Annotated in this window: 210 protein-coding genes, 1 rRNA gene, 1 pseudogene and 4 riboswitches; of the genes and pseudogenes, 55 read left to right on the top strand and 157 right to left on the bottom strand. The window is 40.3% G+C overall.

Annotated elements, in window-relative coordinates; all coding sequences use genetic code 11:
• Positions 1–208 precede the first annotated feature (208 nt).
• Entirely contained in the window at positions 209–1864 is a 1656-nt protein-coding gene (locus BMX30_RS11890) for a M20/M25/M40 family metallo-hydrolase (protein WP_090745563.1), read from the top strand.
• A gap of 45 nt (positions 1865–1909) precedes the next feature.
• Here the strand turns inward: BMX30_RS11890 and BMX30_RS11885 are convergent, their stop codons facing one another.
• Entirely contained in the window at positions 1910–3055 is a 1146-nt protein-coding gene (locus tag BMX30_RS11885) for an acyl-CoA dehydrogenase family protein (RefSeq protein WP_090745648.1), read from the bottom strand.
• A gap of 247 nt (positions 3056–3302) precedes the next feature.
• Here BMX30_RS11885 and BMX30_RS11880 point away from each other — a divergent pair, with 247 nt between their 5' ends.
• Positions 3303–4961 carry a glutamine--tRNA ligase/YqeY domain fusion protein gene (locus BMX30_RS11880; RefSeq protein ID WP_090745561.1) on the top strand — a complete coding sequence of 553 codons (1659 nt, stop codon included), beginning with the start codon at positions 3303–3305 and terminating at the stop codon, positions 4959–4961.
• Between the two features lie 415 nt (positions 4962–5376).
• On the opposite strand, the gene BMX30_RS11875 is transcribed toward BMX30_RS11880, so the two are convergent.
• From BMX30_RS11875 to BMX30_RS11860, 4 genes are all read right to left on the bottom strand, one after another.
• Positions 5377–6198, bottom strand: coding sequence for a basic amino acid ABC transporter substrate-binding protein (locus BMX30_RS11875; RefSeq protein WP_090745558.1), 822 nt, complete (start codon positions 6196–6198; stop codon positions 5377–5379).
• Between the two features lie 301 nt (positions 6199–6499).
• Entirely contained in the window at positions 6500–7222 is a 723-nt protein-coding gene (locus BMX30_RS11870; RefSeq protein ID WP_090745555.1) for an amino acid ABC transporter ATP-binding protein, read from the bottom strand.
• Positions 7219–7875: an amino acid ABC transporter permease gene (locus BMX30_RS11865; protein WP_090745551.1), complete on the bottom strand. Its 657-nt coding sequence runs from the start codon at positions 7873–7875 to the stop codon at positions 7219–7221. The genes BMX30_RS11870 and BMX30_RS11865 overlap by 4 nt, the downstream gene beginning before the upstream one ends.
• A gap of 142 nt (positions 7876–8017) precedes the next feature.
• Positions 8018–8839, bottom strand: coding sequence for a basic amino acid ABC transporter substrate-binding protein (locus tag BMX30_RS11860; protein WP_090745548.1), 822 nt, complete (start codon positions 8837–8839; stop codon positions 8018–8020).
• A gap of 395 nt (positions 8840–9234) precedes the next feature.
• On the opposite strand from BMX30_RS11860, the gene BMX30_RS11855 reads away from it, so the two are divergent.
• Positions 9235–10893 carry a PAS domain-containing sensor histidine kinase gene (locus tag BMX30_RS11855; RefSeq protein ID WP_090745545.1) on the top strand — a complete coding sequence of 553 codons (1659 nt, stop codon included), beginning with the start codon at positions 9235–9237 and terminating at the stop codon, positions 10891–10893.
• Between the two features lie 58 nt (positions 10894–10951).
• Here the strand turns inward: BMX30_RS11855 and BMX30_RS11850 are convergent, their stop codons facing one another.
• The gene (locus tag BMX30_RS11850) at positions 10952–11182 is read right to left on the bottom strand and encodes an excisionase family DNA-binding protein (RefSeq protein WP_090745543.1); all 231 of its coding nucleotides are present in this window, start codon (positions 11180–11182) and stop codon (positions 10952–10954) included.
• Positions 11183–11243: 61 nt separating this feature from the next.
• Entirely contained in the window at positions 11244–11810 is a 567-nt protein-coding gene (locus BMX30_RS11845; protein WP_090745540.1) for a DUF1836 domain-containing protein, read from the bottom strand.
• A gap of 144 nt (positions 11811–11954) precedes the next feature.
• Between BMX30_RS11845 and trhA the strand changes: the two genes are divergently transcribed.
• On the top strand, positions 11955–12602 hold the full coding sequence (gene trhA, locus BMX30_RS11840) for a PAQR family membrane homeostasis protein TrhA (RefSeq protein ID WP_090745536.1): 648 nt from the start codon (positions 11955–11957) through the stop codon (positions 12600–12602).
• A 227-nt stretch (positions 12603–12829) separates the two neighbouring features.
• Here the strand turns inward: trhA and BMX30_RS11835 are convergent, their stop codons facing one another.
• Positions 12830–13138: a MerR family transcriptional regulator gene (locus tag BMX30_RS11835; protein WP_090745534.1), complete on the bottom strand. Its 309-nt coding sequence runs from the start codon at positions 13136–13138 to the stop codon at positions 12830–12832.
• Between the two features lie 241 nt (positions 13139–13379).
• Between BMX30_RS11835 and BMX30_RS11830 the strand changes: the two genes are divergently transcribed.
• The 4 genes from BMX30_RS11830 (at position 13380) to BMX30_RS11815 (ending at position 17016) form a co-directional block, all read left to right on the top strand.
• Complete coding sequence (locus BMX30_RS11830) at positions 13380–13700, top strand: MerR family transcriptional regulator (RefSeq protein ID WP_090745531.1); 321 nt, start codon at positions 13380–13382, stop codon at positions 13698–13700.
• A 190-nt stretch (positions 13701–13890) separates the two neighbouring features.
• Positions 13891–15201, top strand: coding sequence for an ammonium transporter (locus BMX30_RS11825; RefSeq protein ID WP_090745528.1), 1311 nt, complete (start codon positions 13891–13893; stop codon positions 15199–15201).
• 101 nt (positions 15202–15302) lie between these two features.
• Positions 15303–16295: a DUF294 nucleotidyltransferase-like domain-containing protein gene (locus BMX30_RS11820; RefSeq protein WP_090745524.1), complete on the top strand. Its 993-nt coding sequence runs from the start codon at positions 15303–15305 to the stop codon at positions 16293–16295.
• Positions 16282–17016: an exonuclease domain-containing protein gene (locus BMX30_RS11815; RefSeq protein ID WP_090745521.1), complete on the top strand. Its 735-nt coding sequence runs from the start codon at positions 16282–16284 to the stop codon at positions 17014–17016. The genes BMX30_RS11820 and BMX30_RS11815 overlap by 14 nt, the downstream gene beginning before the upstream one ends.
• 60 nt (positions 17017–17076) lie before the next feature.
• On the opposite strand, the gene BMX30_RS11810 is transcribed toward BMX30_RS11815, so the two are convergent.
• Positions 17077–17412, bottom strand: coding sequence for a metal-sensitive transcriptional regulator (locus BMX30_RS11810; protein ID WP_280139961.1), 336 nt, complete (start codon positions 17410–17412; stop codon positions 17077–17079).
• A gap of 604 nt (positions 17413–18016) precedes the next feature.
• Here BMX30_RS11810 and BMX30_RS11805 point away from each other — a divergent pair.
• The 6 genes from BMX30_RS11805 (at position 18017) to BMX30_RS11780 (ending at position 25145) form a co-directional block, all read left to right on the top strand.
• Positions 18017–19246 carry a DUF438 domain-containing protein gene (locus tag BMX30_RS11805; protein ID WP_090745518.1) on the top strand — a complete coding sequence of 410 codons (1230 nt, stop codon included), beginning with the start codon at positions 18017–18019 and terminating at the stop codon, positions 19244–19246.
• Positions 19247–19317: 71 nt separating this feature from the next.
• On the top strand, positions 19318–19632 hold the full coding sequence (locus BMX30_RS11800) for a metal-sulfur cluster assembly factor (protein WP_090745515.1): 315 nt from the start codon (positions 19318–19320) through the stop codon (positions 19630–19632).
• A 190-nt stretch (positions 19633–19822) separates the two neighbouring features.
• Complete coding sequence (locus BMX30_RS11795; RefSeq protein WP_090745512.1) at positions 19823–21562, top strand: sensor histidine kinase; 1740 nt, start codon at positions 19823–19825, stop codon at positions 21560–21562.
• Positions 21562–22293, top strand: a complete 732-nt coding sequence (locus BMX30_RS11790) for a LytR/AlgR family response regulator transcription factor (RefSeq protein WP_090745509.1) — start codon at positions 21562–21564, stop codon at positions 22291–22293. The genes BMX30_RS11795 and BMX30_RS11790 overlap by 1 nt, the downstream gene beginning before the upstream one ends.
• Positions 22294–22481: 188 nt before the next feature.
• Positions 22482–23933, top strand: a complete 1452-nt coding sequence (locus BMX30_RS11785) for a carbon starvation CstA family protein (RefSeq protein ID WP_090745506.1) — start codon at positions 22482–22484, stop codon at positions 23931–23933.
• Between the two features lie 300 nt (positions 23934–24233).
• Entirely contained in the window at positions 24234–25145 is a 912-nt protein-coding gene (locus BMX30_RS11780) for a ketopantoate reductase family protein (RefSeq protein WP_090745503.1), read from the top strand.
• 53 nt (positions 25146–25198) lie between these two features.
• On the opposite strand, the gene BMX30_RS11775 is transcribed toward BMX30_RS11780, so the two are convergent.
• The 4 genes from BMX30_RS11775 to BMX30_RS11760 all read right to left on the bottom strand — a co-directional run bounded on the left by BMX30_RS11775 (position 25199) and on the right by BMX30_RS11760 (position 28745).
• Positions 25199–26518 carry a DUF4179 domain-containing protein gene (locus BMX30_RS11775; RefSeq protein ID WP_090745500.1) on the bottom strand — a complete coding sequence of 440 codons (1320 nt, stop codon included), beginning with the start codon at positions 26516–26518 and terminating at the stop codon, positions 25199–25201.
• Positions 26519–26520: 2 nt separating this feature from the next.
• Positions 26521–27036: a sigma-70 family RNA polymerase sigma factor gene (locus BMX30_RS11770; RefSeq protein ID WP_244532580.1), complete on the bottom strand. Its 516-nt coding sequence runs from the start codon at positions 27034–27036 to the stop codon at positions 26521–26523.
• Between the two features lie 178 nt (positions 27037–27214).
• Positions 27215–28237, bottom strand: coding sequence for an alpha/beta fold hydrolase (locus BMX30_RS11765; RefSeq protein ID WP_244532579.1), 1023 nt, complete (start codon positions 28235–28237; stop codon positions 27215–27217).
• On the bottom strand, positions 28230–28745 hold the full coding sequence (locus BMX30_RS11760) for a hypothetical protein (RefSeq protein ID WP_090745494.1): 516 nt from the start codon (positions 28743–28745) through the stop codon (positions 28230–28232). Before BMX30_RS11760 ends, BMX30_RS11765 begins: the two co-directional genes overlap by 8 nt.
• A 291-nt stretch (positions 28746–29036) precedes the next feature.
• Between BMX30_RS11760 and BMX30_RS11755 the strand changes: the two genes are divergently transcribed.
• Entirely contained in the window at positions 29037–30404 is a 1368-nt protein-coding gene (locus BMX30_RS11755; protein ID WP_244532578.1) for a cytochrome P450, read from the top strand.
• Between the two features lie 258 nt (positions 30405–30662).
• Here the strand turns inward: BMX30_RS11755 and BMX30_RS24255 are convergent, their stop codons facing one another.
• The 4 genes from BMX30_RS24255 to BMX30_RS11735 all read right to left on the bottom strand — a co-directional run bounded on the left by BMX30_RS24255 (position 30663) and on the right by BMX30_RS11735 (position 36112).
• Positions 30663–30797 (bottom strand): DUF2568 domain-containing protein, encoded by a 135-nt coding sequence (locus BMX30_RS24255; RefSeq protein ID WP_090745491.1) that lies wholly within the window; start codon positions 30795–30797, stop codon positions 30663–30665.
• Between the two features lie 623 nt (positions 30798–31420).
• The gene (locus BMX30_RS11745; RefSeq protein WP_244532577.1) at positions 31421–32884 is read right to left on the bottom strand and encodes a transposase; all 1464 of its coding nucleotides are present in this window, start codon (positions 32882–32884) and stop codon (positions 31421–31423) included.
• A 358-nt stretch (positions 32885–33242) separates the two neighbouring features.
• The gene (locus BMX30_RS11740) at positions 33243–35453 is read right to left on the bottom strand and encodes a sensor domain-containing protein (protein WP_090745485.1); all 2211 of its coding nucleotides are present in this window, start codon (positions 35451–35453) and stop codon (positions 33243–33245) included.
• A 140-nt stretch (positions 35454–35593) separates the two neighbouring features.
• Positions 35594–36112, bottom strand: coding sequence for a GNAT family N-acetyltransferase (locus BMX30_RS11735; RefSeq protein ID WP_170843860.1), 519 nt, complete (start codon positions 36110–36112; stop codon positions 35594–35596).
• A 152-nt stretch (positions 36113–36264) separates the two neighbouring features.
• Here BMX30_RS11735 and BMX30_RS11730 point away from each other — a divergent pair, with 152 nt between their 5' ends.
• Complete coding sequence (locus BMX30_RS11730) at positions 36265–36387, top strand: DUF4023 domain-containing protein (protein ID WP_090745480.1); 123 nt, start codon at positions 36265–36267, stop codon at positions 36385–36387.
• A gap of 69 nt (positions 36388–36456) precedes the next feature.
• On the opposite strand, the gene BMX30_RS11725 is transcribed toward BMX30_RS11730, so the two are convergent.
• From BMX30_RS11725 to BMX30_RS11710, 4 genes are all read right to left on the bottom strand, one after another.
• Positions 36457–37635, bottom strand: coding sequence for a glycoside hydrolase domain-containing protein (locus BMX30_RS11725; protein WP_244532576.1), 1179 nt, complete (start codon positions 37633–37635; stop codon positions 36457–36459).
• 172 nt (positions 37636–37807) lie between these two features.
• Positions 37808–40237, bottom strand: a complete 2430-nt coding sequence (locus tag BMX30_RS11720; RefSeq protein WP_090745477.1) for a S8 family serine peptidase — start codon at positions 40235–40237, stop codon at positions 37808–37810.
• A 282-nt stretch (positions 40238–40519) separates the two neighbouring features.
• Positions 40520–41065 (bottom strand): GDYXXLXY domain-containing protein, encoded by a 546-nt coding sequence (locus tag BMX30_RS11715; protein ID WP_090745474.1) that lies wholly within the window; start codon positions 41063–41065, stop codon positions 40520–40522.
• Positions 41058–42125: a DUF2157 domain-containing protein gene (locus BMX30_RS11710; RefSeq protein ID WP_090745472.1), complete on the bottom strand. Its 1068-nt coding sequence runs from the start codon at positions 42123–42125 to the stop codon at positions 41058–41060. The genes BMX30_RS11715 and BMX30_RS11710 overlap by 8 nt, the downstream gene beginning before the upstream one ends.
• A 258-nt stretch (positions 42126–42383) precedes the next feature.
• Here BMX30_RS11710 and BMX30_RS11705 point away from each other — a divergent pair, with 258 nt between their 5' ends.
• Entirely contained in the window at positions 42384–42875 is a 492-nt protein-coding gene (locus BMX30_RS11705; RefSeq protein WP_244532575.1) for a GNAT family N-acetyltransferase, read from the top strand.
• 52 nt (positions 42876–42927) lie between these two features.
• Here BMX30_RS11705 and BMX30_RS11700 read toward each other — a convergent pair whose 3' ends face one another.
• The 4 genes from BMX30_RS11700 to BMX30_RS23215 form a co-directional block, all read right to left on the bottom strand.
• A complete protein-coding gene (locus BMX30_RS11700) occupies positions 42928–44253 on the bottom strand; it encodes a hemolysin family protein (protein WP_090745467.1) in 1326 nt (441 codons plus the stop codon).
• Between the two features lie 164 nt (positions 44254–44417).
• A complete protein-coding gene (locus tag BMX30_RS11695; RefSeq protein ID WP_090745464.1) occupies positions 44418–45191 on the bottom strand; it encodes a TerC family protein in 774 nt (257 codons plus the stop codon).
• Positions 45192–45305: 114 nt separating this feature from the next.
• Positions 45306–45581 carry a YkvA family protein gene (locus BMX30_RS11690; protein WP_425283760.1) on the bottom strand — a complete coding sequence of 92 codons (276 nt, stop codon included), beginning with the start codon at positions 45579–45581 and terminating at the stop codon, positions 45306–45308.
• 86 nt (positions 45582–45667) lie between these two features.
• Positions 45668–45802, bottom strand: a complete 135-nt coding sequence (locus BMX30_RS23215) for an FbpB family small basic protein (protein ID WP_244532574.1) — start codon at positions 45800–45802, stop codon at positions 45668–45670.
• A 757-nt stretch (positions 45803–46559) separates the two neighbouring features.
• A riboswitch (PreQ1 riboswitch) is annotated at positions 46560–46604 on the top strand.
• Positions 46605–46610: 6 nt separating this feature from the next.
• On the opposite strand from BMX30_RS23215, the gene BMX30_RS11685 reads away from it, so the two are divergent.
• Positions 46611–47096: a QueT transporter family protein gene (locus tag BMX30_RS11685; protein ID WP_090745461.1), complete on the top strand. Its 486-nt coding sequence runs from the start codon at positions 46611–46613 to the stop codon at positions 47094–47096.
• 82 nt (positions 47097–47178) lie between these two features.
• Here BMX30_RS11685 and BMX30_RS11680 read toward each other — a convergent pair whose 3' ends face one another.
• Both BMX30_RS11680 and phaQ read right to left on the bottom strand, forming a co-directional pair.
• The gene (locus BMX30_RS11680; RefSeq protein ID WP_170843859.1) at positions 47179–47775 is read right to left on the bottom strand and encodes a hypothetical protein; all 597 of its coding nucleotides are present in this window, start codon (positions 47773–47775) and stop codon (positions 47179–47181) included.
• The gene (gene phaQ, locus BMX30_RS11675) at positions 47759–48196 is read right to left on the bottom strand and encodes a poly-beta-hydroxybutyrate-responsive repressor (RefSeq protein ID WP_090745456.1); all 438 of its coding nucleotides are present in this window, start codon (positions 48194–48196) and stop codon (positions 47759–47761) included. The genes BMX30_RS11680 and phaQ overlap by 17 nt, the downstream gene beginning before the upstream one ends.
• 259 nt (positions 48197–48455) lie before the next feature.
• Here phaQ and BMX30_RS11670 point away from each other — a divergent pair, with 259 nt between their 5' ends.
• Positions 48456–49244: an alpha/beta fold hydrolase gene (locus BMX30_RS11670; RefSeq protein WP_090745453.1), complete on the top strand. Its 789-nt coding sequence runs from the start codon at positions 48456–48458 to the stop codon at positions 49242–49244.
• 56 nt (positions 49245–49300) lie between these two features.
• On the opposite strand, the gene BMX30_RS11665 is transcribed toward BMX30_RS11670, so the two are convergent.
• The 7 genes from BMX30_RS11665 to BMX30_RS11635 form a co-directional block, all read right to left on the bottom strand.
• On the bottom strand, positions 49301–50377 hold the full coding sequence (locus BMX30_RS11665) for an alpha/beta fold hydrolase (protein WP_244532573.1): 1077 nt from the start codon (positions 50375–50377) through the stop codon (positions 49301–49303).
• A gap of 17 nt (positions 50378–50394) precedes the next feature.
• Positions 50395–51027 (bottom strand): hypothetical protein, encoded by a 633-nt coding sequence (locus tag BMX30_RS11660; protein ID WP_090745447.1) that lies wholly within the window; start codon positions 51025–51027, stop codon positions 50395–50397.
• A 20-nt stretch (positions 51028–51047) separates the two neighbouring features.
• Positions 51048–51695, bottom strand: coding sequence for a hypothetical protein (locus BMX30_RS11655; RefSeq protein ID WP_090745444.1), 648 nt, complete (start codon positions 51693–51695; stop codon positions 51048–51050).
• A gap of 32 nt (positions 51696–51727) precedes the next feature.
• Positions 51728–52099, bottom strand: coding sequence for a hypothetical protein (locus tag BMX30_RS11650; protein ID WP_090745441.1), 372 nt, complete (start codon positions 52097–52099; stop codon positions 51728–51730).
• A 259-nt stretch (positions 52100–52358) separates the two neighbouring features.
• A complete protein-coding gene (locus BMX30_RS11645; RefSeq protein ID WP_090745438.1) occupies positions 52359–53135 on the bottom strand; it encodes an SDR family oxidoreductase in 777 nt (258 codons plus the stop codon).
• Positions 53136–53152: 17 nt separating this feature from the next.
• A complete protein-coding gene (locus tag BMX30_RS11640; RefSeq protein ID WP_090745435.1) occupies positions 53153–54790 on the bottom strand; it encodes a long-chain-fatty-acid--CoA ligase in 1638 nt (545 codons plus the stop codon).
• Positions 54791–55151: 361 nt separating this feature from the next.
• Positions 55152–56237 carry a GGDEF domain-containing protein gene (locus BMX30_RS11635; RefSeq protein ID WP_090745432.1) on the bottom strand — a complete coding sequence of 362 codons (1086 nt, stop codon included), beginning with the start codon at positions 56235–56237 and terminating at the stop codon, positions 55152–55154.
• Positions 56238–56589: 352 nt separating this feature from the next.
• Between BMX30_RS11635 and BMX30_RS11630 the strand changes: the two genes are divergently transcribed.
• From BMX30_RS11630 to adhE (BMX30_RS11620), 3 genes are all read left to right on the top strand, one after another.
• Entirely contained in the window at positions 56590–56817 is a 228-nt protein-coding gene (locus BMX30_RS11630) for a hypothetical protein (RefSeq protein ID WP_090745429.1), read from the top strand.
• A 53-nt stretch (positions 56818–56870) separates the two neighbouring features.
• Positions 56871–59477 (top strand): bifunctional acetaldehyde-CoA/alcohol dehydrogenase, encoded by a 2607-nt coding sequence (gene adhE, locus BMX30_RS11625; RefSeq protein ID WP_090745426.1) that lies wholly within the window; start codon positions 56871–56873, stop codon positions 59475–59477.
• A 246-nt stretch (positions 59478–59723) separates the two neighbouring features.
• Positions 59724–62324 carry a bifunctional acetaldehyde-CoA/alcohol dehydrogenase gene (gene adhE, locus BMX30_RS11620; protein WP_090745423.1) on the top strand — a complete coding sequence of 867 codons (2601 nt, stop codon included), beginning with the start codon at positions 59724–59726 and terminating at the stop codon, positions 62322–62324.
• 359 nt (positions 62325–62683) lie between these two features.
• Here the strand turns inward: adhE (BMX30_RS11620) and BMX30_RS11615 are convergent, their stop codons facing one another.
• Positions 62684–65284 carry a calcium-translocating P-type ATPase, PMCA-type gene (locus tag BMX30_RS11615; protein WP_090745419.1) on the bottom strand — a complete coding sequence of 867 codons (2601 nt, stop codon included), beginning with the start codon at positions 65282–65284 and terminating at the stop codon, positions 62684–62686.
• Positions 65285–65438: 154 nt separating this feature from the next.
• Here BMX30_RS11615 and BMX30_RS23550 point away from each other — a divergent pair, with 154 nt between their 5' ends.
• Complete coding sequence (locus tag BMX30_RS23550; RefSeq protein ID WP_170843858.1) at positions 65439–65585, top strand: hypothetical protein; 147 nt, start codon at positions 65439–65441, stop codon at positions 65583–65585.
• 53 nt (positions 65586–65638) lie between these two features.
• Here the strand turns inward: BMX30_RS23550 and sdaAA are convergent, their stop codons facing one another.
• Both sdaAA and sdaAB read right to left on the bottom strand, forming a co-directional pair.
• Positions 65639–66538: an L-serine ammonia-lyase, iron-sulfur-dependent, subunit alpha gene (gene sdaAA, locus BMX30_RS11610; protein ID WP_090745416.1), complete on the bottom strand. Its 900-nt coding sequence runs from the start codon at positions 66536–66538 to the stop codon at positions 65639–65641.
• Positions 66539–66624: 86 nt separating this feature from the next.
• On the bottom strand, positions 66625–67287 hold the full coding sequence (gene sdaAB / locus BMX30_RS11605) for an L-serine ammonia-lyase, iron-sulfur-dependent subunit beta (protein ID WP_090745413.1): 663 nt from the start codon (positions 67285–67287) through the stop codon (positions 66625–66627).
• 338 nt (positions 67288–67625) lie between these two features.
• Between sdaAB and BMX30_RS11600 the strand changes: the two genes are divergently transcribed.
• Entirely contained in the window at positions 67626–68501 is an 876-nt protein-coding gene (locus BMX30_RS11600) for a C39 family peptidase (RefSeq protein WP_244532572.1), read from the top strand.
• 130 nt (positions 68502–68631) lie between these two features.
• Positions 68632–68997: a hypothetical protein gene (locus BMX30_RS11595; RefSeq protein ID WP_090745410.1), complete on the top strand. Its 366-nt coding sequence runs from the start codon at positions 68632–68634 to the stop codon at positions 68995–68997.
• A gap of 19 nt (positions 68998–69016) precedes the next feature.
• Here BMX30_RS11595 and BMX30_RS11590 read toward each other — a convergent pair whose 3' ends face one another.
• Positions 69017–70609 carry an aspartate:alanine exchanger family transporter gene (locus BMX30_RS11590; protein WP_090745407.1) on the bottom strand — a complete coding sequence of 531 codons (1593 nt, stop codon included), beginning with the start codon at positions 70607–70609 and terminating at the stop codon, positions 69017–69019.
• Positions 70610–71277: 668 nt separating this feature from the next.
• On the opposite strand from BMX30_RS11590, the gene BMX30_RS11585 reads away from it, so the two are divergent.
• The 3 genes from BMX30_RS11585 to BMX30_RS11575 all read left to right on the top strand — a co-directional run bounded on the left by BMX30_RS11585 (position 71278) and on the right by BMX30_RS11575 (position 73901).
• Positions 71278–71910: an LbetaH domain-containing protein gene (locus BMX30_RS11585; RefSeq protein WP_090745403.1), complete on the top strand. Its 633-nt coding sequence runs from the start codon at positions 71278–71280 to the stop codon at positions 71908–71910.
• Between the two features lie 431 nt (positions 71911–72341).
• Positions 72342–73457, top strand: a complete 1116-nt coding sequence (locus BMX30_RS11580) for a cysteine desulfurase family protein (RefSeq protein ID WP_090745401.1) — start codon at positions 72342–72344, stop codon at positions 73455–73457.
• A 216-nt stretch (positions 73458–73673) separates the two neighbouring features.
• Positions 73674–73901 (top strand): hypothetical protein, encoded by a 228-nt coding sequence (locus tag BMX30_RS11575; protein ID WP_090745398.1) that lies wholly within the window; start codon positions 73674–73676, stop codon positions 73899–73901.
• 71 nt (positions 73902–73972) lie between these two features.
• Here the strand turns inward: BMX30_RS11575 and brnQ are convergent, their stop codons facing one another.
• Positions 73973–75328, bottom strand: a complete 1356-nt coding sequence (gene brnQ / locus BMX30_RS11570; RefSeq protein ID WP_090745395.1) for a branched-chain amino acid transport system II carrier protein — start codon at positions 75326–75328, stop codon at positions 73973–73975.
• A 248-nt stretch (positions 75329–75576) separates the two neighbouring features.
• Positions 75577–77379, bottom strand: a complete 1803-nt coding sequence (gene glmS, locus BMX30_RS11565; RefSeq protein ID WP_090745392.1) for a glutamine--fructose-6-phosphate transaminase (isomerizing) — start codon at positions 77377–77379, stop codon at positions 75577–75579.
• Positions 77380–78130: 751 nt separating this feature from the next.
• On the opposite strand from glmS, the gene BMX30_RS11555 reads away from it, so the two are divergent.
• Positions 78131–79300 (top strand): pyridoxal-phosphate-dependent aminotransferase family protein, encoded by a 1170-nt coding sequence (locus tag BMX30_RS11555; protein WP_090745386.1) that lies wholly within the window; start codon positions 78131–78133, stop codon positions 79298–79300.
• A 74-nt stretch (positions 79301–79374) separates the two neighbouring features.
• Here BMX30_RS11555 and BMX30_RS11550 read toward each other — a convergent pair whose 3' ends face one another.
• From BMX30_RS11550 to BMX30_RS11525, 6 genes are all read right to left on the bottom strand, one after another.
• Positions 79375–80859 carry a sodium:solute symporter family protein gene (locus BMX30_RS11550; protein WP_090745382.1) on the bottom strand — a complete coding sequence of 495 codons (1485 nt, stop codon included), beginning with the start codon at positions 80857–80859 and terminating at the stop codon, positions 79375–79377.
• A 1-nt stretch (position 80860) separates the two neighbouring features.
• Positions 80861–81043 carry a hypothetical protein gene (locus BMX30_RS11545; RefSeq protein WP_090745378.1) on the bottom strand — a complete coding sequence of 61 codons (183 nt, stop codon included), beginning with the start codon at positions 81041–81043 and terminating at the stop codon, positions 80861–80863.
• A 175-nt stretch (positions 81044–81218) separates the two neighbouring features.
• Complete coding sequence (locus BMX30_RS11540; protein WP_090745375.1) at positions 81219–81974, bottom strand: MerR family transcriptional regulator; 756 nt, start codon at positions 81972–81974, stop codon at positions 81219–81221.
• Between the two features lie 148 nt (positions 81975–82122).
• On the bottom strand, positions 82123–84249 hold the full coding sequence (locus BMX30_RS11535) for a carboxypeptidase-like regulatory domain-containing protein (RefSeq protein ID WP_139195394.1): 2127 nt from the start codon (positions 84247–84249) through the stop codon (positions 82123–82125).
• A 109-nt stretch (positions 84250–84358) separates the two neighbouring features.
• The gene (locus BMX30_RS11530) at positions 84359–84676 is read right to left on the bottom strand and encodes a hypothetical protein (RefSeq protein WP_090745370.1); all 318 of its coding nucleotides are present in this window, start codon (positions 84674–84676) and stop codon (positions 84359–84361) included.
• Positions 84636–85223 carry an RNA polymerase sigma factor gene (locus BMX30_RS11525; RefSeq protein WP_244532571.1) on the bottom strand — a complete coding sequence of 196 codons (588 nt, stop codon included), beginning with the start codon at positions 85221–85223 and terminating at the stop codon, positions 84636–84638. Before BMX30_RS11525 ends, BMX30_RS11530 begins: the two co-directional genes overlap by 41 nt.
• Positions 85224–85543: 320 nt before the next feature.
• A riboswitch (glycine riboswitch) is annotated at positions 85544–85620 on the top strand.
• Between the two features lie 87 nt (positions 85621–85707).
• On the opposite strand from BMX30_RS11525, the gene BMX30_RS11520 reads away from it, so the two are divergent.
• The 3 genes from BMX30_RS11520 to BMX30_RS11510 all read left to right on the top strand — a co-directional run bounded on the left by BMX30_RS11520 (position 85708) and on the right by BMX30_RS11510 (position 87814).
• Entirely contained in the window at positions 85708–85983 is a 276-nt protein-coding gene (locus tag BMX30_RS11520; RefSeq protein WP_090745367.1) for an ACT domain-containing protein, read from the top strand.
• A 16-nt stretch (positions 85984–85999) separates the two neighbouring features.
• Complete coding sequence (locus tag BMX30_RS11515; protein WP_090745364.1) at positions 86000–87361, top strand: PFL family protein; 1362 nt, start codon at positions 86000–86002, stop codon at positions 87359–87361.
• A gap of 159 nt (positions 87362–87520) precedes the next feature.
• Positions 87521–87814: a hypothetical protein gene (locus tag BMX30_RS11510; RefSeq protein ID WP_090745362.1), complete on the top strand. Its 294-nt coding sequence runs from the start codon at positions 87521–87523 to the stop codon at positions 87812–87814.
• Positions 87815–87883: 69 nt separating this feature from the next.
• On the opposite strand, the gene ilvD is transcribed toward BMX30_RS11510, so the two are convergent.
• Positions 87884–89515, bottom strand: coding sequence for a dihydroxy-acid dehydratase (gene ilvD, locus BMX30_RS11505; protein ID WP_090745359.1), 1632 nt, complete (start codon positions 89513–89515; stop codon positions 87884–87886).
• A gap of 276 nt (positions 89516–89791) precedes the next feature.
• Between ilvD and BMX30_RS11500 the strand changes: the two genes are divergently transcribed.
• A complete protein-coding gene (locus tag BMX30_RS11500) occupies positions 89792–90709 on the top strand; it encodes an aldo/keto reductase (protein WP_090745356.1) in 918 nt (305 codons plus the stop codon).
• A gap of 169 nt (positions 90710–90878) precedes the next feature.
• Here BMX30_RS11500 and BMX30_RS11495 read toward each other — a convergent pair whose 3' ends face one another.
• The 9 genes from BMX30_RS11495 to BMX30_RS11455 form a co-directional block, all read right to left on the bottom strand.
• Positions 90879–91733 carry a malate synthase gene (locus BMX30_RS11495; RefSeq protein WP_090745353.1) on the bottom strand — a complete coding sequence of 285 codons (855 nt, stop codon included), beginning with the start codon at positions 91731–91733 and terminating at the stop codon, positions 90879–90881.
• A 519-nt stretch (positions 91734–92252) separates the two neighbouring features.
• The gene (rlmD, locus tag BMX30_RS11490; protein ID WP_244532582.1) at positions 92253–93614 is read right to left on the bottom strand and encodes a 23S rRNA (uracil(1939)-C(5))-methyltransferase RlmD; all 1362 of its coding nucleotides are present in this window, start codon (positions 93612–93614) and stop codon (positions 92253–92255) included.
• Positions 93615–93726: 112 nt separating this feature from the next.
• Positions 93727–94584, bottom strand: a complete 858-nt coding sequence (locus BMX30_RS11485) for a DNA-3-methyladenine glycosylase family protein (RefSeq protein ID WP_090745350.1) — start codon at positions 94582–94584, stop codon at positions 93727–93729.
• Positions 94585–95083: 499 nt separating this feature from the next.
• Complete coding sequence (pdaA, locus tag BMX30_RS11480; protein WP_090745347.1) at positions 95084–95887, bottom strand: delta-lactam-biosynthetic de-N-acetylase; 804 nt, start codon at positions 95885–95887, stop codon at positions 95084–95086.
• A gap of 97 nt (positions 95888–95984) precedes the next feature.
• Complete coding sequence (locus BMX30_RS11475; protein ID WP_090745344.1) at positions 95985–97553, bottom strand: fumarate hydratase; 1569 nt, start codon at positions 97551–97553, stop codon at positions 95985–95987.
• A gap of 569 nt (positions 97554–98122) precedes the next feature.
• Positions 98123–98308, bottom strand: a complete 186-nt coding sequence (locus tag BMX30_RS11470; protein ID WP_090745341.1) for an SE1561 family protein — start codon at positions 98306–98308, stop codon at positions 98123–98125.
• Between the two features lie 203 nt (positions 98309–98511).
• Positions 98512–99351: a YfkD famly protein gene (locus BMX30_RS11465; protein ID WP_090745338.1), complete on the bottom strand. Its 840-nt coding sequence runs from the start codon at positions 99349–99351 to the stop codon at positions 98512–98514.
• An 87-nt stretch (positions 99352–99438) separates the two neighbouring features.
• Positions 99439–100056, bottom strand: a complete 618-nt coding sequence (locus BMX30_RS11460) for a YczE/YyaS/YitT family protein (RefSeq protein ID WP_090745336.1) — start codon at positions 100054–100056, stop codon at positions 99439–99441.
• 12 nt (positions 100057–100068) lie between these two features.
• Positions 100069–100461, bottom strand: coding sequence for an OsmC family protein (locus BMX30_RS11455; protein WP_090745333.1), 393 nt, complete (start codon positions 100459–100461; stop codon positions 100069–100071).
• A 157-nt stretch (positions 100462–100618) separates the two neighbouring features.
• Between BMX30_RS11455 and BMX30_RS11450 the strand changes: the two genes are divergently transcribed.
• A complete protein-coding gene (locus BMX30_RS11450; protein WP_090745330.1) occupies positions 100619–101800 on the top strand; it encodes an MFS transporter in 1182 nt (393 codons plus the stop codon).
• 146 nt (positions 101801–101946) lie between these two features.
• Here the strand turns inward: BMX30_RS11450 and BMX30_RS11445 are convergent, their stop codons facing one another.
• From BMX30_RS11445 to BMX30_RS11435, 3 genes are all read right to left on the bottom strand, one after another.
• Positions 101947–102759 (bottom strand): YihY/virulence factor BrkB family protein, encoded by an 813-nt coding sequence (locus BMX30_RS11445; RefSeq protein WP_090745327.1) that lies wholly within the window; start codon positions 102757–102759, stop codon positions 101947–101949.
• Positions 102760–102871: 112 nt separating this feature from the next.
• The gene (locus tag BMX30_RS11440) at positions 102872–103231 is read right to left on the bottom strand and encodes a YtxH domain-containing protein (protein WP_090745324.1); all 360 of its coding nucleotides are present in this window, start codon (positions 103229–103231) and stop codon (positions 102872–102874) included.
• 79 nt (positions 103232–103310) lie between these two features.
• Entirely contained in the window at positions 103311–103781 is a 471-nt protein-coding gene (locus tag BMX30_RS11435; protein ID WP_090745322.1) for a low molecular weight protein-tyrosine-phosphatase, read from the bottom strand.
• Between the two features lie 483 nt (positions 103782–104264).
• Here BMX30_RS11435 and BMX30_RS11430 point away from each other — a divergent pair, with 483 nt between their 5' ends.
• Positions 104265–104489, top strand: coding sequence for a DUF1128 domain-containing protein (locus BMX30_RS11430; RefSeq protein ID WP_090745320.1), 225 nt, complete (start codon positions 104265–104267; stop codon positions 104487–104489).
• A gap of 46 nt (positions 104490–104535) precedes the next feature.
• Here BMX30_RS11430 and map read toward each other — a convergent pair whose 3' ends face one another.
• Positions 104536–105285: a type I methionyl aminopeptidase gene (map, locus tag BMX30_RS11425; RefSeq protein ID WP_090745317.1), complete on the bottom strand. Its 750-nt coding sequence runs from the start codon at positions 105283–105285 to the stop codon at positions 104536–104538.
• Positions 105286–105556: 271 nt separating this feature from the next.
• On the opposite strand from map, the gene BMX30_RS11420 reads away from it, so the two are divergent.
• Positions 105557–105880: a helix-turn-helix domain-containing protein gene (locus tag BMX30_RS11420; RefSeq protein WP_090745314.1), complete on the top strand. Its 324-nt coding sequence runs from the start codon at positions 105557–105559 to the stop codon at positions 105878–105880.
• 97 nt (positions 105881–105977) lie between these two features.
• Here the strand turns inward: BMX30_RS11420 and BMX30_RS11415 are convergent, their stop codons facing one another.
• Entirely contained in the window at positions 105978–106118 is a 141-nt protein-coding gene (locus BMX30_RS11415; RefSeq protein ID WP_090745312.1) for an anti-repressor SinI family protein, read from the bottom strand.
• 35 nt (positions 106119–106153) lie between these two features.
• Positions 106154–106240: riboswitch (cyclic di-GMP riboswitch) on the bottom strand.
• Between the two features lie 453 nt (positions 106241–106693).
• On the opposite strand from BMX30_RS11415, the gene BMX30_RS11410 reads away from it, so the two are divergent.
• Positions 106694–106942 carry a helix-turn-helix domain-containing protein gene (locus BMX30_RS11410; RefSeq protein WP_244532570.1) on the top strand — a complete coding sequence of 83 codons (249 nt, stop codon included), beginning with the start codon at positions 106694–106696 and terminating at the stop codon, positions 106940–106942.
• 333 nt (positions 106943–107275) lie between these two features.
• Here the strand turns inward: BMX30_RS11410 and BMX30_RS11405 are convergent, their stop codons facing one another.
• Complete coding sequence (locus BMX30_RS11405; protein WP_090745309.1) at positions 107276–107656, bottom strand: DnaJ family domain-containing protein; 381 nt, start codon at positions 107654–107656, stop codon at positions 107276–107278.
• Between the two features lie 95 nt (positions 107657–107751).
• Positions 107752–108297 carry a peroxiredoxin gene (locus BMX30_RS11400; RefSeq protein ID WP_244532569.1) on the bottom strand — a complete coding sequence of 182 codons (546 nt, stop codon included), beginning with the start codon at positions 108295–108297 and terminating at the stop codon, positions 107752–107754.
• 140 nt (positions 108298–108437) lie between these two features.
• On the opposite strand from BMX30_RS11400, the gene BMX30_RS23545 reads away from it, so the two are divergent.
• Positions 108438–108602 carry a hypothetical protein gene (locus tag BMX30_RS23545; protein WP_170843856.1) on the top strand — a complete coding sequence of 55 codons (165 nt, stop codon included), beginning with the start codon at positions 108438–108440 and terminating at the stop codon, positions 108600–108602.
• A 53-nt stretch (positions 108603–108655) separates the two neighbouring features.
• Here BMX30_RS23545 and BMX30_RS11390 read toward each other — a convergent pair whose 3' ends face one another.
• Complete coding sequence (locus BMX30_RS11390; protein WP_090745298.1) at positions 108656–109135, bottom strand: GNAT family N-acetyltransferase; 480 nt, start codon at positions 109133–109135, stop codon at positions 108656–108658.
• A gap of 34 nt (positions 109136–109169) precedes the next feature.
• Positions 109170–109841, bottom strand: coding sequence for a DUF421 domain-containing protein (locus BMX30_RS11385; protein WP_244532568.1), 672 nt, complete (start codon positions 109839–109841; stop codon positions 109170–109172).
• Positions 109842–110229: 388 nt separating this feature from the next.
• Between BMX30_RS11385 and BMX30_RS11380 the strand changes: the two genes are divergently transcribed.
• The 6 genes from BMX30_RS11380 (at position 110230) to BMX30_RS11350 (ending at position 117629) form a co-directional block, all read left to right on the top strand.
• Positions 110230–111318 carry an ATP-binding protein gene (locus BMX30_RS11380; RefSeq protein ID WP_090745293.1) on the top strand — a complete coding sequence of 363 codons (1089 nt, stop codon included), beginning with the start codon at positions 110230–110232 and terminating at the stop codon, positions 111316–111318.
• Positions 111319–111442: 124 nt separating this feature from the next.
• Positions 111443–113545 (top strand): DNA topoisomerase III, encoded by a 2103-nt coding sequence (locus BMX30_RS11375; RefSeq protein WP_090745290.1) that lies wholly within the window; start codon positions 111443–111445, stop codon positions 113543–113545.
• A 224-nt stretch (positions 113546–113769) separates the two neighbouring features.
• A complete protein-coding gene (locus BMX30_RS11370) occupies positions 113770–115044 on the top strand; it encodes an MDR family MFS transporter (RefSeq protein ID WP_090745287.1) in 1275 nt (424 codons plus the stop codon).
• A gap of 371 nt (positions 115045–115415) precedes the next feature.
• Positions 115416–116648 carry an aminopeptidase gene (locus tag BMX30_RS11360; protein ID WP_090745281.1) on the top strand — a complete coding sequence of 411 codons (1233 nt, stop codon included), beginning with the start codon at positions 115416–115418 and terminating at the stop codon, positions 116646–116648.
• Between the two features lie 277 nt (positions 116649–116925).
• Positions 116926–117198, top strand: a complete 273-nt coding sequence (locus tag BMX30_RS11355; RefSeq protein WP_090745277.1) for an acylphosphatase — start codon at positions 116926–116928, stop codon at positions 117196–117198.
• Between the two features lie 167 nt (positions 117199–117365).
• Positions 117366–117629: a hypothetical protein gene (locus BMX30_RS11350; protein WP_090745274.1), complete on the top strand. Its 264-nt coding sequence runs from the start codon at positions 117366–117368 to the stop codon at positions 117627–117629.
• A gap of 57 nt (positions 117630–117686) precedes the next feature.
• Here BMX30_RS11350 and BMX30_RS11345 read toward each other — a convergent pair whose 3' ends face one another.
• The 29 genes and pseudogenes from BMX30_RS11345 to BMX30_RS11210 form a co-directional block, all read right to left on the bottom strand.
• Positions 117687–119027 carry an oligosaccharide flippase family protein gene (locus tag BMX30_RS11345; RefSeq protein WP_342028070.1) on the bottom strand — a complete coding sequence of 447 codons (1341 nt, stop codon included), beginning with the start codon at positions 119025–119027 and terminating at the stop codon, positions 117687–117689.
• A 121-nt stretch (positions 119028–119148) separates the two neighbouring features.
• Entirely contained in the window at positions 119149–119340 is a 192-nt protein-coding gene (locus BMX30_RS11340) for a hypothetical protein (RefSeq protein WP_090745268.1), read from the bottom strand.
• Positions 119341–119525: 185 nt separating this feature from the next.
• Positions 119526–120158: a response regulator transcription factor gene (locus BMX30_RS11335; RefSeq protein ID WP_090745263.1), complete on the bottom strand. Its 633-nt coding sequence runs from the start codon at positions 120156–120158 to the stop codon at positions 119526–119528.
• A complete protein-coding gene (locus tag BMX30_RS11330; RefSeq protein ID WP_090745260.1) occupies positions 120151–121257 on the bottom strand; it encodes a sensor histidine kinase in 1107 nt (368 codons plus the stop codon). Before BMX30_RS11330 ends, BMX30_RS11335 begins: the two co-directional genes overlap by 8 nt.
• Positions 121254–121988, bottom strand: coding sequence for a cell wall-active antibiotics response protein LiaF (gene liaF, locus BMX30_RS11325; protein ID WP_170843855.1), 735 nt, complete (start codon positions 121986–121988; stop codon positions 121254–121256). Before liaF ends, BMX30_RS11330 begins: the two co-directional genes overlap by 4 nt.
• Positions 121989–122091: 103 nt before the next feature.
• Positions 122092–122739 carry a PspA/IM30 family protein gene (locus tag BMX30_RS11320; RefSeq protein WP_090745257.1) on the bottom strand — a complete coding sequence of 216 codons (648 nt, stop codon included), beginning with the start codon at positions 122737–122739 and terminating at the stop codon, positions 122092–122094.
• Positions 122740–123068: 329 nt separating this feature from the next.
• Positions 123069–123416 (bottom strand): lmo0954 family membrane protein, encoded by a 348-nt coding sequence (locus BMX30_RS11315; protein ID WP_090745255.1) that lies wholly within the window; start codon positions 123414–123416, stop codon positions 123069–123071.
• Between the two features lie 503 nt (positions 123417–123919).
• Entirely contained in the window at positions 123920–124525 is a 606-nt protein-coding gene (safA, locus tag BMX30_RS11310; RefSeq protein ID WP_090745252.1) for a SafA/ExsA family spore coat assembly protein, read from the bottom strand.
• 69 nt (positions 124526–124594) lie between these two features.
• Complete coding sequence (gene rraA / locus BMX30_RS11305) at positions 124595–125074, bottom strand: ribonuclease E activity regulator RraA (RefSeq protein ID WP_090745248.1); 480 nt, start codon at positions 125072–125074, stop codon at positions 124595–124597.
• 377 nt (positions 125075–125451) lie between these two features.
• Positions 125452–126260 (bottom strand): annotated as a pseudogene (mutM, locus tag BMX30_RS11300) (bifunctional DNA-formamidopyrimidine glycosylase/DNA-(apurinic or apyrimidinic site) lyase).
• A 406-nt stretch (positions 126261–126666) separates the two neighbouring features.
• Positions 126667–127401, bottom strand: coding sequence for a CBS domain-containing protein (locus BMX30_RS11295; RefSeq protein WP_244532567.1), 735 nt, complete (start codon positions 127399–127401; stop codon positions 126667–126669).
• Positions 127402–127519: 118 nt separating this feature from the next.
• Positions 127520–127657, bottom strand: a complete 138-nt coding sequence (locus BMX30_RS23540; protein ID WP_170843854.1) for a hypothetical protein — start codon at positions 127655–127657, stop codon at positions 127520–127522.
• 58 nt (positions 127658–127715) lie between these two features.
• The gene (locus BMX30_RS11290) at positions 127716–129194 is read right to left on the bottom strand and encodes an amidase family protein (RefSeq protein ID WP_090745245.1); all 1479 of its coding nucleotides are present in this window, start codon (positions 129192–129194) and stop codon (positions 127716–127718) included.
• Between the two features lie 114 nt (positions 129195–129308).
• Positions 129309–130448, bottom strand: a complete 1140-nt coding sequence (locus BMX30_RS11285; protein ID WP_090745242.1) for a DEAD/DEAH box helicase — start codon at positions 130446–130448, stop codon at positions 129309–129311.
• Between the two features lie 163 nt (positions 130449–130611).
• On the bottom strand, positions 130612–132111 hold the full coding sequence (locus tag BMX30_RS11280) for an amidase (RefSeq protein WP_090745239.1): 1500 nt from the start codon (positions 132109–132111) through the stop codon (positions 130612–130614).
• A gap of 133 nt (positions 132112–132244) precedes the next feature.
• Positions 132245–133441, bottom strand: a complete 1197-nt coding sequence (locus BMX30_RS11275; protein WP_090745235.1) for a hypothetical protein — start codon at positions 133439–133441, stop codon at positions 132245–132247.
• Between the two features lie 151 nt (positions 133442–133592).
• Positions 133593–134768 carry an HD-GYP domain-containing protein gene (locus tag BMX30_RS11270; protein WP_090745231.1) on the bottom strand — a complete coding sequence of 392 codons (1176 nt, stop codon included), beginning with the start codon at positions 134766–134768 and terminating at the stop codon, positions 133593–133595.
• 166 nt (positions 134769–134934) lie between these two features.
• Complete coding sequence (locus BMX30_RS11265) at positions 134935–136179, bottom strand: ATP-binding protein (RefSeq protein WP_090745228.1); 1245 nt, start codon at positions 136177–136179, stop codon at positions 134935–134937.
• Positions 136180–136420: 241 nt separating this feature from the next.
• Positions 136421–136717 carry a DUF5658 family protein gene (locus BMX30_RS11260; protein ID WP_090745225.1) on the bottom strand — a complete coding sequence of 99 codons (297 nt, stop codon included), beginning with the start codon at positions 136715–136717 and terminating at the stop codon, positions 136421–136423.
• Between the two features lie 146 nt (positions 136718–136863).
• The gene (locus BMX30_RS11255) at positions 136864–137214 is read right to left on the bottom strand and encodes a helix-turn-helix domain-containing protein (RefSeq protein ID WP_090745222.1); all 351 of its coding nucleotides are present in this window, start codon (positions 137212–137214) and stop codon (positions 136864–136866) included.
• Positions 137215–137284: 70 nt separating this feature from the next.
• Positions 137285–138211: a type II secretion system F family protein gene (locus BMX30_RS11250; protein ID WP_090745219.1), complete on the bottom strand. Its 927-nt coding sequence runs from the start codon at positions 138209–138211 to the stop codon at positions 137285–137287.
• Between the two features lie 4 nt (positions 138212–138215).
• Positions 138216–139178 carry a type II secretion system F family protein gene (locus BMX30_RS11245; RefSeq protein ID WP_090745216.1) on the bottom strand — a complete coding sequence of 321 codons (963 nt, stop codon included), beginning with the start codon at positions 139176–139178 and terminating at the stop codon, positions 138216–138218.
• A 2-nt stretch (positions 139179–139180) separates the two neighbouring features.
• Complete coding sequence (locus BMX30_RS11240; RefSeq protein ID WP_090745213.1) at positions 139181–140518, bottom strand: TadA family conjugal transfer-associated ATPase; 1338 nt, start codon at positions 140516–140518, stop codon at positions 139181–139183.
• Positions 140519–140531: 13 nt separating this feature from the next.
• A complete protein-coding gene (locus tag BMX30_RS11235) occupies positions 140532–141716 on the bottom strand; it encodes a CpaE/TadZ family protein (RefSeq protein ID WP_090745210.1) in 1185 nt (394 codons plus the stop codon).
• A complete protein-coding gene (gene cpaB / locus BMX30_RS11230; protein ID WP_090745207.1) occupies positions 141713–142318 on the bottom strand; it encodes a Flp pilus assembly protein CpaB in 606 nt (201 codons plus the stop codon). The genes BMX30_RS11235 and cpaB overlap by 4 nt, the downstream gene beginning before the upstream one ends.
• A 25-nt stretch (positions 142319–142343) precedes the next feature.
• The gene (locus BMX30_RS11225) at positions 142344–143270 is read right to left on the bottom strand and encodes a TadE/TadG family type IV pilus assembly protein (protein WP_090745204.1); all 927 of its coding nucleotides are present in this window, start codon (positions 143268–143270) and stop codon (positions 142344–142346) included.
• The gene (locus tag BMX30_RS11220; RefSeq protein WP_090745201.1) at positions 143271–143639 is read right to left on the bottom strand and encodes a TadE/TadG family type IV pilus assembly protein; all 369 of its coding nucleotides are present in this window, start codon (positions 143637–143639) and stop codon (positions 143271–143273) included. It abuts the gene before it with no gap.
• On the bottom strand, positions 143639–144148 hold the full coding sequence (locus tag BMX30_RS11215) for an A24 family peptidase (RefSeq protein ID WP_090745198.1): 510 nt from the start codon (positions 144146–144148) through the stop codon (positions 143639–143641). The genes BMX30_RS11220 and BMX30_RS11215 overlap by 1 nt, the downstream gene beginning before the upstream one ends.
• Positions 144149–144225: 77 nt before the next feature.
• A complete protein-coding gene (locus BMX30_RS11210) occupies positions 144226–144396 on the bottom strand; it encodes a Flp family type IVb pilin (RefSeq protein WP_090745195.1) in 171 nt (56 codons plus the stop codon).
• Positions 144397–144676: 280 nt separating this feature from the next.
• Between BMX30_RS11210 and BMX30_RS11205 the strand changes: the two genes are divergently transcribed.
• From BMX30_RS11205 to BMX30_RS11190, 4 genes are all read left to right on the top strand, one after another.
• Positions 144677–145003, top strand: coding sequence for a DUF192 domain-containing protein (locus BMX30_RS11205; RefSeq protein WP_090745192.1), 327 nt, complete (start codon positions 144677–144679; stop codon positions 145001–145003).
• 264 nt (positions 145004–145267) lie between these two features.
• On the top strand, positions 145268–146161 hold the full coding sequence (locus tag BMX30_RS11200; protein WP_244532566.1) for a glycoside hydrolase family 16 protein: 894 nt from the start codon (positions 145268–145270) through the stop codon (positions 146159–146161).
• Between the two features lies 1 nt (position 146162).
• Positions 146163–147527: a glycosyltransferase family 2 protein gene (locus tag BMX30_RS11195; protein ID WP_090745189.1), complete on the top strand. Its 1365-nt coding sequence runs from the start codon at positions 146163–146165 to the stop codon at positions 147525–147527.
• Positions 147528–148463, top strand: a complete 936-nt coding sequence (locus tag BMX30_RS11190; protein ID WP_090745187.1) for a polysaccharide deacetylase family protein — start codon at positions 147528–147530, stop codon at positions 148461–148463.
• Positions 148464–148572: 109 nt separating this feature from the next.
• Here the strand turns inward: BMX30_RS11190 and BMX30_RS11185 are convergent, their stop codons facing one another.
• The 11 genes from BMX30_RS11185 to BMX30_RS11135 all read right to left on the bottom strand — a co-directional run bounded on the left by BMX30_RS11185 (position 148573) and on the right by BMX30_RS11135 (position 161219).
• The gene (locus tag BMX30_RS11185) at positions 148573–149289 is read right to left on the bottom strand and encodes a metallophosphoesterase family protein (RefSeq protein WP_090745184.1); all 717 of its coding nucleotides are present in this window, start codon (positions 149287–149289) and stop codon (positions 148573–148575) included.
• A gap of 187 nt (positions 149290–149476) precedes the next feature.
• Positions 149477–151342, bottom strand: a complete 1866-nt coding sequence (locus tag BMX30_RS11180) for a GDSL-type esterase/lipase family protein (protein ID WP_090745181.1) — start codon at positions 151340–151342, stop codon at positions 149477–149479.
• Positions 151343–151549: 207 nt separating this feature from the next.
• Positions 151550–151897, bottom strand: coding sequence for a DUF454 family protein (locus BMX30_RS11175; protein ID WP_280139960.1), 348 nt, complete (start codon positions 151895–151897; stop codon positions 151550–151552).
• 307 nt (positions 151898–152204) lie between these two features.
• Positions 152205–152825 carry a GntR family transcriptional regulator gene (locus BMX30_RS11170; protein WP_090745175.1) on the bottom strand — a complete coding sequence of 207 codons (621 nt, stop codon included), beginning with the start codon at positions 152823–152825 and terminating at the stop codon, positions 152205–152207.
• A gap of 171 nt (positions 152826–152996) precedes the next feature.
• Positions 152997–154526, bottom strand: a complete 1530-nt coding sequence (locus BMX30_RS11165; protein WP_090745172.1) for an AbgT family transporter — start codon at positions 154524–154526, stop codon at positions 152997–152999.
• A 196-nt stretch (positions 154527–154722) separates the two neighbouring features.
• The gene (locus tag BMX30_RS11160; RefSeq protein WP_090745167.1) at positions 154723–155679 is read right to left on the bottom strand and encodes a calcium/sodium antiporter; all 957 of its coding nucleotides are present in this window, start codon (positions 155677–155679) and stop codon (positions 154723–154725) included.
• Between the two features lie 541 nt (positions 155680–156220).
• Positions 156221–156766: a flavodoxin domain-containing protein gene (locus BMX30_RS11155; RefSeq protein ID WP_090745164.1), complete on the bottom strand. Its 546-nt coding sequence runs from the start codon at positions 156764–156766 to the stop codon at positions 156221–156223.
• A gap of 174 nt (positions 156767–156940) precedes the next feature.
• Positions 156941–158152 (bottom strand): benzoate/H(+) symporter BenE family transporter, encoded by a 1212-nt coding sequence (locus BMX30_RS11150; protein WP_090745162.1) that lies wholly within the window; start codon positions 158150–158152, stop codon positions 156941–156943.
• A gap of 75 nt (positions 158153–158227) precedes the next feature.
• Positions 158228–159742, bottom strand: coding sequence for a succinyl-CoA:acetate CoA-transferase ScpC (locus BMX30_RS11145; protein ID WP_090745159.1), 1515 nt, complete (start codon positions 159740–159742; stop codon positions 158228–158230).
• A gap of 153 nt (positions 159743–159895) precedes the next feature.
• A complete protein-coding gene (locus tag BMX30_RS11140) occupies positions 159896–160540 on the bottom strand; it encodes a LytTR family DNA-binding domain-containing protein (RefSeq protein WP_090745156.1) in 645 nt (214 codons plus the stop codon).
• 115 nt (positions 160541–160655) lie between these two features.
• A complete protein-coding gene (locus BMX30_RS11135; protein WP_090745153.1) occupies positions 160656–161219 on the bottom strand; it encodes a tyrosine-type recombinase/integrase in 564 nt (187 codons plus the stop codon).
• A 144-nt stretch (positions 161220–161363) separates the two neighbouring features.
• On the opposite strand from BMX30_RS11135, the gene proC reads away from it, so the two are divergent.
• Positions 161364–162170: a pyrroline-5-carboxylate reductase gene (gene proC / locus BMX30_RS11130; protein WP_090745150.1), complete on the top strand. Its 807-nt coding sequence runs from the start codon at positions 161364–161366 to the stop codon at positions 162168–162170.
• Between the two features lie 156 nt (positions 162171–162326).
• Here proC and BMX30_RS11125 read toward each other — a convergent pair whose 3' ends face one another.
• From BMX30_RS11125 to BMX30_RS11115, 3 genes are all read right to left on the bottom strand, one after another.
• Positions 162327–163607, bottom strand: a complete 1281-nt coding sequence (locus BMX30_RS11125) for a hemolysin family protein (protein ID WP_090745147.1) — start codon at positions 163605–163607, stop codon at positions 162327–162329.
• Between the two features lie 135 nt (positions 163608–163742).
• A complete protein-coding gene (locus tag BMX30_RS11120; protein ID WP_090745143.1) occupies positions 163743–163979 on the bottom strand; it encodes a hypothetical protein in 237 nt (78 codons plus the stop codon).
• 27 nt (positions 163980–164006) lie between these two features.
• A complete protein-coding gene (locus tag BMX30_RS11115) occupies positions 164007–165587 on the bottom strand; it encodes an NAD(P)H-hydrate dehydratase (protein WP_170843853.1) in 1581 nt (526 codons plus the stop codon).
• A gap of 241 nt (positions 165588–165828) precedes the next feature.
• Here BMX30_RS11115 and BMX30_RS23535 point away from each other — a divergent pair, with 241 nt between their 5' ends.
• Positions 165829–166005, top strand: coding sequence for an SE1832 family protein (locus BMX30_RS23535; protein WP_170843852.1), 177 nt, complete (start codon positions 165829–165831; stop codon positions 166003–166005).
• Positions 166006–166038: 33 nt separating this feature from the next.
• Here BMX30_RS23535 and BMX30_RS11110 read toward each other — a convergent pair whose 3' ends face one another.
• The 3 genes from BMX30_RS11110 to BMX30_RS11100 all read right to left on the bottom strand — a co-directional run bounded on the left by BMX30_RS11110 (position 166039) and on the right by BMX30_RS11100 (position 168225).
• Positions 166039–166647, bottom strand: a complete 609-nt coding sequence (locus BMX30_RS11110) for a methyltransferase (protein ID WP_090745134.1) — start codon at positions 166645–166647, stop codon at positions 166039–166041.
• A 263-nt stretch (positions 166648–166910) separates the two neighbouring features.
• Entirely contained in the window at positions 166911–167063 is a 153-nt protein-coding gene (locus tag BMX30_RS23530; RefSeq protein ID WP_170843851.1) for a hypothetical protein, read from the bottom strand.
• A 205-nt stretch (positions 167064–167268) separates the two neighbouring features.
• Positions 167269–168225 (bottom strand): ketopantoate reductase family protein, encoded by a 957-nt coding sequence (locus BMX30_RS11100; protein ID WP_090745128.1) that lies wholly within the window; start codon positions 168223–168225, stop codon positions 167269–167271.
• A gap of 207 nt (positions 168226–168432) precedes the next feature.
• Here BMX30_RS11100 and BMX30_RS11095 point away from each other — a divergent pair, with 207 nt between their 5' ends.
• The gene (locus tag BMX30_RS11095) at positions 168433–168735 is read left to right on the top strand and encodes a DUF5634 family protein (RefSeq protein WP_090745125.1); all 303 of its coding nucleotides are present in this window, start codon (positions 168433–168435) and stop codon (positions 168733–168735) included.
• 353 nt (positions 168736–169088) lie between these two features.
• Positions 169089–169583: a L,D-transpeptidase family protein gene (locus BMX30_RS11090; RefSeq protein ID WP_090745615.1), complete on the top strand. Its 495-nt coding sequence runs from the start codon at positions 169089–169091 to the stop codon at positions 169581–169583.
• 122 nt (positions 169584–169705) lie between these two features.
• On the opposite strand, the gene BMX30_RS11085 is transcribed toward BMX30_RS11090, so the two are convergent.
• Together BMX30_RS11085 and BMX30_RS11080 are read right to left on the bottom strand one after the other, a co-directional pair.
• The gene (locus BMX30_RS11085; RefSeq protein ID WP_090745122.1) at positions 169706–170389 is read right to left on the bottom strand and encodes a Na-translocating system protein MpsC family protein; all 684 of its coding nucleotides are present in this window, start codon (positions 170387–170389) and stop codon (positions 169706–169708) included.
• Positions 170390–170775: 386 nt separating this feature from the next.
• Complete coding sequence (locus BMX30_RS11080; RefSeq protein WP_090745119.1) at positions 170776–171162, bottom strand: PAS domain-containing protein; 387 nt, start codon at positions 171160–171162, stop codon at positions 170776–170778.
• Between the two features lie 629 nt (positions 171163–171791).
• Between BMX30_RS11080 and BMX30_RS11075 the strand changes: the two genes are divergently transcribed.
• Positions 171792–172148: a response regulator transcription factor gene (locus BMX30_RS11075; protein ID WP_090745116.1), complete on the top strand. Its 357-nt coding sequence runs from the start codon at positions 171792–171794 to the stop codon at positions 172146–172148.
• A 69-nt stretch (positions 172149–172217) separates the two neighbouring features.
• On the opposite strand, the gene BMX30_RS11070 is transcribed toward BMX30_RS11075, so the two are convergent.
• The 10 genes from BMX30_RS11070 to proV form a co-directional block, all read right to left on the bottom strand.
• Positions 172218–172934, bottom strand: coding sequence for a LutC/YkgG family protein (locus BMX30_RS11070; RefSeq protein ID WP_090745114.1), 717 nt, complete (start codon positions 172932–172934; stop codon positions 172218–172220).
• Complete coding sequence (locus BMX30_RS11065) at positions 172934–174361, bottom strand: LutB/LldF family L-lactate oxidation iron-sulfur protein (protein WP_090745112.1); 1428 nt, start codon at positions 174359–174361, stop codon at positions 172934–172936. Before BMX30_RS11065 ends, BMX30_RS11070 begins: the two co-directional genes overlap by 1 nt.
• 16 nt (positions 174362–174377) lie before the next feature.
• Positions 174378–175097 carry a (Fe-S)-binding protein gene (locus BMX30_RS11060; protein WP_090745108.1) on the bottom strand — a complete coding sequence of 240 codons (720 nt, stop codon included), beginning with the start codon at positions 175095–175097 and terminating at the stop codon, positions 174378–174380.
• 166 nt (positions 175098–175263) lie between these two features.
• On the bottom strand, positions 175264–177048 hold the full coding sequence (locus BMX30_RS11055; protein WP_090745105.1) for an L-lactate permease: 1785 nt from the start codon (positions 177046–177048) through the stop codon (positions 175264–175266).
• Between the two features lie 199 nt (positions 177049–177247).
• On the bottom strand, positions 177248–177967 hold the full coding sequence (locus tag BMX30_RS11050) for a FadR/GntR family transcriptional regulator (protein ID WP_090745103.1): 720 nt from the start codon (positions 177965–177967) through the stop codon (positions 177248–177250).
• Positions 177968–178397: 430 nt separating this feature from the next.
• Positions 178398–179873 carry a protein adenylyltransferase SelO gene (locus tag BMX30_RS11045; RefSeq protein WP_090745101.1) on the bottom strand — a complete coding sequence of 492 codons (1476 nt, stop codon included), beginning with the start codon at positions 179871–179873 and terminating at the stop codon, positions 178398–178400.
• A gap of 77 nt (positions 179874–179950) precedes the next feature.
• Complete coding sequence (locus BMX30_RS11040) at positions 179951–180460, bottom strand: YehS family protein (protein ID WP_090745098.1); 510 nt, start codon at positions 180458–180460, stop codon at positions 179951–179953.
• A 671-nt stretch (positions 180461–181131) separates the two neighbouring features.
• Positions 181132–182028, bottom strand: coding sequence for a glycine betaine ABC transporter substrate-binding protein (locus tag BMX30_RS11035; protein WP_090745095.1), 897 nt, complete (start codon positions 182026–182028; stop codon positions 181132–181134).
• A complete protein-coding gene (locus BMX30_RS11030) occupies positions 182028–182876 on the bottom strand; it encodes an ABC transporter permease (RefSeq protein WP_090745092.1) in 849 nt (282 codons plus the stop codon). The genes BMX30_RS11035 and BMX30_RS11030 overlap by 1 nt, the downstream gene beginning before the upstream one ends.
• 1 nt (position 182877) lies before the next feature.
• Positions 182878–184119, bottom strand: a complete 1242-nt coding sequence (gene proV, locus BMX30_RS11025; protein WP_090745089.1) for a glycine betaine/L-proline ABC transporter ATP-binding protein ProV — start codon at positions 184117–184119, stop codon at positions 182878–182880.
• 278 nt (positions 184120–184397) lie between these two features.
• On the opposite strand from proV, the gene BMX30_RS11020 reads away from it, so the two are divergent.
• A complete protein-coding gene (locus BMX30_RS11020; RefSeq protein ID WP_425283756.1) occupies positions 184398–184949 on the top strand; it encodes a GbsR/MarR family transcriptional regulator in 552 nt (183 codons plus the stop codon).
• A 176-nt stretch (positions 184950–185125) separates the two neighbouring features.
• Here BMX30_RS11020 and rlmD (BMX30_RS11015) read toward each other — a convergent pair whose 3' ends face one another.
• The 19 genes from rlmD (BMX30_RS11015) to BMX30_RS10925 form a co-directional block, all read right to left on the bottom strand.
• On the bottom strand, positions 185126–186499 hold the full coding sequence (rlmD, locus tag BMX30_RS11015) for a 23S rRNA (uracil(1939)-C(5))-methyltransferase RlmD (RefSeq protein WP_090745087.1): 1374 nt from the start codon (positions 186497–186499) through the stop codon (positions 185126–185128).
• 81 nt (positions 186500–186580) lie between these two features.
• Positions 186581–188728 carry a DNA helicase RecQ gene (gene recQ, locus BMX30_RS11010; protein WP_090745084.1) on the bottom strand — a complete coding sequence of 716 codons (2148 nt, stop codon included), beginning with the start codon at positions 188726–188728 and terminating at the stop codon, positions 186581–186583.
• A gap of 501 nt (positions 188729–189229) precedes the next feature.
• Positions 189230–190696, bottom strand: a complete 1467-nt coding sequence (locus tag BMX30_RS11005) for a nicotinate phosphoribosyltransferase (protein ID WP_090745082.1) — start codon at positions 190694–190696, stop codon at positions 189230–189232.
• 53 nt (positions 190697–190749) lie between these two features.
• Entirely contained in the window at positions 190750–191301 is a 552-nt protein-coding gene (locus tag BMX30_RS11000; protein ID WP_090745079.1) for a cysteine hydrolase family protein, read from the bottom strand.
• A 189-nt stretch (positions 191302–191490) separates the two neighbouring features.
• Positions 191491–192432, bottom strand: coding sequence for a diacylglycerol kinase (locus tag BMX30_RS10995; protein ID WP_090745076.1), 942 nt, complete (start codon positions 192430–192432; stop codon positions 191491–191493).
• Positions 192433–192723: 291 nt separating this feature from the next.
• Positions 192724–194640, bottom strand: coding sequence for a heavy metal translocating P-type ATPase (locus BMX30_RS10990; RefSeq protein ID WP_090745073.1), 1917 nt, complete (start codon positions 194638–194640; stop codon positions 192724–192726).
• Between the two features lie 422 nt (positions 194641–195062).
• The gene (gene gatB / locus BMX30_RS10985; RefSeq protein WP_090745070.1) at positions 195063–196490 is read right to left on the bottom strand and encodes an Asp-tRNA(Asn)/Glu-tRNA(Gln) amidotransferase subunit GatB; all 1428 of its coding nucleotides are present in this window, start codon (positions 196488–196490) and stop codon (positions 195063–195065) included.
• Positions 196491–196503: 13 nt separating this feature from the next.
• Complete coding sequence (gene gatA, locus BMX30_RS10980) at positions 196504–197961, bottom strand: Asp-tRNA(Asn)/Glu-tRNA(Gln) amidotransferase subunit GatA (protein ID WP_090745067.1); 1458 nt, start codon at positions 197959–197961, stop codon at positions 196504–196506.
• Between the two features lie 12 nt (positions 197962–197973).
• A complete protein-coding gene (gatC, locus tag BMX30_RS10975; protein WP_090745064.1) occupies positions 197974–198264 on the bottom strand; it encodes an Asp-tRNA(Asn)/Glu-tRNA(Gln) amidotransferase subunit GatC in 291 nt (96 codons plus the stop codon).
• A gap of 187 nt (positions 198265–198451) precedes the next feature.
• Positions 198452–198904 carry a YueI family protein gene (locus BMX30_RS10970; protein ID WP_090745061.1) on the bottom strand — a complete coding sequence of 151 codons (453 nt, stop codon included), beginning with the start codon at positions 198902–198904 and terminating at the stop codon, positions 198452–198454.
• A gap of 224 nt (positions 198905–199128) precedes the next feature.
• Entirely contained in the window at positions 199129–200412 is a 1284-nt protein-coding gene (gene aceA / locus BMX30_RS10965; RefSeq protein ID WP_090745058.1) for an isocitrate lyase, read from the bottom strand.
• Positions 200413–200718: 306 nt separating this feature from the next.
• Positions 200719–204210, bottom strand: coding sequence for a pyruvate carboxylase (pyc, locus tag BMX30_RS10960; protein WP_090745054.1), 3492 nt, complete (start codon positions 204208–204210; stop codon positions 200719–200721).
• 451 nt (positions 204211–204661) lie between these two features.
• Positions 204662–205846, bottom strand: coding sequence for a CamS family sex pheromone protein (locus BMX30_RS10955; RefSeq protein ID WP_090745051.1), 1185 nt, complete (start codon positions 205844–205846; stop codon positions 204662–204664).
• Positions 205847–205916: 70 nt separating this feature from the next.
• Positions 205917–207923: an NAD-dependent DNA ligase LigA gene (ligA, locus tag BMX30_RS10950; protein ID WP_090745048.1), complete on the bottom strand. Its 2007-nt coding sequence runs from the start codon at positions 207921–207923 to the stop codon at positions 205917–205919.
• 230 nt (positions 207924–208153) lie between these two features.
• Positions 208154–210478, bottom strand: coding sequence for a DNA helicase PcrA (pcrA, locus tag BMX30_RS10945; protein WP_090745045.1), 2325 nt, complete (start codon positions 210476–210478; stop codon positions 208154–208156).
• Between the two features lie 138 nt (positions 210479–210616).
• On the bottom strand, positions 210617–211300 hold the full coding sequence (gene pcrB / locus BMX30_RS10940) for a heptaprenylglyceryl phosphate synthase (protein ID WP_090745043.1): 684 nt from the start codon (positions 211298–211300) through the stop codon (positions 210617–210619).
• A 352-nt stretch (positions 211301–211652) separates the two neighbouring features.
• Entirely contained in the window at positions 211653–211985 is a 333-nt protein-coding gene (locus BMX30_RS10935) for a YerC/YecD family TrpR-related protein (protein WP_090745040.1), read from the bottom strand.
• A gap of 48 nt (positions 211986–212033) precedes the next feature.
• Positions 212034–213062 carry a DUF3048 domain-containing protein gene (locus BMX30_RS10930; protein ID WP_090745037.1) on the bottom strand — a complete coding sequence of 343 codons (1029 nt, stop codon included), beginning with the start codon at positions 213060–213062 and terminating at the stop codon, positions 212034–212036.
• A 57-nt stretch (positions 213063–213119) separates the two neighbouring features.
• The gene (locus BMX30_RS10925; protein ID WP_090745035.1) at positions 213120–214862 is read right to left on the bottom strand and encodes an adenine deaminase C-terminal domain-containing protein; all 1743 of its coding nucleotides are present in this window, start codon (positions 214860–214862) and stop codon (positions 213120–213122) included.
• A 257-nt stretch (positions 214863–215119) separates the two neighbouring features.
• Here BMX30_RS10925 and BMX30_RS10920 point away from each other — a divergent pair, with 257 nt between their 5' ends.
• A complete protein-coding gene (locus tag BMX30_RS10920) occupies positions 215120–215419 on the top strand; it encodes a YgaP family membrane protein (RefSeq protein WP_090745032.1) in 300 nt (99 codons plus the stop codon).
• A gap of 245 nt (positions 215420–215664) precedes the next feature.
• Here BMX30_RS10920 and purD read toward each other — a convergent pair whose 3' ends face one another.
• From purD to rrf, 15 genes are all read right to left on the bottom strand, one after another.
• Positions 215665–216936, bottom strand: a complete 1272-nt coding sequence (purD, locus tag BMX30_RS10915; protein ID WP_090745609.1) for a phosphoribosylamine--glycine ligase — start codon at positions 216934–216936, stop codon at positions 215665–215667.
• A gap of 33 nt (positions 216937–216969) precedes the next feature.
• Positions 216970–218508, bottom strand: coding sequence for a bifunctional phosphoribosylaminoimidazolecarboxamide formyltransferase/IMP cyclohydrolase (purH, locus tag BMX30_RS10910; RefSeq protein ID WP_090745029.1), 1539 nt, complete (start codon positions 218506–218508; stop codon positions 216970–216972).
• Positions 218505–219092 carry a phosphoribosylglycinamide formyltransferase gene (gene purN / locus BMX30_RS10905; RefSeq protein ID WP_090745026.1) on the bottom strand — a complete coding sequence of 196 codons (588 nt, stop codon included), beginning with the start codon at positions 219090–219092 and terminating at the stop codon, positions 218505–218507. Before purN ends, purH begins: the two co-directional genes overlap by 4 nt.
• A gap of 15 nt (positions 219093–219107) precedes the next feature.
• Positions 219108–220133: a phosphoribosylformylglycinamidine cyclo-ligase gene (gene purM / locus BMX30_RS10900; RefSeq protein ID WP_090745023.1), complete on the bottom strand. Its 1026-nt coding sequence runs from the start codon at positions 220131–220133 to the stop codon at positions 219108–219110.
• Between the two features lie 36 nt (positions 220134–220169).
• Entirely contained in the window at positions 220170–221579 is a 1410-nt protein-coding gene (gene purF / locus BMX30_RS10895) for an amidophosphoribosyltransferase (RefSeq protein WP_090745020.1), read from the bottom strand.
• Positions 221564–223783, bottom strand: coding sequence for a phosphoribosylformylglycinamidine synthase subunit PurL (gene purL, locus BMX30_RS10890; protein WP_090745017.1), 2220 nt, complete (start codon positions 223781–223783; stop codon positions 221564–221566). The genes purF and purL overlap by 16 nt, the downstream gene beginning before the upstream one ends.
• Positions 223767–224453, bottom strand: a complete 687-nt coding sequence (gene purQ / locus BMX30_RS10885; RefSeq protein ID WP_090745014.1) for a phosphoribosylformylglycinamidine synthase subunit PurQ — start codon at positions 224451–224453, stop codon at positions 223767–223769. Before purQ ends, purL begins: the two co-directional genes overlap by 17 nt.
• Positions 224450–224704, bottom strand: a complete 255-nt coding sequence (purS, locus tag BMX30_RS10880; protein ID WP_090745011.1) for a phosphoribosylformylglycinamidine synthase subunit PurS — start codon at positions 224702–224704, stop codon at positions 224450–224452. Before purS ends, purQ begins: the two co-directional genes overlap by 4 nt.
• A complete protein-coding gene (gene purC / locus BMX30_RS10875) occupies positions 224697–225416 on the bottom strand; it encodes a phosphoribosylaminoimidazolesuccinocarboxamide synthase (RefSeq protein ID WP_090745008.1) in 720 nt (239 codons plus the stop codon). The genes purS and purC overlap by 8 nt, the downstream gene beginning before the upstream one ends.
• A 272-nt stretch (positions 225417–225688) precedes the next feature.
• The gene (gene purB / locus BMX30_RS10870) at positions 225689–226981 is read right to left on the bottom strand and encodes an adenylosuccinate lyase (protein ID WP_090745005.1); all 1293 of its coding nucleotides are present in this window, start codon (positions 226979–226981) and stop codon (positions 225689–225691) included.
• Between the two features lie 36 nt (positions 226982–227017).
• A complete protein-coding gene (gene purK, locus BMX30_RS10865; RefSeq protein ID WP_170843850.1) occupies positions 227018–228175 on the bottom strand; it encodes a 5-(carboxyamino)imidazole ribonucleotide synthase in 1158 nt (385 codons plus the stop codon).
• Complete coding sequence (gene purE, locus BMX30_RS10860; RefSeq protein ID WP_090745002.1) at positions 228162–228650, bottom strand: 5-(carboxyamino)imidazole ribonucleotide mutase; 489 nt, start codon at positions 228648–228650, stop codon at positions 228162–228164. The genes purK and purE overlap by 14 nt, the downstream gene beginning before the upstream one ends.
• A gap of 259 nt (positions 228651–228909) precedes the next feature.
• A riboswitch (purine riboswitch) is annotated at positions 228910–229011 on the bottom strand.
• 101 nt (positions 229012–229112) lie between these two features.
• A complete protein-coding gene (locus BMX30_RS10855; RefSeq protein WP_090744999.1) occupies positions 229113–229319 on the bottom strand; it encodes an NETI motif-containing protein in 207 nt (68 codons plus the stop codon).
• Positions 229306–229860: a DUF2179 domain-containing protein gene (locus BMX30_RS10850; RefSeq protein WP_090744996.1), complete on the bottom strand. Its 555-nt coding sequence runs from the start codon at positions 229858–229860 to the stop codon at positions 229306–229308. Before BMX30_RS10850 ends, BMX30_RS10855 begins: the two co-directional genes overlap by 14 nt.
• 712 nt (positions 229861–230572) lie before the next feature.
• Positions 230573–230686 (bottom strand): 5S ribosomal RNA (rrf, locus tag BMX30_RS10845); the annotation flags it as partial.

Below are 230686 nucleotides of genomic sequence, written 5' to 3'. Positions count from 1 at the left end.
CAGGGCTATATCCCCTTGTTTTCCCAACCTACTCTCATTCTAATTACACCCACAAAAATATTCAATCAACTATCCTTCTAATTTCAAAACAAAGTAAAACCTCTTAATTGGAATGATCTGTTAAGAAGTCTTTATTTTTGAAACTTTCTTGTTTTTGCCCCATAATTGTATTAACTTTGAGCTAACTAGAATGGAAGGATTGAGAATCATGTTGGACTGCAGGGATGAGGTTTTATTTTACACAAAACAACTTATGAATATTGAAAGTATTGTTAATACAAATGGGGAAAAAGAAATTGCTCAAGTACTTTACTCAATGGTAGCTTCTCTGCCTTATTTTGTAGAAAATCCTAATAATGTAGTAATTTCTCAAACATCAGATGATGAACTTGAACGTTACAATGTCCTTGCATTCGTGAAAGGAACCAAAACCCATAGTAACAAAACAGTCCTATTAATGGGTCATGTGGATACTGTAGGCATCGATGATTTTAACCAACTATCAGATATCGCTTGTAATCCGGATGAACTAATCCAAGCGCTTCGTTCCGAAGAGCTCCCTCCTTCCCTCCGTGCCCATGTGGACAGTGAGGATTGGATGTTTGGTCGTGGTTCCCTCGATATGAAAAGTGGAGTCGCAAGTCATCTCTATTTATTAAAATATTACTCAGAACACCCCGAAGAGCTTGATGGAAATCTAGTTTTCCTAGCAGAATGTGACGAAGAAGACAGTTCCCATGGGATCTTATCAGCCCTAAAGGAACTTAAAGCGTGGCGCGAGGAACACGGGTTTCATTACGTCGCTGCGATTAACGCTGACTTCGTTGCACCCCGACATGAAGGAGATGAAAGCCGCTATATTTATAAAGGAACAGTAGGCAAACTACTACCTTCATTTTTTATTACCGGTGCTGAAACACATGTAGGGGCAGCGTTTGAAGGATTGGATCCAAATTTAATTGCAGCGGAATTAACTAGACAGATAGATTACAATCCTGACCTTTGCAATGAGGCACTTGGCGAGATTACGATACCACCTGTCTCTTTAAAGCAAATGGATTTAAAGCCAACCTACACAGTTCAAACAGCCTTATCCGCTTATGTTTACTATAATTTTTTTATTCACTCCTGGACGCCAAAGGATGTACTAGACAAACTTTCACATCAGGCGGAGATTGCCTTTGGAAATGCCTTAGACTTATTTGAGAACCGCTACCGTACATTTTGCCAACTTAGTGGTGAACCTTTCAAAGAAATTCCATGGAAACCACGTGTCTTGACTTATGCTGACATGGAAGCCGGTTTGGTTGAGGAATTTGGAACTGAATATTTGGAGCACATGAAAGAACATAAGGAGCAACTCCTTCTTGATCATAGCTTAGATGTAAGGATGTTCGCTGCTAGAGTGGTTGAAGAAGCGTGGAAATGGATGACCGATAAAAGTCCGGCTATCATTTTATTTTATTCATCGCTCTATTCACCACGAGTTGAATTATCCGGTAACACTCTTGACGAGCGAAACCTGGTTGAAGCATTAGACGAGGCGGTTGCTGCAATCCAACCTTCCTATGATAAACCAATTGTTGTTAGAAACTTTTTTCCTTACATCTCTGATATGAGCTTTATTGCAATAAGTGATGACGAGGTCGCACTCGATGCCGCCGCAAAGAACAATCCGAGCTGGGGTTCTAAGTTTTTTGTTAACTATCAGGATGTTCAGGATTTAAACGTTCCTGTCATTAATCTCGGCCCGTATGGATTGGATGCCCACAAGAAATATGAGCGGATGGAACTTAAATATTCGACTGAGATTGTTCCGAACCTAACGAATCTGGTCATTAAAAATGTCCTAAGAAAAGAGTAGACTATATGAAAGAAGGTACCAATACAAAATCAGTACCTTCTTTTCTTATTTCAAGCCAATAACCTTTTTAGCTAATATTTCAATTGTTATATCATCCATTGGCGGGTTATGAAGACCTGCACGGACATCGCGGTAGTACCTTTGGAGAGGGTTCTTTTCAGACAGACTTCTTGCTCCAACCACTCTCATTGCAAGGTCGACAACCTTGATTGCACTATTAGTAACAGCCATCTTCACGGCTCCTAGCTCCGCCCCCATCTGAGCTCTTTCTTCCTCGTCGAAAGCATCCCATTGCTTTGCAACAGAATAAAGGAAATGACGTGATTTCATCAATTCCAATTCCATCTCTCCAATCTTTTGGCGAACAGCTGGTATTTCACTAATCGTACCTTGAATGCTGTTTGGTGAATACTCTTTCGCAAACTGAATAGCATAGTTTTGTGCGGCCCCAGCGATTCCTAAGTAGCAGGCAGGAATATGTAATAACCAACCACTTGCTCCTTTTTTTCCCGGAATAATGGTTTCAACGTAGTCCTCTTCATTGACTACAACCTGTTCCAGGATAAGATCATGACTTCCTGTACCACGCATCGCCACACTATCCCATGTTTCCTCAATGCTAACGCCAGGGTTGGTTCGATGAATGAGAAAATTCCCTACCTCGTCTTTCCCCTCTATAGATGCACTAACAATGAAATAGTCGAGAACGGGAGACATGGTCGTAAAAATCTTACGTCCATTAATGATCCATGTATCCCCTTTTTTCCGAGCGCTTGTTTGTGGCTTTCCTCCTCGGGTTGGACTACCAGTCTGAGCCTCACTTGCAGCACTGTTAAGTAGCGCACCATTTTGAACCTCACGACAAACTTTATTAAAAACACCCTCTTTCCATGGCTGTTTTTCATGTAAGTTCTTAATAATCCCCATATGCCAGCCAATTGAAAGTGAAGTTGATCCGTCTCCTTGAGCCAACTTTTCCTGCATACGAACGAGTTCATATAAAGTTAATTCGCTACCTCCGTATTGTCTCGGAAGCGTCAAACTAGTGTATCCAGACCTTCTCAAAGCCTCTATATTATCAAATGGAAAACCACCCTCTTCTGTCTCGGAAGCTCGTTCTCGAAATTGTTCTGCAAGCTTGCCCATTAATTCCAGCCTTGCTGTGAGTGTATTAGCCTCATGAAAGTTCACCTTGTTTTCCTCCCTCATTTATAGCCTTCCAAAGTGGATAAGCAATCATTACATTCGCTATATTAAACATACCAAAGTTTGCTGCATTTGTTTAAAGAACTGTTTTACACTACAATAGCGATTGCAACTTTCCGTGCATCTGCGATAAAATTGTAATTCAAGTCATTTCTTATTAGTATATAATCTTGTAGAAATGTATAATGATGATAATACTTTACATAAAAAAAAACGGAAAGGCTGATATGGATTGGAAGAAAGTTCTAATTTTATCAAAACGATTATTAAAGAAGATTTAGAATCTGGTAAACGCAACAAGGTTGTCACACGGTTCCCACCTGAGCCAAATGGTTATCTCCATATTGGTCATGCTAAGTCCATTGTCATTAACTTCGGCCTCGCAGATGAGTTCAAAGGGACGACAAACCTAAGATTCGATGATACAAACCCCTTAAAAGAAGATCAAGAATTTGTTGACTCCATCAAGGAAGATGTCGCATGGCTTGGTTACGAGTGGGATAATTTATGCTATGCCTCTAATTACTTTGGGGAAATGTATGAGCGTGCCGTCCTTTTAATTAAAAAAGGAAAAGCCTATGTGGACGACCTTTCCGCAGAACAAATTCGCCAGTATCGCGGAACCCTTACTGAGCCAGGTAAGGAAAGCCCGCACCGTGACAGGTCAATTGAGGAAAATCTAGATTTGTTTGAACGGATGTTGAAAGGCGAATTTGCGAACGGTGAGAAGGTGCTCCGCGCTAAAATCGACATGTCTTCACCTAATGTGAATTTGCGTGACCCAGTGATTTACCGAATATCCCATTCAACTCACCATAACACTGGCGATAAATGGTGCATTTACCCGATGTATGCTTTTGCACACCCTCTTGAAGATGCGATTGAAGGCGTTACTCATTCTTTATGTACCACTGAGTTTGAGGACCAACGCCCATTTTACAATTGGGTTGTCGCTGAATGTGAAATGGAAAATATTCCTCAGCAAATCGAGTTCGGTCGTTTAAACCTTACGAACACGGTAATGAGCAAGCGAAAACTAAAACAGCTTGTTGAGGAAAACTATGTGGATGGCTGGGATGACCCACGTCTGCCGACTATTTCCGGTTTGAGAAGACGCGGATTTACTCCTGAGGCTATCCGTGAATTCGTTGCTGCCGCTGGTGTTTCCAAAGGATATTCAACAGTTGATGCGCAAATGCTAGAGCACTTTGTTCGCGAAGATCTTAAGTTAAAGGCTCCTAGAACAATGGGCGTACTTAAGCCATTAAAAGTTGTGATTACCAATTATCCAGAAGGTGAAGTTGAGTGGCTTGATGCCGAGATCAATCCTGAGAATCCTGAAATGGGAACGAGAAAGATTCCTTTTTCCCGTGAAATTTACGTCGAACAAGATGATTTCATGGAGGATCCACCAAAGAAATACTTCCGTTTGTTCCCTGGGAACGAAGTACGATTAAAGCATGCTTACTTTATTAAATGTGAAGAAGTCATTAAAGACGAAGATGGTAATGTGGTCGAACTTCGCTGTACTTATGATCCGGAAACAAAGAGTGGTACTGGATTTACTGGCCGGAAAGTTAAAGGAACTCTCCATTGGGTTGATGCAACACATGCATTACCAGCTGAATTCCGCCTGTATGAGCCCCTTATTCTAGATGCGGACAAAGATGCTGAGGAAGAAAATGATGGGAAGACTTTCTTGGATTATATGAATAAAAACTCCCTTGAAGTGCTTCAGGGCTTTATTGAACCAAATATGAAGGATGCCCAGGCGCAGGATAAATTCCAATTCTTCCGCCATGGTTATTTCAATGTAGATCCAAAGCATACGACGGAGGACAAGCTCGTTTTCAACCGTATCGTTTCGCTTAAGAGCTCTTTTAAATTATAAAAATTGAAGGGCGATCGGCCAACTCGTATACATTTGTTTGTATCCGAGGAGGCCGAATGCCTTTTTATTTTTATTTGGTGACCTTTCTCCCACTCACAACTCCCACTTAGGGCACCAATCGATCTCATTGGTGACCTTTCTCCTTCTTGCATCCTCCACTTAGGTCACCAATCACACTTATTGGTGACCTTTCTTCCGCTCGCAACTCCCACTTAGGGCACCAATCATACTCATTGGTGACCTTTCTTCTTCTTGCCTCCTCCACTTAGGGCACCAATCGATCTCTCGGAATCCTTCGTCATGGCAACATTCTCCTATCAAGCATTGTGAAATGAAACCCCATCCCGTCCCCTAGCAAAACCAACAAAAAAACCGCCTCCCAATAACTAGGGAAACGGTTTTACACTGTAGTTTATTATTGCTGCGCTTTTAATATTTCTATATTCGGCTCAATCCCAAACCATTCTTTGTAGATTGCTGTATACGTACCATTATCTAGTACAGTATTTAGGGCAGTATTAAATTCCTCTACCAACTCGCTGCCTTTTGGGAACAAGAGGCCATAGAATTCTGAATCAAAAGTTGCATCCTCCACTACTGTGAGGTTTTTATCCGGATTATTTTTTGCAAACTCCTCAACTACTACATTATCGGCAACAACAGCGGCTGCACCACCGCTTTCCATTTCCATGATGGCTAAGTTATTATCTTCAAACTTTTTGATATCTTTATGGTTTTTCCCTAGCAATGCATCCATTGCAGCCTGTCCAGTTGTTCCATTTTGTACCGCGACTGTTTTCCCCTTGAGATCCTCAGCTGATTGAATGTCGCTATCTTTTGGAACTAAAATTTTATTAGTAGATTGGAAGTATGGTACTGAGAAATCATAAGTCTGCTTTCGGTCATCATTAATCGTAATTGCTGCAACAGCCAAGTCTGCGCGCTTGCTCTCAGTTTCAACGAAGATTGGATCCCAGCCGAGATGCTCAACGGTAATTTCGTATCCAGCTTCTTTTGCGACAGCATTGATCAAATCAATATCAAAACCAACAACTTCTCCTTTATCAAGGAATTCCATTGGTGCATATGCTGCATTTGTCACCACACGTAAAGTTTTCTTTTCATCACTAGAACCTGCTTCACTAGTGTCACTGTTTGTTTCAGCCGTACCACAAGCAGTTAAAAACAAGGTAAATGCCAAAATAAGACTCCATAGTAAGACGAGATTTTTTTTCACAATGTTTCCCCCTAATTTTCACCTTAGAAGATACGAAACTCTAATCTTCCAATATTTTTATAATTATTCGATAGGATTATTATAACCCTGCATGTATTATTATGCAATATAGTAAATAAAAAAACTATAGCAAACTACTATTTCACCAAGTTAACCTCTACTTAAACCCTTTATTTACATAAGTTATCGGCAAAGTTTAATCTATCCACCTCAGTTTGAAACTCTTATAAAAATGCATATACATTAAAAAAGACACCTATCCCAAGTGTATTGCTCTCCTTGGAATAAGCACCTCTTTTCACTACAGAATCTTACTAAGGAACGCTTGTGTTCTTTCATGCTGCGGTGATTCGAATAATTGCTTTGGCTCGTTTTCCTCAACAATATATCCGCCATCCATGAAGATAACACGATCTCCTACTTCACGGGCAAACCCCATTTCATGCGTCACGACGACCATTGTCATCCCTTCTTTAGCAAGTTGCTTCATTACTTCAAGTACTTCGCCAACTACTTCGGGGTCAAGCGCTGAGGTTGGCTCATCAAAGAGCATGATTTTTGGTTCCATCGCTAATGCTCTTGCAATCGCCACTCGTTGCTTTTGTCCTCCTGATAATGAACTAGGGTAAGCATTTGCCTTTTCCTCAAGGCCCACCTTCTGAAGAAGCTCCATTCCTTTTTTACGTGCCTCTACCGAAGAAACCTTGCGTACTTTTGTTGGTGCAAGCATGAGATTCTCAATCACCGTTTTATGTGGAAATAAGTTAAAATGCTGGAACACCATTCCTACTTCCTCACGCATTTTATTAATGTCGTTTTTCTTATCGGTAATATCCTTGTCTTCTATTAAGATATGCCCTCCCGTAATCGACTCAAGTAGGTTAATGCATCTCAATAAGGTGGATTTCCCAGAACCAGAAGGTCCAATAACAACAACCACTTCTTGGGGCTCTATGGATAGGTTGATATCCTTCAGAACTTCATTATCGCCGAAGGATTTCTTTAAGTTTTGAACTTTTATCATTCAGTCTTCAACCTCCTTTCAAGTCGGTTTAATAGGAAGCTCAAGCTGATGGTTAGAATTAAGTAAATGACTGCCGCAGCTAAGTATGGCTCCCACACTTTATAATATTGACCTGCCATAGCTCGTCCCCAATACATAATCTCAGGTGCCGTTATAACTGCTGCTAAAGAGGATTCCTTGATAAGAACAATAAACTCATTACCAAGTGGCGGAATCATCCGTTTAAAAGCCTGTGGCAGAATAACATGCCACATCGCTTGAACATGATTCATCCCTAGTGAGCGAGCTGCCTCCATCTGCCCCTTATCAATGGACTCAATTCCTGCCCGGAAAATCTCCGCAATATAAGCTGCTGAATTCAATGATAAAGCGATGATGGCTGCATAAATGGCATTGGTCTCCCCAATAAGGAAAGGTACCACTCCAAAATGAACTAATAAAATTTGTACAAATAAAGGCGTTCCACGAAAAAAGGTAATATAGACCGTAAACGGAAAGGCTAATAGCTTATTTTGCAGCATTTTGCCTAATCCAATAAATAACCCAAACACTGTTCCGATTAGAATCCCTGCGATAGAGAGACCAATTGTTAATAATGTCCCCTTTAATAAGAAAGGAGCATATTCTACGATAATATCAAAACGAAAATCCATAGTTGATCCTTCCCTCTGGTTTTGATATTCGCATATTTGACCTTGTAGTTTTTACTCCGAGGCTTTGCGAATACCTCTTTCAGATAGTAATTTTAGATAAAAATTGCGTAACTATTGATCAGTTACGCAATCTAGTTCACCTTTATTGCTGTTCTTTTAATACTTCGATATTTGGTTCAATGCCAAACCATTTTTGATAAATTTCAGAATAAGTTCCATTATCAAGCACGGCATTTATGGCGGTATTGATTTCTTCAACTAACTCACTATCCTTAGGGAATAAAATACCATAATATTCAGAGTCAAAAGTGGCATCTTCAACGACCTTTAAATTTTTATCAGGGTTATTCTTTGCGTACTCCTCGACAATCATATTATCAGCAACAACAGCATCTGCTCCGCCGCTTTCCATTTCCATGATGGCAAGGTTATTATCTTCAAATTTCTTAATGTCTGAGTGATTTTTACCAAGGAGAGCGTCCATAGCCATCTGGCCAGTTGTTCCATTTTGAACCGCTACTTTTTTCCCTTTAAGGTCTTCTGCACTTTGAATGTCGCTTCCCTCTTGTACTAGAATTTTATTAGTAGATTGGAAGTATGGATTAGAAAAGTCATATGATTGTTTTCTTTCATCAGTAATAGTAATAGAAGAAACCGCTAAATCCGCACGTTTACTTTCAATCTCAACAAAGATTGGATCCCACCCAACATGCTCCACTTCAACCGCATAACCAGCCTCTTTTGCAACTGCCTTAATAAAATCAATATCGAAACCAACCACTTCACCTTTATCTTGATATTCCATTGGTGCATATGCAGCATCTGTTACGATACGTAGGGTCTTTGTTTCACCCTCATTATTTGCTTCGGTCTCGCTACCAGTCTCCTCAGACGTACCACAGGCTGTTAAAAATACAGCTAACATTAAAACAATGCCCAATATTAAACTTGAACTCTTTTTCATTTTATGTCCCCCTTATTTTATCTTTTAAAAATAATATGCAAGTAATCTAAAAAAATATTATTTAAATTCCGTTTTCGGGTTTATTATAACTTCTTTTGAATTTATATGCAATAAAATATATTGTAGTAGTTAACGAAAAACGCTTTACTAGTATAGTAATTTCAACCATTTAATCCATATAGTTATAAGCAGATAACATTTTATTATTATACAATGTCTAATCATTCGGCATAGTCGGTATTCCCCACCCTTTCATTCTTCCTATATCTACATCCTCTATTTTTTCCAAATTTGTGCTACTATTAGATTCGAATTAGAATGGTATATTAGAGAAAACTTGTTTAATAAATAGAAATAATGTTTGGATATACGTTGAAAGACAGGGGTTTAATTTCATGCAAAAAAAGAATATGTTTCTTTTATTTACAGGACTTAGTCTAATTTGGATTTTTGGAACAAATTACCTTGTAGAGGAATATGCTCCTGACCATCTTGCTCATTTGTATGAGCAAGGAAAAGAATTGTTCTACGTTATAGTAACGGGATGTTTTTTTTACTTTTATGTAATGAAGTCAGAAGAGTTGAGCGTTGCGAAGGAAGAGGAGCGACGATTATCCACACTGATTAATTCCATGGTCGACGTTGTCATCTTTAAAGATGGTGACGGTCGATGGATTGAAGCCAATCAGTTCGGACTTAAACTATTTCACCTTGAAGATGTTGACTACCGTGGAAAAAAGGACTCTGAACTCGCGGAACACACGATTCTTGGAGATGCTCTACGTTCATGTGAAATAACTGATGAGGAGACTTGGCAAAAAGGAGTCATCTCGCGTGTCGAAGAAGAGATCCCTACTCCGGATGGATCACTTAAAACCTTTGACACGATTAAAGTTCCACTCTTCTATTCTGATGGTAGCAGAAAAGGTTTTGTTGTCATTGGAAGGGATATTACCGAGAGAAAGCAGGTAAAAATGCTGCTTAAAGAGAGTGAACAACGCTATAAATCCTTGTTTGACTATAACCCGGATATTGTTTATATGATTGATATAAACGGAGTTATTACCAATTTAAATCCACAATTCCATTCCATAACTGGGTATAAACCTGAAGAGACAATAGGCTTACACATAGAGAAAATCATCCCAAAAAGGGATAAGGATGAGATTTTAAAGGCTATTTCATCCATTATTGTTGATCAAAAACCAGAGAGTTTCGAGTTACAGATTATGCATAAAGAAGGGCATAAAATCATTCTTGAGTGCGCTTCTGTGCCGATGATTATTAATGGTGAAGTTGCTGGGATCATTGGATATGGAAAGGACATTACGCAAATCAAAGAGACAGAAGAACGCTTGCGCAGAACCGAGAAACTATCTGTGGTCGGGGAACTCTCAGCCAGTGTCGCCCATGAAATTAGGAATCCACTTACATCACTCAAAGGATTCGTTCAGCTATTAAAGATGGAGGATGAAAAACACCATCTTTATTATAAAATCATGCTCGATGAACTCGATCGTATCAACCATATAGTCGGTGAACTTCTCCTGTTGGCGAAACCGCAACAAGTTAAATACAAAAAGGCTAATATCGGGAACATATTATCAGACGTCATTTCTCTACTTAAAACAGAGGCCAGTCTGCATAATGTCCAAATTAATTTTGATATGCCGAGCGAGAACCTAGACATCGAGTGCGAACCCAATCAGCTCAAACAACTATTCATTAATATTATTAAAAATGCGATAGAGGCATCCAAATACGGTGACTTAATCGCAATCACCCTAGAGCAAAGAGGGGAAAACATTTTAATCATCGTTAAGGATAACGGCTGCGGGATTACAAAGGAGCGATTAAATAAAATCGGCGAACCCTTCTACTCATCAAAAGAAAAAGGTACCGGTCTGGGGCTGACGGTCTCGTTTAAAATTGTTCAATCGCACAATGGGAAAATCCAATTTAACAGCGAGAAAGCAAAAGGAACTGAAGTTCAGATCGAACTACCTATAGAAAATAATAACAAATGTTCAGGTGATGAACCTGGGAGTGCATAGTACCTCAATACCAGGGGCTGTCTAAATAATAGACAGCCCCTTTTTACGTACAAAGAAGTCAATCCTCATCCTTCACATCAAAATCCTCTGGAATCGGTTCATTCAATAATTCTTCAGCTAGTTTCTTATATTTCTCTACCTGTCTTAAATGCGTTGCAAACTGATCTTTATAAATCAAGTACTGATCTCCATCATAAATCGCACGAATTCGTTTTAACCTAATCAGGCTTTCTATTTGTTGTTCTGGAATAGATAAATATCCGGCGGTCTCCTTTATGGTCATGTACAATTTTCATCATCCTTTCATACGCTTCTGTTCAATAAACTCGAACAATATACATTAACACAGACTAATCTTTAAGAGTGTCAACTAAGCTTTCTGCTGCTTTCCTATATAGATTACTCATATTTACCAACGAGGCAATAAGGAGGACCTTCTGTAGATAGTCGTCGGAATCAATCTCAGTTTTAGCTAGCTCGTCCTTTGCATCTTTGGCCTTGTCCTTTAAGTTTTCTTTATAGAATTCAGTATTTCTATCAAGAAGGTTCAGATAGCTTTGGTAAAAAGGATCAAGTTTAAAATCCTCCGTCACAACTTTTTCATTGACTCCATCAAGGACAAGCTTTATATCACCGATGGATAAAGCGCCCTTTAACTGGAAAATTAGCGAAATTAAAATGATATGTTCCTTAGAATATTTCTTATTTTTTACTGGGAAGAACAATTTTCCTTTGGCATAATTATTTATCATTGTTTTCGTTAAAATTTTTTCTGTTTCATTCCGCTTAGAAGGTTCAAAGGTTTTTTCAAATAACTGGATAACTTGGTCCATATACAAATCGATGCTTGGTATATCTTCTAAATGAACATTCTGCTTCAAGTCTAATTGATTAATCAACTCATTTATTTGGTTCATTTTCTGCCTCACTTTATATTCTAATGCTTCTTATTATAGCGACATTATCCCTAAAGGTAAACATTGACTATGTTTCGTATTATTAGTATAATCATACATAGTTTCGAAAACTACTTAGTATAGTTTTAGAGGGAGGTTAATTACATGAGTCAAATCGTAAGAGAGCCGATAAACGGATTTACCCATCTTGCAGGGGCCATTCTTTCTTTTGTTGGTCTACTTGCCCTGGTGATCAAGGCCGCCACTGGCCAAACTTCAACTATAACCCTTACAGCAGTCATTATTTTTGGATTAAGTATGATTCTTCTCTATAGTGCCTCAGCTACCTATCATATGGTAGTCGCACGTGATGCTATCATTGCCTTTTTGCGACGTTTAGATCATTCCATGATTTTTGTGCTCATCGCAGGAACATATGCCCCATTTTGTTTAATCACTTTAGATGGATTTATAGGAGCAATTTTATTTTCCATCATCTTGTCATTAGCCATCGCTGGTGTCGTTTTCAAAATGGTCTGGTTTGAATGTCCAAGGTGGCTATCTACAGGACTTTACATTGCTATGGGCTGGATGATTGTGTTTGCAGCCCCGACATTATCTGAAAACCTTGCAACTCCTGGCCTATGGCTATTAATTATTGGTGGGTTTCTTTATACGATTGGCGGGGTTATTTACGGCTTTAAACCTGGTTTTTTAAAAACAAAATATATGGGTTTTCATGAGATTTTCCATATTTTCATTTTACTTGGAAGTCTCGCTCATTTCTTAAGTGTCTACAATTATGTATTATAAATCTACACTATCGCCCCTATTGCTATAATAGGGGCTTTTTCCCCCAACCATCAATGTTTAATTACCTCAAAGGTTAGTACGCAAGTGGCTTCCTTAAAGGGCAAAGGATTATGTAAAGTGGTTAGTATTGAAAATTCACGAATCCCCCCAAATAGAACCGTCAGGAGGTCCTGACGGTTCTATTTTGGTCTACTATGAACATGAATTCTCCTCTTACTGTCCGTGTGTTACCTTTTTCTCAACCCGAACTGTGCATTCAACTGACCCTTAATCATTTCATCCCGCACCTTTTGGCGACTTATATCCTTTACTAGTTCTTTCTTAATTTCAGCAGTCTGCACTCCCTCTTCTCTTCTCTCTGCAATTTTCATTAGTGTTTCCACATCTGAAAATGAATATTTCCTACCCCCTTTCTCTGTCCTGCCTGGCGATAGCAAACCGCGTTCCTCATAGTAGCGTATTTTCCGAAGCGACAACCCTGTTAAATCACTCACAATCCCAATTGATATCACTTTTTTATCTTTATAAGATGACATTGCTCCCTCCTTCTACAGAGTCTAGGAGTTACACTGCTATTACTGTTGATTATGGCGGATTTAAAGCATTTCTCAATCTTATTGGAAGATGTCCTGACAATCATTTTCGGTTAGCAGGACAATAGTCATTTAGCTTGAATTCTAAAATTTTGGAATTTTTTGTTGTTTTACTTTAAATTGATGTGAGATAATATTACATATTTTTAAAAAAGTAGCTCGAAACCAAAATGGGGTGGATAGAATGGCAAAAGAAGCTTCTTATAAGGATAAAAAAGTCATTACGATAGGAATTGTTAGAGAACTGACCGGGTTGTCCGAACGACAGATTCGTTACTATGAGGAACGCAAGCTAATCTTTCCCGAAAGAACAAGTGGAGGCAGCCGAAAATATTCATTTGCGGACATTGAATTGCTAATGGAAATCGCTGAGAAGATTGAGGATGGTGTACAAACATATGAAATTCGTCAGGAAATGAAGAAGAAAAATGCTGATGCAACTAAACTACGCAATAAAATGATTCAAGGGCAGCTTAACGCACAATTCGGAACACGTAAAAGGTAATACCATCGTATCTGCATCCAGTTTTCATAGTACAATTAAACGAATATCAATGAGCAAAAAGGCAATCTGTTCCTCCTCTTCCAAATTATATGTAAGGTTTTCTAACATCGTTGTAGAAATAACTTTGTAGCGATGCGAAAATACAGTTACAAGAAAGCCAAATAAACAATTTTGGAAGGGGAGAATGATTATGGATACGATGTTTTTAATGAATAGCCTTTGGGTTATGGTATCTGCGGTGTTAGTTATCTTAATGATCGGGGGCTTTATTTTACTCGAAACGGGATCAACTAGAATGAAAAACGCCGGACACATTGCCGGTAAAACAATTCTCACATTTGGAATTGGTTCAATCGTCTTTTGGGCAGTCGGTTACGGGTTAATTTTTGGAAGTGGAAATGCGTTTATTGGACTATCGGACTTCTTTTATTCAGGCTATGATGTTGAAGGATTAGGGCTATCCGGGGCAGTATTCTTTTTATTCCAAACAGCCTTTGCTGGAATTTCATTAACCATTGCCTTCGGTGGATTTGCTGAAAGAGCGAAAATGGGAGTATACCTTGTATTCGCGGTTCTTTTCTCAGTGTTGGTTTACCCTCCAATAGCTCACTGGATCTGGGGTGGAGGCTGGTTGGCAGAACATGGAAAACAGGATTTTGCTGGCTCCACTGTTGTTCACTTAACTGGTGCAATGGCTGCTTTAGCAGCTACGATTCTTTTAAAACCGAGAATCGGGAAATACAATAAAGATGGTTCTGCAAACAATCTTTACGGACATAACCAAGTCTACACAGCACTAAGTGTTCTACTACTCTGGGTCGGTTGGTTCGGTTTCAACGCTGGGAGCACAATAGCCGTTGATGATGCATTCTTTGGATTTGTTGCCGTAAACACAAATCTTGCTGCGGCTGCCGGTACAATTGCTGCAATGATCATTTCTTGGGTGGTTATGGGGAAAGCTGATGTTTCCATGATGTTAAACGGTGCTTTAGCCGGCTTGGTTGCGATTACAGCATCTTGTGCTTTCGTTGATACATGGGCGTCAGTAGTCATTGGTTTTGTCGCAGGAATTCTCGTATTCTATAGCATTCGCTTCTTTGAAGCTCGTAAAATTGATGATCCAATCTATGCACTTTCGGTTCACGGTGCAGCTGGTATCTGGGGAACACTTTCAACTGGATTCTTCGCGACACCTGAACTTGCCTCTGTTGGTCAGCCTGGCTTATTCTACGGTGGCGGATTTGAACAATTAGGCGTGCAGTTATTAGGAGTTGTCGTATGTGGCGCCTTTGCCTTCATCGTCTCCTTCGTGCTATTAGCGATTATGAAAGGTGTTATGGGCGGTCTCCGTGTAACAGAAGAAGAAGAAATTATGGGCCTTGATATTAGCGAGCACGGTGCATACGGATACCCTGAAATGCTACAAGCAGAACAAACAACTAGTAATGATAATCCTTCTATTAAACACATCGGAGGAGATAGTGGAGCTGTAAAAGCTTAGCTACCAAAGACAAATAGGTTATCAATAGTTAATATCCGCACTTCCCCTTGGGCCTAGTACTCAGGGGGAACTGCTATTTTTATAGTGAAGGAGAAAATGGCATGGCAAACTTCAGCGACTACTCTCATATTAGGGCGTTCCGGGACCAGGAAATTAGCCATGTCTGGTCCAGTTTAACTGATTTAAATGAATTCCATGATGAAATTATCGAGCAAACTGTCTCCATTTCAATGAAAACACTTCAACAAACTCTAGGTCCACCACCTTCCTCCTTCTGCTTCTTCATCATGGGGAGCGGGGGGAGAAGTGAACAAGGGATTTGGAGCGATCAAGACCACGGGATTGTGTATGATGAGACCGATAACCCTCGTGCACAGGAGTACTTCTTAGAACTTGGAAAAGAAATTTCCGAAGGTCTACAAGTGACAGGGTATAAAAAATGTGATGGCAATGTCATGGCTAGTAACCCCTTATGGTGTAAACCAATTGAAGGCTGGCACGCTCAATTAACCACCTGGATACTCGACTCATCCTGGGAATCCATTCGCCATCTTTTAACCTTTATTGACGGAAGAGCCCTTATGGGAACAGAGTCTTTACTCACACGGTTAAAAAAAGCCGTCCACCACTCTATTCATCATGAGCATTTGCTTCCCCGTATACTTCAAAATACCATGCATATTAGAAAAGGCATTGGAATTTTGGGTCAATTTCTAGTGGAATCTCATGGGGCTTTCTCCGGACATCTAAACGTAAAGGAAACAGCTATCTTTCCCTATGTTAATGCCGCAAGACTGCTGGCTATTCGCGAAAAGATTCTGGAAACCTCTACACTTGACCGCCTGAAACACTTACCTGATTCTGTGTTACCTTTCTCTAAGCGCAAACAGTCTATCGAGCAATTTCAACAGTTACAGAACCTTCGTTTGACCTTTGCAAGTCCATTAGACTATGAATCTGGACATTTCATAGCAATAGACCAGCTATCGAAACAACAAAGGAAAATGGTAAAAGAGATTCTTAAGGACGGTGTTCATCTGTTTGAATATGCAAGAAAACTTGTAGAAAAGGAAGATTTCCATGGGCATGAATGACTTTATCCAGTATTTCAGAGGGATGGGAACTAAAAAAATCGGCTCAAACGTCCTTGCAGGTCACGGTCAAACAAACGCACAAAGTATCTCCTTCCTACGTCAACTTGAGAAGGAAGTCAGGAAGAAAGATGATTTAGCAACTCCACTAAGTAAGCTTGAATTCGTTGTGTTTGATATCGAAACTACAGGGTTCTATCCAGAAAAAGGAGACGAAATCATTTCTATTGGCGCTGTTAAAATGAAGGGGCTGGAGTTACAGGAGCAAGAAACCTTTTATTCCCTTGTCCAGACTCACTCCCCTCTATCCCCACAGATTACAGCTTTGACTAATATTCGTGAAGAGGAACTGCGAACTGCTCCCAAAGCCTCTGATGTTTTGCTGAAGTTTTTCCATTTTACATCCAGTAGAATTCTGATTGCCCATCACTCCAAACATGAGCAGCGCTTTATGCAGAAACTCACGTGGGAACTCACCCGCACCAAGTTTCAACACCGGATTATCGATACTTCTTTTCTAACACGAATTATTGATCCCACATCAGGCTCACAGCCTTTGGAGAAAATTTGCACAGAGTACGGGATTGAAATAAAAGACCGTCACCATGCCCTCGGGGATTCCTTAATGACGGCAAAGTTATGGGCGCACCACATCAAAAAGGCTCAAGAAGCTGGCTTCCATACCCTCGGAGAAGTTTACGAACACCTGGCAAAACTCGGGTGATCGAGTCCTAATTTCCATATCAAAAACTCAACCCCAAAAGGTTTCTTTTGGGGTTTTAGTTTATTTTTTCATTAGTTTTTGTATCGTGACAAGAAGTTCATCGACCACTTCCTGATCACCCTCTTGAATCCTCTCAACAATACATGTTTTCATATGTCCCTCTAATAAAAGTTTTGCCACACTGTTTAGCGCCGCTTGAGTTGCGGAAATCTGAGTAATTACGTCATCACAGTACGTATCTTTCTCAATAAGCCCTTTTATGCCCCTAATTTGCCCTTCAATTCGGTTCAGTCTTGTTACCAGGTTTTTCTTCATTTTATCAGAGTGATGACTTTTTCTGTCAGAAGAACAACAAGGTTCATCAGCTTCATTTATGTCAACATCAGAATCGAGGATATCCAAAGCAAAAACCTCCTTTCCTCCATTTTACTATACCCCCATGGCGTACTCAACATGACATATTCGACATCATTTTAAGAGGGACTGATAGTTATGAATTGATTATCTGTAGGTATCGATACATTCTTGCGAGTTATGCATCGATTCCCGAAAGTTATTGATTGATTCTCCGACTTTATTGAACTTTCCGTGTCCAAATTGTGACATAAAGGGCTTTTAGATAATGGTGAATATCCCGTCCCCCGCCAGCCATAAAGGATATCAGCAGATTAATAAAAAAGTGACAACTTTTCTATGTGTGACCTGTATCACAAACCCATTATTTTTGATGTGTTACATTGTTAATGAGAAAAGTTATCACTCATTTTTACTATATACATCATGACAATAGAATTGATTTGAATAAATGGCTCATTTCTGAAAGATTGTTGCTAACGAACCAGGAAAGGTTGATTTCTTCTCCAGGATGCTCGCTTTCCGCGGGAGTCTCGCACCTTACGCTCCAATCAACCGGGTTTCTACAAAGTTATCATTAACAAAAACAACAGTCTCTTAAAAATTGCCTAATAAAAAAACGTTTTCCAAAAAAAGGAGAATTGATATGAGCGAAATCATTAACAATCGTGAAAAAGTCATAGAAAACAAAACAGAGCGTCAAGAAATGTTGAAAAAAATCATTAAAGATTTACACAACGGGAAAAGTGTCGATGAAGTAAAAGCACAATTCGAAGATGCCGTAGGGAATATTACGGTGGCTGAAATCTCTCAATTGGAGCAGGCTTTAATGGAAGAAGAAGGGATTCCAGTTTCTGAAGTACAACGACTTTGCTCTGTTCATACCGCGATTTTTAAAGGTTCAATTGAGGATATTCATCGTTCGGAAACACCTGAAGATCAACCTGGACACCCAATTCATACTTTTAAGCTTGAAAATAAAGAAATTGACTTGCTCGTAAACTTCAAAATGCAGTTGCATCTGGAACGATTTGAAAAAGAAGATAGCGAGGAAAATATCAACAAATTAGTGGAAGATTTGAATCTACTATATGATGTCGACAAACATTATACACGGAAAGAAAACTTACTCTTCCCTTATCTTGAAAAATACGGAATTATGGGACCTACTCAAGTAATGTGGGGCGTTGACGATGGAATTCGCGCTGCGATTAAAGGAGCGAAAGAAAAGTTAACAAACTATAACGGAGATAAAAAGGCAATCAGTTCAGCCGTTTACTTCGTCATCAAGGAAACGAGTGAGATGGTCTATAAGGAAGAAAACATCCTCTTCCCAATGGCTTTACAAACCCTAACAGAAGACGAATGGGTCAAAATTGCCCATGATGGTGAGGATATTGGCTACTGCTTAACGAGCCCCGCTGGAGTCTGGAAGCCGGAGCGTAAGGAAGTTAAAGGGGCAGCTATGTCTGATGGTTTTATCAAAATGGAAACAGGACTTCTATCTTTAAAACAGTTAGAGCTCATGTTAAACCATTTACCAGTTGATATTACATTCATTGATCAAGATGATGTCGTGCGCTATTTTTCACATGGTAAGGAACGGATCTTTCATAGAACAAAGGCTGTCATCGGTCGTACGGTTCAAAATTGCCATCCACCGAAAAGTGTACATGTTGTAGAAGATTTGTTGCGAGAATTTAAGGCAGGCATTAAGGATGTAGAGGATTTTTATATAAAATTCCGTGACAAGTACGTTTATATCCGCTATTTCGCTGTACGAGATGAAGATGGAGAATATATTGGTACGCTTGAGTTTACCCAAAACATCGATCCAATTCAGGCTATTGAGGGAGAAAAACGAATTCTCTCCTAAACCAAACAAAGTCTGCTCTCTTTGAACATGTTGATGTATTGAACATAACTATTTTAAATGAGGTGAATAGGATGAGTAAGGAATTAACGGATAGAATATATGAAGTTTTAGAGGAAGTAATGGATCCTGAGTTAGGGATTGATATTGTGAACCTCGGTCTCATCTATGATGTTCTACTAGATGAAGAAAACAATGTCCAAGTTAATATGACAATGACTTCTATGGGCTGCCCAATGGCACCACAGATTATGTCAGATGCGCATATGAAACTGTCTGCTAATATTAAAGAATTAAGAGAGATTAAAATAAACATTGTCTGGAGCCCTGCTTGGACAAAGGACAGAATGTCCCGCTACGCTAGGATTGCTTTAGGAATCCCAAGTTAAAAAAGGAACTATTAAACAACCAGTCTAATCAAGAGTATCAGTATCGTTTGTACAACCTAAACGATACTGGTACTCTTTTTTACAATTGGAAGCTTTTAAATCAGAAAAAGATGGCATACAATGAGCTAAATAAGCCTTCGGGTAATTTGGCTCATAATAAGAATATCTCCCATAAAAAAGGAGCATGACTATGTTCGAACTGCTGACAACGATGGTAGAAAGGCTAGGAATCATCGTAACCATCGCCTTTATCCTCACAAGATTTCAATTCTTTAGGGATATGATTTATAATGAGAAACTCCAACGACATCAACAGTATACGGCAATTATTTTTTTCGGTTTTTTCGGTATAATCGGAACCTATACTGGCCTTAGCTTAAGTACAGAGAGCTTGAGCTTTAACCGCTGGGCATCAGATTTAGCTGCAGATGAAGCAATTGCCAATTCTCGAGTCATTGGTGTAGTGATTGCAGGCCTGTTAGGAGGATATAAGGTTGGGATTGGTGCCGGGTTAATTGCCGGAATTCACCGGTTTACTTTAGGAGGCTTTACAGCTCTTGCCTGTGGACTCGCCGCCATTATTGCCGGGGCCTTGGCTGGGTTCTTTCATAAAAAAAACAGACATGTGAAACTAAATTCGGCTCTATTGATTGGGGCACTGGCTGAAACGATTCAAATGCTCATCATTTTGCTCCTGTCTCGCCCCTTTGAACAGGCGTGGACTTTGGTTGAGATTATCGGGCTCCCAATGATTGTGGCAAACGGTCTTGGTTGTGCACTGTTTCTCCTCGTGATTCGCAATGTCGTCCAAGAGGAAGAAAAAGTCGTTGCTGTACAAGCGCAGAAAATTCTCCGTTTAGCAGACCAGACACTTGCTCACCTGCGAAATGGGATAAATTCTGATTCAGCCCAAGCCGTTTGTTCCATTTTACATAAGGAAATCAAAACTAGCGCCGTTGCCATGACAAACTTGACTGAGATATTATCGCATGTTGGTCTAGGAGATGATCACCATCGTGCAGAAAGTCAAATTCAAACCCAAATCACCATAGATGCAATTCGAAAAGGAGAAATTGTCGTTGCCAATCAGGAATCAATCCATTGCCGCGTCAAGGGCTGTCCACTTGGTGCAGCGGTAATCGCTCCACTTAAACTTCGTGGAGAAACAATTGGTACGCTAAAATTTTACTTCCGCTCTGAAAAGGAAATCACCAATGTAGTCATGGAACTAATCTCGGGTCTAAGTACAATGATTAGTAACCAGCTCGAAATCGCTGAGGCAGACAAGGCCTACCAGCTGGCAAAGGAAGCCGAAATTATGGCATTGCAAGCACAAATTAGCCCACATTTTCTATTTAATACATTAAATACCATTGTCTCACTTGTTCGTATTGATCCTAACAAGGCACGAAAACTGCTCATATCTCTTTCTCATTATTTGCGCCAGAATCTCAGTGTAACAACTCACAGCATGACGACGCTCGAACAGGAAATAAAACATACTAAAGCCTATTTATCAATCGAAGAAGCAAGATTTGTAGATAAATTAGAAGTGGTTTACGATATAGATGATCACGCACTTCTACAGAATATCCCTCCTTTGACATTACAACCGCTAGTTGAAAATTCAATTAAGCATGGATTCAAGGACAAGGAAAATAACTGTACTGTAAAAATTACGATCAAAGAAAGCAACCATTTCATTCATGTAAAAGTGGAGGACAACGGTCAAGGTATGAGCAATGAAAGAGCTGAGCAAATTGGAAAGGCTCTCCTCCATTCCGAAAATGGAACTGGCCTAGCCCTCTACAATGTTAACCGTAGGCTGACGATGACTTATGGTGATGCAGCCGCACTTAAAATACAAAGCAAAGCGGATAAAGGGACCGAAATCACCTTTTCTATCCCATTTGTAAAGGGGATCACTTAATGGATACGCAGATAAAAACGTTGATTGTCGATGACGAACGTTATAGCCGTGATGAGTTAAAGCATTTGCTTCAAGCTTTTCCTTCTATTCAGATAATCGGGGAAGCTGAGTCTGGAGAAGCGGCTATTATGAAGACCCTCCAATTACAACCTGACATTGTGTTTTTAGATGTTGAAATGCCAAAGATGAATGGAATGGCCGCAGCAAAGGCCTTAATGGAGCTAAAAAAAGCACCATTGGTTGTCTTTGCCACAGCGTATCCTCAGTTTGCAGCTGAAGCGTTTCGATACGATGCCATCGATTATATACTTAAACCCTATGATGAAGAATTATTAAAGGAAACAATTGAAAGAATTGAAAAGAAGTTCATTACGCCACACGGACACGATCTTGGAAAGCAAGCCGCGAAGTTGGCCCTTGAGGCAGAAGGAGATATCCTGTATTTAGAACCAAAAGAGATTCTTTACATGTTTAGGGAAGAAAAAGTAACGAAAATAATATCAAAAACTGGTGAATTTGAAATTAAAACCCCACTTAAAGATTTAGAAAGCAGACTTAGTTCTTATAACTTTTTTCGCATTCATAAAAGTTATTTAGTAAACCTAGAACATGTTACTCGCCTAACCCCTTGGTTTAACGGCGCCTATCAACTTGAACTTGTTGGCAGAGAAGAGTTACTCTCCGTCAGTCGAAACTATGTAAAGGCATTACGAACAAGGTTGGAAATTTAATGAAAATACTCTTTTAATATAGAAAATTCATATTGCAACCTCTCTCTTCTTTGCATCTTAATACTGAAATAAAACATGATAATCGTCATTTATGACCTTTTAAGCCAAATCCAGCCCTCTCAATCTTTCTTTCTCTTATAATGGTGAATGTAAACGTATTCATTGCATTATAGAAACGGGGGAATAATATGTATACATTTTTAGCGGGAATTGCCCTTTTAATTATTGGTTATTTTACCTATGGTAAATTCGTCGAGAAAGTGTTCGGTGTAAAGGAAGAGAGAGCAACGCCTGCATATGTAAATAGCGATGGTGTTGACTACATCCCAATGAGCACACCTAAGAACTCACTGATTCAGCTATTAAACATTGCTGGTACTGGGCCTATCTTTGGTCCAATTATGGGAGCGCTTTACGGACCAGTTGCCTTTATCTGGATTGTTATTGGCTGTATTTTTGCTGGTGCTGTTCACGATTATTTAACAGGAATGATTTCTATTCGTAATCGTGGTGCTCATTTACCTGAACTTGCTAGTAAGTTTTTAGGCAAAGTAATGAAGCATGTGGTTAACGCTTTTGCTGTTCTTCTTCTTTTATTAGTTGGTACAGTATTCGTTTCTACACCTGCAAGTCTTTTACATGTATTAATGGACGGGAAAATTGCTCTAGGTATTATTATTGCAGCTATTTTTGTTTATTATATTTTGGCAACACTTTTACCAGTTGATAAGATTATCGGTCGTCTATACCCTTACTTTGGAGCACTACTTGTAATTAGTGCACTTGGAGTTGGGATTGGATTAGTTGTTACAGGAGCACCAATTCCTGAACTTTCACTAACTAATTTCCACCCAAGTAATGCACCAATTTTCCCACTGATTTTCTTTACAATCACTTGTGGTGCACTTTCAGGATTCCATGCAACGCAAACACCAATTATTTCTCGTACTACTCAAAAAGAAAAGCAAGGACGTAAGATTTTCTACGGTATGATGATTGTTGAAGGGATTATCGCAATGATCTGGGCTGCTGCAGCGATGAGCTTATTTAATGGCCCTACTGGTCTTAACGAAGTATTAGCAGCTGGTGGACCTGGAGCAGTTGTAAGTGAAGTTTCGGTAGCAATGCTTGGAGCAATTGGTGGAACACTTGCCATCCTTGGTGTCGTTATCCTTCCGATCACTTCTGGTGATACAGCTTTCCGAAGTGCTCGTATGATTATCGCTGAATACCTAAACATTGCACAAAAGAAAATTGGAAGTCGCTTATGGATTGCTATTCCATTATTTGTAATTTCAGTAGTATTAACTCAAATTGACTTCAACCTTTTATGGAGATACTTTAGCTGGGCGAACCAAGCTACAGCTGTGATTGCTTTATTTGTTGGTGCTATGTACTTATACATCGCCAAGAAAAATTACTTTATCCCGTTAATTCCTGGGTCATTTATGTTAGTTATGGTTATCACTTATATCTTAAATGCACAAATCGGTTTTGGTTTACCAATGGGCACAGCCTGGATTGGCGGCATCATTGGTGCAGCAATATTGGTTGCTCTCTTCTTTGTAGCAGCTAAGAAAAATCGCGCTAATAATCTACCACTTGAAGAGGACATCTCTAACTGGAACAAAGTAGCTTAACATGAGTTGCTGCAATCCAGAGTTTCGTAAGGTCGTGGAGGAAGAGGAAAAAAAGCTGAACGAAAAGGGGAAGGATTCGATTCCCCTTTTTGTTAAGATAATCAGTGTTCTGATTGTTGTCGGAAGCCTTGGGGTAGTATTTTCCCTATAATAATTGAGTGCACGCGAACATTCCGCGTGCACTTTTCTTTCACTAAGGAAAAGTAGAGTAAAGCAATTTGACTATTAAAATGTTAAATTAAAAAAAAAGAGATTCCTTTTACGGTTGGAATGAATTTTCTACATAAGGAGGCTATATTCATGAGAATCTTAGTTGTTGGTGCAGGTGGAATTGGCGGATATTTTGGTGGCCGTTTAGTTGAAAAAGGGGAAGATGTTACTTTTCTCGTCCGTGAAACTCGAAAGCAACAGCTTGATCAGAACGGTCTTGTTGTTGAAAGTGTTCATGGAAATATGAAGCTCCAACCGAAAACAATGTTGAGTGGAGAAACGGCGGAGCCTTTTGACGTAATCTTGCTATCTACTAAGTCTTATCACCTACAAGGTGCAATCGATAGTATCAAGGACTATGTAACGGAGAATACAGTAATCTTACCCCTTCTAAATGGGATTGCCCATGTGGAGGAACTCAGAGCAGCGTTTGGTGAAAACCATGTGATTGGCGGGCTGTGCTTTATTGAAACCACACTTGACGAACAGGGGAAAGTGATTCAAACTAGCCCGATTCATGATCTTGTCTTCGGTGAATATTCTCAAGAGAAAACCGAACGAATTATGAAACTCCAAGCTGCTTTCGAAGGAACCAAAGCGAACTTCCGCCTTTCGGACAATATTGAACAAGATATGTGGCATAAATATCAGTTTATCACAACTCTAAGTGGAGTAACTTCGCTATTCAGGTCTCCAATCGGTCCAATTCGTGATCAGGAATATGGGGTTGAGACCATTCAGACTTTACTCCAAGAAGTCGGTAGCGTGATGCGACGTGTTGATGCACCGCTTGCTGATGGAATTGAGGATAATCAATTCCAGAAAATCATGCAGATGGGCTATAATATGAAATCATCTCTACAGCGCGATATGGAAAAAGGTTTAAAGACTGAAGCAGAACACTTTTTTGGTTACCTGTTACAGATTGCAAAGGAAAAACAGCTTAGCACCCCTGTTATTGCCACCGTATATGCTAATTTAGAAGTCTACGAAGCACAATAAAGAGAAAAGAAGTGTTTAGCTCTAGCTAAACACTTCTTTTATGCATCCTATTCCTACTTAACTTTAACCCTTGCGTCCCCTTCAAGCCATGAAGGGTAAAAACTTAGTTCAAGTGAAATGGGTCCGTGTACATTTTCCAAGTTGGGAATAATAACGCCGACCTCTTCTATCCCGTCTTGATTTGGACCACTTACAAAGGAGGAGGATTCTAATTCATTCCCACCTTCATCACTTATACGATTAAATAGGAAATAATTAAATTCCTCTTTTGCGTGAAAATCAAAAACCAAATCACTTCCTCTAACTTTAAAGTTTCTTAAGTGATCTCCTTTTGGTTGCTTCAAGATCTCTTCCGTCTTCGGGTCAACAACTACATAAGCCTCATCCTTATCAACTGCCTGGATTTTATTAAAAACAAGATACAACTCTTCAGGCTCCTTAAAATAGTTACTCTGTAAGTAGATGATTTTCTCATGATCAGAAATATGGCTCGCCGTTGTTCCATTAGCAATTTTTGTCCAGCTCTCTGCGTTTTCATCCACCAACCTTAGATCTTGGAAATCTAATAGCTTCTTCGTATTTTGTTCATCCATTCTAATTTGCACGGCTACTCTTAACGGATGTACCACAGCTTCGAGTATCTCGATTGTCTGACCTTCAATTTCGACCGCCTTGTTAATGTTATATACTTTCTTCTTTGCAAGCTCTTCTTCAATCGAGAAAGGCAGGCTGAAATTCCATTCATCCCCTTCGCCATTTACTTGTACACTTAACTCAAAATCCCTTGCTTCATAAGGGCTTTGAAAGAAGTACTCAACTGTTCCATTAAAGGATGTTTCCCCCTTCTCAGAATAGTGCGGACCTCCTGATGAAATTGTTCCCCAATCTAGTTTCGTACCGTCTTGACTTGTTAACTGAGGTCGATCCACGAATAACTCTCTCTGTTTTTCATCAGACTCTAGTGTGTAAAATAAAACCATGCCCTGCTCATCCGCAATAGCTCCATCAATAGTGATTTTTAGACCATTATCCTCGTCCGAAACCCCAATCTCTTGGTAATACTCATTTTCTACCGCTAACATCCTCCCCTTATCATCCCGAATTAGTTCTACTAATTTCTCCATCCCTGGAACAATCGTGATGTAATGGGCAAATGTTGGAGAAACCCGAATCGTTGTGAAAAAACCTAAAATCAAGACTGCTGCGGCAACAAGGGAAATCATTCGACGTTTTCTAGACTTTTGAAGTCTCTTCTCACTCTTTGCTCGTTGTAAACCTAAGTGAATCTGTTCATCTAGTAATTCAGTAGGGATTGGAATATCATTCAATTTCTTCTTATAATCAGCCAGCTTTTCCTCTTCACGGTTAAACACTTTTAGTTTCCTCCCTTCTCTTCAAGCTTGCCTTTAAGCGCCTTTAACGCTTTATTCAGCCAGGTTTTCACTGTACCCTCAGGGCACTGCATTGAGGCGGCAATTTCCTTGATTTTTAAGTCATGAAAATATTTGAGGGTCAGAATTTCTCTTGAACGCTCATCTAGGTCCTCCATCGCATCCTTTATCTCTAACCCAGAATGATCTTCGGAGATCCCTTGCACCTGAAGAATCTCCTCACCCAATACCTCTCGTTTTTTCTTTTTAAGTTGGTCATTGCAATAATTAATCATAATTCGAATCAGCCAAGTTTTTACATAGGCTGAATTCCGAACTTGGTGGATACTTTTATATGCGCGATAGGTAACTTCCTGAATGGCTTCTAACGCCTCATCACTATTTTTCAAGTAAGCAATGGCTGTTTTATATAAATCTACCTTGTGCGATTGCATAATTTCCACAAAGGCCTGGTCCTCACCACCTATTGCACGCTTCACAAGTTGCCCGTCTGCATTCAAGTCTCTTCCCCCTTAAAATTCTAACTATCACGAGGAAAAGATAGTATTCCTCATTGTATATCATTCTTTCTATATATTAGACTTCCGAACAAAGAAATGGTTTTAGTTAATTTCAATCTTTTAAAAATTTTAAGCCACCTAATTTTAATTAGGTGGCTAGGTTTTTATATTAACTTATTTATGACCTTTTCTGTAGCCATTCAGTTAGAAAGTCCGGTAAGCCCCCTTTAATTGCAAGGCTGACATGTCCCCCTCTTTCTCGTCTATATGTCTTATCTCCAGAGGAAACCTTCGACATCAACGGCTTGGTCATTTCTTCCGGGATGAGCTCGTCAGCTTCCGTTGAAACAACAAGTAGGTTCGCTTTGATTTTTTTCAGATTAACCCTTTTACCTCGCAATTCCAGCTTATTTTTAATCAGCTTATTTTTGATAAGCAGCTCATTGATTAACTCTTTGAAAACTGCCCCAGCAAACGGAACATGTCCTTTCACCCATATGTCAAACCTTTTCCATTTTCTAATATACTTCTTATCATTCAATCTTCCTAATAACGCTAAATAGGGGGTTACATTTACCGGGGCTGTTATAAGACGCAACCAGAATTCCATCACTTGGGCCGGTACAACCCCGTATTCGTCAATTAATTCCTCCATCTTTATTTCTCCATGCTTAATAGCTTTAGCCCATTTGTCCATGTAAGGGATTTCGCTTATGTCCACTGGAGTTGCAAACAAGATTAAGTTTTTAATTGGTTCTTTCGCCACAGCCGCATAAATGAGGGCTAATGTGCCGCCGAGGCAGTAACCTATTACGGTAATATCCTCTACCCCCGAATGTCTAAGTGCCCTACGTACTCCCGTTTCAATATAGTCAAAAATATAATCTCCCAGAGTTAAGTGTTTGTCCTCATAGCCCGGAATACCGAAATCCAACAAGTAGACATCATAGCCTGCTTCTGTAAACCCTTCTATCATGCTAGAACCTGGTCCAAGGTCTAAGATAAATGCTTGATTGACCAGTGAATAAACGAGGAAAAGTGGAGTTTTATATTTTTTATCTGGAGCCGGATAATACCAGAGAGTAGCCTTGTTTTTTTTCCAAATCGCTTTTCTTGGGGTTGGTCCAACTAGTGGGTCTGAATGACTCGACAAAGAACCGAACAGCCTTAAGCCCTTTGGTTTACGTGGGTCATTAAGCACCGGTGTTGCTCCTTTGAGCAAGGGCATTTTTTACGGCATCTTTTATTACTTTCATTCCCATTTCAGATAGAAGATTCATTATTTTAGTTTTAAACGGTTGGGAGGATTCCTCTTCTGATGCTTCCAACTCCTGTTCTTCGTTCTCGCCATTTTCTGATTGTTGGCTTTCTGTATCTTTATTACGATCTGGGCTGAGGCTTTCTTGAGACAATGCTGATGGATTTTCATCAAGTAGCTGCATAAGCAAGTCTTCGATTCGATCTAACTTCTCTTCTAACTGCATAACCAATCTTGAAGTCGCTGCAACATCATCCTTCGTGGGAAGATTCAATTGTTGTGCAATAATCTCATTGAATTTACGAAGCCTTCTTAGCGTATTTAGATGCTTCTGTAACCCTTCATTCGCATTGTTTATTAAATCATGATCGTTCAGCCTTTCCTGTATAAGAAAATTTAGTTCTTTTTCATACTTGGCAACATGCTTTGTTAGTTCCTTTAATTTGCTCATATGTTCTCCTTCCTTTCATTCTATTAAAGCCTAGGGCACAAACATTTCTACATAAAACAAGCTCTTTATATCTTATACATCCATACAATAAGGGTGCTAAAAATGGTTGATATGACTAACATTTAAAAGAGGCAAAGGTTTTACTGATGGATATTTCCTTCCCAGTCGATAAATTAAGGCTAGGGCTGTTCCATCAATTTAAACACCAATCCACTTCTTTTTGCTTATCATAATACGGAGTAGACCTGGCTTGATAATTGGCCATATGGACAGGAAAGGAGGACATGTTATTTGGACGATTCATTTAATAATAAACAAATACCTTTAGCTCAGAACGGCAGTTTTTTTACAGGACATTTAAACGATTTTCAAAAAAATCCGCTTCATTTCATGCAAAATCTTACGAGTGAATATGGATCTATTGTCCGTTTTCGCTTAGGTCCGCTTCATAAAGTGATTCTACTTTCGGATCCTGAACTAATAAAAGAAGTACTTGTGACCAAACAAAAAAGCTTTATTAAATCGAAAGATGTTCAGTCCTTAAAAGCACTAGTTGGTGAAGGTCTGTTAACGAGTGAAAAGGAAGTGCATATGCAGCAGAGAAGACTGATACAGCCTGCCTTCAAGAAAACTCATATAAACCTTTACGCTCAAGATATGATTGATATAACGGAGAAATATATAGGTAAATGGAACGATGGGATGGAAACCGAAGTCACTGAGGATATGTTAGATATTACCTTAGGGATTATCAGCAAAACGATGTTTAGTATGGATTTCAAAGAGGGCCATGAACGTTTAGGAGATTCTGTTGAGAATGGGATGAAGCTTGCCATCAAGCGAATGAGGTCTATTATCCCGCTTCCTCTATGGATTCCATCCAAAACCAATCGTGAATTTAAACAAGTTACCCAAGCACTTGATGAAGTACTATTTAGTATTATTGGCAATAGAAGACAGGAAGATAGCCCGAAGGAAGATCTGCTTGGAATCTTAATGGCCGCTAGGGAAGAGAATCATGGGACAGGCATGACCGACCAGCAGCTTCGCGATGAGCTAATGACCATTTTCCTTGCTGGACACGAGACAACAGCAAATGCTTTATCATGGACGCTTTACCTATTATCGCAGCATCCAGAGGTAGAGGAAAAACTTCATAAAGAAATTGACTCTATTATTGGTACTGAAACTCTCAACCCAGAACACTTCCAAATGCTAACTTATACACAAAACGTAATCTGGGAATCTCTTCGTTTATATCCCCCTGCTTATGTCATTGGACGGCAAGTGGACGAGGATGTTGAAATCGGTGGGTTCCTATTTAAAAAGGGAGAAACCGTGTTCATGAGCCAATATGTAATCCACCGACAAGCTGACCACTTTGAGGAACCGGATACCTTTAAGCCCGAAAGATTCGAAAATAATTTTATGAAAACATTACCCACTTATGCCTACTTCCCCTTTGGAGGTGGTCCAAGGGTTTGCATCGGGAATCACTTCGCCTTTATGGAAATGGTTCTTGTTCTCGCCTGTATTGCTCGCCGATATCGCCTCCTGCTAAGCCCCAATCATAAGATCATTAAACCCCAACCACTTATTACCCTAAGGCCAAAGCCCGGTTTGAAAATGAGGTTGGAAAAGAGAAATAGTGAAACATAGGATTGAGGTAAAAAATATCCGAGCGAACCACAAACTTCCAAACCTATTACTAACTATTTAAGCCCACATCATCGGGTTGTGGGCTTTTCTCTTTCATTTATTTTTCTTCACATTAAACAGTCTATAAAATATGGTTTTTTATTGATTCCAAATAAACATCAAACTTCGACTGATTATTATAGAATAATATAGATAAAAGCGATTTGCTGCTTTCCAGCAAAGTATAGAGCAAGAGCAGGTAGGCCAAAAGTTAGGGTCTCAACGGACAAAATGTAAGGGTGTAGAAAGATTAATAATTGCCTTTGGAGAACCAAATATTCCCCAGAAAACCGCTAGCAAAGTAGGTGCCCCCAGACCCAATACCCACTTTAACAAGCCTCCCTCTCCAAACATGAATCCCCATTACGCTACAGAGCCTAAAGCGAAGATTTCCAAACTAAAGCGCAAAGCCAGATTGATACTTTGAAAAATCACCTTCTCCTCACCTCCAAGGCACTTCTTACTTCTATTAATTTAAGCTATTCGACTTAAACTAAATCAAAACCTATCTGTTATCAAAATGTTTATACCGGAGTAAAAGCCTTTTAGCATTGATTTCATCGGGCCCAGCTACTCCCTTTTTATATTGTGGTTGACATATATAGTGTCCCTAACCGTCATACCAAAGGCCCTAACCTCTGGTTACGAACAATTAAGGGGTAGGAATTCCCGGTCACCTCATTCTTGCTCTCAAATATTCTTATGGGTAGGAATGTTTCAATAGAATGTTCAACCAACTGTCTAAGCCGTTGATTTGCTGAAACATTTGTTCATTCACCTCGCTGATACTCCCACACCTGAAGGAGTGGGGTTCTAGTTTACTTAAACACTTCTACGATGCTCTCACTAAAAGAGTATGAACTCTTCGAGTTACAACACATCGGAACTCATATATGTTCAACTAGACTTTTACGAACAAAGAAACCATTGTTTCTATTGACGTTCGTCTCGGCTCGTACCTAAACCGGTATTAACCCTTAAACACCCATACTAACGGGGTTTTTTTCTTTCAATTTCAATCGTTCTATCTCCAAATTGTGTACGGACCTAAATTGCTCGAAATTCTGATTACACATATCTCTATCTATTTCATTTAAGTTATCCTTACAGTTCATTAACAAAAATGCAGAATATAAATCTCTTTGTATTTTGCAAAAACCAAAATCATTCCATCTATCATTAAGGCGTTTCTTTTCATATGAATTAGTTAAATGATTGTACTGACTTGCTTTTACAAGAGCCGTGTTTACCTTGTTTAAACTTTTATCTATGTATTTAAGTTTACGTTCTAAAATCTCTAAAAGCATCGAAGGTGCTCGATTGGCAATTGTTCTCCCGAACCTTTTCTTTTTCTTGAATTTACCTTTATCATTGACCGCTGTTTCTTTTACTTTTCTTTGGAGTCCTTTAAAACTCATTGTTTCGACAAAAATAATATCACCTAATGAGAGAATGGTGTTGGAAAGTATTTCGTGATCCTGTTTTCTTTTCACTCTATTTAATCTCTGCAGCTCTTTTAGTTGAGCCTTATTTTTCATGTATCGTTTAGAATATATCCATTTGTCTTTATTGCTCTTGTTAATGGTACCGTCTTCTTTATATTTCAATGGGTTAGTTGCTCTTTTGCTTCTATCTAAACTTCTTTGTATATTTCTTATGTTTTTATCCAATTGGGCAACGTTTGGTGCTAATTCAGTCAAGATAACATTAGTTTCAGAACAAACTGCTACAGTAGAAGTACCTATGTCGATGCCTACTCTTTTTCGTGCAGAGCCCCCATCTTTAATTCCTTCGGAATTGTATTTTTTCGGAGGCGTACCTTCGAGCACCAACTGTGCGTAGTATACAAATTTATTCATTATCCATTCTCTTTTAATCCTAACAAATTTAATTTTATCTTTAAGAGCTATATAAGAATAAACGTCATTCTTTTTAACAATTGTTCGAAGAACAAGACCATTCCACAAAACATTGCCGTTCTTGTATCTAATACCTGTTGAATTAGATTTTCCCTCAACAGAATACATTTCACCGTACTTTTTAAAATGTACTTTCTTACCTCGTTTAAACATTAGTGTTTCGAATGCCTTGAAAGCTCTTGTGGCAACCTTTTGACTAGTGAAAGCATCTATATTCTTCTTTAATTGATGTTGCATAGGCTTTACAAATTCATGTAGTGAATACTCGACTAAACCAAACTCCTTGTTCAGTATTGAAAAAAGTTTATTTCGCTCTTTGCCTTTTTCCATTTTACAAACAATTTTATACCGCTTAGATTGTTTTAAAGCTGCATATCTTTTGTACAATTCACCTAAACAGGCATTGTAGATGCTTCTAGCCAATTCGAATCTTTTGGATAATTTGTGTTCCTGATATATTTCAGTTTTTAACCTCAATGTTAAAACATAACTTGGAGTTTTAGACTTAGCCAACGTACTCACCTCCTGTTGACTATATTTTATCAGTTAGGAACGCACGTTCGCAACAAAAAATTTGAACAATTGATATGTCTGAAGACATACCTTGTTCGACCTCACTTTCATCCCACCCCTGAAGAAGTGGGCTTTCGTGTTCGGGAAATTCTGTAAGATACTTAACCTTTCCCTCAGCAACATTTGATTCTGGATTTCCTAATTTCCCTAACTACTAACAACAATTCTTACGAAAACAGCCATCTCAAAACAAAAGTCACCAACCCGTTCAGATTTTTCATGTTTGAATTTTTACAAGAAGTGAAGGAAAAGAGGTAAACATAAGATAAAAAACTCCTCATGTAAATACGGCATGAGAAGTTTTATGCTAATTAAAAAGCTTTTCAACCTGCACAGCAGGTAGTGGTTTGCTAAAATAATAGCCTTGTCCATGTAGACATTCGTGTTTCATTAGAAAATCAGCCTGAGCTTGCGTTTCGATTCCCTCGGCAATTACCCTGAATCCTAAATTATGTCCCATATCAATAATAGTCTTGACCATGGCACCTTGATTTGGATGATGGTCAATATCATCTACAAATGATTTGTCAATTTTAATTCGATCTATCGGTAGCTGCTTCAAACGGCATAAGGATGAATAACCTGTCCCAAAATCATCAATGGCAACGGAAACGCCTAACTCGTTTAACTGTTTTAACAGAGAAGTGGAACTTTCTTGAGTTAACATCATACTTTCCGTAATTTCTAGTTCCAAATAACAGGGGTCTAGATTTGTTTGGCAGAGAATATCTTTCACCATCTCAACAAAATTTTCATTTTGAAGTTGACGGACTGAAACATTGACTGAGATGACCATAGGATTGTACCCGCTATTTTGCCAACGTTTATTTTGTAGACATGCTTCTTTTAATACCCAATAACCGAGGGGAACAATAAGTCCTGTTTCCTCAGCAAGAGAAATAAATTCTGCCGGTGATACCAGACCCTTATCAGGGTGTTGCCAACGTACGAGAGCTTCAACTCCTACAATCATCCCTGTTTCCATCTCAAATTGTGGTTGAAAATGAAGCTCAAACTGGTGATTCTCCAAAGCTTTTCTCAAACCATTCTCTATTTCCAATTTCCATAAAGACAGTTCCTGAAGTTTGTTTGTATAGAATTGGTAGTTGTTCTTCCCTCGGTCTTTTGCCAAATACATGGCTGTGTCAGCATGTTTTAATAACGTTTCCTCATCCTCTCCATCGACAGGTGCAAGACTAATTCCAATGCTGGTCGTAACATAAAAATCTTGTCCTGCTACATCCATTCCTTGTGAAAATTGGTCAAGAATCCGCTGAGCAACTTCCTCTGTCTTTTCACGGTTGGTATTTTCCAGCAAAACTATAAATTCGTCGCCACCATTTCGTGCGACCATACCATCAAGATTAACAGCTTCTTCCAACTTTGTTGCAACAACCTTTAGTAATTGATCTCCAATAAAATGGCCTTTCGTGTCATTAATAATTTTAAAGCGATCTAAGTCCAGGAACAATATAGCAATGAATTGATCCCCTATTTCACTTAACGCTGCACTCAACTGTCGTCTAAACAAATATCTATTTGGAAGATCTGTGAGTACATCATAGTAAGCCATCCGCCTAATGGTCTCTTCTGCCTGTTTTCGTTGGGAGATATTCCTTCCAACAATTTGTTCAGCCATTCTTCCTTCATAGAGAATCGGAACCGCGGTCATTTCTAAATCTATTTTTTGACCGTCAAAATCATTTATCATAAATTCAAAGGACATCTTCTCTTCAGTATTTTCATCTAAAGAAAGTTGACGTAACTTTAATTGAGTTAGAATATTGGAAGGAATCAACTTAGATATCGGCTGCCCGATAAGATCCTGTTGGTTGTCCGCCTTAAAGAGCTTACATCCTGCTTCATTGATATAGTCTAACTTTCCCCTACTATAAACTGCCACAAGGTCAGAAGACATCTCAACAAGACTATGATACAGCCCTTCACTCTCTTTACGATCAGTAATATCAAATAAAACGCTATTAAAATCAACTAGTTCTCCCAATTGATTTAGGCTGGGTATGCCTCTATCTTGAATCCAACGCACTTCACCATCTGCACGGATAATTCGGTACTCACTCGTCACTGGTTCTCCTTGTGCTAATTTCTTTTCTCGTTCAGCTAAAACCTGTGCATCATCGGGGAGAATCACCTTTTTCCAGAGCTCATGATCCTGGTAAAAATAATCAGAGGAATAGCCATATAACTTTTCAATTCCAGTTGTTATCAACAGGGCATCCGTTTTAAGATCGTGAGACCAAATCGCCACATCGAGAGTATCAAAGATGTTTTTTAACCTCTTACGATTCCCCTGTAGTTCTGCTTCATATTTATTGATGCCAGAAATTAATCGCCAAAAGATAAAAAGGACAACAATGTTTAATACCAACTTAAACAAAATTGGGGTCTTTCCGGGCATCGAGGATAGATAAAAGATATATAAATCAAGAAGGCCTGAAAGCACCAAGATTCCGATTGCATATATAACATAACGGTTACCCCATTTTACACTACTCATCTAATCTGTCCCCCTAGAGCTTAAACCCTATCTCTATTTTATTATAGCGCTTTCTAAAGGCGTAGAAATTCTATAATCATGTTAACATAAAAAGAGACCTAACCTCTTTTCATTAAGAAAAGTGGGCAGGCCCCATTTGCTTAAAACAGTTTCTCATAACAGTAATATTTCTCATGTCCTTCTGGTTTTCCTGTTAATTCTACCTCTCCAGTTCTTTTATACCCTCTTTTTTCATAAAAGCGGACAGCAGACATATTGCCAGCATATGTATCCAGCCGAAGAGCAGGGTAACCTTGTTCGATTGTGAAGTCTTCCGCGAACTGGAGCATTTGTCCTCCATATCCTAAGCCTTGAGTTGAAGGGTGTACACAGAATGAATGCAGAATTAGTGGATTCCCTTTTACTACTGTCCAATCCGCACTCTCCCACTCAGGGGTTTGCCATTCATCAAGTACCATTGCCCCTTGGATCTCTCCATTTCTTTTAAGTACGAATAAATTTTCACCAGCGAACTTTTTCTCAAAGTATTCCTGACTTGGATATTGATCATCCCATTGCAGAATACCACGACTTTCCAGATAAGCTTTGCAATCCTCAAACATTTCGGTAATCACAGGAACTTCGTCATAATTGGCTTTTACAATTTCTGCAGCTTCCATTCTTAAAACTCCTTTATTGGGACAATCGTATCGATGATAAGGTCCAGGTCTGTTCATTTATTTTTTCCATTTTCTTTGCTTCCATTCCCGTGCAGTATGTTTTCCACCGAAATGGTTAAAGTAAAAACAGAATCATATCAAGGAGGGTCATTATGGATAGCACAAATGAATTTTTAAATAAGCTTCATGATAAACAACAAAAAGATGAGCAAAATCGTAAGCGCCAAGGGAAGAATAACCCAAGTGAAAAGCTTCCGACAAACCGTAATAAATAAACAAGAAGAGGGAAACGATTGGGCTTAAACCACAAAACGTTTCCCTCTACTATTAGATTTCCCGAAGAATCACCATAGCACATCTAATAGCTCACTATTGAAAAGATTCGTATCTATGTTACATGCTTGCGCATCTAAACCATATTGCCATCCACCAATCTGTGCGTTTTCAGGTGCTTGTGGCTGATACTCAGGAGCGTTATCTTCTGTTGTAATACCATTATTAGGCGCGGCCGTCCATACATAAGCATTCTCGAGCAGTTGACCATTGTCTGCTCCCGCTTGTTCATAAGCGGCATATAAGTCTCGCTCTGGATCGAATACACCATAAAAACCTGGAGTATATTGGGACTCATTCATTGTCTCGAACCAACCTCTGATAAACTCTGAGTCTACAGGATAATTAGGTTCAATATCTGCAAAGATAGCGACACCCTCTGGAACACCTAAGTCTTGTGCCATTTGAATCGCTTCTTCTGCTTCACTCTGACCATTATCAAAGCCAGTGGCATTCTCAAAGTGATTCCATATAACTAGGATTCTAATATCGTTAGATTGTAAAAGCTCTATTTCATCCGAGGTTAACCCTCGTGATACACCTTCTTTATCACCTAAATAGCGACCCCAAATATCAGGGGATCCAAAGTTATCTTCTACACACGCAATCATATCTTCTGTCGTTAGACTAGCTGAATCGACTCCCCAGATGATTTCCTCTTGGTTGGTATTCTCATCCTCATTGTTATTGCCGTTATTATTCCCATCATTATTATCTCCGTTGGAGTCATCTCCGCTGTTTCCATTTTCACCACTATTACTGTCTCCATTATTGTTGTTACTATTGTCACCATCATTGCTAGAATTAGAGTCTTTTTGTCCCTCAACATTATTCGAGATGTTATTGGTTACATTGACATCTACATTGACTTCAACATTGTTAGTTATACTGTTATCGATTTGATTTTCGCTACTATTTTGAAGGTTATTGTTAATTGAGTTATTGATATCTGCTTCTTCTCCATCTACATTATTCTCTACATTATTTGTTATATCGCTATCTCCGGACGTTCCACCTTGATTTGTTTTATCATTCGAAGTTGTCTTTTGCTCTGTCTCACTGGTTTCTCCTGTAGTAGGCTCAGAAGAATTGTTGTTCCCAATCAGAAAGAACGCACAAATTGAGATCATAACAGCAAGAAACCCTGTAATAACTAAAGGTAAAATCCTATTGCTTCCCAAAAATGTCACACCTCCCTTGTCGTTTTAGTGCATCGTATGCGACAAGGTGTAGTCGGGTGAGCCCGTTCGCTCTCCAAGAAATTATTACCAACCAATTTGCCTAGGAAAGCAAAAAAAACCGTTTGGATACGAAAATCCAAACGATTTTTAGTCAATTCTGATGGAACTACCTATTTTCTATTTAACGTACGAGAAAATTTACCCCGGTAGTATCAGTTTGATTTTTATAGGTTGCTTGTACATATAAGTTGTAATAATTACCCGCCTGAAGCTTCTGGCCATTTACAACTCCATCCCATTCAAATGTTGAATATCCTGCCGGCACTTCCTCATAAGAAGCGAAGGTTCCTAAATATTCTCCAACTGCTCCCTTTGAATCGGATGTATAGACAAAGAAATTCACCTGCTCAGCTCCACCCGGGAATAGACCTTGAATTTGGAAGTTTTCGCCTTGCTGTGAAACAGCTAAGTATTCTGCACGTGGATAATCCGGTTCTTGTACAAATAAAATTGTCGGTACATCTATTGCTGCTTCGCCATCATTAATTGTGATTGAACCCTCATAATATCCTGGTGCTAGCTGACCAGCATCCACTTTTACATTTAAGTTCACGTTCTGAGATTTACCTGGGTTTACTTTCAAGTTATTACTTGTCGATACTTTAATCGCATCAGAGTATTCACCCATGTTTACTTCAAAGCTATAATTCTTCTTTTCTGCAGACAGATTTTTAATAGTAAATTGCTGCTTCTCTACCTGCTTGCCTTTTGTTTTAAGGAATGTTCCAAATGAATGGCTTCCTGGAGCAGCTAATGTTTCTGTATTGATAGCATCAACTACCCGAATGCTTCCTGCACCTTGAGAATTATGTGGATATGGTTTTCCTGTGCTAGGATTAATCACATCTGCAGCTGTATTCATCAAGGCCGCCTTTACATCATCAACACCCCATTCAGGATTTGCATCAAGAATAAGAGCAGCTGCACCGGCTACGTGCGGAGCCGCCATACTAGTCCCTTGCATAGCAGCATAACCATACGGATTTGCTGGGTCATGCGTTGGAACCGTACTCGTAATGTTAACCCCAGGAGCGGAAACATCTGGCTTAATCATCCAAGTGCCTGTTACCGGACCGCGGGACGAGAAGTCAGCCATTGATTCTCCTACTTCTGAATCAAATTCGATATTAAATAATACTTTGTTGTTGCCCGCTTCAAGTTCAGCTAATAGTTTTTGTCCATCTTCTTGAGTCGTTTTAATTGTTGGAACAGCCATTCCAGGGACATCTGCATGCTCACCAGCTAGGTTATTGTAGATAATCGCTCCAACTGCTCCTGCGTTTTTAGCATTTGTGGCTTTATCAACAAAGGCAAAGCCACCACGGCTAATTAACGCTATTTTACCAATGAGGTCTTTTCCTTCAAAATCTTCTGGTGCACCAAAACCAACGTCAACAAATTCATATTCTTTCCCACTAAGAGCTAGCAACTCTTCATCACTCGGAAAGCCCATAACTTTTGCAGAAGGGTAGGATACACCCTCTGATGTAGAAAGAGTAGAATCATAAAGATTAAATGGGAGTTGTGTCGCTCCTACAGAAATTGCGTCACGCGATGTTCCTGGTGAACCAACTGTCCAATTATTAGGTCCACTGTTACCGTTGGAAGTAATGGCGACAACCCCTTCAGACATGGCCCAGTCTAATGCGATACTCGTTGCATAGTCAGGATCATTTAAGGAATTTCCTAATGAAAGATTCATAACGTCTGCGCCATCTTCAACCGCTTTCTCAATTCCAGCGATCACGTTCTGGGTTGTCCCACTACCACCTGGTCCAAGCACACGATAGGCAAGCAATTCTGCGTCCGGGGCTACTCCTTTAATTTTTCCATTCGCAGCAACAGTACCAGACACGTGGGTACCATGCTGTGTGGACTCCCCTCTTGGGTCACCAGCTGGTGTTTCCTGTGGATCCTTATCATTATCAACAAAGTCATAGCCTTTATTTTCTCCAAAGGCATGTGCTAGGTCTGGGTGAGTATAGTCAGCTCCAGTATCAATAACCGCAACTGTCACACCTTCACCTGTGAAGCCTGTTTCCCACGCTTCATCAGAACCGATAAACGGCGCACTATCAAACATTTCTGGACTAAAGACTTCCTCAGAGACTGCCTCAACTTCGCCAACACTTGTTACTGTGTAGGTAACATCAGGGTATACAGCCTTAACTCCAGGCATAGCAAGTAATGCTGGAATTCCTTCTTCAGGAAGTTCCACAGAGAACCCGGAAAAGACGTGATCGTATTCACGATTTATTTTTGCATTTTTAACCGCTTTAGCAACTTGTGATTTTACTTGATTACGAGCTTTTGATAGATTTGCCTTTGATTGCTTCTGCCCCTTCTGTTTTGCTTCTACAATAGATGGTTCTGTTAGCTCAACGATTACGGTTTTTTTAGCTGAAGAGGAGAAATCAAAATCTCCTACAAGTTCCGCAAGTTTTGGCGTTTGCATTGCATTTACTGGTGCTGCAGCCCCAACTCCAGCGCCTGAAAGTGCTAGTGCAACTGCTGCACTCGCGAGAATAGTTTTAAACGACTTTTTACCCATGTCCTCGACTCCTTTGAATGAAAGTTTTAGCCCGGAAAACACAAAATAGTATTTATAATCAGACTTTTTATAATGTTAATAATATTACTATTTCGTTATAGTTTACTATGGTACATGGACCTATCTTTTTTATTTATTTTTCCGGAGCTTTAGTACTACCTTCTTTCAAAAAGATTATATCTATATAGGTCTTTGGGCTTAAAACTAGAAAAATCAGGTTACGCCTATTAAAAAAGACTGAACAACGAGTTTTACACCCTTTGTTCAGTCCCTATTTTTTAGCTACCTAACAATGGAAACATCAGTCAAAAAAGCATAACCGTTTTTCACCTTTACTTTTGCAAGAATATTGCCGTGCCTAGATGCCTCCTCCAAATCTAGACCTGTATTGTCTTCGACGAAATATTTATCAAGGCTATAACTTATATATGCGACTTCCGCACCTTCCACTCCACCATTCCAAGAAGGTCCAATATAGCTTAATTCCCCTTTTAGGTATAAGCCAGAGTCTGGCCGATTCAAGCTAACGCTACTTGGAGCATGAGTACCATTTTTATAGTCTAAACTCACATATACCTCTAGATCATACCGGCCAATATCCAGCTCTGTTCGCACTTCCTTTTCTAAAAGAGAGCTTGGAACTTCTTCCGCTTCATAGCGTAGGACAACATAATCACCTCGAAATAGATCAGTCGGATCGACAGGAATAGTACGCAGGATAATTTCATCACCTGTGATAAGCGTATATATCGGGGTTATTGTCATGCCCAATAAAATACCAATCGGTACTAAACAAGCCAAAATGAACTGCTTCGAACGTTTAGACAAGCCGATTTCCCCCTTTCTTCCTTTGCCTTTCAAAATAAATACCAAATGTAAGCAAAAGAAGTCCACCTATGATAAAGACGAGAGATTTTGGCAGGAAGTCGAAGGTGTAATCTAAATAGAATCGGAAAATCATTAAACAAAGAATAACTATACTGAGAAGGCTCCCTTTATTAATTTGATATAAGAGATAAATTAAATACAGAATGGAAAATACAAGGAAGATCCACCCAACTGGCCAACTTTCTTCAAAGGAGAGGAGAAGAGCGGCTCCTCCATGGATAAAGTAACCTAAGATTACGTGAATCTCACGAACCTTTCCACTCATTTGGACAAGCCCAAGTCCAATAACAAAATAGATAAGTCCATAAATATATTCATTATTAGCAATACCATCTAGGGAGAACTTGAGGATTGAAGCGATAAAGGCAAGTGAGAGCAAACTATTCGCAACTCCAGTAGCCTGCGAAAACCCAATCTTGTCGTTTAAAAAATACAGGATGGCAATCCAAAACAGAATCCAGTAAGGAACCATTTGCCCGCTTATGATTGATTCATCTGTCATATATATAAGTATTAAAATTGAAGATCCTAGTAATATCCACTTATCTCGTAGAACCCAGGCTAACGGCAGAATTCCTAATGACCACCATAAAAATGCATCTTGAAAATCGCCTCCAAAATGAAACATCTGACCGACAAGGAATATCCCCGCCCCGAATACAATAACTCCAAGGTAGTAGAGACTTTTTGCTGTTTTAGGGAAACTTTTTTCCATTCGGAGACCAGTAAAGTTACATGCGATAAACAAGCCAATAATAAGTAGAAATTTAGTTAACTTCCCAATTTCAGACCAGTTACTTGCAACAAAACTAAGAACGCCGATTCCAATCAAAACCGAACCAACATATAAAAGGGTTTTAGTGAAAGAAACTCGTTCCTCCTCATATAAGCCTTCGATTTCTTTTGTCTTACCCGGATCTAAAACACCCGTTTCTTCCAAAAACTTCATTTCCCTTTTCAGAAGTTGCCATTCGCTTAATTTTATTCTTCGCTTTGACATGCTTTCACTCTCCCCCCATCCATACCAACTAGGCTTTTCCTATCTTAGTCTACCATCACCTACCCTTTGATTGGTTGCTGCGTGTACCTGTTACTATATGAACTTTCATTCCTGCCGAAAATATTTTTACAATTGTAGGGCTAAAACACTTTAAAATCACTCGATAAGAGGAGATAATATTTCACAAGATATACTACTTCTATTTTACCAAGAAAAAATCATATTTGTGCTAAAATTTGGAAAACGGGGGCTTGAATTTTGATAATTAGGAGAGCAAAAATAAACGATGTACCTGCAATGTTGGATATTTATAATGAGGCTATTTTAAATCTGACAGCAACCTTTGACTTAGAAGAACAAACGTTAGAACAAAGGGAGCAGTGGTTTTATAAATATAATGAACAATATCCTTTAATGGTCGCTGTGATCAATGGTGAGATTACCGGTTACTGCGGGATATCTCCATACAACGCGAAGGAGGCTTATGCTACTACAGTGGAGATTTCCATTTATCTATCGGACAAGTATCGAGGCCAAGGGATAGGCCAAGCATTAATGAAGGATATGATTACAAGAGCAAAAGAACTAGAATACCACACAATCATAGCGGGAATAACCGAAGGAAACGATGGTAGCGTCCACCTGCATGAAAAATTCGGATTTGAGTTCGCCGGTAAACTCAAAGAAGTTGGCTTTAAGTTCGGCAAATGGCAAAACGTCCTTTATTTGCAACTGCTTTTAAATAATTAAAGCAATAATTAAACATCCTCCCCTTAAAATAAAGAGGAGGATGTTTTCGATCTTATTGCGTCTGCTGAGCATTTTCCTTCACGCTTACTTTCACTTTCACAATTCGCCTATCGTCCATTTCCTCGACAGCGAACACGATATCTTCATATTCAATCGCTGGACGTTCTTCCATTCCTGGAATATATCCAAGTTGTCCGATAATAAATCCACTTAACGTATCATAATCCTGTGTAGGGAAATCTATTTTAAGAACATCCTCGACTTCATACAAATTGATTGTTCCGGCCATTAAATAATTGAACTCATCGATTTCTTCTAAATCTTTAACATCCAGTTCAGGTTCGTCGTATTCATCAAAAATATTTCCGACGATTTCTTCAATTAAATCTTCAATTGTTACAATCCCATCTGTGCCCCCATATTCATCAATAGCAATGGCCAAATGGACATTATTCTTTTGCATATCCCTAAATAAATGATCAATTCTTATAGATTCAAGAACATAATATGGCTCTCGTACCATTTCTTTTAAGTCGAAGGCGTCTTTTTCTCCATTTTCAAGAAACTGAAATAAATCCTTTACATGTAGAATCCCGACGATATGGTCAATATCCTCCTCAAAAACGGGGATTCGCGTGTACTTTTCAACATTAACTATATGGACAATTTCCTTTAAGGTGCTTTCCACTGGAATAGCTAAAATGTTTGTCCTATGTGTCATAATATCGGAAACAGTCTTGTTATCGAATTCAAAAATATTATTAATCATTCGCTTCTCAGTTTCCTGGATTGTCCCCTTTTCTTCCCCCACATCAACCATCATTCTTATTTCCTCTTCCGTAACATTCTCGTTCTCTGCATTAGGGTCCAAACCAAACAATCGAACGATTATATTTGTGGACCATGTAAGAAGCTTCACGAACGGATGAGTAATCTTGGACAGAAATGTTAACGGGGAAGCTGCAAAGAAGGCTACCGCTTCTGCCTTTTGTAAAGCTAATCTTTTAGGTACTAACTCCCCTAATACTAAGGTGAAATAGGATAAGAGCAGGGTTATGATGACAGTAGCAATCGATTCCAGCATTCTTTGGTTTAGTGGCACACCTAAATTAAATAAAAGTTCACCTAATCTGCCAGCAAAACTCCCTGCTGCAAATGCACTGGCTAAAAAACCTGCCAAAGTAATACCAATCTGAATGGTTGCTAGGAAACGGCTGGGTTCAGATAATAAATTATAAACCAATATCGCTTTTTTATTTCCTCCCTCAGCCATAAGTTTAATCTTATTATCATTTAAGGAAACAAGTGCCATTTCAGATGCTGCAAAAAAGGCATTTAACACAATTAGTACAATTAGTACCAATATTTCGATGCTCAAAAGAGACCAACCTCCAAATTTATATAGATATAGAACAAATTATAATAATTACCCTACTTAGTTTTTATTATCACGTTCATTTTAATTCTTTCATATTCATGCCATATATTACAAATATGGCACGAGCTGCCTTAAAGAAGGCAGCTCTAGATGATAAAATATCGTTATGCAGCAGATTGTTCTGCACTTTTATCTTTAGACAAGAACCAGCCAGTTGCAGCGATTCCGATAAGTACGATATAGAAGGTAAGCTTCCATGCACTTGAGTGAGCAAATTCATATGAAATGACCCCAACATCTGGGTGCCCTAGAGTTAAAACGGCTAGCTTGACCCCAACCCAACCGACGATTGCAAAGGCAGCAATCTCTAGACCTGGTCGAGCATGTAGAAGTTTCACAAATAATGTGGCGGCAAAACGCATGATGATTACCCCAATTAACCCACCTGCAAAGATGACAAGGAACTTTCCACCATCCATGCCACCAATGGAAGGAAGATTTGTATTCGGCAAGGTCATTGCAAGTGCTACTGCAGCCAAAATTGAATCTACAGCAAATGCTATATCTGCCACTTCTACTTTTAGCACCGTTACCCAAAAACCCGACTGTTTTCTGTCTTTTGTATCAGGCTGATCATCTTCTTTCTTTCTAAACACCAATTTCCTGACGATATGATTGATTGCAATGAACAATAAGTAGAGAGCTCCAATCGCCTGAACCTGCCAAACATCTACAAGGAAAGAAATGATAAATAACGAAAGGAAGCGGAAAACAAAGGCACCCGCAAGCCCGTAAAATAACGCCTTCTTTCTTTCCTCTTCAGGTAAGTGCTTCACCATAATAGCCAAAACAAGGGCATTATCAGCAGCCAATAAACCCTCTAAAGCCACTAAAACCAATAATACCCAACCATATTCTAATAAAATTGAAAAATCCACCCTAATTATTCCTCCTCGTAAACCTATATCTTTTTAAAAGGCTGTTTTAAGTTCATTGTTGATTACATACTGTTGGTTGGAGCGGGAAATCAACAGCCCTGTTTAACAAACCCTTTATATAAGACGATATTTATTTTTTAGTGTTTCCGGAGCCCACTTAACCATTCTTTCTATAATGAAACTCGTCACCACAATATCGTCAATGATTCCAAATAAGTAAATGAAATCCGGAATCAAGTCAAAAGGAAAGAATGCGTAGGTTAGAATCATCAAGCCACTAAGTACCTTTTTATATAAATCCACTTCCTTAGTTTTAAAGAAATCAATGATAAAAGGAATCGATTTCCAGAACTTAAAAATGAATTTTATTCTTTTCAAAAATTTGATCAAGATTATCACCTTTCATTCTTACTCTTTACATTTCCCTAAACCCATTTTGTTTAAATATAATCCCTTATTGTTGCTCCAAAGTTATTTCACTTTACTTTGATGCGTTTTTCATGTTTTGCCTCTAAGCGTTCCTCGATTCTTTCTATTTCTGCTTTATCGTTCAATAATTCCTCTTTATTCTTTCTTATTAACTCAATAAGTGTTTCCTTTCTTTTTTTCACGGTTTCCTTCTCCTTTTTAAACATTTTATATCTAGTTTAGTTCAAGACTAGTTGAAAGGGTTTGGACAGGAACAAAAGCGCAAGCGCCTTGTTCAGCCCCGTGAGTCTAGACGAGCCGTCAATAAGGTTGTTTTTCAACCTTCTTGACCGATTGTACGAAAAGCGCAGGCGACTGCACAGGGACGACAAGCATAAGACGCGACCTGTAAGAAGGTGTTTTTTACCTTCTGAAAGGGAGTGGCTTATGTCTTCGTGTCCCTCCTAGGAGCGCGGGGCTAGGCGCTGGAGCTGGATATAGAGAACGAACACAATTATCCATCCTAACACAAAAAACCTCTACCATAAAATGGCAAAGGTTTTAAATAAATAAAGACCTCTACCGAACAGGTAAAGGTCTTGCTAACAACGAATTCGCTGCCAACAAAGCCGGGAGATGGATAATCTCCGAAATGACGACCTTGCTGTAAAAGCTACTCCCCTTTAGGAGAACTATTCAAAATAATTATTCTTAATATAATCTACAATTAGCCCAGTTGTCAATTACTAATAATCATTGATGTTCTTTGGAAACTGCACCAAGGATGGCTCTTGGTGCAGTAAATGAATTCAAAACAAAAAAAACTGCGCTAAGGATCGTTTCTTGGCGTAAAAATCAACAGACCAAGAATTGCTCTTGTAGCCAAAAAAGTAGTTCTCAGAAAAAGTTATTGTGGTAACCACCAAATTAAACTATACTTAATAATTGTTCTTTAAATAAGGTCACGTGGTTCGAAACCATCCCACGAAAAAAAACTAAGGAGAGATGAACTTGAATATAAGAACGATTGTAGGAAACGGAATCGTAGCCGCTTTGTATATTGCTGTCTCCGCCGTTATCCAACCCTTTGGTTTCACGAATGTACAATTTCGTATATCAGAAATGTTTAACCATCTGATTGTTTTCAACAGAAACTATTTCTATGGAATTGTCCTTGGTGTCTTCCTTACTAATTTATTTTTCTCACCTATTGTCGCTTATGATCTCGTGTTTGGAGTTGCACATTCTGTTATATCATTACTGATAACCATTGCAGCTTCACGCTATATTAAAAACGTGATTGGATTAATGGTTCTGAATACGGCCGTGTTCACCTTTAACATGTACATTATTGCATTTGAGCTAAAGCTTGCTTTTAATCTGCCGTTCTTTTTCACCTGGTTAACTACCGCTGCTGGTGAATTAGTGGTCCTAGCTGTAGGAATACCTATCATGTACGCCCTCAATAAAAGGGTCAATATGGGGAAATTAATTTAAAAGGAAGGCAGTAATTTACGCTCTTATACTATAAAACCACCAACATCCAATGTTGGTGGTTTTTTAATCGTTATTTACTGTTTTAGCTATTTACAAGCTCTTCAGACTTAGCAGCTTTAACAAGTTCTTTAGACTTTTCTCTTACAAAGCCAACAGCTTCATGATTTGTTTTTCTAGCTTGTTTTACATATTCATCGGTAACCTGCTGCCATGCTTTCCGGCGCTCACGTGAATAGGTAAGGTAAGACTCAGCATTCTTTTCTAAACTTTGTTCAAGCTGATCAATGAAGGTAAAAGTTGATTTCACAGGAGTTATAGCAAGCTTTTCTACCTGTTGTGTCACTTCTTTTAATTGGTTCGTTACTTCATCAAAATCTCTTAGTTTAGGTGCAACCTCAACTTTTTCTTCACGATTATTAATATTTGAAACCACGCCTTTAGCTAATTCTAAATTTGTTTTTCTTGTTTGCTGATATAAACTTCCAATTGAACTTCTGTATTCCTTATTAAACTTAAGCACTTCCTTAAACGAGTTAAGGAAAGCATCCTCTTGTGTTTCTCTCAGCTTTCTAAATCTAGCAAGAGATTGCTCATACTGATCCCATAAAGTATTTACAAATAAATCAGTTGGGTTCGTATTTGTTTCAGTAACTTCGATTGTTTCATTCTTCTTTGCCATCATCGTTCCTCCTCTTTTGACTACTTTTTTTCTCTATCGAATCCCTTGTCGAAAATGAAGGGATATAGAGCTCAAGAAAACTACTATACATTGAGAAAAACTGGTCCAACATGGACTGGTAGGTTTCTAGTTGATTGGCGTAGCCTTTTAAATATGTAATACCAGCCTTCGTAATCGAATACTTTCTTTTAGCAGGGCCATTTCCCGTTGTATCCCATTCGGAAGAAACTAACTCGTCCGCCTCAAGCTTTCTTAGCAATCGATAAAGATTGCCTTGATCGATGCTTTTAAAACCAAACGCCTGAAGTTTTTGACTGAGTTCGTAACCATGGAGGGATACTCTACTTAGAAGTAATAAAATGAATGGCAGTACAAAATTCTTAGATGGATTCACTGATTGATTGTTCTCATTATTTACCACGATTCATCACCTCACCTATATGTAAAATACACATAGAAGATAACAGATATTTCTTAACTGTCTCTCTATATGTATTTTACACCTATGTCCAACTCCTGTCAACCAAGTTTATCCAGTTATATGTATTTTACATATAGGTAGTAAACTTTGTGCTTTTTCAACATATACATAAAATGTAAAAAGATTTTGAACATTTTATGAATGTTTAAGGTCGTTGTAATTTGGGAATAAAAGTAAAAAATCAAAAAGGTGGTTGGAGATGAAAAATACACAGGTAAGTACTGCTGGGATTCCTTATCTACACTTTGGAAGCGGAGAGCCATTGGTATTGATTCACGGTCTCGGTGAGGTAAAAGAAGGTTGGCAAAGCCAATATGAATTGTCGGAATATTATGAATTAATTATCCCCGACCTACGAGGCCATGGTGAATATAGGTCCATCGAAGGAATCTCAATTGAGGCATTCGCCAAAGATGTCATTGGGTTACTGAATGAGCTTTCTATTGAAAGCGCTCACATCCTTGGTTTGTCCATGGGCGGTGCCGTAGCGCAAGAAATTTATCGTCAAGCACCTGAAATGTGCCGGTCCCTCATATTAACTTGTACCTTCCACTACATGCCAAAAAGACTTGGAAAGCTTTACTTAAAATATCGGGAATCACAAATTGAGGAACTAACAGCAGAGGAACGCAGAGATAATGCTGCTAAAAAGTGTCTTTACTCATGGAATGATGAATCAATTCAAAAATTTATCGAATGTTATCAACCAGAACCTAGTGCTTTTTTAGCCTCAGGAAAGGCATGTATGGAAGTCAATAACCTATCCTTATTACCTAGGATTAAAGTGCCTACTCTAATAATTGCTGGTCAATATGATTCAGTCTTGCCTCCTTGGCTACAACTATGGATGCACAAATTAATTCCACATTCTGAATTTGTGATTATGCGTAATACTGGCCATGTACCAAAGTTCGAAGCAAAAGACAGGTTCAATCAGCTGGTTAGCAAGTTTATTAGTAAACAAAAAAATTGTAAAGCCTCCGCCTAAAAAGGAAAATAAAATGGGAAGGGTAGCACCCTTCCCCCTTCTTATTCGAGCTTTGACTAGTTAGTTTTGTCCTCAACCTTCGTTGAACGTGAGGCTAACCATTCATCAACGAGTGGTGCGAACATCCCACTTAAAGCAAGGGATACATGACCCGCTTCAACCAATTTATATGTTTTATCCTCACTCGAAACTAAGTCCATGATTGGTAAGCTTTGAGATTCAGCAATAAGACTGTCATTAGCAGATGAAACTGCGAAGAAAGGACAATCAATCTTGCTTAGATCTGCTTTCTTCCCACCAATCACTAATTCACCCTTAACAAGTTTGTTTTCTTTATATAGCTCATTGAACATTTGTTTTAGGGCAGCACCCGTAAATGGAGTTGCGTCATTAAGCCATTTATCCATCCGACGCCATCTTTCAACATATTTACTATCATGTGCTCGACTCATCAAACCAACATATGGGCTAACATAGATTGGCGCCAAGCTCTTCATACCATAATAAATATAATCAGCTGGTATCGTTCCATACACATCTACTAAACGATCAATTTCAAACTGACCGTTTTTCATGCCTTCAAGCCACTTTTCAGGTCCTATTCCCGTACTAAAATCAATTGGCACAGTTGCAACGATTAAATTTTTAATTGGTAAATCGGTTATAGAAGCGAAGATGGAAGCAATGGTTCCACCTAAGCAATAGCCAACAACAGAAATCTCTTCTTCTCCAGAGTGACGTAGAGCACGTTTAACACCTTTTTCAAGGTAGTCAAGAATATAAGTGTCAAAACTAATATCGCTATCTTCATAGCCTGGGGTACCCCAGTCAAGTAGATAAACATCATATCCACGTTTCGTAAGACCTGCGATAACACTTGTCTCTGGACTGATATCTAAAATATATGGTTTGTTTAAAAGTGAATAAACAAAGAACAAAGGTGTGCTATACTTTTTTTCTTCAGCAGCATAGTACCAAAGGGTCGTTTTATTTTTCCTCCACACTAATTGCCGAGGTGAATGCTCAATCTTCGGACCATCTTCACTTAGTATCTTAAAAACTTGACTCCAGCGCTTCATTTCTTTTTCATAATCTAAGGCTGGAATTCTCACTGGTGATTCAATCGCCATCATTTCCCCTACTTCCCAAATTATTTACCTAATCCGACTCCTGCCAATTCTAATTCTTTTTTTTCTTCTTTGGCCTCGGTTTTTGGTTCCTGATACTGAGCTAGTTCCTGCTTTAATTCTTGAAGCTCACTCTTTAGACTGCTCGTCTCAGCTAGGCCTTGTCTTAACTCCTGAAGTTCCGCAATAAGAACATTCGTATCCGAAAGTTCTTTTCGTAACTTTTGAAGATCTGCCTTTACCTTTTTTGTTTCACGTAATTCTTTCGCGTTTTTTTCGAGTTCTGTCTTCATCTCTTTTGAAAGACTAACAAGCTCACCAAAAAACTCCATATTTCCTTTGTTTATTTCAGTAAAGCTATCTTGCAAATTCCAAATCTGCTCCTCTAGAGCATCTATTTTTTCTTCGGCCTGAATGGTTAGCTTTGCAACATTTTGAACATCACTCTTAGTTGGCATATTCATTAGATTAGCCATGGTTTCTTGGTTCTTCTTTAACAACTCCATGTAGCGTGAATGTGTGGCCATACTGCGATTTGATAATTTAACAAATTCACTGTTATCAGCCCACGCCATTAGCAGTGAGTTCATTTGTTTTTCCCATAATCCTGTAAGATCCCTAAACCCCTTATACGGATCGTATTTTTCTTTTGACATCCATTATCGCTCCTAATCTATTATGATTTAACTTCTTCTGCCTGTTCTAAATGCTTATTGAAAGGGAATAATGCCTTCACTTGCTTTGAAAAAAGGTTTACAAATACTCTCTGATTCTGTTGAACAAGATTAGATGTTTTCTTCACATTTGCAACATACTCATTTCTTCCTTTTTTACGAAGGTCAATATATTTTTCAACCATTTCAATGTATTTATCTACTGCTTGGTCAGGATTTACTGCACGGTAAGGTGCACTTAAAATGCCGGATGTTGAGTTTTGAATCCGTTCAAAAAGTTGGTTAATTTCTTCATATGATCTAACTGGGAAAAAGTGTTGCAAAGTTGTTGTCGACATCAAGAACTCTTCACGAGCTGTGCGCTGCCATTCAGCCAGTTCCCGATTAAATTGTTCTGTTACTTCTTTGATATTATCACGGTTCCTCTTTAGGCTACCGGAGTAATCCTTAACAGCTTTTAAAAAGATTTCATCACGGTAATTCGCGCGGTCTGCCCAGTTATCTAATTCTTGATGAGCATTTGCCCATAAAAGCTCTAAACTTGAAAGACTTTGTTTACTTTGTTCATCTTGCGTCTGAGTTTCTTCGACTAGGTTTTCATTCACAGCTTGTTCATCTTCAATCTTGGAAACCTTTTTGTTTTCAGCCATCTCTCTCTCCACCTTTTATAAAATAATAGAATTTAGCTATTTTCATCATCAGACTTAAATGATAATGTAGCTAGTTCTTTCGATAATTCTTTTAATCTAGCTCGGTAGTTTTTCATATCATCTATGGTGTCATATAAATTTTCGTCTAGATTGTCCAATCGGGACTCTACCTTTATTACTCTTTTAGCTAGTGAAGCAATATCATCTCTACAAGGTAAATCCAGATCATCTAGCAGTTCTTTAGTTTGCTTTTTTACCATTACTATATAATCCAAATGTGCATCTAAGCTTTGTCCAAGCGTAGCGATAAATAGATAACAGTTAGTCATGGAAAGGATTTTCTGGTTTAGTTCCTCTTCAAATTCTTTATAAGTATTTGCCCAACACTTGTCATAAGGCCCCATTACATCCTCCACATGCTAACTCTAGTTGTAAAAATCACGTTGATGACTATCAAAATATCCTTCTCCTAATTATACGAAAATTCGATATATTTTGCCATCACTATTTTTATAAAAGGTGATAATCTAAATCTATTTTCTAACTTCGGAGCAGGACACCTCTATGTGACTGATGCTTAAGATGAGATGGATACGATACTATTTGTTGAAAGGAATGCTTTCGAGCATTCCTTCCTATGTTCATTAAGATTCTTATTCTCATTTAAGTTAAAGCAGCAGTTCCCCCATCAACAGAAAGAATATGTCCGAAAACATAATCAGATGCACTAGATGCAAGGAATAACGCAGGTCCCATCATGTCATGGTCTGAGCCAAAACGGCGTGCGGGTGTTCGATCAAGAATGAATTCTCCTACATGATCAAGCAAACCAGTCGTCATTTTAGTCGGGAAGAACCCAGGTGCAATCGCATTGACATGGACATTATAAGGAGCAAGCTTAACAGCTAAATCTTTGGTAAACGAAATAACTGCACCCTTACTTGTTGCATAACCAATTGCATCCATCATTCTTGGGTCTTGGCCACCTAGACCGGCAATTGATGCAATATTAATAATCTTTCCAGAGCGTTGTTCCTTCATGATTTTCCCAACTGCCTGAGAGAATAAGAATACTGCTTTTAAGTTAATATCCATAACCTTATCCCACTTATCTGCTGGCATATCTAAGGCAGGAGCACCCCAACTAACTCCACTGTTATTCACTAAAATATCAATTCTGCCAAACTCTTTCATTGTTTCATTGACTACTAGATTGATATCTTCCTCGTTAGAGACATCACATTTAAATGCAAGGGAACGAACGCCTTTTTCTTTTAAACGTTCACTTACCTCTTGGCAAGCTTCCTCGTTTCTTGAACACACAACAACGTTTGCACCTGCATTAGCATAAACAGTGGCAATCTGCTCACCAAGTCCTCGTCCACCACCTGTAACAATGGCTGTTTTTCCTTGAAGATTGAAAAGCTCTTGAACATTCATAACTGATTTCCTCCTAGTTATACTCCGATTTTCTGGATTTCTTGGTCCCTTAACACTCTACGAAGCAACTTTCCAACAGATGATTTTGGAAGTTCATCCAAAATTTCAACTTGCTTTGGTACTTTATAAGGAGCTAGGTTTTCTTTTGCAAAAAGGACCACTTCTTCCGGCGTTAACCTCGCACCTGGTTTAACTTTAATGAATGCTTTAACTGTTTCTCCTCGATATTCATCAGGTACTCCGATAACAATGACTTCTTCGACAGCTTTGTGATGATATAATACATCTTCAACCTCAGTTGGATAGACATTATAACCACTCGCAATGATCATATCCTTCTTACGGTCCAGTATGTAGAAGTATCCATCTTCATCCATTTTGGCGATATCACCAGTAAGTAACCAACCATCTATAATCGTCTCTTCCGTAGCTTCAGGACGACCCCAGTAGCCTTTCATCACCTGAGGACCTCTTACAATCATCTCTCCCGATTCACCAACAGGAACATCTTCAAGTCCATTGTCCGTAACGTTAACAATACGAACCTCAGTCCCTGGGATTGGAATTCCAACACTGCCCGGTTTCGGATTCAAAAACGGTGGATTAAAGATTGGAGATGGAGATAATTCAGATTGTCCATACCCATCTAAAAGCCTTGCACCGGTTTTCTCCTCAAATGACTTAGCTTGTTCAATTGGTAGTGGAGCTCCACCACTGCTGAAATAATGAACATCGCCAAAACCATAATCCTCTAACCCAGGTTGGCCATTTAATGCGAAATACATCGTTGGAACAGCAGACATTTGGAAAGGTTTCTCTCGCTTGACCAATTCCATTAATTCTTTTGGTTCAAATCGTGGCAATACTAACTGGTTAGCACCCTCTCTTATTCCAGCAAGTGCATTGCATGACAATCCGAATACATGAAACATTGGGAGTACACTGATGATCTTAAAATCGTCTGGAATTAGCTTTTCACAAGGTCTATAAACAAAATCACATACTTGAATTACATTCGAAAGTAAGTTATTGTGAGTCAGCATAACACCTTTGGAAACACCAGTTGTTCCGCTCGTATACTGCAGCATAGCAACGTCTTCATTCCGATCAATAGAAACTGAAGGTACTACCGTTTTTCCCTTGATAAAGTCCTCGAAATACTCGTCTTCGCCTTCTAAATCGAATTTCTCGCCACCAAGGCTAACGACAATCACCTTTTTCAAAGAAGTCTTTGGTTGGACTTGCTTGACTCTAGGATACAGTGCATCAAGGACAATCATGAATTCGGTACTAGAATCGACAAGGACATGCTCAATTTCCCTCTCAACGTACATAGGGTTTACTTGAACATTGATTCCACCAAGTCGAAATCCCCCAAACAAGCTAAATATATAATGTGGGCTGTTAGGCAGCATAATTGCCAGCCGGTCCCCCTTTGTAAACCCCTCTTCATGTAAGGCGGCCGCAAAGGCCTCTGCTATGAACCTTGTCTCAATGAAGCTCCAGGATCTTCCATAAAAAGTCAAAGCAGGTTTTTCCTTGAATTTAGTAGCGGAGCGATCTAATAGGCCAAATAGAGATTCATACTCAACTGAGACATTTTCGCCAACGCTTGGATCATATAGCTTCAACCACGGTTTTTCCCGATATACCATACTCCTACCCCCAATGATGAAATATACTCTAGCTACTATAAAATTGAATTGAATATTCTAACATCTAAATTATTGTTATAAAACAGTTTTTTGTAAACGGTCTCAATTTGACAAAATTCTTATTTATTACCAGAATATTGTCGTATTTTATCGAAAATTTTGTATTTTTAACTCAAAACCAACCATTTCTAGGGCTTAATTACTGGTGAACCTCGCAGAATTTGTCGGAAAATTTTTCCTTATAACGGGTTTATGAAAAAATAGTTTTGGGTATTTTATGCGAAATGCTATTCTGAATAGTCTAAAATGTATAATCACAAGAGACTAAAACAAAAAAAAGCATAGTCCAAACGGACTTTGCTTAATTGTTTAAAACCTTTTCTTCTGAGCTTCTATACTCAAGAAGTTCACTGTGGTGTTGGACTTTATTGCGTCCGAGATTTTTCGCTTGATATAGAGCTTTATCTGCTCTGCCTAAGACAGAGTCAATGCTATCCCCTGTACGATAATCAGATACACCAAAACTTGAGGTTAATCTCCCGATCGTCTCGAATTCATGCATCTCAACCCGTTTTCTCAACCGTTCAGCAAGCTTCAACGCATCCTCTTTCGGAGCATTAATGATGACAATAAATTCTTCGCCACCCCAACGCCCGAAGCACTCATCACTTCTCAAAGAGCTTTTGACCACTCTGACAACCTCTTTTAACACTTCATCTCCTACCTTATGCCCATAATGGTCATTTACACTTTTAAAATTATCGAGATCAAAAAAGATGATGGATAACGGATCAGCCCCAGTAACAGCACGATTTAACTGATAATCAAACCATTGGTTAATTTGATATCGATTGCCAATCCCAGTAAGAGAGTCCACATACGCCTCTTTTTTAATACTGTCGAGATCTGAGTAAACCTTTAAGATATACTGTCCAAAATAAATCGTAACAATATATGTCGTAGTAGCTGAAAAATACTGGATCAGTGTATCCATTGTGTCATACGAAAAGCCCTCTAACGTTAGCAAAGCTAGTATAAGGGCCGTCACTAGATAAGATAGTGCAACTATTAACCCTCTATTTCTTTTTAGTGTAATAAACACATAAACCATTAATAATCCAGTCCAGTTTGTAAGTTCACCCAGCCCTAGGTTCTGATTTAAAAGTAAACGATCCAGAGCAAAGTAGAAATTTGCTAAGTGGGCCAAGACAACAACCACAAGTGTAGAATACTCAATAACTTGAAAACCCTTTTGAATCAAAACCATAATGTAACTAAAGATAAACCAAGAAGTGAGGATAGGACCTAACATTAAACCAAGGAAGCTCTCATCAGAAGATTGAAATTCTATAACACTATTAAAAGTCATAGCTGTTATTAAACAAGGGAGTACCCACAAGTAAATTTTTCTTTTTAGTCGATCGAAATTTTTATACTCATTTGGCATTCCTACAAATCCTCTCCACCAGAGGGGGTTTATTTTTTATGTATTCGTATATAAAACGTGCATCCTGCCGTGTCTGTTACTTTTTTCCATCCATCTTTATATTAAGTGAAATATGGGAAGATAATCAAATGAATTCTCTGTTATTTTTCTATTTAAATATTTAGAACTTCAATAGATTGAGTAACTATCCAAGTTATTATATGGGGATAACTAATTCTCCTAATTAATACATCAGAGATTGTGAAAGCGCTTCATAAAGAGACAATCTTTGTTCAATGTTTCACAAAGTTTTTTCCCATAATCATGGTATATTTAAACCAAGGAATAAATAACCAAATAAGGAGTGTTGGATATGATTCTTTGTACTTGGAAGTCTTTTTCAACTGATACCGACACATACACTCTAGAAGCCTTTGAAGAGGTGATTGATGATAAGTTTGAAGCGATGATGATGAGAAAAAATGAAGAAATCCCTACTGTTATCTGGACTGTTAATTATGTAGTCATAGTTAAGCGATTATCAAGAATAACCAATGAAGTCTATTTTGAAAAGATCCCAAGAAATCCAGTTTGTGAATAATAATTTTATACTCACTTGTGAAATATTTCACAATAATAATGGAGGTAAATTACATGGTTGTGAAAATAGATAAGACTATAAAAGCAGAACATGATGTAAACGTTACGATTGATGGACTTGTTGCACAAGGATTAACAGCACTAGAAGAATTTCGCGGATTTACACAGGAAAAGATTGATGAAATTGTAAAGCAAATGGCTCTTGCTGGCCTTGATCAACATATGCCACTCGCAAAACTTGCTGTCGAAGAAACGAAACGCGGAGTCTATGAGGATAAAATTATTAAGAACATGTTCGCTACGGAGTATGTTTATCATAATATCAAATACGATAAAACAGTCGGTATTATCCATGAAGATGAACATGAAGGAATAATAGAAGTTGCGGAACCTGTCGGAGTTATCGCTGGTGTTACGCCTGTGACAAACCCTACTTCAACTACCATGTTTAAAGCATTAATCTCTATTAAAACGAGAAACCCAATCATTTTCGCCTTCCACCCTTCTGCCCAAAGATGCAGCTGTGAGGCCGCTCGGGTTTTACGGGAAGCGGCGGTTAAAGCAGGCGCCCCGGAGAATTGTATTCAGTGGATTGAAATGCCATCCGTTGCAGCTACTCAAGCACTTATGAATCACGAAAAGGTATCTCTCATTCTAGCAACTGGTGGATCAGGCATGGTAAAAGCCGCCTATAGTTCTGGAAAACCAGCTCTAGGCGTTGGACCCGGGAATGTTCCTTGCTATATCGAAAAATCAGCAAACATTCAACGCTCTGTAAATGATCTAATTTTATCAAAAACCTTTGATAATGGGATGATCTGTGCATCAGAGCAGGCTGTCATCATTGATCAAGAGATTTACTCAGAAGTAAAACAGGAAATGATCTCCCATAGCTGTTATTTCCTAAACAGCGAAGAAAGACTGAAGGTAGAAAAACTTGTAATTAATGAAAATACTTGCGCTGTAAATGCTGATATAGTCGGGATGCCAGCTTTCCGAATTGCCGAGATGGCCGGGGTCGCCGTGCCTGAGGATACTAAAATTCTTATTGCTGAACTTGAAGGAGTCGGGCCGGAGTTCCCTCTTTCCCGTGAGAAATTAAGCCCCGTATTAGCATGCTACAAGGTAGTCGGTCTTGAACATGGCATGCAAAGAGCAGAAGAGATGCTGAACTTTGGCGGTCTAGGGCACTCTGCAGTTATCCATACAACTGATCAGAACGTAATTAGGGAATTCGGCCTTAGGATGAAAGCCGGACGAATCATTGTTAACGCCCCTTCATCCCAAGGAGCAATCGGTGACATTTACAATGCCTATATGCCGTCCCTTACTCTCGGTTGCGGTACATATGGTGGAAACTCTGTGTCCACAAACGTTGGTTCCATTCACCTTATTAATATTAAAAAAGTAGCAAGAAGGAATGCAAATATGCAATGGTTTAAAGTCCCATCGAAAATCTACTTTGAGAAAAACTCTACTCAGTATTTAGCAAAAATGCCAAATATCTCAAAAGCTCTAATCGTTACGGACCCAGGGATGGTTAAACTCGGATATGTTGACAAAGTGCTCTATTATTTGAGGAAACGTCCAGACTACGTTCACTGTGAGATCTTTTCTGAGGTTGAACCAGACCCAAGCATCGAAACGGTCATGAAGGGTGCCGAGTTAATGGCAAACTTCCAACCAGATGCCATCATTGCTCTTGGTGGCGGTTCCGCAATGGACGCAGCAAAAGGAATGTGGTTATTCTACGAATATCCTGACGCTGACTTCCATGGTTTGAAGCAGAAATTTCTTGATATTAGAAAACGGATTGTCAAATATCCAAAGCTTGGCCATAAGGCACAGTTTGTCGCGATACCTACTACGTCTGGAACAGGATCAGAAGTAACGTCCTTTTCTGTCATTACCGATAAGAAGGCCAATATCAAATACCCATTAGCTGACTATGAATTGACTCCAGATGTGGCGATTATCGATCCACAATTTGTCATGACCGTTCCTAAGGTCGTCACTGCGGATACCGGCATGGACGTATTAACCCATGCAATTGAAGCTTATGTATCCGTAATGGCCAATGACTATACTGATGGCTTGGCGATAAAAGCCATACAGCTAGTGTTTGAATATCTTCCAAGAGCGTACCGAGATGGTAGTGATGAGGTGGCACGTGAGAAAATGCATAATGCCTCAACGATTGCTGGGATGGCGTTTGCCAATGCATTCTTAGGTATTAACCATAGTTTAGCTCATAAACTTGGCGCTGAGTTCCATATTGCCCATGGTCGCTCTAACACCATCTTGATGCCACATGTTATTCGTTATAACGCGAGCAAGCCAAAGAAATTTGCAGCATTCCCAAAATACGAGCATTTTATTGCCGATAAGCGTTATGCAGAAATTGCTAAAATGCTAGGCCTACCTGCCCGTACTCCTGAAGAAGGTGTGGAGAGTCTCGTCCAAGCAATTATTAAACTCGCTAACGAACTTGATATCCCAATGAGCCTTGAGACAAATGGTGTGGACTTAGCCGAGTTTGAAAGAAAAGTGGATTACTTGGCCGAAAGAGCCTTTGAAGATCAATGTACTACAGCTAACCCTAAGCTCCCGCTCGTAACCGAGCTAGCAGAAATCTACCGCAAAGCTTATAAAGGAATTTAATTAGAAAAGCCAAGCGCCTGTTCTAATAAGTAACTGATGCCTGCTCCCGCTGCTATAACAAAAGGGGCAGGTTTTTTTTGTGACTAATTAATGAATACTCATTCATAAGACAAGATTCTACAAATTTCACGCCAACTTTCAACATAATCCGCCTTTTGTCCATGCTATATTACTGCCATTGAGTGATGGTAAAGATTCCGCAAATACAAATGATTGCGGAACGATTAAAATCTGGAGGGATTGAAAATGGCTGTTGAAGAAAAAATGTTACAGGAAAAGCAACATGTATTAGAAATGATTGATCTTCTCGCGGAAAATGGAGCAAAAGCATTAGCAGATTTCCGAAATCATAGTCAGGAAATGGTTGATAACATTATTAAGGAAATGGCCCTTGAAGCTCTTAAAAATCACAAAGAGTTAGCCAGAATGGCGGTCAGAGAAACAAAGAGAGGCGTCTATGAGGATAAAGTCTTTAAGAATATGTTTGCAACAGAGTACATCTACAATAATATTAAACACCTGAAAACCGTAGGAATCATCAGTGAAAACGAGCACGAAGGGATGGTTGAGATGGCCGAACCTGTTGGCGTCATTGCAGGAGTAGTCCCAATCACCAATCCCACTTCAACCGTTATCTTCAAATCCCTTATTTCAATGAAAACTAGAAATCCAATCATCTTTGCCTTTCATCCATTTGCCCAAAACTGTAGTAGTGAAACCGCTAGACTTATGCAAGAGGCAGCCGTTCGCGCAGGTGCACCGAAAAACTGTATCCAATGGGTCGAACTCCCTTCCCTAGAGGCAAGCCAAGCACTCATGAGACATCCTAAGACCTCCATCATTCTTGCTACTGGCGGCACCGGTATGGTAAAAGCCGCGTATAGTTCAGGAAAACCTGCATTAGGGGTTGGTCCTGGAAATGTACCTTGTTATATTGAAAAATCCGCAAACATAAAACGTTCGGTCAATGACCTCATCCTCTCAAAAACATTTGATAATGGGATGATCTGTGCTTCTGAACAGGCCGTAATTATTGATAAAGAAATTTACACGGACGTTAAGAAAGAATTAATTGCAAACAATTGTTACTTTTTAAATGAAGAGGAAAAGTTACAATTAGAAAAAGTAGCGATTAATGACAACCATGGTCTTAACCCAATCATCGTTGGACTATCGGCCGACAAAATCGCGAAAATGGCCGGAATAAATGTACCTATTAATACGAAAATCCTGATCGCTGAATTAAAAGGAGTTGGTCCGAAGCACCCCCTTTCATGCGAAAAATTAAGCCCGGTTCTCGCATGCTATAAAGCTAAAAACCTAGAAGATGGGTTAAAAAAATGTGAGGAAACACTAGAATACGGGGGCCTCGGACATTCAGCTGCCATTCACTCTGCTAATCAAGAGGTGATTGATGAGTTCTCATCACGAATGAAAGCAGGACGGATTATTATTAACACACCGTCAACTCATGGTGCCATTGGAGATATTTACAATTCTTCCCTCCCTTCATTGACTTTAGGCTGTGGTACCTATGGCGGTAACTCGGTTTCAACAAATGTTGGAGCCACCCATCTAATAAATATTAAAAAGGTGGCTAAAAGACAAGTGAATACTCAATGGTTTAAGATCCCACCACAAATCTATTTTGAGAAAAACTCTATTCAATCACTTGCGGGGTTACCAGAAATGTCTCGGGCTTTCATCGTAACCAGTCCTAGTTCACTTAAGAATGGCAATCTTGACCGAGTACTATACCAGTTAAAAAAACACCCTGCCCAGGTGCAGACTGAAATTTTTACAGAGGTGGAGCCGGAGCCAAGCATTGATACGGTGAAGCTTGGTGCTGAAAGGATGCAAAAGTTTCAGCCTGATGTCATTATTGCGCTTGGGGGAGGTTCAGTAATGGATGCTGCAAAAGCGATGTGGCTTTATTACGAACATCCGGATACCGACTTTGAAGCGTTAAGGCAAAAGTTCTTTGATCCTAGTAAGCGGGTCATTACGTATCCAAAGCTTCGTGGAAAGGCAAAGCTTGTTGCCATCCCAACTACTTCTGGAACAGGATCTGAAGTTACCGCCTTTACGGTCATTTCCGATAAAAAGACAAACATCAAGTATCCGCTTGCCGATTTCGAGCTGACACCTGATGTTGCCATCATTGATCCACAATTTGTCATGACCGTTCCTAAGCAGGTTACGGCCGATACGGGAATGGATGTGCTGACTCATGCAATAGAATCCTATGTTTCTGTATTAGCCAATGACTTTACCGACGGTCCTGCATTAAAAGCGATACAGCTTGTCTTTAAATACCTACCATTAGCCTATCACAACGGGGATAATGAGATCGCCCGGGAGAAGATGCATAATGCATCAACCATCGCTGGAATGGCCTTTGCGAATTCCTTCCTTGGGATTAACCATAGTCTTGCCCATGCCCTAGGAGCAGAATTTAATATCCCACACGGACGCGCAAACGCAATTCTGTTACCACATGTGATCCGGTATAATGCTTCTAAACCGAATAAATTTATGACTTTTTCAAAGTATGAACACTTTATTGCCGATGAGCGCTATGCTGAGATTGCCCAAATGCTAGGTCTTCCGAGCCGAACAGTCGAAGAAGGTGTGGAAAGCCTCATCCAAGCAATTGTTAACCTTGGAACAGAGCTTGATATTCCAATGAGCATTAAAGCCTATGGCATTGATGAAAGTGAGTTTGAGAGCAAATTGAATGAGCTTGCAGAACATGCCTTTGACGATCAAGATACAATCGCCAATCCAAAAATGCCACTCGTTACCGAATTAGCGGAGATTTATCGTAGCGCTTATAAAGGAGTGTAAAAAAAACAGAACAGATAGATATTCCCAGTCCCTATGTATGTTAAAAAGAGACTGGGCTTTTTTATTTTAAAGCGAGGCTATTGTTTAAAAGATTGTTGTTTTTTCATTGTTTTTGTAAATGAGAACTTTTAATGACACCGGTTGATTGGAGCGTAAGGTGCGAGACTCCTGCGGGAGCAGCGGGACAGGTGAGACCCCACAGCGAGGAACGAGCGAGGAGGCTCACCGCACGCCCCGCGGAAAGCGAGCATCCTGGAGCGGAAAGCAACCTCTCCTTGTTCAGTAGCAACAACGTTTACGAAAAATAGCCTAAAGAGAAGTGCTAATGTGACCATCAACACCCCCGTTTAACCTAGCTTTTATTTTACAAAAATTAATTTATATAATTGAATTACCACGAATGGCACTAATGCCAAACCATAGATGGTTCCTAATTGGGCCCCAGTTAGAACAGCAATTTCAAATACTCCCATTAGCGGCGGCAATAATAACACGATGTGAAGAAGAGCCACTCCAATGATGACCGCTAACCAAAGGTATTTATTACTGAACAGTCCAATTTTAAATATCGAGTAGTTACTTCTAGCATTGAAACCATGAAATAGCCTTGCTAAACATAGAGTAGCGAATGCCATTGTACTGGCAATTAAGGGATCTCCAGTAGATAAACCAATATGAAAGGCAACCAACGTAGAGATAGCGATGATTATCCCCTCTACAAGAACCCGACGAGTAAACGACTTGTTCAATAAAGGAACATCAATATCCCTAGGCTTTTCCTTCATAATATTTTCGTTATGAGGCTCAAGTCCAATGGCAATCGCTGGAAGACTGTCAGTAACTAGGTTAATGAATAGTAGATGGACTGCAGCGAATGGCACTGGAAGAGCTAGAATTGATGCATAAATAACGGTTAATACTGCACCAGTATTTCCTGATAAAAGGAAACGGATGGCATTTTGGATATTAGCATAGATGCTTCGACCATTTGAGATTGCCTTCACGATGGTGGAAAAGTTATCATCGGTAAGGACCATTGAGGATGCTTCCTTCGCTACCTCTGTACCCGTAATTCCCATAGCGACACCGATGTCTGCCTGTTTCAAGGCTGGTCCATCATTGACACCATCCCCTGTCATTGCGACAACATTTCCATTCTCCTGCCATGCTCTAACAATCCTAATCTTATGCTCTGGGGAAACCCGTGCAAACACAGAAAGATCGGCGACTTTTTCCTTGAGCATATCATCGGACCATTTTTCAATTTCAGAGCCCTCTATGGCTTCCGACTCATTCTTTAAGATACCAATGTCCTTCGCAATTGCAGAGGCCGTAATTTTATGGTCACCTGTAATCATTACTGGCTTAATTCCAGCTTCAATACAAGCTGCTACTGCTTCATACGATTCTGTTCTTGGTGGGTCCATCATTGAAACCAAGCCGACAAAGGTTAAATCATTTTCGTCTTTAAAATCGATTTCTTGCCCTTCTTTCAGCTCTTTGTATGCAAAGCCGAGCACACGTAAGCCGTTCATCGAGAAGTCGTGATTTGTTTTTTCAATTTCCTTTTTATGTTCATCCGTAAAATTCTCTACACCTTTAGATGTTTCGATTTTTACGATTCTAGATAAAAGGACGTCCAATGCCCCTTTTGTTAACATATAATTCTTGCCTTCATACTTATTGACTGTACTCATCAGTTTTCGATCAGAGTCAAATGGTAGTTCTTGCAACCGTGGATATTCCTCTCTGACCTTCAGTTCGTCAAGTTGATACGTTTCACCAAAGTTAACAAGGGCAATTTCAGTCGGGTCACCAATTTCTTTTTTCTCTGTGGTCACTGAGTCATTACATAAGAGCCCCATTAAAACAATTTGCTTTTCAATTGGGTTTTCTAGGTTTAATTGTTCTTGCTCAACTACCTTATTGTCTACATAAACCTTTTGAACGGTCATTTTATTTTGGGTAAGTGTACCTGTTTTATCTGAACAAATGACCGAAATACTTCCAAGGCTCTCAACGGCATGAAGCTTCCTGACTATTGCATTTTCTTTTGCCATCTTCTGAGTCCCAAACGCTAGAACAATCGTAACAATCGAGCTTAATGCTTCAGGAATCGCAGCCACCGCAAGGGCTACGGCAAACATGAAGGATTCGACGATTTCATTTCCACGGAATAAATCGAGACCAAAGATGATGAGGGCTACAGCAATAATTCCAATGGCTAACCGTTTTCCAAAATGATCTAAGCTAGCTTGAAGAGGAGTCTTCTTTTCAGCAGCCGATTCAAGAAGGTTGGCGATTTTTCCAATTTCGGTACTCATCCCGGTATTGGTGACGACCACAACCCCTCTACCATATGTGGCAAAGCTCCCGGAGAAAACCATATTCTTTTTATCACCAATTGGTACATCATCTTTATCAATTGGGTCAACTTCTTTTAAAACACTTAAAGACTCCCCAGTTAAGGAGCTTTCATTAATTTGTAAGCTATGATTTTCAAGTATTCTCCCATCTGCACTTACAAAATCTCCTGCATCTAGGAACAAGATGTCTCCCACGACCACTTCTCTCGAAGGAATTTCTACCTTTTCTCCATTTCTCAATACCTTTGCTGTTGGCGAGGAGAGAGCCTTAAGACTGTTTAAACTCTGTTCCGCCTTACGATGCTGCACCGTTCCTAATATTGCATTTAGTAAAACAACTACCATGATAACAATCGTGCTCTCTAGCTTACCTAAAAAGGCGGAGATGAGCGCAGCAACTATTAGAATAATCACCAAAAAATCTTTAAACTGCTCAATAAACACTTGAAATGTTGTTTTGCGCTTTCCCTCTGCCAATTCATTGTAGCCAAATTGTTCTAGCCTTTTATCAACTTCCTCGGTAGTTAAGCCCTTATCAGTTGTATTTAGCTCTTTCAACACTTCTCCCGAGGGTTTCCTAAAAAACTCGCTCATTTCGATAATCTCCTTCCAAAGTCCAATCCTAACGCACCATTTAAGCTCTTTTCATTTTAGTATCACAAAAATCTAATGTTTTATCATAATTTAAACTAATTTCTTGATGATGATTCTTTATGTTGGGAAGAATATTCTTTAGAGGGGGAAATCGATGATGAAAGATGACCTAGGAACAAAAAGGAACAATAGTCTGATGCAGGATCTAATGGCACCTCAAAGTAAGCAAAGAAGTTCTACAGATTTTAGCAGTTCAACCCTAAGACGTATCGCCTTTATGGAGCATGGACGTTCTCGTTAAAAAAAAGCACACCAACTGAACGTGAAGTTCTTTGGTGTGCTTTCTATCATTTATTATACCAGATAATCCTTCAATTTCGTCTTCGGTTTTCCAAAAATTTCTGCTGCAAGTCTTCGCCCAGTTGGCGTTGCTGCAAGTCCCCCCTCAGCCGTTTCTCTTAAAGCTGATGGCATTGACTGTCCGATTGCATACATGGCACCAATGACTTCATCACACGGAATCCTGCTCGTTATCCCAGCTAGAGCCATATCAGCAGCTGTTAATGCATTGGAGGCTCCCATTGCATTCCGCTTTACACACGGTACTTCAACCAGTCCAGCTACCGGGTCACAAACTAGGCCAAGCATATTTTTCAGTGTGATTGCCATCGCTTCTGCACTCTGCTGTGGTGTGCCACCTGCCATTTCTACAATCGCCGCCGCTGCCATGCCGGCTGCAGATCCCACTTCCGCTTGACATCCACCAGCTGCCCCTGAAATCGATGCATTATTAGCAATAACAAAGCCAAAAGCTGCTGCGGTAAATAAAAATTCAATCATTTCTTCTCTTGTTGGATTTAACTGGTTTTTCACTGCGAATAAGGTACCAGGTACCACTCCCGCAGACCCCGCCGTCGGAGTTGCACAGATAATGCCCATTGCCGCATTTACTTCATTGGTACCCATTGCCTTGCTAACAGCGTCCAATAGCAATGGGCCAGTTAATGATTTCCCACTGTTAATATAGTTTTGCAGCAATACCGCATCCCCACCGGTTAGGCCAGTTTGAGACTTTACTCCACCTAGGCCCCGTTCCACGGCTTGTTCCATTACGGTTAGATTAGTGTCCATCTTTGCAAGAATCTCTTCTCGAGTCAGACCTGAAACTTCTATTTCTTGCCGGATCATAATCTCGGCGATTTTCACTTGATGTTGTTCTGCCAACGCAACAAGTTCTGCTACATTTCGAAACATTGCTTGTCCTCCTGATGCTTCGTATTTCCTTCGTTTATCTAATCGCTTTTCACGTTTACTCCCTAAACCTAATTTACTCTCTCTGTCTACTCGACCATCCGGATGACTCTTGATACATTGGAGAGACTTCTTAATTCATCAATAACCTTGTCTTCTATCTTCTGGTCAACCTCTATGACCATAATTGCCATTTCTCCTTTTTCCTTACGAGCAACTTCCATGTGACCGATATTGATTTCATATGTTGACAACACGGATGTAACCGAAGATATAATCCCAAAACGGTCACGATGAATGACTAGAATGGCTGGGTCACCTGATAACTTCAATTTAAACGAATTGATTTCTGTAATTTCAATTGTCCCGCCACCGATAGAGATTCCGATGACTTCCATTTCATTTTCGTTATCATCGAACATATTTATTTTCACCGTATTAGGATGTTCTGGTACTGCTTCTTCAGTTTGAAAAAACACTTCCATGCCAGCCTTTTCGGCGATTTGCAGCGAATTCCTTATGCGCTCATCGAATGTATCGAAATCTAACAGACCTGCTACAAGTGCCAAATCCGTCCCATGACCTTTATAGGTACTCGCAAAGGAGCCGTATAGTGATATGACTACCCTTTTAGGCTGTTTTTCAAATAAAGTACGAGCTACTCTTCCAATCCTTGCTGCACCAGCGGTATGGGAACTGGATGGTCCAATCATCACCGGACCAATGATATCAAAAGCTGAACGATACTTCATATGAATGCTCCTTTTTTCCTTTATATATTTTATTTTACATCAAACGTTATTGTGTTAACTATTTTTGATATTCGCTTTACCTTACCATTCAATTAGTGGATTCTCTACCTTTAACGGTATGAAAACAAAAACCTAGAAATGTCTCCTGACAAGACTTTTGCGGGAACAGTTCTCCCAAATATCAAACATACACCGGAAGGATGAATGCTGCAAGAGAAACTTGAAGAAACAGGTTCCCATTCTTCCAACTACTCACCAAAATTGGCTCAAAGCCTCTAAGATATCATAAAGAACAATGGGGAAAACCAAACATACACCTTTCATTAGGAGTTGACTAAATGCGTTCTAAAAAAATGCTTAGTATTCCGCTTAGATGGTCAAAGACAACTCCTTTAAAATGGACTCTAACTTTGATCCTTATGGCAGGTTGTGGAACAGACCCGACAGCTCAATCATCAAAATCGGATAGAAGTATTGATGAACAGCCTAAAATTAGGTTGGAGAGTTCTAAAGAAGAAAACGTAAAAATTCAAGAGGGAAAAAAGGGTAAAGAAAACAAAAGTTCAATCGTTCAAGTTGAGAATAAAACTGAAAATAATGCTTCGCCTACAACAGAAAAGAACCGAGAGCAGAAGATTCTTATTGACGCTCCCTTTATAAAGCAAAAACCTGAATTGCCTAGAGGCTGTGAGGTAACAAGCTTGGCGATGTTATTGAATCATGCTGGTGTTTCTGTAGATAAGATGACACTGGCTAATAAGGTCGCAAAAGTTCCGTTTGAAGAAAATGGAGTTCGAGGGAATTTAAACGATGGCTTTGTTGGAAATATGCGGACCATGGGGAAACCTGGAATAGGTGTATACCACGGACCAATCAAGAATTTAGCTGAAGCGTATGTACCTGGTAAGGTGGTCGATTTTACTGGAAAGGATTTTAGTGAGGTTATTGCCCATCTGGATCAAAAACGACCAGTATGGGTCATTGTTACAAGTACCTACGATGTCGTTCCTGAGGGTGAGTGGCAAACGTGGAAAACAAGCAGTGGGCCTCTGAAAATCACATATAATATGCATTCCGTCTTGGTTACAGGGTATGATAAGGACTCTGTTTACGTAAATGATCCACTGCATTCAAAAAATCGAAAATTACGAAAGAAACCGTTTATTGCAGGATGGGAGCAACTGGGCGGACAAGCAATTACAATAACTAAGTAAATTGTATCCAAGTAGACATGTCTACTTGGTTTTTTTATGGGGCGGGTGTTGGCTTACCGGACAATCCACTTATTAAAGGGAATCAGATTGGAAATAAAGGTAATAAAAGCATTAAGGGGAGGTAGAAACCATGCGCGGGATCTATTTTATCAATGACCAAATTGAAATTAATGGGCTTTCAAAAGCAGAAAGTTATCAACTTCAAGAACAATCACTGTTAACTTGTATAGAAAGTAATGAAATTCAGCCTGTTAAATTAAATCCGTATCAACTAAATACTCATTATACGATTTTACATGCACTTTTATATGATTTAAAGGCAACGAATATTCAACTAGATTGTTTTTGCTTTTACTCTAATGAGGTACTCGATGATTTTATCACGACCTATCCTGCCCGCTGGCTTATGATTAAAAGTTATTTTGATAGGATTATACCCAATTGTAAGGTGCCAGGCACCATCCAGAATATGGATGAACGAAAGGCCCACTCCTAGTGGGCCTTTCCGAGAGTTCTTATAGGAAAAAGATTAGTAATTGCGAGGTTATCGCTACAAAAATTAGTGCAAAGGGATAGGCTGCTGCGTAGGCGATTGCAGGTTCTTCTGAATGAATGAGTTGATTTACTGAACCTAGGCCAGGCGTGCTCGTCATTCCTCCACAAAGTGCACCGAGTGAGTGTAAAACACTTAGTTTAAACCATTTCTTTGCGATGAAATATCCCGCAAAAATTGGTGCCATCGTAATTAATGTGCCTCCAAAAACAAGTCCCAACCCTTCTGCTTTCACAACATCGACTATCCCCTGACCAGCAGTGGTCCCAGCGCCAGCCAGGAATAGCACAAGACCAATATCTTGGATGACCCGTGTGGAAGGTTGATAATATCTTGCTTGAATTGGCCCAACTTTCCCAAAGTGGCCAATAATTAACGCCATAAACAAGGGACCCCCAGCAACCCCAAAGGTAATGGTCCCTAACCCAGGTAAGTGAATAGGAATCATCCCAAATAAAATCCCAATCATCAGAATAAAGCTTAAGGATAAAAGATGAACATTGGTTACGGTTAGATGATTTCTACTAAATAATGTCTCTACCTCATCTAAGCGATCCTCACTACTAACTAGCGTAAGGACATCTCCTCGTTCCAACCGCCACTTTCGGTTTTGATTGAACTCAAATCCCCCACGTTCAATTCTCGTGACAGTCACACCGTGATTTTTTCTTAAACCGATGTCCTTTAACGTTTTGCCGATCATTTCTTCGGAGGCCACGACCACTTTCCGCAACTCGACGTGATCTGAATTAACGAGATTCGCTTCGACTTTCACCCCAACATCTCTGCAAAGTTGCTCTAACCCCTCCCGTAATCCAACTGCTACAAGGCAATCTCCTTTTAAAATAACGGTATCGTTCAAAGCGATTATATTTCTATTCCCTCTAATGACCCGGCTAATAACAACAGAGTTGTACCGATGAAACTTTAATTCATCCAGTGTCCTTTTGTTAACAGCAGGATTCGTAACCTCAATCGTCATTAATTCTGGTGACTCTTCATTTCGCACAGGACCTGTAGACTCTTTTAGATCCTTCTCCAAATCAACCTTTAAAACCCTAGGTAAAAGTTGAACAAATAACACGACTGCAATGACACCAAACGGATAGGCGATTCCGTATCCAACTGATGCTAAGGGATCGTTCGTTGCCTGTAGTGCTGCCGCTAACCCTGGTGTACTCGTAAGTGCTCCTGTCATTAGTCCAATACTTAACGCTGGAGAAAAATGAAACAATTTAGCTACAATCACCGTTACAATAGCGGCTATCAGCACAATAAGTAATCCAATAATTCCAAAGATAATCCCACTTGAGCGCATCATCCGAAAAAAACGTGGCCCCGCCTGTAGGCCTACTGCGACAATAAATAAACTTAAACCTAATTGCTGAACAGTACTCGAAATCTGAAATCCAAAATGACCAAATACCATGGCAACGAGTAGCACACCAGAAGATCCTAAACTAAGACCTTTTATGCTCGCTTTCCCAACAATGGATCCGATAAATAAAATAATAAACAATAATAATAACTGATCTTCTAATAAGGAGCTAACCAATCGAAATTCCTTCTTCCCAAAAAAGTAAATGAAACATATCCTTTATTTTAGACCTAAAGTGAGAAGGAATATGTATCGATATTGTGACACCCTGAACAAATAAAGCTATCTACACATTACCTCCCTTATTATTCCGGACTATATTCTTCACTTCGTTATAGTTGTATAACATCATCTATTGAAACCCCTAAAATAAAGTACAAATACTCAGTGCAATGGTTAAAAGAAGGATATCGATATTAATCAAACGTTTGATTAAATTGGACCTATTATATAGAGGCTCAACCTACTTTAGGTGGAAGTTAATTATTTATTAGCTTATATCCTACCATTGCCACTTAGAAAGCGTACGGTTCATTTCCACTTCAATATAATTGTATTTTAATTTCCTACAATAAGGTAAGGTATTGATAATACCGTCTTTGGAGCTATAAGCAGTTACTTCTCTCATACTCCCACACCCTGAAGAAGTGGGCTTTCGCGTTCGGGAAATTCTGTAATCATTTAATATCACTAAGATCTCGGGCGCCCAGTCTCTCCACTCTGAAATTTTCAAGTGTATTTCATCCCTGTCAAGAAGGTTTCTAATGTCGGTCAAAATTACGTCTGCTTTGTATTTTCACCTCATAGTCTATTTATAGATTGGAAAAAGAGAGGAGACTGTTTAGATGGTTCCATATCCATATCCGATTGTTTATCAGAATCCACCTGTTGCCGAGGTAACGAGTGTTAGTTATCCAAAGATAAGCCGAAAGGCAGTGATCGGAACCGATTCAATGATTATTGGGGACATTACCATTGCCGATGACGTTTATATTGGCTTTAAAAATTTGCTGCGTGCTGATTCTGGTCATCCTTATTATGTTGGCCCATATACGAATATACAGGATTATGTCTTAATGCATGTTCATCCAGGTAGAGAGCACGTGGTTGTAAATAATCAAAAATGGGGCGTATTTCTAGAGGGCATGAACAGCGTCCTTCATCATGCTGCTGTACACGGACCGTTATTTATCGGTAAAAACACGTTTATTGGGCAGCATGCGAATATCTATGATGCTGTAATTGGAAGAGACTGCGTCGTTATGCATGGTGCAACCGTCACAAATGGGGTCAAAATAGCCGATAACCGATTTGTAGCGCCTGGCCAGTCGGTGTGGCAGCAATCAGAAGCTGATAAACTTCCCCCGGTTCCAGAAAAATTCAAAGACCTAAACCGTTCAATTGTTGATCACTATTATCGACTTGGAAAATCTTATGGGTTAAATACACCATTAGCCTATAGTTATTCAGGGGGGTAAAAATAAGCCTCCCTTTTAATCCGATATTAACAGTTAGTAATTCTTTTTATGTATATACAAGTTGTTAACCTCGAAAAATGTCGTAAGGTTTTTATTGAACAATGTAAGCGTTTCCATTTATAATGAAAGCAGGCGGATGGCATGCGTGGTCATCATGGTATTTGGCGTAGGTGGGGCCAATACAGTTTAAAGAAACCTTTATCTAGAAAAAACACTATTTCCACAAACTTATAAGGACACAGGAGAGAATATATTTCTTCTGTGTCCTTTATTTTTTCTCTACTGTTCTCCGTTGTACACCGCCCTTTTCCAATTGAACAAATTAGATACATTGAAAATCGTTTTATAGAAGACCAGAAGGATGTTACAGTAGAATTAATAGATTTAGAGAGATATATCAACTAGGTTTTTGAGATGATAGGAGGATATCCGTGCAACAAATATACTTAGACTATAATGCAAGCACGCCAATTGCTCCGGAGGTTAAGGAAGCAATGCTACCCTATTTAGAACAATATTATGGAAATCCATCTGCCCTTCACTTTGCCGGCATTCATGGTAAAGAGGCTGTTGAGCAAGCGAGATCACAAGTTGCTTCGCTTCTTAATTGTTCAACAAACGAAGTGATTTTTACCAGCGGTGGAAGTGAATCTAATAACCATGTTCTTAAAGGGGTCTTTCAGAGTTACAGAGAAAAAGGGAATCATATCATCACGACCAAAATTGAACACCCCGCCATTTTGAACCCCTGTAAGTACCTTGAGAACCATGGGGCGAAAATCACCTACGTTAATGTAGATGAATACGGCAAAGTGAATCCCCTCGATATTGAGCAAGCCCTCACGGACAGGACGATTTTAATTTCCGTGATGCATTCAAACAATGAGGTCGGAACGATCCAACCGATAGAGGAAATTGGCAAGATTGCCAGGGAACACGGTATCCTATTCCATACGGATGCATCGCAATCCGTTGGGAAGGTTCCTTTAAATGTGGATACGCTAAATATTGATTTTTTAACGATTGCTGGTCATAAGGTTTATGCACCTAAGGGTGTTGGCGCCTTGTATATTAGAGAAGGAATTGAAATCGAGCCACTCATACACGGGGCAGGGCATGAACGTGGAAAAAGAGCCGGGACGGAAAATGTTTTACAAGTTGTTGGGTTAGGTCGTGCTTGTGAATTAGCCGCTATCAGTGACAGAGAAAATGAAAAAATCCTACAGTTAAGAGAGGATTTCTGGCATCAATTACAACTACTTCCCCACCTTAGTCTTTCTTTGAATGGGCATCCAGAAGATCGGTTACCGAATACCCTAAATGTAAATTTTGAAAATCGAATTGGGCAGGACATCCTCACCTCCCTCCCTCAAATCGCAGCCTCGACTGGATCCGCTTGTCATGCAGGCGAAGTAAACTTATCTCCTGTCTTAAAAGCAATGGGAGTAAAGGAATCCGTCGGGATGGGGGCTATTCGGTTTAGTTTAGGGAGGTATACGACGAAGCAAGAAATTGATACGGTTGTACAATTACTCCGGACAATCTAAATCAGAAAAGGTGATTACTATGGACAATGGATATTTTGTTGGGTGGGGAACCTTAGCCCTCATTAACGCTGGTCTGGCTCAGGGGAAAAATAGATCAGGTATGAGCTGGTTTTTACTATCTTTGCTCCTAGGACCGTTTGCAACCTTTCTAATCGTTGTAATGGAAAAACTTCCCGGGCAGAGGTAAATTTAATTTTCACCATGGAGAGTGAGACATTGAAAACAATTGGCGGAGCTATTTTAGCTACAATCATTTTATTTTTTAGTAGTTTGTTTATTGTTTCACCGATTCTATCCAATTTAGGCTACTCATCTGTAGATAGCTCTTACCATCTGCAAACACATGCACTAATCGTTACGTTAATTTTCACCGTCATCCTGTGTACATTGATTGGAGTAAAGTATATTTTAGAAGAAATAAAAAAACTTCAGAGTAAAAAATAGATTATGATTTTAATATATAAAAAGAGAGCGCCTTCTATATCAGCGCTCTCTTTTTTACTATTCAATAGTCCTTAGGCTTTCACAGTAGAAACATGCTGGATTCTAGAAATCACACTTGTTAAGATGATAACGATCAAAGCTGGTAGCAACCATCCAAGCCCTTCATTATAAAATGGGAGGGTTTGTTCATACAAATCGATAATTGGAACCATCCACCCATAATAACTAATTTCAAGTAAATTACAGAATGTCTTCAATCCATCAAAAATGCTGATTAAGAAGGTAATCGCTATTGTAGAAATATAGACAAGGCGCGCATGACCAAACAAAGGAGACATGAAAGCCAAAATCATTAAGACGATTGCAAGTGGATACAAGAACATTAATACAGGGATTGAAAACGTAATAATATTGGCAAGTCCAAAGTTCGCAATCACAAATGTCACGACTGTAAACAAAACAACCAATGTTTTATAACTGAATCTTGGGAATAGTGAATGGAAATACTCAGCACAAGAAATCATTAAACCAATCGCTGTTGTTAAACAAGCTAAGATAATCATTACCGCTAAAAAAACAGACCCAATAGTGCCAAAATAATAAGAGACAGCGCTACTTAACACGGGACCACCTGTTGCAGCGATGCCAACCACATCTACACTTGTCGCACCTAAATAGGCAATTCCTACATAAATCGCGCCTAACAAGGTAATTGCAACAACGCCAGATTTAGCCGTTGAAACTAGAATTCCCTTATTTGAGGTGACTCCCATCGCACGGATGGCTTTAATGACAATAATCCCAAACACTAGGGATGCCAATGCATCCATCGTATTATACCCCTCTAGAAACCCTTTAACAAAAGCTCCATTTTGGTAGGCCTCTTGGGGAGCCTGAATCTCTCCCATTGGCTTGAAAATCACAACTAATAAAAGAATAGCAATCAACCCTACCAACCCGGGAGCTAGAAATTTCCCCACAGTATTGACAATCTGTCCAGGATATAATGAAAAAACAAGTGTAGCTGCAAAGAACAGAACCGTAAACAGAATTAGCCCCGTTTGCTGGAATCCTTCACTTACAAATGGCGCAATTCCTACTTCATATGCAACTGTACCGGTACGAGGAGCTGCAAAGAATGGCCCAATCGTTAGGTAAAGAAGGGATGTGAAAAAGACACCATAAGCAGGATGTACCCTACCTGCAAGCTCCTGTAAATCCCGACTACCTGAAAAACTCATCGCCAAGATCCCAAGTAACGGCAAACCAACTCCTGTGATTAAAAAAGCCGTAACTGCCGGCCAAAAATTGGTTCCCGCATTTTGACCTAATTGTGCTGGGAAAATTAGATTTCCCGCTCCGAAAAATAACGCAAATAACATAAATCCTATCGTAGCATATGATGAAAAGGATAATTTTTCTTTCATTTTTTTATTTCCTCCAACTAGTGTTTCCTCTGTTTTTTACTTTTTAAAATTGCTAGAATATTTTTTCAATATAATGACAATGAACTCATAATAATACTTTCCTAATAAAATTGCAACAAAAATCGACAAATTTCTCTGGGGAAAAACTACCACTTATTTCGCACTGACAGAAATTACTTTTATAGGAATAAAAAAAATCCGAAGGGCTGAAAAAAATTCAGGTTACCTTCGGATTTTAAGTTTAATGATTACTCGACAGTAACGGATTTTGCCAAGTTTCTTGGTTTATCAACATCACAGTCACGGTGCAGTGCCGCGTAATAAGAAATCAACTGCATTGGAACAACAGAGATAAGAGGTGTTAATAATTCGTGTACTTCTGGGATGACAAAGCGATCTTCATCTGTGTTCAAGCCGTCCATTGAAATGATGCATGGATTCGCCCCACGTGCGACGACTTCTTTGACATTTCCACGGATGCTTAAGTTAACAAATTTTTGAGTTGCAAGCGCGATAACAGGTGTACCTTCTTCAATCAAGGCAATCGTACCGTGCTTAAGTTCGCCACCAGCAAAACCTTCAGCCTGAATATAGGAAATCTCCTTAAGTTTCAAGGCACCTTCTAAGCCGACATAAAAGTCAATTCCACGTCCAATAAAGAAACAGTTTCTTGTTACAGATAAATACTCACGAGCAATTGCTTCGAACTCTTCTTTTGAATCACGAAGAACCTCCATTGCATTTGCAACAATCCCTAGCTCTTGGACAAGGCTAAATGGAACTTCAATGTCACGGCTTTTCGCAGTCACTTCAGCTAAAATCGCTAAAACAGCAAGCTGAGCTGTATAAGCTTTCGTTGATGCCACGGCAATTTCAGGTCCAGCATGAAGAAGCAACGTATAGTCCGCTTCACGTGACAATGTTGAACCTTGAACATTTGTGATTGTCAGGGATTTATGGCCCATCTCTTTTATCTGAACAAGAACTTGACGGCTATCAGCTGTTTCTCCACTTTGAGATATGAAAATGAATAATGGTTTTTTCGATAGTAGCGGCATATTGTAGCCAAACTCACTAGAGATATGCACTTCTACTGGAATTTGTGCCATTCTTTCAAGAAACTGCTTCCCAACTAACCCTGCGTGATAAGAAGTACCTGCAGCAATAATGTAAATACGGTCAGAATCATTCATGGCAGACAGAATATCCTGATCAATCTGAAGCTCACCACTATCGTTTTGATAGTTTTGAATGATTTTACGCATAACTGCTGGCTGCTCATCGATTTCCTTAAGCATATAGTGTGGGTATGTTCCTTTTTCAATATCACTCGCATCAAGTTCAGCTGTATAAGGTTCACGGTTGATGACATCGCCGTTAAGGTTCTGAATCGTTACTTCATCCTTTTTGACAAGAACCATTTCTTTATCCATTAGTTCTACATACTTATCTGTTACTTGGAGCATCGCCATTGCATCACTTGCAACAACATTAAAGCCAAATCCTAACCCGACAAGTAGCGGACTTTTGTTTTTCGCAACATAAATGGTTTCTTTGTCTTGTTCGTCAATAAGTGCAAGTGCATATGATCCATGTAAAAGTGTTAGCGTTTTGCGGAACGCTTCTTCAACAGTTAAACCGTCGTTAACAAATAGTTCAACCAATTGAACGATGACTTCTGTATCAGTTTCACTTTTCAAGGTAACTTTTTGCAAATACTCGCGCTTAAGGAGGTCATAGTTTTCAATAACCCCATTATGAACAAGGGTGAATCTTGCAGAATCACTTTGATGTGGATGAGAGTTCGTTTTGCTTGGAACTCCGTGAGTTGCCCAACGTGTATGGCCAATCCCTGTGTTTGCCTCAACGTTGTTATCAACCGCTTCTCTTAGGTCAGCAATCCGACCTTTTTCCTTAAAGATACGAACGCCATCGTTATTGATGACAGCAATCCCTGCTGAATCATATCCACGGTATTCCAGCTTCTCTAAGCCTTTTAATAAAATTTCTTTCGAATCATTATATCCAATATATCCAACAATACCACACATACTTCTTTTCCTCCTTAGACGATAGAGGGCAAGAAGCCTCGGGGGCTCCCTGCCCCCTTATCTCTGGTTAAATAAAGGTCAGATACTTTCTCCAACCGTTTTAGATTTTAGCATTCCCTTCTCTTTGTGCATTAAGTTACCCTAATGTTTTAAAGCAGGAATCACGGCTGTGCTATTCAGCCGGGAGGCATCCGCCGAAAACTCGATAAACCTCCACCTCGTCAACTAATTCTCTTGTTCGGACAGAATTAGCCCTGGCGCTTTAAATGAACCTTCCTTTTCGTATTTGACTCCTACCCACCTTTCTCTTTAATTTCATGTAAAACAGGATTATCATACATGAGGAATGATATCCCGTCAACTGGAAAACTGTGTTACCTATAGCTTAACCCAGTAGAGGAACATGACTCCTATGCTAATTATTATGCATCGGCGGATAGATAGGTTCTCCTTAAAGGATATGGCAAAGGCCCAGAACATGTGAAAGCCTAAATAAGAGTCCCTCCTGTGGGTTGGAATTTTGGATGGGGTCACTGGTGGCATCACCGGATGGTAAAAACCTGGAAGGTGCCAGGCACCTTCCAGGTTTTTACCATCCGGGTTTAATGTGTAAACTGTTTTGCTCTCCTGATCTAATAGTAGATAATGTAATAAAGTTTACAAATAAAGTACAGTTTAAAGGTTTTTTTATCTGTAAAATAGAAGATAGAATTGTTTAATTACTTTATAAACACTAAGGGGATGGATGGCTTTGCGTAATGAGGAAATGTTGCTTATACCTGGACCAACACCTGTGGTCGATTCAATCTACGATGCTCTTGGACAGGAAACCCGTAGCCACACGGATGCAAGGTTTGCGGCGATTTATCGTAGTTCAATTGAAAAGACAAGGGAAATGTTAAAGACCGATGGCGAAGTCTTTGTTATTTCTGGGTCAGGAACACTGGCAATGGAAATGGCTTTAATTAATACCGTTGCACCAGGTGAAAAGGTTTTGGTTATTAGCCAAGGCTATTTTGGTGATCGCTTCATCAAATTAGGGGAAGCTTTTGGGTATGAGGTAGAAGTTGTCCAATCTGAATGGGGGAAACAAGTTCAGCCACTTGATGTTGAAAGCATTCTTGCGGGAGGAAGTTTTAAAGCCGTCACCATTACCCACGCAGACACCTCTACTGGAGTCGCTGCTGATTTGGATGCCCTTATTCCAATCATAAAAAAACATGGTGCTCTTGTTATTCTTGATGGCGTTTGTGCGACCGCTGCAATGGAGGAAGATATGAGTAAAAGTTACGGTGCGGCTAATGCCAAAATTGATGTACTTTTAACAGGTTCACAAAAAGCGATTGGCGTTCCTCCAGGCCTAGCAATTGTTGCCTTTAACCAAACGGCACTAGTTGCTCGTGAACAATTAGGTCGAGTACCAGCTTACTACACAGATATTTATAACTGGATCCCGATTATGCATGACCCACAGAAGTACTTTGCCACTCCACCAGTAAACCTTGTCTACGCATACAATGAAGGGATGAGGCTTGTACTCGAAGAAGGAATGGAGAACCGTTATCAACGGCATGCTGCCTACGGAAAAGCGGTAAGGGCTGCCTTGGCTGTTTACGGGATGAATGCCCTCGCTGAGGAAAATGCTGCAGCAGCAACACTTAGTTGCATCCTTTACCCAGAAGGATTAGACGATGTTGCTTTCCGTACTGCCCTTGCGCAAAAAGGATTGATTGTTGCGGGAGCGTTGGCTCATTTAGCCGGTAAAGCATTCCGTATTGGCCATATGGGCAATACCACGGAAGATATGTTAGAAAAGGCGATTGTTCTAATTGGAGAAACTCTGACAGAACTTGGTTTTGTCGTAGATGTAAAGGCTGCAACAGAAAAATTCAAAGAAATCGCATACGTTAGAGCTGTTTAATGAAAACGGCAACCTTCCCATCAAGGGCGGTTGCCGTTTTTTTACAAGCTAGGTTTTTACTTTGTTAGACCACCTTAAGATTTATTAGGTGATAGTTTTTGTTTCAACTCTGAATTCACATAATCAATAAATTCCGTTGCTTTTTCTGTAGGTGCTTTCGTAAGCAGGCTAACAACGATAAATAAGACAGTTGATGAAGCTAGTCCCCAAACACCAGAACCTAAGCCGAACGGTTTTACTGCGGTCATTTCTAGAATAAGCACAAGGATTCCACTAATTGAGACACTAGCAATCACCCCAGCAGCTGTTCCCTTTTTCCAAAAAAATGCACCGATGATGGCGGGCACGGATACGGCGAGTCCTGCGGAAGAAGCGACTGATAACACCGCAATAAGATCCAATTGCAATTCAGCAAAGGCAAAAGCCATGATTGCAATGATTGGCATAACGATTTTTCCAATGGCTAATTGGCGACGCTCGTCTACCCCTTTACGTAAGTTGCCATAAACATCTCTTGCAAACAACGATGCAAGTGTTAGCATAATTGAATCAATTGTAGAGATAGCTGCGGCAATAATCGCGACCATGACGATAAGCCCAAGGACAGGTGGAACTAGTTCAGAAGATAATAAGCTCGGTGTAGCTTTATCCGCATTTTCCAAACCTGGGAACATGATGATGGCCGAATATCCCCATAAAACAGAAACTAACGTATAAACAAGACCAAATCCTAAAAATCCTAATAACATTGTCCTTAAGCTTTTTAATGAGGAAGGCATAAACATCCTCTGGCTAACTTGTGGGTTGGAAAGACTAAAGAACAACCATGGAACTGTCATGGATAAAAACGTAGCAAAGCTCCAGAAGCCATTTCCTGGCACCGTTAATGTCTCAGGATGGTTTGCTTCCAACGTGCCAAAAAACTCACGAAATCCACCCAAACCTTGGATTAGAAGTAAAACAACAATAGTGGAGGCAACAATCATTAACAAAGCTTGTAACGAATCCGTCCACATAACGGACCGTATTCCGGCGATAAAAGAAAATACAATGGCTAAAACGGTTGCAATGACTACACCAGTTGTGAAGGAAATTCCCCCGTTTGTCATTCCCTCAACCAAATATCCAACCCCAGCCAACTGAACCGCACTATAGGGGATTAAAAATATGCAGCTCGCTAAAGCAATGACCACCGATACCAACTTATGATTATAGCGGTCCCCCAACATTTCGACTGGAGTTACATAGCCATATTTATTTCCAACTAACCAAAACCTTGGTCCAAAAAAGGCAACCAGCGTGACGCCGGCAAAATAAATAATTTCAAACCCTAAGGCACCAACGCCGCCTCGATAGGTTAAACCTGCTAAACCGACCATCATAAAAGCGCTGTAGGTTGTCGCACTATAGCTCAAGGCCGAAACAAACCCATTCATTTTCCGGTTGCCAAGGAAGTAGCCTGACATGCTTGTCTCTTTGCCACTTCTGGACAAATAAGCAATATATAAAGAAACAATAATATAAATAACAATACCCCACCAGATAAAACTATTGCTCAAACTAAGACCTCCAATTCCTTGTGATGAATAAATTAATGATAATCACCACAACCCCAACCAAAATCCAAAGGAGAAAACTCCCATACCACCTTTCAACGCCCGTTAAAACTGTATAGGGAATAAAATAAGCACTTAAAATAACTAAAATGCTCATGATCCCCCAAAATAATTCCCGTTTTGCCATTTAGCTCCTCCTCATTATTGGCATGTCCTAACTTAATTCCGTGATAAATCTATTTTAATAATTCCTATCGATATAATCAAAATTTACTGAAGAAACTCAAAAAAAGACTCCTCATATTAGGTTGGTAGTATGCCCGATAACCTAATTTTTAGGAGTTTTTTCTAAAGTTCACCTATTATTTTGTATAAATAAGAATTGCGTCTCTCAAGAACTCTGCTGTACCTACCTGTTCTTTGTCGTAATAAGCTGTGAATCTTTCATCAGCCACGTACATTTGCGCAAGCCCCGCATGAGCTTCTTTGCTATACTGCGGCCAATAATAGGAGATCCACTGTTTATGCAAATCTGCTGCTTTTTGGGCCAGTTCACTCTCTGGATCTCCTGTGAGAAAAGACTCGGCTAAGGCTGTGCGGATATCTTGCTCTAGTTTTGTTACTTTTTCGTAGTCTTCCTGACTCATATTTAAAAGTTTAGCATTGGATTGGTTAACCGCCTCGTCCCCATACTTTCCACGGACTTCCTGCCCATATACTTTTTCATTGTCCTCGATTAATTTTTTCTTAAATCCGTTAAACTTCTCTTTATCAGACATTTTTGTTCTCCCCTCTGTTAATGCTAGTGATTTTTCTACATTGGCAATTAATAGGTTTAACCGGTCGCGTTTTTCGATAAGCTTTTCGCGGTGGTCTTCTAGCGCTTTGCCCACATCAAACGAAGGTGCTGTCATCAGCTCCGTAATCTTATCCAAACGAACGCCAAGCTCCCGGTAAAAAAGGATTTGCTGGAGTTGGTTTACTTCTGCTTGACCATAAATCCTATATCCAGATGAATTGATTCGTGCCGGTGGAAGAAGACCAATTTCATCATAATACCTTAACGTTCGTGTACTTACACCCGCCAAACTTGCTAAACTCTGGATCGTATATTCCATCAGCCCACCTCCTAAACCGAGCATACACCTTAACGCTACGTAAAGGTCAAATGTTAATTTAATATTGGTAATTTCCTGGGTGGTGCCAGGCACCACCCAGGAAATTACCATTCAGTTTTTTGTAAAAGAAAAGCGGCTTTCGCCGCTTTTATCGTGTTTCTTTTAGAGCCATGAGAAATTGCTTTAGTTGAGGTTTATTGGTTGTTTCAAGCCATTTATTTAGTCGGTCATGGTCATCGTCAAAATATAGCTTCAACACTTGTTGAATTTCCTTTTCATAGTCATCAAATTTTCTTTCCTCGATGCTCATTTCTTGAATAATCCCTTGCCAATCCGTATTCCCCGAGCTAGATACACGCTCAGGGTACTTTCCCGCTAGCTTCCCGACCACTTCGAACGATTCACCATCATACAGTTCTAGCGCTAACAAGCTCCCGATAAACCTGTTGCCACCGTCATTTTCCAATGACTCATTAAAAGCTTGCTTTGCCTGGGCAAGGCTCCCCTGTTTCATTAACGCGGTCGCATGGACACCAAGAACATAGTCAGATGAACGACCACCGTTTAATTCAACGTAGCGATTGTACCAATATAGATACTCCTTCCACGCTCGCTTTTCATAGTAATGCTGGGCCAAATCAAAGGCCACTTCAGGTGATTTAGATTTCTCAGCCCACTTTATCATGTATGGCAAAGCCACTTCATCTCTAGTATGACCACTTTGACTTGCCTCTGCTCCAATTAAACGGATAATCATCCTTAAGCTATGCCGATCATTTGGGTCGTTTTCATAGTCTTCTTTATATTGCTGATAGGCCTGCTCTACTTTTTTATCCAAAAACAATTGATCAGCTTCCGACAGCTCACGTTCTTTTAAATAAAAGAACGGTAGGTTACCAATTGTCTCCTCATCGAGACGATAGCCATTGCTTTGTGTAATCATCTCACCGTTTTTATCAAAAGCTCTAACTGCCCATGAAAAACGGTTCTCCGTATTCGTAAAGGCCAGTATCGAAACCGGATCAACACTCGACCAATCTTCGGTATCTTCAAACACAATCCCAACTGGTTGGTCATACAGTTCCTCAACCGAGACAGTCAACTGATTCCCCTTTACATTTTCCTTAAAAGTAGTTCCAATAGAACCAGATTCAAGATTAACACTTAAATGGATATCATAAGAGGCGGCCCCTTCTACTTCCTCCCAGGCAAACTTCACTTCCTCTGTTGTCACAGTCTCCTGATTGACTGGGCCATGAAGCTCTAGTAAGGGATGAAGCGTTACCTCCAAAGTTTCGCTCTCTTGACCGTCAATTTCCACCCACTCATCATATTGCACAGGCCAAGTCCAGCCATCGATTTGATCAAAATTAAGACCTAAATAAAGTTGATAACTCCCTGGAATCACACGACTGAATTCAAAATTCCCTTCTTTGTCTGTCACTAACTGATAGGGTTCATCTTCAAAAACACTATGATGGACGCTATGTTCTTCCCTTAAAAACACTCCGGCATTAGCTACTGGTTTCCCATCACTCCGGATAACCTTTCCTTTCACAGTCGTGTTCCCACGAGAGTTCTGATGAACCGCACTCTCTAAATGCTGTTTTAGTGACTCAAGCTGTTCCAAAGCAACCGGACGGCCTTCAAGATGGTCAGGAAATTGTCGCTGTTCATCCGCATATTTTTGCTGGTATATCTCTAGTTCTTTTTCGGTAAAATCCAGCGCTTCATCTAGGCCTCTTTCATGAATGACCACTTCTGCTTCCAAACTGGCTAAAGCTCCAATTTGATGGAAGTCCTCTTGAGTCAACTTTTCTTTCGCCTTATCGATGAGAGAGCGTGCCTTTTCAACATCGGCATGCTTCAGGAACATTTTTATTCGTTCAGACTCAAGCTCGAACTTATTACTACTATACTGACTATCAGCATACCGCTCTGAAGCCAGCCTCAACGCTTCATCTGCTTTTTCTAACTGATCTTCCCTTTGATAATAAAAGGACAGCTGTCTCGCTGTTGTTGTTAGATAGCCATCAATCGGTCCACTTTCTAGATATCTTTGGAGATAAGGAAACTTTTCTTCCCACGTAAACCTCATTTCTAGAGATTGATTGTTAACCTGAGTAGAAGATGGTCCAACATAGACATCAAAACGGTTAGAAATCCCGTCATCAAGCATATACCGCCTGATAAGATTCCACCTTTGTTCAGGAAAGATAGGACTTTCTAATGCCTGAAGAACCTTCTCTTTGCCATCAGCTTCGCCCTCCGCCATCTGCTTTTCGCCTAAAAACAAATCTAATTGAGGAAGAATTAACAGAGACGTTAGAGGGACTAACAGGAGAAAGCCAATTATAGTAAGGACAAGGTGTTTTAATTTGATTCTAATTTTCACGAAGTACCACTACCCTTTCCAGTTCATCCTCCCAATACACGTTGCCTCCAACTTCGACTAACTGCCGGCTAATAGAGTGGTTTTGCTGTTTCTGTTCCATTCCCATCCCCCAAGAGAATATTAAGAGAGAGAAAATCGCAAAAACAGGGACCAATGGAATCTCGATTTCTTTATTCCAAAAAGTAGCTAGCTTTTCTTTCGCAGAAACTGGATGCGTTCTGTTCAACACCTCTTGATGCTGGGTAAACTTTACATGCTGGAGCTCATCATTGAGCCGTTTTTTTATTGCTTCTTTCTCCTGTCTCATCGTCTTCACCTCTCAGTAAAATCTCTTTTAACTTGGACCGTCCCCTTAACAATCGAGATTTAATAGTGCTTTCATTCGCCTTTAAATAAAGGGCCATTTCAGTTATTTTCATGTCATTAAAATAAAATAGAGTGATTGCTTCTCGGTACTTATAATCAAGCTGATGAATTGCTTCCGCCAATTCCTGACTCTCTAGGAGCTGGATGAGATGATCTTCAGGATCCAATGTACTTTCATCGGCCTCATAACGCTCGATTAGGTCAAAACGGGGAACCATTCTTTTCCAACTCGGCTTCCTCATATGCGATCGGCAACGATTGATAAGAATAGAAGTCAGCCAGCTTTTTAACTTTACATGGTCTGTGAGCTGATTTATTTTGTCATAACCGCTTATAAACGTATCCTGCACGGCTTCCTCCGCTCCTTGTTCGTCCTTGATAAGTAAAATAGCCGTACGGAGCAAATAATCCCGTATGTATTCATCAGTTCCACTAGAGCTGATTCTTCTTTCCGCATTAACCGGTCCACAAGCCCCAAGCCAGCTCACCTCCTTCTCAACCGAACATGTACTATATAGATGCAACTACTTCCAAAATAGTTGCAAAAAAACTCCTCATTTTAATTAAAACAAGAAATCCCCCCATGTACCATCCAAATAATTGTCAGGTGCCAGGCACCATCCAGTTTCTGGATGGTGCCTGGCATTTAATAATTTTTTTGGTTGACCAAAACGGGAAACACTGTTAAATTATTTCATTATAGAGTGGTTAATGGTGAAAATGGTTTGGTTTTCCATACATTGTCCATCTAAATTATTTAACACAACTAAATGAGCAAGCAATGAAGGTTATGGGTAACACTATAACTGGAGCAGCTTCTGGAGAGACCGCATATTGCGGCGCCGAAGGATTCACAATCTCAGGCAAAAGGACAGAAGAGTAACAGAACAATTTGTTATTCTGACACCTAATGAGATTGGAGAGCTTCCAATCTCTTTTTTTATTTCTAAAAAAACTTTTGAGGTGAGTGCATTGAACCAAAGACGAGCAGTGGTAAGTGTAATTGGAAAAGATCAGGTAGGAATTATTGCAAAGGTTACAACCGTCCTTGCAGATGAAAAGGTAAATATTTTGGATATTAGTCAGACGATTTTGCAAGACTTTTTTACGATGATGATGATTGTTGATGTGACATCACTTGAAAATCTAGATGCCCTGCAACAGAAGTTATCAGAACTCGGAAGCCCACTTGGTTTAACAATCCAGGTCCAGCTCGAAGAAATCTTCCAAGCGATGCACCGTGTATAAAGAGAGGAGCAGACAAATGAATATTGCCTTAAATGAAATGATGGAAACCATTCGGATGGTTCAAATAGAGAACTTAGATATCCGTACAGTAACAATGGGCATTAACCTACGTGATTGTGCTGATTCTGATTTCGAAAAGATGAACAAAAAGGTGTATGAAAAAATCACCACTTATGCAAAAGATTTAAAAGAGACGGCAGAAAAAGTCGGAAAAGAATTTGGGATTCCCATCATAAACAAAAGAATTTCAATTACGCCGATTGCTGAAATCCTTGGAAACGCCACACGAGAAGAGGCGGTTCAATTAGCGAAGACGCTCGATGAGGCGGCTAAAGCACTCGGAGTCGACTTTATTGGCGGCTATTCTGCACTTGTACATAAAGGAATTTCTAAAGGTGAACAAACCTTGCTAGATGCCCTTCCTGAGGCACTGAGTGTAACGGAACGTGTTTGTGCGTCGATATCTGTTGGTACGACACGCGCTGGAATCAATATGGATGCTGTCCGCCAGATGGGGATTATTATCAAAGAAGCGGCTGAACGGACGAAAGATCAAAATGGTTTAGCTTGTGCGAAGCTAGTTGTCTTTTGTAACCCTGTTGAAGATAACCCGTTCATGGCTGGTGCTTTCCATGGTGCCGGGGAAGGCGAGGCAGTCATTAATGTCGGCGTTAGCGGTCCTGGTGTTGTCTTGAATGCACTAAAACGTTACCCGGATGCGGATCTAGGTGAAGTGGCGGATATCATTAAAAAAACCGCTTTTAAAATAACTCGTGCCGGTGAACTAGTTGCCCGCGAAGTGGCTAAAAGGCTAGAAGTCCCATTCGGTATTATGGATCTATCGTTAGCTCCTACGAATGCACTGAATGATAGCGTCGCGGAGATTCTTGAAGAAATTGGTCTAGAACGTGTGGGTACACATGGTACGATTGCGGCCTTAGCCCTGATGAATGATGCTGTGAAAAAAGGTGGTGCAATGGCTAGCTCCTATGTCGGCGGCTTAAGCGGAGCCTTTATCCCTGTTAGCGAAGATAATGGAATGATTCGCGGCATCGAAGATAAAGCCTTAACACTTTCGAAGTTAGAAGCAATGACGTGCGTCTGCTCTGTAGGTCTCGATATGATTGCTTTGACCGGAGATGTGTCACCAGCTACCCTTTCTGCGATGATCGCTGATGAAGCTGCAATTGGGATGATTAATAAAAAAACAACCGCTGTTAGAGTGATTCCTGTCCCTGGGAAAAAGGAAGGCGAAATGGTCGAATTCGGCGGTTTACTTGGACGGGCACCTGTTATGGGTGTCAATCCCTTTAGCTCAGATAAAATGATTCGCAGAGGTGGCCGGATCCCCGCCCCACTTCAGTCGTTGATTAACTAGGTCCATACCGTAGGATTTCTTACTATGTACAATAAGTAGCCTAGGAAAGAGGGTGCCAGTAATTTTAATTAGCCGGCGCCCTCTTTTGTATGGGTATGAACACCTTAAATATTTCCTTAAATGTTACACATACTTATTCTAGAAAGGAGTGTAACGTAAATGAACTTGGATTTAACAACCATTTATGATCAGATGCCTGATTTCTCAAGCCATGAAGACGCACGGTCTTGGTTTAAAGAGCAATACCCCGATCGATGTTTTCTGAGAAGCGAAGATGTGATTGAGGGAAAAAGAGTCTTCTTTTACCATCTCGTAAAAGACCCTGAAGTTTATCAACAATATATGGAAAGCTTTGCGAAACCAGAAGAGCATAAAATCACAAACCCAGCAACCTTTGAAAGCTACTCAACCATCGAAATAAATGAAGATGGAAACGTCAGCTTTTCCATATGATAACAGGCGACAGCCACCATTCAGAATCTGGATGGTGGTTGTCGCCTGTAGATTAGTGGAAACCCCATTCTACACTCGCACGGCACCTCTTGCCGCTGAGGTTGTTGTCGAAGAATAGAGTTTTAGGAATTTGCTTGCTTCTTTCTTTAATAGTTCTAGCTTTTCTCTTCGATCAGCAAGTTCTTCATTGGAAACTTTGAGCGTAAGCTGACGATTAGGAACATCAATTTCAATCATGTCTCCATCTTGAACGAGCGCAATCGTTCCACCCTCAGCTGCTTCTGGACTTAAATAACCAATTGATAACCCCGCTGATGCTCCAGAAAATCTACCATCCGTTATCAGTGCAGCTCTCTTAAACTTTGCTAGTACTTCTGTACAACGGTGAAGTTCTCGCATTCCCGGACCACCCTTTGGTCCTTCGTAGCGAATAACAATGGCATCTCCCTCTTGTAAAATCCCTTGATCATAGGCTTCAACAAAATCCTCTTCTGAGTTAAACACCCTTGCTGCTCCCTGGAAGGTACGCAATTCAGGCGCTACCGCCGACTGTTTAATCAGCGCACCCTCTTCTGCTAGATTTCCTTTTAATACAGCAATCCCACCCTCTTCATTGATCGGCTGTGATAATGGATAAATAATTTCACGGTCAAGTACCTCAGAGCCTTCGATATTCTCTCCAATTGTCTGACCATTAACAGTTAAAGCCTCAGGGTGAATGAGTTCTCTGATTTCCTGCATTAACGCCGGAATTCCGCCAGCTCGCTGCAAATCATTTGTCGTATAGAGATTATTATTCGGCGTAACACCCGCTAAAAAAGGTACACGTCTACTGATTTCATCAAATAAAGAGTAAGGTAAATCAACTCCTACCTCATGAGCAATCGCTGGTAAATGCAAGCACGCATTTAATGATCCACCCATTGCAAACAAGACAGCAATTGCATTCTCAAATGCCTCTTTCGTCATGATTTGTTTAGGTGTGATTCCTTCCTGTACTAATTGAACCGCTCTTCGGCCTGCCTCTTCAGCCGCCTCTAGTTGCTCATCGGACAGAGCTTGCATCCATGATGTTTTCGGTAACGCCATTCCTAAAGCTTCAGATAAGCCCTGCATCGTATTAGCCGTACCTAGGAATGGACAAGCACCCGCACTCGGATAATATTTCTTTGTTACTTCAACGAGTCCTTCTTCGTCCAGTTCCCCAGCTAGAAATTGCTTTCGTGCTTCTTTTGATTCGTACGGGGCAATATGATTTGGCATGACTCCACCTAAAAACACTACGCTCGGAATGTTCAAACGCCCAGCAGCCATCAGCATTCCTGGGACGATTTTATCGCAAGAGCTCATCGCGACCATACCATCAAATATACCATGGGCCTTCACCATTATTTCTACACTATCAGCAATGGTTTCACGGCTCGGTAGCGAATACTGCATCCCCTCATGCCCTTGAGCGATTCCATCACAAACGGCAATCGTATTAAACTCTAGTGGCAACCCACCAGCTTCAATCACGCCTTTTTTGATATGCTCAGCAATCACATTTAAATGCACATGCCCTGGTACAATTTCATTCCATGAATTTGCGATCGCAATCACTGGTTTATCCATACTCTTATAATCTACCCCACACGAACATAAATGGGCTTTCAAAATTGCTCTTGTATACGGCTTAATTTGCGAAAGTCTATTTTCCATTCTAATTGCTCCCTTTTGATATTTTGGGATCCACAAAATACTAGTTTTATGAAATATTATTTCTATACCTTGATTATATGGAAAAATATTTTTCACTAATAGCACCAAAAGGGAAAATTTTTTTAACGTTTTATGACACTTTCTAATGGATGGTAAATCACTTCCAGGTGCCAGGCACCATCCAGTTTATTCCACTTATTCATACTCGGACTGGTTTGTTTGGATTCATGTTTGCAAATGCTAGAATAGAGTTATTAAAGATGAGGTGGTTTAGAAATGAGAAAAATGAGGTTGGGAACTAGTGATTTAGAAGTTTCGAATATCTCCTTAGGTTGTATGGGGATGGGGAAACTTACAAAGGAGAACGGCGCGAAAGTTATACATAACGCAATGGAACTTGGAGTCGATTTCTTTGATCATGCTGATATTTATGCCGGCGGAAAGTCTGAGGAAGTATTCTCAGAAGCCATTGATATGAAGCCTACTATTCGAGAAAAAACCGTTATCCAAACAAAAGCAGGGATTAGAAAAGGCTATTATGATTTTTCTAAAGAACACATCTTGGAGTCCGTCGATAAAAGTCTTAGACGTCTAAAGACCGATTATATCGATGTCTTCTTGCTTCATCGTCCAGACGCCCTTGCTGAACCAGAGGTCGTTGCCGAAGCCTTCAGCATCCTAAAAAGCAGCGGAAAGGTACGGCATTTCGGGGTTAGCAACCATAATCCAATGCAGATTGAGTTGTTAAAAAAATATGTTGAACAGGACTTGATTATTAACCAGATGCAACTCAGCGTCATGCATACAGGGATGATTGACGCGGGCATGAATGTAAACAATATAAATGACCTCGCGCTTGACCGTGACGGAGGTATCCTCGACTACAGTCGTTTGAATGAAATAACCATCCAAGCATGGTCCCCGTTTAGATACGGCTTTTTCGAAGGATTTTTCATTGATAATGCTGAATTCCCAGAGCTCAACGCTAAACTCCAGGAAATCGGCGATAAATATGGAATCAACAAATCCGCTGTAGCCGTCGCCTGGATTTTACGACATCCAGCAAAAATCCAAACCATTGTTGGAACCATGACTCCGGAACGCTTAACCAATATTGCAAAGGCATCTGACATAGACCTAACTCGGGAGGAATGGTACGAAATCTATCGTGCCGCCGGTAATCAATTACCTTAACTAAACGATATCCAATTCCATAAGTGTACATAAAAAGGCAACTTACCCATAAGAACTCCACCCTCGATTGTTAGCACTCTAACAATCGAGGGTGGAGTTCACCAAGGTCTGTTGCCTTCTTTTAGGTTCTTCTTAAACTTTGATAGTCCCTGTCTCCTGGCGCTAACATCTAAATACGCTTTAATGCGCCATTAGGCTTTGGTAACTCTTGTTCTATTATCTGATTCATTTTACAAAAATGGTCAAAAAATTGTTGTGCCAGCTCTCGTTCCTCTGGGTCGGTTTTCAATGAAACGATATCATGTAAAATTTGAGCCATCCATGAATTTTCAAAATAACGGTATTTACCTGTATTCCATGTCATTTTGTTGGGGGATTTTTCATTTACATAATATTCCCAGAAAAGCAATTGATCCGATTCTTCTTCTGTAAGTTGGATTCTGTATTTTGAATGAGCAGGGATATATCCATCTTCAGAAAGCTTACCGATAAAATTCTCATTCACCATATAGACACCTAAAATCCGTCTGTCTTTTTCAGGCATGCCGGGATCTATTGCTGTTAACAGGACAGCGCTATTTTGATGCATGCGGATGGGTTTGTTTGGCTTCCCCTTGTTGTTACCACTTTTTATTTCACCTGAAAAAACCTTCCACTCTGAAAGAGAACTATCCTTCTCTTCTGTGTCACACCAAAAAACCATTTGTGATTCAGGATGAAGTTTATGTTTTTTCATAAGTTTTTCATGTTCTACGCGGAGTTCCTGCTTTTTTCGTTGAAGTTTTTTTTCCTCTTCCTTCTTGGATTCATCTTCCCGTCGTTCCATTTCCTTTTTTTGTATGATTTTTTCGAGTGAATCAGCAACACTTTTATCATGTATTATTAGATGTTCTCCAAATACATCGGGATAAACAAACTTTTTATTTTCCGTTGCGAAATGTATTTCAATACTTGAATCATTATGTCTAACGATACTCCCCATGCCAAAACGCTTGTGTGTAACCTTCTTATTGATTAGATTCATTAATTTAGTCCTCCTTGTAGAATAAAAATTCGGTTACTATTAGTTAGCACCTTGATAATTTTATTCACCTAACTACCTTAAAAGCTCACACAACTGTTTTTGAGTTTTTCTGTGATTTAAAAAGATTATTAAAAAAACGTATCCATAATTCGAACTGCAAGAATACAGTGGAATTCTAAATACGATGTAAAAAAAACAATTGTAAGACTATTATAACATTTTTTGAAAAAATTGCAAATTTCTTGTTGACAAAATATTTTATTGCAGGGTAAAATATAGTTTCGTTCTAACCCCAGGCACCTGACACACCCCTAGATAGGTTGGTTTTTTGTCAGGAAACTACTATATAAATTATCCCCAGTCGGAATGAAAAGACGGCCCAGTATGTATCTACTGGACCGAAACAACTTATTATTTTCATACGAATTTTTCTGCCACAATCCACGTGATTGAATGCCGAAAAACAGACCTCAACTGCGCTAAGCGACAACATGCCCAGAGTGTATGTGGCAGCACAACTTATTTTTCTTTCAATATGAGCTGCGACACGCACTCGACGTGGGCCGTATGCGGAAACATATCCACTGGCTGAATGTATTCAACTTTGTAATGTTTACTCAATTTAGCAATATCTTTTGCCAATGTCGACGGGTTGCAAGATACATAAACAAACTTCTTAGGCTTTATTTTTAACACTGTATTAAGGAATTCTTCGTCACAGCCCGTCCTTGGTGGATCAACGACGATGACATCTGGACGCCAGCCTTCCTTTGCCCATTTTGGAAGCCACTGCTCTGCTTTTCCAACCTCGTATCTTGCATGTTTAATTCCGTGGCGAGCAGCATTTTTCCGAGCGTCTTCAATTGATTCTGGAATCACATCCATGCCTCGAACTTCTCCAGCACTGCCTGCAAGCCAAAGCCCAATCGTACCAACACCACAGTAAGCATCGACGATTTTCTCTTTCCCACTAAGCCCCGCGGCTGACTTCACTTCATTATAAAGCTTAACCGTCTGTTCAGGGTTCAATTGGAAAAACGTCCTTGCCGATAACTCGAATTGAAGGTCACCCAATGTTTCTTGGATAAAATCATTGCCCTCCAATGTCTCAGTTTCATTTCCAAAGATAATCGAGGTCTTCTGACCATTGACATTCTGCACAATGGAGGTCACTTCCGGTAACCGCTCCTTGATCTTCTCAATAATCAGTTCCTTCTTCTGTAGCTCCCGTTTCGTCGTAATCAGGACAATTTGCAGCTCGCCTGATTGGACTCCTGTCCGCGCAACAATCGTACGGATAAGTCCCTTGCCTGATTTTTCATTGTAGATAGTAATTTTCAGATCTTGCAGAATGCTTTTAACAACCTCAGTTGCTTTTACGGTTGCCGGGTGCTGTACCGCACATTGATCGATATTGATTAACTTGTGGGAGTTCATTCCATAAAGCCCTGCAAGGACTTTCCCCTCTTTTTCCCCAACCTGAAATTGACTTTTGTTTCGGTAACCCCACGGATTTTCCATGCCAATGGTTTCGTTAATCTTAACTTCTGAAATTGGTAGTTTCGAATGTCGTTCAAGCGATTGAATAATGATATCGCGTTTTTCTTTTAGCTGTTGTGAATAATGCAAATGTTGCAACTGACAGCCACCGCACTCCTCATAAACAGGACAAACGGGCTTAACCCGATGCTCGGAAGGCTTCCTGATTTTTTTAATCCGCGCTTCAGAGAACTTCGGATGCACCTTTGTTACCTCGGCAACGACTTCCTCACCGGGCAGCGCCCCAGGAACAAACACAACCTGGCGCTTAAAATAACCAACCCCTTCTCCATTAATTCCTAACCGTTTAATGGTTAGAGGAAAAGTTTGTTTCAGCTCCATTTTTACGCCGCCCTGATCCTGGTTGCGATTTTGGCCAGTTTTCGCTCCCTTTTTAAAATCTTTGTTGCCTTTTGTTCGATTTTTCATATTGTTTTCCAAAATATTCACTCCATTATTCAATGCTCCGCCATAAATAAAGCGCAGCATAACTCAAGTATGGCTCCCATGGCTCCTTAAACCTCTCCATTTCAGCCTTTGTTGGTTTTTGCTCAAGATTATAGTACAGCCTTAGAGCATTTTGTAATCCAATGTCTGCCACAGGAAAAAGATTCTCTCTTCCAAGCGCAAACATTAAAAAGTTCTGTACCGTCCAAGGACCAACTCCACGAATTTTGATTAGCTCGCTCGATATCTCCTCATTGGTCATCTGCTTCATTTGATTAAAATTAAGAGCTCCAGTAGTTACTAACTCTGCAATTCCGATAACATACTCCGCTTTACGGGCACTAAATTGCAATTCCCGTAGCTGCTCTACTTTAATTAGTGCAACCTTTTCTGGTGTAGGATAAAACCAAACACCATCGATTTCATTTCCAAACGTTTGCATAAAACGCTCAGTCAGAGTATGAGCGAAAGCAAGATTTAGCTGTTGATGGATAATGCATTTTAACAAACTCGAAAAAGGGTCAAAGTCAAGAATCAGAGGGGTTCCATAGTGATTCTCAAACAATAATTTAAGATTTGTTTCTTGAAAATGCTTATGGATTGTTGTTAATTCTACATCCCATCTGAATATTTCACAAAGGCGTTGAAGGGCTTGTTCTTTTTCTTCGGTTCCTTTGACTACAAATTGTGGTTTTTCCAGACTGCCTGTACCCATAACCTCTATCACAATTTGCTTAGATTCGATGGTAAGCGGAACCTTGACGCTTTTATTCTGTACAACAACATTTAATGGATCAAGCTTTAACCTGTCCAAAGCTAACTGAAAATCATATGGTCCTGCTATTGATACTGTTTCTTGCCACATACATGTATTCCGCCCTTTTACAAGGCAGAGAACCTGGTGCGAGTTGACGAATGATGTAATTAACGCTCCTGCCTTCATATTTTCCCCGTATTATAGCATGTTTAGGCTTAGTTTTACGAAATATCCGGGTTTAGTCTACGTTGGGTAACAATATCCCGTTAAAAATTGATTCGTCTATTATCAAGGCAGGCCTATACGAAACACTCATTCCTAGTTATGGATTGATTCTGGCAAGTTATTGATTGATTATTAGAAAATATGCATCCATTTTGGTTAGTTATCGATTGATTATCGCTAGTTATTGAAAAAATGGTGTCCTTTCTGTGAATAAGTACTAACTACAGCGAGAAACATCACTCAAACTAACTGTTCAATAAATCTCCCTTTAAAAAAGGCCCGAACCCAAACAGTTCGGACCAAGGCGTAATCTATTCCTTATTTTAAAGGTTGATGGATGATTGACTTGCTATTATCACCTTAAGCATCTGCCTTCTCGCGACTAGTGCAACATCGGATCATCGAATGCCCCATCCGCAAAAAGGTCATCTAAGCTTTTGAACGTATACCCCTGCTTCTTCAAATCCTTAATAACCTTTTCTAATGCATCGGCGTTATCTTTTGAAACGGTATGCAATAACAGAATGGCCCCAGGATGTATTTGCTTCATGATGTTGTTATACGAGTACTCCCAACCCTTTTGTTGATCCGTATTCCAATCAACAAATGCTAACGACCACATGACATGTGTATATCCTGCATCTTTCGCCAATTTCATGGTCCGCTCGCTGAATACTCCACGTGGAGGTCTTAAATAGGACATATCCTTTTGACCAGTCAGCTCATAGGTTAAGTCTTTGACTCTGTCTAGCTCCCGCTTCACTCTCGCATCATCGACCTTCGTCAGGTCAGGATGATAGTAGGAGTGATTCCCTACAATATGCCCTTCCTGAACCATCCTAATTACCAAGTCTTCAGCGCTTTCCAAATAGTGACCGGTCACAAAAAAAGTTGCCGGTACTTTCTCTTTTTTCAACACGTCAAGTATCTGATCAGTAAAACCATTTTCATAGCCATTGTCAAAGGTTAAATAAATGTTTTTCTTGTTAGGATCTCCTCTGTAAACAGCTCCGTATTTTTCAAGGAGCTTCTCTCGCTCTTTACCGGCTTCTGCAGGTTTTTCATTCTGGCCTTTTTTAAATCCCCATTGGACGGGGTCATTAGGAACTGCCGCCTGAACAAGCGAGCCCGACGTCATTAAAACCAACGCAAACGCCGCTAGAAGTACTTTATTGAATCGTTTCATTCTGTTCCTCCAAAGATGTTTTTTCTTATTGTTTGTTTTAAGCTAAAAAATAAACAAAAAAGCAGCACGAATATTTTCGCACTGCTTTGTAAGTTTTCTATTTAAAAACAGGTTCTTTAAATTTCGCAAGCTTCTCAAGCGAAGACTTCTCGACATCCTCATGCAAGCTGTTTCCATGGGAATCCATTGTTACAACTGCCGTGAAACCTTCTACCTGCAAATGCCACATTGCCTCTGGGATACCAAAGTTCATTAGGTCTACACCATCAACGCTCTTCACGCACTCTGCATAGTACTGCGCTGCTCCACCAATTGCGTTCAAATAGACACCACCATGGTCTTTTAAGGCAGCAAGTGTTTTAGCACCCATTCCACCTTTACCGATAACAGCACGAATTCCAAACTTCTTCATGATATCGCCTTGATAAGGCTCCTCACGAATACTTGTCGTTGGACCGGCGGCTTTTACATGCCAATTTCCTTCGTCATCTTTCAGCATAACTGGTCCACAGTGGTAAATGACTTGACCATCTAAATCTACAGGCGCATCGTTATCCATTAAATACTTATGGATTGCGTCACGACCGGTATACATTCTACCGGTTATTTTAACGACATCGCCGACTTTCAGCTGACGAATCTCCTCTTCAGTAATTGGCGCTGTTAAGGTAATCGCTTCTTCTACAGTACCCGTTGCTTCCACTGATGCCGCAATCTCAACCTCTGCCTGCTTCTTCTCCTGCTCAGCGAAATCCACGTTCTCGCCTTCTTGGTAGAACCAATCTTGAATTTCACCTGTTTCAGGGTTTACCTGTACTCCAAGGCGACGGAACGCCCAGCAATTATAAGCAACTGATACAAAGAAGCTTGCTGGAATTCGGTTCATTACGCCCACCTTACAGCCAAGTAATGTGGTTTCGCCACCAAAGCCCATTGTACCAATTCCAAGTTCATTGGCATTAGCCATCACATAATCCTCTAATTTGCGTAACTCTTCATTTGAATTCACATCGTCGTTAGAGCGGAATAGCTGCTCTTTCGCCAAATCGTAACCAGAAGAACGGTCGCCACCAATTCCAACACCGATAAATCCTGCACTACAGCCCTGTCCTTGTGCCTGGTAGACGGAGTGCATGATACATTTACGGATACCATCTAAATCACGACCTGCACGACCAAGTCCTTCGAGCTCACACGGCAAACTATACTGGATATTTTTATTTTCACAGCCACCACCTTTTAAAATTAGGCGGGCATCAATGTAATCTTTTTCCCATTGGTCAAACTTAATGACAGGAGTACCGCCACCTAAATTATCACCGCTATTATCCCCTGATAGCGAGTCGACCGAATTGGGACGTAGTTTCCCATCTTTTGTTGCTAAAGCAATCGCCTTTTGAATGGCTGCTTTCATCTCAAGCTGATTAGCTCCAACTGGGACCTTAATTTTAAAAGTAGGAAGTCCTGTATCCTGGCAAATTGGCGAGACATTGTCATCTGCCATCTTAATATTATTTGTAATAGTTGCAAGGCTCATTGCCGAGCGCGTACCGGCACTTTCCTGTTCCTTTGCACTTTTAATGGCTCTGCGGACATCCTTAGGCAGTTTCGTCGATGTTTCCACAATCAGCTTGTACATGCTTTCTTGAAACTTATCGATATTCATTGTCTAACCCCTCTCCTCTTTGCTCCCATTGCTCGTTAATCAATTTTATGAATTTTCTATAACAATACCGCTTTCATTATACTCCTATACAGGTTCTTTTTAAAGCTAAAAGTGGTATCGTTTACAGGAACAGGCATTGCTAATAAGTAGAATATGTTTTCGTATGAGAAAGGTAATCTGGGAATGGAGCGTGAACGTTCGCTCATCGTTTTGGCGGAACAAGTTAGGCACTTTGATTAGCTGATTGATAAATAAGGGGAAAAATTCCGCTTATATTGTGAATGGCATTCAATACAGCTTAAATAGGGGGAGAAATTCCGCTTATTTGATCGAAAAACGTTAAAATAGGCAATTTTGCTTTGTATAAGCGGAAAAACTCCCCCTATTTACCCCTAAAGGAGCTCTAATTTGTATTTAACGGAAAATTCTCCGCTTATTTTTTATACATATAAGGATATAAAACAAGTTAACCATTTCACAAAATTTAAGAAGAAAGATTGAACTAAGTAATGCAAGCAACAATTCGGAAATAAAGTTTAAAAATGAAAAAGAGACCTTAAAAGGCCTCTCTACAGTTCGCGATTTTTAAATTCACGGCATTTAGCATCCATTTCTTCTACAATTGCAATCATGCGGTCAATATCGGCAAGATCGGTATCTTCAGGATCAATGGCATCTAATAATTCCGAAAAGGCATTCAGACGATGTTTTAAAAAAACTACCTGTGTATTTGAATCTTTAATTGGACTTCCCAAACGACTCTCTCCTTTCACTCTCGTTTCTCATCCTACCGAAAATCATCTTCCCTTGCAATCTTAATCAAACGTTTGATTAAAAGTATGAGACATCCGGTCCTTTCACCTCTAACGGCTCTGATAAAAGTATGCCCCTCAGCTCTTAAAATCAAGCTAGAAAAAAAGAACAGGCAATAACCTGTTCTTTCAGATTAGGCTTCGCCCTACCTAGGACGTTCGCTTGCTACGAACCCGAAGGAAACATGATCCTGAATTGGAATCCAAGCTCCGATTCCCTGAGAAGTGACGTTTTTGACAACAATTAACTTTTTGTTTCCTTTTAACATTAGGTAAACCTCACCAAATGTTACTTTACCCTTTTCATTGATTGCCGGAGCATATCCATATAGATACCCTAGACGTTTAGGCTGAATATTATAGATTTGATCCTTCTTAGTTCCTGCACCAACAATCGTTTCAAACGAAAGCGGTAAACCCGTTTTTTTCGCAGCAGTTAACATCATCATTTTCTGTACATCTTCAGCGTTTTTAATTTTAGCTGTCAGACCGCCCTTCACCGTCTTTTGTTGCTCTTGGACGTAATGAATCTGATAAGGGCTCTTTCCACCTCTGTTGTCATAGTAATTCGTGTTGATCTTTTGGTATTCCCAATTTGGAGAAGTCTCCGTTGACTCATAATTCAGCGGCCACTCACCAAGATAAACAATCGCCCTGTATCCAAGTGCGAATGGAGTACTGTTGATTGTCGTCTCATTCAATAACCGAATTAAATCAGGGTTCTCAATTTTCACCTTTGATGTTGAAAGTAAGTCTTTCGTCAAATCACTTGGCTGCAAATACGGTAAATCCTCGGTTGGGTTTGGGTACGTATTTTCCTTTGTGATATTCATAACTGAATCAGGAATTGCATACTTCGCTTTTTCCTCCTGCTTCGGAGGCTCAGGTTTCTTATTCCCCTTCTCGGGTGCTTTTTCAGCTGAAACAGAAGTAAAACAGGATAATAAGAGAACCATGCTTAGAAGGATAATTAAGTTCTTTTTCATGGTGTCGGACTCCTTTCCAAACGACAAAATTCTGCATTTGCTTGTAGTTTTTTCGTTGTCCGCTCAGATTATCCCCGCTTTTAAAAATTATCTTACCGCTACTGTCAACCGATTCATCAGCCCCTCAATATGTGGCGAAATAAATTGGATTAATGGACCAACCGCAAAAGTAACAATTAATGTCCCAATTCCGATCGGCCCACCAAAGATAAAAGCTAAAGTCAAGGCTGTTAATTCTCCAATCGTCTTTGAAATCATTAAGTTGAACCCAAACCTTTTATGGATTGCCATCATTAGGTTGTCAATCGGGCTAAGCGGCAGCTTTGCTTGGATATAAGTCGCAATTCCTAGTCCCATTCCTAGGACTCCCCCTAAAAACACGCCAGCTGATGCAAACACTCCCGCTAGCTCTAACTCAGCGAATATTTGCAGTAACCAGAAGTCAATAAACACTCCTGTTAATAGTAAGGTAATAATTGCTCCAAAATCCGGTCTGTTTTTTAATAAAAAAGCATTAAGCAAAATTAATAGAATCCCGACAAGGACAACCCACGTACCTGGAGTGAAGCCGATGGTTTCTGAAAGACCAACGTTGAGTGCATCCCACGCGCCTGAACCAAATCCAGATTTAATGGTTAAGCTAATGCCTAATGATAAAAATACGAGACCAAGAAGAAAAAATACAATACGATAAAACCAATTCATTCTGTTAGCTCCTTAAGATTCTTCGATGATTTCAAATGTTTCTACCACTTCAATACTTCCAACGACAGATTGAACCATGGAACAGTTTTTCTTCGTTAACTCCATTGCCTTTTCAATCTTTGTATGACTAAGATTTTTTCCGGTAATTGTAAAGTGTACGCTAATCTTTTCGATTCGATCAGCCATTTCTAGATTTCGCTCTGCCTCTGCTTTTATATGAATATCACGAACATCAAGTCGCATCTTTGCTAGGATTTTCCTTAGTACACCCCCGCTACACACTGCAATCGATGAAACCAGTAATTGGTAGGGTCTAAAGCCAAACTGCTCATCACCAGCTATGTCCAATCTGCCGTAATCTAAATCTGTGTAAAAGCCTACATCCTTTTTCATATTAAATTCCATACGCTTACTCTTCCCCCCAATAAAAACCTAATCCAAATTTCCCTCAAGAATCTGAGTATACTACTTTTGTTTCCTTGAAGGGAATATCTTTTCCCTTGCCAGAAAGAATTCCTGTCGGTTACCATCAAAGGATAACAGATATTAGGAGATTGTTTACATGAATAGAAATAGTTCGTTTCGCTTTTGGATATTAGTCAGCATTGTTGCTATTTCGGGATTTTCACAAGGAATGCTATTACCGCTTATCGCAATCATTTTGGAACAAGATGGAGTTTCCTCCGCCTTGAATGGTTTCCATGCAACAGGTCTGTACATTGGAATTTTACTGGCTTCTCCATTAATGGAAGCTCCGCTTAGAAGGTTCGGCTACAAACCCATTATTCTTGCCGGAGGATTTTTAGTAGCGATATCACTCGCCTTCTTTCCACTCTGGAAATCCTTTTGGTTTTGGTTTTTGCTTCGACTTTTAATTGGGATTGGCGATCAATTGCTTCACTTCGGTACCCAAACGTGGATAACCTCTTCTTCCCCAAAAGATAGGCTAGGTCGCAACATCGCCTTGTATGGTTTGTTTTTTGGAATTGGTTTTACAGTGGGGCCCATGATGACAAGGCTTCTTGAAATTAATGAAGCTCTCCCATTTATTATCTCTTGCTCCATTAGCTTGATTGCTTGGGTATTTGTCTGGTTCTTGAAGAATGAGTTCCCTGAAACAGATATGGAGACAACTTCATTTTTAGGGACTATGAAACGGTTTGGTAAGGTTTTTAAGTATGCTTGGGTAGCCTTTCTTCCACCTTTCGGTTATGGATTTCTTGAAGCCTCGCTTAATGGAAATTTCCCTGTCTATGCACTTAGAAGTGGAATCGAGATAAGTGCTGTCTCAATTATCCTCCCAGCATTTGCTGCAGGAAGCATCGTATTCCAACTCCCACTAGGGATTCTGAGTGATCGCTTGGGCCGAAAGAATATTTTATTAGCCGTGATGTTCGCTGGATTTATTTGCTTTACAGTTGCTGGGCTTCTCCAGGGTTCAATCATCGGGTTGCTTGTTTGTTTCTTTGTTGCAGGTATGCTCGTTGGCTCTACCTTTTCCCTTGGCATCAGCTTTATGGCTGATTTACTACCAAAAAAGCTGCTTCCATCAGGAAACTTATTAATTTCGATCTTTTTTTCATTCGGTAGCATCACAGGACCATTTATCGGTGGCCTTTCAATTGAATATTTAAAAGGGGCTAGCTTTTTCTATGTCATCAGTACGATGCTCTTGATTATCTTTATTGCTCTGTTGTCTTTCCGCGGTGTGAGTGTTCACCAGGAAAAACCGAATTCGGTTTAAACCTATTACCATTATTAACTAGTCCGTTCCATTTCGCTCCAGACACTACACTTATCGGAATTTATGGTTAAAAGCAACAGTCTTTTCGAAATGAACCTTACCATGAAAAAGGGTGTCCATAGTTGTGGACACCCTTTTTGATAGTATTAACATTTCTTACTCTGCTCGTTAAAATAGGCATTAATTTCTCCACCAATGATGATGATGAACGCTGCCAAGTAAAGCCAAATTAATAAGGCAATTACCCCGCCAATCTGGCCATAAACAACCGTATATTGTGCGAAGTTTCCAACATAAAAAGAAAAGCCCCAAGACACTGCCACCCAGCCAAGGGTTGCAATAATCGCTCCAGGTAATGCGTTCCTGCACTTCATTTTTACATTCGGAGCAATCCAATACAAGCCTGTAAAAACAATGAACAAGACTAAAAAGGAAATTAACCAGCGCATTGCTTCCCAAATAGAAAGGAATTCACTTCTTAATCCAAATTGAGCAAATAAAAAAACGCCAATTTCCCTTCCGAAAACCGGAAGAAGCAGAGCTAATATAAAGACAAATATCATAGCCAAAGTTAATATGATTGCCTTCAATCGGGCAACAATCGTACGCGTATCTTCGACGCGATATGCCTTATTAAAAGCTCTTACAATCGCGTTGATGCCATTAGAAGCAGACCATAGTGTTGCAAGAACACTGAAGGAGAGGATCGTATTATTCTTATTCAATACTTCCTCTACACTCGTGTTGATAAGACCCGCCTGCTCTACCGGTGTATGATCTTGTATAAAAGCAATAATATCATGTTGGGTAATCGGTAGATATGGCAATAGGGATACTAGGAATATTAATAACGGAAACAGACTTAACAGTAAAAAGTAGGCAAGTTGTGCCGCCAAAGCTGGGACCTCATCCTCATGGATTCTAGTCCAAATCCGTCTAAAAAAAGAAACATCCACCATAAAAATACCCCTTCCAAAAAAGATCTGCTCCCTTTACTTCGCCTCCATTATTAACCTAATAGTCTATGCCAACACTACTTTCTCTAACACAGTTGTGCTAAGAGTTTTATTATCATAATCGATTGGCTGTATTTAACTCTTCTGCCTTTTCCCTCATTTCACTTAAGGTCTCTTTAGATTCTTGAACAAGTTCAGCAACCTGGGGAGGGACTTCCTTTATTTCCTCCACCTTTTCAGTGATAAATGAGACATCCTCGGAGACCTGTTGAACGGTTGTTTTAACTTTATTTACGGTTTCCTTAACTTCATCAATAAATTCATTTGGGTGTTTCGCTATATATGTAACCGTTCCAGAAGCCTTCTTAAAATCTTCTTTAACCCCTTGTCTAGTTGTTCGATCCAGTAAACTAACTGCCCCTCCAGCTAAGGCACCAACAGCCACCCCAATCCAAAACTTCCTCGAGCTTGCCAAAGACCTCACTCCTTCTATCCCTTTTATAGTATTTGTACTTACCTTTTCGCTTGATCTACTTAACTTAACTTCATTTATATTATAATTGGTTATTTTCTTTAATATCCTTCAGCAATGCTTGAAACCCTTTCTTCACAAGATCATAGGTTTCATCAAAGTCACCTGTGAAATAGGGATCAGGGATGTCCTTTTTCTCTTGATTCTCGACAAGGTCCATAAGTCTCTTTACGACTATATGGTCACCAAATGTTCCCAGCCTCTTGATATTATCTATATTATTTGCATCCATACCGATAATGTATTGGAAGTCACCAAAGTCTTCCGTAGAGATTTGCCTAGCTTGTAAACCTTCTGAGTCAATTTTATACTGCTGAAGAATCTTTCTTGTTCCTTCATGAGGAGGTTTCCCTACATGCCAGTCCCCAGTTCCAGCAGAATCAACATCAATCTTTCCTTCAAGTCCTTCCCTTTTTACCAAATCACGAAACATTGCCTCTGCCATTGGAGAACGGCAAATGTTACCGAGGCAGACAAACAAAATCTTTATCATTACGTAACTCCTCCTTGCTACCATTTTCGTAGATGTTCCCACCGATATGCAAGCCCAATGGTCTTATCTTTTTCCTATTCTTATAAAAAGAAAACCTTGTTGAAGCTTTTTGGTAAGGTTGTTTTTTTAAAATTGTGTTTTTCATATCTTCTTGAATGAGAACTTTTGTAAGAAAATGGTTGATTGGAGCGGAAGGCGCTTGACTCCTCGAAAATGAAAATACGCATTTTCTCGTGCGTGGGCGTATTCGAGGAAGCCATTCAGTGTCCTGCGGGAGCAGCGGGACAGGTGAGAGCACAGCGACGAGGAGGCTCACCGCCCGCCCCGCTGTTCGCTAAGCGCCTGGAGCGGAAATCAACCTCTCCTATTCAATAACAAAAAAATTTACGAAAAGAGCATTTGTAAAAAACTAATTAGAATCCAATTGACTTTTAACAAGGAAAATGGAAAGATGTTGGTACAAACAGTGGGAGGGTGAATAAATTGGATTTAACCGTCAAATCAGCTGAAAACATCGAATTTATGCTTGATAAAATCAAGGAAAAGTTAAATATAGTAAATGCAGGAGCAATTAAACCAACGCATTTCGATGAGGAAATGTATGAGGAACTTAAAGATATTTACGAGATGATCATGAAGAAGGGGTCATTTAGTATCAACGAAATGCAAGCGATTGTAGAAGAACTTGGTAGCCTGCGCAAGCAATAAATAGATATTATAAATGATTTAAGGCAGCCAACTAGCTGCCTTTTCGTTACTCCTGAGCCGTTAAAATAATCGGCCCATTTTTTGTAATTGCAATTGTATGCTCGTATTGAGCTGAAAGTTTGCTGTCAATCGTGCGGGCCGTCCAACCGTTGGCATCCATTTTCGTTCTCCACTCCCCAAGGTTGACCATTGGTTCAATCGTAAATACCATGCCTTCCTTTAGACGCGCCCCTTTCCCAGCTATGCCAAAGTGAGGAATATCTGGCTTTTCATGAATAGAAGCTCCGATGCCATGACCAATAAATTCACGAACAACAGACATCCCTTGCCCTTCCACATAGGTTTGAATTGCATGCCCGATATCTCCGACCCGGTTTCCAACAACAGATTGTTCAATTCCTCGACACAATGCTTCCTTTGTAACCTCTAGCAATTTTTCAGCTTCATCAGAGACATTGCCAACCGCATAAGTCCAAGCCGAATCAGCAAGTGCTCCGTTCAGGTTTACAACCATATCAATGGTAACAATATCCCCTTCCTTTAGCGGTGCTTTCCGTGGAAACCCATGGCAAACTTCATCATTTATACTGGCACATGTGGCATATTCATAGCCTCGATATCCTTTTTGTTCAGGCTTTGCGCCATTTTTCTTTAAATAGTCCTCAACAAATTCATCAATCTCCCAAGTACTAATACCTGGCTTGATCATTTTAGCAATCTCTTTATGGATAGCAGCAAGTAGTTTACCTGCTTCCTGCATGTTTTCAATTTCACGTGCTGACTTTAGAACAATCATCCCTTCATCTCCCTGATAAACATAATCTATTTCTCTATATTAGCTTATACAGCGGTCCGTGTAAAAAATACAATAACTGCTTTGAGGATAAGCCCATATCCGAATTAACTATGCTGAACAATAAGCAAATGTAACTTTTAGCACATCGATAGTTCCTTTTTAATAATATAATAAAGAAAAAATTTTGTTCTATGACTGTTCTTGATATGGAACTTGTCAGTTTGTTTTGTTATGATTAATAAAGATATGAAGATAAGGTGTGTGAAGGCTAGTGATAGGTGAAAGAGTAAAAAAAATAAGACAAGAACGAAAAATGTCCTTATCCGAACTTGCTGAACAAGCTGGAGTTGCCAAATCATACATAAGCTCGCTTGAAAGAAACCTTCAAACGAACCCATCGATTCAATTTTTAGAAAAAATTGCATCGGTCCTTAATATTTCTGTGGATCGATTGATTCATGATGAACCAAATTATGAAACTGTCGATTCAGATTGGGTCGAACTCGTTCGCGAAGCGATGGATTCAGGTATCTCCAAAGAACAGTTTAAAGAGTTCCTTGAATTCAACAAATGGCGGTCTAACCAAAATAAATAATGCTTATGAGGTAACCGTAATGGTTGCCTTTTCTTTTAAAAAAAGAAAAAACAACTCACCGTGAGTTGCTTCTTAGTTTATGTATTTCTTAAAGTTCCTATTTATCAAGAACTAATTGCTGTGGTTGTTCTTTAGCCAAAAAGCTGCGGATGTCTTCTTTTTTCATCCCTAGGTCTAGGGCTTCTTTAATAAGCTGCACCCATTCAACGTCTAATTCACCGAACACTTCTTTTTCCATCGCTCCATACTCCCCCTAAAATACGATTTCGTATTCCAGGCAATCCGGCTATCATAGGATTTCTACCCCTTAGACCCGTGACTTTGCGCCCTTGCTTTTCAACAAGTTAGCCTTTTTCTGTTACAGGCTATCTAAACCTTGCTCCCCATTTAATATTTTAAATGTTCCTAATCAGAGATTGTGTAGAAATATGTCAGTCTTTTTAAAACTTCCGACTATAGTTTTTTCCAAAATATGACACTTTTACCTTCATTATAGCGAAAACGGTTGGTAATTAAATGGAAATTTAAAAAATCTTGTAGATAATTGTCATAAAATGTAAAAACAATTATTGGATACTACCCCCAAAAAAATAAACCTCTACCGTTTCTAAAAAAGAACAAAATTTTACATTTTTTCTATATAATTTTATGGATACTTGTTTGACGCGCCCAATACGTTCGTTATAATGAATTTATAGTGTTTTCGAAGGAGACTATAAAGATGCTAATAGGAGAGCGAATTAGGAAATTAAGAATTCATAAAAATTTTCCATTACTGAATTATCGAGTAGAGCTGATGTTTCGAAGTCCTATATGAGCTACATCGAAAGAGGAATTCAAGAAAACCCATCCTTACAGGTGCTCTCACGTTTAGCCAAAACGCTTGAGGTTTCCCTGGATGAAATAACAGGACCATCCATTCATCCTTTAAGTGATTCTCAGCAGCCAGTCGATCCTGAATGGTTAGAAATGATAGATGAAGCTATACGTAATGGTGTAAGTAAGGAAGAATTTTCTCTTTATATTAACTTTCTTAAGTATAGAAAAAACAATGTTGAGTAGAACCGGTTTTATACATGTTTTGGAGCACCGTCTGTAAAAGCCAAGTGTTAGATACTAGGCTTTTTATTTTTATTTAAATATACTGAAAATTATAAATATTACTTGCAAGTATATAGATAGGTTCGTTTATAATATTAATACGATGAAACTGGTGATTACCTATAGGAGGAGATAATTTGACCGTCATCCACATTTTAAATTTCCTTATCCCCATTACTTGTATAATTGTGATTGGGATTTCTCTTGATAAAATGTGTCAGCCTGAAACGCAGGAAAGGCAAGAAGAGAAGGAGTAATAAACCTGCCGACTGGTCCAGCAGGTTTTGTATTTATTTATTTCTTTATTAATTTTTGTTCTAATTTATGTTCATAATTTTTAAACAAAGCTGAATTTGTCCGAACGCCCCGTTTAGAGATCATTTGATTGTATCTTAGGAGCTTCTCGCTAAGCTGGTTTTTTAGCTGTTCTCGCTCAGTATCGTCCTGACATTTCTTAATAAGGTCTTCAATTGTCATTACTTCTTGCCTTAAGACGCTTTCATCAGCAGAAAAGCCAGCATTCTTTAGCATTCGATAAGCCATCCGAAGTTCCTCTGGTATTGAAGATAAGTCATCGAGCTTAAGTGGTTTTCCTAAGCCAGGCAAATTTGCAAACTCGCCATCCTCATACGCCTTTTTAATCCGGTCCTCTGAGACAATGAATGAAAAGTCCATGCCTTTCCCTCCCTAGATACTTACGTTACTAACTTTAATTATATTATAAAACCAGTGTTGGTACCTAGGGGCAAAGAATGTAAAATAGGCTTAAACTAACCTCTAAATCTCGGCATCCAATTGGCTGGTGCGCCCTGCCCCGTTTCCTTATTATGTTGTAAAGCTTGCAATAACCTTAAGTGCTCGGGAATATTTCTCCCAATTTCCTTAGGATAAATAAATTTGGCAGAAATGATTTGTTCCGGACTAATGAACAACGAGGCTCGATAAGCCGTCCCGGTTGCCGTATCGAGGACCCCGTAAGCTTTACTGATTTCATGTGTTCGATCACTAACTAGCGGAAAATCTATATTTTTTAGCGCTGGTGTTATCTGTTTAAAGACTTGATGCGAATGAACACTATCTGTACTTATCGCTAATACCTCTCCCTCCGACGCTTTTATATGTGGGTAGATAGCGGCGACCGCCGCCAATTCAGTCATTCAAACAGAAGTAAAATTACTAGGGTAAAAAAACAGGATGACCCATTTCCCTTTAAAATCACTCAATTTGAGTTTGCTTATGACATTTCCATCTAAAGCCTCTGTTGAAAATAGTGGCGCTAGATCATCCCTTGTTGCATGTACATTCTTAGCATCCATTACTTGCTCTCCTCTCCTATAAAACATGTCTCCAATTAAAACTATGCACTCGTAAAGGAGAACTTGCTTTTTCGGTTGCACTCTTATAATCATCGTTTTTAATGGGGACACTAACCTTCGAATAGAAAGGAGGGCTTTAAGTGGGTAGAGGAAAGAGTTTTGATCATAAAAGAAAAGGTCATCCTGGTGATTTCCCAGAAGGAACACTAGTTGAAGGAAAGGATAAAAAGTTAACCCCAGACGATGATGAACTAATTTTTGTTAAAGAGGCGTTTAAAAATCGTGTCGATGAGGATGAGCGCTAATCTTTTTAGAAACCCAAAACAACCAGACAAGAAAGCTGTCTGGTTGTTGAATTTCACCCTTTTATTTTTAAAAATCTTGAAAGTATTAATCCCTCACAAACCACAGTATCTCCAATCACGATAAACCCAAGCTTTTCATAAAGCTTTACTGCCGGTAGATTTTGAGCCCCGGTTGAGATGAGAATCTGCTTTACGTCACCGTGTCTTCGCTCTAAATCATATAGAAGATTCTTCGCAATTCCCTTACGAAAGTGGTCAGGATTCACCATCATTCGATAAATATCAACTTCCCCGCCTTTCCGCTTGTATGAAAGGGCCCCTATTAACTCTTCTTGTTCATAGTACCCAAGGAAGGTTTCACCACAGTCCATAAGTTGTTCAAGGGTCTCCATAAGAGGAGGGATTTTTTGAGTGCCAATTAGCTTTGCCTCGACTTGGTAAGCTGACTGCTGGAGGGAAAATATTTGCCCAGCAATGGCATAATCCCTTATATCTAAAAAATCGACGTAAGAATTAGATTCTATATTCTTCATAATTTCTCTCCCAATTGCCTAATCCCACCCGAGGTTAATACTTTTGGACAAAAATCTCTTTTCCAGGTAAGTATTCCGCATAACTAATATCGTTAGGACTTCGAATACCAAGCTTTTTCAATTCTTTATAGAGCCAATCTTCATTCACCCCTGCCTCCTTGAGGTTATGGGCCATAATTTCACCATCACTTACAATTGTAAATGGCATGGCTCTCTTTGGTCCTTTTATTTTCAAGTCACTTAAGGTTGGTTGGTCTGCTTCAGCTTTTTTAAGGACACTTATCCCCCCATTGTTCTCTAGAATGGCATACTCAACCTCCTGAAGGGAAAAAACCCCTTTATCTCTTAATAATTGTTGAAGCTGATCAATGTCAACCTTATTCTTCTTTAATTGTTTCCAATCCAGTTTACCTTTTCGTATAATCATCGAAGCTCGCCCTTCTAGTATGTAGCGCATTTGCCTAGATTTTTGTGTTAACAATTCTGTTAAGTAAATCAGGAATCCCCAGATGACAATTGAAAAGAAGATGATGCTTATCCCTGTTTCTTTATCGTAAATTGCGTTTCCAACTAATTCCCCTAAAACTAGGGCTGAAATGAAATCAAAGGGAGAAATTTGTGAAATTTGGCTCTTACCTAGTAAACGAACAACAGTAAAGAGGATAATATATCCTCCAACGATCTCAAAAACTATGGTTCCGTTCAACTTAATACCCCCACCGATGTATAGACTCTCACTATCGGTATTGACAACTTTATGTATTCTAAAACTTTTAAAACGGTTATTGCGATAATTTAGCCCGTGGCTTACTTAGTTTAAGCAATTTTTATCTCTTACAGCTTAATTTTCAGCAAATATTCTATTTTTTAAAAAAAGACGTTTATTCATTTTATATTTGGGTAAAGAGAGTGTTGTGCATACCAATAATTACCTCATATGTAATAATTGACATCGACTCGATAGGAAACTACAATTCTTTTCTTTTTGACATAAAGTAACAAAAGGGAACATATAGTTAATTCAGGAGGAATGGTACGAATTTCCCCTAAATTTGCAGAATGGATCTTAACGATAGAAAGAAGAGGTGGTTACAATGCAAGAGGAAACATATAAAAATCTTGTGGAACACTCGCCAGATGCTGTCATTATTATTCGATCTGGTGTCATCTTGTATATAAATGATACCGGTGTCGAGCTATTAGGAGCTATGTCGAAGGATGATCTTTTGGGAAAAGGCATTTATGATTTTCTAAACTCAGCCTACTTTGAGTCGTTCCATAAGTATATAACTGAAATCAATAACGGTACTCTAAAAGGATTTACTAATCAAAAGTTGTATCGTTTAGACGGCACAGTCTTTGAAGCGGAGTTAAAGGGAATTCAGACCACCTTTGAAAGTAAACCGGCCATTCACTTAATCCTTAGGGATATTGAAAAAAGGAGAAAAACAGAAAAATTCCTGCTACAATCGGAAAAGTTATTAGTCGCAGGACAACTGGCCGCAGGAATCGCACATGAAGTAAGAAACCCATTAACGGCCATCAAAGGATTTCTTCAGCTAGTAGAAGATAACTTTAAAGAGAATAAAACCTATTTTGACATCATCTGCTCAGAAATTAATCGGATTGAAACGATTCTGTCGGAATTATTAACACTTGCTAAACCCAAGAATATGGAATTTAAAACGAACAATATTACACAAATGATTGACGAAATCATCACTCTCCTGGACACTGAAGCTCTGATGAATCAAGTGGAGATTAAGACAAGATTCGCACCAAATATCTCTGCTATTTTTTGCGACGAAAATCAATTAAAGCAAGTTTTTATTAATTTTATTAAAAATAGTATTGAAGCAATGCCAAATGGCGGAACAATCACAATTGATGTCAAACAGCAACACCCTGACCACATTCAGTTGCTATTCATTGATAATGGTTGTGGCATCCCCGAACATCTGTTGAAGCGGATTGAAGAACCATTTTTTACAACGAAAGAAAAAGGGACAGGACTGGGTTTAATGATTAGCAAACAAATCATTGAAAATCATAATGGTCAGATTCAGTATTCTAGTTGTGATAAAGGCACGATGGTTGAAGTTCGATTACCCGTGAATTGCTTTGAGACGATCCAACCTGCGCATCAAGAACATTTACCTCATTATAAATTAGCTCTTCATTAAAAGGATTTCACTTGTTGTGAAGTCCTTTTCTGTTATATGCGTCTCCCTTCTAAGGTAAGAGATTACAAAAAATTCTCCAGTTCCGCTATACTAGTGAAAGTATGATGTTTTGAAAGGAGCTCCTATGAAATCAATTGTTCTTGCAGAAAAACCGAGTGTGGCACGAGAATTAGCAAGAGTACTCGGCTGCAGCCAAAAACATAAAAGCTATATCGAAGGAAGTCAATACATCGTAACCTGGGCTCTCGGCCATTTAATCGAGTTAAAAATGCCCGAGCATTACGATTCAAAATACACCACTTGGCGGCTTGAAGACCTGCCTATCATTCCTGATAAAATGGGACTCAAGGTAATAAAACAGACAAGCGCCCAATATAAAGCAGTGGAAGGCTTACTGAAACGAAAAGATATCAAAGAAGTCATCATTGCAACGGATGCTGGACGCGAGGGGGAGCTTGTTGCTCGCTGGATTTTAGAAAGAGCTGGCTGGAGGAAAGCGACAAAAAGACTGTGGATTTCCTCCCAAACCGACCGCGCGATTAAAGATGGATTCAAACAGTTAAAGCCTGGACAACAGTTTGAAGCACTCTATGAATCGGCCGTATGTCGTGCAGAAGCAGACTGGCTAATTGGCCTGAATGTATCAAGGGCACTGACAACAAAATACAAAGACCCACTTTCTGCAGGACGAGTTCAGACACCAACACTGGCGATGATGATCAGTCGGGAAAAGGAAATTAACAGCTTTGTTCCGAAAGAATACTGGACCATCCAGGCCGCCGTCGGACCACTATCCGCTGAATGGGACCACAACGGAGAAAAAAGAATTTTTTCTACTGAAAAAGCGGATCAATTGAAGGATAAGCTCTCCGGTAAAAAGGCCATTCTGAAATCGGTTGACCGCAAAAAGAAAAGCGAGCCACAGCCCCTGCCGTATGACTTAACTGAACTGCAGCGGGATGCCAACAAACGCTTTGGTTTCTCTGCTAAAAAAACACTCAATGTTCTTCAAGGTTTGTATGAACAACATAAGCTTGTCACTTACCCAAGGACCGATTCACGCTATTTAACAACCGATATGGAAGCAACCATGGCCGACCGGCTCCAAGGAATTCTTTCGGGATACAAGGAAGAAGCACGTCCTGCCCTGAATCAAAAAGGAAAGGTAATGGCTCGCCGAGTGTTTAATAACGAGAAAGTAACGGACCACCATGCGATTATCCCAACAGAGGAACGTCTTAACCTCGGTGACCTCGAGGCTGACGAACGCAAGCTTTACGACCTGATTGTCCGTCGCTTCCTAGCTTTATTTTATCCTGCACATGAATCTGAAACAATCCACGCCCTGTTTGATGTTGATGGGGAAACCTTGACAGCACGGGAGACGAATATTCTTGAGCCTGGCTTTAAAAAGGTAACCGGCAAGGACGATGACTCTGGTGAGCGGAAGCAAAGCTTAGGTCAGCTAACTAAAGGCAAAACCTTTAATGTTGGCGAGGTAACACTAAGTAAAAAGCTGACGGAGCCACCACTTCGCTATTCGGAAGCGGATATTCTCGGTAAAATGGAGAAGTTTGGACTCGGTACACCTGCAACACGCGCTGATATCATCGAAAAGCTTTTATCGTCTGAAGCGGTCGAGCGCCAAAACAGTCGTCTTTACCCTACTAAAAAAGGAAAACAGCTGATTGATCTTGTTAATGACGAACTAACTTCTCCTGAGTTAACGGCCAAATGGGAGAAGGAACTAGAGGAGATTTCACGCGGTAAAGGGAACCCTAAAGCGTTTAAAGAGCGGATCCGTAAACAAACCGCCCAGCTAGTATCGGAAATTAAAGCAAGTGAAAAATCGTATCGTGCTCATAACCTAACAGGCTCAAAATGCCCTGAATGTGGCGAGTTCCTTAAGGAACGCAAAACGAAGGATGGCCGTGTTCTTGTTTGCTCGAGTCGAGAATGTAGCTATCGGAAACATAAGGATCCGAAGCTGTCCAACAAGCGTTGCCCTCAATGCCATAAAAAAATGGAAATGCACAACGGGAAGGCCGGGCTGTACTTCCAGTGCCGTCGTTGCAACATTGTTGAGAAAGCCGACGATGTAAAGAAGAATAAGAAGGTCTCAAAACATGAAGAACGCAAACTGAAGCAAAAATATAGTGCAGATAACTCAGATTTTGGTACTTCGCTCGGTGATTTACTGAAAGCGGCGATGAAAGATCAGGAATAAAGTGACGGAAAGCGGCCTTTGGGCCGCTTTTTTTATATTGGTTATGATTTTTGCCTGAGTTGACTGCTGTCGATTTTAGTTTACTTGCCGGAATTGGAGATTTACTTACCAAAATCCTTAAAAAGGAAATCCCCCCACCTAGAGTCTTGTAATTAAACTGACTTTGGTAGTATGATACTTGATGGAAAACTGCCTTCCATTGACTGGCAGAAAGGGGAAACATCATGAGAATTAGAGATTGGGATCGAAATCTGAAGGTGCGACTATTTGGGGAAGCATTGATGAATATCACCTTTTGGATGTTCTTTCCGTTTTTAACGATATATTTTGCCGAAAGTTTTGGAAAAGCGCTCGCTGGGTTCTTACTTATCTTCTCGCAAGTATTTTCCGTGTTAGCTAGTTTAATGGGTGGGTATTTCGCTGACCGATTTGGCAGGAAACGTATGATGGTTGTGGCCGCGCTTGGTCAAGGGGTTTCCTACATTGTGTTTGCAGCGGCCGTTTCACCTTGGTTCACCTCCCCCATCCTTGGCTTTATCGCCTTTTCCATTGTTGGGATTTTCAGTTCATTCTATCATCCAGCAAGTCAAGCGATGATTGCCGATCTTGTCGATGAAAAGGAACGAAGCAATGTTTTTGCAGTATTCTATACATCTATTAATATCGCCGTTGTAATCGGCCCCATCCTAGGAGCCATTTTTTATGTCAATTATCGATTCCAGCTACTGCTTGCAGTCGCCATTATTTGTATTTTACTAGCGGTATTACTAGCAAAAGTGGCCCGTGAAACATTACCTGCACGGACTGAGAGTAATCAGCCAAAGGATAAATGGTATTCGTTTGTAAGGAGTCAAATCGCTGATTATACTGTCATTATTCGGGATAAAGTTTTCCTATTATACATCATTGCAGGGATTCTAGTTTCTCAGACGTTTATGCAATTAGACCTTCTTTTACCCGTTTATATAAAAGATCATGTTCATAATCAGACATTATTTAGCTTCCGTGACTGGTCATTTACCGTACAAGGCGAGCAGGCCTTCGGTTTGATTCTCTCGGAAAATGGGCTACTCGTCGCCTTGTTTACTGTAGTCGTGACAAGATGGATGACAAAGTTCCGCGAACGAAATGTATTTGTGCTCGCTTCTATTATCTACGCGGTATCGATGATCCTCTTTAGCAGGACAGAGTTGATTTGGGGGCTAATGATTGGGATGGCTGTCTTCACTCTAGCTGAACTAATGACCGCTGGCCTGGCTCAAAGCTTTATCTCTAAACTCGCCCCTGAAAATATGCGAGGACAATATTTCGCTGCGGCAGGCCTCCGTTATACAGTTGGGCGGACCATTGCGCCAATCTCAATCCCATTAACTGTCTGGGTCGGGTATCAGTGGACCTTTATCATCCTTGCTGCCCTAGCCTTGCTAAGTGCCCTGCTGTACAACATCATGTTCTCGATTTATGAAAAACAGACAATCATGCAAAAGAGCGTCTCCTGAGGGGGATGCTTTTTTGTGCGGGAATTTAAGTTTCCTGTTAGGTGGAAACTGGGCACGATTGGACACAAAAAAGTCACCATTTTTTCAATAACTTCCGAGAATCGATGCATAACTCGCTAAAATCAATCAATAAGTTTCGATAATCAATCGATATACTCCAAGAATCGATGCATATAGTTTTAAGTAGGCGGTTAAACCATAATAATTTACCGTTACAATAGCCAATAATAGCTGATCCCCCCTCAAGGCAACCGGCATTTGCTTCAATTTTTTTAAAAGTAGCGTAAACCATCCCTATAAAACCACTTCAGTATCTTTTTCAAACAAGAATGGGTAAAATGAAAGAGAAGATTCAGAAAAGGAGAATGAAAATGAGCGATTTCCAAACTAATCTTGAAAAATATGCAGACTTAGCGGTTAAAGTCGGCGTAAACGTTCAAACGGGTCAAACTCTTGTGGTGAATGCAACGATCGATGCAGCCCCCCTTGTACGCCTTATAACAAAAAGAGCCTATGAAGTATGCGCTAAAAATGTCGTTGTCAACTGGGGTGACGATGTTGTAAACAGAACAAAATTTGAGTTGGCACCTGATGAGCTTTTCAAGGAATTTCCTGAATGGCGCGCGAAAGAAGTGACAGAGCTAGCTGAGCAAGGTGCAGCGTTCATGTCGATTGTCTCTTCAAGCCCTGATCTATTAAAAGGAATCAATCCAGAACGAATTGCCAACAACCAAAAGGCCGCTGGTAAAGCATTAACTACATACCGTCAATACATGATGTCTGACAAAGTGAGCTGGACAGTCATCTCTGCTCCATCTGAAGGTTGGGCGAAAATGGTCTTCCCTAATGAATCAGCTGAGAGAGCTGTTGAGAAGCTTTGGGATGCGATTTTCGCTGCAATTCGTGTGGATACAGAAAACCCTGTTGAGGCATGGAAGCAGCATGACGCCAATCTTCATGAAAAAGTAGATTACCTAAACGGCAAGCGTTATAAAAAGCTTCACTACACGGCACCAGGAACCGACCTTACCATTGAGCTTCCTGAAAAGCACCTTTGGGTTGGAGCTGGAAGCGTTAATGAGCAAGGGCATGAATTCATGGCTAATATGCCGACAGAAGAAGTGTTCACTGTACCGTTGAAAACAGGGGTAAACGGATTTGTTTCTAGCACAAAGCCGCTAAGCTATGGCGGTAACATCATTGACCGTTTCCAAATCACCTTCGAAAACGGCCGGATTACCGAGGTGCAAGCTGAGGAAGGCGAAGAAATTTTAAAACAGTTAGTGGCTACAGATGAGGGCTCTCATTACCTTGGGGAAGTTGCACTTGTTCCATTTAACTCACCGATTTCTCAATCAAATATCCTGTTCTTCAACACGTTATTTGACGAGAATGCTTCGAACCATTTAGCGATCGGTAGTGCCTATGCATTCTGCCTCGAGGGCGGAAAGAAAATGTCCAAAGAAGAGCAAGCAGAACATGGTCTTAATGATAGCTTAACTCACGTTGACTTTATGATTGGATCAGCGGAAATGGATATTGATGGTATCAAGGAAGACGGTACCTCTGAACCTGTTTTCCGTAATGGCGACTGGGCATTTTAAGCATCTGATAAACCAATCTGTTTCGAATTACTGAGCAACGGCTTAAAACCGTTGCTCCTTTTCTATTGGCTGTTTTAGGAAAGACTGTTGTTAAAATCATAAAGCTGATTTTACTACTATCTACACTAGTTAAATCCTATTTGCGGTATCCACATAGATTGAGAAAAGAGCCTTTCAATTTCAACTATACTCTGCCTACCGTTGTTGCTATAATAAAGGTGCATAGGTAATTTTACTTAGTCAAGTTTTTTATATAAAAAAATCTGGGGGCGGAGTCTTGTTACAATTAAAAATCGTTGTCTCAGGAAAAGTTCAAGGAGTAGGCTATCGCTACTTTACTCAAATGAAGGCGCTTCAATTTGGAATTACTGGCTGGGTGAGAAACCGAGAGGATGGCACAGTCGAAATGTTGACCACTGGGACAAAAGAAACTTTGGACCTATTCATCGAAGAAATACGTAGAGGGAACCCCTTCTCGACAGTGGACCAGATTGACATCAATGAAACAGAAGCCGAGGAGAACTACAAATCGTTTGCGATTAAATATTAAGTGAGGGCAGAGGTAATTGTGAACCTCTGTTTTTTTATGTTTAAATTGCCCCCCTCCTCTACTCACCCGTCTCAAATCCATCCACCTCCAAATGTTTTAGCACAAAAAAATAGGGGAAACATACTTATAGGAGCTGCTATAAGCAATACCAAAAGGAGGACTCACATATGCAAATAAACCCACTAAAATCTTTTCTAGTTATCGGAGCAGGTGCAGCTGCAGTATGGATGGCCTCAAATCCAAAGGAAAATACTACGAAAATAATGGACTTCACATCAGGTATAAAGAATCGATTATTCTCTTCAAACGAACATGAAATCGTTCCCGTTAAAAAGGCCGGCCTCCCAGATCCCTACGATGAAAACATCAATGAAATGGTCAGCGAAGGCTCCACATATGGAGTTGACTATTACAATAAAAACATACAATAGAATTACCCAACTAAAAAAAGCTTGCGATTCCTCATGAATCGCAAGCTTTTTTTACAATCACTTAAAAACCTTCCGCTCAGCGGACCTGGTTGGAAAAACAACCCCAATTCTTTTCAATACGGTCAGGAGGTGCATGAGAGTCATAAGAACCGTCCCCGTATTCATCCCAATAATCACTCCAGACATCTGCCATTCTGGTCGGGAGCCTAAAATATAAATGATGGTAAAAGAAACAATCGTAGCCCATATCGTATGATAAAAGGCATCCTTTACTAAGCCGAGCCCAAGTAGGTAAGCCTGCATTGGAATCACAAAGAAATGGAGCAAAAAGTACGGCCAAAGAATCTGTAAAAAGTAGGCTGCATTATTCGAGTGGAAAAATAAGTTTGTTAATGGTTCCGCAAAAAAGTAGAACACAGCTACTGCTGGTACACCATATAAAAGCGTCAACAGCATAACGTGCTGCAAGAGTCTTTGTAATTTTACGAGCTCACCGCCAGCATATTGTTTCGCAACCGTAGGGATAAGTACAATCATGAACGAGTGAGCGATAAAGGCTGGAAAGAAACCAATCGTCATCGCCACGCCTGCTAGCATCCCGAACTGCTCATTGGCCGCTTCTGGTGGTACACCAGCGTGGATAATCGCCGTTTTGATCAAAAAAGGCTGAGCTGCATGGGTCAATGAATGAAAAATCCTTAAAGCCGTTGTCGGACCCGAAATCGCGAGCAGGCTTTTCCTTATTTCCGTCTTATTCACATCTTCCCCTGGCACACGCTTTAAATTCTGGTAGTTTAATAAAAACAGATGAAACAAATACACAAACACGACTAGTTCACTTGCCGCTAGGGTAACAAATGCTATGAGTAGTGCGGTTGGTCGCTCAAATTCAAAAAACTGATAGACTGCCGCTAATAACAACAACATGATCAGTCTCCGCAACAAATTGGCAACGGCAATTTTCCCCATATGCTGCTTCCCCATAAAATAGCCTCTGGCGATGGAGGTAAAGGACATCATCGGAATCATCGACAGGACAATCCACTTTAAAGCCGGATGATTATCTTGGAAAATAGAAATATTCGGCATGATGAGAGCAGCTAGTACGAGTAAGGCTGCCGTTAAAATTATCGTGAGATGTAGTACATCCCTTAACAGTTTTTGATGATATTTCGATTCTTTCTCTGCTACCAGTTTTGAAAGGGAAACCGGTAGCTCAAAGCTTGCTAGCATCATGATGAGGAAAACTAGCGGTAAGATGGTCATATACTGCCCCATGCCACCCTCGCCAAGCTCCCTTGCCAAGATCATATTAATCAGAAATTCTGCACATTCTCCTACAAAAGCGGCCAACACCAAAACGATTGTCCCTTTTAAAAATAACTTCACGGATGTCACCTCTGTTTCCTTCTACTCCATACATATGAGACAAGTCCGCGAATTATTTTATGAATGTTTGAATCGTTTAATTAATCAAACGTTTGATTGATTAGTGTGGGTGAAGGACCATCATAAACACTTACTTGTTTGAGACAGGTGCAAACATACCCGGACTATCTCGATAGGAATCCCTATTCCCTGCAACAAAAGTTACTCCTAGACACAGTTTAGTCACCATTTTTTCAATAACTTCAGATAATCGATCTATAACTTTCAATAATCGATGCATATTCTCCAATAAACAATCAATAACTCTCCAGAATCGATGCATAACTAATCTCCCAGGCAGATTAAACATACGTTGGTGTAATCTATCTAGTGGATTTAGGCCTTTTTTCCATTAAAAATCTTTAATACTAACATAGAATGCTTTAAAAAATATCCAATCCCAGTTATTTTAACCCACAAAAAAACCGAGTCCATTTAAACTGGCTCGATTCTTAGGCTTAGCAACTACTATTTTACTAAAGAATGCTTAAAAGCATAGATGACCGCTTGGGTCCGGTCTTGAACTTGTAGTTTACTGAGGATGTTGCTCACATGAGTTTTCACCGTTTTTAGTGCAATAAAAAGCTCATCTGCGATTTCTTGATTACTCTTTCCTTCGGTCATTAATAACAGAACTTCCATTTCCCGTTCGGTCAATTCTTCATGTGGGAGGACAGATTGTTTCTGGCGCATTTTCATCATCATTTTACCAGTGACTTCCGGTTCAAGGACTGGCTGGCCCGAGTATGTAGCCCTGACAGCATTGGCAATATCGCTCGCTTTTGAGGTTTTTAACATATAGCTTGTTGCTCCAGCCTCTAACGCCGGATAGACCTTTTCATCATCTAAAAAACTCGTGACAACGATGATTCTCGCTTCAGGCCATTGCTCAATAATCCTCGCTGTTGCCTCAATCCCGTCCATTTCCTTCATCACAAGGTCCATTAGAACAATGTCAGGCCTTAGTTCAAGGACGAGATCCACTCCGGTCCGGCCATTGTCTGCTTCGCCAATCACCTCAATATCGGGCTGTGCCGACAAGTAGGATGCCACCCCAATACGAACCATCTCGTGATCATCAATAAAAACGACTTTAATCATGCTCATTCCCCCTCCCACTCGTTAAAATTGGAACCTTTACCTCAAGCTTTGTTCCTTTGTTTTTCACACTAACCATTTTCAGGGTGCCACCGACTTCGCCCGCGCGTTCATGCATATTCTGCAAACCATAGGCGCCCGCTTTCGAATCTTCCACATCGAAGCCAACTCCATCATCAGACACCCTCATAATCACCAGTTCATCCCTTTTAATCAGCAGGACTTCTAGTTTAGAGGCTTTCGAGTGACGGAGGGTGTTCGAGACAGATTCCTGAAGTATCCGAAATAAATGATCCTCGACTCCCTTGTCGACTTGAAACGTCTCAACCTTCCAATGAATATCCATCGTGACTTTTTGTGATAATTCAACAAGCAGTTCTTCAATTCCTTCCTGCAAGGATTTCCCTTTTAGAGCAACAGGGCGAAGATGAAGAAGCAGTGCCCTCATCTCAAGCTGTGACTGGTGAATCATCTCCTCCACCATTTTTAACTGCTTGGCTTCCCGTTCAGCGGCCAGCTTATTTTGCTGTGGTTGCACTTCATCTTCGGCAACCGGTTGTTGACTGGCCATTGTTGCTGCCTTTGTCTCGTTCACCGCCGACATCATCATCGACGCGGCAAACAGCTGCTGGCTCACAGAATCATGAAGTTCCCTGGCAAGCCTGTTTCGCTCCTGTGAAATCATTTCCTGGATTTTTGTCTCTTGCTCTTCTGCCTTTTCAGTCGCTAATCGCTGAGCTAGTTTTGCTTTCTCAGCCATCTGCTTCTGGACTCTTTGCAGTCGCTCAGAAATTCCGCTAATTTCGGGTGAAGCACCCGATTCAGATTCCGTGAGACGACCTTCCTCCAGCTGAAAAAGCCAATTCTCAACTGTTTGCAACTGTTTCCGCCAGTAAATGCCCAGAATCAATCCAAAGCATAACCCAAGACTAAGGCTAACTGTCGCGGTCAAGAGAATAAACGGAATATCCAACAGCTCGCGTTCCCAGAATTCCGACCAGTGACCAAGAGGATGAATATAAAAATAAGAGCCAGTCAAAAAGAGAAACAGGAAAAAGCTAAAGCCAATTCCCCATAACATTTGACGCTGAATGGCGCTCATATTCTTTTCACCTCGATGTCCCCAATCATACTCGACGTGAATATCTTCACCTTTTGCACTGCCTGGTCATAGTCCGGAGTTTTGACAGCTAGCATCTGGTTAAAACTCCGCTCCCTCTGGAAGTCCAACACATTTGCCGAGCCCACAAACGAAGAATGGCGAAGATTCACTTCGGTATCGTATGGAACATAAATTTTCATGTTGCCGACAATATTACGGATAAAAATAACCGTCTCCCCTTTTGGGAGGACCGTATAACTTAGATCAATGACGGTATCCCCAACTCCGGTCACAATATTCACATCGTCCCACTCATAAACATGCTGCGGTGTTTTTTGGTGGCCAAACACGGTATTTTTAAAAAGGGAGGATTGCTCAATGATTGTTGTTTCTGATTGAGGCGAGCTCGGTTCTTCAAGCATTGGCCTGATAACCTCAGGCTTCTTCTTGGACTGCGCAAACTGGATAATAAGAAAAAGCAAGGCCGCAAGAAGTAATAACCTAAACGTCATCATTCCAAAGACGCTACTAGCAAAGGTAAACAAGCCAATCCAAAATAACATTTTCCCTAACACTCTACTATAGAGCTTTCGCCCAAAATAAATCATCGCTCCCGACACAAAGAGGGAAAAGATTAAGCCCTGATTAAAAAACGTGATTTCAACTAATAACAGCAACGCACCAATGAGAAGCATCCAACTGAATGAATCGTTTTGCATTTTATTTAACAAAATCTTTTCCTCCTTTCTAGCGGGCTATCTATGATTATTTTCTATATTCCACGAAGAGGCACAGACTTCCGACTGTACCTCTTTTAAGAATACCATGATTAGATTAGGAAATAGAATGAGATTCTTGCTTTTTCATTTCTTTTTCAAGTTCAGCAATTCTACCATCAATCGTATTTCGATAATAGGAGCTGTTCACTTGCTGCTCGACACGGTCTAGATAAGACTCAATTTCGCTAAATCGAGAATATGACTTATCGGAATAAGTGGTATTTTCGATTACCTGATCCATTTGGTGATGAGCACGAGTGACATTTTCTCTGCCCATAAGCTCTAAGCGGCGAATGTGCATATCCTTTAGCTTGTGTTTCATATCTTCGTATTTATGCTCTAGTTCATCCTGTTGTTTGACCGCATTGGCAAGAGCATCTTTCAGACGAGAGGCTCTTTCGGCAAAATGGCTTTGCTCTTGAGCTGCGAACTGATAAAGCTCTGCTTCGCCTGCCTTTTGAGCAACTTCTGCTTGACGACCGCGCTTTTCGGCCATTTCTGTAGCTTGATGAAACTCACGAGTGAATTGATCTTTTAGCTGGTGTTGACGTTCAAGAAGTTTCCGCACCTTCTCTGTTTCTAATTCGCATTCGCGAAGATATTGATTGAGCATCGCAATTGGATTTTTCTGTTCTTTTTTATCAAGTGTTTCATAAAGGTCCGCCATCACAGTGTTTTTAATACGAGTAAATAAGTTAGTCATGAGTTATCTCTCCTTTAATTTTGAATTCTATTAATAAATCTGTTGATTTCCACTCCAGGCGCTTGCTTTCCGCGGGGCGGGCGCTGAGCCTCCTCGTCGCTGCGCTCCTGCAGGGTCTCACCTGTCCCGCTGCTCCCGCAGGACACTGAATGGCTTCCTCGAATACGCCCACGCACGAGAAAATGCGTATTTTCATTTTCGAGGAGTCAAGCGCCTTCCGCTCCAATCAACAGGTGGCAACTTCAACAATGTCTTTTAACGAAAAATGAACGCTCCTTTTGAAAGGGCTAATACTTGGTCTACATGAGGCTTTATCTGTTTAACAGCTGTTAAAATTTCTTAAGTTCTGACCACTGTTTTTCAAAGTTGACGAATGGATCGTCATTTTTATAGCTAGTAGTCGATTCTCCCTCGTTCCACTTTTTATAAACAAGGTAAAGCACATAAGCTGCAAAAATTGCTAAAATTGCTGGTACATTTGAAGCGGCTGCCATAAGGATAAATAATCCGAGCGTTCCCCAAGCAATCTTTTTAAAAGTAGAATCTGTTTTTAAAAACTGTTTCAGGATAAAGTAGAGGACAAGCAAGCTGATGGCTAGACCGAATAATGGTCCAAGGTTTGAAATCAAGATCAGCGCCGCAATCCCCCCTGCAAGTAGTAAACCGAATTTTTTCATTTTCAATTCCTCCTTTCTTGATATCATCTTACCTCGAATCGAATCCCGTCATAACGAGCCTCAGCTTGATTTTCAACTAGGACCTGAGGCTGATAGCAAGTAGGACTGTATTGGTTTGACGGGGTTTTAGGAGGGGATGGTTGCTGCTGTTGAGGGATTTCACGATGCGTTATGTACCTAATAACTACCTATTGGTTACCTTTCTTCTCTTTGCCTAATCCACTTAGGTCACCAATCGCTTCTATTGGTGACCTTTCTTCTCCTTGCCTCACCCACTTAGGTCACCAATCACTCCTATTGGTGACCTTTCTTCTCCTTGCCTCATCCACTTAGGGCACCAATCAACCCTATTGGTGACCTTTCTTCTCCTTGCCTTACCCACTTAGGGCACCAATCACTCCTATTGGTGACCTTCTCCTCCTTCCCTCATCCATTTAGGGCACCAACGCCTTTAAAAAACACGAAAAAACACCAGCAACATTGTGCTGGTGTTCCTGAATTACCTATTTTTGAATAAACATCTGTGTCCAATAGTGTCCGTATGATCCGCCTGTTGCATGCCCAATGCCGATATGCGTATAAGAGCTATTTAGGATATTGGCGCGGTGTCCAGGACTGTCCATCCAAGCTTTGACAACCTCTTGCGGTGTACGCTGACCTGCCGCTATGTTTTCTCCTGCACTACGGTAAGTTACCCCGAAGCTTTTGATCATATCAAATGGAGTTCCATAGGTTGGACTATTATGTTGGAAATAGTTCTTGTCTCGCATATCCACTGATTTGTACCTCGCAACCCTCGCAAGCTGCCAGTCAGCAGCCAATGGCTTCAGACCATGCTTAGCGCGCTCTTGGTTAGTCAGTTGAACCACCTGATTTTCAATGTTCTTTGCTGCACTGAGATCTGGAATGGTAAGCTTCTGTCCAGGATAAATTAATGCAGGGTTTTTGATGTGAGGATTCGCACCAATAATTTCTGAGAGCCCTACTTGATACCAAACAGAAATCTTCCACATCGTATCTCCCCGGCTCACCGTATGTACCTGTTGAGCGAAAGATACAGTCGGAATCATGACAAGCAATAATAGAGTGATTAATATTCTTTTTAGCATTTTTCACACCTCCTCCTCGATTAGGATGAGGAAAAGGGGTGATTTTATACCGTTAACAAATTAAAATTTTTACAGTAGTTTTTGCTCTGAAACAATGACTCCATCTTGATCCGCATAGACAAACAAGCCAGGTTTCCAATCAATCCCGCCAAAAGTGACCGTCACTTGTTTTTCGCCTTTTCCTTCTTTTTTACTTTTAAGTGGATTGCTTCCTAAAGCAAAGATTCCTACGTCAAGCTTGGCCAAATCCTCCGAATCACGGACACAACCATTAATGATGACTCCGGCTAACTTACGAGTCTCAGCAATACCTCCAAGGCGGTCGCCCATCAACGCACAACGCCGCGAGCCTCCACCGTCAACGACAAGGACACTCCCTTCTGGAATGCTTTCTAATGATTCGACAACAAGTACATTATCTTCGAACACCTTAACTGTTGCTACAGGACCAAAGAACTTTGGTTTTTCCCCGTAGGACTTAAACTCACTTTGGCACACCTCTAATTTACTAGCGTAATCATCACAAATGTCAGCTGTTTTAAAGTCCATTCTTTTCTCCCCCTATTAATCCTTTTAAAAGATAGTTCTCGAAAAGGACGGGGTTTCCTCTTTTTCTTTTAATTTTTTTATGCTGTTTTCGTAAACTATGTTGCTAAAAACAAGTAGTGGTTGATTTCCGCTTCAGGATGCTCGCTTTCCGCGGGGCGTGCGGTGAGCCTCCTCGCTCGTTCCTCGCTGTGGGGTCTCACCTGACCCGCTGCTCCCGCAGGACACTGAATACCATCCTTGAATCAGCCCACGCACGAGAAAATGTGTAGTTCATTTTCGAGGAGTCTCGCACCTTCCGCTCCAATCAACCGGTTTCATAAAAAGTTCTCACAAAAAACAATAACCTTTTAACAGACAATCTTCTATAAAGTGACCCCTCACCTTTGACAATTAGGACAATAAAACATTTTTCGTGAGGATACCATTTCTTTTACAAGGGTTGATTGGCACCTAAAACAAGGTTCACCTTCGCGGTCATAGACACGGCATTGTTTGTCATAGCCTCCAGTTTTCTGGTCATTTTTAAAAAGAGGGTTATCCATATAGCCACCCGCTTCAATGGCTCGATGAAATACGGTTTTCATCCCATGGAATAACGCCTGAAATTCGGATGACTCCAGTTCTGGAAACTTTCTCACTGGTTTAATGCTAGCCTCGAAGCAAATCTCATCTGAGTAACAGTTCCCGATTCCGGCGATTACTTCCTGATTGACGAAAGTCGTTTTCACCATCCTTTTCGGTCAGCAAAGATTTCATGGAACTTTTCATAGGTAAACCCAGGATCAAGAGGCTCGGGACCTAAGTCACTTAATTCAGATGCTAATTCCTTTGCATTGTACAAATGAAGGAACCCTAGCCGCAATCCAATAAAATACAGCTTCTGTTGACCAAAGGAAAGGGTAACTTGCTTCGTTCGGTCGGGATTGTCCTCGTCACTTCCATAATACATCCAGCCTCCAAGCATTAAATGTAGCAAAAGGCTTTTGCCCGTGCTCAACTCAAAAATCAAATGCTTCGCACGGCGACCCACGGCTGTAATTGTCTTTCCTTTAAGTTCTTCCACAAACTGTCTTGGTGGGGCATTTATCGTTTTGTCACGATTGACTTCAATATCCGTTATCGGTTTTCCAACAATCCGTTCACTTAACAATCTCCGGTACGTTTCCATTTCCGGTAATTCCGGCATAGTTCCGCAGCTCCTTTACCATGTCTTTTTCTTAGTATGTTTGAGGAATGGAGAAGCATACGTAGAAAAGCGCAAGCGCCCTGTTCAGCGGCGTATGGCCTGGAGCGCTCCAACTGAGATAAGATTTTTCTTAGGGCTTTAGCCCTTAGAAAAATCAATCGGGTTCTTACGGGCAGTTGAGAAGCTACTGCCCGTTAGAACGCGGTAAAGGAAACACGAAGAGCGATAGCGCATTCGTGCTTGACTTATCGTAGGGCGGAGAGCGAAGGACACTAGCCGCTAGGGTGCTGGAGCTGGCCATTTATCTAAGCTAAAACTTTTAAACTTTCGTATTTTATTAAGAAAAACAAGACCTCCGTTAAGGGAGGCCTTGTCTTGGCAATTTTATTAAAAGTTACCCTAAAATTTAATCGTTCCCTTTCGGATCTGGATCCAGCAGATCCCATGGGGTAAGAATCGCTTTCGGCTTGCTATTAGGTCCGCCATTTTCGCTCAGGATTACCGCCTGAAGCTTTTTATCTTCAGCATGATATTGATCAAAAAGTTCCTCTACTTCAAAAAGATTGGTCGACTCTTTAATGAAATCCACATAATATTTTTTATTTGTGCGGAGTAACTGATTAACTTGCACGTTCTCCAGCGAAATTACATTACTGTTTAATTGCTTTGCCATCCATCGAATGATATCGGATGCTGTTAGCAGACCTTGGTACTCATAATTTTTATTATAAATCGGGAAACGAGTGAAATCGAATTTATTAATAGCCTTTAGTACATCCTTTAAAAAGGCATCTTCATAATAGTAAAAGACGGGAGTCGATGAGATGCTCATCGCCAATGGTGGTTTTTCAAAATTCGCAGCAATACTTTCAATCCGATTGACCACTTGACGATGGGGTTCGGCAATATAGTAATCCGTATCCACCTTTTCATGAACAATGGCATTTCTCAGTTTGGCAAACTGGTACAATTCATTTTTATATTTCCTAATAATCGAGTGATTCTTGAAACCAGTGTTTAACAGTTCGACAAAGGAGTCGTTATGTGCATCCTTTACCATATCCTTCAAACACCTATGTATTCGGTTGAAGGCCACCTCAAACTGGCCTGACTGTGTTCGTTCAGTTTTCTTCTTCTCCAAGACGGTTCCCTCCAATTATGAAGTAACATGTCCATTGTACCTTAAAACAGGCCAAAAGCCACAGAAGGTGCCCCCGTTAGTACGGAAAGCACCTTTTATTTATATAAAACACTAACTGTTAATCAGATGGATTGCTTGGGCGATTCTTTTCCTTGTCACTTGTGGTCCATTCAACTAGTTCTTCACTTACGTTTTGACCCTTTTTACGGTTATTGTTACGCTGCGCGCCTGGATTTCCATACTTTGTCCTTCCCATGTCACTCGACTCCTTTTAATAGGATTTACAAGTGTAGTTTGAGCAAATTTTAAGAAGATTATGCTTCAGCATTAGGTTCGATAACCGGGGCTTTTCTTACATTTGTTGCTTGTTCAAAAGCATAGGCCAGTTTTATTAGAGTAGCCTCGCTATAAGCCGTTCCTGTAAAAGTAAGGCCGAATGGCTCCCCATCCTTCGTATAACCAGCTGGGACCGTAATCGACGGATATCCCGCTCTCGCTGCAATATCACTTCCATGGTCATGCGGAAACACAAGCGCACTCACACCATACTCTTTTAAAGCAAAGTCAATTCCCTGTTCCGTTGACTGATATTGATCATGCTCAAGAGCTAGAAGGTACTGCTCTTCTGTAAGAGTCCCACTCGTCTCTTCAGACTCAATCAGTACTGCTTGTCCAAATTTTAAGGTGCGTTCCATATGATGCTTATTAAAAGCAATAATATTTGTCAGATTGCGTATTTTAACAGTAGAAGGAAGCTGATTTAGATACGCATTCACTCCGACTTTAAACTCATATGTTAAAACATCATAGCCCCATTCTGCGTTAGCTGAAGGAATGTGGACATCCTTCACCGCTGCACCAAGTTGTTTTAGTTTCTCGACTGCTTTTTCAAATAGCTGGCGTTTATCATCCGATAAGCCATCGTAAAAGGCGGAATCTCTTGGAACACCAAGTGTTGCCCCTTGTAGCCCTTTTTTATCAAAAAGGTAATTGTTGATATCTATTGTTACTTGGTTCGTTCCTGTAACCGGGTCATGTTCATCAATACCTGAAATCACTGAAAGGAGATAGACCGCATCCTTTACGGTTCTAGCCATCGGTCCAGCAGTATCTTGGGTATGAGAAATCGGGATAATGCCGCTTCTACTAACAAGTCCGACCGTTGGCTTGATGCCCACAAGTGAATTTTGCCCACTCGGATTTAAAATCGAACCTGATGTCTCCGTACCCACAGCAACAGCAGCAAGATTCGCCGCCACCGCCGAACCAGAACCAGCACTCGATCCTCCGACGATGAATTTCTTCGGGCCATATGGATTTAACACCTGTCCACCCCTTGAACTATAGCCAGTCGGCATATCATTTGCCATAAAATTGGCCCACTCCGTCATATTTGTTTTCCCTAAAATAACCGCGCCTGCTTTGCGCAACTGTGCGGCAACGAAGGAATCCTCCGGTGAAATTGAGTGCTCAAGGGCTAGCGAGCCGGCACTGGTGTGCATTTTATCATGCGTATCAATATTATCTTTCAGTAATACTGGAATTCCGTGAAGCGGACCCCGGGAACCATGGACTTTTCTTTCTGTATCTAATGTGGCAGCAATCTGCAGAGCGTCGGGATTGATTTCGAGGATGGAATTAATTGCTTTATCAATTTTGGCGATTCTACTTAAATACATTAGAACGAGTTGCTTTGCAGTTAGTTCGCCACTTTCCATCTTGGTCTGCATTTGATCAATTGTTGCTTCAGGTAGCCATTCGTCGAACAGTTTCTTTAACTTAGGATTTTCCATTTGATGATATCCTTTCTAATGAGGTTCTTACCTATAAAATTCGTTTACATGTTGATAAATCCTGCTTATAGCGAAAAAAGCTATGGCGATATACCATAGCTTTTTCAAATTCTTTTATCTAGCGTCGACGATTTGCTCTTTATAAAATTCTTTTTGTGCTGGAACAACTCCCAGCTCCTTGCAAAACTTCTTCAGCTCGCGCTCTTCTCGTTCATTAACGATGCTGATGACTGTTCCCTCAGCTCCAAAGCGACCCGTCCTGCCTGAGCGGTGAATATATTGCTCACGGTCACGAGGGAAATCATAATGAACCACATGAGTGACACCTTTAATATCCAGGCCACGTGCAGCAATATCCGTAACAAGAAGCATCTCATTTTCCCCCTCACGGAACTGCTTTAGGTTTGCCTGTCGTTGCTGTTTAGTCAGCTCACTATGAAGCATCCTTGCAGGGATATTTTTGAAATTCAGCTTTTCAACAGCTACTTGAAGATTGCCAATATCTTTTAAGAAAATCAGACCTTTAAATTGTTTTAACCGTGATAGTTTCTCAAGGATTTTAATCTTATCACGTTGCTCGCTGATAAAATAAAGATGTTCAACTTCTGCTGAAACGATTGTTGAGTCTTGTTTAATTTTAATGACTTCTGGATTCTTAGTAAGTTCTCTCGCGGCATTCTCCGTGTGATTCGGTAGTGTCGCTGAAAATAACAGAACTTGACGGTCAGCAAGCGTGGATTTAATGATGCTATCTAACGTGTTACGATGCTCAGGTGTTAACAACTGATCGCCTTCATCTAGAACGATTGTTTTCACTTCATGCATTTTTAACTTCTTTTGTTTAATTAGCTCATTCACCCTGCCAGGTGTACCTACAATAAGGTTCGGGCTTTTTTTTAGCTTCTCTAATTGGCGTTTTGGATTGGCTCCACCTATAAGTGAAGTGGAAGTAATTCCGCTGCCCGCTCCCCATTTTTGCACCTCAGAAAGAATCTGCATGACAAGTTCCTGAGAAGAGGCAAGAATCACAGCCTGAGCGTTTTGCTTCTTAGGATCAATTTTATTTAAAACTGGCAACAAATACGCCAGCGTCTTCCCCGTTCCAGTTGGCGACTCCGCGATTACATCCTGTCCAGCAGCGATGAGAGGAATCGTCTGTGCTTGAACATCCGTCAGCGTCGAAAATTCGGCTTTGCTCCAAGCCTCTTGTATAAATGGTTTTAACTCACTAATAATAGATTGATTTTCAGTCATTTCCGTCTCCTTTAATACACTTTCATACTTAGTCCTAAATGAATACTAGCGTAAAACCTGCCGATAAGTCTAGTATACCCGGGAATATGTTGACATAAAAAAAGAAACAGCAAGAATGCTGCTTCCTGTCATTCACTTTATTACAGATCATCCCTTTTTCAATCTAAGCCATAAATGGATTCCTGTTTACATCAACCCACAAACTAGTTTGTTCCAGTTCTGCTGCCAGTCTAAAGAGCTTGTCTTCCTGACCTCTTGCAGCGATAAATTGGACTCCACTCGGAAGTTGGTCCTTGGTTAAATGAAGAGGTAAAGACATCGCTGGCTGGCCAGTCAGGTTCGCGAGCTGAGTGAATGGTGTCCTTAGGAGGCTCTTTTCTGCAAGCTGATCGACAATCCCAGCTTTTTTTAACAAACCTCCAGCACCTGTTTTACCTGCAAGATTCATCAACCACTTTTCCGCTCCGCTTGGCTCTAATTCGCCAATTTTAGCTGGTGGAAAGGCGGTGGTCGGAGTTACATAAAAATCATAACGTTCATGAAATGTTTCCATCGTAAAGGCTGCTTTGTCCCACTCTCTAATACTTAGCACAAACTCCTCAGCAGAGGTGGCTTTACCTAGCAGACCTAAAACCCATGTCGTTGGTTCAACATCACCAAACTTTGCCTTTCTCCCTAAAACCTCTTCAAGCAGGGCAATCGATGCAGCAACTTCTCCGAAATAGAGGGTGAAATAACTATTGGCGATTTTTTTGCCATCGACAGGAGCAGCCACTTCCTCCACCTCATGGCCCATTTCTTCTAATAATCGAACCGTTTTCATGACGGCCTCGATGCACTCTGGGTCCACCTCTGTCCCTAATGGGGAATTTACCGAAAAGGCAAATCTCTTTTGTTTGCCAAGTGGCTTACTGAGTTCCGCTAGATAACTTCCGTCAAATCGCGGGGTATAAAAAGCTGCTCCTTTTTCATAGCCGACAAGCTCGTCAAGCATCGCAGCACTATCTCTAACTGTTTTTGTCAGCACGTGATCAACGGAAGCCCCCTGCCAATGGCGCCCGAGATTGGGACCCACAGGGACCCTCCCTCTTGTTGGCTTTAACCCAAACAACCCACAATAAGCTGCGGGGATTCTGATGGAACCCCCACCATCATTTGCCCCAGCGATTGGGACAATTCCAGCCGCAACTGCTGATGCCGAGCCACCACTAGAGCCACCTGGTGTATGCCCTAGATTCCATGGATTCCTTGAGGGACCATATAGCTCCGGCTCAGTAATCCCCATCAACGCAAACTCAGGTACATTGGTCTGTCCAATAAAAACAGAGCCTGTTTTACGCAAGCGTCTCACATATTCTGAATCGGTAGACGACCGATAATCTTGTAAGGCCCTTGATCCCGAATTAATCGGTTCACCCTTAACCTCCTGAGTGATGTTCTTAAGCAACATCGGGACGCCTGCAAACGTTCTAGTTAAATCTACCGTTTCCGCATCCTGTCGAGCCTTATCGTACATTTTATGAATAATAGCGTTCAACTCAGGATTCACAGCCTCCGCACGTTGAATCGCCGCTTCCGTCAACTCCAGCGGACGAACCTCCTTCTTTTTCACCAGTTCCGCAAGCCCCAGCCCATCTAACTCCTTCAACACATCACCCAACATTTAAACTCCCCCGTTCAATGCTTCTATCGTACCCTATGTATTCTCTTTCACCGTGTAATATCCTTTATTTAGGATGGAAGAACCCTGGAAGGTGCCTGGCACCTTCCAGAGGTTAACAATTAAAAAAGGCAGCTTAAAGCGGCTGCCTTTGTTGATTTTCTCGATATTTCTTTGTATAGGAATAAGCTAGTAATCCAAACATGAGGATAAATTGAAAAAAGAAGACAGCAGCGTCCCAAAAAAGAATACTAGTTGCTGGTTCTAAAAAACCTGGCATAACTAATAGCCCTGCATGAACAATCAGTGGAACATTGTAAAAAGCTGTGATTGCAATGGTAACCATTACTCCAACCAAATAGAATATTGCATAGGGGCGAACCCATTTTTCTTCGCTTTTAAACATTGGGCTCTTTTTGTCTGTTTGGTTGTATGGAAACCAGCGCTTTAGGAAGCTCTGTCCACTTTCCATAAGATTGTAACAACCTGACCAATTTTCTAGTACATAGTACAGATCCGTTTTCATATATACACAGAATTGGTAGATAATCCGAATAAAAGTACTCACAACTATCACTTTAGAAATGCCAACAACATAACCATGTCCAGCAAAAATTAATTGTGAGATTAATGCCAGGAACATAACGCCAGCATCAAAATACATGCCAGCTAAGTACAGACGATACCTCTTTTCTGGCTGAAGTGACCAAACACGGGACATATCAGTTTCAAGAACGATAAAAAACAAGCGATGCCCTAGCTCAATCTTAGTTGGCAACCCCTCAGCACGGACGGCAAGGACATGACCAATTTCATGAACAAGGACAAGTAAGAAGGAAATACTGAGGAAAACTAAAATATTGTAAATCATTAAATCAAATAGAAAAACATCATTATAGACTGGAAATAACTCAGGTTTTACTATCAGCAAAACAATACTAGCCAAAATAGCGAAGACATAGAGAATAGTTGAATAACGATTGAAAAAGAAACGGCCTATTCTTGGAGAAATCCAGCTCAGGCCATTATTTTTTTGTTTCACTTTTGTCTTTTTAGGGATTATTTCCCCATCTAGGCATTCAACAAGCCCCAACTCTAGGAGATCTTCTATAAAACTCTCAATATCCACATCTTCTTCTGGATATTTATCTTTAAGGACCTCCTCAATTTGATAAAGCAATTGACCCTCATTTAACATCGAAATTGCATCAATACAAATTGTAGGCATTTCATAAAATTCACCTGATAGGGTATCCTCTACGATGAAACCTTTCTTATCTTTGCTAATGCGCAAGGGATATAAAGTCAGTCTAGAATGTTTGGTTACGACCATAAGGACCCCCAATCACACAAAATAAGTGAATCAAAACGAGCTGAAGTACCCCAAACCAAATTATGGTTTAATAAGAAGACACCACCAACAAGTTGTTTTAACCTTTTTTAGTTTACGGATTTTCATGACTTCACCTCCTCTCAAATTGACTTTAATTATTTTGATACGAGAGATTTTCCGACCAATCATAATCCCCATGAAACTTTACCCATTCAGGATAAACCTTTTTAAATAATTCAACCAATTCTGGGTCAAACTGTGTCCCTTTTCCCTCTATAATTCTATTGTAAGCATCATCCACTGGGAGCGCAGAACGATACGAACGTGATGATGTCATCGCATCAAAAGCATCCGCAATTGAGACAATACGGGCTAATTGTGAGATTTCTCTACCCTTTAACTGATCTGGATAGCCTTTTCCATCCCATCTCTCATGGTGTGACTTAATGACATCAAGGCTTTGGTCAAGCCCTTGTACTTTCTTAACTGCTTCTACTCCAACAACAGGATGAGTCTTAATAACATCAAATTCTTCTGACGTAAGCTTACCTGGTTTCATTAAGATTTGATCTGGTATATTCACTTTCCCAATATCATGTAACAAACAAGCATAGTGGAAAGAATTCAACTCATCTTTGTTGTATTTTTCTGTTTCAATTGCCAATGATCGGGCATAGTGAGCGACTCTTTCACTGTGTCCTCTAGTATATGGATCTTTAAGTTCAATGGTTGCAATTACGCCTTTAACTATTCCTCTTAACTGCTCGTCATATGAGGTTTTATATGCTTGAAGGTAAGCCTGAAATCGTTTAAGTAATATATAGGCAATGGCAGTTACAAATAAATATAAGATTACAGGAAGTAAGACGCCACTAGATTGCAATATTAACCCAATAATTAGGTACTTTATGACCATTCCAATAAAAACGAAACGGAAAAAATTCGTATTTACAAACATGGGGGTAAACAGAATAATGAATACCTCAACTATATTCCCCGTCTGGTACTCCAAGTTACTTCCAAAATAATAGACTGTATCGTTAATAATAGAAAGAAATAGGTATACCGAGATAAATACATACTTAACCGAACCTAGTTTACCTTTTTTAATCATTAGAAAAATAACTAGAAGGAGAGCAAAAAGCAAAAGGTAATAAACATAACCTACTCCCGGTAACCCTGGTTCAACATTACTAATATACTTTTTATAGATGAAATTATAAAAAATGTCATACACAACAGAAATGAGATAAAACATAATAAGGAACCATTTTAAGGCTCGCTGCTCCTCATGCCTTAAGCTCGGGTTAAGAAAATCACTTCGCATTTTTTAGACCCCAATACCAATATATTTAAATAATTCCATGTCTCATGTCTCTGAATTAAACAAGAAAATACTCCGCAAGAAAAACCGCCATAAATCGACACTCTTTTATTATTATAATTATAAACCAAAAGTACTACTACTAGCATAGAGCATTATGAAAATATTTTTAAGAATTTCTGAAATCCAATGACTCCGGTATAACAACGGTAACTCTCGTCCCTTTTTTAGGGCTGCTAGAGATGTCTAGCTTACCATTATGCTCTTCAAGGATTTTCTTCGTTACCATCAACCCCAGACCTGTACCATTTGGTTTGGAGGTATAAAAGGGCTCTCCTAATTTTTCAATCTGTTCGTGAGGAATCCCTTCCCCTTCATCTTGAACACTGATTATAAACTGATTTTCTATTAACTTAGCCTTTATATCAATATTCCCGCCATCCATCATGGACTCGATTGAGTTTTTTATAAGATTCAAAAAAACCTGTTTCATTTGGTTCTCATCACAATATAAATACGGTAATCCTTCTTCTATTTCTGTCCGTATGGCGATAGATTGCCTTGATGCCTGTGGTTCATTAATTGAAACTACATAGCTTAGTATCTCTTCGATGCTTGCATAGGACTTCGTTGCCCCAGTCGGTTTCCCTAAGATTAGTAGATCAGAAACAATTAAGTTAATCCGATCAATCTCATTTAACATGATAGGATAATAATTTTCGTTTTGTTTATCTCTTTCTTGTTGAAGTTGCGTAAAGCCCTTCAATGCTGACAGCGGGTTTTTGATCTCATGTGCGATCGACGCCGCCATTTGTCCTACAACAGCAAGCTTTTCTTTTTGCTTAGCATCTTCATAGGCATAAACCATCCCATTAACGTAAGAAATAAAACGAGATAATAAAATATATCCAAAAATACTTAGAAAGAAAATCAATGCTATAGGGGCAATGACAGATACACTTTTAAAAATTAGCCCTAGCAAACCATATTTTAATATCAAGGAAACAGCAACAGTCCAAAAAAACCTTTTACTAATGAATACTGGCACAAAAATCAAGAAGAATACCTCAACGATATTACCACTCATATACTCTGTTTTACTTCCCCAGAATGACAATAAATTATCTATCAGGTCTACGAGAAGGAAAGTAAAAAACAACCAATACTTTACTTGAAACGGATTGCCTCTTTTAATCAAATAAATGATTACAGGCAAAACCAAGAAGAGGAGAAAATACATCAAAAGGCCTAGGCCATTACTAGGACGCCCTATATTTTCCTGATAAAAATATGGAATTAAGTAATAATATACTAAGTCGTATCCTATAAAAACCACATAAAATAAAGGAATAAACAATTTCATTGCCTTTACTTCTTCATTCTTTAACACTTCTTTCCTGGTACCCTCATTCATATTTCTAGGATCTCCTCTGACTAATGAGTCTCAACCAATACTATTTATGTTGATATAGTTATATTTACACTATAGTAACATTCTACTATTATTCTATTATCTTATTATAAATGATTTATTTTGGATAGATGAACTCAGGAATGTCCATAATTTACTTGATAATATGGAATACTTTAGGGGAATTGGCTGTAATATTCAGCTATGCGCAGAAAAATAAAAAAATGGCTGATTTTTATCATCCTTAAATGGTAAGAATCAGCCACCAGCAGTGGAGACCAAACACAATTGTGTATAAAAAAGAAGCTGTAAACGCAATACCCTTAATCAACCTTGATGCAGGGACCCTTTTAAATACAATAAACAAATACAGAAACAATGAAAGAGAAACCTTTGTTAAAACAAATAAAGCCGGGTGGAGATGATAAATCTTGTCCATGATGGGGTTCATTTCTGTAATCAATGCCTTTTCAAGTCCATAATAGGTCACAAAAGCATCAATTAAATTGAGTAAAGAGAGATAATGAAATACTCGGACCATAAAAAACTCCTTATGACTGGTTGTTTAACACAAGCAGAATTACACTATAACGAACAACCGAGTGAAAAAATAAATATCCATTTAATAGATATTGTATACAGGAATCTATGTTTTTATTCTTCCATCATAAAAGGAGAGAATACCAGTTAATCGGCCTTTTCCTCCTTTAGTGTTTGGATCAACCCCTTAATTTGCTCTAATTTTCTCGGACTCATATCCTCAGCGGAAAGTTCAATCTCAAATTTAAAAGTACCCTTTATTTGAATGGGGGACTTTGATATAACAACCGTCCCCTCATCCTTATCAAACCGCACAAGATCCTCCACATCCACTTCAAAGGTCTTTGCCAATCTATGTAAGATATCTAAACTAGGATTCGTTTGGATATCTCGCTCGATCAAACTTAAGTAAGATTTCGATATTCCCGTCCGCTCACTTAAGGTATCCAAAGTAAAGCCCTTTCTTCTACGAAGCTCTTTTAACCACTTTCCATCCATTCGGTTACCTCTCCTTCTTCTTAAGATGCATTATCGTCCATTCATCAAAGCTCCTTCAGTCTTTATAAAATCAACCACCTAACCCTTTAGTAACAAGCGTAATCACTAGCGGACCTAGGATGACAATAAATAAAGCTGGGAAGATAAAAAACACCATCGGAAAGAGCATTTTTACCGGTGCCTTCATCGCTTGTTCCCTAGCTGCCTCTTTTCGTTGTTCCCGAATTCTGATTGTTAAGTTGCGAAGAACCTTCGCCATTCCAATTCCTAGCTGATCTGCTTGAATCAAGGAATTGATGACACTCTGAAATGAATCGGAAGGAACTCGCTTTCGCAACTCATAAAAAGCCTCTCTTCTAGACATCCCAAGCTTCATATCCTCTAGTGTTTGGATAAATTCATCTGCGATGGGTCCCTTCATCTTTCGTGATACATCTGCTAAAGCCAAATCCAAGCCCATTCCGGCCTCAAGTAACAGGTTCACGGTATCGAAAAAGTCTGGCATCCCTTTATTGATCTCTTTAATCCGCGCTTTTGATTTTTTACCTAAATAAAAAATCGGTAGGCGGTACCCAAGAATCGAGACAGTTATCACTAGCATCCAGCCACTTGTTTTTGCTTCAACAATTGGCAAGAACAATAATGCCATCGCTAATCCTCCACCAACAGCAAGAACCAGTTGAAACAAGCGAAAGTCAATCGCTGTTTTAAAAGGATAGCCTGCATCACGTAATAGGTTATCAATTTTCCGTTTGTCGGCTCTTGAAATTTTTCTATTAAGATATTCCGTCCCTTTTTCCCAATACACGGCGATTAGTCCGGAAAATAACCTCCGTTTTGACTTTACATCCTGTTCTTCTCTCCTAATATTTTCACCAAAGTATCTGGTCACACGCTCGTTTACAGCAAGCTCTCGTTTATATAAGGTAAGGAGTGAAGCGGCAATCGTTAAGGTAAAGAAGCCCGCTGTTAATAATAAAAGCACTAGATTTACCATTTTCCTACACCTCGATCTTGATAATTTTCTGGATAAAGAACCATCCTAATAGAATCGAAAGTCCCGCTAAAGTAAGCATCGTCATCCCTAATGGATGATCCAGCATTGGACCGAAATACTCTCTGTTCATCAAAGCTAAATAGAGACCTAGACCAACCGGTAATAGAGTAATAATCCAGGAAGACATCCTTCCTTGGGCCGTCAACGTATTCAGCTCTTCTAATACCCTAATTCGTCCTCTAACCGTTTCTTCCATTGTTTCCATCAGTGCCGCCAAGTTCCCACCGCTTTTTCGTTGCGCCAAGATCGCACGAACGACAACTTCCAATTCTTTGTTTGGTAAGCGCTCTGTCATATCTTTAAATACATCGTCTAAAGGTACCCCTAACCCTGCCTGCTTCACAACTTGTTCAAACTCGGGGCCCAAAGGCTCAGGCATTTCTTTAGCAACAAGCTGCATCGCTTGCATAAAGCTGAATCCAGCGCGCATGGAATTTGACATCATCCCTAGTATTTCAATGAGCTGGTAGGAAATCATTTTCACTCGCTTTTCTCGTTTTCTTTTCATAAATAAAACAGGAAGCATATAGCCAATTGAGGCGCCAATAACGCAAATAAACCATGGAAAACCAATCAAGAAGGCTCCTATTCCGATTAAAAAGAATACGAGGACTCTTACGACAAAGAACTCCTCTGGTTTTAAGGGACTCCCCGCTTCTATTAATAGTTTCTTCGTTTTATTACTAAACTGCACATCGCGCAGAGCTCCCGCAATCGATGAAAACAACTGTTTTAGTTTGCTATCTTGCTTGACTGTAGGTTGCTCTGCCTCTTCTTCCGAATTAGTAGGTAAAAACCGGTTAATCCGTTGATTGATTGCCCTTCGCTTCAACACCACTTTTATTATCAAAAAGCTCACAGAACTGGTTAAAAGAAAGATTAATAGAATGAAAGCTAACTTTTCCATTTTTACCACTCACTCGCAAACCAGGATGCTGGTACGGTATAACCATTCAACTCCAGCTGATCCGTGAATTTCGGGCGAATTCCCGTCGGCGTAAACTTTCCTTCAATTCTTCCATCATCAACTCTGCCTGTTTCTCGGAAAACATATAAATCCTGAAGGACGATGGTTTCACCTTCCATTCCGAGTACTTCGGTAATATGAGTGATTCTTCTCGTTCCATCTTTTAATCTAGCCTGTTGGACAATCAAATCAATTGCACTGGCAATTTGCTCACGAATCGCTTTAACCGGAAGTTCATATCCCGCCATTAAAACCATTGTTTCTAAACGGGAAATTAAGTCACGCGGCGAGTTGGCATGACCGGTACTCAAGCTGCCATCATGACCGGTGTTCATCGCTTGGAGCATATCCAGGGCCTCAGCCCCACGGACCTCCCCGACAACAATTCGGTCTGGGCGCATCCGCAGTGAGTTACGCACCAAGTCGCGAATCGAAATTTCCCCTTTCCCTTCTATATTAGCTGGCCGTGATTCGAGGGAAACAATATGTTCTTGATTGAGTTTTAGCTCAGCTGCATCCTCAATCGTGACAATTCGCTCTTCATTCGGGATGAAGGAAGACAATACATTTAGCGTGGAAGTTTTACCAGAACCGGTTCCCCCACTGATAAACACATTTAGTTGTGACTTAACACAAACATCAAGAAACTCCGCCATATCATCACTTAAGGTTCCAAATGAGATCAAATCATGAATCGTAAACGGTTTCTCAGAAAATTTACGGATGGTTAAGCTAGGTCCTTTTAAAGCAAGCGGAGGAATAATCGCATTCACACGGGAGCCATCCGGTAAACGAGCATCGACCATGGGTGAACTCTCATCAACACGACGCCCAATCGGTGCGACAATTTTTTCGATGACACGCAACACATGCTGATCATCTTGGAAAGTGGCATCACTTCTCAGTAATCGGCCGTTTTTCTCGAAATAAACTTCACCAGGACCATTAACCATGACCTCATTAACTTGTGGGTTCTCTAATAAAGGAGTAATCGGCCCATAGGCAAGGAGTTCATGCTTCACATAATTAAGAACCTCTTGCTTATCCTCAAAACTTAATCGGCTGTCCTCTTCGTTAAAAAAGACCTCGCTCAATTCTTCAATCTTCTTGATTTCTTCCGCTTCCGTTTGGCCTTGGTGTTTTTTGAGCTCATCCAGTAAATACGTATGTAGGCTGGACTCAACCTCCCAAAATCGCTTTGATTTTTGAACGACTTTTTTTATTGAAGCGCTTGTTTCCGTTTGAAGGGTTTCTTCTTTATAACGGGCAAAAAGTGACAAGGTAATCTCCTCCTTACGTGCTCATTAAAAACTTACGCTTAACCCTTTTTCTTGTAGGAACCGTCTCAGATCCTTCCTCTTTATACAGTTTTTCTGATAGTTGGAAGACGGATCTACTCATTGGGTTTCTTGGATTTGAAAGGACAAAAGGGATTCCAGTCGAGATGGCAGCAGCGGCAACCTTTCCTTGATCTGGAATTGAAAGGTAAATGGCTGTTCCTAAGATCTCCTCCATCTTTTTCTCTTCGACCCCTTGTTTTTTCAAGCTTTTATTTACAATCACTTTTACCTTATCTTGGAGATTAATAGCCTCCAATGTTTCAAGATAAAGCTTGCTTGTTCGTATTTCTGGGAGATTATTTGTTAAAACTAAAAGAATATCATCAGCGAGATCTAGGCAGCTCATATGAATCTCCGATAAATAGCCAGGCATATCAATTAACACCACATCAAATTGCTTTTTCATCTCTTCTATCGCTGCTTTTAGGTGATTCTCGGTGATTCCTTCGAAAAATTCGGGTCGTGGTGGCGCTGCGAAGATGGAGACACCACTTGCATGATGGACCATATATTGGTCAATCGTATAGTTTGAACGGCCATAGGCTTCTTTTACCCATTCGTAAATCGTTCGTTTTGGCTTTTCGTTGAAATGCATCGCAATATCGCCGAATTGAATATTGCCATCCACCACAGCAACCTTACGCTCTGTTTTTGCTAAGGAAAGAGCAAGATTAACAGTTAACGAGGTTCTACCCACCCCACCTTTCGGGCTAGATACAGTAATCACCCTGCTTTTTTCTTTAAGAAAACTACCACTACGGTCTTTATCTGCACGATGCTCCATGTATTTAATCGCTTGGATAATCGTTTCCTTTACTTCATCTGTCGTATATGAAAAGCGAAGAACATCAGACGCCCCCATATGCATCGCCTTTTTTAGATTTTCCATATTATCCGGAACAATTAAAATGATGTACACATGCGGATAGCGAACAGAAATCTCTTGGCAAAGTTCGTAAACATTAAAAACAGAATTTGCCTTTAGAAAGAGGACTGACTGATCATATCCACTTAAGTCTTTATGAATATTCGCCAACTGATTTGTGCTGACTAACGAAAATTGCTTCTTATTTAGTAGAGATTTAATTTCTCCAGGGTCGGCGTTTGTATCAGAAAAGTAGAACCAGTTTATACTCATTCTTTATCCTCCTTCTTTTCTTCTTTTACGACCTTTCGTGTTTCCTTATAACCTTTTTTTCCAGTTTCGGTATCATCCTCGTTTCTTAACATTAGATAAAACCCATCTTTATCTTTTGAAGCTAATCCAAGCATGACACCTTCTTCTGGTGTAACTTCTAATGTAACAGTTTGATAATGTAAAGCTTCCTCTTTCGTATCAGCAGACCTACCTGAGGAAAGAACCTTCACATTTTCTAATACAAGAACTGCCGACTTATATTCTTCCTCTTTCTTTTTATCTTCTGTAGTTTCATAGGCAATGACGTCTACCTTTGATTCTGGTTCCACATATCCAGATACACCAGGTGCAATTTCAACATAAATGGAAATCGCCCGCTTGCCTGTTTCGACCTCTACCATCGGGTTGCCCATCTCCCTATTAAAGTCGATTTCTTCTTCTGTTAAAGACGGGTCATCACTTTCATTATTATTTTCTGATGCTTGTTCGATATCCCCACTGGTAGCTACACTTGCCGGTTTTGGTAACATAGTAAAATAAGCCACAAGTGCAACCATTCCCCCTAGAACTAATGACCAGAGCCAAATTTTCTTTGTATTCATATCGTCCCTCCAAATTCCCCAATAACTATTCTGCTAGTTTCACACCATAAACTCCGTATTCACCGGTGCTTCCGGATTCTCCAACTTCCCCAGCCTTAACCATCTTTAAGAAGTGCCCAATTAATTCATTGTTACTATGGTCATATTCTTGAACCCAATACGCCGCAAAGCCTATAATATCAACAGTATTATTGACATCCTCCCATGTATCAATGACAGCAATATAAATTACTCGACTACAAGTGTTATCCGCTGTTGAGGCAGACCAACACTGGGGTCTATCTTTATCTCTTTCAATTAATTCATCCACTGCAAATCGTACCGGCCCTTTCATTTCCCCTTTTTCGGTATGAACCGTGGTATCCCCTACAGAGTATTCACTACCGTTTACTATTGCGTTTTCTAAATCCTTCGCCCCTGTTCCATCAATCCTTAGAAAACCACAATTACCTGTCGAGTGTTTAGAATTACCGCAGTTTAAAGTGGTCCCATGAGGAATTTCACTTTTCGCAACTGCTATCGGCGCGATACCTCCTGCTGATACTAATGGCCCGACAATGGCTTTAGCAGAAGCAGGGACTTGAGCACTATTAATTCCTAGTACCCTCGCAAATGTTAGTGGCACCTCTATTTCTGTTGTCGCCGTAATGAAATTCTGATGTTCAGGGTTGATATTATCAGGTGTATAGCCATTTTTTTCGGAGATAGCCTTTGCTATTGTTGTCGCCTGAGATTCACTTGTCACTGGATCTGACAACAGGAGTTGTGATGCCCCAGCAAGCACCGCAGCATCCATTGCATTTTGTAGCTTGCTCTTTTCCAAATACAGTCTTCCACCATCTATTGTTATAGCAGCGAATCCAATCATGGCAACTAATGAAATAGCCACAATTACTATTGCCGCACCGCTTTCATCTTTAAAGTTTAATAATCTTTTAATTAAAACCTTCATTTACTCCACCCTCATCACAGTGGTATCGATTAATATAAATCCTTCAGAAAAAAAGGTCCCTATAATAGGGGTGATTGGTGCAATTGGGTAGGTAATTGTAATCTTTGCATCGCTTCCGGAAGCCCCAGGAACCACAACTACATCACCAATCGTTAAGTTTATACTACTACCAGATTTGACTGCGACTAGTTCAACCTCTGTTTTACTTTTTCCAATACTTGCTGCCCGCGCCGCTTCTCGTCCAGCATGGTCTATAGTTAAGTAGGCATGAAAAATCCGACCAAAATCAACAATTCCAAACAATAATAAAGCTAGTATTGGTACGACTAAAGCAAACTCAACGAGGGATTGGCCTTTTTCAGACTTCATCAAAGCCCCCCCCAGATTAATGTGCAGAAAGTGCCTAGAACAATTGCGACTCCGTAAGGGAAGGATATTCTTGAGGCTTTTTCATTTTTATCTATGACCATTGACCCGAGGTTTCCTCTAAAGAAAGTGAAATTGAAAAGGAGTTTTTTCATTGATTGCCAGAAGTCTTTTTGCTTACAAATCAGAACCAGTGCGATTGCCCCGCCTATTAGGGCAGAATAGATGAAAGAGTAGAATACAAAACTTGAACCCATTAAGGCACCGATTGCGGTCAGTAGCTTTACATCCCCAGCACCCATACCACCTAGAAGATAGGGTATTAATAATAATCCTAGTCCTACTAATAATCCTTTTCCACTAATAAAAAATCCCTCAACTCCTCCGGTATATATATTAAAAATGATTCCAAAAATAATAGTAGGTAACGTTATGATGTTTAATATCTTACGTGATTTAATATCAGTAAAAAAGCTAATAATAAGAACAAGAACTAGAATAAAACTACCCAAGATATCTTACCTCCTATTTTAGAAATACCCTGCTTCTCTTCCTTGAAAAGCAGGGTTTTTTAATCAATCTATTCCACTTAAACTGTTGGTAATGAGTTTAAGATTTCGAGGAATAAAGTATTGAGTTTTGGTCCAAGTAATATTAATGTGGCGATAACAGCCACTGCAATCAAACCAATTAGTAACCCATACTCCGTTAACGCCTGTCCTTCTTCTTCAACGACTAAATTCTTCATTTTTTCTAGCATTCTCATTTCCTCCTAAAATTTTGTAGTTTTTTTAGTTTTGTTCATTTTAGTGAACTTTTCTGTAACGAAATTTCGTCCTTTATGGAGCATCGTTTCGTTTTGTTCTTTTTAATGAACAACCCTTGATTAAGATAATAGTATGTCCGACAGAAAAAGTAAACAATTTTCAGTAAATTTTGTTCTCAAAATAAAACGACTTTTTTCTACAATGTTCGCTATTGAGTAATAAACTTCTTTATTATATATTCTTTATATAGAACAAAATTAAAGGGGAGCTAGTATGAAAGAGTATGGGAGAACCATTCCTTACAAGATTAATGCCGCCAATTCATTCATTAAAAGATTAAAAGGTTTAATGTTTCGAAAAGAGCCTCTCGTTGATGAAGGACTTTGGATTACACCATGCAATTCCATCCATATGTGTTTCATGCGTTTTTCAATCGATGCCGTTTTTATTAGTAAAGAAGGGAAGATTGTTCGAATCGTCGAGGACCTTCAACCTTGGAAGATGGTCAAACCCGTACAAGGCGCGCATTCTGTTTTGGAACTGCCATCAGGAGCTGTTCATAGCCTTTCATTAAAGGTTGGCGATTTTATCAAGTTATAATCATGCATTTTAGGAATACCTCACCTTTATAGAAATTGTCACTATACAAAGGTCCTCATAGTATAACGACAACCCTGCTCCCTTACCCCCTTCTATTTCTTTATAATGAACACGTTTAATATAATCGTTCTTTGTTAAGAATATAAAACTATAAATATACCCTATCATCTTATATACTAATTACACATATGTTCTTTATAGATGGCATTTACATCTTTATAAAGAACAACCAGTATTCTATTTTAGGGGGTGAAGAGAAACTGAATGGGAAAAAGGCTAAGAGTTTTTTCGATTGTTGTTATGTCTATCATTGCCTTGACGGGAGTTATCGCGTGTTCTCCCTCAGGTACTGACATGACGAATGAGGAAAGAGGTGTTTCTTTGAAGGAAACTCACGATAAACCAACACCCCAAGTTGAACAGGACACAACCAAAATCACCGCTGATCTGCCTGTCCAAACCAAAGTGACTACCCCAGAAGGATGGCAACTAGCTTGGGAAGATAACTTTGACGGAATTGGGGTTGATTCTAACAAATGGAACATTGTTGATTGGGCAGCAGAGAAAAATGAGGAGCTACAATATTATTCTCCAAACAATGTGAAAGTAGAAAATGGACTGCTTAAATTGATCGCTAAGAAAGAACAGTTTGGAGGAAGAGATTATACATCTGGTGCTGTGCATACAAAAAGCAAATATAGCTTTTTATATGGGAAAGTAGAAATGCGTGCCAAACTTCCAACAGGCCAAGGAATGTTTCCGGCCTTTTGGATGATGACGAATAAGGAAGATACGTGGTTACCCGAGATCGACATTTTAGAAATGCTCGGGCATAAACCCAAGGAGATTTGGATGGTTTTGCATTGGTTAGACGAGAACCAATCACTTCGTAGTGTATCTGACAACTTTATTGGTCCCGACTTTTCAGAGTCCTTTCATACATTTGGTATTGAATGGACACCAAAATCGATTGTCTGGTTTATTGATGGGGAGGAAAAGTTCAGGGTGCAAAAAAATATACCAAGTGAAGAGATGTACCTTTATCTCAATACCGCTGTCGGTGGCGTTTGGCCGGGAAGTCCAGATCAGACTACCCAGTTTCCTACCTTTTATGAAATAGACTATGTCAGAGTGTATCAGAAGAATGGGGGTAACTAGTATGGAATGGATTGCACTCGCCTTGTTTTCAACATTCATCCTATTCCAGATGCTATATATCTTTATCCCCTTATACACCATTAAAGGGAATAAAGATGTGAAAAAGCTTAAGGTTGAAAAAGGATTTTCGATACTCATTCCTGCTTTTAATGAGGAAAAAACCATTCTCAATTGTTTACAAGGAATTGTGAATCTAAATTACAAAAATTTCGAAGCCATCTTTATAAACGATGGATCAAGTGATCAGACATTAGAGCTGTTAACTGACTATTTAGACCTAAGACCACTCAGCAGAACTTCTTCTACTTTTACACAATTCGAAAGAATAAATGGCTTTTATCAATCAGAAAAACACCCAAACATATTTGTATTAGACAAAGCCAATGGTGGAAAAGCAGATGCTTTAAATGCAGGAATTGCTTATTCTCTCCGCAAGCTTGTGATTACACTAGATGCCGATAGTATTCTTGAACCTAATGCCCTTACAGTTATGAATCAGGCGTTTGAAGATAAAAAGGTCATTGCCGCTGGAGGCATGGTGCAAATCTCACAAGGTTTCACTGGTAGTCATGTGAAACCAAAACCAGTTTTCAATGTCCCAGGCTTGATTCGCTATCAAATCATTCAATACCTTACTGACTTTTACCTACATAAAACAACTCAAGCAAAGTTAAAGTCGATTACAGTGATCGCTGGGGCATTTGGCGCATTTCAAAAGCAGGCACTAATAGAAGTGAACGGTTATCGAAAAACAGTAGGAGAAGACCTCGATATCACCTTGAGAATGCACAAGCTCATCAAGGCAAAATATAAAAAACACAAGTTGATTTTCGTCCCTAATGCCTGCTGCTATACAGAATGTCCTGAGAATTACAGAGGATTATTCAGCCAAAGATTTCGATGGCAAAAAGGCTTTATTGATTGCCTAATTCACTTCCGAAAATCTTACTTCAAGAACTTAGGCATTCCAGTTAGTATTTATATCTTAATTGATTCTCTAATCCTAGGAACGTTGAATGCTTATCCCACCATGATTATTCCAATTATTCTCTTAATCACTAAAAACTATGAAATGGCTTTATTCTTCCTAGCCATTACTTTTCTACTAGCTCTATCTCGAAGCATGGTTGCCATGGTCGTCGCTGGAAGGTTTGGACACCATTATTCTAATTGGGATAAATTAAAGGTTTCGCTTTTTATCCCCTTTGAAATCCTAACCTATCGTTTGCTTGGATTGGTGTTTGTTACTGTCGGAACCATTCTTTTCTTTAAAAATAAAAACAGTTGGAATAGAGTAGATCGGGTTGGAATGAACAAACAGAATTACGGAGAAGGAATCAGGATTCCCAGGAAGGAAGTGGGTTAGGTGAGACGTGTTTTATTTAATCTCCTTTTCTCGACTGGATTTGTGTTCATCTTTTCCTTTCTAATCTATAGCTTTTCTGATACATTGGTCCATGCTTTTTTGCCTGGATCATCTATATTCCCTAAAGATCAGACGATTAGTCTTTCAAAGTGCCAAGACTGGACACAAGAGGTTAGAGACTTCCAACTGGAACCTGGTGAAGAAGCCAATCGAATCACCGTTTTAATGTATCACAAAATCATCGATGATCAACAGATTCAAGACATCCATTATAATGATGATCAGGTTTTACAAGAAACCATTGTTCTGAAATCCGAGTTTGAGAATCAAATGGCAGTGTTAAAAAAGCATGACTATGTCACCTTAACAAAAGCTGAATTCCAATTGTTTTTAGAAAACAAACTAGACATTCCTAAGAATAGTGTTTTAATCACCTTTGACGATGGCTTTAAAAATAATTATCACGAGGCCTATCCGATTCTCAAAAAACATAACTTTACTGCCTTAAATTTTGTCATCACTAGTCATGTTACCCCCGAGGAAAGCAAGTATGACCCTATTGGCCAACAATATTTTAGTATTGCAGATATGAAAAAGAGTTGTGATGTATTTGATTTTGAAAGTCACTCTTACAATTTCCACAAAAGAGATGAAGATGGGGAGGCATATCTCATCGCTAAAAATAAAGAATCCATCAAGCAAGATATTGCAGTAAGTTTAATTAATTTAAATAGTGAAGTCCCACTATTTTCATACCCATACGGAGAATACGATAACGAGACAATCGAAGCAATCAGAGATTTAAATATCAAAGCAGCTTTCACGGTTTTATATGATGATGTACGACCAGGTGTAGATTTATATGAAATCCCACGGAAGACTGTGTTCCCTGATGATACAATCGAAGATTTTAAGGAGAAGATCAATTTAAAATAGTCTTACCCTTACCTGAATTCAAAAGATTGCTTACTGCGCCCTAAATGTTCTCTATTAAGAAACCACCGAATAAACATTCAGTGGTTTCTCTTTGTTTAAACTAAGCACTTTACAGTGTTGCGTTTCCAAGAATCTTAACCAGCTGTTCTTTATTGGGATAATCAGATTTGATAAATCGATCAATTGTTTGCTCGATATCATACCTAACCCGAACTATCGATGTTTGATAACTTCCATCCTGTACATCAACAATCCCGTAAGATGCTTTCTTCACCCCATCAAACGGCAAGCCGACACTCCCAATATTCATAATAACCTTTCCATTAATGTATCGGCTATATGGTCTGTGGATATGAGCATATATGTATAAATCTGCCTCTTTGGTCATCATTTTCGATTCTAGGATTTCATCATCCTCACTCGGGAGAACAATATTGAAAAGACTAGATGGTGTAGCATGATAAGCGTGAATCTTCATCCCTTCTACTTCAATGTTTAACTCTGTTGGTAATTTGCGAAGATATTCCACGCTTTCTTCAGTTAACTTAGAATAAATCCAGTCTCGCTCCAGGTTCATCATTTCTAAAGCTTGATCAGGCACTTCCCCTTTGTTGACACCTCGAACCACCCATTCGTCAGCATTCCCTTTAATGACTTCTGTGTTTAGCGAACGAATAACCTCTAACGCGCGTTGTGGTTCTGGACCTCGGTAGCAGATGTCTCCGAGCACACACACTTTATCAACCTTTCTCTTCTTAATATCCGCAAGCACAGCATCAAGCGCAATAGCGTTGCCATGGATGTCGGAGATGAAAGCCAGTTTCATAGTAGAATCCCCTTTCTAGACATGTTTTTATTAGTTATAAGTATAACCCACAACGGTTCTCAAATTAAAATCCTATACAAATCTTCATCTTCACTACTAATAACCAGATTCATCTGTGTTGTTTGCATCTGCTATTATGTCTTATTTTAAAAATTAAAGCCCCGGATAACAACCCGAGGCTCCTTAACTATATATCTAATACTCTTTCTTTTCGCCGGCGCTGAATCATCCATAAACTAGCACCTATGGCCGTTAAGAGTGTGCCAATTCCTAGGAAGTTAAAGATGGATGTTGCTGTAAGAGGCAGCTTATTTCCTTTGGTTGGTTTCGATTCGACAGGTGTTTGATCTGCATCCTCCTCACTTGGAGTCTCGGCAACTGGGTCCTCGTTTTCAACAGGTTCCTCATCCTCCACTGGTTCTTCTCCATTAGGTGGAGTTGGTGTTTCTTCATCCACTGGTGGTTCCTCTTCAACAGGTGGTTGCTCTTCTCCTGGAACTTCCGGTACTTCTGTTTCACATAAGACAGCAGTGGCAAGGTCAGCAAGGACCTGTTGGCCAGCAAGGTTCGGGTGAATATCATCAGGTAAAATCAATTCAGCTTGTTTCCCCGTAAATACTGGGAACGCATCTGCTAATAAAGACTGGCTCTGAGCACCAATTGGTTTTATGACCATTTCATTTACTACCGGAATAACCTCTTCGCCAAGCTCATGCATAAACATCTCATAAGGATCTTCACTCTCACCAAAAGGGTTATATAGAGTATACAAAACGATTGGTGCGGAAGTTTGCTCACGAATGTCGGCAATAATAAGCTGTAAATTTTGGGCTAGGTTTTGAATGGCTAAGCCTATTTGCTCTTCTAGCACAGGTGAGATTAATGGGTTCTCATTTTCAGAGTTCTCCGCTAGTAAAACAGGTTGGCGTACAACCCGCAATAAGTCATTGCTTCCAATATTTAAAGTAACAACATTCGCATTCTTAAGAGCCTCGTCAAAACTAGGATCCTCTTTTAAGGCCTGCAATAACTGAGAAGAAGTCCAACCTGGGTACCCATGATTTATAACATCATAGAGTCCATCACAGATTAGATTTGGAAAAGCGTTGTTAGATGGGCTTAAATTATCTGCTTCCAAGTTATAACCGTACGTGATTGAATCGCCAAGAGCGACAAGAACAGGCTTGTCCTCTTCAGGGTTATCCCCTTCAGGATCTTGTCCACCTGAGTTATCTTCTCCAGGCTCCTCACCGGTATCCCCATCTCCTGGTTCCTCGTTGCCAGGGTCACTTTCTTCCGGAAGCAAGTCAGCTAAACTAGCATTTACCAATGAAGCCAAGGCTTGATGGCCTGCTACTGTTGGATGAATATCGTTTGGAAGGATATATGAAGCTTGTTGGCCTGCAAACGCGTTGTAAGCATTCGCCAATACAACTCCGGGTGCTGCTTGGAACAGACCTATAACCTGACTATTTACTTGTTGAACAATTTGATCTCCATATAGGAAAATATTCATTAAAAATGGGTCGTCCACATTCGGACTCAACGGGTTATACAAATTGTAAAGAACAATCGGAACTGTTGGTGATTGGGCACGAATTTCTTCAATAATTGACCTCAGATTTACTCCTAATTGACCTACCGCAGCTTCTACCTTTTGCTGTACCTCTGGGGTAACCTCAAAAGTTCTTGTTGCTAATGCCTCTTGAAGACCGACAGCTTGAAGCAAATCATTGCTACCAATATTTAAGGTAACGATTTCGGCCTCTGCTAGTGCCCCAGTAAAATTAGGATTACTCTTTACTGCCTCTAATAATTGAGTAGAGTTCCACCCATGTACTCCGAGATTAGTCACTTCAAGACTCCCATTTCCTATTAAATAAGGAAACGCTTCGCTACCTGGGTTTTGAAGACCAGAACCGTATGTAATCGAATCACCTAATGCTAATAAATTCGGCTTTTGATTTACATCATTTCCATTTGCTGCCGCAAAACCTGAGAAAAAAGTACTAAATAACAACGTAACTACAAACACAATCGAATAACGCTTCAAACCCTCAATCCTCCCTATTAGTCAAATTTTTTCATAATCTATCATAATATATAAAGATTTTTCTGAATATACAAACCATTAGACATAAACCGCGATATTTCTACAAATTGCTATAGTAAAATTCGATTAAGTTTAGATTTAAAACAGAAAAAAGTTGGTTCTAGCTAAGAAAATCCTTAGCTAGAACCAACTTTTACACTTCACCTTTTATCGCGTTACCGTCTTAATCTTAGTAAAAAAGTAATAATACTTATACCCCACAACCCCAAGCAACAACAAACGAATCCATAGGTTATCCATAATAAAAAACGGTATCGCAATCATTACATCAGCAAATAAGTTTATCGACATCTTCTGCTTAAGGGTCATTGACTTATCACGAACGAATCCTTCAAGATGTTTTTTATAGATATTCGTTTCCTTAAACCAAGCCTCAAAGCGTGCCGAACCTTTGACAAAGAAAAATAATGCTAGCAACAGGAGAGGTGTTGTTGGCAATAACGGTAAAATGACTCCTAGCATTCCTAACCCCATAAATAGAAATCCAAGTATTATATATAAGAGCTTAATAAGTTTAATTATCTTTCCCTCCCGTACAAGAACATACAGGTTTTATTATACCATCCAACAGAAAAACAAGTTAAAGTCCAAACAAGTTTTTAGATATTCTTTAGTCCGTTAGTTATTGGACTTGGCTTAACGAGCAGCCTACATGAAGTAGTTTAGTTATCAATTGACCTAAATGATAAAGTCGATAGCTCAAAAGAATCTCCAAGATGTAGCCAGAGAATCTCTTATCGAGGAATAATCAACTAAAATAAACAAGGCAGATTGCTCCGCCTTGTTTTTCTATGGAGAAGTCTTATTCTTCCTCAATAAAATAGATGACTCGTTCATGGGTTTCATCGTTCCCAATAATTAAGAGAACATCGCCGACTTGGATGCTTGCATATGGACCTGGAGAGAGGATTAGTTCGCCAAGCCTTTTAATCCCGACAATTGTGCCTCCGGTATTTTGCCAAAACTTCAATTCGGACACTGTTTTACCAATGTGGGTACAGCTTTCCGGAATTTCTATTTCAATCGGAGTGAGTGGATTGGTATGCCTCAATTTCCCTGTGAAATCCATCATCTTATCGATCGATTGGCTTAGTTGATCATCTAATTTTTTCCGCTCACCTATAAGCGTCCTCACCTGCTTCTCAAGCTCCTTTATGCTTGTCAGCCCAGAAAACCGTTCGATGTATTTAAACGCATTTTCACGAGAGGAAATCACGACTCCACTACCTTTCGTGGATTCAACGATTTCAACGTCTTCTAAAATTTTTATTGCCTTTCTAACCGTTTCGGGTGAGACATTGTATTCACTTGCTAAGGTAGATCGGCCCCGTATCTTTTCTCCTACCTTAAATTTTTCGTCATAAATTCGATTAGCAAGATCGATGGCTATTCTTTCGTAAGCAGGCATCTTTGCACCCTGCATAAAACTTCACATCCTTACATAAATCATTGTGCTAATTTTAGATGAACACGGTTCATTAATCAAACATTTGATTAAAATGGTCTTGATGTATCAAGGATTCAAGGCTCTCACCCCAAAGTAAAACTAAAAACTCCCCTCTTTTTAAAGAAAGAAGGGAGCTCATTTTAGTCATTACTTGTTATAAAAGATCGGTGAACCTGGTCCAAGATCAAGACCTGTTAGCATCCAAATAATCAGCATGATTATCCAGAAGATTGAAAATGCAATCGAGTATGGTAGCATTGTCGAGATAAGTGTTCCGATTCCAATCTTTTTGTCATACTTTTGCGCAAAGGCAATTACGATTGCAAAGTATGGCATCAATGGTGAAATGATGTTTGTTGTGGAATCCGCAATACGGTACGTAAGCTGTGTCAGCTCTGGTGAATAGCCAATTCCCATCATCATTGGAACGAAAACAGGCGCCATAATTGCCCATTTCGCAGATGCACTTCCGATAAATAGATTAATAAATCCAGAGATAGCGATAAATGTTAAGATCAATGGAATCCCTTTGAATCCAGTAGCTTCAAGGAACTCAGCTCCGTTTACCGCTAAAACAATTCCTAACTTTGACTCACTAAAGTACGCCACGAACTGACCAGCAACGAACGCTAGGACAATATAGGAACCCATTGTTGCCATCGTTTCAGATAATTGATTCGCAACATCTTTGTCATTTTTAATAGACTTTGTAATTTTCCCGTAAACAAATCCTGGGATAAAGAACATAATTAAAATAACTGGAACTAACGTTTGTAAGAATGGCGAGTCAATGATGCTCTCCTCACCAGCGCGCAATGGTCCCCACTCAGGAATAACAAGTAATGCAATGGCAATTCCTGTCACGATAATGGAGAGAAATGCGCCCCATAAGCCTTTCTTTTCTTCCGGACGTAAGTAATCGACCTCTTCCTTCACGTCCCCTTCATACTTACCTAGTCTAGGCTCAACAATTTTCTCAGTAACGAATGTACCAACGATGGTGATTAAGAATACTGAAGCAATCATGAAGTAATAGTTCATTGCAACGTTCATTTGACCTGCATACTCAGGGTCAAGCATAGATGCCGCATCTTGAGTTAGACCAGCAAGCAATGGATCTAGTGATGTTAATAACAGATTGGCACTATAACCACCAGATACTCCGGCAAACGCTGCTGCAAGTCCAGCTAGTGGATGGCGACCTAAACCTGCAAACAGGACTGCTCCTAGTGGAGTAAGGACAACATATCCTGCATCAGATGCCATTGAAGACATTACACCAGCAAACACTAATGCAGCTGTGATTAACTGTTTAGGAACAGATGTCACAAGTCCACGTAGGGAAGCGGAAATCAATCCAGACCTCTCAGCAATCCCGATACCAAGCATTGTAACTAGGACCGTTCCTAGTGGCGCAAAGCCTGTGAAGTTACTTACCATACTTTCAAATAAATATAAAATTCCATCCGAGCTAAGTAGGTTTCTTACCTCAATAACTTCTCCTTCATTAGCTGGATCTGGTACACTCATGCCCATATTCGAGAAGATGGCAGAAAGCACAATGACGGCCAGTGCAAAAATCGCAAACAATGTAACTGGGTCCGGCAATTTATTTCCAACACGTTCAATTGTATTCAACGAACGCATAACAAAGCCTTGCTTCTTTTGGTTAGACATTGGAAAATCTCAACTTCCTTCCCTTTATTTATTTATAATTTTCTCACAATGATAAAAACAGAACATAGGTGATTATACGGGAGAAATTTGTCGAATGGAAGGGAAAACCTTATATTCGGAATTGGGAGTATATTACCAATGTTAAATAAAAAAGGCCTAACCCTCGTAACTTAAAGCATCGAGAGTTAGGCATCTTTTAATTTCGAATGATAATATAAGTAACGTACGCTATGTAAACAGCAGCCAAGATGATCCCTTCGTTTTTAGAAATTGTAAACTTTGTTCGAGAAAAGACCAATAAAACGATCATAAATACAATCATAAAAATTAGGTCAAAGAAAATTTTACTATCAACAGCTAAAGGAGTAATCGTTGCCGAGGCCCCAAGTACGAGTAAGATGTTGAAAATGTTACTTCCAACAATATTCCCCAGGGCAATCTCACTTTCCTTTTTCAACGCGGCCGTTACCGAAGTGATTAACTCTGGCAAAGATGTTCCAACTGCGACAATTGTCAATCCTACAAGTGTTTCACTCATTCCAAGCGATAGGGCAATCGTAGTTGCATTATCAACGACCATATCTCCACCAAAAATGATTGCTGCAAGTCCACCAATGGTAAAAACCAGATTCTTGCCCCAAGTGACTCCGGTTGTATCACCTGTGTCTACCGTCCCTTTTTCACGATTATTTAATGCGATTTCAAAAATATAGTATAAGAAAATCGCAAAGAACAACAGCAAGATGATTCCTTCATTACGGGTGATTACGTTACTTCCGGCCCCTTGAAGAGCAATATCACTAATCATCACCCATAAAGCGACACTCGCCAAAAGCGTAAAAGGAATCTCTTTACGGATGGTCTCGTTCTCAACCTGTAATGGATTGAGCATTGCTGTAATCCCGACCACTAAAGTGATATTGAAAATATTACTACCAATTACGTTCCCCAGCGAAACGGCGCTACTTCCTTCCAACGCGGCAATAATACTAACCGTTGCTTCTGGCGAACTCGTTCCAAACGCTACAATTGTTAAACCTACTAACAGTGGCGGCACTTTGAGAAGTCTGGCGATCTTAGAAGATCCTTCTACAAAGTAATCTGCCCCTTTAATCAATAAAGCAAATCCCACAAGCAGTAAAACATATGTCATAAACTACACCTCTTCAATTTACTTATATGAAGTTTTAAGAAATAATAACCGTGGTAGATTATAACAGGATAGCTAAGATTATGGAAATAATCAAACGGTTTGGTTTGGGCTTTTGTACGGAATTACTAGATGAAATTTCTTTTTTAAGGCACCGTTTAACAAGAATGTTGATTTCCGCGGGGCGTGCGGTGAGCCTCCTCGTCGCTTTGCTCCTGCGGGGTCTCACCTGTCCCGCTGCTCCCGCAGGACTTTGAATAACTTCCTCGAATACGCCCACGCACGAGAAAATGCGTACTTCATTTTCGAGGAGTCAAGCGCCTTCCGCTCCAATCAACGATGTAAAATCAATAATCTGCTTCAACACAGCTTTTCAAAAAGATTGATGGAATTTCAAGGTTGCTTCCACCTTCATATACACAGCATATTCGAATGATGGAGTAGCTTAACGGATAAAACAAACCTGTTTATTCCGAGTACTCGGAATAACATCCCAAAATAAAAAAACCACCCCAAACCCGGGGCAGTCCCTCTCTTTATCATATTACAACCTCAACTCTTCAGCGACCATATACGATGAATGCGCAACATCTAAAGTGGCTAGACTATGTTTCCTATTGAACAAATAAGCAAATTCACCAATTGCACTCTCGTTAATCCGAGAGGTATCCGTCGTTACCTTGCTTACCCTTTTCACAATTTGTTTTTCAAAGAAGTTCATCTTTGTTACCAAAAACTCTCCACCAAAAAAGCCTGTTGCCACTGCGATTTCTCGTAGATTCATTGGGTAAGCGTTTTCAAATTGTTCTTTCGCTAGTTCCCCTTCACGCATACAGCAAAGAAATAATCCCATTTTTTTCGTCACAAGCACGTCTCTGTTTTCCTTCATAAACTTTTTAATCTTTCCTTGGATATGGCCTGCATGAATGGATCCACCGATAATAACAGCGTCAAACAAACCTACGTCTGATTGGAGCTTCGTGCGATTTAAATTTAAAACAACTACATCCCCTTCTAACTTCTTTTTCAATAAAAGAGCAGCCTTTGTCGTCGTACCATGGGAAGAGCAGTAAACAATTAAGGTTTTCATTATTTCGCCTCCTATATGGTCGTCCATGCATTAAGCATAGCCATAACAAACAAAATAAACCCAACCTAAAAGTGATATTCATTTAGGCTAGGTCTAATGCAGTCGAAAATTATCTACCTTCATTATATAGCTCTTATTCATTAAATATTGTGGCAATTTATCAACAATCGTGTTTTAATAGTCCCTTTCAATTGTGTGGGCTAATAACGCTCCGAAAATCAATGCCCAGACCGGAGCACTGATGTGGAAAAAGCTAATATTGGATAATGTGACGATAAAGGCAGTTAAAGCGCTCAAACGATACCGATTTCCAGCGAACCCTTTTTGTAAACTAGTATGGAGAACTGTGATCAGAGAAAAACCAGCCACTAAGGAAACAAACGCCCCTGGTAGAGATTGAATAAACGGGACGATCTTCCAGGCAAATACTCCAAACAATAGGGTCACAACTCCTGAGACAACCGAGCCCATATACCGCTTCCTTTTCGGTCCTGAATCTGGACCAGAACAGATGGCCGTCATCATTCCTGCGATATTAGCACATTGCCCTCCAAAGAAACTGGTGATGATCGAAAAAGCACCACTAGTAGAAACTATTTTACGAATCTGCGGTTTAAATTCTGCGCTTTCTAAGGCACCAATTCCAGGAGCCGCATCATTGCTTAAAATCAACATCGCAAGTGGAAGCGCAAGGGTAAGCAGTCCCATTACAGTAAATTCAGGTGTCTGTATAGTTGGCCAGGCAAAAGCAATCTGCTTCGCACCCACCTCAAGTCCTCCCGTTAAGAATAAAACAAGAAAAGCCACAACAATTGAAACGACAATTGGCGGTAGCTTTCTTATATATCTCGTACAGAGAAAAAAACTCAAAACAGCGGCAATCCCAACTATGGGCATCGCCTCAACTGCGGGGACAATCTGCACCACATACCCTGTTACCAAGCCCCCAAGCATCGCAGAAATAACTTCCTTAGGAACCCATTTAATGATTTTCGTAAAAAGACCACTCATTCCAATCAGCAGTATGATGAGTCCAGACATCACATAGCCGCCGATTAGCTGTGGATAGGTAAATTGCGCCGTCACCGTTGCTAAGAAAGCTGCACCCGTAATCGAATGACCGCCTGTTATCGGAATTCGAAAGACTAGCGGCATGATGATTCCAAACAGCCCCCCAAAAAAGTAGACCGCAAACATCCAATTGATGGTCTGTTGATCGGTAAAGCCCCCGGTAGCTGCTGCCTGCAAAATGATCAGGGCGGGGCCAGTCATCACCAATAAACTAGAAATAAGACCGGACGAAATATTTTGACTATTTAAGTCGCGTAAGAACCGGTTCTTATTTCCAGTTTGCCTATCCATCTGCTGTTTTTCTGGTAATCCCATTTCTACCACTCCTGTTTTCTAATACTACTATCAATAGGATAGAAATGGGTAATTGTCAAACAATTAATCCGCTTGTTACTCAGACTCTACAAGAGTGAGATCTCTCATCGTACCATTTTTAGCAAAATTCGTGTGCCAAGAAAAAGCTTTTTCGAGCACATGAGGAGTTTGCCCACCTCTAGTTAAAGCTTCTTGGTAATAGTCCCAAAGCTGCTTCCGATACAATGGATGTACACAATTTTCAATAATCAACTCAACACGTTCTCTTGGAGCAAGACCACGCAAATCAGCATACCCTTGTTCAGTAACGATGACATCGACATCATGCTCTGTATGGTCCACATGTGAAACAAACGGAACAATGCTTGAAATATTTCCATCTTTCGCAATTGATTTTGTTACAAAGATTGCCAAACGAGCATTCCGCGCAAAGTCCCCTGAACCACCAATTCCGTTCATCATTTTCGTCCCAAGCACATGGGTTGAATTGACATTTCCGTAAATATCTAATTCAAGTGCCGTATTAATTGAAATCAACCCGAGGCGTCGAATGATTTCAGGATGGTTGGAAATTTCCTGCGGACGCATAATTAAACGGTCACGATACTTCTCAAAGTTCGAAAACACTTCCTGCATTTTCGAATCGGATAAGGTAATTGAGCAACATGAAGCAAACTTCACTTTCCCTGCATCCATTAAATCAAATACCGCATCTTGAAGCACTTCTGAATAAACTTCTAAGTCTTCAAATTCGGAGTCTAGCATTCCGTGTAAAACCGCATTAGCGACAGAACCTATCCCTGATTGAAGCGGAGCTAAACTTTCTGTTAGTCTACCATCTTCTATTTCTTTACGTAAAAACTTAAGTAAATGGTCGGCCATTACCTTTGTTTCCTCGTCCGGTGCGACAATCGTTGAAGGAGAGTCTTCCTGATTGGTAAACACAATCCCTTTAATTTTATCTGGATCGACTTTAATTCCAGCAGAACCGATTCGATCATCCGCTTTTGTTAGTGGAATCGGGCCTCGCTCGCCTTGTTTCCCAGGGTCATATAAATCATGCAAACCCTCAAGATTGGTAGACTGAGCCATATTAATTTCAACAATAATTGAATTGGCATGATTCGCAAAGGACAGAGAGTTTCCAATCGAAGTCGTCGGGATAATCATGCCATCCTCTGTAATAGAAACCGCTTCCAAGATTGCGAAATCAATTGGATCAATGACATTGGCTCGCACTAGTTCTGCTGTATGGGATAAATGCTGGTCAACAAATAAAAAATCCCCGTTGTTGATGCCTTTTCGCATCGTTGGATCTGCTTGGAAAGGAAGTCTCTTTCCCAAAATTCCTGCTTCGGCAAATAATTTATCAACATCAGAGCCTAGAGAAGCCCCTGTATAGACATTTACTTTAAATGATTCGGTTTTCGCGCGATCAACCAAGGCAAATGGGACCGCTTTCACATCGCCCGCACGTGTAAAGCCACTTAATCCCAAGGTCATTCCGTCTTCAATCCATGAAGCTGCTTCCTCTGGAGTTACTACCCGCTTGCGTAAACGCTCATCTCGAATCCGGTTTAAGTTATTCATCCCATTCCCTCTCCTTAAAAAAAGTTTTACAGTTATTTTACCCAGGAAAGGAGTTTAATCTTAATTTTCCGAATACAATACGAGATTCTCTGATAAAACAGCATATTCATAGTACAAAACAGAGAAAAACAGAAATACCTAGCTATTTTTAGGTTAAAACCCTAACAACTTCCGAAAATAGCTCGAATACGATTGGCTCACAGGAACTCGTTCCCCATTATCCATTGCTAAAAGAAAAGTAGAATGGGTATCAGGAAAGATTTCTTTAATATGATGCACATTGACAATAAACGATCGATGACAACGAATGAAATAATCCTTAGGCAGGATATACTCAAACTCTTGAAGTGTATATTTATGTGTGCCAGAATAAACGTCGGTATAAACATGCGTTTTCTTATCTTTAGCTTCTAGTAAAACAACATCAGTAAACGGAATCGGAATCCACCCGTCATGGGTTTTGACCGTGACAACGGATTTTCCTTCGGTTAATGCGGGAGAAATAGCGGTTACACAGCCTTCTACCTTCCCATCGTATAAAAATGGAACGGCCATTCCATGATAAGGAACCCCAAACATATCACGGTTAATAAATTCAGATACCTTCTGCTGGCTCGCGACTGCTTTATAAGCAATCGTTCCCTTCTTCAACGGATCTCCCGGTTTTATTTTTAAATCAATCCGTTTACTTGGCCGGTAATAAACGTACTCCTTCGTATTCGAGACAGCAATCGAAATTTCATCCGAAAATAACTCGCCAATTACGTCAAGTAGAGAACGGAGGGTTATGCTCTCCATCCAAGTCACACCCCTTCTAAATTAGGACCAAAAGTTACTATTCTACAATTATTTTTAAACAGCATTATATCATTCTAGGATTATCTGCACTTTCGTGTCTCAGGAATTTATTCCGTTACAAATTTACATCCACCTTTATGGGCAAGTTCTCTTCTCTTTGAATCCCTAAATAACGCAACGTTTCTGTTGGTGTTTGGTGGTTGTAAATCGTTTTTAAAATCGAAATCGCGATGCCTTTCCGGTAAGCATGATACCCGAACGTCTTCCGAAGCGTATGGGTCCCAATCTTACCTGGTACCCCTACTTCTTTAGCGGCTTGGTTAATAATTCGATAGGCCTGCTGTCGAGTAATTGGTAGGTTATTTCTTTTTGATTTAAAAAGAAAATCATCACTCTTGAGCTCTTGATTGCTTAAATACAACTTTAATTCTTTTCTCACACTTTGATTGATAAAAAATGATTTTCCCCCATCACTTTTAGGGTCGTTTAAATAGAGAAACTCTTTACAAGTGGCTTCATCCCATACATCGCTTACTTTAAGTGACAAGAGATCACTCACTCTGATGCCCGTGTTGATTCCAAAGACAAAAAACAGCAAATCACGTTGGGATTGCTTTTTTAAAAGCCTTTTCATTTCATTAATCTTTCCAACGTCTTTGATGGGATCGACACACTCCATGTTTTTCCCCCCTAAAGATAAGGTTACTTAATACCATACTAACAAATTTTTATGTAACCTAACAATAAACCAACCTTCTTAGACCTGTTTTCATATCGTGATATAATCAATGAAACGCATTATTTGTAAGAAAGGATGAAAATCATGAATCAGAAAATTGGTTTTATCGGCTGTGGGAATATGGCAAAAGCGATGATTGGTGGGATGGTCGAATCCAAATTTGCTAGTCCGGATCAGGTCTATGCATCGAATCGTTCCCTTCCTAACCTAGAAGAAGTGCATCAGAAATATGGAGTGCAGGTCACTCAAGATAATCTTGAGGTAGCGAAGAAATGTGAGATCCTCTTTTTGGCGGTAAAGCCTAAATTTTATCCAGCAGTTATTGAGCAAATAAAAGACAGTGTGCATGAAAATGCAATGATTATCATGATTGCGGCTGGCCAAACCATCGAACAAAACGAGCAGCGTTTTGGTAAAAGAATGAAGATGGTGCGCTCGATGCCAAATACTCCTTCTCTAGTGGGTGAGGGAATGACTGGGGTTAGCATCAACGATTTAATTACAGAGGAAGAGACGCGGTTGATTCAAAGTCTGTTTGAGTGCTTTGGAAGAGTGGAATTTCTCAGTGAAGATCTGATGGACGCGGTCAGCGGAGTAAGTGGAGCCTCTCCGGCGTACGGGTATATGTTTATCGAAGCACTTGCTGATGGGGCTGTTCAACAAGGGATTCCAAGAAAGCAAGCCTATGTATTCGCCGCTCAGGCGTTATTAGGGGCAGCCAAAATGGTCCTGGAAACTGATTTACACCCTGGAGAATTAAAAGATCAAGTATGCTCACCTGGAGGGGCTACCATTGAAGCAGTAGCAAAACTGGAGGAAACCGGTTTTCGTTCAAGCGTCATCCAAGCAGTTCATGCTTGTACGGAAAAATCAAAAAGGATGAGAAAATAGTAGTGAAAATACATAAATTCCAATGACTTTCGACCCATCTTATTAGAGGAAGGTATAAGGATTCAATCCGCTGGCAATGCTGGTTATTGTATTCCCCCTTTATTTTAAAAAGCATCCGCCAGAAAAAAGGCAGATGCTTCTTTTTTAATTATTACGTTACTTTGCTTCCTCATCCTCACTCGAATCAGTGGGCATGATTTCGACTCTTACATTTCGAATGCGGTTGTTGTCGACTTCATGAACCGTAATATATAGGTTTTCATACTGGAATCCTTCCCCTTGCTTCGGAATTCTTTCCAGCGTCTCGAATATCCATCCTCCAATGCTATGACTAGAGCTTTCCGGCATTGGTACATGTAACAGTTCCGCAAAATCATCCAACTGAAATTGAGCATCAAATTCATATAATGTTTCGCTCAGCTTGGTCATGATGTTAATTTTTTCATCATGTTCGTCCCAAATATCTCCGACTAACTCTTCTAGGATATCTTCAAGTGTAATCAAACCGGATGTACCACCAAATTCATCAACTACAATCGCCATATGGCTTTTTAGCCTTTGAAGCTCAGGGAGCAGAGTCGCAATTCTCATTGATTTTACAACAAACACAGGTTTACGTAATAGTGATTCAATATTCACTTCACCGTGTTGTACAAGCTCAGCAAAAAATTCCCGTTCCGATAACACCCCAATGATATTATCAATATGATCTTTGTATACTGGAATCCGCGAGTATCTTTCTGCTAAGAAGATTTGTTTTACCTCTTCAATTGGCTGATTAACTTCTATCGCAATCATATCCATCCTATGCGTTAAAATTGAGCCAACCATTATTTCATTAAATTCTAATGACCGATGGACAAGTTCTTTTTCATCACTATTGATTACGCCTTCTTCTTCACTTATGTCAACCATCACTTTTATTTCTTCTTCGGTGACGGACGGGGTAGCTTCCTTATTTTTTGAAAATGTATTTGAGACAACATCCTTCAGCTTTCCAAACAAAAAGTTAAAAGGAGTAAGAATTTTAATTAATAAAAAAAGGATGCCAGAAATCTTTAATGAATAACTTTCAGCATTTTCCTTTGCAATGGACTTTGGCAATATTTCACCAAAAATTAACACGAGTACGGTCATGACTAATGTACTAACAATGAGACCTGTACCTGCTCCAAATAATCCTGTAGCTACACTGGCTGCAATACTCGACGCTGCAATATTTACAATATTATTCCCTATCAAAATAGTAGATAGAGCATTGTCGAAGTTCTCGGTAATTTGCAAGGCTTTTTTACTTCCAGCCTTTTTTTCACTTACGTAGTTCCTTAATCTAATCTTATTCACACTTGAAAAGGCCGTTTCTGCAGACGAGAAGAAAGCAGATAAAAAAATTAAAACCACCAGAGTAATAATTAAACCTATGGGCACTTCAGCCAAAAAAACTCACTCTCCGTATAATATAATTTGTACACTAATCTATTTTACAGACAATGGGGCGATAAATCAATTACAGCGATTTGTATGATTATTCATTCTTGTTTATTAAAGTAGTTATAAAGCTTCATTATGACGTTAAGTTAATTCCGCCAATCCTTCCGCATACCGTTCCTCATTAAAAGGTTGTTGATTCTTCATCATATCGTACATTTCTATCACCAAAATCCCAGCAATCTTCAATTTTGAGTCTTCGGCTGAATTCCCTGCATCCATTAGTCTGTCATATGTTTCCTTTGTGCACTTAGGAAAATTCTCTTTTAGTTGATTTTCGACGATTTCTATCATTTTCCCTTTAATCTTTGGATTCTCCATTACTGTATGACCATCCCTTTTCTAACATTATTTCTGCTCCTGTTTGGAGGAGCACATTAATAAGTTTAACAAATTTTTTACACCATCGATAATATCAACTGGCATTACGCCGTAGTTGGATAAGACTTCTGCGCAATTTTCTCCTGACCTGGCATGGAGAAAACTTGCAGCTAGGACTGCTTGTACTGGTAATGCTCCTTGAGCGAGAAAGGAGGCGATTAAACCTGTTAGGACATCACCACTTCCACCCTTACCAAGAGCATCATTCCCATGAGGGTTTATAAAGATATCTCCCTCTGGTGTCGCGATGATTGAACGGTGTCCCTTTAATAGTAGCAACACATGATAGTCCTGCGCAAACTTCCGAGCAGTTTCTAGTCGATTTTCCTCTACTTCCTTTACCGTTTTATTAATTAAACTTGCCATTTCACCAGGGTGAGGGGTGAATATGACTGGCCCTTCATACCCTCGAATCATCTCAAGATCGTTTCGAAGCAAATATAACGCATCCGCATCGACTACTAATGGTTGGTCAGTGAGTGTTCCTATCAATTCTCTTACCCATTGTTCCCCATCAGCGAACCTCCCCATCCCCGGACCTAACGCAATGCTGTCAAATTGCTGAATTCTCGGGGCAAATTCTGCCACCGCATCTTTGGAGAAATGGCCGTTAGTTTCTGATAGTGGTAAAAATAACGCCTCTGGCAATTGTGTTGCCGCCATCGGGTAGATATTTTCTGGAACGCATAAGGTGACAAGACCGGCACCACTATTCAATGCAGCCTTAGCCGTAAAAATCGGAGCGCCAACATACGAGCCTGATCCTCCAATGACAAGCGCATGACCAAATGTCCCTTTATGACCGTACGGAGGCCGCTTTGGGATTGATTTTTTCACAAGAGACTCTGTGATTATCTGCGGTAGTTGGAGGTGAAGATTATCAACAATCGATGGTGGTACAGAGATATCCACAGCTTTCCACTCGCCGATAAATTTGGGGCCGTCCTGTAAAAAGAAGCCTTTCTTCGGAAATACAAAAGTGACGGTCTTTGTCGCTTTGATTGCTGTCTCTTCTATTACTTTACCATCGTCACTGTTCACACCAGAAGGGATGTCAACTGATATCACGGTTGGCTGGTGTTGAAGCTCATTAACCATTCTGATGACTGATTTAAAAGGTTCCCGAACAGCCCCCTTTACCCCTTTTACCCCTGTGCCAAGAATGGCATCAACAATGATCTCAGCTTCAATCAGGTGTTTTGGTAAGTCTTCCAAATCACCTAGATTAAATAATGGAAGACCGCGATTAAGGTAAACATCAAATTGACATTTTGCATCGCCTTTTAGCTTTTCAGGCTCAACCAAAAGCCAAAGATATGGCTCCCAACCTAAATCAACTAATCTTCTAGCAATGACAAAGCCATCCCCACCGTTATTTCCACCACCAGCCAATATCACTACCTTTGCTTTTTTACCCGGTGAGCACGTCAGAATCTCCTCAACAATCCTTGCCCCTGCATTTTCCATTAACACAACACCCGGTAGTCCAAGCTTATCCATCGTGTACCTGTCCATTTGTTGCATGTCGGTTTGTCCAGCTGTGAACATGGCCATACCCTCCTATACTTGTTTATTTTTATTATGCCTTTGGGAATTTGGGATGATTGGGACTAAAAGATGGATCCTAATTATTAATCCACCTATTTAAACTGAAAACCCAATACTATCCAATAAGGTTTTTACTTAGCTTCAACTACTGGCTGGCCTTATCAGGAGGCTTGCTTTTTTATAACCATTTCTTTTCAATGTTATAATAGAAAGAAATTTATTAGAAGAATGGAGCCAAGAAATGAATAAAAAAGACATTGAATACCAAATTGCCGAACTAAAAGCCGAATACATCCGTCTCCAACATGATTTGGAAAAATTAGAGTATGTGGATGGCAAACTTTCGCCGCTTGAAAAACAAATTGCTGGGATTGAAAGTGAATTAGCATCCCTTAATCAAAAACTACGTGAATTGTAGACAGTAAAAGGCACCTCAATTATGAAGTGCCTTTTACAATGGAAAGCGATAGATTAGAAATCTCTCGTTTTGATTTTTTTCATAGACTATCGGCAGAATGACTTCCTGTTTTAATTCAAAAATACTTTGATTTTCTAAGAAATAGATATAATCTTCTGATGGATAGTATAAGACAATCTCGACATCACGTGGATGATTCTCTACTGAGACCATCAGATTGTGAATGATTTTTTTAAAGATATGAATGGAAAATGGATTAAAGAAGTAAAAGCGATTATCCAAACAATGAATTGGATACTCTTCCGCGAGACAGTTAATAAATTCAAGTTTCCTTTTGCTTTTTGTGATTTTAACTAAATATCTTTCTTTATTATCGATTGCGTCACGGTAAAATTGCTCGTTCATTTCGATACCTATAACAGACGCTTGATAAAAATAATGAATAAAAAAGTTTAATCGGCCTTTTCCGCTTCCGAAATCCACAATCCGGTCACTGCTTTTCACTTCATAATTATGAAACAGCTCTTCAAGGGCACTATATGGTGTGGGTTCATAAGGATGATAATGTGTCGATTGATCAAACTCCTTCTTTCCCTCTCCTGTTTTGATGTTCAGCAATTTATCATAATAATATTCCTTCATTGAAGTTGCTCCTAACGCGCGTTCTGGTTGCTTGAGATAAGAGTACACGAAATTAGCGTTCAAAAAAAGCTTCATTCCAGGTTTATTTCGTACATAATCTATTTTAAAAATTGATATGCATTGATTCTAGCCAGTTATTAATCGTTTCTAAGCCGTTATGCATCGATTCTAGCAGATTATAGATTGATTCTCCTCAGTTATTGAAAAAATGGTGACAGAGTGATGTCGCCCTGCAACTTTTCTCACAAAAAAAAGAGGAGGAATCACCCCATTAAGATGACTTCTCCTCTGTTTTTATAGTCAATTCCATTATCATCACTAGTTTGTGCTTGGTGCCCAAGCAGGTAACTTAAGTATGTTTGTAGCTCAAATTGGTTATGATTCACAAAATCTATTAAATTCTTTTGCTTGTTCATTTTTATCCCGCCCCTTATTCTCTTCTTACCTATATCCTTCCCCACCTAGAACTCTTTTATTCATAAAAATTATAAAAATCTCATTCATTTATAAAAGAATTTTTTCTATTTTATGTTTAAACTCTATCAAAATTGTTTAACATAATAACGTATTCCCCCTTTATTAAAAGGCATCTGCCATCAGGCAGGTGCCTCCTTTTTTGAGCTACGTTAATCGTGGTTGTCCTGCGTAGTTGGTGTCGTACTGGCTTTCTATTGATTTAATTCGATTGTAGAGTTCTCTATTTACAGGAGTAGGGATTCGGTGTTTTTCTCCTAGCCTCAAAACCGTTCCAGAGAATAATTCTACCTCGCTTAATCGTTTCGCTTCCAAGTCTTGCGCCATAGACGGTTTCCCCTCTGGACTCAAAGTGTTCAGCACATTTAACCAATAAAGGATGTCCTCTTCGTTTAAATCAATCTCTTCTTTCTGAGAGAGAACCATCACCTCTCTCATCGCGGCTATCATCATTTCCCGAGCTTGTCCCTCTCTCTGAATCTCTTCGTAATTGCTCCCAAACACCGCAACCGTTTGATTCACTCCGACATTCAACATAAACTTACTCCACAGTCGCCTATACATATCAGGAACCACTTCATAAGGGAATTCAGTATGCTCAAAGAAATTCACAACTCTCCGAACCTTTTCTGTGTTGTTCAACTCAGATGATCGCTCACCGAAACAAAGCATCCCCATATTCTCATAAGTCAGTTCATTCCCAACTTTAACGGCATCCATTCCTTGAGCAACACAGTACAGGAGTTTATCCATTCCGTAGGTTTCACCAATGATCGCTTCGCTAGTAATTCCATTCAAGGCAGATAAAATAATTGTGTTTTCACCTACATGGTTCTTTACTGCGTCAATTGCCTCGGTTAACCCTTCATTTTTAACCGTGAAAATCAGCAGGTCTGCTGGCTCACACCTTTCTTCAGGTGTAATATAGTTAAAATCACAGCGTTCCCCATTACAAAAAACATCCTCACTTTTGTATCTCACCACTCGCTTCTGATCAGCAATAATCCTTAGATTCTCTCTTGGCATCTTTTTCGATAAATGATGTCCAACTAAAATCCCTAAAGCACCTAGTCCAATAATTGAAACTGTTTTTATCTCCATCATCTAGTTCCCTTCGCCATTGATATACTGTTGATTTTATACATAAATGCCTTGGTCTGTCACTGACTGAAGATTGTTGGAAATAGTCGATTGTTAGCAACCTCACTTAATTGAGTTCATAAATCTCAATCAAAATTGTGCGTAAATGTTTATTTAAAACAAATATAGACATATTAAAGGATAGGGTTTTTGAGGAAAGGAGGGAAATCAATGGATATTTCATCACGTGAAGAAATTTTAAATGATTTACAACGGTCGTTTGAAACATACATGAATCAGTTTAACCTTGATGATATTGGTATTTACGAGGAACAAGGTCAGGGAAACACTTACTATATCGGCTATACGGTTAAAAAAGATGGAAGAACCTATCACATTCATACTCCATATCATCAAAATGAACATGGAGGATTTACTAGCGGAAAAAAGGAATGGACGGTCGAACCTGATGACCCAAACAAGGAAGATTTAAGTGGTTATGATGACTTAGAAAGCGTCTTACGCGACATCTAAGTTTTGTTAATAGTTCCTTCCCTAAACAAGAGCGAAACCTTTAGCTATAAAAAGTTTTAGCTAAAGGTTTTTATTTCTCCTCTTCATCCTTTTTACAAAATCTACTGCTTCCTATATTCCTCTATAACCCTGACGAAGAATTTAATTGTTGGGAGGGCATCATCTTCCTACACCTATGAAGATGATTTCAGCATTTTCATAGGGTTTTCATCTTCATCACCCTCATGAAGATAATTTCCCTGGCCTTCTCAATGAGATTTCACCTTCAACAAGCCTATGAAGCTGAAACTATATCCGTGCCCTTAACATAAAATGCACTGTAACAATTAAACCAATCATTGGAGGTGTTTACACTGATTCATACGGTGAAATCAGGTGAAACCTTAAACCAAATTGCAAGGGATTATCGGACACCAATTGCTACCATCATCAGGGCAAATCCTTCTATCAATCCGAATGTGATCTATCCAGGACAATCCATCGTAATCCCAGGTTTCCCTTCTCCCCATACCATTCCATACCGAATTGAAGTTTCCGTCAGCAACCGCCAACTCAAATTGTTCAAAGACGGTGTCCTGCAAAAGCAATACCCCATTGCCGTTGGCAGAATCCTGCATGGTACACCAACTGGAACATTTATTATCATTAATAAAGCCCCTAACCCTGGGGGACCGTTCGGAACGATGTGGATGAGTTTATCCAAAGAACATTATGGGATTCACGGTACAAATGACCCCAGCTCGATTGGCAAAGCCGTTTCAAAAGGATGTATTCGAATGTACAATCGAGATGTAGAGGAACTAGCTAGGCTCATTCCTATAGGTACAGCAGTAGTTATTCGACCCTAAATTCCCCTGCAATCGGGAACCACTCTCTTATTCATAGAAAATAGCCCAGCAAAGATAACTGGGCTTATTTTCGGTTATGTATTTTTTGCATCTCCCCGTCTAGGAGCAATTGATTCTATGTCTCATTGTAAACTGAACACAATAATGGATCGATCTTTTTCATAATCCCAAATGATGAACAAATCCTCAACTTCTCGGTTAAAAACCAATTTCAGTTGGTCCTTTTGGCTTTTTAAAAATGTTTTCATTTCCCTAGAATGTTCTAGTAAAATATCTGAATATCCTTGTCGGAATAGATAACGGTCCATCGACAGCAAGACTTCCCTGCATTCAACAACACAGACACTTTGATTCCATTTAAGGATTTCAAACCGCTCAGGGGTTTTATGTACTTTAGAGATAATCCTCCCCATGACCTCAAATAGACCCTTTTCAAAATAAACTTCTTTATGGTCGGTTGATTGAATATCGTTGGACTCTATGATAAAAATGCCTTTATTCGTATCATAATTCCAATCATGAAAACAAGAATGAAATTTCAACCCTAAAGTTTTCGAGGCTTCATTGATAAACTCTTTACAGATGACATTAATGACAGATGCTCGAAAATTATTTGCCATATTCACTTGATTGTTTGCTACTAACACTTCCTCAGCGGGTGTCATAAAATTACCAATATAAATAAATAGCCTGTTATCTTGCGAAACCACATAACAAGTTTCAGGCCCCTTCCCGAACCTGCTTTTTAATGTTTTGCTGAACCTACTACTAAGATAAAGCAAATCATCTTGAGTGGTATAAACCATTGAAATCCTCCTTATATAAACAAAAGCGCAAGCGACTTGGTCAGCCCCGACTGGCTTATGACCCGAGGGGCTAGGCGCTGGAGCTGGATGCAGAAAACGGACACAATTATCCACACCCTTTAACTTTTTAATTTCCTCAACAATAAAAAAAGCCTAACTTCTAAAAAGAAGTTAGGCCACGGTTAAGACGACTATAAGTATAGTTTCTTCCATTTACCAAACAGTATGCTTTGTTTTTACGTTGCAGACGCTTCAACATAGCCTTAAATATAAGAATTATGTATATCGAACAAAATTTTCAATCTTAAAATTCCCAATGACTGCTAGACATTAGACTTAAGTATTTTAACATACTTGTGCATATACATCAAGATTGATAGATTCATCTATTCTTTTATCGTAATATATGTCCCGACATATTCATCCATAAAGTAAATCGGGAAATAGGCAACATTTACTTCTATTGTCCGTCCTGACTGACTAATTAGCTTGCTACGGAAATAATTAAGTGTTTCAGGTGCTCTATCTTTAAAGAATGCTTGATTTTCATCCAGTTCAGTATCAATAAAGAGATCCCTTAACCCCTTTGAAAGCAAATCATCCTTATAACCAGTAAGCTCCTTTGAGCCATGATTAGCATAAACAATTTGTCCTAGTAAATTACAAATTAAACAGGCATCCCTTTTTCGTGATAAGTAAAAGTCTTTATCTTTATTGGAATCGATATATAATTTTAGAAGGTTGTTTATCCGATCATTATCAAGTTTACCCATAGGATAGCATCCTCCGCTCTTTATAAATGTAAGGCTATCTTAACTTGGCTGTTGATTTCCGCTCCAGGCACTTCGCTTTCCGCGGGCAGTCCGGGAGCCTCCTCGTCGCTTTGCTCCTGCGGGGTCTCCCTAGGCCTTGCACTCCCGCAGGACATTGAACAGCATCCTTGAATATGCCCACGCACGAGAAAATGTAGTTTGTTTTCGAGGAGTCTTCGTGCCTTCCTCTCCAATCAACCTGCTCTAAATCAACATTGACCTATAACACAGCCAAATGTAAAAAAGCCAAAATAAGAGTAGAAAAAGACATTTTCTAAACTCTTACTTTGGCTTTAATTTCTAGCTTATCTATCTAGATAATCATTTCCAATTATATTCATAATCATTTAAACTTTAATCATCACTCGTAAAAAAATCGGGAGCTTGTCTCTCCTAATTCTATCATTAATAATAACCTTATCTTAATAACTATTCAATCCCAAAAGTAACAGAGGCATTTTACTATTGTGAGTTCATATATTCTAAAGCATGTCTATAAAAATATTCTAAAACATATTATCTATTTTTTATAGGAAAAACCTACGCTAATGTCGAAGTAAACAATTTAAAGGAAATTTTGGAGGTTTAATATGAGTTTGAAGATACTTATTGTCGAGGATGAGAGTAGGATAAGTCACTTACTAAGTATGTACTTAAAAAGGGAATCCTTTCATGTCGACGTTGCAGATAATGGTGACGATGGATTAACCAAAGCCCTTGATGAGGACTATGACACCATCATTCTAGATGTATTTATGCCAGGAAAGGATGGGTTTATGGTGTTAGAGGGAATCAGGCAGCATAAAAATACACCTGTGATAATGTTATCCGCCCAAAGTGGGGAGTTCGATCAAAGCAAGGGCTTCGATTTAGGGGCAAATGCGTTTATCTCTAAACCGTTTAGTCCTAGTGAAGTTGTTTCTAAAGTGAAAGAAATCTTGGCATAAAGAAAACACACAGAACAACCAGTAAGAGTTGCTCTGTGTGTTTTCGCCAATTTCTTCGTTCTATAGAGCTTACTTATCATCAACGATAATATAAGTCGCCTTGACAGGTCCGTGTACACCCACGATTAAATTCATTTCTATATCCGCACTATTACTCGGTCCAGAAATAAAATTCACACAAGAAGGAACCATATCACCTTTTTCGACTTTACGATGGATTTCCGTCGCTACCTGCGTCATCCTTGGAACAATAGTGCTTTTGGGGATAATTGCAAGATATACAGCTGGAAGAAGACTTACTGCACGTCCCTTGCCTTTATCACTGTATAAAACGACTGTCCCGGATTCTGCTAAAGTGGCATCACTAAAGGTTATCCCGATATCAGCAGTTGCTGAGAAAGCCAGATTCTCTTCTGCACCCTCTCGATCCCAAGTATGCACCGTAACTTGTTCGTTACTTAACTCTTCATCGAGGTCGTTTAGTCCGAACTCCTCAAAACGCGGATCATCCCAAGTAACAACCGTTTTGGCACCGTACTCTTTAATTAAATGTGTAATCAGGGTGGAAAGCTCTGAAGAAACGGTTTCATGGATATCCGTGTGAATCAGCTTGCATTGCTTTTTCAGTACTTCCACAAGATCATCCTGTGAGGCACCTTTAAGCACTTCCCATTGGGGCTGATGAGTCCAATTAGGCTTCTCCACATGGTGACGGCGCTCTCTCCCTAGATTTTTGGCCAAGTTATCTAAGAAAGAATTGCGATTGTGCGCTTGACCTACAGCCATCATTCTCCCCTCTCTTTCTTTCTCTTTTTATACAAGTCTCTAAATCTATCTTTCTTTGGAGCAGGGAAATCACGAATTTCTGTCCAGTTTTTCAATGGTCCTGGTCCATCGGATATTTTATCATCCTTAGCAAAAGCACCTAATGCCGTTGGCGCAAGTTTTGATCCAATGTTATACATCGCCGGAGAAGCAGTTCCCATGCTAAATGCTTTCATCGATAGGTTTTCAAAAACAGGTGCTTTTCCCTCTTTTTCAACAATTTCCTGCCGGTGACGTAGCAAATGCTCATGTAAAGGAATCTTCACAGGACAAGCTTCTGTACAGGCTGCACATAACGTCGATGCATACGGTAACTCTTTATACTCCTCATACCCTCCAAGAAGTGGCGATAATACTGCACCAACAGGACCGGGATAAATGGAACCGTACGAATGTCCACCAACATGACGATATACTGGACATACATTAATACAGGCTGCACAACGGATGCAATGGAGAATCGATTGGAAAGCTGTTCCTAGAATTTTTGAACGTCCATTATCTACAACCACAAGATGGAATTCCTCTGGTCCATCCACTTCGCCCTCTTGCTTTGGACCAGTTAAGGCGGTAATGTAACTTGTTAACTTTTGCCCTACTGCCGCACGAGTCAACAAACTAACAAGGACCTCCATCTCCTCCCATGTTGGGACAATGCGCTCCATTCCCATCACAGTAATCTGTGTCTTTGGAATCGTAGTTACCATTCGTGCATTTCCTTCATTGGTCACGAGTGAGATGGTACCTGACTCTGCGATAGCAAAGTTACAGCCTGTAATTCCGATATCAGCCTGTAAGAATTCCTCACGAAGTTTCTCCCGTGCAAACAACGCTAATTCCTCAGGCTTTTCCGTCTTGTCATAACCAAGTTTATCCCTGAATACATCCCGAATTTGTTCTTTATTTTTATGAAGAGCAGGGGTAACAATATGCGATGGCGGGTCATGATCATCGACTTGTAGAATCCATTCTCCAAGATCACTTTCAATGACTTCGCAGCCGGCTTTTTCCAATGCTTCGTTCATATTGATTTCTTCTGTTACCATCGATTTGGACTTAACAACCTTTTTGCCATTTTTCTGCTTTACAACATTGGTGATATAATCATTTGCCTCTTCTGCCGTTTCCGCGAAAAAAACATGTCCACCCCGTTTTGTAACATTTTCACTTAAAAGCTCCAGGTAATAATCCAAGTTTTCAATCGTATGGGAACGAATTTCCTCACCAAGCTTGCGCCAGTCTTCCCAATTGCCCAATTCCTCGGCAGCATTTAAGCGTCCACTGCGAAACCGTCCCTGTGCAGAGGATACAGCTCCTCGCATAAATTTATCGTCAATGCCATCCGAAACACGTTCCTTAAAGGGTTTATCCCCGATTTTCATCGCCATTATCTTACTTCCTCCTTTACGATCTGCTGTTCAATACAGAGGCTATATGCATCACTTTGATTGGCTTCTCTTTACGATCAATTCGCCCACCTATGTTCATTAAGCAACCGCAATCTGCCCCAATTAATATATGGGCTCCTGAATCTTCAACACTCTGAACCTTCTCATCTACCATCTGCTCAGAGATAGACGTCATTTTTACTGAGAACGTCCCACCGAAGCCGCAGCAATTATAATTATGTGGGAGCGGTTTCATTTCCAAACCTTCAACATTGCTTAAAAGTTTCATTGGAGCTTCCGTTACTCCTAGCAGCCTGGTCATATGACAGGAAGTATGGTAAGTGGCCGTTCCATTTAGCTTTGCACCTACGTCCTCTACTCCTAAAACATCCACGATAAATTGGGTAAGTTCATAGGTCTTGTCAGCTAATTTCTTTGCACGCTCTTCCCATTCAGGGTCACCTTTAAAAATATGTGGATATTCCCTAAACATCGTTCCACATGAACCCGACGGTGTGACAACATAATCAGAGTGCTCAAAAACTTTAATCATATGTTTCATTGATTCTTTTGCTTTATCTACATAGCCGCTATTATAGGCTGGCTGGCCACAGCAGGTTTGCTTTTCTGGAAAATCAACCTCGCATCCAAGCTTTTCGAGCAATTCCACTGTATCTAAGCCTACATCCGTCTGAAAAATATCTATTAAACAGGTTACAAATAATGATACCTTCATAGACCTCACCTTTTCTTTCAATAATTTGATTTTTATGTTTTCGATTATTCACTCACTGAGATGATAGTTACAGTGTAAATCTTTATACCAACCTAGTCAACAGGTCATCTGATGACTTACACATAAACTCAGCAAGCCCCCATATGGGAGCCTGCCTACTTTTCAATTATGCTGATTTCTTTAATTGCTCAACTTCTATTCTGTTTTGCTTTTGTCCCTTAACGAGGAGCGTGAGTATAAAGCCCGCAACAACAGCTAGTATAAAGGTTCCGATATTTAAGCCAAATCCATGGATGGCAACGTACCCGATACCACCGGCAAAAATGACATAAAACGTCATCGGAATTAAAGTCTTCCTTATTAGATTTCCTTCTTTGCCAATCAAGCCAGCAGAAGATGAAGCAGCAACAACATTGTGTACACAGATCATATTTCCTGCTGCACCACCTACAGCCTGAAGGGCAACAATCGTAGCCGGAGTTGCTAGAATATTATCCGCTACACCAAATTGGAATAGTGAGAACATCATATTACTAACTGTGTTGCTTCCCGCCGCAAATGCACCAATGGCACCAATGGTAGGAGCCGCTAACGGCCAGTAGCTACCAAAAATATTGGATATCCCTTCAGCCAACGCAAGTGGCATGCTTGCATAATCCGCAGCGTTGATTCCTGAGTTAATAAACACTTGAACCATCGGTACCGCAAAGATTAAGGCAGCCATTGCACTTAAAATCGTTTTAAATGAATCTTTCACAGCACGTCCATACTCTTTCATATTCATCTTAAAAATGAAGATGGATAAAAGAGAAACGAGGATGAAAATGACACCTGGTATATTTAATGGTTTCGATTCAACTGTAATCGCTGTTCCAAACAGGGTTTCAAACTTGACTACCCAGGACTGAATCCAACCTGCAAATGGCAACGTTTTTAAACGGGTTAACACCAATAAAACAGCCACTAGCAAATATGGTAACCATGCAGCCATGAATGAAATCTTTTTCTTTGGCTTTTCAGACTCGTCAACTTTCAGAGAACCTGTCCATGCTGGATCCCACTTCGAGGATTCTTCAAAATCCCATGTTTTCTTAGGGATAAACAATCCCTTTTTCGCTGCCGGTACGACAATGGCTAAGCCGATTAGACCGCCAACCAAGGATGGAAATTCTGGTCCAAGAAGATTTGCTACCAACGCATACGGAACGGTGAAAGCCAAACCTGCGAAAATTGCAAACTTCCAGATTGCCAATCCTTCTGCAATCGATTTATTTTTACCAAAGAAGTATGTAAGCATTGTAACCATAAATAACGGAATAAATATGCCGATAACGCCATGAATTAGAGCAACTTGGCCTCCAATTGCATTTATGTAGGCATCGAAAGTGATGCCTTGCTCAGCGATATAGCTTTCAACCAATGGTGAGTCCTTTAACCCAGAATTTACTCCGATTAGAATAGGCGTTCCTACCGCCCCATAAGAAACCGGTGTAGATTGTAAAATCAAAGCAACCATAACCGCTCCCATTGCAGGGAACCCGATCGCAACTAATAGCGGTCCCACAATTGTAGCAGGCGCTCCCCAACCAGCAGCCCCTTCTAGAAACGATCCAAATAACCAACAAACAATAATCGTTTGAACACGTCGGTCAGGAGAAATACTTGTAAACCCTTTGCGAATCGTGAAAATCGCTCCACTTTCTTTAAGAGTGTTTAATAATAAAATCGCCCCAAATACGATGACTCCTACTTCAAGCGCGGTCACTAATCCTTTTACGCTTGCAGCAGCGATCTGATTACCTGGTACTTCCCAGATAAACATCGCCATTAAAACGGTTACAACCAATGCTACAGGCATAGCGCGCTTTGCCGGCCATCTTAAAATAACTAAAAATAGAAACACAGATACGATAGGTAAGGTGGCTAATAAAGCCAATGTTCCAATACTCAAATTCTCTTCCCCCTCTAGATGAAAGTTCCCAATCCCATTTGCTCAGTCGCTAATCGCGTTAGCAGGTCATCCGATGACTTATCCCTTTAAACAATATCATTATAATTAAAACGCTTTCACACTACAAGACTATTTTTATAATATTTTAAAAAAAGGGTCCAATTGTCTAGCAATGATTGCTAAACAATTAGACCCTACGTTATCCTTCTATATCTTTAAAGTATCTCATTAAAACTTCTTCCACACTTTGAAGATGCTCAAGCATTAATCGTTGCGCTTTCTGTCCGTCTCTTAGCTCGATTGCCTCATAAATATCTTCATGCTCCTGTGTTAACCGCCCTAATGTAGACTTTTCTGAATAAAGCCAAAGTCTCCTCGTTTCCCTCATTGTCGTAACCATCATTTCTGATACATTGTTCATCAAACTAATTAATAGTTCATTTTGAGAAGCTTTTGCAATCGCCATATGGAAACGGAAATCGGCTTCTTCTCCCAATTCCTCATCATTTGCGTGAATCATTTGATCGAGGGCTGATCTAATTTCGACAAGCTGCTCGTCTTTCCACCTTGCTGCAGCAGCTTCAACAGCCCCAATTTCCAAAATTCGGCGAATCTCTAGAAGGTTCCTGACATCATCCTTTTTCATTAAAACGGCTGTATTTACAGGGAGCGATAACATACTAGAATCAAATTCCCGGACATACGTCCCTTCTCCCTGATGCATTTCTACAAGTCCCATTGCTCTTAAGGCGCTCAAGGCTTCCCTTACTGCAGAGCGGCCAACCTGAAAATTCTCCGCAAGCTGCTGCACAGAATCCAGTCGATCTCCGGGCTTTAAATCTCCTGATTTAATCATATCTAAGATTGCCTCAGCGACTTCTTCATATATTTTACGTGGTTTAATTCGTTTATAATTCAATCGTGCTCACCCCATTATGTATCTACTATGATTCTATAGTATTATCGATGAACCGACAATGCGCAAATTGAAAGCGTTTAACCATGATATGAAATTAAAAAAGTTAAAAACGCTATGAAAGGGGAGTATTATGCGTAAAAGAACAAACAGCCAATAAAAAAGAGCATAAAACCGAGATTCCGATTTTATACTCTATCAAGACTGTTAAATTAAGCTTTACTTTCCAATAACCTATTAGCAGGTGATTTCTTTGGTGCCTCTACTAATTTGGCCATTACAATGGCCAACATACAGATAAAACCTGATAGCAAAAAGGATTGGCTAAAAGGTAGAGCTTTCACGACAATCAGGCGACAAAAGCGGATAAACCGTATGCTTGGTACATAAAGCCATAGTTCGTTCCAATATTATTCGTACCATTCCCGCTTTATTAAGTCCCGCAGAATGTTCGATACGGACGAGTCGATGGCTCAGGAAGTGTGCAGTACTCAGCTTGTTCAGGTGAATGCTCATAGGGACTTGCAAGTACAGCAAGAAGTCGCTCCATTACGCTGTAATCCCCTTGTTCCACCGCTGCTTCAAGCGCTTCTTCAACCCGGTGATTTCGAGGGATGACGCCCGGATTAGATTTCCTCATCAACTCAATTGATGATTCCTTTGATTCCTGCTGTCGCTCAAGTCTAGCACTATACTTCTTATACCATTGTTCAAATTCAGGAGTACTAAACAACACCAGATCCTTATGGTTTTCAAAAGTAAGTGCACGAAATGTATTGGTATAGTCTGCACGATGCTTTTCCATCAAAGAAAGAAGGTCTTTAAATAGGGATTCATCTTCGTTTTCTTCATTAAATATACCTAGTTTTGCTCTCATACCAGCAATCCAATTCGAATGATACATATCCATATAACCTGAAATTTCTTCTTGGGCCAAGTGAATTGCCTGCTCTTCATCTTCATGTAGGAGTGGCAAAAGGGATTCTGCAAATCGCGCTAGATTCCAACCACTAATCCCTGGTTGATTTCCATAGGCATACCGACCTTCTCTATCGATTGAACTAAATACGGTTGCCGGATGGTAGATATCCATGAAAGCGCACGGACCATAATCGATTGTTTCACCGCTTATCGCCACGTTGTCCGTGTTCATAACCCCGTGAATAAAGCCCACCAATTGCCATTTTGCAATCAGCTCAGCTTGACGCTTCATCACTTCCTTGAGTAGGGATAGATACTTGTTACCATCCGCTTCAATATATGGGAAATGACGCTTGATTGTATAATCAGCAAGAGCTTTTAATTCCTCTACATCTCCCTTTCCAGCCGCATATTGAAAAGTACCAACACGTAGGTGACTGGCAGCCACACGGGTGAGAATCGCTCCAGGAAGATTCGTTTCGCGGATGACTGTCTCACCGGTTGATACGACCGCTAGACTACGGGTAGTTGGGATCCCAAGTGCATACATGGCTTCACTGATAATGTATTCTCGTAACATCGGTCCTAGCGTTGCTCGACCGTCTCCCCCACGGGAATATGGCGTTCTTCCTGACCCCTTGAGTTGAATATCAAACCGCTCATCTTCGGGTGTAATCTGCTCGCCAAGCAGCACAGCCCGACCATCACCTAACATGTTAAAATGACCGAACTGATGCCCAGCATAAGCTTGGGCAAGTGGAGAAGCACCACCGGGTATCTTGTTACCAGCAAACACTGACAGTCCCTCTTCTCCTTGTAATGCATCCACGTTTAATCCTAAAGATTCTCCCAATTGGTGATTAAGTTTAATCAACTTCGGTTCTCTTACAGGCGTTGGGTTCGTGCTAGAATAAAATGATTTAGGCAGACGCGTATAACTATTGTCAAAGTTCCATCCAGCTTCTAAAGTTTCAGTTTGCTTCGTCATTTTAGCTCCTTTTTTTCCTAGGATTTCAAATAAAAATACAAAATCGAACTGTTTGGTAATTGGTCTCGAACTACCCTTTATCCTCTATATTTTACCGCTAAACCTTTTAAGAAATTCCTCGCGTATTTATCGCCACACTCTTTATAATTTTTATGTCCCTTTTTCCTTAAAATTGCTCCTATTTCCCCTTTTGTAACTGTAACTCCTGCCTTTGCTAAGATATCAATCATATCCTCATTCGTTAACGCCAGGGCAATTTTTACTTTTTTCAGGAGAATATTATTCACACTCTCATTTGATAGGGCTGGCGTCTCTGGCTGCCCAGGTTTGGGCTCTTGTTTCCCTCTTTTAAATGTAATTAAGCCATTTAAGAAGGACTCTAACGTACCGTTATTTAGTTTCATACTTTCATCATCTTCTATTTCATAGTCAAAATCATCATCGTAATCTTCCTTTGGTTTTGTCAGCATTTTTAGTACTTCGTCTTTTGTAACCTTAATGCCACCAAGTTTAAAAATTTCTACCATATCTGTATTTTTTATATCTAGAGCGTATCTTAGTCGAATTAATATATCATTATTAATCATTTCTGGTTATATCCTCCCTAATAACTTTTGTTGTTTTTTTATGTATTCTTTTATTTTGGCTGCGTTAAACGTAGTTGTTGATTTCCACTCCAGGCACTCGCTTTCCGCGGGCGTGCCGGGGAGCCTCCTCGGCGCTAAAGCGCCTGTGGGGTCTCCCCAGCCCCGTACTCCCGCAGGACACTGCAAGTCTTCTGTGAATTTACCCACGCACGAGAAAATGTGCAGTTCATTTTCGAGGAGTCGGTGCCTTCCGCTCCAATCAACAGATATGTAAAATCAAAAATGTACTTTCACTCACCCTTTATTTAAATTATAGACACTGTCTTTCCAGGCAACATAAACACTTGGAAGGGTTTAAATGTATTTAACAGTTCCGGAGTCTAGTTTCATATGTATATTATCCCATATTATACTGTTTAATAAAAATAAGGCTGTTTTTTACAGATTGTTGTTAAAATCCTAAGGCCGATTTTAACGTACGAGAAGCTATTTTGTACATCGGAAAGTAAATTTGCAAGCTCTTTTCTTATAATTAGTGTCTGTTTTCTATTATACAGACAACCCAGAACTTAGTATTCAGCTTAAAAAGCAACAAAGTTTGAGAAAAGAGCCAAAATAAAAAGAAAAGATAGCTATTAATGGTGCTAGCTATCTTTTCGGTAGTTATTTATTTATTTTAGATCTTCAATTGAGTCAACATCCATGTATGCTGGTACGACTAAGCCTAGCTTAGTTCCTGTAAGGTTTGCACCTAGGTCTTCAAACTTTCCTTCGTATTCAGCATAGTAGTCAGCATGTGTTGTTGGTAACCATGCGCCTACCAATGCATCACCACTTCCATCTGCCACACCAGCCCACATTGGACCTGCATCAACCTGCACTAATTTCACATCGTAACCAACACTTTCCAAAGCATTTTCAGCGACATGTGAGCTTGCAATAACGTCATCCCATGCTACATAAAGAAGAGTTAACTCTTCGCCGTCAACCTCGTTAACGCCTTCAGTCCAAGTGCTAACTAACTCTTCATTTTCGCTAGCCCATTGTGCTGCTGCCTCTGCTGGTTCACTACCTTCTTGAATTAAGTTCATCACTGTTTCGATATGTTCTGGCTCCCATTGAAATTGATCAAGAAGCTTATAAGCATCAGGATGATCTTCTTTTAAACCTTGACGTACAATCGTGTTAACATCTTCAGCTCCACCATAAATTCCTTTTGGATCCTCTAGATATTTAAGGTCATAGCTAGCAAATTTCCAGTGTGGGCTCCAACCTGTTACAATAATTGGCTCCTCTTTATCATATGCCTTTTTCAGAGCAGCTGCCATCGCAGAGCCTGACCCCTCTACTACTTCCCATTCATCTAATTCATATCCTGGTAGAACATCGTTAATCGTTAAATTCATTATTCCAGCACCTGGATCAATTCCAATAATTTTATAGTCAACCTGTTCTCCTACTGATTTAGTTGCACCTTCTGAGTCTGATGACGTTTCAGTTCCTCCACATGCGGCTAAACCTAACGTAAGTGTTAATGCAGATGTAATTCCTACTAATTTTTTAAACATTAAACTGTTCCCCCTTGTTTTTTCTTGCCTATATTTTGAGTGATGCGGTCTAGTAAAATCGCAATAACGACGATTGCTAAACCAGCCTCAAACCCGACACCCGTTTTAATTTGTGTAACGGCACGATAAACCTCTGTACCAAGTCCAGGAGCCCCAACCATGGAAGCAATAACCACCATCGATAAAGCAAGCATGATGCTTTGGTTAATTCCCGCCATAATCGTTGGCATCGCAAGTGGTAGTTGCACTTTTATCAGCCTTTGTTTCGTTGTCGACCCAAATGCTTCTGTTGCCTCAATCAAGTCTGCTGGGACCTGCTTAATTCCAAGAATCGTTAAGCGAATGGTTGGTGGCATTGCAAAAATAACGGATGCAATAACCCCTGGAACCACTCCGATACTGAAGAAAAAGATTGCTGGTAGTAAGTAAACAAAAGCAGGCATTGTTTGCATTAAATCCAGAATCGGAATAACGACTTTTCTTACACGTTCACTCTGTGATGCCCAAATACCAACAGGAATACCAATCACGATGGAAATCAATACCGCCGTTAATACTAGTGAGAGTGTTTCTAACATTTCTTCCCAGTAACCTAAGTTATCAATAAGAAATAACCCTAATAAGGCAAATAAACCAATTCTCCAATTACAAACCTTCCAAGCTAGTAAGCTCATAAGAATGATTAATATAATAGAAGGTACAAAACCTAAACCAGTAACGATTCCTTCAACAAAAGATCCGACCCCATTAGATATACCATCAAATAACCCTTCAAAAGTCGCGGTCATCCAATCAACCAAACTATCAATCCAACTTGCTAAAGGAAGCTTCGGTAACATTCCCTCCATCTTACATTACCTCCTTAGCTACTGCTGCCTCAGGCTCGGCAACTTCATTTATATATTGCTCGTTACCCGTAAGAGCCCCGATTACAGCACCTTTAATTAAAATTCCTTTTAACCGATTTTTTTCATCTGTTACCGCAACAGGAATGCTGGCAGAAGATACTTTTTCAAACAAATCAATTAATAGAGTGTCCGTCCCAACCGCCGTAATTTCCTTATCTAGGAATCCATCGATGGATTGATTTCCTTCAGCAGCCTTTGAAGCATCCTTTGCAGTAATCGCACCCAATAGCTTTTGCTGTTTATCCACCACATAAATGGATGAAATCCCTAAATTCTTCATTAGTTTTAGTGCCACACGTGGACCCTTATCTACTTGAACGGTCTCAGCACGCTTCATAACATGTCCAGCTGTTAATACCTTAGAAAGATCTACGTCCTCTACGAATCTCTCAACATATTCATTTGATGGATTCATTAATATTTCTTCTGGTGTACCAATTTGAACGATATTACCATCTTTCATCAAGGCAATTCTGTCACCAATACGAAGGGCTTCGTCTAAGTCATGGGTGATAAAAACAATCGTCTTCTCCATATTGGATTGTAACTCTAGCAACTCATCCTGCATATCTTTCCGAATTAATGGATCCAATGCGCTAAAAGCCTCATCCATTAAAAGAACATCAGGATCATTTGCCAGTGCTCTCGCTAGTCCTACACGTTGCTGCATCCCACCACTTAGTTGACTAGGATATTGGTTTTCATAACCCTTAAGTCCTACTAATTCTAGTGCCTCTAATGCTTTTTTACCTCGATCAGTCTTTTCAACACCCTGGATTTCTAAACCATACTCAGTGTTCTCAAGCACCGTCCTATGGGGAAATAGGGCAAACTTTTGAAAGACCATACTCATTTTCTTTCTTCTAACTTCCCTTAATTCTTCTTTGTTCATTTTCACTACATCTTTACCGTCAATCTCAACCTGCCCGATTGTTGGTTCAATTAGACGATTAAGCAAGCGAACTAATGTCGATTTACCACTACCGGATAAACCCATAATGACGAAGATCTCTCCTGCTTTCACTTCAAAGGATGCTCGGTTAACACCAACTGTGGAACCTGTTTCCTTTAAAATTTGCTCCTTTGATTTTCCTTCTTTTATTAACTGTAAGGCCTTCTTTGATGATTTCCCAAAAATCTTGGTAACATCATTAACCTTTATCTTAATAGGCGCCTCTTCCATACTTTCACCTCATTTAATTTGTTCCAACTTCTTATTTTTATTAAGTTGTTACTTTTAACTTTCTCAATTATAGACTGTTTTCTAAATTCAATACAAACTTCATATTCCGTGATTATCGTTCGTATAGTACGTACAGAAAAAACTGTACGGAATAAATAACTACTTTACTTAATAATGCTCCATTTTACTCCCTATCTCGTTAAGATAGGTACCTTTACTTTTCCTAAATTAATATGTAGTCTAAAAACTAAACTGAGGATAGCAAAAGAAAATAGGAGGTGAAAAAGTTGAAAGAACATGATCGATTAGCAAAAACACGATCTATGGTTATAGATGCCATTGCTCAAAATATGCATCTCTATGGAATCACCCCTTCCGCTGGACGATTATACGGCCTCCTATTTTTTTCAGATAAACCGCTTACACTTGACGAGATGAAAGAAGAGCTCGGGATGAGTAAAACAAGTATGAGTAATTCAGTTAGAAGCTTACTAGATTTAAATATGGTAGAAAAGGTTTGGGTAAAAGGGGAAAGAAAGGATTTATATTCAATCAGAGATGATTGGTACCAGGTCTTTTTTGATTACTTCACAATCAGATGGAGAACAGCCATTACAATGAATAGCACAGCCATGGAAAAATCCATATCCAAATTAAACGAACTTATTGATGATCCGAACACCACTGAAGCTGTGCGTGAACAAGCCCTTACCGATATGAAAAAGCTACAAGAAAGGCTCGATTATTACGACTGGCAAAACCGACTCTTGGATAGCTTTGAAACGAAGGACATTTTAAACTTTGTTCCAATTGAAAAGAAGAACGATTAGATAAGGATGCCGTTAATGCCCGAACTCTCAGCTATGTAACCAATTCTCCTAGGCACGGTCAACAACTATAATATTCGTAAGAACCATAAGAAGGCAACTCTCCTAAAAGGAAAGTTGCCTTCTTTTGTATAGAGCTATAAAAACACCTTTACTATGAACTGAATAGGACTCAAAGCCTACTTCTTTAACACTAATTTTGCTACGCATTCTACATGCGTGGTTTGAGGAAACATATCAACAGGCTGAACCTCAAGCGTTTCATAGCCTCCATCTTCAAGAATACGAAGGTCTCTCGCGAGGGTGCCTGGATTACAGCTTACATAAACGATTTTTGCTGGTTTCATTTCAACAATCGTTTGAAGTAAAGCTTCATCGCACCCTTTTCGCGGAGGGTCAACTACGAGAACGTCGGCAGTGATGCCTTCGTCATACCACTTTGGAATGATATCTTCTGCTTTCCCAACAGCAAATTCAGCATTGCTTATCTCATTTAACTCAGCATTTCTCGTTGCATCTTCGATTGCTTCCTTGACAATTTCAACCCCATACACCTTTTTCGCCTTTTGTGCTAGGAACAACGAGATGGTCCCAATTCCACAATAAGCATCAATGACGGTTTCATTGCCATTCAGGCCCGCATACTCTAAAGCTTTATCGTAGAGAACCTTCGTCTGATCTGGATTCACCTGATAAAAACTTAATGCCGAGATAGCAAATTTCACATCACCGATATAGTCATAGATGACTTCACTTCCCCATAGGACTTTCGTTTTATCTCCAATAATGACATTCGTACGCTTCGAATTGACATTATGGACAATCGACTTAACCTTTGGAAGCCGTGCAACTATTTCCTCAACGATGCTATTTCTATTAGGGAAATCATTCGTTCTAGTGATGATGACAACCATTAACTCACCGGTTTGCTTCCCGTAACGAGCCATAATATGACGTAGATCACCTTTATGAGTTTCTTCGTTATACGCTTTAACACCTAGCTCACTACAGATTTCCTTTACCGCTTGAATGGCTTGATTCACCTCTGGAAGCTGTATTAAGCTTTCTTTCGTATCGACAATTTCGTGGCTTCGGGGCTTAAAAAAACCTGAGATTAGCTTGCCATCTTTTTCACCAACAGGGACCTGGGCTTTATTGCGATACTGCCACGTATGCTCCATCCCGAGCACAGGATGTACGGTAACATTTTCGAGTTTGCCGATGCGCGTCAATACCTGACGAACTTGGTTTTCCTTGAACTTCATTTGTCCTTCGTAGCTAATATGCTCAAGCTGGCAACCGCCGAACTTATGCTTTTCTTCCTGCGCAATATCAATTCGAAAATAGCTTCGTTCCAAGAGTTGAACCATCCGGCCTACTCCATAACCTTTATTCACTTTAATCACTTTGATATTGGCCTTTTCACCTGGAAGCCCGCCCTGGACGAAGATTGGATATCCGTCTACCTTCGCTACTCCTGCACCATCATGGGTTAAATCCTCAAATTCTACATCTATATAGTCATTTTTTTGAACTGGCAATGTTTTGCTCATAATATCTTCCTTTACAAAGAATTCGCTAAGGAAGAGTTTACCACACTGAAGAGAGGATTGCGAAACAGCTCACAATGCTGTTTAATCAATAACCGCCTTTTCCTGCTTCCTCATTTGATATAAAAAGACTTTGATCATAAAATAACTCACTTCATCTGGCAGCAATTCTTTAATCGGCTTTAATCGATCTCGACCCGCCTCTGCTACAGCATTCTCCAATTCCGGCACGAACCTATCCGGTACCAAAAGCGCGAAATCTACTTCCATTCCATTTTGTATACATTGGATGATATGATTCTCCATGGTACTTACGGCTAATTCCCGTTTAGCTGCGATTTCAGTAACGGTTAAACCTTCTTGATGTAGCTTATATGTCTCAAGATGGGAGTCATTTACTCCTTTTTTTGCCGGTTTCGGTTTAGCTACAGCTGGCGGAGAGGTTAATACCCTTTCCCTATCCGGATGAGCTTCATAAAACTCGGAGATGGCTTGTATAAACGTCTTGCCATATTTCTCTAATTTGTGTTGACCGACCCCACTCACCTGTAAAAACTCTTCCTCTGTTTGCGGCAATCTGGCACACATATCCTTCAGAGCAGAATCTGAGAAAATCACAAATGGTGGAACATGTTCAGTATCCGCTACGGTTTTTCTAAGTTGACGCAGCTCCTCAAACAATGGATCATCATTTGAAACCTGTTTAATTTGGACCGCTTCTTTCCTGAAAACCTGCTGCTGGCCTTGTAGGACGGCCTTCCCTTCTGGAGCAACATATATTGTTGGGTAGGAACCATGTTCAACGCCAATCAAATTCTTCGAAATGAGGAATTCAATTAGCTCTGTGACCTGTTTCGCACTTTGCTCTTTTAATATTCCGTATGTTGAGAGCTTATCAAACCCAAGTTCTAGTACTTTTTTATTTCTCGAGCCGGTTAGGACGGCAGCCGTTATCGCTTTGCCAAACTTCTGACCCATCCGAATGATGCAGCTTAACACCATTTGGGCTTCCTTCGTCACTTCGACACTTGTACGTGTGTCTGTGCAATTCCCACATCTTCCACAAGGCTGTGGTTCTTTTTCACCAAAATATTCTAGAATAAAGGCTTGAAGACAGCTCTCGGTATGGCAATAATCTGCCATTTGTTGCAGTTTTTCAAGCTCTTGTGACATTCTCACCTGTTCAGCTGATTGATCGATTAAGAAACGCTGAATTTGCACATCCTGCGGGGAATACAGGACCGTACATTCACTAGGCAATCCATCTCGACCGGCACGTCCAGCTTCCTGATAATAGCTCTCCATGTTTTTCGGCATTTGGAAATGAACCACATACCGGATATTGGACTTATCAATCCCCATTCCAAAGGCAGAGGTGGCCACCATTACATCTGCTTGGTCTCTAAGGAAACGGTCTTGTTCACTTGCCCGTTCAACATCCTTCATGCCAGCATGATAGCGGGCGGCATCAATCTGTTCTTTTTGGAGCCCTTCATATAACTGATCGACGGTTTTTCTTGTAGCCGCGTAAATAATCCCCGCTTCATTGCTGTTTTTCTTTACATATTCTTTTAAAAAAGCAAGACGGTCTTGGCCCTTGATGACCGAAAAAGATAAGTTTGTTCGCTCAAATCCGGTCAGAACTGAATTAGACTGGTCAATTCGGAGGGAATGACAAATATCCTCCCTGACCTTCGGTGTTGCTGTTGCGGTTAACGCAAGAACAATTGGGTTCCCAGGCAACCTATCAACCAAACGGGAAATTTGTAGATAGCTCGGGCGGAAATCATGACCCCACTGCGAAATACAGTGAGCCTCATCGACAGCGACAAGTGGGATTTCGATGTGATTAAGCATTTGTTGAAAGTCATATGCCTCAAGTCGTTCTGGTGCAACATACAATAGCTTGTACCCGCCATGCATAGCTTCTTCGATTGTTTCTGCAGCCTCTTGTGGGCTAAGGGAACTATTGATGTAGGCCGCCGGAATCCCTAGTTGATTTAATGTATCAACTTGATCTTTCATGAGGGAAATAAGTGGTGAGATGACGAGCGTGGTCCCTGGTAAAATCAGAGCAGGAATTTGATAAACAATCGATTTCCCGCCTCCAGTAGGCATGACACAAACCGTATTGTTTCTTTGTAATACAGACGAAATCGCTTGTTCCTGACCCACCCGGAAGGAAGAGTAACCAAAGTAGGTTTTTAGTAGTTCCTGAGCTTTTTGTAACAAGATGATAGGCTCCTTTCTTTATTGAGGAATGAGTTGTGGGGAATGTACGGTTTCATTTTAACATGTTTTTAGAATCGTTGTTTCTATACTTTTAAAAGAAAGTCCCATAACCCCCATTTAATGGGTTCACCTTAGATGTGCATAGGAAGAAGGTACCGCTATTCACAAAAGAAAAAGCAGGGCACCCACATTTAATTGGAATTTGCCCTGCTTTTATCGTTATTCCTACTTGCCTTTTCGGAACTTGACTATAATAGACGGAAAAATTCCGCCTAATTAAGGGTAGCATCGAAAAAGCACATAAATAAACGGAGAATTTCCGACTATTAACTTGGAATTTGTGAAAATGGGAGGTTTTTATCTGTTTAGTCGGAAAACCTCCGCTTATATCCACCGAAACGAACTCTATTCTTCATTTAAGCGGAAATTCTCCGCTTATTTTATTTTCGCTAGTTACTCAATTAAGATATCAACCGGTTAAATCAGATTATGGAGAAGCCTTTACTCCTTTAGCGCCTTTACTTTCTGTCTGACTTCCTCAATATTACGCATTTTATTATCCCAGCACTTGACGCTGAGGTCGACTGGGTATTCCTCTGGATTCAAGGAGCGTTTATATTCATCCCATAATAAACCCAGGGAAGCCTTTGAATATTCTCTAATATCTTTCAGCTCCGGAAGCTCATAGACAAGCTGTCCATCTACATAAATATCATGGTGAAGATCTCTAGCTTCAAAGTCAGTGACAAACTTACTTATATACGTATGGGTAGGATGAAACATCTTTAGGCGGTCTTCTTCCTGAGGATTCTCTTCCTCAAGGGCGATATAATCCCCCTCAGACATTCCATTTGTTCCATTGATGATGCGATACACCTTTTTCAACCCAGGAGTTGTTACTTTTTCAGGATTGGAGGAGATTTTAATCGTATCATTCATTTGACCATGTTCATCTTCGATTGAGACTACCTTATAAACAGCGCCGAGTGCCGGCTGTTCAAAAGCGGTGATTAGCTTTGTTCCAATACCCCAAACATCAATTTTTGCCCCTTGAGCTTTTAAATTCATGATGGTGTATTCATCAAGGTCACTAGATGCAACTACTTTCGCATCCCGAAAACCAGCCTCATCCAACATTCTTCTTGCTTCCTTAGACAAATAGGCTAGGTCGCCACTATCTAACCGAATCCCAATAAAATTAATTTTATCGCCAAACTCTCGTGCCACCCGAATGGCATTCGGGACACCTGACATTAGCGTATTATATGTATCAACTAAAAAGACGCAATCCTTATGTGTTTCAGCATACTTACGAAACGCCACATATTCATCACGGTAGGCCTGTACCATTGAATGGGCATGCGTACCGGAAATGGGAATACCAAATAACTTTCCAGCGCGTACATTGCTAGTTGCGTCAAATCCAGCAATATATGCTGCGCGGGTACCCCAAACCGCCGCATCTAACTCTTGTGCTCGGCGTGAACCAAATTCCAATGCCGACTCGTTTAAAATGACATTTTTTATCCGTGCAGCCTTTGTTGCGATTAGTGTTTGATAGTTAATAATATTTAAAAGAACTGTTTCAATTAACTGGGCTTCAGCAAGTGGTGCTTCTACTCGGACTAATGGCTCTCCGGCAAAGACGACCTCGCCTTCCTTCATAGAACGGATATTCCCTGTAAACCGCAATTTAGATAAATAACTTAGGAAATCTTCCTGAAAGCCACCTTCCGTCCGCAAATATTCGATATCATCTTCGGTGAACTTAAAATTCTTTAAAATTTGAATCGCTCGTTCAAGGCCAGCATATACCGCATAGCCATTACCAAATGGAAGTTTCCGAAAAAACAACTCAAAGACTGCTCTACGGTTATGCACCCCATCGCGCCAATAGGTCTCCATCATATTAATTTGATATAAATCTGTATGGATCAAAAAACTATCATCACTGTATTTAGTTGCCATTGATACTCCCTCCGAATTTTCCGCGTAACTTTAGCTTTCCCTCAGTAGAAGGTTTATTTTACAATTGCCCCCATTGCACTCTCAAAATGCCCTAGAGCCCAATCATGACCGGCCATGTTAAATGAAGCAACGGCATCCTTGTAAACAACAATTTTAAAGCCTAGATTATAAGCATCAACAGCTGTATGTAAGACGCAAATATCTGTACAGACTCCGATTAAATGTACCTCTGTGATTCCTCGTTCTCGTAACTTAATTTCTAAGTCTGTTCCAGCAAAAGCAGAGTAACGGGTTTTATCTAAATAATACACATGATCAAGTTCGGCACTATCTTTATACACTTGATTTAAGCTTCCAAATAGTTCACGGCCTTTTGTCCCGCGGATGTTATGCGCTGGATAAAGCTTCGTTTCAGGGTGGTACTCATCCCCAGCATCATGGACATCGATGGCAAACACAACGTAGTCGCCGTTTGCTGTGAATTCCTTCGTTAGCGAAGTTACTCTTGCCTCGATTGCTTGACCAGGTTCCCCGCAAGTCAGTGCACCATCATCGGCAACAAAATCATACGTATAATCAATATTGATTAATGCTTTTTTGTCCAACTTGGCTCCTCCAATCTTACTCCCTAGTTTTGGTATTATTTTCACGCCTTACTCGTATTATCAAGAATACAGGTTTAGTAAACAATTTTCACCCACAAAGCTTCCAAGTTATCTAAATCACTAAGCAACAAAGTGGGTCTTGTAAAAGAGTCTTATAAAAAAACCGCACCATATAGGAGCGGCTCGATGTTATTCTTCCTTCGCAGTGTCCCCTAGGGATTCCGGACGATCTTCCGGACGTATTTTATCTAGCGGTACAAATACCTCAATATGACGGTAAAGATTTTCGAATTCTGCAGGCATGTCCCCGCCATATTCTCCATCAAGATTAAGCTGAAGGCGATCTTGTGATTTTACTCGAATACGATTGGCTTTCGTATAGATCACCTTTGAATCATTGAGGTGCTCACCTCTCAGGGCAAGAGACGCAATCCGAATAAAATCGGCAAGGTTAGTCTTCTTTAAAATTAATAACGAAAACATCCCATCATTAATCGAAGCATTAGGGGCAAGTTTTTCAAAACCTCCAACAGAGTTGGTTAACCCTATTAGGAATAACATAACTTCACCCTCATAAAGCTTCCCATCGTATTCAATGGTTACTTCTGTTGCTCGGATGGATGGGAGCATTTCTATTCCTTTTAAGTAATAAGCTAGTTGACCCAGCATCGTTTTCAATTTGATCGGAACATCATAGGTTAACTCAGTTAACCTGCCTCCACCAGCAATATTGATAAAGTATTTATCATTCACTCGCCCAACATCCACCGGTATGCTATCACCTTTTAGAATGATATCAACAGCTGTATCAATGTCCCTAGGAATATGTAGGGCACGTGCAAAGTCATTGGTTGTCCCAGTCGGAATGACCCCTATTTTTGGCCGATGCTCCTGTTTGGCAATCCCATTGACCACTTCATTGATGGTTCCATCTCCTCCAGCAGCGATGACTAAATCATAACGCCGTTCCACCGCTATCCGAGCAGCTTTCGTAGCATCACCTGCACCGGTAGTTGCATGGCAAGAAGCCTCATAGCCTGCTGCTTCGAGCTTCATTAAGACATCCGGCAAGCTTTTTTTGAAAATTTCCCGCCCCGATGTAGGATTATATATAATTCTTGCTCTCTTCATATCCCATCATCCTAAATTGATTTATATTAGAATCTACCCATACAATCATATCCTAAATCCTACCTATTAAGCAATTTTGAATCTTAATCCTACAGAACTCAGCACTTTATAAAGAACCCGTTAAATAGTATATGCAGAATTTATCTTTAGAAGAGGCAATACTAATTATTATTTCAATATCAATCCTATTATCCTTGTTAATCAAATGTTTGATTAAAATGCCCTTGATGTATCAACGTTTACAGACCCACGGTCAAACTAAAACGGCAGCAAAGGCTGCCGTTCACTTTTTTACAATCGCAACAATCGTAATCCATTCAAGATGACCAGTATTGTACTTCCCTCATGGCCAATTACCCCTAATGGCAAAGCAAGGGATTGCATGAAGTTAGAAGCAATTAAAATGGTAATTACCACAATTGAGAAAATGATGTTCTGCTTAATGATTCTGTTCATTTTTTTCGATAACTTAACGGCTTCTGCAATTCTTGGTAGATCATTTTTCATTAGCACAACATCAGCCGTTTCTAATGCTACATCCGTGCCCTCACCCATTGCAATTCCGACAGATGCAGTTGCTAAGGCTGGTGCATCATTGATTCCATCCCCGACCATTGCAACGGTGCCGAATTTCTCTTTTAACTTTTTCATTTCATCTACTTTCGTTTCAGGCAGGCATTCAGCAATGTAGGTATCGATTCCACTTTCAGCAGCAATCGCCGTCGCTGTTTTATTGCTGTCACCGGTGAGCATGATGGTGTGTATTCCTTCCCTTTTCAACGCTTGAATCGCCTTTATCGTCTCTTCACGGACAGTATCCTTCAGGGCTAACACCCCTGCGATCCCCTGTTCGTCCCGGGCAAACACTACTGTTTTTCCCTGTTCAGCAAGGCTTAAAGCCACACCATTCTGAAATTCTTCTGCCTCTTTTCGTCCAACAAAGTCCGCTTTCCCTACCTTCCACTCAACACCATTAATAGTAGCTTGAACCCCGTATCCTGCTATGTCTTCCATATTTTCTGGTTTTGTGAGTTCATTTCCTTTTGAATTCGCATAGTTGACAATTGCTGATGCAAGCGGATGATTCGAGAACTTTTCAATTGAAGCTACATGGCTAATCAATACATCTGCAGGCAAGTCTTCTCGAAAAACTACGTCCGTCACTTCAGGCTTTCCTTTTGTTAAGGTCCCTGTTTTATCAAAGGCAATAGCTTTTAAGTTTCCGAGATTCTCAAGATGGACTCCACCCTTAAATAGAATCCCATGACGGGCCCCGTTTGAAATCGCGGATAATGTCGCTGGCATGATCGAAGCCACAAGGGCACAAGGGGAGGCAACAACTAATAAAATCATTGCACGGTAAAAGGTTTCCTGCCAACTCCAACCAAGTGCGAAGTGCGGAAGAAACATCATAAGAACAACCACAATTAAGACCGTTTTTACATATTTCCCTTCGAATTTCTCAATGAATTGTTGAGATGGGGATTTTTCACTTTGAGCAGATTGTACAAGAGTAATGATTTTTTGAAATAAGGTTTCATTGTTTGGCTTTGTGATCTCTAAGGTAATCGTTCCGCGCAGATTCACAGTTCCTGCAAACACCTCATCATTTAAGGTCTTACTAACAGGTATGGATTCACCTGTAATTGCTGCCTCATCGAGATTTGTTTGCCCTTCAATGATTTTTCCATCTGACGGGACACGCTCTCCTGGTTTTACTAGAATTTTATCTCCAACGATCAGTGAGGCTACAGGTACAACCTCTTCTAACCCATTATTCACTCGAAGTGCTTCTTCTGGCTGTAAATTCATTAAAGCAGAAATTTCTTTATGACTTTTGTTCATGGTATAGGTTTCTAGCGCACCACTTAACGCAAAGATAAAAATTAAGATAGCACCTTCTGTCCAATACCCGATGATCGCCGATCCAATTGCTGCTAAAATCATTAGCATCTCAACATTTAATTCTTTATTAGCAATCGTTTCCTCAATGCCTTCCTTCGCTTTAGCAAATCCACCGATTACATATGCTGCTAAGTATATGACAATAGCTGCTGTTGCAAGGTCAGCCTTTGTTAGTAGCCATCCAATTAGGATTAGTAAGCCACTAAATAACGCGGCCCCTAGTTCGAGATGGGGTTTAACTTTTTCAAGCCAATCAGCTTCTACATTTGCTGTTTCGCGTAGGGATTTGGTTTCTGCAAGCATGAAGGTTCCTCCTACTCTTCTGAGTATTATTCTCATTTTAACGAATGTAATTGAGAATGATTATTACCTCAAAATTTTCTTTTTTTATTATATTCATTCGCTACATAATAATGTGAACGAACTGTATTACAAGCTTTGTATATTTATATTAACACATGGGGAAACAATAAACAATAATTATTATAATTTAGTAATCATTACAGATATTGATAATCATTATCGTTTGTTTACCTCCTTATAACATTAGGCTTTATCCATATTTCCTCCTCTAAAATGGTTATTCTTAGACCTAGAGGTATCCGCCTAAACCGATTCTCTTGCACCCCAACATTGTCGAAATTAACCCTTTTTCCCGGGAAATTTATGTCGATATAAATGATGAAATAAAAAAAGTTGGCGAATATCGCCAACTTCTGTGTTTACTATCTTTTATTTAATTCTTCCACTAATAGCTTGTTTACAAGTGGTGGGTTTGCTTGACCTTTCGTCGCTTTCATGATTTGACCGACGAAGAAGCCTTTTGCCTTGTCGTTTCCACCTTTAAAATCTTCTAGCGGCTTTGGATTGGCATCGATGATTTCGTTGATGATTTTCGTAAGTTCGCCTTCATCTGAAATCTGAACAAGACCTTTTTCCTTAACAATCGTTTCTGCATCGCCACCGTTTTCAATCAATTCCTTAAAAACAGTCTTAGCAATCTTAGAAGAAATCGTGCCGTTTGCAATTAACTTGATCATTCCAGCTAACCCTTCAGGTGTTAACGGAACATCATGCAGTTCTTTGCCTTCTGAATTTAAATAGCCCGAAACATCCCCCATTACCCAGTTTGAGGCTTGTTTCGCCTCCGCACCAGCTGCGACGACCGCTTCAAAGAAGTCAGACATTTCCTTGGTGACTGTAAGAACATTGGCGTCATAGGAAGGAAGTCCAAGTTCCTCAATATAGCGTTTTTTACGGGCATCTGGAAGCTCTGGAATCTCTGCGCGAATCCTTGCTTTCCACTCTTCATCAATATAAAGATCTGTTAAATCTGGCTCAGGGAAGTAACGATAATCATCAGAGCCCTCTTTCACGCGCATGAGGAGAGTCGTGCTCGTTGCCTCATCAAAGCGCCGTGTTTCTTGTTCAATCTTTCCACCCGCACGAAGAACTTCTGCTTGACGCTTTTCTTCATATTCTAATCCTTTACGCACAAAGTTGAATGAATTAAGATTCTTCAGTTCGGTCTTAGTCCCAAACTCCTCTTGACCTACTGGGCGAAGGGAGATGTTGGCATCACATCTTAATGAACCTTCTTCCATTTTACAATCCGACACACCTGTATATTGAATGATGGATTTTAATTTTTCAAGGTACGCATACGCTTCTTCAGGGGAACGTATATCTGGCTCAGATACTATCTCTACGAGCGGTGTTCCTTGGCGGTTATAATCCACTAAAGAATAGCCATTTCCATGTGTTAGTTTTCCTGCATCCTCTTCCATATGGATACGGGTAATCCCAATTTTCTTTTTCACACCGTTCACTTCAATTTCAACCCAACCATGCTCCCCAATAGGTTTATCAAACTGTGAAATCTGATATGCCTTTGGATTGTCTGGATAAAAATAATTCTTCCGATCAAATTTTGTTTCGGTTGCAACTTCGCAATTGAGCGCCATACAGGCTTTCATTGCATAATCCACGGCTTTTTTATTGACGACTGGTAAAACGCCAGGGTATCCAAGGTCAATAACCGTCGTATTTGTATTCGGGCTCGCCCCGAAATGGTTTGGACTGCTTGAAAAGATCTTCGAGTCTGTTTTTAATTCAACATGGACTTCAAGTCCAATAACCGTTTCAAATTCCATTGATTCTCACCCCTTACAATTGTGGTTTTTGTTTATGAAAGTCGGTTGCTTGTTCAAAAGCATGGGCAACTTTATAGACTGAACTTTCGTCAAAATGCTTACCAATGATTTGTAGTCCTAGCGGAAGACCATTAGTAAATCCACAAGGCACTGAGATCCCTGGGACACCTGCAAGATTAACTGGAATGGTTAAAATGTCGTTCACATACATGGTCATTGGATCAGCAAGGTTTTCTCCAATTTTAAACGCAGGTGTTGGAGTAGTTGGTCCGATGATGACATCATAATTTTCAAAGATATCCTCAAAATCTTTCTTGATTAAAGTACGGACCTTTTGTGCCTTCTTATAATAAGCATCATAGTAACCCGAGCTTAACGCGAATGTGCCAAGCATGATTCGTCGCTTCACTTCTTCTCCGAAGCCTTCTGCACGGGTCTTCTTATACATATCTAATAAGTTCTGAGCATCTGAGGCTCGGTAGCCGTAGCGTACTCCATCAAAACGGGAGAGATTTGCTGAAGCTTCCGATGAGGACAAAAGATAATAGGTTGCCAAAGCATATTTTGAATGAGGCAATGAGACTTCTTCCCAAGTAGCCCCTAGTTTCTCGAGTACCTTTAATGAATCGAAAACAGACTGTTTAACGGCTTCATCTACACCCTCACCAATATACTCTTTTGGAACCGCAATTCTCATTCCTTTTATATCGCCTGTCAAAGCACTCACATAGTCTGGAACAGTAACATTTGCCGAAGTTGAATCCATTTCATCATGGCCGGCAATGGCTTTTAATAGATAAGCATTATCTTCAACTGTTCTTGTAACCGGGCCAATTTGATCAAGGGATGATGCAAATGCAACCAACCCGAAGCGTGAAACAAGACCGTAAGTTGGCTTCATTCCAACAACTCCACAAAACGATGCTGGCTGTCGAATTGAGCCCCCTGTATCAGACCCTAAGGAGAACAACACTTCACCTGCAGCGACCGAAGCTGCTGAACCCCCGGACGATCCACCAGGAACGGTATCAAGATTCCATGGATTCCGGGTATCTTTGAAACCTGAGTTTTCTGTGGATGACCCCATCGCAAACTCATCCATATTTAATTTGCCGATAGTAACCGTGTCTGCCTGGTGCAGTTTCCCCATAACCGTTGCATCGTAAATAGGATCAAAGTTTTCAAGAATTTTACTTGCGCAAGTCGTCCGTAAGTTTTTCGTGACGATATTGTCTTTAATTCCAATTGGCATACCAAATAACAAACTTTCCAAATTGGCTTGTCCAATTTTCTCATCCAATATTTTTGCCTTCGCACGAGCCTGTTCTTCGTTTAATGTTAAAAACGCCTGGACCTTACCATCAACTTCATCAATCCGGTTAAAGGATGTATCAACAAGATCAGAGACCGTGATTTCTTTTTTATGTAATAGTTCATGCAGGTCTGAAACCTTATGATCAAATAAACTCATGGCTTCTCCTCCTTACTCCATAATTGGTGGAACTTTAATTTGACCATCTTGGTGGTCTGGTGCATTTTTCAACACTTCTTCATTCGGGAGACCAGGTTTCGCTGTATCTTCGCGCATGACATTCTTAATCTCGAGAACATGAGATGTTGGCTCTACATTCTCTGTGTCTAATTCATTTAACTGCTCTGCATAGGTAATAATTTTATCTAGCTGTTGTGTCAATCGATTTGCTTCTTCCTCCGTAACTGCTAGTCGGGCAAGATGAGCAACATGTTTAACCTGTTCTGCTGAAATCCTTGACATAAAAGGCACCTCCTTGAAAATTCGCACAATAAGCAATTATATTGATAATAGCAAACTTTTCCACACTAAAGCAATATAATCAGCTGTATTTACGCCATTTTATCATAATGCTGTTTTCGCGGGAAAAGATCTTACATAATGCTCTACAAAAATGATCCCTGGCCACTTAATAGACCAGGGTAGAAATTCACTTCTTTCCAAACAGCGTCTTTACAAAAGTAACAAACCCTTTTTCAGCTGTTTTTTGTTTTTCAATAACAATTGGTTGTGGCTTTTTAGATAAATTAATGTCCTCTTTGTCGATTGCGTAATCATAAGCGAGGACTAGCCCATATTTCGTATCATATTCTTTATTTGTTACTATTTTATAAGCAACGCCCATTTCTTCTGCAAGACTAATGTATTTAGAGTAGCTAGCATAGTTCATATTTCCATTTAAGTATATATGTGCCTCTTTATTTTCCTGTAGTAGCTGCTTGAATTCTGCCTCAATTTGTTTTCTTCTTACCTCGGCCTTTGTGAGTACCACTACAATCCTCTCCCGAATTGTTCCTAGGAAACGCCGTCTTTCATCTGGCTTCGTTTCCTTCGCCCCGTGGATACCCTGTTGTAGATATTCATCTACGTTTTGCCTACTCATTTCGTCACCCCCGCAAATATCTCCCTATTATTTATGATGGTTATATAAATCTGTGCATTGGGGACGGTTCTTTTGCTTCCTGGAAGGAAGCAAAAGAACCGTCCCCACACTCAAATTTTATCCTATTCATGTAAAAAAAAACCTTCTCAAGATTGAGAAGGTTAAAAAAAGGAGATATATAGGTGAAAAATTAACAACTATTGATGGTAAAGCAGATAAGACTTTTACTTTGAAGTGGAGAATTGTTCTTCTTCAGTTGAGCCTTTAAGGGCTGTGGTTGAAGAAGTTCCTCCAGTAATCGTCATTGCCACTTGGTCGAAGTAACCTGTTCCAACTTCACGTTGGTGTCTTGTTGCAGTATAGCCGTATTGCTCGCTACCAAACTCAGCTTGCTGAAGCTTCGAGTAAGCAGCCATTCCATGATCCTTGTAGCCACGAGCTAATTCGAACATGCTGTGGTTTAAAGCATGGAAACCAGCAAGGGTAACGAATTGGAACTTGTAGCCCATTTTGCCAAGCTCTCTTTGGAACTTTTCGATTGTCTCATCGTCAAGCTTCTTCTTCCAGTTGAAGGAAGGAGAGCAGTTATAAGCAAGAAGCTTTCCTGGGAATTGTTCATGAATTGCTTCCGCAAAACGCTTTGCTTCTTCAAGGCTAGGCTCAGAAGTCTCACACCAGATTAAGTCAGCATATGGAGCATAAGCTAAGCCACGAGCGATTGCCTGGTCAAGACCAGCTCTTGTGCGGAAGAATCCTTCAGGAGTACGCTCCCCTGTGATAAACGGTGCATCAATTGGATCAACATCACTTGTAATCAAATCCGCTGCGTTTGCATCCGTACGTGCAACGACAAGTGTTGGTGTTCCCATAACGTCTGCAGCAAGACGAGCAGAGATTAAGTTACGAACCGCTGTCTGAGTTGGAAGCAATACTTTTCCACCAAGGTGTCCACATTTCTTTTCAGAAGAAAGCTGATCTTCAAAGTGAACGCCTGCTGCTCCTGCCTCAATCATACCTTTCATCAATTCAAATACATTTAATTGACCGCCGAATCCAGCCTCAGCATCGGCAACAATTGGAGCAAACCAATCAATCGAATCGTCACCCTCAGAATGAGTGATTTGGTCTGCACGTTGTAGAGCTTGATTGATTCGCTTTACAACAGATGGCACACTGTTCGCTGGGTATAAACTCTGGTCAGGATACATATTGCCTGAAAGATTGGCATCAGCCGCAACTTGCCATCCACTTAAGTATATTGCTTTCAGACCTGCCTTCACCTGTTGTACAGCCTGGTTTCCAGTCAATGCACCAAGTGCGTTCACGAAGTCTTCTTCGTTCACAAGCTTCCAAAGCTTTTCTGCACCGCGGCGAGCAAGTGTATATTCAATGTCAATGGAACCTCGTAATTTGATTACCTCTTCAGCGGAATAAGGTCTTTCAATCCCTTTCCAACGAGAGTCCATTTCCCAATTTTCCTGTAATTGTTCAGCTCTTGATTTAGTCATCTTTTCATTCCTCCCAACAAAATATGAATCTATAAATTTTGGTTACCAGCAGTACTACTATAGAGGCATACTAAGTTAACTAATGTAATCAGCATGTTCTTGTTGTTATACTACAGGTAAATCTTTAACTATTTGTATTATATAACAGTCAATTTAATTTGCAACCGTTTTAAGCAAATTTTTTGAATATTTCTTCGACAATTGTTTGCATTAGGGAAACAATTAGTACACATACCCTACTTATTCCCTAGTTATCTAGGAAACACAAAAAAGCATGCAAGGATTTTTCCTCGCATGCTTTTTCTTCTATATCGTTACCTTATCTCCAGAAGGAGCAGATTTTGCCTTGGGATCCTGTGTTTGTTTTTCAACTTCAATCAATAAATCTCCCGGAGAGATCGAGTCCCCGTTTTGAACAAAGATGTCTTTCACGACTCCAGAAAATGGAGCTTGAACCGTTGTTTCCATCTTCATCGCTTCGGTAATCATTAGATGTTCACCTTGAGCGACCTTTTCGCCTTTTTCCACCAATACTTTAATAACCGTACCTGGCATTGTTCCAGCAATATGCTGTTCATTTTTAGGGTCTGCTTTGATTTTAGAAGCAACGGATGATTTCACGCTTTCATCCTTGATAATCACCTCACGCTGCTGTCCGTTCAATTCGAAATAAACCACCCGCGTTCCGTCTGCTTGTGCTTGCCCAATTGAAACAAGTTTAACAATTAACGTCTTACCCGTTTCGATTTCAACCTCAATCTCTTCACCTAGTCTCATTCCATATAAGAATGTTAGTGTATCAAGCTTAGATACATCGCCGAATTGTTCGATTGTCTTCGTATAATCGAGGTACACTTTCGGATAGAGAGCATAGGCAATAACATCATGGTCAGTAACTTGACGACCTAGTTCTTGATATAATTGATCGCCGAGTGCTTTAAAGTCAACATCCTCTAGTAATTCCCCAGGACGTACGGTGAGTGGCTGCTTTCCTTTTAAAATCACCTTTTGTAATTCTTGTGGAAAACCACCAGCTGGTTGACCTAAATACCCTTCAAACATCTCAATCACTGAATCTGGGAAATCAATTTTGTCTCCCTTTTCTAATACTTCTTGCTCTGTTAAGTCATTTTGGACCATAAATAAAGCCATATCCCCTACCACTTTTGAAGAAGGCGTTACTTTGACAATATCGCCAAACATTAAATTCACACGCTTATACATTTCTTTTACTTCTTCCCAACGCTCACCTAGACCGACGGCCTTCGCCTGCTGCTGAAGATTACTATATTGACCACCAGGCATTTCATGTTGATAAACCTCTGGATGAGGAGCCATCATTCCACTTTCAAAGTCTGAATAATACTTTCGAATCCCTTCCCAGTATTTTGTTACTTTTTCAAGAGAATCGATATTTATAGAAGGTTCACGTTCGGTTCCTTTTAGAGCATAGTAAAGCGAGTTTGCACTCGGTTGAGATGTTAAGCCGGCCATCGAGCTTGCTGCTACATCAACGATATCTACCCCAGCTTCAATCGCTTTAGAATAGGTATAAATACCATTTCCACTCGTATCATGCGTATGAAGGTGAATCGGGAGATCAACAGTATCTTTCAACTCAGAAATAAGTCGGTATGCAGACTGGGGCTTCAACAAGCCAGCCATGTCTTTAATGCCTAGGATATGGGCACCTTGAGCCTCGAGCTCTTTTGCCATGTCTTTATAATATTGAATGCTGTATTTTGGACGTGTTGGATCATCAATATCTCCTGTGTAGCAGATGGAAGCTTCAGCAATTTTCCCCGTTTGTCTAACTGCGTCAATCGCCGTTTCCATCCCTTTCACCCAGTTTAAGCTGTCGAAGATTCGGAAGACATCGATTCCAGCGTCCGCAGACTGCTTCACAAACTCACGAATTACATTATCTGGATAGTTTTTATATCCTACAGCGTTGGATGCGCGCAGGAGCATTTGGAATAAGACATTTGGAACTTGTTGTCTTAATGTAATCAAGCGTTTCCATGGATCTTCTTTTAAGAAGCGGTAGGATACATCAAAGGTTGCTCCACCCCACATCTCAAGTGAAAATAAATCCGGTAATAACTTTGACGTTGGTTCAGCAATTTGTGTTAAGTCATTCGTCCGCACACGGGTAGCGAGTAATGATTGATGAGCATCTCGGAACGTTGTATCTGTCAGAAGGACTTCTTGACGCGATTTCACCCATTCGGCAAGTCCTCTTGCTCCTTTTTCATCTAAAATTTGTTTCGTCCCAGAAGGAGCCGGTTCGAATGAGTCTACCCTTGGAATATATGGTTGATCGATTAAAGGCTTTTTCTTTTTCTCAATCCCAGGGAAACCATTAATCGTGACGTTTCCAATATAATTAAGCATTTTCGTCCCACGGTCTTTCCGCACAGGGAAGATAAATAATTCCGGGGTTTTATCGATAAAGGACGTATCATAATTACCAGAAATAAACTTCTCATGAACCATTACGTTTTCTAGGAACGGAATATTTGTTTTAATTCCACGGATACGGAATTCTTTCAGGTTCCTAAGCATTTTCGATGCCGCTTGTTCAAAGGTCATCGCATGTGTAGAAACCTTAACAAGTAGGGAGTCATAATAAGGAGTAATGACCGCACCTTGGTAGCCATTTCCTGCATCTAATCGGACTCCGAATCCGCCTCCTGAACGATAGACCGCAATCTTACCGGTATCAGGCATAAAGTCATTCAACGGATCCTCGGTCGTAACCCGTGACTGAATCGCATAACCATGTGTTGAAATATCCTTCTGTTTTGGGATGCCCACTTGGTCACTATGTAGCGAATACCCTTGAGCAATTAAAATTTGTGACTGAACGATATCAATCCCTGTAACCATTTCTGTAATGGTATGTTCTACCTGAACACGTGGATTGACTTCAATGAAGTAAAACTCATCACCTGATACAAGGAATTCCACAGTTCCCGCATTTAAGTAATCAACATTTTTCATTAGTTTTACTGCCGCATCACAGATAGCTAGACGTAAATCTTCAGGTACAGAAACGCTTGGTGCTACCTCTACCACCTTTTGGTGGCGTCGCTGAACCGAACAATCGCGCTCATATAGATGGACAATTCCGCCATCATGATCACCTAAAATCTGAACTTCAATATGTTTTGGCTTCTCCACAAGTTTCTCTACATAAACTTCATCGTTTCCGAATGCCGCTTTTGCTTCTGACTTGGCTCTTGCATAGGCCTCTTTCACTTCTTCATTGCTGTTAACGATACGCATCCCACGTCCGCCACCACCAAGGGAAGCTTTGATAATAATTGGATACCCATGTTCTTTCCCGAACGCGGCAACTTCATCCAAGCTGGAAACGGGACCATCCGTACCAGGAATAACCGGGATATTCGCCTGTATCGCTTGTGTTCTTGCCTTCACTTTATCCCCGAACATATCTAGATGTTTTGATTTAGGACCAATAAAAATAATCCCCTCTTCTTCACATCTTCTTGCAAATTCAATATTTTCTGAGAGGAAACCATAGCCAGGATGGATCGCATCCACCTGTGATTGTTTGGCAATACGGATAATGTCTTCAATATCGAGATACGCATCAATTGGTTTTTTACCTTCTCCAACAAGGTATGCCTCATCCGCCTTATAACGATGATAAGCTCCTAAATCCTCTTTAGAATAAATGGCTACCGTGCGAATATGTAACTCTGTACAAGCACGAAATACTCGAATTGCGATTTCGCCCCTGTTGGCAACTAAAACTTTATTAATCTTTTTCATAAAATGGCCGTCCTTTCATCATGTCATTTTTACTAGAAGGAAATAGTTTTCCGCAATATAGAATAAGAGAGTTAAAATATACTAATTTGATAAAACAACTGTGATTTTTGCCGTCACATAATGCGAATGGGAAAGCATACATGCCTCCTGAAGGGGATACCTCTACATGGTGATTAGTGGGTTTATTAAGGTGAAAAAAATTATATAAATCCTATTATATTTCAAATCGCTCAAGCATTCAATATTTTACTAACTTTCTGATAGATGTCGACAATTATTACTTACTATCATCAGCGGAAAAATCGCTGTCTTCTCACACCGATGAATGGACGATTGGCACCGGTTATAAGTCTGGAGTTGAGATGAACAGAAATAACATGAAATTTTCCCATTAACCAGCTTTATTACGCAAAAAACAAAAAAAAGAGCCCTCATTCCAGGGCTCTTGACTCTAATATTGATAAACATGTACAAATGGTTCATTCTGATTAGGATTACGGACAATAAGGGCTTCTTGGCCATATACGGAGGAAACATTCACTTCCACAGCAACATAGTCAGGGAAATGCTCCATCACAAGTCCCGTGACATACTGAGTAAAACCAATTGCCTCTGACTTTCCATAAAATTGGATTGGAATGCTTATGCTCAGTTGTTGAAGCTGATCATCGAGATAGAAGCCTTTTCCAACAACCCCGTTAAAGTTCGGAAAATACTCTTCTACATCCTGCTTAAAATTCTGGAACCACGTCATATCCTCTCGATGATTCTTTTGGGCAGTGTCTGATGGAAACAGGACATACTTTTCCTTCACATTTTGCCAGCTTCCAATATTGGTGCTAGACTTATCCACTTCTGCAAAGGCAAAGAAATTACCCGGAACGACAGATGACCTGCTTTTTTGTTCAAAGAGAGCAATCGTAATAGGGATGTTTTTTAACTCTTCCATGGTTCTTAAGCGCTTGACAACTTCTTGAGCAATTTTCTTCCCCTCGGCTTCCAATTTATCATGGGGGATACTGGTCTCGTAAGTCGCTCCATAAGCCACTTTTTGATAGTAATGAATAGAATTAAGTGCAAGCCCAATCACCACTCCACCGAGCTTATACGTTCCTTTTTTTCCAGACACTTCCTCTAGATAATTGTGCTCAAGGATATGTGAAAGGTAAATTGGGTTTTCCTCATTTCGCTTATCAAAATCCCCAGTACCAGGGTCTATCGGATTCAAACCAAGATTATCCTCTTCAGTCATATCCAGAGACTTCAATTGCTCTTCAGTATACTTTCGGTTTAACCATGAGCTAACCGTGCTACTATCAAGATACTGTCCTTCTTTAAAAACAAAGTTAGTTGTATCAAAGGTGTTTTGGGCGATTCGCATGAGACCTGTTTCAAATTCGTGAATATCGTAGCGCGTATTCAGGTTATTCACTACTAAACCCCGTGCTTCACCAGGCTCAAATGGCATAAACGTCCGGTAATACTCATCAGATATCTTATATTTAGGAATGATCGCTTTTTCATTTGTTTCATCGTCCTTCTCCTGGACGATTTGATCTTCTTTTTGGAAATTTGGCGCACAAGCCGCCAGGAGTAGGACAACAGAAACAGCGATTATTATAAAATACTTCTTCATGCCGTTTCCACCTCAATTCAATCCAGCCGTTAACAGCTAGCTATAGCCATTATCGATTCTCTCGGGCCGATTATTTTTTCAATTCCTCAAGCAATCTCTCTTCATCCCAGACTTCAATCCCCAAACTTTCGGCTTTCGCAAGCTTTGAACCTGCATCTGCCCCGGCAACGACAAGATCTGTTTTTTTGCTGACGCTCCCCGCAACATTTCCACCAAGCGCCTCAATCTTCTCTTTTGCATCATTGCGGCCCATTTGCTCTAATTTACCTGTTAACACAACCGTTTTCCCAGCAAAGAAAGAATCCGATTCCTCAGCCGCAACCGGCTTTGGACCTTTATATTCCATGTTAAGCCCAGCCGCTTTCAACTCAGAAATCAACTCATGAACCTCGTCACTTTCAAAATAAGTAACGATTGAATCCGCCATTTTACCGCCGATTTCATTGATAGCGATTAAATCATCGAGACTGGCCTCCATCAATTGATCCATTGAACCAAATTGTTGGGATAGCGTTTTTGCCGCTTTTGCTCCAACAAGACGGATGCCGAGCCCAAATAAAAGTTTCTCAAGAGAATTTTCCTTGGAAGCCTCAATTGCAGTTAGCAAGTTGCTGGCGGATTTTTCGCCCATTCGCTCTAGCCCGAGGAGTTGCTCTTTGGTCAGTTTGTACAAATCTGCAACATCTTCAATCAACTTCTCTGCAAACAATTGAGAGATTACCTTTTCACCTAAACCATCAATATTCATAGCCGTGCGCGAAACAAAGTGGATTAACCCTTCTCTGATTTGCGCTGGACATTTTGGGTTGATGCAGCGAAGCGCCACTTCTCCCTCAATCCGAACAAGCTCGCTTTCACATTCAGGACAATGAGTTGGCATCGTAAACTCAACCTCATTTCCAGTACGCCTATCGGCTAACACATTAACGACTTCCGGGATAATATCCCCGGCTTTTTTGACCACGACTTGGTCGCCAATCTTAATATCCTTCTCACGGATCAAATCTTCATTGTGAAGCGATGCACGCTGAACCGTTGTACCTGCGACTTGTACGGGTTCAAGAATCGCTGTTGGGGTAACGACTCCAGTCCGACCGACACTCAATTCAATCTCTTTCAAAGTCGTCACGACTTCTTCAGCAGGGAATTTATAAGCAATCGCCCATCGTGGACTTTTTGCGGTTGTCCCGAGTTGACGCTGTTGATCGAGCGAATCTACCTTAATAACAATTCCATCAATCTCATAAGGAAGATGTGGCCGCTTTTCGACCCAACCACCAACGTAATCAATAACTTCGTCGATATTAGCTACTTTCCGCCGTTCCGGGTTTGTTTTAAAGCCGAGTGTTTCAAGGTAATTTAAACCTTCACTATGGGAAGCAACACCAATTTCGCCTAGATCTGCAATCGAATATAAAAAGATATCAAGATTTCTAGATGCTGCAATCTTCGGGTCTAGTTGGCGTAAAGAACCTGCGGCCGCATTGCGCGGGTTGGCAAACGGCTCCTCCCCCTTCTCTGCTTTCACTTGGTTTAATCCCTCGAACGAACGCTTCGGCATGAACGCCTCACCACGCACCTCTAAGGTGACTGATTCTTTTAATCGAAGAGGAATCGAGCGGATCGTCCGTAAATTAGACGTAATATCCTCGCCTATCGTTCCATCGCCACGAGTCGCTCCGAGCATGAACAATCCGTTTTCATAGCGAAGGGACACTGCCAGACCATCAATTTTTAATTCACAGACATAGGAGACATCTTCGCCAACCGCTTGGCGCACCCGACGGTCAAAGTCTCTGAGATCCTGGTCATCAAAAGCATTGCCAAGACTAAGCATTTGCGATGAGTGCTCTACCTTGTTAAACATATCTAGAATTTCTCCACCGACACGCTGGGTAGGAGAGTCAGATGTTCTCAAGTCTGGATACTGTGCTTCAATGTCTACTAACTCCTGTAAAAGCCGGTCATATTCCGCATCAGGAACGGATGGTTTATCAAGAACATAGTAGTCATACCCATATTGATTAAGAAGTTGATGCAGCTCAGCCACTCTTTTTTCAGCTGTTTGAAAGTCCATAAATTCAGCCCTTTCACTATCGATAAGGCTCTTTTCTCAAACCTTGTTACTTTTGATGCCTAAGTGAAACTTTGTAGCTATGTTTTCACTGGAAAATAGCTTTACTTTTATGAGAAAAGAGCTTTCAAACTTAATTTAAACGTACCAAATAGCTTTTTTTGAGTTAAAATCGGCTTTAGGATTTTAACAATAATCTTGGCGAAACAGCCATTGCTAAAAATCCAAAAAATTTAAGCCTTTGTAATCGGAGCAAACTTGGCGAGCAAGCGTTTCACGCCGGTTGGACTTGGGAAGGCAATATCAAGTTCGGTTCCCTCACCTGAGCCTTTCACGCTGACGACCGTGCCGACTCCCCATTTGCCATGCGAAGCCTTATCGCCTACCTTCCAACCAACTTGGTCTCCGCCAGTAGAAGTCGTCGGCCTAGAAACAGCACTCCGAGTTGGTCTCGAGTTTGCCTCTCGACTTCTTTCCACTCCACCAACCGAAGCTCCTCCAGTTGCACTGCCGAATGAAGACCCTCTCGATGCTCCTCCACCAAATGAAGATCTTCCGGAAGTACCAAATGGTGAAGACGATCTAGAAGAAGTGTTTCGTCTATCAACAGGTGCGAATGGTTCAATTAGGTCTTCAGGAACTTCTTTTATAAACCGGGACTCAGGATTCATATTGGTTCGACCAAAAAGGGTACGCATTTGCGCGTTTGTAATAAATAACTCTTGTTCGGCACGAGTGATTCCAACGTAGGCAAGTCGGCGTTCTTCTTCCATTTCCGCTTCTTCCATAAGCGAGCGGCTATGCGGGAACACCCCTTCTTCCATTCCAATTAAGAACACTACAGGGAATTCAAGTCCTTTTGCCGAGTGCAGGGTCATTAGAGTCACAGCTTCATTGTTCTTTTCGCCATCATCATCGAGCTTGTCAATATCAGCAACAAGAGCTAGATCTGTTAAAAATCCTATTAGGCTTTTATCCTCGCTGCTCTCTTCAAAGGCATTCGTAACGGTTAAAAACTCGTCCAAGTTTTCTAGTCGACTTTGCGACTCAAGTGACTTTTCCGCTTTTAACATTTCTCTGTAACCAGACTTTTCTAGTATTTCCTCAACTAACTCGGTTACAGACAGGAACTCCTGCATATTCGTATAATTTTGAATCAAATCCCGGAAGCCAGCCGTTGCCTTCGTTGCTTTGGGGCTTAAGCCAATTAATTCCACACTATCAAGCGCTTGGAACATTGAAATGTCATGCATCAGAGCAAAGTTGGCAATTTTATCAACCGAAGTTGAACCAATGGCCCTCTTAGGCACATTGATGACACGCTGCAAGCTAATATCATCATCCGGGTTGGATATCAACCTTAAATAGGCAAGGATATCTTTAATTTCCTTCCGGTCATAGAATTTCGTGCCTCCGACAATCGTGTATTCAAGGTTTGATTTTAAAAATGATTCCTCAATTACACGGGATTGAGCGTTCGTCCGATATAATATCGCGATATCTGAAAGTTTTCGATTTCCTGAGCGAACGAGCTCTTGAATTCTCCCAATGACGAACTGAGCCTCTCCGTGTTCACTGTCAGCCCGGTAATAAACGATTTTATTTCCTTCGCCATTTTCAGTCCAGAGGTTTTTAGCTTTCCGGTTTAGGTTGTTTTCGATAACCTTGTTCGCTGCAAGTAAGATTTTTTTTGTGGAGCGGTAATTTTGCTCTAACAAAATGACACTTGCATTTGTATAGTCTTTTTCAAATGAGAGAATGTTCGCAATATCTGCTCCACGCCAGCGATAAATGGACTGATCTGAGTCGCCGACAACGCATAGATTTTTGAAGCGAGCCGCTAGAAATTTAACGAGCATGTATTGGGCTCGGTTTGTATCCTGATATTCATCGACATGAATATACTGGAATTTGCGCTGGTAATACTCTAGCACCTCAGGCACCCGCTGGAACAATTGAATTGTCGTCATGATGAGATCATCGAAATCTAGTGCCTGATTTTTACGGAGGCGTTTCTGATATTCTTTATACACATCGGCGACAACATTGGCGTAATAGTCTCCTGCATTTTTAGAAAACTCTTCAGGTTCAATCAACTCGTTCTTTGCAGATGAGATTGCCCCAAGAAGAGCACGTGGGTCATATTTTTTGGGGTCAATATTTTTCTCTTTTAAAATATTTTTTATGACAGATTGCTGATCGCCTGAATCAAGAATCGTAAAATTCCGGTTGAATCCTAATCGGTCAATGTCTCGACGTAAGATACGCACACACATCGAGTGAAAGGTTGAAATCCAAATATCATCGGCTGCTCCGCCCATCAACTTTTGGATCCGTTCACGCATTTCCCGTGCAGCTTTATTTGTAAATGTGATGGCAAGAATATTATAAGGATTAACGCCCTTCTCTACCATTAAGTAGCCAATCCGATGCGTTAGTACTCTTGTCTTGCCACTTCCCGCCCCAGCCATCAGCAAAAGGGGACCATCCGTCGTTTTCACGGCAAGCTGCTGCTGTGGGTTTAAACCATTTAATAATCTATCTGTTAAATATTGCATTGATCGCTCACCACCATACAAACATTTGTTCTTATTTTATCGCAATATACTGCTATCGAGCAAGGAGATCTTCTCACCTGCATAGGTATTTCTCCATGAAAATAGTAACATCAATTTATGATGCTACATTCGGACAGTTTATTTTACTGCTTTGACTGTTGATAACGCTTCTTCTAAATTTTCGTAAACGGAGTTACCGACGACAATCACATCAGCTACTTTTCCCATTTCAGCAGCCTGATCAAATGTATGGATTCCCCCACCATAAAAAAGGACCGTTTTATCAAGAGTATTTTTTACTTCATGGACGAGCTCTGGGTCGCCGTAGATTCCACTGTACTCCATATAAAAAATGGGTAGTTTGAACATTTTCTCTGCCATCATCGCATAGGCTCTGACATCTTCTTTTGATAATGCCGTATTAGCCTTCGTCAGTTGTGCTGCTTTGCATTCTCCATTTAAAATGCAATATCCCTCAACCAAAATTTCATCCCAGTCCATTAGGTCACCATATTCCTTTACGGCTTCGTGATGAAGTCCGGTTACCCATTTCAATTCAGGACTATTTAAAACACTTGGGATAAAATAAAGGTCATATCCTGGTGTAATTGCTTCTGTATCCGATACTTCTAAAATGCACGGAACTGTGTAGCGCCTGACCCGTGACATCAAATCTAAAACTCCCTCGATCGTCACACCATCTGTTCCACCAACCATTACTGCATCGGTGCCCGATTCGCAAATCTTCTCTAAATCACTATCAGAAATATCTTTATTAGGATCTAGTTTAAACACATGCCGCCACTGGCGAATATCATACATCCTAATGTTGCCTCCAATCACTCTAATTCCATTACACCATTATAGCATTTGTTCGAATCAATCAAAAAGGAAAGCAAAGGAAAGATTTATTGAACTGAGTCCCTTCGAAAAAAATTCTAGTTTTTGAACATGGCTGTGTTAACATTGGTTGTTGATCTGCGCTCCAGGCACTTCGCTTTCCGCGGGCAGTCCGGGAGCCTCCTCGTCGCTTCGCTCCTGCGGGGTCTCCCTTGGCCTTGCACTCCCGCAGGAGTCTTCGTGCCTTCCGCTCCAATCAACGGTATATAAAATCAACAATGTATTTTACACAGCCTCAAACAAAGAAAAACCGGAGGGCTTCTCTTTCCTCCGGTTACTCTTGTTCAGTATTCTTTTCGTCTTCTTTATTCTCTTCATTGTTCTTAACTCTCTCAAGCGCCATTTCATATGCGTCATTTCCATAGTTAAGACAGCGTTTCACACGAGAAATTGTGGCAGTGCTTGCACCCGTCTGCGTCTCTATTTTGTGGTAAGTATTCTTTTCGCGAAGCATACGTGCAACTTCAAGGCGTTGTGCGAGTGATTGAATTTCATTTACAGTACAAAGATCATCAAAAAAACGGTAGCATTCGTCCATATCTTTTAGGGATAAAACAGCTTTAAAAAGCTGATCAAGTTCCTTCCCTCTTAGTTTTTCAATTTGCATTCACCATACTCCTTATTCTTTTAATCCTGACTAAGTGGAGTTCCTAGGTTAAGATTGGGTCCCAAAGCTGACACGATCTAAACTTGGAACTATATTTATCCACGTTTTTCCAGGTACAAACTCGGCTTCCGCTCCATCAATGAAGGGTAGAATTCTTCCATCTACATTTTTCCATTCTACTTCCGTTTTCAACCCTTTTCTCAGCAGATACCCTTGACCACCAGATGCTAGGTTAATATCTCTTCGGCCGGCATTATCAACTATTTCGTGGTTCATCTCAACAATGAGCACATTATCAAGTTGCACGGGCTGGTTGGAATCTAAATCGACAGTAGTTTCCCCAGCGGAAATTCGATGATATTTATTTTTATCCTTGTTATATTCATACTGAACGTCAAAGGTTGAATTCCCATAAGAGATTTCTACCTTTTCAGTAGACTGCCCTGAAAGACCCTCTATTTCTGATTCATCTAAAAATGCAAGACCTTCAGGAGCTTTCTCAAGTGAAAACTGGTTATCTTCAGCCCCTTTTACTATGTTCTCAAAGGTAATATACGAGTTATGAGGAGCATAACGAAAGTCAACACGTTTAAATAACGATCCATCATACTGAATTCCATTTAGATTATCAATTTCGCCGCTCATAAGCATCTCTTTTGCTTCAGGACTATATCCATGAGCAATAAATATGCTGTCATAACCTTTAGCAAGATCGATATAATAATCTCTTGCACTACGAACTGGACCAACTTTCTCCGGTCTTTCACTTTCAAAAATAGCCAGGAACCTTGTCACCTTTCCTTCAGCAAGAACTTCGTATACGATATCCGCTTTATGAAGACCGGTTTGCGGCCTTGCCTGCGGATGATTGTTAACCACTACTGCTACTGCACGGTCCATAGGTTCTATCTCCGTCTTAACACCTGTCAGTGGGTATTGAAACTGGATTTCTTTATCTTCTTTCACAATATCTTCGACTTGTTTCTCTGGCTGCTCGTCGACTACTTCCTTTTCCTGACTGCACCCTGAAATGATTATGAGTGCGGCTAATGAAACAGCCAACCATTTCCTCCACACATCAAACACCCCTACTCGACAATTCCATTACGTTGGTTTATCTAATACTTTTATATTTTAACGCATTATCGTTGGAAAGAGTACCGTTTTCTTCATGACATCGTATATCCCATGCTGGGTGACACGAATATATGGGAGATGCGTGGCCGAAAAAAACATCAATGAATAAATCGGATCAACGAATGGATAGCCCTTCTCTTTTAAATAAGAGTACAGATTCTTTTCATGCTCAATTAGTTCCTCGATTGGTTGGTCTGACATGGTCCCTTTTAATTTCAAAGGAACTTCACAAACGGATTGGCCTTGTTCATAAATAACAATCCCACCACCAATTTCCTTCATCCGGTTAAAGGCTGCTATCATGTCCGTCTTCTTCTTACCGATTAAGATGATATCTCCTGTGCTTGAAAAGGTACTAGCCAATCCATCAAGCTGCTTTGCGAACCCTTTTAACAATGTGTTAATTCGCCATTTCCCATTGCGGTCAATAAGCATAAAAAAACATTCATCATGGTTCGTTGAAAGATCATCCGTAGAGACATCGAGCCCGATTGAATACGGTTTTGTTATAACAGAGTTCTCCATTTTGATTCCAAATGGCATGGAAAACTGCATATCATCCGTATCAAGTGACCAGTTTACTTCCAAAGGTTCTAGTCCAAATTGGTTCCAATCTACTTCAGGGAAAGCATCAATTTTTTGGCCGTCTCGCTTAACCCACTGCCCTTTCGCTAAAACCGCAACAGGGGTCGGTTCGTCCTTTTCGCTTAAAAAGTTTAAATTCGCAATTCTACCGGTTGCAATATTCCCATGAAGATGTTCAAAGTTATAATAACGTGCAATATTAATCGTTGCCATATTATAGGCGTCGATAACAGGTACCCCATGTTCAATGGCAATTTTAATTAAATTATCAGTCACGCCTTGCTCGTAGCAAGTACATGAAGACCCATCTGTATTGAGCATCATTCTGTCATACGCAGCGATGTCTAATTCATGGATTTCATCTAGTAATTTTGGCAAATCCGGACGGATTGAAGAATGCCTTAGCGAAACCATATATCCCTGCATCAGGCGCCGTTTGACTTCTTCTCCGGTCATTGCTTCATGATCACAATCTGTACCAAAAAGCATCATCTTCGCAAGCGTTTTTTCGGAAGCGCCAGGAAAATGGCCCTCAATTTTTTTATTTAACCTTTTCGTTTCTTGCATCCAGTGAAGCATCATATCGTCACCGTCAACCAGCTTAGGCCAACCAGTCAACTCTCCACCTTGAACAACAAATTCCTGCTCAAGCCAGGATTTAATGTTTCCATTGGAAAAAACGATTTCTTCGTCATGTGTTTCTGACTGGCTATCATAACGACACCACCAATACATTGTGACAGGATGCTTCTGCATTTCACGAATAAAGGAAAACGCCTGCCTTTTTCCTAACTGTTGTGCAAGCACCATGTTATCGTTAATCATCGTTGTTGTTCCACATTGGGATGCATAGGTTGCTAAAGTTTGGGGATTATATAACTTAAATGGATGAGCATGTGGCTCTATATATCCTGGGACAATATAGCCACCTTCACTACAATCAACCGTTTCACACTTATCTGTACGGACAGGCAACTTCTCACCGACGTATACAATACGATCTTTATAAATCCAAATATTTGCTGTCATCCACTTACGAAAAGTTTGGTTTAGATAGGTCGCATTTTTCAATAACATTGTCGGTGAAAGGGTGCCGTCCAAGACAGCTGCATGGTCCCGTAATTGTTTATTCTTCCATCTGTATCGCTGTTCCATACGGTTTACCCTCTCAATCTATATATTTAGTAAGCCTAGAGTAGACATATATCTAACTGATTTGCTTTTCTTTTTAAGAAAGGCTCTGTTAATAAGCTTATTGATTCAGCTCATTCAACGGATAACAAAATCAGCAATTTCCTTTAACAGGAATTTCTGCAAAAGAAAGCCCTTACATTCCTGAGTCTTATCGTACCATATTTTACGTTTTAACGCATTAAAGAAATGTGTGAAAAAAAGTTTAAGGAGATGTAATAATGAAAGTAAAGCAAAACATCGGGATACTGAATGCATTAATTAGAATTACTTGTGGTTTAACCTTTCTAAGCTGGTCAACAGCAAAGCTGGTTAAAAGACCATGGAACCGCTCTTCTTATATGCTCGTCGCCTTCTTAAGCGCGATGAAGGTTGCAGAGGGGATTGTCCGATTCTGCCCATTAACAGCATTATATGAGGAAAGACAAGAGATTATGGATAATTTCAATAATGATAGCAATGACCATAAAAATAATGAGGGATTCGCTGAAGACCAGATGATTCCACATAATCCAACTTAAGTTTTACTATCATGAAAAAAAGTGCCCTGGTTTGGGCACTTTTTTGGTTTAAATATATAGCTTGGTTTCCATAACTATATTGACCCTAATTCAACACACTATCATGAATATTGAGGACCTCTCTTTTACCGTTTGTACCTCTCCTACCTCAGTTCGGGCATTGAGACACGCTCTCTTTTACCGTTTGAACCTCTCCTACCTCAGTTCGGGTAAATAGAGACCGCTTTATAGAAAACTTCCTTTTATTAAGAAAGTACCTTCTTAATCGCACGTCCACCTATGTCTTTACGGTAAAACGTTCCGGCTAATTGCACTTTCCCTAACCCTTGATAAACTCCTTCTTGAGCACTCTCAAGCGATGCTGCTTTTGCTGCGACGAGCAGAACCCGACCGCCATTGGTTACAAACTGACCGTTAGAGTTTTTCGCTGATCCTGCGTGATACACGAATAAATCCTCTGATAGGGCTTCAATCCCGTTAAGTGGAACCCCTTTTTCATAAGCTTCAGGATAACCGTTCGCAGCAACTACAACTCCAAGGACCGCTTCCTCATCCCATTGGAGCTCATGCGCTTTCCCATCTAACAAGGCTAAAATGACATCTACAAGATCTGACTTCAATCTTGGGAGAACTACCTGGGTCTCTGGGTCACCAAAACGAGCGTTAAACTCAATTACCTTTGGGCCATTATTCGTCTGGATTAACCCTGCGTAAAGGACTCCGGTAAAATGACGTCCTTCCTCAACAAGTGCCTTTGCCGCTGGTTTCACAATGGTTTCAACTGCTTCAGCAATCATCGCATGATCAATAAACGGAACCGGCGAATAAGCACCCATTCCCCCGGTGTTCGGCCCTTGATCTCCGTCAAAAGCACGTTTGTGATCCTGAGCGATTTCGAGAGGAATCACTTTTTCCCCGTTGACAAAGGCCATTAACGAATACTCTTCACCTGCCAAAAACTCCTCGATGACGACTCTGGCAGAGGCTTCACCAAATCTCGCACCAACAAGCATAGCCTCAAGTGCCTCAATGGATTCTTCGATTGTCATTGCTACGACAACACCCTTCCCCGCAGCTAGACCATCAGCCTTAATGACAATTGGTGCCCCTTTTCGTTCAACATATGCCTTCGCCTTCAAAAAGTCGGTGAAAACTTCAAACTCAGCCGTTGGAATTTCATACTTTTCCATTAAATACTTAGCGAAAGATTTGCTTCCCTCAATTTCCGCAGCGACTTTCGTTGGACCAAATACCTTAATCCCTTCCTCTATAAACCGATCGGCTAACCCTTCGAGAAGTGGAACCTCTGGCCCAATAATCACAAGTTGAATCTCTTCTCTTTTAGCAAAATCGACCATTGCATCGTGATTGTTCTCTAATATATCAACGCAAACGGCGCAATCTTCCATTCCAGGGTTTCCTGGTGCCACGTAAACGGAGTCAACTTTCACACTTTCGCTTAGTTTGTGACAAATGGCATGCTCACGGCCTCCTCTGCCAACCACAAGAACCTTCATTCCTTCACCCCCGAAAGTCATTAAACAGCTGATTTAGTGTTTAAAATGTCTAACCCCTGTAAACACCATCGCAATTCCATATTCATCTGCTTTTTTAATTGAATCTTTGTCACGAACGGATCCACCCGGTTGAATAATCGCCGTAATCCCAGCCTTTGCTGCTGCTTCGACGGTATCATCCATTGGGAAGAACGCATCGGAAGCTAATGCAGCACCCTCGGCTTTTTTACCAGCTTGTTCTAAAGCAATCTTAGCTGCACCGACTCGGTTCATTTGTCCCGCACCGATACCGATCGTCGCATCTTTGCCTGCTACCACAATCGCATTGGACTTCACATGTTTAACAATTTTCCAACCAAGCTTAAGTGCATCCCATTCTTCTTCTGTTGGTTCTCTTTTCGTTGCGACAGATACAGTCGCTTGCTCCAATCCATAAGTATCAAAGTCTTGAGCGAGCAATCCACCTTCAATAGTGGTTAATTTCATTTCCTTTTTATCCTCATGATTGAAAGGTACCGTTAGTAAACGTAGATTCTTTTTGCCTGTTAAAATTTCCAATGCTTCCTCACTAAAGGATGGAGCAATAATGATTTCTAAAAAGAGTTCATATAATTTCCCAGCGGTTTCGCCATCTACTTCACGGTTTAACGCAATAATCCCACCAAAGATGGAGACAGGATCTGCTTCAAATGCCTTTAAAAAAGCATCATATACAGTGTTGCCGGTACCTACACCACATGGGTTCATATGCTTTATCGCGACAGCTGCTGGTTCCGAGAACTCTTTTACAATTTGCAGGGCAGCATCTGCATCGTTGATATTATTATACGAAAGCTCTTTTCCATGAAGCTGCTGGGCATTTGCAATCGAGAAACTCGAGCCAAGTGGCTTCCGATAAAACGATGCCTTTTGATGAGGGTTCTCTCCGTATCGAAGACTTTGCTTTAATTCATATGTAACGGTAAGTTTCTCTGGATTTTCTTCACCAGCCAGATTGGTCATATATTCAGCTATTAAACTATCATATGCGGCCGTATGGCGGAACACCTTCGCGGCCAATTTACGGCGGGTCGTAGCCTCTGTCCGTCCATTTTGTTTGTATTCCTCAAGTACAGTCCTGTAGTCCACAGGATCAACAACGACTGTTATGTATTCATGGTTCTTTGCGGATGCCCTAAGCATCGCAGGGCCACCAATATCAATGTTTTCAATTGCATCTTCAACAGAGACATCTTCCTTTGAGATGGTTTGCTGAAAAGGGTACAAGTTTACACAGACAAGCTCAATGGGTGTAATTCCATGCTCCTCTAGTTGCTGGCGATGTCCTTCTTCACCTACTTTAGCTAATAAACCACCATGGATATTTGGATGAAGAGTTTTCACACGTCCTTCTAAAATTTCAGGGAAGTTCGTCACTTCACTAATGCCGATAACCGGGACTTCAGCTTCGGCAAGAGCTTTTTTTGTCCCCCCAGTAGAGACGATTTCAAAACCAAGCTCGACTAGCTCACGAGCAAAGTCAACAATTCCATTTTTATCCGATACTGAAATTAATGCGCGTTTCTTTGTCATAATGGTGTTGCCTCCTTCATTCCGTTCAAAAGCATTTTTACAACCGTTGGGTATAATTCATGTTCAACCTGCTGAATTTTATCCTGAAGCGTCTCCCTTGATTCACCAGGAAGAACCTCCACACTTTGCTGGGCGATAATCTCGCCTGTATCCATCCCCGCATCCACATAATGAACTGTGGCTCCTGTTTGGCTGACTCCGGCCGCTAATGCCTGACCAATCGCATCTTTCCCAGGAAACGCCGGAAGCAGTGATGGATGGATATTGATAATTTTACCTTCATAGGCTTGTAAAAGGGTTGGACCGATTAGGCGCATGTACCCGGCAAGAACGATTAGGTCAACCTCTAGGCCTTTAAGAAAACCAAGAATTTCAGTTTCATAATCTGCCTTATCCTGATAACTTTTCGGTTGAAAGACAAACTGAGAAACACCTTCCTGCACAGCCCGTTCAATCACATATGCCCCAGGTCGATCACAAACAAGCAGACTAACCTCTGCTTGGAGATCGCCTTTTCGTATTGCGTCAATCAATACCTGAAAATTACTGCCGTTTCCCGAAGCAAAAATAGCCATCTTTTTCATGCCTTTTCCTCCGTTCTAATAGACCTTTACTCCAGATTCCTTGGTGACGGTGCCAATAACAAAGGCTTTTTCTCCACAGGTTTGGAAGTGAGAAACAACCTCTAATGCATCTTCAGCTGGGACAGCCACAACCATTCCAATCCCCATATTAAAGATATTGTACATTTCATGGCGATCTAGTTTTCCGTGTTCTTCTAGCAAACGAAACACAGAAGGAATGTCCCAGCTGCCTTCTTCTATCATAGCACCCAAGTCGTTTGGAAGCATTCTTGGAATATTCTCAATAAAGCCACCGCCAGTAATATGGGCCATTCCTTTAAGGTTGAACGTTTTCAAGGCAGATAAGATTGGCTTCACATAAATCTTTGTCGGTTTCAGTAATTCTTCGCCTAATGTGCCTTCTAAACCCTCGACATTTTGGTCTAGTTTGAATCCAGCATCCTCTAAAAATACTTTTCTCACAAGTGAGTATCCGTTGCTATGAATCCCACTAGAGGCAAGCCCCACTAATACATCCCCTGGCTGAATCTCCTCGCCAGTTACAAGCGCTGACTTTTCACAAGCTCCTACCGCAAAACCAGCTAGGTCATATTCATTCTCGTCGTACATTCCAGGCATCTCAGCGGTCTCACCACCAACTAGTGCACAGCCTGCTTGCTCGCACCCATCTGCAATCCCTTTGACAATCGCCTCGATTCGTTCAGGCTCTGCCTTTCCACAGGCGATATAATCAAGAAAGTAAAGCGGTTCTGCTCCTTGGACAACAATATCATTCACACACATGGCGACGGCATCAATCCCAATGGTTTCATGCTGATTCATCATCATACTAAGGATCAGCTTCGTGCCAACCCCATCGGTCCCCGAAATCAGCACTGGTTCCTTTAGTCCCAAGGTAGAAAGATCAAACATGCCACCAAATCCACCAAGGCCACCGATTACTCCCGGCCTAACCGTACGTTGAACATGCTTTTTCATTCGTTCAACCGACTCATATCCTGCTTCAATATCTACTCCAGCCTGCTTATAGGCATTTGCCATCTCGATACCTCCGTATTTATAATCCGCTACGTCGCCCTAACACTTAGCCGAAACCTGTTCCTGCGGATAAATTTCAGTAGGATACTTTCCTGTAAAACAAGCAAGACAATGCCCTTGCGTTTCGCCTTCTACCTTGCTACCAATGGCAGTCATTAACCCTTCCACAGTTAGAAAAGTTAACGAATCCGCACCAATAATTTCTCTGATTTCCTCCACTGTTTTATCTGCGGCAATAAGCTCCTCACGAGATGAGGTATCAATTCCGTAAAAACATGGATTTTTAATCGCTGGTGAGCTAATCACGACATGGACTTCTGTTGCACCCGCTTCTTTTAGCATCGCAACGATTCTGCGACTTGTCGTTCCACGGACAATAGAATCATCCACCATAATGACTCGTTTTCCTTCAACCACCCCACGAACAGGAGAGAGTTTCATCTTTACCCCTTGCTCCCTTAAAGACTGAGAAGGCTGAATGAAGGTCCGCCCAACATAACGGTTTTTAATCAAGCCCAACTCATATGGAATCCCAGACTCTTCCGCATAACCAATCGCGGCGGAAATACTCGAATCCGGTACCCCAGTAACAACATCAGCCTCGATTGGAGCTTCTAGCGCAAGCTGTTTGCCAAGATTTTTACGTGCCGTATGAACATTGATGCCATTGATATTACTATCAGGTCTAGAAAAATAAACATATTCCATTGCACACATGGTTACATTCGAGCTTATGGTGAACATTTCAGACTGAATTCCTTCATTGTTGATAATCAATAGCTCTCCTGGTAAAACATCACGGATGAACTCTGCTCCAACAATATCAAAAGCACAAGTTTCTGAAGCAACCACGTAAGCATCACCAAGCATTCCAAGTGACAGGGGTCTTAACCCATTGGGGTCTAAGGCAACCATCATTTCTGTTTCGGTCATGATTAAAAATGCATAAGCACCCTTTAACATAGTTAACGCGTTTTTTACCTGATCCTTTAATTGAGGAAATCCGCTCCTTTTAATTAAGTGAGCTAATACCTCGGTATCTGAACTAGTTTGAAAGATACTTCCTTGTGCTTCTAACTGATGTTTTAGGGGGATTGCATTGACCAGATTGCCATTATGGGCAAGCGCGAGTCCCTTGCTTTGTGAACGGAACAAGAGCGGTTGAACATTTTCGTACCCACCACCTCCAGCTGTGGCATAGCGAACGTGTCCAACGGCACTTGTTCCCGGTAGTTCTTCAATCACTTTTGCATTAAAAATTTCTGTAACCAGACCTTCCCCTTTAGCAACCTTTAGCTTTTCTCCATCGGTTACAACAATGCCTGTTCCTTCTTGGCCACGGTGCTGAAGACTATGCAATCCATAATAAGTAATTTGTGCCGCATTTTCATGTCCCCAAACCCCAAACAACCCGCACTCTTCGTTTAACCCTTTTAGTTCAGCAAGCATGGAATGGCTCCTTTCCAAGCCTCTTTCATTTGGTTTACCTCTAGTTTAATTTCCTCTGTTCCAGCAACCATAATCGTCAACTTAGAGGTATCCGTGACTTTACCAATTAATGCAGCGTCTGTTAATCGTTCGAACTCTGCTTGATGCTCTGCTTTTACCGATAAAATAAATCTTGATTGCGATTCACTAAATAGAGCCGTAACCGCTGCCTCGCCTTCTAGCGCAACTTCAGCTCCTAACCCATTCGCTCCCATCAATGATTCTGCCAAAGCTACCGCCACGCCACCTTCAGAAACATCGTGGGCTGATGCAACAACACCTGCACGGATCGCAGTTAGAATTTGATTCTGGTACTCTTTCTCCACTTCTAGATTCAAACTAGGCGCTTTTCCAAAGATTTCTCCGTGAATCAGCTTTTGTAGCTCACTTCCGCCGAACTCAGCTTTTGTTTCCCCTAAAAGATAGATCAAATCTCCATCCTGTTTGAATTCTTGTGTCGTCGCATGTTTGAGATCACGAACAAGGCCAACCATACCAATGACTGGTGTCGGATAAACAGCTGTTCCATTGGTCTCATTGTATAAAGAGACGTTTCCGCTAATGACCGGTGCATTAAACATCCTGCACGCAGCGCTCATTCCATCAGCCGCTTTTTCAAGTTGCCAGAAAATCTCTGGCTTTTCTGGATTCCCAAAGTTCAAGCAATCGGTAATCGCTAATGGCTCGGCACCAGAGCAAACGATATTTCGCGCTGCCTCGGCAACCGCAATCTTCCCGCCTGTTTCAGGATCCAAGTATATATATCTAGAATTGCAATCCGTTGTCATCGCCAATGCTTTTTCCGTGCCACGAATCCGCACCAAAGCGGCGTCTGAACCTGGTGCCACGATAGTATTAGTACGAACCATATAATCATATTGGTCATACACCCATTCCTTGCTAGCGATGGTTGGTTGTTTTAATAGATTGATAAGTGTTTGTTCCATATCCTCCACTGCAGGAATCTCATTCTCCATTGCTTGGAATGCATGATAATATTCTGGAATTTTCGAAGGTTTATAGTAAACTGGTGCATCCTCAGCAAGCGCATCAGCCGGTACCTCGGCAACGACTTCGCCTTGATGAACCAATCGAAGCATTTTGTCATCGGTCACATGACCAATTGACACCGCTTCAAGACCATACTTTTCAAACAAACTAGCAATTTCCTGTTCTCTTCCCTTTTGAACAACTAGAAGCATGCGTTCCTGTGACTCAGAGAGCATCATTTCATAGGCGTTCATTCCTGTTTCACGTTGGGGAACGAGGTCAAGGTTCATCTCAATCCCTGAACCGGCCTTACTAGCCATTTCCGCTGACGAGCTCGTAAGTCCAGCAGCACCCATATCTTGAATGCCAACAAGAGCATCAGACTGAACCACTTCAAGACATGCCTCAAGTAAAAGCTTCTCCATAAAAGGATCGCCCACTTGAACCGCAGGACGCTTTTCTTCAGATTGTTCATTCAATTCCTCAGAAGCAAAGGTCGCACCATGGATACCATCGCGGCCAGTTTTGGCACCAACATACATGACAGTATTGCCTACACCGTGAGCCTGCCCTTTTTTAATATCTTTATGGTCAATGACACCAACACACATGGCATTAACAAGTGGATTTCCTTCGTAGCAAGGGTCAAATTGAATTTCGCCACCAACGGTTGGGATCCCGATGCAGTTGCCGTAACCAGCAATTCCTGCAACAACCTCTTCAAACAGATATTTCCCACGTGCAGATTTAAGTTCACCAAACCTTAAGGAATTTAATAAGGCAATCGGTCTAGCTCCCATCGAAAACACATCACGAATGATTCCGCCTACACCAGTTGCTGCTCCTTGATAAGGCTCAATCGCTGATGGATGGTTATGGCTTTCAATTTTAAAAACAACCGCTTGGCTATCGCCGATATCAACAATGCCAGCTCCTTCACCAGGACCTTGTAACACACGCTCGCCTGTTACCGGGAATTTTTTCAGAACCGGCTTCGAGTTTTTATAGCTGCAATGCTCCGACCACATAACAGAAAACAAACCGGTTTCTGTATAATTTGGAAGGCGCCCAAGGATCTCTTCAATGCGCTTGAACTCTTCGTCAGAGATGCCCATCTCCTGATATACTTTTCCTGACTTAATTTGTTCTGGACTTGGCTCAAGCTTTAACAGCATGTGATTCCCTCCATTGTTTAACGATTGACTTAAAAAGCTTTAATCCATCGGCGCCACCAAGTAATGGGTCAACTGCCCGTTCTGGGTGCGGCATCATTCCAAGAACATTTCCCTGCTTATTGATGATTCCTGCAATATTTTCAATGCTTCCATTCGGATTGGTGCCTTCATAGGTAAACACAATCTGTTTGTTATCTTTTAAAACAGCGAGTGTTTCATCATCGCAATAATAATTTCCCTCACCATGAGCAATCGGGATTTGAATGACTTCGTCTTGTTTATATAAAGAGGTAAAAATCGTTTCATTATTTTTAACGGTTAAGTTAACAGGACGACAAATGAACTTTAAGCTTTCATTCCGTCGCATTGCTCCTGGTAACAAACCTGCTTCTAGTAAAACTTGAAATCCGTTACAAACACCTAGTACGGGTTTCCCCGCTTCCGCCGCCTTAACGATCTCATTCATAATAGGACTAAACCGAGCAATCGCCCCAGTACGTAAATAATCGCCAAACGAGAATCCTCCAGGCAGAAGGACGGCATCAAATCCATCTAGACTGGTCTCATCATGCCAGACATATTCTGCTTCTTCCCCGAGCTCATCCTTTGCCGCATGATACATATCAACGTCGCAATTGGAACCAGGAAAGACAATGACTGCGAACCTCACAGGACAACACTCTCCTCAATCTCGTAACGATAGTCCTCAATGACTGGATTTGAAAGCAGGCGCTCACACATTTCCTTAACCACTTCTTCGACATCACGATCGGTCTTGTCGATCGTCAATTCCATGTATTTTCCGATTCGAACGTCTGCTACTGCATCGTAGCTCATTGACTGTAGTGACTTTTTAACAGCCGTTCCCTGTGGATCAAGCACGCTCTCTCTCAATGTTACATAAACCTTCACTTTATACATGTGTTGGACCTCCCAGTCGTCCTAAAATGGTTTCATAAGCATTGTTCAAATCTCCTAAATCACGGCGGAACACGTCTTTATCTAGCTTTTCGTTTGTTTCAATATCCCAAAGGCGGCATGTATCAGGGGAAACCTCATCTGCTAATAAAATATTCCCTTCCAAATCTTTGCCGAATTCTAGTTTAAAATCTATGAGGCGAACGCCGATCTCCTGAAAAAAGCCTGTTAATACTTGATTAACTTCTTTAGCTCTGTCTTTTAAAGAAGATACATCATCTTTCGTGGCAATCTCGAGCACATCAATCTGATCATCAGTCACCAACGGATCCCCAAGGTCATCATTTTTAAGGCAAAACTCCACTAGAGGGTAGTTAAGCTTCTTTCCTTCTTCGACACCAAGTCGTTTGGAAAAACTGCCAGCTGCAAAGTTTCGGACAATGACTTCAAGCGGGATAATGTTCACTCGTTTCACAAGCTGTTCTGTTTCAGATACTTTTTTAAGAAAATGAGATTCGATATCATTTTCCTTAAGCTTTGAAAATAATAAGCTAGTAATCTCGTTATTCAATCGACCTTTACCAGCTATTTCTGCCTTCTTCTCTCCATTGAAGGCTGTTGCTGAATCTTTGTATTCAATCCAGACGATGTTTTCATCATTGGTACGATAGACCCTTTTTGCTTTGCCCTCATATAACAGCTCTTTTTTCTCCACTTTTACCGCTCCCCCAACTAGAAGATTAGGAATATTCAGTCTTGAGTTTTTACAAAAAGGCAAGAAACCTTGCCTTTTTTATTTAGGCTCTTTTCTCAAACTTTGTTGCTTCTGAAATAGAATAGAATGAATGAAACTTTGTTAGATGCCAAACTAGCTATTATTTCTTTGAGAAAAGAGCTTGCAAACATACTATATCGTACAAAAAAGCTTATCTTGCGTTAAATTCGGCTTTAGGAATTTAACAACAATTTTACGAAAAGAGCCTTTATTTATAGTCCAAGTCGTTCGAAAATCGTATCTACATATTTAAGGTGATAATTATAATCAAAGCAATCTTCAATTTCTTCAGCGTTTAGAAGGGCTGTGATTTTCTCATCACTTTCGACTAAGCTACGGAATGCTACTTGCTTTTCCCAAGCCTCCATTGCTCTTGGTTGAACAGTATCATAGGCCTCTTCACGAGCCATTCCTTTGTCAATCAAAGCCAGTAAAACACGTTGGGAATAGATGAGTCCAAGTGTCCGGTCCATATTCCGTTTCATATTCTCTGGATAGACTGTCAGGTTTTTAATGAGATTGCCAAATCGATTCAACATATAGTTAAGTGCGATGGTCGCATCTGGCAGGATGATTCGTTCAGCAGAAGAATGCGAAATATCGCGTTCATGCCAAAGTGGAACGTTTTCGTAGGCTGTCATCATATAGCCACGAATCACGCGAGCCAACCCTGTCATGTTTTCAGATCCAATTGGATTCCGTTTATGCGGCATCGCAGATGATCCTTTTTGACCCTTTGCGAAAAATTCTTCGACTTCTCTTGTTTCACTCTTTTGAAGTCCGCGTACCTCCACAGCAAACTTTTCAATAGAAGTCGCCACTAACGCAAGAGTGGACATATAGTGAGCATGGCGATCACGTTGAAGGGTTTGCGTTGAAATCGGTGCTGCTTGAAGCCCAAGCTTTTCACACACATATTGCTCAACAAACGGGTTGATATTCGCATATGTTCCAACTGCCCCAGAAATTTTCCCGAATTCCACACCCTCGGCCGCTTGCTTGAACCGTTCGAGGTTCCGCTTCATTTCTTCATACCACAGGGCAAGCTTTAAGCCAAATGTGGTTGGTTCAGCATGAACTCCATGTGTTCTCCCCATCATTACCGTGTGTTTATGTTCCTGTGCTTTATTTTTTAAAATCTCAACAAAGTTCTCAAGGTCTTTAAGTAAAATCCCATTCGCCTGCTTCAATAAATAGGAAAGCGCCGTGTCAACAACATCCGTAGAAGTTAAACCGTAATGAACCCATTTACGCTCGTCGCCAAGTGTTTCGGATACTGCCCTAGTGAAAGCCACAACATCATGTCTAGTTTCTTCTTCAATTTCCTTAATTCGGTTGATATCAAAGCTTGCATTCTCTCTTAGTTTGCGAACGTCTTCCTTTGGGATGTCTCCTAGTTCTGCCCATGCTTCACATGCTAAAATTTCCACTTCCAACCATGCCTTGAACCGATTTTCTTCTGTCCATATCGCTCCCATTTCTGGTCTTGTATATCGATCGATCATAAGTTTATTGTCCCCCGTTCTTCTCAACTATCTTTACTAATTTATTGTACCAGCCTCGACGGCCAGTTCCCAAATCCCACTTTCATCTGCTTCCTTTATTGCACTTTCAACGGTGTCACGAAGTAATGTCACATGCCCCATCTTCCGGTTCAGTTTTGCCTCTTTTTTTCCATATAAGTGTACTTTCCAATCTTGTAGCTTTGGAAGTCTTTCTAAAAGACGTTCCTGATGCTGTCCTAGAATATTTACCATGACCACTGGTTTTAACAAATCTGTTTTTGCTAGCGGCCAATTCGCAATGGAGCGAATATGCTGTTCAAATTGAGAAGTTTCACAAGCCTCAATCGAATAGTGACCCGAATTATGTGGCCTAGGCGCCAGTTCGTTAATATAGATTTCTTCATCAGGAGTTACAAACATCTCAACGGCCAATGTCCCGACTAGATTCAAGGCCATGGAGATTTTTTTTGCTTTTTGCACAGCCTGTTCTTCCACCGACTTGCTAATCCCAGCTGGAACAATCGTTTGATGTAGGATATTGTTTTGATGAAGGTTTTCTGCAACAGGAAACACCTTTATCTCTCCATCTGGGTTCCGGGTGATGATAACAGAGATTTCTTTATCAAAATGGATCCATTTTTCTAGAACACATGGGCCCTGGTCTATCAATGATTGAGCTTTTTGGATGTCATCTAGATTGCGAATGACCAGCTGACCTTTTCCGTCGTAACCACCTCTTGCCGTTTTTAGAACAGCCGGGAGACCCGTAGCTGTAATGCTCAAATCGAGGTGGTCAATATGCTCAATAACGGTATAGGGAGCAACATCAACGCCCGCTGACTGAATCGCTGCTTTTTCTTGAATTCTGTCTTGTGTTATTTTCAATAACTCAGTTCCTTGTGGGACATGGGCATGGTTTGTTAACCACTCTAGGGCTTCGGCTTGAATATTTTCAAACTCATAGGTGATTACAACGCTTTTCTCCGCAAGCTGTTTAATCGCTTGTAGGTCACCATATTCACCGATGATCTGTTCATCGGCAACCTGACCACAAGGACAATCATCAGTTGGATCTAGCACGACAACTCTAAATCCCATAGATTTTGCTGCTATCGTCATCATCTTGCCGAGCTGGCCGCCACCAACGATGCCTATCGTCTCTCCTGGTAGAATCACTCTATTATTCAAGTTCATCACTGCTCTCCATCACAGTCAGCTTCGTCTCTTCTCTTAACATTTCCAATTTATCAGCAATCTTACTATCAGAGGTAGATAATATTTGCGCTGCTAAAAGCCCTGCATTTTTCGCCCCTGCCTCTCCAATGGCAACCGTCGCAACTGGAACACCACCAGGCATTTGGACAATGGATAATAACGAATCCAAGCCGTTTAAGGCCTTCGATTTTACTGGAACGCCGATAACAGGTAATGTCGTTTTGGCTGCCACCATTCCAGGCAGGTGGGCAGCACCTCCAGCACCAGCGATAATCACTTTTAACCCCTCATCTCTCGCTTTTTCGGCGAACTCAAACATTAAGTCAGGTGTCCGATGAGCTGATACCACTTTTTTTATATAAGGAATCTCTAGCTTTTCAAGAACTTCACAGGACTGTTTCATTGTCTCCCAATCGGATTTACTCCCCATAATTACTCCAACCGCAGGCTTCATGGTCCCATCCCCTGTTCTTTATTATGTATTTGCTGTGTTTATAAACGTAGCTGTTGATTTGCGCTCCAGGCACTTCGCTTTCGGCGGGCAGTCCGGGAGCCTCCTCGTCGCTTCTCTCCAATCAACTGTTACACATCAAAAAAATAAAAACCCAGACAGAAAACTTCTCTAAGCTTGAAGAGAAAGCAGTCTGTCCGGGTCTCAAGTGACAAAGAAGCATACCGATAGCAAGGCTAGGATATGTTCTTTTCCCTTCCATTAAGGAACTACTTTCCCTCATAGTCCAACAATTTACGGTCGTCGGGTAGAAACTCATGGGCCATATCCCCATTATTATACGAAGGAAAAAATTAAATTTTATTAATGCCAACTACATATTAACAACTAGTTTTGGTTTTTGTCAATCAATAATCGAACAATTAATATATGTACAGTAATAATGTTCGTATTTTACTTTGCGTATTATGGCTCTATTGGCTTTGCTTCAAAGACTATTTGCCTACCTGCTGGTTCATAGTCTATTTCACCGTTTTTCTCCACTTCTTTGAATATTGGTTTTTCTATGCGGCGAGTCGGTGTATACCCTTCCTTGCTGATCCGTTCAAGGCAATCACTTATCGTTTCATTATCTTGTACTTCAAATGTTTTCTTTCGGTTATTTTTGCTCATTTTTAAATAATCTACCTCTCTTTACACTCTTAACCCAGAAGCCACCATGAATCGATTTTGGCTCGTAGACAATAATAAACGCTTTTGGGTCCTGCTCTTTTATTTCATTGTAGAGTTTAAGCTCAAACTTGCGTGGAGTAAGGATTTGCATTGCCATCCGATCCCCTTCAAGGCCATGAGCTGCCCAGTTAGTTACACCGTAGCCCTTCTCTCGGAGCAATTTTGGTAAATCTTTATCATATTCCTTGGTAATCACATTAACAGTTATATAACCAAGTGCGAGTTTATCCTCAATCTTCATCCCGACAATTACACCAATCCCATAGCCCAAGGCATAGGCAATTAAGTTTTGTATCTGATCCAAGTTATCTAGCACCAAACCAAGTCCAACCACATAGATGACCACTTCGACGGTACTAATAGCAGCGGCCATATAGCGTTGTCCTTTTAATGTGAGAATCATTCTAATCGTAAAAAAAGAAACATATACAATGTTTATAACTAGAATGATTACAACCATCACTAACCCATTTTCAAGCATTTACTTTCCTCCCTAACTTTTAGCCATAAACCTCATTAATCTTTACAAAAAAAGACTGGTTTGTAAAGATTATTAGGACAACATGACTATTATTAGTCTTTTCCTTTTTGGGGAGGATTAAACTTCTTATCAAAAGCTGGTGTGGTGTGTGTAAGTGCGATTAGAGGATAAAATTAAGGCTAAGTTGTTTGTATATTCCTAGTAGTAGGAATATATGGCCCCTTACCAGGAATAAAAACACTTTAACTTGGAATATCTTAGGCCAGATGGCTTTCCTAGGCTTTTATATTCCCTGTAGTGGGAATATATTGGACTTTCAGTGTTGGTAATCGTTTGTTTATTGCCCTTAGGGGGCATAAAGTTGAGACATTTCTACTAAAAACACAAAAAAAGTACAGCTATTAATCAGCTGTACTTTCGTTTTGCCTGGCAACGTCCTACTCTCACAGGGGGAAACCCCCAACTACCATCGGCGTCGAAGCTTAACTTCCGTGTTCGGCTTCGGGCTGCCATGACCGGCGGATCTCTTCGTCAGCTTCAGGCTCTCCAGTCCTCACGTACATCGTACGTTCCGGGCTTCAATCCTTCACTTCCTCGACCTCCTTGGTCCTGACACCCCTCAGGTTTCTGCGCTCTATTACGTTTACTAATAGAAATTGTCCTATCGGACATAAATTAAAAAAACAACCAAAACCTTTGGTTGTTTTAAAGTGCCTGGCAACGTCCTACTCTCACAGGGGGAAACCCCCAACTACCATCGGCGCTGAGAAGCTTAACTTCCGTGTTCGGCATGGGAACGGGTGTGACCTTCTCGCTATCGCCACCA

It is taken from the genome of Mesobacillus persicus, from assembly GCF_900109925.1.
In the GTDB taxonomy this organism is placed as follows: Bacteria; Bacillota; Bacilli; order Bacillales; family Cytobacillaceae; genus Mesobacillus_B; species Mesobacillus_B persicus.
Note: the sequence above shows the minus strand (reverse complement) of the source record. Positions and strands in the feature narration are given on the sequence as shown.

Coding starts and splice junctions, on each gene's coding strand:
- BMX30_RS11270 (WP_090745231.1), bottom strand. CDS start 134,768: ATGCGAAGTGATTTTCTTAACCCGAGCTTAAGGCATGAGGAGCAGCGA.
- BMX30_RS11760 (WP_090745494.1), bottom strand. CDS start 28,745: ATGAGCAAATTAAAGGAACTAACAAAGCATGTTGCCAAGTATGAAAAA.
- purS (WP_090745011.1), bottom strand. CDS start 224,704: ATGTATAAAGTGAAGGTTTATGTAACATTGAGAGAGAGCGTGCTTGAT.
- BMX30_RS23540 (WP_170843854.1), bottom strand. CDS start 127,657: ATGGGAAGGACAAAGTATGGAAATCCAGGCGCGCAGCGTAACAATAAC.
- BMX30_RS11835 (WP_090745534.1), bottom strand. CDS start 13,138: ATGTCATCTTATAAAGATAAAAAAGTGATATCAATTGGGATTGTGAGT.
- BMX30_RS11485 (WP_090745350.1), bottom strand. CDS start 94,584: ATGTGGCAAGAAACAGTATCAATAGCAGGACCATATGATTTTCAGTTA.
- BMX30_RS11040 (WP_090745098.1), bottom strand. CDS start 180,460: ATGATTAATAATGATATATTAATTCGACTAAGATACGCTCTAGATATA.
- BMX30_RS11065 (WP_090745112.1), bottom strand. CDS start 174,361: ATGGCGATGAAAATCGGGGATAAACCCTTTAAGGAACGTGTTTCGGAT.
- BMX30_RS11435 (WP_090745322.1), bottom strand. CDS start 103,781: ATGATAAAGATTTTGTTTGTCTGCCTCGGTAACATTTGCCGTTCTCCA.
- BMX30_RS10925 (WP_090745035.1), bottom strand. CDS start 214,862: ATGGAACAGCGATACAGATGGAAGAATAAACAATTACGGGACCATGCA.
- cpaB (WP_090745207.1), bottom strand. CDS start 142,318: ATGAATACAAAGAAAATTTGGCTCTGGTCATTAGTTCTAGGGGGAATG.
- BMX30_RS11670 (WP_090745453.1), top strand. CDS start 48,456: ATGAAAAATACACAGGTAAGTACTGCTGGGATTCCTTATCTACACTTT.
- BMX30_RS11640 (WP_090745435.1), bottom strand. CDS start 54,790: ATGGTATATCGGGAAAAACCGTGGTTGAAGCTATATGATCCAAGCGTT.
- BMX30_RS11080 (WP_090745119.1), bottom strand. CDS start 171,162: ATGGGTAAACTTGATAATGATCGGATAAACAACCTTCTAAAATTATAT.
- BMX30_RS11195 (WP_090745189.1), top strand. CDS start 146,163: ATGGAATGGATTGCACTCGCCTTGTTTTCAACATTCATCCTATTCCAG.
- BMX30_RS11740 (WP_090745485.1), bottom strand. CDS start 35,453: ATGAGTAGTGTAAAATGGGGTAACCGTTATGTTATATATGCAATCGGA.
- BMX30_RS11150 (WP_090745162.1), bottom strand. CDS start 158,152: ATGGGATTACCAGAAAAACAGCAGATGGATAGGCAAACTGGAAATAAG.
- BMX30_RS11800 (WP_090745515.1), top strand. CDS start 19,318: ATGAGTAAGGAATTAACGGATAGAATATATGAAGTTTTAGAGGAAGTA.
- BMX30_RS11735 (WP_170843860.1), bottom strand. CDS start 36,112: ATGGAAGCTGCAGAAATTGTAAAAGCCAATTATGACGAAGTTCCTGTG.
- BMX30_RS11060 (WP_090745108.1), bottom strand. CDS start 175,097: ATGAAGGTATCATTATTTGTAACCTGTTTAATAGATATTTTTCAGACG.
- BMX30_RS11225 (WP_090745204.1), bottom strand. CDS start 143,270: ATGAAGGTTTTAATTAAAAGATTATTAAACTTTAAAGATGAAAGCGGT.
- BMX30_RS11475 (WP_090745344.1), bottom strand. CDS start 97,553: ATGAATATCGATAAGTTTCAAGAAAGCATGTACAAGCTGATTGTGGAA.
- BMX30_RS11085 (WP_090745122.1), bottom strand. CDS start 170,389: ATGGTTTATACCACTCAAGATGATTTGCTTTATCTTAGTAGTAGGTTC.
- BMX30_RS11650 (WP_090745441.1), bottom strand. CDS start 52,099: ATGGGGCCTTATGACAAGTGTTGGGCAAATACTTATAAAGAATTTGAA.
- BMX30_RS11795 (WP_090745512.1), top strand. CDS start 19,823: ATGTTCGAACTGCTGACAACGATGGTAGAAAGGCTAGGAATCATCGTA.
- BMX30_RS11890 (WP_090745563.1), top strand. CDS start 209: ATGTTGGACTGCAGGGATGAGGTTTTATTTTACACAAAACAACTTATG.
- BMX30_RS11645 (WP_090745438.1), bottom strand. CDS start 53,135: ATGAATGTTCAAGAGCTTTTCAATCTTCAAGGAAAAACAGCCATTGTT.
- BMX30_RS11320 (WP_090745257.1), bottom strand. CDS start 122,739: ATGACTAACTTATTTACTCGTATTAAAAACACTGTGATGGCGGACCTT.
- BMX30_RS11805 (WP_090745518.1), top strand. CDS start 18,017: ATGAGCGAAATCATTAACAATCGTGAAAAAGTCATAGAAAACAAAACA.
- BMX30_RS11680 (WP_170843859.1), bottom strand. CDS start 47,775: ATGGCAAAGAAGAATGAAACAATCGAAGTTACTGAAACAAATACGAAC.
- BMX30_RS11410 (WP_244532570.1), top strand. CDS start 106,694: ATGAGCTACATCGAAAGAGGAATTCAAGAAAACCCATCCTTACAGGTG.
- BMX30_RS11170 (WP_090745175.1), bottom strand. CDS start 152,825: ATGCAGGGTGCAAAGATGCCTGCTTACGAAAGAATAGCCATCGATCTT.
- BMX30_RS11655 (WP_090745444.1), bottom strand. CDS start 51,695: ATGGCTGAAAACAAAAAGGTTTCCAAGATTGAAGATGAACAAGCTGTG.
- BMX30_RS11265 (WP_090745228.1), bottom strand. CDS start 136,179: ATGAATGAGGGTACCAGGAAAGAAGTGTTAAAGAATGAAGAAGTAAAG.
- BMX30_RS11720 (WP_090745477.1), bottom strand. CDS start 40,237: ATGGGTAAAAAGTCGTTTAAAACTATTCTCGCGAGTGCAGCAGTTGCA.
- BMX30_RS11350 (WP_090745274.1), top strand. CDS start 117,366: ATGCAAATAAACCCACTAAAATCTTTTCTAGTTATCGGAGCAGGTGCA.
- trhA (WP_090745536.1), top strand. CDS start 11,955: ATGAGTCAAATCGTAAGAGAGCCGATAAACGGATTTACCCATCTTGCA.
- pyc (WP_090745054.1), bottom strand. CDS start 204,210: ATGAAAAAGATTAATAAAGTTTTAGTTGCCAACAGGGGCGAAATCGCA.
- BMX30_RS11165 (WP_090745172.1), bottom strand. CDS start 154,526: ATGTCTAACCAAAAGAAGCAAGGCTTTGTTATGCGTTCGTTGAATACA.
- BMX30_RS11860 (WP_090745548.1), bottom strand. CDS start 8,839: ATGAAAAAGAGTTCAAGTTTAATATTGGGCATTGTTTTAATGTTAGCT.
- gatA (WP_090745067.1), bottom strand. CDS start 197,961: ATGAGTTTATTTGATCATAAGGTTTCAGACCTGCATGAACTATTACAT.
- BMX30_RS11660 (WP_090745447.1), bottom strand. CDS start 51,027: ATGTCAAAAGAAAAATACGATCCGTATAAGGGGTTTAGGGATCTTACA.
- proV (WP_090745089.1), bottom strand. CDS start 184,119: ATGGAAGAGGCGCCTATTAAGATAAAGGTTAATGATGTTACCAAGATT.
- BMX30_RS11820 (WP_090745524.1), top strand. CDS start 15,303: ATGGCAAACTTCAGCGACTACTCTCATATTAGGGCGTTCCGGGACCAG.
- BMX30_RS11445 (WP_090745327.1), bottom strand. CDS start 102,759: ATGGTGGATGTTTCTTTTTTTAGACGGATTTGGACTAGAATCCATGAG.
- BMX30_RS11210 (WP_090745195.1), bottom strand. CDS start 144,396: ATGCTAGAAAAAATGAAGAATTTAGTCGTTGAAGAAGAAGGACAGGCG.
- BMX30_RS11030 (WP_090745092.1), bottom strand. CDS start 182,876: ATGGAGGGAATGTTACCGAAGCTTCCTTTAGCAAGTTGGATTGATAGT.
- rlmD (WP_090745087.1), bottom strand. CDS start 186,499: ATGAGCAAAACATTGCCAGTTCAAAAAAATGACTATATAGATGTAGAA.
- BMX30_RS11045 (WP_090745101.1), bottom strand. CDS start 179,873: ATGACGAAGCAAACTGAAACTTTAGAAGCTGGATGGAACTTTGACAAT.
- BMX30_RS11785 (WP_090745506.1), top strand. CDS start 22,482: ATGTATACATTTTTAGCGGGAATTGCCCTTTTAATTATTGGTTATTTT.
- BMX30_RS11220 (WP_090745201.1), bottom strand. CDS start 143,639: ATGAAGTCTGAAAAAGGCCAATCCCTCGTTGAGTTTGCTTTAGTCGTA.
- BMX30_RS10920 (WP_090745032.1), top strand. CDS start 215,120: ATGAAAGTAAAGCAAAACATCGGGATACTGAATGCATTAATTAGAATT.
- BMX30_RS11530 (WP_090745370.1), bottom strand. CDS start 84,676: ATGAGACAGGAGAAAGAAGCAATAAAAAAACGGCTCAATGATGAGCTC.
- BMX30_RS11710 (WP_090745472.1), bottom strand. CDS start 42,125: ATGTCAAAGCGAAGAATAAAATTAAGCGAATGGCAACTTCTGAAAAGG.
- BMX30_RS11275 (WP_090745235.1), bottom strand. CDS start 133,441: ATGGTCGTAACCAAACATTCTAGACTGACTTTATATCCCTTGCGCATT.
- BMX30_RS11245 (WP_090745216.1), bottom strand. CDS start 139,178: ATGGAAAAGTTAGCTTTCATTCTATTAATCTTTCTTTTAACCAGTTCT.
- BMX30_RS11535 (WP_139195394.1), bottom strand. CDS start 84,249: ATGGCGGAGGGCGAAGCTGATGGCAAAGAGAAGGTTCTTCAGGCATTA.
- safA (WP_090745252.1), bottom strand. CDS start 124,525: ATGCTAAAAAGAATATTAATCACTCTATTATTGCTTGTCATGATTCCG.
- BMX30_RS11315 (WP_090745255.1), bottom strand. CDS start 123,416: ATGAAAAAATTCGGTTTACTACTTGCAGGGGGGATTGCGGCGCTGATC.
- BMX30_RS11415 (WP_090745312.1), bottom strand. CDS start 106,118: ATGGAAAAAGAAGTGTTCGGTGAATTAGACGTTGAATGGGTGCAGCTT.
- BMX30_RS11160 (WP_090745167.1), bottom strand. CDS start 155,679: ATGACATATGTTTTACTGCTTGTGGGATTTGCTTTATTGATTAAAGGG.
- ilvD (WP_090745359.1), bottom strand. CDS start 89,515: ATGGAAAATAGACTTTCGCAAATTAAGCCGTATACAAGAGCAATTTTG.
- map (WP_090745317.1), bottom strand. CDS start 105,285: ATGATTGTTCTAAAGTCAGCACGTGAAATTGAAAACATGCAGGAAGCA.
- BMX30_RS10990 (WP_090745073.1), bottom strand. CDS start 194,640: ATGCTTGCAGAAACCAAATCCCTACGCGAAACAGCAAATGTAGAAGCT.
- BMX30_RS11595 (WP_090745410.1), top strand. CDS start 68,632: ATGCGCGGGATCTATTTTATCAATGACCAAATTGAAATTAATGGGCTT.
- BMX30_RS11235 (WP_090745210.1), bottom strand. CDS start 141,716: ATGAGTATAAACTGGTTCTACTTTTCTGATACAAACGCCGACCCTGGA.
- BMX30_RS10855 (WP_090744999.1), bottom strand. CDS start 229,319: ATGAGCAAAAATAACCGAAAGAAAACATTTGAAGTACAAGATAATGAA.
- BMX30_RS11155 (WP_090745164.1), bottom strand. CDS start 156,766: ATGAAAACCTTAATTGTTTACTGCTCTTCCCATGGTACGACGACAAAG.
- proC (WP_090745150.1), top strand. CDS start 161,364: ATGAATCAGAAAATTGGTTTTATCGGCTGTGGGAATATGGCAAAAGCG.
- BMX30_RS11815 (WP_090745521.1), top strand. CDS start 16,282: ATGGGCATGAATGACTTTATCCAGTATTTCAGAGGGATGGGAACTAAA.
- BMX30_RS11600 (WP_244532572.1), top strand. CDS start 67,626: ATGCGTTCTAAAAAAATGCTTAGTATTCCGCTTAGATGGTCAAAGACA.
- BMX30_RS11100 (WP_090745128.1), bottom strand. CDS start 168,225: ATGATGGAGATAAAAACAGTTTCAATTATTGGACTAGGTGCTTTAGGG.
- pcrB (WP_090745043.1), bottom strand. CDS start 211,300: ATGTATGATATTCGCCAGTGGCGGCATGTGTTTAAACTAGATCCTAAT.
- BMX30_RS11870 (WP_090745555.1), bottom strand. CDS start 7,222: ATGATAAAAGTTCAAAACTTAAAGAAATCCTTCGGCGATAATGAAGTT.
- BMX30_RS23535 (WP_170843852.1), top strand. CDS start 165,829: ATGAATAAAAAAGACATTGAATACCAAATTGCCGAACTAAAAGCCGAA.
- BMX30_RS11830 (WP_090745531.1), top strand. CDS start 13,380: ATGGCAAAAGAAGCTTCTTATAAGGATAAAAAAGTCATTACGATAGGA.
- BMX30_RS11145 (WP_090745159.1), bottom strand. CDS start 159,742: ATGAATAACTTAAACCGGATTCGAGATGAGCGTTTACGCAAGCGGGTA.
- BMX30_RS11450 (WP_090745330.1), top strand. CDS start 100,619: ATGAATAGAAATAGTTCGTTTCGCTTTTGGATATTAGTCAGCATTGTT.
- BMX30_RS10970 (WP_090745061.1), bottom strand. CDS start 198,904: ATGAGTAGGCAAAACGTAGATGAATATCTACAACAGGGTATCCACGGG.
- gatC (WP_090745064.1), bottom strand. CDS start 198,264: ATGTCAAGGATTTCAGCAGAACAGGTTAAACATGTTGCTCATCTTGCC.
- BMX30_RS11825 (WP_090745528.1), top strand. CDS start 13,891: ATGGATACGATGTTTTTAATGAATAGCCTTTGGGTTATGGTATCTGCG.
- BMX30_RS11630 (WP_090745429.1), top strand. CDS start 56,590: ATGATTCTTTGTACTTGGAAGTCTTTTTCAACTGATACCGACACATAC.
- BMX30_RS11115 (WP_170843853.1), bottom strand. CDS start 165,587: ATGTTCACAGCTGGACAAACCGACATGCAACAAATGGACAGGTACACG.
- BMX30_RS11495 (WP_090745353.1), bottom strand. CDS start 91,733: ATGAATCTAATCAATAAGAAGGTTACACACAAGCGTTTTGGCATGGGG.
- BMX30_RS11500 (WP_090745356.1), top strand. CDS start 89,792: ATGAGAAAAATGAGGTTGGGAACTAGTGATTTAGAAGTTTCGAATATC.
- BMX30_RS11665 (WP_244532573.1), bottom strand. CDS start 50,377: ATGATGGCGATTGAATCACCAGTGAGAATTCCAGCCTTAGATTATGAA.
- BMX30_RS11790 (WP_090745509.1), top strand. CDS start 21,562: ATGGATACGCAGATAAAAACGTTGATTGTCGATGACGAACGTTATAGC.
- purK (WP_170843850.1), bottom strand. CDS start 228,175: ATGAACTTGAATAATAGAGTGATTCTACCAGGAGAGACGATAGGCATC.
- BMX30_RS11200 (WP_244532566.1), top strand. CDS start 145,268: ATGGGAAAAAGGCTAAGAGTTTTTTCGATTGTTGTTATGTCTATCATT.
- BMX30_RS11135 (WP_090745153.1), bottom strand. CDS start 161,219: ATGGAGTGTGTCGATCCCATCAAAGACGTTGGAAAGATTAATGAAATG.
- BMX30_RS11255 (WP_090745222.1), bottom strand. CDS start 137,214: ATGGATGGAAAGTGGTTAAAAGAGCTTCGTAGAAGAAAGGGCTTTACT.
- BMX30_RS11855 (WP_090745545.1), top strand. CDS start 9,235: ATGCAAAAAAAGAATATGTTTCTTTTATTTACAGGACTTAGTCTAATT.
- BMX30_RS11455 (WP_090745333.1), bottom strand. CDS start 100,461: ATGGAATTTAATATGAAAAAGGATGTAGGCTTTTACACAGATTTAGAT.
- glmS (WP_090745392.1), bottom strand. CDS start 77,379: ATGTGTGGTATTGTTGGATATATTGGATATAATGATTCGAAAGAAATT.
- BMX30_RS11780 (WP_090745503.1), top strand. CDS start 24,234: ATGAGAATCTTAGTTGTTGGTGCAGGTGGAATTGGCGGATATTTTGGT.
- BMX30_RS11460 (WP_090745336.1), bottom strand. CDS start 100,056: ATGAATTGGTTTTATCGTATTGTATTTTTTCTTCTTGGTCTCGTATTT.
- BMX30_RS11510 (WP_090745362.1), top strand. CDS start 87,521: ATGAACTTGGATTTAACAACCATTTATGATCAGATGCCTGATTTCTCA.
- aceA (WP_090745058.1), bottom strand. CDS start 200,412: ATGACTAAATCAAGAGCTGAACAATTACAGGAAAATTGGGAAATGGAC.
- BMX30_RS11070 (WP_090745114.1), bottom strand. CDS start 172,934: ATGGCTGTAGGTCAAGCGCACAATCGCAATTCTTTCTTAGATAACTTG.
- BMX30_RS11285 (WP_090745242.1), bottom strand. CDS start 130,448: ATGACTGAAAATCAATCTATTATTAGTGAGTTAAAACCATTTATACAA.
- BMX30_RS11110 (WP_090745134.1), bottom strand. CDS start 166,647: ATGAAGGAATATTATTATGATAAATTGCTGAACATCAAAACAGGAGAG.
- purM (WP_090745023.1), bottom strand. CDS start 220,133: ATGGCAAATGCCTATAAGCAGGCTGGAGTAGATATTGAAGCAGGATAT.
- BMX30_RS11335 (WP_090745263.1), bottom strand. CDS start 120,158: ATGATTAAAGTCGTTTTTATTGATGATCACGAGATGGTTCGTATTGGG.
- BMX30_RS11250 (WP_090745219.1), bottom strand. CDS start 138,211: ATGGTAAATCTAGTGCTTTTATTATTAACAGCGGGCTTCTTTACCTTA.
- BMX30_RS11360 (WP_090745281.1), top strand. CDS start 115,416: ATGAGCGATTTCCAAACTAATCTTGAAAAATATGCAGACTTAGCGGTT.
- brnQ (WP_090745395.1), bottom strand. CDS start 75,328: ATGAAAGAAAAATTATCCTTTTCATCATATGCTACGATAGGATTTATG.
- BMX30_RS11370 (WP_090745287.1), top strand. CDS start 113,770: ATGAGAATTAGAGATTGGGATCGAAATCTGAAGGTGCGACTATTTGGG.
- BMX30_RS11545 (WP_090745378.1), bottom strand. CDS start 81,043: ATGGCAAAACGGGAATTATTTTGGGGGATCATGAGCATTTTAGTTATT.
- BMX30_RS10935 (WP_090745040.1), bottom strand. CDS start 211,985: ATGCAAATTGAAAAACTAAGAGGGAAGGAACTTGATCAGCTTTTTAAA.
- BMX30_RS11005 (WP_090745082.1), bottom strand. CDS start 190,696: ATGGCAACTAAATACAGTGATGATAGTTTTTTGATCCATACAGATTTA.
- purD (WP_090745609.1), bottom strand. CDS start 216,936: ATGAAGGTTCTTGTGGTTGGCAGAGGAGGCCGTGAGCATGCCATTTGT.
- BMX30_RS11845 (WP_090745540.1), bottom strand. CDS start 11,810: ATGAACCAAATAAATGAGTTGATTAATCAATTAGACTTGAAGCAGAAT.
- rlmD (WP_244532582.1), bottom strand. CDS start 93,614: ATGGAGCTGAAACAAACTTTTCCTCTAACCATTAAACGGTTAGGAATT.
- BMX30_RS11120 (WP_090745143.1), bottom strand. CDS start 163,979: ATGGAGAATCCAAAGATTAAAGGGAAAATGATAGAAATCGTCGAAAAT.
- purL (WP_090745017.1), bottom strand. CDS start 223,783: ATGCTGTTAAAGCTTGAGCCAAGTCCAGAACAAATTAAGTCAGGAAAA.
- BMX30_RS11405 (WP_090745309.1), bottom strand. CDS start 107,656: ATGGACTTTTCATTCATTGTCTCAGAGGACCGGATTAAAAAGGCGTAT.
- pcrA (WP_090745045.1), bottom strand. CDS start 210,478: ATGCAATATTTAACAGATAGATTATTAAATGGTTTAAACCCACAGCAG.
- BMX30_RS11540 (WP_090745375.1), bottom strand. CDS start 81,974: ATGGAATATACGATCCAGAGTTTAGCAAGTTTGGCGGGTGTAAGTACA.
- purE (WP_090745002.1), bottom strand. CDS start 228,650: ATGAAGCCTGCGGTTGGAGTAATTATGGGGAGTAAATCCGATTGGGAG.
- BMX30_RS23550 (WP_170843858.1), top strand. CDS start 65,439: ATGATGAAAGATGACCTAGGAACAAAAAGGAACAATAGTCTGATGCAG.
- sdaAB (WP_090745413.1), bottom strand. CDS start 67,287: ATGAAGTATCGTTCAGCTTTTGATATCATTGGTCCGGTGATGATTGGA.
- pdaA (WP_090745347.1), bottom strand. CDS start 95,887: ATGAAACGATTCAATAAAGTACTTCTAGCGGCGTTTGCGTTGGTTTTA.
- BMX30_RS11330 (WP_090745260.1), bottom strand. CDS start 121,257: ATGAGCGCCATTCAGCGTCAAATGTTATGGGGAATTGGCTTTAGCTTT.
- BMX30_RS11280 (WP_090745239.1), bottom strand. CDS start 132,111: ATGTTGGGTGATGTGTTGAAGGAGTTAGATGGGCTGGGGCTTGCGGAA.
- purB (WP_090745005.1), bottom strand. CDS start 226,981: ATGATCGATCGATATACAAGACCAGAAATGGGAGCGATATGGACAGAA.
- BMX30_RS11290 (WP_090745245.1), bottom strand. CDS start 129,194: ATGGAAAATCCTAAGTTAAAGAAACTGTTCGACGAATGGCTACCTGAA.
- BMX30_RS10850 (WP_090744996.1), bottom strand. CDS start 229,860: ATGCTTGAAAATGGGTTAGTGATGGTTGTAATCATTCTAGTTATAAAC.
- BMX30_RS11390 (WP_090745298.1), bottom strand. CDS start 109,135: ATGAAGAATATAGAATCTAATTCTTACGTCGATTTTTTAGATATAAGG.
- BMX30_RS10995 (WP_090745076.1), bottom strand. CDS start 192,432: ATGAAGAGAGCAAGAATTATATATAATCCTACATCGGGGCGGGAAATT.
- BMX30_RS23530 (WP_170843851.1), bottom strand. CDS start 167,063: ATGAACAAGCAAAAGAATTTAATAGATTTTGTGAATCATAACCAATTT.
- BMX30_RS10955 (WP_090745051.1), bottom strand. CDS start 205,846: ATGAAGAAGTATTTTATAATAATCGCTGTTTCTGTTGTCCTACTCCTG.
- adhE (WP_090745423.1), top strand. CDS start 59,724: ATGGCTGTTGAAGAAAAAATGTTACAGGAAAAGCAACATGTATTAGAA.
- sdaAA (WP_090745416.1), bottom strand. CDS start 66,538: ATGTTTCGAAATGTAGCAGAACTTGTTGCGTTGGCAGAACAACATCAA.
- purN (WP_090745026.1), bottom strand. CDS start 219,092: ATGAAAAAGATGGCTATTTTTGCTTCGGGAAACGGCAGTAATTTTCAG.
- purH (WP_090745029.1), bottom strand. CDS start 218,508: ATGACAAAGAAACGCGCATTAATTTCAGTATCGGATAAAAATGGAATT.
- adhE (WP_090745426.1), top strand. CDS start 56,871: ATGGTTGTGAAAATAGATAAGACTATAAAAGCAGAACATGATGTAAAC.
- BMX30_RS11205 (WP_090745192.1), top strand. CDS start 144,677: ATGAAAGAGTATGGGAGAACCATTCCTTACAAGATTAATGCCGCCAAT.
- BMX30_RS11615 (WP_090745419.1), bottom strand. CDS start 65,284: ATGAGCGAGTTTTTTAGGAAACCCTCGGGAGAAGTGTTGAAAGAGCTA.
- BMX30_RS11185 (WP_090745184.1), bottom strand. CDS start 149,289: ATGAAACTGGCTTTCATCTCCGACATCCATGGCAACGCTATTGCGCTT.
- BMX30_RS11730 (WP_090745480.1), top strand. CDS start 36,265: ATGGATAGCACAAATGAATTTTTAAATAAGCTTCATGATAAACAACAA.
- BMX30_RS11465 (WP_090745338.1), bottom strand. CDS start 99,351: ATGAAAAAGAACTTAATTATCCTTCTAAGCATGGTTCTCTTATTATCC.
- BMX30_RS11865 (WP_090745551.1), bottom strand. CDS start 7,875: ATGGATTTTCGTTTTGATATTATCGTAGAATATGCTCCTTTCTTATTA.
- BMX30_RS11585 (WP_090745403.1), top strand. CDS start 71,278: ATGGTTCCATATCCATATCCGATTGTTTATCAGAATCCACCTGTTGCC.
- BMX30_RS11140 (WP_090745156.1), bottom strand. CDS start 160,540: ATGGAGAGCATAACCCTCCGTTCTCTACTTGACGTAATTGGCGAGTTA.
- BMX30_RS11075 (WP_090745116.1), top strand. CDS start 171,792: ATGAGTTTGAAGATACTTATTGTCGAGGATGAGAGTAGGATAAGTCAC.
- BMX30_RS11635 (WP_090745432.1), bottom strand. CDS start 56,237: ATGCCAAATGAGTATAAAAATTTCGATCGACTAAAAAGAAAAATTTAC.
- BMX30_RS11380 (WP_090745293.1), top strand. CDS start 110,230: ATGCAAGAGGAAACATATAAAAATCTTGTGGAACACTCGCCAGATGCT.
- rraA (WP_090745248.1), bottom strand. CDS start 125,074: ATGGACTTTAAAACAGCTGACATTTGTGATGATTACGCTAGTAAATTA.
- BMX30_RS24255 (WP_090745491.1), bottom strand. CDS start 30,797: ATGTTTGGAGAGGGAGGCTTGTTAAAGTGGGTATTGGGTCTGGGGGCA.
- purF (WP_090745020.1), bottom strand. CDS start 221,579: ATGCTTGCTGAACTAAAAGGGTTAAACGAAGAGTGCGGGTTGTTTGGG.
- BMX30_RS11095 (WP_090745125.1), top strand. CDS start 168,433: ATGGATATTTCATCACGTGAAGAAATTTTAAATGATTTACAACGGTCG.
- BMX30_RS11035 (WP_090745095.1), bottom strand. CDS start 182,028: ATGTTTAAAAAATTAGTAGGAATTACATCTGCATTAACACTTACGTTA.
- BMX30_RS11375 (WP_090745290.1), top strand. CDS start 111,443: ATGAAATCAATTGTTCTTGCAGAAAAACCGAGTGTGGCACGAGAATTA.
- BMX30_RS11515 (WP_090745364.1), top strand. CDS start 86,000: ATGAATATTGCCTTAAATGAAATGATGGAAACCATTCGGATGGTTCAA.
- BMX30_RS11340 (WP_090745268.1), bottom strand. CDS start 119,340: ATGCATCGATTCTGGAGAGTTATTGATTGTTTATTGGAGAATATGCAT.
- BMX30_RS11260 (WP_090745225.1), bottom strand. CDS start 136,717: ATGGTCCGAGTATTTCATTATCTCTCTTTACTCAATTTAATTGATGCT.
- gatB (WP_090745070.1), bottom strand. CDS start 196,490: ATGGAATTTGAAACGGTTATTGGACTTGAAGTCCATGTTGAATTAAAA.
- ligA (WP_090745048.1), bottom strand. CDS start 207,923: ATGGACTTTCAAACAGCTGAAAAAAGAGTGGCTGAGCTGCATCAACTT.